This window comes from Fibrella musci (assembly GCF_041321105.1).
GTDB classification, from domain to species: domain Bacteria; phylum Bacteroidota; class Bacteroidia; order Cytophagales; family Spirosomataceae; genus Fibrella; species Fibrella musci.
In genome coordinates, this window is the sequence record NZ_JBGGWD010000010.1 from 1 (window position 1) to 217206 (window position 217206).

165 protein-coding genes, 1 tRNA gene, 1 rRNA gene and 1 pseudogene are annotated in these 217206 nt (G+C 54.5%); 101 read left to right on the forward strand and 67 right to left on the reverse strand.

From position 1 onward, the window contains the following. Positions 1 to 81: 81 nt before the first annotated feature. Together ACAW74_RS26685 and ACAW74_RS26690 are read right to left on the reverse strand one after the other, a co-directional pair. Positions 82 to 543, reverse strand: coding sequence for an Lrp/AsnC family transcriptional regulator (locus ACAW74_RS26685; RefSeq protein WP_370701320.1), 462 nt, complete (start codon positions 541 to 543; stop codon positions 82 to 84). 174 nt (positions 544 to 717) lie between these two features. After that, positions 718 to 996: a TIGR03643 family protein gene (locus ACAW74_RS26690; protein WP_370701321.1), complete on the reverse strand. Its 279-nt coding sequence runs from the start codon at positions 994 to 996 to the stop codon at positions 718 to 720. Between the two features lie 134 nt (positions 997 to 1130). On the opposite strand from ACAW74_RS26690, the gene ACAW74_RS26695 reads away from it, so the two are divergent. Next, entirely contained in the window at positions 1131 to 1274 is a 144-nt protein-coding gene (locus ACAW74_RS26695; protein ID WP_370701478.1) for a DUF2256 domain-containing protein, read from the forward strand. A gap of 97 nt (positions 1275 to 1371) precedes the next feature. Here ACAW74_RS26695 and ACAW74_RS26700 read toward each other — a convergent pair whose 3' ends face one another. Together ACAW74_RS26700 and ACAW74_RS26705 are read right to left on the reverse strand one after the other, a co-directional pair. Further along, positions 1372 to 3075 carry an IPT/TIG domain-containing protein gene (locus tag ACAW74_RS26700; protein WP_370701322.1) on the reverse strand — a complete coding sequence of 568 codons (1704 nt, stop codon included), beginning with the start codon at positions 3073 to 3075 and terminating at the stop codon, positions 1372 to 1374. 33 nt (positions 3076 to 3108) lie between these two features. Further along, positions 3109 to 5979, reverse strand: coding sequence for a TonB-dependent receptor (locus tag ACAW74_RS26705; RefSeq protein WP_370701323.1), 2871 nt, complete (start codon positions 5977 to 5979; stop codon positions 3109 to 3111). Positions 5980 to 6198: 219 nt separating this feature from the next. On the opposite strand from ACAW74_RS26705, the gene ACAW74_RS26710 reads away from it, so the two are divergent. The 3 genes from ACAW74_RS26710 to ACAW74_RS26720 all read left to right on the forward strand — a co-directional run bounded on the left by ACAW74_RS26710 (position 6199) and on the right by ACAW74_RS26720 (position 9504). Beyond that, positions 6199 to 7884, forward strand: coding sequence for a glycoside hydrolase family 10-like protein (locus tag ACAW74_RS26710; RefSeq protein WP_370701324.1), 1686 nt, complete (start codon positions 6199 to 6201; stop codon positions 7882 to 7884). Positions 7885 to 8023: 139 nt separating this feature from the next. After that, complete coding sequence (locus tag ACAW74_RS26715; RefSeq protein ID WP_370701325.1) at positions 8024 to 9178, forward strand: AAA family ATPase; 1155 nt, start codon at positions 8024 to 8026, stop codon at positions 9176 to 9178. Further along, the gene (locus tag ACAW74_RS26720; protein ID WP_370701326.1) at positions 9175 to 9504 is read left to right on the forward strand and encodes a hypothetical protein; all 330 of its coding nucleotides are present in this window, start codon (positions 9175 to 9177) and stop codon (positions 9502 to 9504) included. Before ACAW74_RS26715 ends, ACAW74_RS26720 begins: the two co-directional genes overlap by 4 nt. A 289-nt stretch (positions 9505 to 9793) precedes the next feature. On the opposite strand, the gene ACAW74_RS26725 is transcribed toward ACAW74_RS26720, so the two are convergent. Beyond that, positions 9794 to 11026: a 4-hydroxy-3-methylbut-2-enyl diphosphate reductase gene (locus ACAW74_RS26725; protein WP_370701327.1), complete on the reverse strand. Its 1233-nt coding sequence runs from the start codon at positions 11024 to 11026 to the stop codon at positions 9794 to 9796. Positions 11027 to 11177: 151 nt separating this feature from the next. Between ACAW74_RS26725 and ACAW74_RS26730 the strand changes: the two genes are divergently transcribed. After that, positions 11178 to 12665, forward strand: a complete 1488-nt coding sequence (locus tag ACAW74_RS26730; RefSeq protein ID WP_370701328.1) for a M20/M25/M40 family metallo-hydrolase — start codon at positions 11178 to 11180, stop codon at positions 12663 to 12665. 96 nt (positions 12666 to 12761) lie between these two features. Here the strand turns inward: ACAW74_RS26730 and ACAW74_RS26735 are convergent, their stop codons facing one another. Further along, complete coding sequence (locus ACAW74_RS26735) at positions 12762 to 13199, reverse strand: nuclear transport factor 2 family protein (RefSeq protein WP_370701329.1); 438 nt, start codon at positions 13197 to 13199, stop codon at positions 12762 to 12764. A 118-nt stretch (positions 13200 to 13317) separates the two neighbouring features. Then, positions 13318 to 14322 (reverse strand): KpsF/GutQ family sugar-phosphate isomerase, encoded by a 1005-nt coding sequence (locus tag ACAW74_RS26740; protein WP_370701330.1) that lies wholly within the window; start codon positions 14320 to 14322, stop codon positions 13318 to 13320. A gap of 237 nt (positions 14323 to 14559) precedes the next feature. On the opposite strand from ACAW74_RS26740, the gene recQ reads away from it, so the two are divergent. The 3 genes from recQ to ACAW74_RS26755 all read left to right on the forward strand — a co-directional run bounded on the left by recQ (position 14560) and on the right by ACAW74_RS26755 (position 19485). Further along, a complete protein-coding gene (gene recQ / locus ACAW74_RS26745) occupies positions 14560 to 16788 on the forward strand; it encodes a DNA helicase RecQ (protein ID WP_370701331.1) in 2229 nt (742 codons plus the stop codon). A gap of 110 nt (positions 16789 to 16898) precedes the next feature. Then, positions 16899 to 18197, forward strand: a complete 1299-nt coding sequence (gene purD / locus ACAW74_RS26750; protein WP_370701332.1) for a phosphoribosylamine--glycine ligase — start codon at positions 16899 to 16901, stop codon at positions 18195 to 18197. Between the two features lie 106 nt (positions 18198 to 18303). Beyond that, positions 18304 to 19485 (forward strand): PSP1 domain-containing protein, encoded by a 1182-nt coding sequence (locus ACAW74_RS26755; protein ID WP_370701333.1) that lies wholly within the window; start codon positions 18304 to 18306, stop codon positions 19483 to 19485. 86 nt (positions 19486 to 19571) lie between these two features. On the opposite strand, the gene ACAW74_RS26760 is transcribed toward ACAW74_RS26755, so the two are convergent. The 6 genes from ACAW74_RS26760 to ACAW74_RS26785 all read right to left on the reverse strand — a co-directional run bounded on the left by ACAW74_RS26760 (position 19572) and on the right by ACAW74_RS26785 (position 26562). Then, entirely contained in the window at positions 19572 to 21494 is a 1923-nt protein-coding gene (locus ACAW74_RS26760) for an ATP-binding protein (RefSeq protein ID WP_370701334.1), read from the reverse strand. 31 nt (positions 21495 to 21525) lie between these two features. Then, on the reverse strand, positions 21526 to 22077 hold the full coding sequence (locus ACAW74_RS26765; RefSeq protein ID WP_370701335.1) for a biliverdin-producing heme oxygenase: 552 nt from the start codon (positions 22075 to 22077) through the stop codon (positions 21526 to 21528). A 78-nt stretch (positions 22078 to 22155) separates the two neighbouring features. Further along, positions 22156 to 22581: a response regulator gene (locus ACAW74_RS26770; protein ID WP_370701336.1), complete on the reverse strand. Its 426-nt coding sequence runs from the start codon at positions 22579 to 22581 to the stop codon at positions 22156 to 22158. 5 nt (positions 22582 to 22586) lie between these two features. Beyond that, positions 22587 to 24833: an ATP-binding protein gene (locus tag ACAW74_RS26775; protein ID WP_370701337.1), complete on the reverse strand. Its 2247-nt coding sequence runs from the start codon at positions 24831 to 24833 to the stop codon at positions 22587 to 22589. A gap of 207 nt (positions 24834 to 25040) precedes the next feature. Further along, the gene (locus ACAW74_RS26780) at positions 25041 to 25694 is read right to left on the reverse strand and encodes a DedA family protein (protein ID WP_370701338.1); all 654 of its coding nucleotides are present in this window, start codon (positions 25692 to 25694) and stop codon (positions 25041 to 25043) included. A gap of 103 nt (positions 25695 to 25797) precedes the next feature. Next, the gene (locus ACAW74_RS26785) at positions 25798 to 26562 is read right to left on the reverse strand and encodes a phosphosulfolactate synthase (RefSeq protein WP_370701339.1); all 765 of its coding nucleotides are present in this window, start codon (positions 26560 to 26562) and stop codon (positions 25798 to 25800) included. Positions 26563 to 26691: 129 nt separating this feature from the next. Between ACAW74_RS26785 and ACAW74_RS26790 the strand changes: the two genes are divergently transcribed. The 6 genes from ACAW74_RS26790 to ACAW74_RS26815 all read left to right on the forward strand — a co-directional run bounded on the left by ACAW74_RS26790 (position 26692) and on the right by ACAW74_RS26815 (position 30966). Next, on the forward strand, positions 26692 to 27129 hold the full coding sequence (locus ACAW74_RS26790) for a PaaI family thioesterase (RefSeq protein ID WP_370701340.1): 438 nt from the start codon (positions 26692 to 26694) through the stop codon (positions 27127 to 27129). Between the two features lie 143 nt (positions 27130 to 27272). Beyond that, entirely contained in the window at positions 27273 to 27590 is a 318-nt protein-coding gene (gene rplU, locus ACAW74_RS26795; protein WP_370701341.1) for a 50S ribosomal protein L21, read from the forward strand. A gap of 100 nt (positions 27591 to 27690) precedes the next feature. Next, positions 27691 to 27969 (forward strand): 50S ribosomal protein L27, encoded by a 279-nt coding sequence (rpmA, locus tag ACAW74_RS26800; protein ID WP_370701342.1) that lies wholly within the window; start codon positions 27691 to 27693, stop codon positions 27967 to 27969. Positions 27970 to 28202: 233 nt separating this feature from the next. Beyond that, positions 28203 to 29024, forward strand: coding sequence for a TerC family protein (locus ACAW74_RS26805; RefSeq protein WP_370701343.1), 822 nt, complete (start codon positions 28203 to 28205; stop codon positions 29022 to 29024). Between the two features lie 98 nt (positions 29025 to 29122). After that, complete coding sequence (locus ACAW74_RS26810; RefSeq protein ID WP_370701344.1) at positions 29123 to 30610, forward strand: NADH-quinone oxidoreductase subunit N; 1488 nt, start codon at positions 29123 to 29125, stop codon at positions 30608 to 30610. Between the two features lie 83 nt (positions 30611 to 30693). Further along, entirely contained in the window at positions 30694 to 30966 is a 273-nt protein-coding gene (locus tag ACAW74_RS26815) for a CBU_0592 family membrane protein (protein WP_370701345.1), read from the forward strand. Here ACAW74_RS26815 and ACAW74_RS26820 read toward each other — a convergent pair. After that, on the reverse strand, positions 30914 to 31297 hold the full coding sequence (locus tag ACAW74_RS26820; RefSeq protein ID WP_370701346.1) for a MerC domain-containing protein: 384 nt from the start codon (positions 31295 to 31297) through the stop codon (positions 30914 to 30916). The two genes, ACAW74_RS26815 and ACAW74_RS26820, sit on opposite strands and share 53 nt — an antisense overlap. 172 nt (positions 31298 to 31469) lie before the next feature. Between ACAW74_RS26820 and ACAW74_RS26825 the strand changes: the two genes are divergently transcribed. Continuing rightward, positions 31470 to 32042 (forward strand): hypothetical protein, encoded by a 573-nt coding sequence (locus tag ACAW74_RS26825; RefSeq protein ID WP_370701347.1) that lies wholly within the window; start codon positions 31470 to 31472, stop codon positions 32040 to 32042. Positions 32043 to 32149: 107 nt separating this feature from the next. On the opposite strand, the gene ACAW74_RS26830 is transcribed toward ACAW74_RS26825, so the two are convergent. After that, positions 32150 to 33532, reverse strand: coding sequence for a RagB/SusD family nutrient uptake outer membrane protein (locus tag ACAW74_RS26830; RefSeq protein WP_370701348.1), 1383 nt, complete (start codon positions 33530 to 33532; stop codon positions 32150 to 32152). 29 nt (positions 33533 to 33561) lie between these two features. Beyond that, positions 33562 to 36555: a SusC/RagA family TonB-linked outer membrane protein gene (locus tag ACAW74_RS26835; RefSeq protein ID WP_370701349.1), complete on the reverse strand. Its 2994-nt coding sequence runs from the start codon at positions 36553 to 36555 to the stop codon at positions 33562 to 33564. 244 nt (positions 36556 to 36799) lie between these two features. Here ACAW74_RS26835 and ACAW74_RS26840 point away from each other — a divergent pair, with 244 nt between their 5' ends. Continuing rightward, positions 36800 to 39412, forward strand: coding sequence for an FtsK/SpoIIIE family DNA translocase (locus ACAW74_RS26840; protein WP_370701350.1), 2613 nt, complete (start codon positions 36800 to 36802; stop codon positions 39410 to 39412). Positions 39413 to 39445: 33 nt separating this feature from the next. On the opposite strand, the gene ACAW74_RS26845 is transcribed toward ACAW74_RS26840, so the two are convergent. After that, entirely contained in the window at positions 39446 to 39847 is a 402-nt protein-coding gene (locus tag ACAW74_RS26845) for a response regulator (protein ID WP_370701351.1), read from the reverse strand. A 328-nt stretch (positions 39848 to 40175) separates the two neighbouring features. Between ACAW74_RS26845 and lolA1 the strand changes: the two genes are divergently transcribed. The 3 genes from lolA1 to ACAW74_RS26860 all read left to right on the forward strand — a co-directional run bounded on the left by lolA1 (position 40176) and on the right by ACAW74_RS26860 (position 43123). After that, complete coding sequence (gene lolA1 / locus ACAW74_RS26850) at positions 40176 to 40805, forward strand: outer membrane lipoprotein periplasmic chaperone LolA1 (protein ID WP_502918616.1); 630 nt, start codon at positions 40176 to 40178, stop codon at positions 40803 to 40805. Positions 40806 to 40975: 170 nt separating this feature from the next. Then, on the forward strand, positions 40976 to 42169 hold the full coding sequence (locus tag ACAW74_RS26855; protein ID WP_370701353.1) for an acyltransferase family protein: 1194 nt from the start codon (positions 40976 to 40978) through the stop codon (positions 42167 to 42169). Positions 42170 to 42280: 111 nt separating this feature from the next. Further along, positions 42281 to 43123 carry a 3-keto-disaccharide hydrolase gene (locus tag ACAW74_RS26860; RefSeq protein ID WP_370701354.1) on the forward strand — a complete coding sequence of 281 codons (843 nt, stop codon included), beginning with the start codon at positions 42281 to 42283 and terminating at the stop codon, positions 43121 to 43123. A 4-nt stretch (positions 43124 to 43127) separates the two neighbouring features. On the opposite strand, the gene ACAW74_RS26865 is transcribed toward ACAW74_RS26860, so the two are convergent. Then, positions 43128 to 43481 (reverse strand): MmcQ/YjbR family DNA-binding protein, encoded by a 354-nt coding sequence (locus tag ACAW74_RS26865; RefSeq protein ID WP_370701355.1) that lies wholly within the window; start codon positions 43479 to 43481, stop codon positions 43128 to 43130. 138 nt (positions 43482 to 43619) lie between these two features. Here ACAW74_RS26865 and ACAW74_RS26870 point away from each other — a divergent pair, with 138 nt between their 5' ends. Beyond that, on the forward strand, positions 43620 to 44090 hold the full coding sequence (locus ACAW74_RS26870) for a group II truncated hemoglobin (protein ID WP_370701356.1): 471 nt from the start codon (positions 43620 to 43622) through the stop codon (positions 44088 to 44090). 15 nt (positions 44091 to 44105) lie between these two features. Here the strand turns inward: ACAW74_RS26870 and ACAW74_RS26875 are convergent, their stop codons facing one another. After that, positions 44106 to 44999 (reverse strand): SDR family NAD(P)-dependent oxidoreductase, encoded by an 894-nt coding sequence (locus tag ACAW74_RS26875; RefSeq protein WP_370701357.1) that lies wholly within the window; start codon positions 44997 to 44999, stop codon positions 44106 to 44108. Positions 45000 to 45132: 133 nt separating this feature from the next. Then, positions 45133 to 45993 carry a helix-turn-helix transcriptional regulator gene (locus ACAW74_RS26880; protein ID WP_370701358.1) on the reverse strand — a complete coding sequence of 287 codons (861 nt, stop codon included), beginning with the start codon at positions 45991 to 45993 and terminating at the stop codon, positions 45133 to 45135. A gap of 216 nt (positions 45994 to 46209) precedes the next feature. Between ACAW74_RS26880 and ACAW74_RS26885 the strand changes: the two genes are divergently transcribed. Further along, the gene (locus tag ACAW74_RS26885) at positions 46210 to 47022 is read left to right on the forward strand and encodes an SDR family oxidoreductase (protein WP_370701359.1); all 813 of its coding nucleotides are present in this window, start codon (positions 46210 to 46212) and stop codon (positions 47020 to 47022) included. A gap of 67 nt (positions 47023 to 47089) precedes the next feature. On the opposite strand, the gene ACAW74_RS26890 is transcribed toward ACAW74_RS26885, so the two are convergent. Beyond that, the gene (locus ACAW74_RS26890) at positions 47090 to 47818 is read right to left on the reverse strand and encodes an SDR family oxidoreductase (RefSeq protein ID WP_370701360.1); all 729 of its coding nucleotides are present in this window, start codon (positions 47816 to 47818) and stop codon (positions 47090 to 47092) included. A 139-nt stretch (positions 47819 to 47957) separates the two neighbouring features. On the opposite strand from ACAW74_RS26890, the gene ACAW74_RS26895 reads away from it, so the two are divergent. The 7 genes from ACAW74_RS26895 (at position 47958) to ACAW74_RS26925 (ending at position 60139) form a co-directional block, all read left to right on the forward strand. Next, positions 47958 to 49616, forward strand: coding sequence for a tetratricopeptide repeat protein (locus ACAW74_RS26895; protein ID WP_370701361.1), 1659 nt, complete (start codon positions 47958 to 47960; stop codon positions 49614 to 49616). A 216-nt stretch (positions 49617 to 49832) separates the two neighbouring features. Beyond that, the gene (locus ACAW74_RS26900) at positions 49833 to 52592 is read left to right on the forward strand and encodes a TonB-dependent receptor (protein ID WP_370701362.1); all 2760 of its coding nucleotides are present in this window, start codon (positions 49833 to 49835) and stop codon (positions 52590 to 52592) included. 20 nt (positions 52593 to 52612) lie between these two features. Next, positions 52613 to 53872 (forward strand): beta-helix domain-containing protein, encoded by a 1260-nt coding sequence (locus tag ACAW74_RS26905; protein WP_370701363.1) that lies wholly within the window; start codon positions 52613 to 52615, stop codon positions 53870 to 53872. 68 nt (positions 53873 to 53940) lie between these two features. Further along, entirely contained in the window at positions 53941 to 55029 is a 1089-nt protein-coding gene (locus tag ACAW74_RS26910) for a phytase (RefSeq protein ID WP_370701364.1), read from the forward strand. 152 nt (positions 55030 to 55181) lie between these two features. Beyond that, complete coding sequence (locus ACAW74_RS26915; protein ID WP_370701365.1) at positions 55182 to 55865, forward strand: 3-keto-disaccharide hydrolase; 684 nt, start codon at positions 55182 to 55184, stop codon at positions 55863 to 55865. A gap of 42 nt (positions 55866 to 55907) precedes the next feature. Beyond that, on the forward strand, positions 55908 to 58754 hold the full coding sequence (locus ACAW74_RS26920) for a PVC-type heme-binding CxxCH protein (protein ID WP_370701366.1): 2847 nt from the start codon (positions 55908 to 55910) through the stop codon (positions 58752 to 58754). Positions 58755 to 58873: 119 nt separating this feature from the next. Beyond that, positions 58874 to 60139: an FG-GAP repeat domain-containing protein gene (locus tag ACAW74_RS26925; RefSeq protein ID WP_370701367.1), complete on the forward strand. Its 1266-nt coding sequence runs from the start codon at positions 58874 to 58876 to the stop codon at positions 60137 to 60139. A gap of 3 nt (positions 60140 to 60142) precedes the next feature. Here the strand turns inward: ACAW74_RS26925 and ACAW74_RS26930 are convergent, their stop codons facing one another. Continuing rightward, positions 60143 to 60403, reverse strand: coding sequence for a hypothetical protein (locus ACAW74_RS26930; protein ID WP_370701368.1), 261 nt, complete (start codon positions 60401 to 60403; stop codon positions 60143 to 60145). A gap of 250 nt (positions 60404 to 60653) precedes the next feature. On the opposite strand from ACAW74_RS26930, the gene ACAW74_RS26935 reads away from it, so the two are divergent. The 6 genes from ACAW74_RS26935 (at position 60654) to ACAW74_RS26960 (ending at position 68701) form a co-directional block, all read left to right on the forward strand. Beyond that, a complete protein-coding gene (locus tag ACAW74_RS26935; RefSeq protein ID WP_370701369.1) occupies positions 60654 to 61334 on the forward strand; it encodes a response regulator in 681 nt (226 codons plus the stop codon). Then, positions 61334 to 62719 carry a sensor histidine kinase gene (locus ACAW74_RS26940; protein WP_370701370.1) on the forward strand — a complete coding sequence of 462 codons (1386 nt, stop codon included), beginning with the start codon at positions 61334 to 61336 and terminating at the stop codon, positions 62717 to 62719. Before ACAW74_RS26935 ends, ACAW74_RS26940 begins: the two co-directional genes overlap by 1 nt. 69 nt (positions 62720 to 62788) lie before the next feature. After that, positions 62789 to 63739: a DUF8428 domain-containing protein gene (locus ACAW74_RS26945; RefSeq protein WP_370701371.1), complete on the forward strand. Its 951-nt coding sequence runs from the start codon at positions 62789 to 62791 to the stop codon at positions 63737 to 63739. Positions 63740 to 63771: 32 nt separating this feature from the next. Beyond that, positions 63772 to 64965: an endonuclease/exonuclease/phosphatase family protein gene (locus ACAW74_RS26950; protein WP_370701372.1), complete on the forward strand. Its 1194-nt coding sequence runs from the start codon at positions 63772 to 63774 to the stop codon at positions 64963 to 64965. A 139-nt stretch (positions 64966 to 65104) separates the two neighbouring features. Further along, a complete protein-coding gene (locus ACAW74_RS26955; protein ID WP_370701373.1) occupies positions 65105 to 67195 on the forward strand; it encodes a hypothetical protein in 2091 nt (696 codons plus the stop codon). 69 nt (positions 67196 to 67264) lie between these two features. Further along, entirely contained in the window at positions 67265 to 68701 is a 1437-nt protein-coding gene (locus ACAW74_RS26960; protein WP_370701374.1) for an MOP flippase family protein, read from the forward strand. A gap of 17 nt (positions 68702 to 68718) precedes the next feature. Here ACAW74_RS26960 and ACAW74_RS26965 read toward each other — a convergent pair whose 3' ends face one another. The 3 genes from ACAW74_RS26965 to rsmA all read right to left on the reverse strand — a co-directional run bounded on the left by ACAW74_RS26965 (position 68719) and on the right by rsmA (position 71524). Then, the gene (locus tag ACAW74_RS26965; protein ID WP_370701375.1) at positions 68719 to 69171 is read right to left on the reverse strand and encodes a GNAT family N-acetyltransferase; all 453 of its coding nucleotides are present in this window, start codon (positions 69169 to 69171) and stop codon (positions 68719 to 68721) included. 11 nt (positions 69172 to 69182) lie between these two features. Beyond that, positions 69183 to 70535, reverse strand: a complete 1353-nt coding sequence (mgtE, locus tag ACAW74_RS26970) for a magnesium transporter (RefSeq protein ID WP_370701376.1) — start codon at positions 70533 to 70535, stop codon at positions 69183 to 69185. Between the two features lie 128 nt (positions 70536 to 70663). Next, a complete protein-coding gene (rsmA, locus tag ACAW74_RS26975; RefSeq protein ID WP_370701377.1) occupies positions 70664 to 71524 on the reverse strand; it encodes a 16S rRNA (adenine(1518)-N(6)/adenine(1519)-N(6))-dimethyltransferase RsmA in 861 nt (286 codons plus the stop codon). A 186-nt stretch (positions 71525 to 71710) separates the two neighbouring features. Between rsmA and ACAW74_RS26980 the strand changes: the two genes are divergently transcribed. Then, the gene (locus tag ACAW74_RS26980; RefSeq protein WP_370701378.1) at positions 71711 to 76975 is read left to right on the forward strand and encodes a hypothetical protein; all 5265 of its coding nucleotides are present in this window, start codon (positions 71711 to 71713) and stop codon (positions 76973 to 76975) included. A 115-nt stretch (positions 76976 to 77090) separates the two neighbouring features. Here ACAW74_RS26980 and mtgA read toward each other — a convergent pair whose 3' ends face one another. From mtgA to ACAW74_RS26995, 3 genes are all read right to left on the reverse strand, one after another. Continuing rightward, positions 77091 to 78056: a monofunctional biosynthetic peptidoglycan transglycosylase gene (gene mtgA / locus ACAW74_RS26985; protein ID WP_370701379.1), complete on the reverse strand. Its 966-nt coding sequence runs from the start codon at positions 78054 to 78056 to the stop codon at positions 77091 to 77093. A 111-nt stretch (positions 78057 to 78167) separates the two neighbouring features. Next, positions 78168 to 79310: a radical SAM family heme chaperone HemW gene (gene hemW / locus ACAW74_RS26990; RefSeq protein WP_370701380.1), complete on the reverse strand. Its 1143-nt coding sequence runs from the start codon at positions 79308 to 79310 to the stop codon at positions 78168 to 78170. A 49-nt stretch (positions 79311 to 79359) separates the two neighbouring features. Further along, entirely contained in the window at positions 79360 to 79506 is a 147-nt protein-coding gene (locus ACAW74_RS26995; protein ID WP_370701381.1) for a hypothetical protein, read from the reverse strand. 559 nt (positions 79507 to 80065) lie between these two features. Here ACAW74_RS26995 and ACAW74_RS27000 point away from each other — a divergent pair. From ACAW74_RS27000 to pfkA, 5 genes and pseudogenes are all read left to right on the forward strand, one after another. Further along, positions 80066 to 81886: pseudogene (locus ACAW74_RS27000) on the forward strand (S8 family serine peptidase); the annotation flags it as partial. A 1485-nt stretch (positions 81887 to 83371) separates the two neighbouring features. Continuing rightward, positions 83372 to 83740: a T9SS type A sorting domain-containing protein gene (locus ACAW74_RS28710; RefSeq protein ID WP_502918617.1), complete on the forward strand. Its 369-nt coding sequence runs from the start codon at positions 83372 to 83374 to the stop codon at positions 83738 to 83740. A gap of 74 nt (positions 83741 to 83814) precedes the next feature. Then, positions 83815 to 86430: a S8 family peptidase gene (locus ACAW74_RS27005; RefSeq protein ID WP_370701382.1), complete on the forward strand. Its 2616-nt coding sequence runs from the start codon at positions 83815 to 83817 to the stop codon at positions 86428 to 86430. A 182-nt stretch (positions 86431 to 86612) separates the two neighbouring features. Further along, positions 86613 to 88124, forward strand: a complete 1512-nt coding sequence (locus ACAW74_RS27010; protein ID WP_370701383.1) for a choice-of-anchor I family protein — start codon at positions 86613 to 86615, stop codon at positions 88122 to 88124. A 230-nt stretch (positions 88125 to 88354) separates the two neighbouring features. Beyond that, complete coding sequence (gene pfkA / locus ACAW74_RS27015) at positions 88355 to 89329, forward strand: 6-phosphofructokinase (protein WP_015329541.1); 975 nt, start codon at positions 88355 to 88357, stop codon at positions 89327 to 89329. 20 nt (positions 89330 to 89349) lie between these two features. Here pfkA and ACAW74_RS27020 read toward each other — a convergent pair whose 3' ends face one another. From ACAW74_RS27020 to ACAW74_RS27030, 3 genes are read right to left on the reverse strand one after another with little or no spacing between them, the layout of a single operon-like run. Beyond that, positions 89350 to 90282 carry a bifunctional metallophosphatase/5'-nucleotidase gene (locus ACAW74_RS27020; protein WP_370701384.1) on the reverse strand — a complete coding sequence of 311 codons (933 nt, stop codon included), beginning with the start codon at positions 90280 to 90282 and terminating at the stop codon, positions 89350 to 89352. Further along, the gene (locus tag ACAW74_RS27025) at positions 90260 to 90997 is read right to left on the reverse strand and encodes a 5'-nucleotidase C-terminal domain-containing protein (RefSeq protein ID WP_370701385.1); all 738 of its coding nucleotides are present in this window, start codon (positions 90995 to 90997) and stop codon (positions 90260 to 90262) included. Before ACAW74_RS27025 ends, ACAW74_RS27020 begins: the two co-directional genes overlap by 23 nt. Positions 90998 to 91057: 60 nt before the next feature. Further along, complete coding sequence (locus ACAW74_RS27030) at positions 91058 to 91498, reverse strand: response regulator (protein ID WP_370701386.1); 441 nt, start codon at positions 91496 to 91498, stop codon at positions 91058 to 91060. 281 nt (positions 91499 to 91779) lie between these two features. Here ACAW74_RS27030 and ACAW74_RS27035 point away from each other — a divergent pair, with 281 nt between their 5' ends. After that, positions 91780 to 93060, forward strand: coding sequence for a sensor histidine kinase (locus ACAW74_RS27035; protein WP_370701387.1), 1281 nt, complete (start codon positions 91780 to 91782; stop codon positions 93058 to 93060). A 147-nt stretch (positions 93061 to 93207) separates the two neighbouring features. On the opposite strand, the gene ACAW74_RS27040 is transcribed toward ACAW74_RS27035, so the two are convergent. Continuing rightward, positions 93208 to 93801, reverse strand: coding sequence for a hypothetical protein (locus ACAW74_RS27040; RefSeq protein ID WP_370701388.1), 594 nt, complete (start codon positions 93799 to 93801; stop codon positions 93208 to 93210). Between the two features lie 333 nt (positions 93802 to 94134). Between ACAW74_RS27040 and ACAW74_RS27045 the strand changes: the two genes are divergently transcribed. Together ACAW74_RS27045 and ACAW74_RS27050 are read left to right on the forward strand one after the other, a co-directional pair. Beyond that, positions 94135 to 95295, forward strand: a complete 1161-nt coding sequence (locus ACAW74_RS27045; RefSeq protein ID WP_370701390.1) for an aminotransferase class I/II-fold pyridoxal phosphate-dependent enzyme — start codon at positions 94135 to 94137, stop codon at positions 95293 to 95295. A gap of 50 nt (positions 95296 to 95345) precedes the next feature. After that, the gene (locus ACAW74_RS27050; RefSeq protein WP_370701391.1) at positions 95346 to 95861 is read left to right on the forward strand and encodes a DUF2480 family protein; all 516 of its coding nucleotides are present in this window, start codon (positions 95346 to 95348) and stop codon (positions 95859 to 95861) included. Between the two features lie 109 nt (positions 95862 to 95970). On the opposite strand, the gene ACAW74_RS27055 is transcribed toward ACAW74_RS27050, so the two are convergent. Then, positions 95971 to 96231: a PspC domain-containing protein gene (locus tag ACAW74_RS27055; protein WP_370701392.1), complete on the reverse strand. Its 261-nt coding sequence runs from the start codon at positions 96229 to 96231 to the stop codon at positions 95971 to 95973. Positions 96232 to 96410: 179 nt separating this feature from the next. On the opposite strand from ACAW74_RS27055, the gene ACAW74_RS27060 reads away from it, so the two are divergent. Beyond that, a complete protein-coding gene (locus tag ACAW74_RS27060; protein WP_370701393.1) occupies positions 96411 to 96608 on the forward strand; it encodes a cold-shock protein in 198 nt (65 codons plus the stop codon). A gap of 98 nt (positions 96609 to 96706) precedes the next feature. Here ACAW74_RS27060 and lysS read toward each other — a convergent pair whose 3' ends face one another. Continuing rightward, a complete protein-coding gene (lysS, locus tag ACAW74_RS27065) occupies positions 96707 to 98494 on the reverse strand; it encodes a lysine--tRNA ligase (protein ID WP_370701394.1) in 1788 nt (595 codons plus the stop codon). A gap of 191 nt (positions 98495 to 98685) precedes the next feature. On the opposite strand from lysS, the gene ACAW74_RS27070 reads away from it, so the two are divergent. Next, positions 98686 to 99624 carry a hypothetical protein gene (locus ACAW74_RS27070; protein WP_370701395.1) on the forward strand — a complete coding sequence of 313 codons (939 nt, stop codon included), beginning with the start codon at positions 98686 to 98688 and terminating at the stop codon, positions 99622 to 99624. 491 nt (positions 99625 to 100115) lie between these two features. On the opposite strand, the gene ACAW74_RS27075 is transcribed toward ACAW74_RS27070, so the two are convergent. Beyond that, complete coding sequence (locus ACAW74_RS27075) at positions 100116 to 100757, reverse strand: SMI1/KNR4 family protein (RefSeq protein WP_370701396.1); 642 nt, start codon at positions 100755 to 100757, stop codon at positions 100116 to 100118. A gap of 6 nt (positions 100758 to 100763) precedes the next feature. Then, entirely contained in the window at positions 100764 to 104978 is a 4215-nt protein-coding gene (gene tssD / locus ACAW74_RS27080; protein WP_370701397.1) for a type VI secretion system tube protein TssD, read from the reverse strand. Between the two features lie 368 nt (positions 104979 to 105346). Here tssD and ACAW74_RS27085 point away from each other — a divergent pair, with 368 nt between their 5' ends. Both ACAW74_RS27085 and ACAW74_RS27090 read left to right on the forward strand, forming a co-directional pair. After that, positions 105347 to 106216 carry an SPFH domain-containing protein gene (locus ACAW74_RS27085; protein WP_370701398.1) on the forward strand — a complete coding sequence of 290 codons (870 nt, stop codon included), beginning with the start codon at positions 105347 to 105349 and terminating at the stop codon, positions 106214 to 106216. A gap of 105 nt (positions 106217 to 106321) precedes the next feature. Then, positions 106322 to 106513 carry a type II toxin-antitoxin system antitoxin gene (locus ACAW74_RS27090; RefSeq protein ID WP_370701479.1) on the forward strand — a complete coding sequence of 64 codons (192 nt, stop codon included), beginning with the start codon at positions 106322 to 106324 and terminating at the stop codon, positions 106511 to 106513. Here the strand turns inward: ACAW74_RS27090 and ACAW74_RS27095 are convergent. Together ACAW74_RS27095 and ACAW74_RS27100 are read right to left on the reverse strand one after the other, a co-directional pair. Continuing rightward, on the reverse strand, positions 106507 to 107172 hold the full coding sequence (locus ACAW74_RS27095) for a hypothetical protein (protein ID WP_370701399.1): 666 nt from the start codon (positions 107170 to 107172) through the stop codon (positions 106507 to 106509). The two genes, ACAW74_RS27090 and ACAW74_RS27095, sit on opposite strands and share 7 nt — an antisense overlap. Positions 107173 to 107504: 332 nt before the next feature. Continuing rightward, positions 107505 to 108272 (reverse strand): type III pantothenate kinase, encoded by a 768-nt coding sequence (locus ACAW74_RS27100; protein ID WP_370701400.1) that lies wholly within the window; start codon positions 108270 to 108272, stop codon positions 107505 to 107507. Positions 108273 to 108563: 291 nt separating this feature from the next. On the opposite strand from ACAW74_RS27100, the gene bshA reads away from it, so the two are divergent. From bshA to ACAW74_RS27115, 3 genes are all read left to right on the forward strand, one after another. Further along, positions 108564 to 109706 carry an N-acetyl-alpha-D-glucosaminyl L-malate synthase BshA gene (bshA, locus tag ACAW74_RS27105; protein WP_370701401.1) on the forward strand — a complete coding sequence of 381 codons (1143 nt, stop codon included), beginning with the start codon at positions 108564 to 108566 and terminating at the stop codon, positions 109704 to 109706. A gap of 62 nt (positions 109707 to 109768) precedes the next feature. Then, positions 109769 to 111118: an NAD(P)/FAD-dependent oxidoreductase gene (locus ACAW74_RS27110; RefSeq protein ID WP_370701402.1), complete on the forward strand. Its 1350-nt coding sequence runs from the start codon at positions 109769 to 109771 to the stop codon at positions 111116 to 111118. Between the two features lie 140 nt (positions 111119 to 111258). Further along, positions 111259 to 111888 (forward strand): sterol desaturase family protein, encoded by a 630-nt coding sequence (locus ACAW74_RS27115; RefSeq protein ID WP_370701403.1) that lies wholly within the window; start codon positions 111259 to 111261, stop codon positions 111886 to 111888. Between the two features lie 137 nt (positions 111889 to 112025). On the opposite strand, the gene ACAW74_RS27120 is transcribed toward ACAW74_RS27115, so the two are convergent. From ACAW74_RS27120 to ACAW74_RS27130, 3 genes are read right to left on the reverse strand one after another with little or no spacing between them, the layout of a single operon-like run. Beyond that, positions 112026 to 113699, reverse strand: a complete 1674-nt coding sequence (locus ACAW74_RS27120) for a hypothetical protein (RefSeq protein WP_370701404.1) — start codon at positions 113697 to 113699, stop codon at positions 112026 to 112028. Between the two features lie 44 nt (positions 113700 to 113743). Beyond that, on the reverse strand, positions 113744 to 115108 hold the full coding sequence (locus ACAW74_RS27125; RefSeq protein WP_370701405.1) for an AGE family epimerase/isomerase: 1365 nt from the start codon (positions 115106 to 115108) through the stop codon (positions 113744 to 113746). Between the two features lie 23 nt (positions 115109 to 115131). Continuing rightward, the gene (locus ACAW74_RS27130) at positions 115132 to 115392 is read right to left on the reverse strand and encodes an HIT domain-containing protein (RefSeq protein WP_370701406.1); all 261 of its coding nucleotides are present in this window, start codon (positions 115390 to 115392) and stop codon (positions 115132 to 115134) included. A 26-nt stretch (positions 115393 to 115418) separates the two neighbouring features. On the opposite strand from ACAW74_RS27130, the gene ACAW74_RS27135 reads away from it, so the two are divergent. Continuing rightward, positions 115419 to 115832 (forward strand): element excision factor XisH family protein, encoded by a 414-nt coding sequence (locus ACAW74_RS27135; protein WP_370701407.1) that lies wholly within the window; start codon positions 115419 to 115421, stop codon positions 115830 to 115832. Continuing rightward, positions 115820 to 116155 (forward strand): XisI protein, encoded by a 336-nt coding sequence (locus tag ACAW74_RS27140; RefSeq protein WP_370701408.1) that lies wholly within the window; start codon positions 115820 to 115822, stop codon positions 116153 to 116155. Before ACAW74_RS27135 ends, ACAW74_RS27140 begins: the two co-directional genes overlap by 13 nt. 73 nt (positions 116156 to 116228) lie before the next feature. On the opposite strand, the gene ACAW74_RS27145 is transcribed toward ACAW74_RS27140, so the two are convergent. The 3 genes from ACAW74_RS27145 to ACAW74_RS27155 are packed head-to-tail and all read right to left on the reverse strand — an operon-like array spanning position 116229 to position 118738. Then, positions 116229 to 117098, reverse strand: coding sequence for an HIT family protein (locus tag ACAW74_RS27145; protein ID WP_370701409.1), 870 nt, complete (start codon positions 117096 to 117098; stop codon positions 116229 to 116231). Next, a complete protein-coding gene (locus tag ACAW74_RS27150; RefSeq protein ID WP_370701410.1) occupies positions 117091 to 117639 on the reverse strand; it encodes an RNA 2'-phosphotransferase in 549 nt (182 codons plus the stop codon). Before ACAW74_RS27150 ends, ACAW74_RS27145 begins: the two co-directional genes overlap by 8 nt. Before the next feature lie 4 nt (positions 117640 to 117643). Next, complete coding sequence (locus ACAW74_RS27155; RefSeq protein WP_370701411.1) at positions 117644 to 118738, reverse strand: HNH endonuclease domain-containing protein; 1095 nt, start codon at positions 118736 to 118738, stop codon at positions 117644 to 117646. Positions 118739 to 118992: 254 nt separating this feature from the next. Between ACAW74_RS27155 and ACAW74_RS27160 the strand changes: the two genes are divergently transcribed. The 5 genes from ACAW74_RS27160 to ACAW74_RS27180 all read left to right on the forward strand — a co-directional run bounded on the left by ACAW74_RS27160 (position 118993) and on the right by ACAW74_RS27180 (position 126240). Further along, entirely contained in the window at positions 118993 to 119952 is a 960-nt protein-coding gene (locus ACAW74_RS27160; protein WP_370701412.1) for a 1-phosphofructokinase family hexose kinase, read from the forward strand. 455 nt (positions 119953 to 120407) lie between these two features. Continuing rightward, a complete protein-coding gene (locus tag ACAW74_RS27165) occupies positions 120408 to 121151 on the forward strand; it encodes a DUF3108 domain-containing protein (protein ID WP_370701413.1) in 744 nt (247 codons plus the stop codon). 66 nt (positions 121152 to 121217) lie between these two features. Then, complete coding sequence (locus tag ACAW74_RS27170) at positions 121218 to 122162, forward strand: extracellular catalytic domain type 1 short-chain-length polyhydroxyalkanoate depolymerase (protein ID WP_370701414.1); 945 nt, start codon at positions 121218 to 121220, stop codon at positions 122160 to 122162. Positions 122163 to 122173: 11 nt separating this feature from the next. Further along, positions 122174 to 122764 carry a methyltransferase family protein gene (locus ACAW74_RS27175; RefSeq protein ID WP_370701415.1) on the forward strand — a complete coding sequence of 197 codons (591 nt, stop codon included), beginning with the start codon at positions 122174 to 122176 and terminating at the stop codon, positions 122762 to 122764. Positions 122765 to 124152: 1388 nt separating this feature from the next. Continuing rightward, positions 124153 to 126240 carry a beta strand repeat-containing protein gene (locus tag ACAW74_RS27180; protein ID WP_370701416.1) on the forward strand — a complete coding sequence of 696 codons (2088 nt, stop codon included), beginning with the start codon at positions 124153 to 124155 and terminating at the stop codon, positions 126238 to 126240. Positions 126241 to 126372: 132 nt separating this feature from the next. Here the strand turns inward: ACAW74_RS27180 and ACAW74_RS27185 are convergent, their stop codons facing one another. The 6 genes from ACAW74_RS27185 to ACAW74_RS27210 form a co-directional block, all read right to left on the reverse strand. Beyond that, positions 126373 to 130650 carry an SDR family NAD(P)-dependent oxidoreductase gene (locus tag ACAW74_RS27185; protein WP_370701417.1) on the reverse strand — a complete coding sequence of 1426 codons (4278 nt, stop codon included), beginning with the start codon at positions 130648 to 130650 and terminating at the stop codon, positions 126373 to 126375. Between the two features lie 11 nt (positions 130651 to 130661). Next, positions 130662 to 132944 (reverse strand): pentapeptide repeat-containing protein, encoded by a 2283-nt coding sequence (locus tag ACAW74_RS27190; protein WP_370701418.1) that lies wholly within the window; start codon positions 132942 to 132944, stop codon positions 130662 to 130664. Positions 132945 to 132957: 13 nt separating this feature from the next. After that, positions 132958 to 133653, reverse strand: coding sequence for a hypothetical protein (locus tag ACAW74_RS27195; protein WP_370701419.1), 696 nt, complete (start codon positions 133651 to 133653; stop codon positions 132958 to 132960). 28 nt (positions 133654 to 133681) lie between these two features. Further along, entirely contained in the window at positions 133682 to 134920 is a 1239-nt protein-coding gene (locus tag ACAW74_RS27200; protein ID WP_370701420.1) for a hypothetical protein, read from the reverse strand. 62 nt (positions 134921 to 134982) lie between these two features. Continuing rightward, the gene (locus tag ACAW74_RS27205) at positions 134983 to 135408 is read right to left on the reverse strand and encodes a hypothetical protein (RefSeq protein ID WP_370701421.1); all 426 of its coding nucleotides are present in this window, start codon (positions 135406 to 135408) and stop codon (positions 134983 to 134985) included. A 57-nt stretch (positions 135409 to 135465) separates the two neighbouring features. Then, the gene (locus tag ACAW74_RS27210) at positions 135466 to 139449 is read right to left on the reverse strand and encodes an NHL repeat-containing protein (protein ID WP_370701422.1); all 3984 of its coding nucleotides are present in this window, start codon (positions 139447 to 139449) and stop codon (positions 135466 to 135468) included. A 518-nt stretch (positions 139450 to 139967) separates the two neighbouring features. Between ACAW74_RS27210 and ACAW74_RS27215 the strand changes: the two genes are divergently transcribed. Both ACAW74_RS27215 and ACAW74_RS27220 read left to right on the forward strand, forming a co-directional pair. Further along, positions 139968 to 140354, forward strand: a complete 387-nt coding sequence (locus ACAW74_RS27215; RefSeq protein ID WP_370701423.1) for a hypothetical protein — start codon at positions 139968 to 139970, stop codon at positions 140352 to 140354. A gap of 406 nt (positions 140355 to 140760) precedes the next feature. Beyond that, the gene (locus ACAW74_RS27220) at positions 140761 to 142902 is read left to right on the forward strand and encodes a hypothetical protein (RefSeq protein WP_370701424.1); all 2142 of its coding nucleotides are present in this window, start codon (positions 140761 to 140763) and stop codon (positions 142900 to 142902) included. 245 nt (positions 142903 to 143147) lie between these two features. On the opposite strand, the gene ACAW74_RS27225 is transcribed toward ACAW74_RS27220, so the two are convergent. Both ACAW74_RS27225 and ACAW74_RS27230 read right to left on the reverse strand, forming a co-directional pair. After that, complete coding sequence (locus tag ACAW74_RS27225) at positions 143148 to 144044, reverse strand: YitT family protein (RefSeq protein WP_370701425.1); 897 nt, start codon at positions 144042 to 144044, stop codon at positions 143148 to 143150. A 344-nt stretch (positions 144045 to 144388) separates the two neighbouring features. Beyond that, complete coding sequence (locus ACAW74_RS27230; protein ID WP_370701426.1) at positions 144389 to 144775, reverse strand: hypothetical protein; 387 nt, start codon at positions 144773 to 144775, stop codon at positions 144389 to 144391. Between the two features lie 374 nt (positions 144776 to 145149). Between ACAW74_RS27230 and ACAW74_RS27235 the strand changes: the two genes are divergently transcribed. The 5 genes from ACAW74_RS27235 to ACAW74_RS27255 all read left to right on the forward strand — a co-directional run bounded on the left by ACAW74_RS27235 (position 145150) and on the right by ACAW74_RS27255 (position 152431). After that, positions 145150 to 145503, forward strand: coding sequence for a PadR family transcriptional regulator (locus ACAW74_RS27235; RefSeq protein WP_370701427.1), 354 nt, complete (start codon positions 145150 to 145152; stop codon positions 145501 to 145503). Between the two features lie 35 nt (positions 145504 to 145538). Next, the gene (locus tag ACAW74_RS27240; RefSeq protein ID WP_370701428.1) at positions 145539 to 146039 is read left to right on the forward strand and encodes a hypothetical protein; all 501 of its coding nucleotides are present in this window, start codon (positions 145539 to 145541) and stop codon (positions 146037 to 146039) included. A gap of 50 nt (positions 146040 to 146089) precedes the next feature. Continuing rightward, positions 146090 to 148492 (forward strand): ABC transporter permease, encoded by a 2403-nt coding sequence (locus ACAW74_RS27245; RefSeq protein WP_370701429.1) that lies wholly within the window; start codon positions 146090 to 146092, stop codon positions 148490 to 148492. A 125-nt stretch (positions 148493 to 148617) separates the two neighbouring features. Further along, complete coding sequence (locus tag ACAW74_RS27250; RefSeq protein WP_370701430.1) at positions 148618 to 150165, forward strand: S41 family peptidase; 1548 nt, start codon at positions 148618 to 148620, stop codon at positions 150163 to 150165. Positions 150166 to 150400: 235 nt separating this feature from the next. Further along, a complete protein-coding gene (locus tag ACAW74_RS27255; protein WP_370701431.1) occupies positions 150401 to 152431 on the forward strand; it encodes a PAS domain-containing sensor histidine kinase in 2031 nt (676 codons plus the stop codon). A 100-nt stretch (positions 152432 to 152531) separates the two neighbouring features. On the opposite strand, the gene ACAW74_RS27260 is transcribed toward ACAW74_RS27255, so the two are convergent. Then, a complete protein-coding gene (locus ACAW74_RS27260) occupies positions 152532 to 152912 on the reverse strand; it encodes a hypothetical protein (protein WP_370701432.1) in 381 nt (126 codons plus the stop codon). A gap of 18 nt (positions 152913 to 152930) precedes the next feature. Next, positions 152931 to 153251 carry a hypothetical protein gene (locus tag ACAW74_RS27265; RefSeq protein ID WP_370701433.1) on the reverse strand — a complete coding sequence of 107 codons (321 nt, stop codon included), beginning with the start codon at positions 153249 to 153251 and terminating at the stop codon, positions 152931 to 152933. 1140 nt (positions 153252 to 154391) lie between these two features. On the opposite strand from ACAW74_RS27265, the gene ACAW74_RS27270 reads away from it, so the two are divergent. The 3 genes from ACAW74_RS27270 (at position 154392) to ACAW74_RS27280 (ending at position 159946) form a co-directional block, all read left to right on the forward strand. Further along, positions 154392 to 155501 (forward strand): chemotaxis protein CheB, encoded by a 1110-nt coding sequence (locus ACAW74_RS27270; RefSeq protein WP_370701434.1) that lies wholly within the window; start codon positions 154392 to 154394, stop codon positions 155499 to 155501. Next, positions 155494 to 159477 carry a CheR family methyltransferase gene (locus ACAW74_RS27275; protein WP_370701435.1) on the forward strand — a complete coding sequence of 1328 codons (3984 nt, stop codon included), beginning with the start codon at positions 155494 to 155496 and terminating at the stop codon, positions 159475 to 159477. Before ACAW74_RS27270 ends, ACAW74_RS27275 begins: the two co-directional genes overlap by 8 nt. A gap of 103 nt (positions 159478 to 159580) precedes the next feature. Continuing rightward, on the forward strand, positions 159581 to 159946 hold the full coding sequence (locus ACAW74_RS27280; RefSeq protein ID WP_370701480.1) for a response regulator: 366 nt from the start codon (positions 159581 to 159583) through the stop codon (positions 159944 to 159946). A 676-nt stretch (positions 159947 to 160622) separates the two neighbouring features. Here ACAW74_RS27280 and ACAW74_RS27285 read toward each other — a convergent pair. Continuing rightward, entirely contained in the window at positions 160623 to 161843 is a 1221-nt protein-coding gene (locus ACAW74_RS27285) for a hypothetical protein (protein WP_370701436.1), read from the reverse strand. A gap of 541 nt (positions 161844 to 162384) precedes the next feature. On the opposite strand from ACAW74_RS27285, the gene ACAW74_RS27290 reads away from it, so the two are divergent. From ACAW74_RS27290 to ACAW74_RS27300, 3 genes are all read left to right on the forward strand, one after another. Continuing rightward, entirely contained in the window at positions 162385 to 163659 is a 1275-nt protein-coding gene (locus tag ACAW74_RS27290; protein ID WP_370701437.1) for a flavin-containing monooxygenase, read from the forward strand. A 612-nt stretch (positions 163660 to 164271) separates the two neighbouring features. Beyond that, entirely contained in the window at positions 164272 to 166929 is a 2658-nt protein-coding gene (locus ACAW74_RS27295) for an excinuclease ABC subunit UvrA (protein ID WP_370701438.1), read from the forward strand. 115 nt (positions 166930 to 167044) lie between these two features. Further along, on the forward strand, positions 167045 to 167338 hold the full coding sequence (locus ACAW74_RS27300; protein WP_370701439.1) for a putative quinol monooxygenase: 294 nt from the start codon (positions 167045 to 167047) through the stop codon (positions 167336 to 167338). Between the two features lie 473 nt (positions 167339 to 167811). Here ACAW74_RS27300 and ACAW74_RS27305 read toward each other — a convergent pair. Next, positions 167812 to 167884: transfer RNA gene (locus ACAW74_RS27305), tRNA-Thr, on the reverse strand. Between the two features lie 82 nt (positions 167885 to 167966). On the opposite strand from ACAW74_RS27305, the gene abc-f reads away from it, so the two are divergent. The 3 genes from abc-f to ACAW74_RS27320 all read left to right on the forward strand — a co-directional run bounded on the left by abc-f (position 167967) and on the right by ACAW74_RS27320 (position 172849). Further along, positions 167967 to 169916 carry a ribosomal protection-like ABC-F family protein gene (abc-f, locus tag ACAW74_RS27310; protein WP_370701440.1) on the forward strand — a complete coding sequence of 650 codons (1950 nt, stop codon included), beginning with the start codon at positions 167967 to 167969 and terminating at the stop codon, positions 169914 to 169916. A 124-nt stretch (positions 169917 to 170040) separates the two neighbouring features. Then, on the forward strand, positions 170041 to 171405 hold the full coding sequence (locus ACAW74_RS27315; protein ID WP_370701441.1) for a type IX secretion system plug protein: 1365 nt from the start codon (positions 170041 to 170043) through the stop codon (positions 171403 to 171405). A gap of 139 nt (positions 171406 to 171544) precedes the next feature. Further along, positions 171545 to 172849: an Hsp70 family protein gene (locus tag ACAW74_RS27320; protein WP_370701442.1), complete on the forward strand. Its 1305-nt coding sequence runs from the start codon at positions 171545 to 171547 to the stop codon at positions 172847 to 172849. A gap of 59 nt (positions 172850 to 172908) precedes the next feature. Here ACAW74_RS27320 and purQ read toward each other — a convergent pair whose 3' ends face one another. The 3 genes from purQ to yihA form a co-directional block, all read right to left on the reverse strand. Beyond that, on the reverse strand, positions 172909 to 173613 hold the full coding sequence (gene purQ, locus ACAW74_RS27325) for a phosphoribosylformylglycinamidine synthase subunit PurQ (protein ID WP_370701443.1): 705 nt from the start codon (positions 173611 to 173613) through the stop codon (positions 172909 to 172911). A gap of 43 nt (positions 173614 to 173656) precedes the next feature. Beyond that, entirely contained in the window at positions 173657 to 174148 is a 492-nt protein-coding gene (locus ACAW74_RS27330) for a DUF5606 family protein (RefSeq protein WP_370701444.1), read from the reverse strand. Between the two features lie 87 nt (positions 174149 to 174235). Continuing rightward, positions 174236 to 174853 carry a ribosome biogenesis GTP-binding protein YihA/YsxC gene (gene yihA / locus ACAW74_RS27335; RefSeq protein WP_370701445.1) on the reverse strand — a complete coding sequence of 206 codons (618 nt, stop codon included), beginning with the start codon at positions 174851 to 174853 and terminating at the stop codon, positions 174236 to 174238. Between the two features lie 91 nt (positions 174854 to 174944). Between yihA and ACAW74_RS27340 the strand changes: the two genes are divergently transcribed. After that, complete coding sequence (locus tag ACAW74_RS27340) at positions 174945 to 175703, forward strand: HpcH/HpaI aldolase family protein (RefSeq protein ID WP_370701446.1); 759 nt, start codon at positions 174945 to 174947, stop codon at positions 175701 to 175703. A 94-nt stretch (positions 175704 to 175797) separates the two neighbouring features. Here the strand turns inward: ACAW74_RS27340 and ACAW74_RS27345 are convergent, their stop codons facing one another. Beyond that, a complete protein-coding gene (locus ACAW74_RS27345; RefSeq protein WP_370701447.1) occupies positions 175798 to 176784 on the reverse strand; it encodes an amidohydrolase family protein in 987 nt (328 codons plus the stop codon). A 264-nt stretch (positions 176785 to 177048) separates the two neighbouring features. Here ACAW74_RS27345 and tkt point away from each other — a divergent pair, with 264 nt between their 5' ends. The 4 genes from tkt to ACAW74_RS27365 all read left to right on the forward strand — a co-directional run bounded on the left by tkt (position 177049) and on the right by ACAW74_RS27365 (position 182188). Then, a complete protein-coding gene (gene tkt / locus ACAW74_RS27350; protein ID WP_370701448.1) occupies positions 177049 to 179094 on the forward strand; it encodes a transketolase in 2046 nt (681 codons plus the stop codon). Between the two features lie 34 nt (positions 179095 to 179128). After that, positions 179129 to 180241 (forward strand): transaldolase, encoded by a 1113-nt coding sequence (tal, locus tag ACAW74_RS27355; protein WP_370701449.1) that lies wholly within the window; start codon positions 179129 to 179131, stop codon positions 180239 to 180241. Positions 180242 to 180343: 102 nt separating this feature from the next. Then, positions 180344 to 181378: an aldo/keto reductase gene (locus ACAW74_RS27360; RefSeq protein ID WP_370701450.1), complete on the forward strand. Its 1035-nt coding sequence runs from the start codon at positions 180344 to 180346 to the stop codon at positions 181376 to 181378. A gap of 72 nt (positions 181379 to 181450) precedes the next feature. After that, entirely contained in the window at positions 181451 to 182188 is a 738-nt protein-coding gene (locus ACAW74_RS27365) for a 4'-phosphopantetheinyl transferase family protein (protein WP_370701451.1), read from the forward strand. Here the strand turns inward: ACAW74_RS27365 and ACAW74_RS27370 are convergent. Further along, positions 182174 to 183130, reverse strand: coding sequence for a T9SS type B sorting domain-containing protein (locus ACAW74_RS27370; protein ID WP_370701452.1), 957 nt, complete (start codon positions 183128 to 183130; stop codon positions 182174 to 182176). The genes ACAW74_RS27365 and ACAW74_RS27370 overlap by 15 nt on opposite strands. A 261-nt stretch (positions 183131 to 183391) precedes the next feature. Between ACAW74_RS27370 and ACAW74_RS27375 the strand changes: the two genes are divergently transcribed. The 6 genes from ACAW74_RS27375 to ACAW74_RS27400 all read left to right on the forward strand — a co-directional run bounded on the left by ACAW74_RS27375 (position 183392) and on the right by ACAW74_RS27400 (position 188213). Beyond that, entirely contained in the window at positions 183392 to 184459 is a 1068-nt protein-coding gene (locus ACAW74_RS27375; RefSeq protein WP_370701453.1) for a glycosyltransferase family 4 protein, read from the forward strand. A 93-nt stretch (positions 184460 to 184552) separates the two neighbouring features. Next, complete coding sequence (locus ACAW74_RS27380) at positions 184553 to 185491, forward strand: hypothetical protein (RefSeq protein ID WP_370701454.1); 939 nt, start codon at positions 184553 to 184555, stop codon at positions 185489 to 185491. 91 nt (positions 185492 to 185582) lie between these two features. Then, positions 185583 to 186452, forward strand: coding sequence for an alpha-1,2-fucosyltransferase (locus ACAW74_RS27385; RefSeq protein WP_370701455.1), 870 nt, complete (start codon positions 185583 to 185585; stop codon positions 186450 to 186452). Between the two features lie 28 nt (positions 186453 to 186480). Then, positions 186481 to 187149 carry an acyltransferase gene (locus tag ACAW74_RS27390; RefSeq protein WP_370701456.1) on the forward strand — a complete coding sequence of 223 codons (669 nt, stop codon included), beginning with the start codon at positions 186481 to 186483 and terminating at the stop codon, positions 187147 to 187149. A 94-nt stretch (positions 187150 to 187243) separates the two neighbouring features. After that, the gene (locus tag ACAW74_RS27395; protein WP_370701457.1) at positions 187244 to 187627 is read left to right on the forward strand and encodes a DUF3887 domain-containing protein; all 384 of its coding nucleotides are present in this window, start codon (positions 187244 to 187246) and stop codon (positions 187625 to 187627) included. A gap of 157 nt (positions 187628 to 187784) precedes the next feature. Then, positions 187785 to 188213 carry a hypothetical protein gene (locus tag ACAW74_RS27400; RefSeq protein WP_370701458.1) on the forward strand — a complete coding sequence of 143 codons (429 nt, stop codon included), beginning with the start codon at positions 187785 to 187787 and terminating at the stop codon, positions 188211 to 188213. Positions 188214 to 188336: 123 nt separating this feature from the next. Here ACAW74_RS27400 and ACAW74_RS27405 read toward each other — a convergent pair whose 3' ends face one another. Further along, on the reverse strand, positions 188337 to 189281 hold the full coding sequence (locus ACAW74_RS27405; protein WP_370701459.1) for a DUF8428 domain-containing protein: 945 nt from the start codon (positions 189279 to 189281) through the stop codon (positions 188337 to 188339). A gap of 275 nt (positions 189282 to 189556) precedes the next feature. On the opposite strand from ACAW74_RS27405, the gene ACAW74_RS27410 reads away from it, so the two are divergent. Further along, the gene (locus ACAW74_RS27410; protein WP_370701460.1) at positions 189557 to 191098 is read left to right on the forward strand and encodes a YifB family Mg chelatase-like AAA ATPase; all 1542 of its coding nucleotides are present in this window, start codon (positions 189557 to 189559) and stop codon (positions 191096 to 191098) included. A gap of 86 nt (positions 191099 to 191184) precedes the next feature. Continuing rightward, positions 191185 to 191574, forward strand: a complete 390-nt coding sequence (locus tag ACAW74_RS27415; protein ID WP_370701461.1) for a VOC family protein — start codon at positions 191185 to 191187, stop codon at positions 191572 to 191574. Positions 191575 to 191640: 66 nt separating this feature from the next. Here ACAW74_RS27415 and ACAW74_RS27420 read toward each other — a convergent pair whose 3' ends face one another. From ACAW74_RS27420 to ACAW74_RS27430, 3 genes are all read right to left on the reverse strand, one after another. After that, positions 191641 to 192663 (reverse strand): MlaD family protein, encoded by a 1023-nt coding sequence (locus tag ACAW74_RS27420; RefSeq protein ID WP_370701462.1) that lies wholly within the window; start codon positions 192661 to 192663, stop codon positions 191641 to 191643. A gap of 106 nt (positions 192664 to 192769) precedes the next feature. Then, positions 192770 to 193534 carry an ABC transporter ATP-binding protein gene (locus ACAW74_RS27425; protein ID WP_370701463.1) on the reverse strand — a complete coding sequence of 255 codons (765 nt, stop codon included), beginning with the start codon at positions 193532 to 193534 and terminating at the stop codon, positions 192770 to 192772. 30 nt (positions 193535 to 193564) lie between these two features. Then, positions 193565 to 194365 (reverse strand): MlaE family ABC transporter permease, encoded by an 801-nt coding sequence (locus ACAW74_RS27430; protein WP_370701481.1) that lies wholly within the window; start codon positions 194363 to 194365, stop codon positions 193565 to 193567. Between the two features lie 201 nt (positions 194366 to 194566). On the opposite strand from ACAW74_RS27430, the gene ACAW74_RS27435 reads away from it, so the two are divergent. From ACAW74_RS27435 to ACAW74_RS27465, 7 genes are all read left to right on the forward strand, one after another. Next, the gene (locus ACAW74_RS27435) at positions 194567 to 195499 is read left to right on the forward strand and encodes a ring-cleaving dioxygenase (protein WP_370701464.1); all 933 of its coding nucleotides are present in this window, start codon (positions 194567 to 194569) and stop codon (positions 195497 to 195499) included. 107 nt (positions 195500 to 195606) lie between these two features. Beyond that, on the forward strand, positions 195607 to 196236 hold the full coding sequence (locus ACAW74_RS27440; protein WP_370701465.1) for an alpha/beta hydrolase: 630 nt from the start codon (positions 195607 to 195609) through the stop codon (positions 196234 to 196236). A 29-nt stretch (positions 196237 to 196265) separates the two neighbouring features. Then, positions 196266 to 196559 carry a muconolactone Delta-isomerase family protein gene (locus tag ACAW74_RS27445; RefSeq protein WP_015329570.1) on the forward strand — a complete coding sequence of 98 codons (294 nt, stop codon included), beginning with the start codon at positions 196266 to 196268 and terminating at the stop codon, positions 196557 to 196559. A gap of 25 nt (positions 196560 to 196584) precedes the next feature. After that, positions 196585 to 197070, forward strand: coding sequence for a guanyl-specific ribonuclease (locus ACAW74_RS27450; RefSeq protein ID WP_370701466.1), 486 nt, complete (start codon positions 196585 to 196587; stop codon positions 197068 to 197070). Continuing rightward, positions 197070 to 197513, forward strand: a complete 444-nt coding sequence (locus ACAW74_RS27455) for a barstar family protein (protein WP_370701467.1) — start codon at positions 197070 to 197072, stop codon at positions 197511 to 197513. The genes ACAW74_RS27450 and ACAW74_RS27455 overlap by 1 nt, the downstream gene beginning before the upstream one ends. A gap of 172 nt (positions 197514 to 197685) precedes the next feature. Next, the gene (gene mfd / locus ACAW74_RS27460; RefSeq protein WP_370701468.1) at positions 197686 to 201111 is read left to right on the forward strand and encodes a transcription-repair coupling factor; all 3426 of its coding nucleotides are present in this window, start codon (positions 197686 to 197688) and stop codon (positions 201109 to 201111) included. A gap of 84 nt (positions 201112 to 201195) precedes the next feature. Next, positions 201196 to 202464, forward strand: a complete 1269-nt coding sequence (locus ACAW74_RS27465) for an SUMF1/EgtB/PvdO family nonheme iron enzyme (RefSeq protein WP_015329574.1) — start codon at positions 201196 to 201198, stop codon at positions 202462 to 202464. A gap of 53 nt (positions 202465 to 202517) precedes the next feature. Here ACAW74_RS27465 and ACAW74_RS27470 read toward each other — a convergent pair whose 3' ends face one another. Further along, complete coding sequence (locus tag ACAW74_RS27470) at positions 202518 to 203099, reverse strand: ComF family protein (RefSeq protein WP_370701469.1); 582 nt, start codon at positions 203097 to 203099, stop codon at positions 202518 to 202520. A gap of 218 nt (positions 203100 to 203317) precedes the next feature. Between ACAW74_RS27470 and ACAW74_RS27475 the strand changes: the two genes are divergently transcribed. The 6 genes from ACAW74_RS27475 (at position 203318) to ACAW74_RS27500 (ending at position 213722) form a co-directional block, all read left to right on the forward strand. Further along, a complete protein-coding gene (locus ACAW74_RS27475) occupies positions 203318 to 203659 on the forward strand; it encodes a hypothetical protein (protein ID WP_370701470.1) in 342 nt (113 codons plus the stop codon). Between the two features lie 6 nt (positions 203660 to 203665). Next, positions 203666 to 206992: a DUF4175 family protein gene (locus ACAW74_RS27480; protein ID WP_370701471.1), complete on the forward strand. Its 3327-nt coding sequence runs from the start codon at positions 203666 to 203668 to the stop codon at positions 206990 to 206992. Between the two features lie 45 nt (positions 206993 to 207037). After that, entirely contained in the window at positions 207038 to 208915 is a 1878-nt protein-coding gene (mnmG, locus tag ACAW74_RS27485) for a tRNA uridine-5-carboxymethylaminomethyl(34) synthesis enzyme MnmG (protein ID WP_370701472.1), read from the forward strand. Between the two features lie 2 nt (positions 208916 to 208917). Next, positions 208918 to 209799, forward strand: a complete 882-nt coding sequence (locus ACAW74_RS27490) for a class I SAM-dependent methyltransferase (protein WP_370701473.1) — start codon at positions 208918 to 208920, stop codon at positions 209797 to 209799. After that, positions 209780 to 211438, forward strand: coding sequence for an Ig-like domain-containing domain (locus tag ACAW74_RS27495; RefSeq protein ID WP_370701474.1), 1659 nt, complete (start codon positions 209780 to 209782; stop codon positions 211436 to 211438). The genes ACAW74_RS27490 and ACAW74_RS27495 overlap by 20 nt, the downstream gene beginning before the upstream one ends. Positions 211439 to 211895: 457 nt before the next feature. Beyond that, on the forward strand, positions 211896 to 213722 hold the full coding sequence (locus ACAW74_RS27500) for a tetratricopeptide repeat protein (RefSeq protein WP_370701475.1): 1827 nt from the start codon (positions 211896 to 211898) through the stop codon (positions 213720 to 213722). 78 nt (positions 213723 to 213800) lie between these two features. Here ACAW74_RS27500 and thrC read toward each other — a convergent pair whose 3' ends face one another. Beyond that, positions 213801 to 215105, reverse strand: a complete 1305-nt coding sequence (gene thrC, locus ACAW74_RS27505) for a threonine synthase (protein WP_370701476.1) — start codon at positions 215103 to 215105, stop codon at positions 213801 to 213803. Between the two features lie 148 nt (positions 215106 to 215253). Between thrC and pruA the strand changes: the two genes are divergently transcribed. Both pruA and ACAW74_RS27515 read left to right on the forward strand, forming a co-directional pair. Next, a complete protein-coding gene (gene pruA / locus ACAW74_RS27510) occupies positions 215254 to 216882 on the forward strand; it encodes an L-glutamate gamma-semialdehyde dehydrogenase (RefSeq protein ID WP_370701477.1) in 1629 nt (542 codons plus the stop codon). 206 nt (positions 216883 to 217088) lie between these two features. Further along, positions 217089 to 217206, forward strand: a 16S ribosomal RNA gene (locus ACAW74_RS27515); the annotation flags it as partial.

Sequence of the window (217206 nt, forward strand, 5' to 3'; positions counted from 1 at the left end):
GACCGCTGACGCAAAAACATCTAGCGTCAGCGGTCCGCCGCCCGGCCCATTGTGCATCGTGCATTATTCATTGTGCATTCATCAAGGAATAGGCATCACTTTGCTTTCCTTGAACGTCGACAGGATTACCATCGTCTGGGTGCTGGCGACTTCTTCGATCTCGTTGATGGTTTCGAGCATCAGCTTCTGGTACGACGCGATGTCGTGCGAAATCACTTTCAGCAGGAAGTCGCCCGAGCCGGTGATGTGGTGGCACTCGATAATTTCGGGAATCTCTTCAACACGGGCCACAAACGAATCGGTCACCATCTTTTTGTGGCCAACCAGATTCACCATCACGAAGGTGGTTACGCCCAGCCCTACCTTTTGGCGGTCGAGCTGCGCGTGGTAGCTCTGAATGATACCCGACGTTTCCAGTTTTTTTACTCGTTCAAGCGTAGGCGCTGGCGAGAGGCCAATTTCTTTGGATAGTTGAGCGTTGGTGATTTTTGCGTTCGATTGCAATATGTCCAGGACTTTGCGGTCGATATGGTCTAATTTCATCACTGACAAGGTTTGCCGGTTCTGTACGTCTTTTTAATCCCGCAAAGCTAAGCAGCATCGCCTGTTTATTCTAAAAATATACCGAGATTATGTGTTAAAAGGAAATAAAAGTTTGGTTAACGGCAAATCAGCAACATATTATTGGGATTAGATACGTCTAATTTTTTCCCCAAATTATCGCTTTGACAATTTATTGAACGTGATGGCCCGCTGACTTTTCGACTTAAATCGCGGCGCATTTTCGGCATCGGTCAGTACCGATGTAGCGGCATGCTTGGTTTTACGTCCCTGCACTCGGGCGCGCCACATTCGAAACGACGAGGGCTTCATCTCCCGCCGCATCAACTCGATCGTCTGTTGCTCGGAAAGGCCAAATTGGGCCGTAATAGCATCAAAGGGCGTGCGGTCTTCCCAGGCCATTTCGATAACGCGGTCGATATCGGTTGCTGTCATATAGAGTTAACCATAACGGGGCCGTCAGGTTCACCACAGAGCCACAAAGGTCACGGAGTTTATTATAGCTTCTGTGCTCTCTGTGGCTCTGTGGTGAACCCGACGACCCCGTTATGGTTAGGTACGTTATGAAGATGCGCAAAAAGTCGGAGCTCCCGACCAAAGTATGTCCTGTCTGCAACCGGCCGTTCAGCTGGCGCAAGAAGTGGGAACGCGACTGGGAGCATGTCGTCTATTGTAGTGATCGCTGCCGAGCGGATGCCAAGAGGAGCGCCTAGACTCATCGAAAAAGGCCGGAAGCAATGCTCCCGGCCTTTCCTGCGACACCAATATGAATTGAACTAAAAAGATTGTTAAGAATCGGGCCAGAGCCGATTAGTTGTAATTCGTGTTTTGGGGATCCCAGTTGGTCCAGCCCTGCGTCCAGTTGGTTGTACCAAAGGCGCCACGGAAGGTAACTTTGTCGAAGAATGAATCAGCACCTTTGCCATCCCAGATAGCGCCTGTTAGCAGGGGCGAACCCGTTTGCGGCAGGAAGTTGGGGGTCGTGAGGTTGAACGTGCTGGCATTCAGCAGCAGTGTAGCCACCTGATCCGACGGAATGATGATGTTCGTGTAAGCAGCAGTGCCGAAGAAAGCCTGCGCCTGTGCGTTGGTGATGCCCGTGTTAGCGATGTTGTCGCCCCGGACAGCCGATGTCGACGCCGTGCCTGTGTTGGCCAGCACGATACCCCGCAGCTGTAACGTACCTGCGTTCATGTTAGCCAACGTACCTGTACCACCTGCCGTGCCGTTATCGAGCCGTAATCCTTCGGGATAACCAGCAATCACGGTGTTGAAAATGCTGATGCTGGTGTTACGACGCAGGTGCATACCCGACTGATAGGCCCCGCTACCACCCGACGTGGGTGCTGAGGAGGGCGTACCGCTGAAGGCAAAGTTGCTAACGTTAGCGAAAGTGGGGGCTGTCAAGGGCAGGCCAACATTGGGGTCGGTGGCCGGTTGGCCGGTACCAGCAAAGTTGTCTGACTCGAAGCCGTTTGAACCCGATTGGTCAGCTACGTTTGGATCGCGCAGGGCCACAGCATACTGTACCTTACCTGAGAAACCCCAGTCGGTATCCCAATCGTCGTCGAAGCCACGGTGAGCAACGAGGTACTTGGCGTTGACCGTACCACCAAACCATTCGTAAGAATCATCACCCGAGTATGATACCTGGATGTGGTCGATAGTCGTACCTGAACCCACCCCGTAGAAAGTCAAGCCGTTGATTTCACTTCCGGGATTCAGCGCAATACCGGGGAATTCGATCCGCACATACTGCAACGTACCTGAGTTATCGGCAACATCAGCAAACGTACCAATCTGGCCCGAAATACCCCCTTCGAAGCCGGTAGCTCCTTTCTGGTTGTGTGGCGCTTTACCAATCAGGACGATACCACCCCAGTCGCCGTACTTCCGCTGACCAGCTGGCTTGTTAGAGGTAAACACGATCGGCGCAGTAGCCGTACCTTTTGCGTCAATCTTGGCCCCCTGTTCGATAATTAGGGTACCGCCTTTCTGTTGACCGGTAGGGTCCAGTGTGGCATCGCCACCTTTGATTACCGTACCAGGCTGAATAGTCAGCGTTGCACCAGCTTTCACGTAGGTAAAGCCACGAATCAGATACACGTTGTCAGCCGTCCAGGTTTCGTTGGCCGAAATGTTGCCTGTTTTCTCAATTACTGAACGGGTACCGATCGCGAACGTCTGCGTGCTGGCGACCGTTTGGCCACCTGTCGTTACAGATACGGTACCGGCCTGAGCGTTGGCAGGTACGCGAACAACCAATTGCGTCGATGTAGCAGTGAGCACTTCGGCAACCGCGTTGCCGCCAAACGTTACAGTGTTGCTGGCTGGTGTAGTCCCGAATTGAGTGCCCGTGATCGTAATGGTACTGTTGACGGGGGCCGTTGTGGGGCTAATGCTGGTAATACCCAGCACAGGAGCCGGTTCTTGGTCGTTTTTGCAGGCGGTGAACGCAACACTAAGTCCGAACAGGACGAGCAGGGCGTAGGCCAGTTTGCTTACTACTTGCATGAGAGATGAATTGGTTATAGTAAAAGCGGACCCTTACGGCACGATCACTCGGCGGCCGAAGGTATAGATGGCAGAAAGGGTGTAATAGCTTCCCCGACGCAGCTGACGCCGGTTTTGGTCGGCATTGGCGATCTGCGAGGTCACGTCCTTGCCGATTACACCATCGCGGTTGAAATCTTCGGCCAGGCGCACCGGCTGGTTCAGAATATCCTGGATACCCAGGCGAAGTTCGAAGCGATTGGTAATGTTTTTGGTGACGTTAAGGTCGATCACGTGGCGGGGCATTTCGTAGATCGTGGGTACGTCGACGTTGCCCACGGCGAAGATCCGTTGCCCAAACACGTTGTACAGGATATTACCCTGCCAGCCCGACTTCGGGGCGGCGTAGTAAACACCAGCGTTGATAAGGTACGGCGACTGCCCGGCCAGAGGACGTTCGGCGTCGGTCAGACCACGATATTCCTGGATGGCGCCACCCAAATCAGGGGCTTTCACGACCTCGCCCACATTTACGCGGCTGCGGATCAGCGACAGGTTACCCACCAGGGTCAGGTTTTTCAGGAAAGCGCTGGCCGACTCAGTAAATCCTTTCCGGATTTCAACTTCCACCCCGTAGTTCTGCGCCGACTGCGCATTCATGAAGGTGTATGAGAGCACGTTGGGGTTCAGCAGCAGCAGCGATTCGATAGGATTACGGAAATGCTTGTAGAAGCCCGTCACCGAAATCAGCTCGCCTGAGCTGGGGTAAAACTCCCACTTGGCGTCTACGTTCTGAATCGTCGCCGTTGTCAGCGTCGTGTTACCGCGCACGTTGGCCAGCAGGCTGAAATCGTAGTATTCAAAGGGGGCAATCTCCCGAAACTCCGGCCGGTTGATCGTCGATGAATAGGCCAGGCGAATGTTCGACCGGTCGGTGAGCTTATAGGTCAGGTTGAGCGACGGCAGCGGGCTAAAGATCCGGTTCGACACCAGGCGGGTATCTACACCCACGATGGTAGAGCGCAGGCTCTGATCATTGTATTCGCCCCGGAAACCCAGCGTTAGGTTGGTACGGCTACCCAGATATACATCGCCGCTTACGTAAGCCGAATAATAGCTGTTCAGACCGCGATACGAGTCGACATCGCGAGTAGCATCGCGGAGCGTCAGGCCATTTGAGCCATTCACATTATCGAACGTGAAGGCCGAGCCTATATCTTGGGTACGGGCATTTAGCGCATTTTCACCTACCGAATTATAGCCGTAGAAGCGGGCGCTGAAATCGCGGTTCTTCTGCTCGTAATACACCCCTGCTTTGATACGGTTCGGTTCGCGATCGGTAGGGTTGCCGAACGTATGCTCGTAGTTGGCCACGCCCGAGTACACATACTCGTGAAGGCGAGAGTAAAAGCGGCCCGTTTCGGTTGGCGTCGGGTCAATTGGGGTGGTAATGGTGAACGGGTCCGTAGTGCCAATAGCGCGCAGGTAGCGGGCGCGGCGCCAATCGGGCTCCCAGCGGCCGGTGTAGCCGAATCCACCAATCCAGCTCACTTTGGTGAGTTCGTTAATGGTGTGCTCTCCAGCGAGTTGGCTCGTCAGGATGCTCCGGTTTTCAAACCGTTCCGAATAAGCTAGCACGTCATTGTTGCTGGCGTAGTTCTGCCCCTGCCGTACGATCGTTTCGGTATTACCCAGTTGGTTGAACAGCGTCTTCCATTCCAGGTTGAACAGCGGCGAGATACGCGCCGACCAGTTGTGCAATATACCCAGGCGAGTACCCCGGCTATAGGTAGCGTCGTTGTACTGTTGGGCTGTCGAGTTGGCTACGGCCGAGTTGTCATAAAGGCGCTGATCGACGTTGGCAAACTGATTGGTTTGCGCGTAGTTGATGCTGGTCAGGTTGCTCAGGCGCACATTACCAATGTCGAACCGACGGCCCGTATTCAGGGCAAAGCGGATATCGGGCGATACCGTTGTCTGTTGCAGGCCCCAGTTGTTGGGCAGCAGGCGGGCGTAGGCCGCCCGTTGCAGCGAACTGAGGTTGTTGAACGTACCTGAGTTGGTGGGGAAGCTCGTCGGCAATTGCTGATCAGCGCTCCAGAGCCCCAGTGCGTTGAGCCCGCCCCGGCTGTGCGACTGCACGGATTGGCCCGTTGTATTGTCGCGGTAGCCCAGCGTCAGGCCAACATCGATGAAATTTTGTTCGGGGCGGCGTTTCGTATAAATCTTGATCGCACCACCGCCAAAATCGCCGGGCAATTCGGCCAGGCCAGTTTTGTAAACGATCATCCGATCGATGATGTTGCTCGGTACCAGATCGAACGAAAACGAGCGCGTATCGACTTCGGTTGACGGCGTAATCAAATCATTGACGAGCACGGAGTTGTAGCGGGCGCTCATACCCCGGATCAGCACGAATCGGTTGTCGACGATGCTTACGCCCGGTACGCGGCGGATGGCGGCGGCAGCGTCGCGGTCCTGCGCTTTCTGAATCTGCTGCGCCGATACGCCCACTGCCATGGCTTTGATCTGCTTGATCTCGGCGACTACGGCGATTTCGGTGTTGGTGGTGCGGCCTGCTTTCACGACCACTTCCTGCAACTGCTGATTATCTTCCGACAAATCCGTTTCCAGCACTGTGGCGTTGCCCGACTCGATCCGCACGTTGGGAACCGACTTGGTCTTGTACGATACGTAGCTGATCTGGATGGTGTGGCTGCCAGCTGGTACCTTTGCCAGCTCGAATTGGCCGTTGACGTCGGTGCTGATGCCCATCGGTGTGGGTAGCCCCATAATCTGCACCGTGGCCCCGATGATGGCGTCGTGGGTTTTGCCGTCGCGGATCGTGCCGCGCAGGATGCCTGTTTGCCCGAACACCGTCAGCGACAGGCAGCAGAATGAACTAATCAGTAATAGCTTTTTCATATTGGCGTTAATCCATTATCTGGATGACGCCGCAAAGCTACCGGGGTCATGTTACCCCAATATTACCAGTAGGTTACGGCTAAATTATGATTACACCATTTCTCCAATCATACATAACACACTGTAAATCAATAACTATCCTTGTTTTTAGTCGGCTACACCAATAGACTATGGTGATGTCGTATCTTTACCAAACGAATTAGCTGCCATTCCGCCTGTATGCGTATTATTTGCTCTGTGGGTCTTGTTATGCTGCTGTTGTTGAGCTTGCTGCGCTGCCAACGGCCTACCAAACCCGAACCACCCAAGAAGACGATTACGACTGCCATTCCCGAACCCGTAACGCCGCCCGTCTCGGTGACAGTCGCTGCTATTCAGCCCCGGCCGATCGTGTCGGATACGCTCCTGCTCGAACCACCGATCATCGATTCGTCAGGTACGTTGCCACCGCTCAAGCGCGAGTTCCGGGCCGTCTGGATTGCTACAGTCGATAATATCGACTGGCCGAGCAAGAAAGGGCTACCCGTGGCGGATCAGCAGCGCGAGTTTCTCGAGCTACTTGATATGAGTCAACAAACGGGTCTCAACGCGGTAGTCGTGCAGATTCGGGCGGCGGCCGATGCCTTCTACGCCAAAAGCAGCGAACCGTGGTCGGAGTGGCTGACGGGGCAGCAGGGCCTGGCGCCCGATCCGTTCTACGATCCCATGGAGTTTATGATTCGGGAAGCGCGCGCCCGTAATCTGGAGTTTCACGCCTGGCTCAACCTCGACCGGGCTACGTTCAGCAAAGTGGCTAGTGTGGCGCCTACTAACATCAGCTTTCAGCGTCCCAACTGGATGGTCGAGTACGGTGGCCGCAAGCTTTTTAACCTGGGTCTGCCCGAGGTACGTGCCTATGTGGCCGGTACGGTGGCCAACATCGTTCGGAACTACGACGTCGACGGCATACACTTCGACGACTATTTCTACCCTTACGCCGTAGCGGGCCAAACCTTCGCCGACGACGCGACTTTTCAGCAATTCAACCCCGATGGCCTCAAGAAAGACGATTGGCGGCGGCAGAACATCGACAAGCTCATCCGGCAGATTGGCGACTCCATTCAGGTCACGAAGCCGTGGGTGAAGTTCGGCATCAGCCCGTTTGGCGTCTGGAAAAACCAGAAGAACGACCCACAGGGTTCGCTCACCTACGGCGGGCAGGCCTTTTACGATCTCTACGCCGACATCCGCAAGTGGGCACGCGAAGACTGGGCCGACTATATCGTTCCGCAGATTTATTTCTCAACCAAATTTGACCGGGCCAATTACAAAGTGCTCGTCGACTGGTGGATCAAAAACAAGGGTAACCGACACCTATATATAGGACAGGGGCCATACCGGCTGGGGCGTGGGTCGGAAGCGGGTTGGCTTGAACCCAAGCAGTTGGGCGATCAGTTGCGCCATAACCGCCAATATGCCGATGTACTCGGCAGCGTTTTTTTCAGTGCCAAATCGCTGAAGAATAACCTGCTCGCCTGCCGTGATACGCTGCAAACGCGATTTTACCAGCATCCAGCGCTGGTACCCACCATGCCCTGGCTCGATGATGTGCCGCCGGGTCAGCCGCAAAACGCCAAAGCCGCGCCACTTACCGACGGAATCGAACTGTTTTGGGAAGAACCGGCTCAACCCACCGAGCTCGACCGGGTACGTTATTATGTGGTGTACCGGACGGAAGGCGTGCGTTTACCCCGTACCACCGATCCCCGGCGGATTTTGGCGATCCGCCCCGCAGAACAAGGTACGCGCCTGATCGACCGCTCGGCTGACCCGAAAAAGCGGTACACCTACACGATCACAGCCTTCGACCGCTTGCACAACGAAAGTGCCGCTACCTCAGTCGTGTACCGGGCTGGCGTGAATTGATCCCAGAACAATACACAGCAGTGCACTGACCACGTTGACGTTTGGTCAGTGCACTGCTGTGTACAGGCTTACTATATCGGGAGTACCTATTCGATCTGCTAGTCAAAATACGTACTATTGCATAAACGACGATTAAATCATGCTCAAGCGCGTCTCCATACAAAACTTTAAAAGCTTGAAAGACGTAACGCTCGATCTACAAAAAGTTAATTTACTGATCGGACCGAACAACTCCGGAAAGACAAATTTCTTGAAGGCTCTGGAGTTCGTAAGAAACTATAACGAAAAAATTATAACAGATATAAATATTCCATTTAAGAAATATAATTTTTCAGATTTAAAAATAGAGCTATTGTTTAGCTCTATGTATCCTGATTTTCTTGAAGACTACAATTTTATTAGTTTTTATTATTCAGCCAAGAGGCATGACCCCTTCCTGCAGTCATTCAAGCAAAATGTAGAAATTAAGCTACATACTTCCAAATCTAAAGACATTAAAAACATAGTATATTCATTGAATGACTCACAGGATATCTTTCCGGATGAATTTGTTTTTAATAGCATGTACGACTATTTGGGAAAAATCAGAATTTACAGACCTGATCCCAATAAGATTATTCAGCCATCAATAGTAGGGTTAGGAGATAACTACATTCTATCAGATGCATCAAACATTATTGCTTTTTTTGACTATATAAGAGATGACCAACCCGAAATATTTTCAAAAATTAAAAGAGATTTAAAGGTCTGTGTACCTGAATTTTCAGAAATAAATTTTCAAAGCATAGTAGCTAACGAAGACCTTATTAAACAGTACGGAGCAGGGACATATAAAAGGCTTGGTTTAACTAACGGTAAACAGAAAGTAAAATACTGGGCGGACGAGTTATCAGAAGGAACCTTATATTTCTTGGCTTTATTGTGCATTATCAACCAGCCTGATCCACCTAAAATCCTTTTGCTAGAAGAACCCGAAAAAGGTATTCACCCTCGCCGGATACGCGAGGTTATGGATTTTATATTCAGGCTAGCGGCTGAGAAAGACATTCAGATCATTCTGACTACACATAATGAACATGTGTTGGATGAGTTTTCGACGCGACCAGAGTCCGTTTTTGTCTTCGATAAAGATGAAGAAGGGGCCACCTATGTACGGAATCTTCAAACTGATATTATAGAACCGACGAATAAGAGGAACGAGGAGCTTGGGTTAGATCCCATTGATCTAACTACAAATCTTAGCGAAAACTGGTTGTATGGCCTCCTAGGTGGCGTACCACCCATTATAGCATGAAACCAACGTTACGGTATACGCTGATCAGCGAAGGTTTTGCCGAATATGAGTTGATACCAGCCTACTTACAATGGATGGCAAGTAGGCATTTACCTAACCGGCAACTTATCAGAACAAGGATACAAATACCTGTTTCCAAGCACCCAAGTATGTCAAAGGTGTTACAGGAAGCAGGTACGTTATGTAATCAGTCCTTTCTCGATAACCGAGAGCCCTGCGATTTCTGCATTGTCGGCATTGACTTGGATAAACCAGATCATACGGATGAACAGGAGAAACATGCAGAGCGTATAGAGGAAATAAAAAACCGTATGGGAAAAGTCTAAAAATTATTTGAATCAAAAATTATTCTATACGTACCTATTCAGGCTATTGACTGCTGGGTCAGCTATTTACAACAACAAGTCCCCGCCAACAGCCTCGAATCAATATCGAAAGACGAAACAAAAAAGCGCGTTTATGGCAACAATAAACCTGATCGCCAACGCATTGAATCAGTAGTCCGAGAGGCCGTGAAGAAGCGAGAATTCGACAGGTTGATCAAGTCATCAAGAAGTTTCAAACACTTTCATTTACAAGTAGAAGCAGTTCTACATGCAAATGCCGCTTAACTCTTTACGCAAACGCGCCCATCACTTCTGACACGGGTTTAGCGTCAGGAAAGAAGGAGAGCAGGCGGTTCAGGATGCCTTCAACAACGGCGTCGGGGCAGGAAGCGCCACAGGTAAGCAACACCGTAACGGGGCGCGTGGTCGGCAGGTACGTCTCGGTCACGATTTCCTGCTTTGTGGCCAGATTGAAATGGCGAATCAGCGTATCAGACAGGATTTTATCGGCCGATTCGATGAAGTAGGTGGGGAGTTTCTCTTCGCAAAGCTCCACGATGTGCGACGTGTTCGACGAGTTGTAGCCGCCCGCCACAATTGCCAGGTCGGCTGGGTACGTTAGCAGCGCGTAGGTCGCATCCTGGTTGTCGTTGGTGGCGTAACAAAGCGTATCGCGGGTATTGGCGAAGTGCTCTTCTACACTGGCCGACCCTTCCTCCAGTCCATACTGACGGATCATCACCAGCTTCAGAAAATCAGCAATACCTTGTGTATCAGACGCCAGCATGGTGGTCTGATTCACAACCCCGATCCGACGTAGATCGCGGGTAGGGTCAAATCCGGAGGAATACTGCCCGGCAAATTCGTCGTAAAACTGGTCCGGGCTTCGTTCGCCAGTGATATACAACGCCAGGCGTTGGGCCTGCGCCATGTTTTTTACCACCACCGTCGGGGCCGATTCCTTGCTGTGCGAAAAGGTAGCCCGGGTTTCTTCGTGCGTGGGTTTGCCATGCACCACAATGGTGTAATCCTTCTTGCCGATCTGGCTGGCCTTGTTCCACACCTTCTCTACGAAAGGGCAGGTCGTGTTGTACGTTTCTACGTCGAGGCCAATCAGCGCGAGCTCGCGCTGAGTTTCGAGAGTTGTGCCGAAAGCGGGGATGATCACCACGTCGGCAGGCGTCAGTTCGGCAAACGGAATCAGTTGCCGACCCGACGTATCGAGCAGGAATTGCACACCCCGACTGAGCAAATCGGCGTTGACGTCGGGGTTGTGGATCATCTCGCTCAGGAGAAAAATTCGTTTCCCCGGGTTCTCAGCGATCGCCTTGTAGGCAATCTCGATTGCATTCTCGACGCCGTAGCAGAAACCAAAATGCCGCGCAATCTGAAACCGAACCGGACCGAAGTCGAGCGTCGTCGGCGTAAAATCGCGCTTAAGTTTGTCGCGTTTGCGGCGATACTCCTTCAGCGGCGTAATAATGGTGCTACGGTAATACTCGGGAATGTCGAACGTTTTCATGGGTGACAAAGGTACAGCCCTACCAGCCTATTCGGTCAACATCGGGCACGGGCGCTTCGTTCGGTATCCGATTTACCGCCGAACGTCAAACTTCTTTCGTATCTTGGTAACTCGCCAACAGCGCCCATAACAACCTGACTGTATTCTCTGAATGAGACGATCGTTTACGCTTTCTTTTGTCCTGGCTGCCACCTTTGGGTCGGTCGCTTTTCTACCGCTTAACCCGCTTCGGCCCTCGCTGGAAAAGGTATTCGAACGCATCAACCAGGAGGTGATGCAACATGGGCAGGCCTACGAAACCCTCGCCGACGCCTCGACCCGGATCGGCCACCGCCTGACGGGTAGCCCCAACGGTGCCAAAGCCGAAGAGTACGCTTTCAACCTGCTCCGCTCGTATGGGTTCAAAGACGTGCGTTACGATTCGTTTGAGGTGGAATCGTGGATGCGCGACACCTGCACGCTGTCGATTGTCCCTAACAAATCAGACAATTACCGCGACGTGCGGGTGGTCTCGCTGGCGCACTCACCCGTGGATGCGCACGTTCGGGGCGAAATCATCGACGTAGGCAATGGGCTGGAAGGCGATTTTGCGGCGCTGAAAGATCAGATCAAAGGAAAAATCGCACTGGTCAACATCGGGCTGTCGAACCCGACGAAAGGCGCCCGCAACCTGCACCGTTCCGAAAAAACGGCCCTCGCCATTCAGCATGGCGCCAAGGGGGTAATCATGGTGAATCTGGTTCCGGGCAACGTGCTGCTCACCGGCACAGCCTCGGTAACGGGCAAGCTGATTCCGGTGCCGGCGGTCTGTATTTCCTACGAAAGCGGGCAGGCGCTGCGCAAATGGATGACCGAAGAGCAAAACGACCACCTCAACGCCCAGATCGACATGACCAACGCGAGCCGGAAGATCAAGGCGCGCAACGTGGTGGCGACGCTCCCCGGCTCGAAATACCCGAACGAGAAAATCGTGATCGGCGGCCACCTCGACTCGTGGGATCTGGCCACGGGGGCGATCGACAACGGCATCGGTTCGTTTTCGGTGATGGACATTGCCCGAACGTTTAAAGCGCTGAAACTGAAGCCCGCCCGCACGATTGAGTTTGTCTTGTTTATGGGCGAAGAACAAGGGTTGCTTGGCTCACGGGCGATGGCCGAAGCCTACAAAAAAGCGGGCAAACTCGATCAGGTACGTTATGTGCTGAACCTCGACATGACCAACAACCCGGTTGGGTTCAATGCGTTTGGCCGGGAAGAGATCATTCCACTGCTGAAAACGGTAGGCGAAGCGATCCAGAAAACGGATGCTAATTTTGCCAATACGCTGACCAATCAGGCAGGCCTTCACTCTGATCATCAGCCGTTTATGATTGAGGGCGTACCCGTGATCGGTATGAATGGCAACCTGGCTCGCGAGGTGCTCGACTGCTACCACGCCAACTGCGACCGCATCAATCTGGTCGACAAGGCACAACTCACCAACACCGTTCGGTACAGCGCTATGCTGCTCTACGCCCTCGCCGACGCCAGCGACATCCCGACCCGCCGCTTCGACGATACCCGCACCCGCGATTACCTCATCGCACAGGGCCTTCGTACACCCCTCCAGATTGCCAACGAGTGGCGCTGGAAGGAGTAGAGTTAATGAATGATGTATAGTGTAGAATGAATAATGGGCTGGCGCGCCTTACTCTTGCGCCAGCCCATTATTCATTCTACACTATACATCATTCATTCAATTCCCACCCGGCATACCCGATAGCTGGAAGCTGGCGATTTTCCAATTGTTGCCGACTTTCACGCAAGTGGCGATAAAGACCACATTGGCGTTGAAATTGGTGCCCTGCAAAGCCCCTTTGAACTTAGAGTCGCCCGTAACGATCGCCGTATTTCCGTTATAGGTACGGCTGCGTATGTTGTTGGCGGGCATAGTTTCGGTCACCAAATAAGCGCCGCTCAAGGCCTGACTCAGCAAATCTCGGTCGGCCGTTTGCCCATCGAAACTGGTGATCGTGAAATCGTCGGTAGTGATGGCAGTTAGGGCAGCGGCATCTTCCGCCTCAATTGCTTTACAAAAAGCCGTCGCCAGACCAGCTGGTTCAGCAGCAGTCGTCTGAGCAAACGCACCGGCAGTGGTCAGCAACGTACCCACCAGAAATAGCATTTTTTTCATAAAAAAAGAGATGCATTTGATTTCTGGTAAAAGTCGGCAGTCGCCCGGTCATTTCCAACGCGCATTGGCCCGGCGGCCCAATGGTTAACAGAGACTTTACACCGGATCACCTGCGCCGCTAAACCAGCCCTTCCCGCAGCAAATCGTGCAGGTGCACAAACCCAATCAATTGATTGGGCGGTGTAGCCACCAGTACCTGTGTGATGTTGCGCGCCTGCATCACCTCCAGAGCGGCCACCGCATAGTCGTCGGGCGAAACGCAGACGGGATTCACCGTCATGATGTCGCGCGCGCAGAGGTGGTGGTAATTATCGTGCTGACTTACCATACGCCGCACGTCGCCGTCCGTGATAATGCCCAGCAACGTACCTGACGCGATGGCCGCCTGCGCTTCGGTTGCACCCGGCACATCAAGCACGGCCGCCGCGCCCAGCCGCCCCGCCGACATGGTCATCATCGTATCGTGAATACTGGTATGTGGCAGCACATACGGGCACTGATTGTTCGGAAACAAATCGCTCACTTTCAGATACAGCTTTTTCCCAAGCGCGCCACCGGGATGATACCGGGCAAAATCCTGCCGGGTGAAGCCGCGGGCCGTAAGCAGCGCAATAGCCAGCGCATCACCAAGAGCCATCGCCACCGTCGTGCTCGTTGTCGGGGCCAGATTGAGCGGGTCGGCTTCGCGGTCGGCGGGAGCCAGCAACACAAAATCGGCCTGTTTGGCCAGGTACGAATCCGGTTCTCCCACCAGCGCGATCAGTTTGGCACCCGTGCGGTGAATGAGCGGCACCAGTACTTTGATTTCGGCCGTGTTGCCGCTTTTCGAAATGGCCATCACCATATCGGTCGCCTGCACCATGCCCAAATCGCCATGAATGGCATCGGCCGCGTGCATAAACAGGGCGGGTGTACCGGTCGAATTGAGCGTTGCTACGATCTTTTGCCCGATGAGTGCGCTCTTGCCCACGCCCGTAATCACCACCCGCCCGGTCAGCCGACGAATCGTCTCGACACACTGCTCGAATGACTCACCGATGTGGGCGGTGGCGGCGCGAATGGCCTCAGCCTCGGCCAGCATAACATCGCGGGCAATGGATTGCCAATTTTTTGTTAGTTTCAATCTCAAGAACTGCTTTGATACGGGTAATGGGTTGTAAATTCGCTTTACCCGTAGAAGTAAACACCGATACGTCTTACTTTATCAGCGTATTGTTAAAGTTAACTAAGTAGTACCTCTACAGGGTTTGTCTATTTGTTGCTTTGCCAACAAACTGCTTCATCGACAAACAAACCTAGTAGGGATTCGCAAAGATAGAAACGCACACAAGCTCCAACCACCTTCCTTAAGTAGCGTACCATGATGCAAATTGACCAGTCTATCCAGACAACATTGAAGGAGCGGCTGAAAGAAATTTTTGGATTCAGCCAATTTCGGGGCGACCAGGAAACGATTATTCACAATATCCTGGCAGGCAAAAACACCTTTGTCATCATGCCCACCGGGGCAGGCAAATCCCTTTGTTATCAGCTACCCGCTATCGCTTCAGAAGGTACCGCCATCGTGATCTCGCCGCTGATTGCCCTGATGAAGAATCAGGTCGATCAACTAAACGCCTTTGGTATCAACGCGCAATTTCTGAACTCGACGCTCTCGAAAACCGAGATGACCAAGGTAAAGAAAGATACGCTCAACGGCACCCTCAAGCTCCTCTACATTGCGCCTGAATCGCTGACGAAAGAGGAGAACCTCGACTTCTTGAAGAAGGCAGTCATCTCGTTTGTTGCCATCGACGAAGCGCACTGTATTTCGGAATGGGGGCACGATTTCCGGCCGGAATACCGCAAAATCAGGGGCATCGTCGACAACATCGGGCACCACTCGGGCCGCATGGGCCTGCCCGTTATTGCGCTCACGGCTACGGCCACGCCCAAGGTGCAGCAGGATATTCAGAAGAACCTGAATATGGAAGATGCCGACGTGTTCAAGACGTCGTTCAACCGCAAAAACCTGTATTACGAGATCAAGCCGAAAGTCGATGCCAAGAAAGCGCTGATCAAATACGTCAAGCACAACAAAGGTAAATCGGGCATTGTGTATTGCCTGAGCCGCAAAACCGCCGAAGACATTGCCGAACTGCTGCGGGTCAACGACGTGCGGGCACTCCCCTACCACGCCGGCCTCGACCCACAGACCCGTATTGCCAATCAGGATGCGTTTCTGAACGAGGAAGTCGACGTTGTGTGCGCTACCATCGCCTTTGGAATGGGTATCGATAAGCCCGATGTTCGGTTTGTGATTCACTACGATGCCCCCAAATCGCTCGAAGGCTATTACCAGGAAACAGGCCGGGCGGGCCGCGACGGGCTCGAAGGCAACTGCATTATGTTCTACAGCTACGACGACATTGTGAAGCTGGAGAAATTCAATAAAGACAAGCCTGTTACCGAGCGCGACAACGCCAAGCATCTCTTGCAGGAGATGGTTTCCTATGCCAACCTTGGTGTGTGTCGCCGTCGACAACTGCTGGGCTACTTTGGCGAATACATGGAGAAGGATTGTGGTTTCTGCGACAACTGCCTGAAACCCACGCCCAAGTTTAAAGCGCAGGCCGAAATTATTCTGGCATTGCAAACGGTGTTGCAGACCGATCAGCGCTTCGATGTGAGTCACCTCGCCGACGTGCTAACGGCTACTGATAACCAATACATTACTAGCTACGAGCACGACAAACTCGAGCTCTATGGCAAGGGTAAGTCGTTTAGCGAAGATTGCAACGTCTGGTGCTCGCTCATCAAGCAGATCACGATTCTGGGCTTTCTTGAGAAAGACGTCGACAACTACGGGGTGCTGCGCGTCACGCAGAAGGGCATGAATTACATCGAGGATCCCTACCCCGTGATGCTCTCGACCGACCACGACTACGAACAGGCCGAAGCCGACGCCAAAGAAGAAGACAGCAACGAAGCCACAGCAGGCAACGGTGGCAATGCCTACGACGAAGAACTGCTGGGGCTGCTGAAGGCGCTGCGGAAGAAAGTTGCCAAGGAGAAAAACCTGCCTCCTTACGTGATCTTCCAGGATCCTTCGATGGAGGAGATGGCGACAACGTACCCAACCACGCGCGAAGAAATGGCGCAGATCAACGGGGTGGGTATGGGCAAGGTGCAGAAATTCGGCAAGCCGTTTATCGACCTGATCACCAAATACGTTGAAGAAAACGACATCGAAACGGCCAAAGACGTCGTTGTAAAGTCGACCGTCAACAAGTCGAAGATCAAAATCTACATTATTCAGCAGATCGACCGGAAAATCGACCTCGACGAAATCGCCGAAGCCAAAGACCTGACGCTCGTTGATCTGGTTGAAGAAATCGAGCACATCTGCTACTCGGGTACGCGGCTAAACCTCGATTATTACATCGATCAGATTATCGACGAAGACCGGCAGGACGAGATTTTCGAGTATTTCATGCGGGCCGAAACAGACAATATTGCCGTTGCCATGCAGCAATTCCAGGGCGACGATTTTACCGAGCAGGAACTCCGCCTCATGCGGATCAAATTCCTGTCAGAAGTAGCCAATTAAAGTCGTTTGATGTTTGCTGTTTGTCGTTTGACGTTGTTCCACACCCATACATGACTTGGTTCTGAGCAGCGTAACGCCAGACATCAGACGTTAAACATCAAACCCTAAAAATGAATATACTTATACTTGGCTCGGGGGGGCGCGAACATGCCTTTGCATGGAAACTGACCCAGAGTCCGTTGTGCGATCATCTGTTTGTAGCGCCGGGCAATGCCGGTACCGCGCAGATGGCGACCAACTTACCCATTGCTGTTACCGATTTTGCCGCCATTGCCGGGGCCATACGTACCCATCAGATCGATTTGCTGCTGGTTGGCCCGGAAGAACCGCTGGTGAAAGGCGTAGTCGACTACCTGCGTCAGCAACCCGATCTGGACGGTCCGCCGCGCGGTACGTTGCGTATTGTGGGGCCCGATGCGATGGGAGCACAGCTGGAGGGAAGCAAAGATTTTTCGAAGACCTTTATGGCGAAGCACGGTATTCCGACGGCCGCTTCGCGCACGTTTACTGGCGAAACCCTGGACGAGGGTCTGGCTTATCTGGAAACACATACGCTGCCAGTCGTGTTAAAAGCTGATGGCCTGGCGGCAGGCAAGGGCGTTATTATTGCTGACACCGTGGCGCAGGCCCAGGATACGCTGCGTGAGATGCTCGACGGCCGGTTTGGCGAAGCAGGCCACCGGGTCGTGATCGAGCAGTTTCTGCGGGGCATCGAACTGTCGGTATTTGTCCTGAGCGACGGCACCAACTACAAGCTGCTGCCCGAAGCCAAAGATTACAAGCGCATCGGCGAAGGCGACACCGGCCCCAATACGGGTGGCATGGGGGCTGTTTCGCCGGTGGTGTTTGCCAACGACACGTTTCTCCGGAAAGTCGAGGAGCGGGTTGTGAAGCCCACGATGGCGGGCCTTCAGCAGGAAGGTATCGTCTACAAAGGCTTCATTTTTATTGGGTTGATGAACGTGAAAAGTGACCCCTACGTCATTGAGTATAACGCCCGGATGGGTGATCCCGAAACGGAAGTGGTACTGCCGCGGATTCAGACCGATCTGGTCGAATTGCTGGTGGCCACGGCCGATGGCGAACTCGACAAAGTGACGATGCAGGTGTTGCCACAGACCGCCGTTACGACGGTGCTGGTTTCGGGCGGCTACCCCGATGCGTACGAGAAAGGCAAAGCCATTGCTGACCTCGACCGCCTCGATGACGTAACCGCTTTTCATGCGGGCACAACCAACCTCGACGGGCAGGTTGTGACCAACGGAGGACGCGTGCTGGCAATCACAGCCATTGCCAACTCGCTCGAAAACGCCGTACGGAAGTCGCAGGAAGCGGCCCGAACGGTAACATACGACGGAAAATATTTCCGAAAAGATATAGGACTGGATCTGATCCGGTACCAAGACTGAAAATGTACAATGTACAATGAACACTGTATAATGACTGTTATCATGAGTCAGGTACGTGTTCAGTAAAGCCATTGTACATTGTTCATTATACTTTGTACATTCAAAAATGGGATGTCAATCCTGTGCTGTTGGCGGATGCGGATCTCGCGCCCGGACAACCGACGCTGGTGAGGTGGCTGTAGCGACCAAAACGGCGGGCTGTTCGAGCGGGGGCTGTTCATCAGGCGGCTGCAATAAACTAAACTCGTTTGACTGGTTGAGCGACATGCTCCCATCAAACGCACCCAATACCCGCGACGGCTATACCGTTGTTGAGGTAAAATTTAAAGGCGGTCGTAAGGAGTACTTCCGCAATGTCCATAACCTTGACCTCACTACGGGCGACTTTGTGGTGTGCGAGATGACTTCGGGCTACCACTTGGGCGCGGTATCAATGCAGGGCGATCTGGTGCGGCTGCAACTCAAGCGCAAGCATGTTCAGGTCAACGACGACACGAAGGTGATTCAGCGGGTAGCTACCCAACGCGACCTTGAAAAGCACGAACAGGCCATTCTGCGCGATTTGCCGAGCCTCTACCGTGCCCGTGAGATCGTGCGCGACCTGAAGTTGCAGATGAAGCTCTCCGATGTCGAGTTTCAGTCCGACAACACGAAAGCGACGTTCTACTACTCGTCGGAGGAGCGCGTTGATTTTCGGGAGCTGATCAAGATGCTGGCATCGGAGTTCAAGGTGCGCGTCGAGATGCGGCAGATTAGTCTGCGGCAGGAAGCGGGGCGCATTGGTGGGCTGGGTTCGTGTGGCCGTGAGCTTTGCTGCTCGACCTGGCTAACCGATTTCAAGAACATCACTACCTCGGCTGCCCGCTACCAGAACCTATCGCTCAATCCGGCCAAACTATCGGGGCAATGCGGTCGGTTGAAGTGCTGCCTCAACTACGAACTCGACACCTACGTGGATGCGTTACGCGACATTCCGACGGTCGAGAAGCCGCTGGAAACCCAGAAAGGCCGTGCTTTCCTGCAGAAGACCGACATCTTCCGCAAGATCATGTGGTTTGGCTACAGTTCGGAGAGCACCTGGCATCCGCTGCCCATTGCTCGAGTGCTGGAGATCGTGGCGCTGAATAAGCAGGGCGTTGTACCGGAGTCGTTCGATGTGCTCACGCCGGTTGGCGAGAAGGAAGCGCTTTCCGCCGCCGCCCTCAACGCCGATCTGACCCAGTTGGACAAGAAATACGCCAGCCAGAACCGCAGCAGTAGCAATCGTCGAAAGAAGAAAAAACGGTAGTTGCGGTACTATATCAGCGAAAAGGGCTTCCAATATGGAAGCCCTTTTCGTGTTTATCGACCCGGTAAAACGGACGTGTCTATACGTTATATGGGCAAATAAACGGTAAACGTGGCTCCCTCGCCGGGCTGGCTGGTGGCCGTGATAGCGCCACCGTGGGTGTTTACCACTTTTTCGCAGATGGCCAGGCCGATACCCGTTCCGGCGTATTTGGCTTTGCTATGAAGGCGCTGGAACACCTGAAAAATACGGTCGAGGTAGCGCGGCTCGAAACCAATGCCGTTGTCGATGATATCGATACGGTGATAACCCTGCGTACGGGTGGGGTCGAGCAGCGTGGGGGCATCGGCGGCGATAACCCGCTGGGTACGTACCTGGATGTGCGGAATGGCACCCGCCTTTTTGAACTTAATGGCGTTGCTGAACAGATTCTGAAAAAGCTGCCGTAATTGCGACGCATCGCCCCGCACTATGGGTAGCTCAGGTACGTCGACTATAGCGCCCGATTCGGCTACTGCGAGTTCCAGATTGAGCAACACGTCGGTCACGACGGCATTGAGCGACACCGAATTGGTGATTTCTTTCCGGGTCGAGAGGCGCGAATAGGTCAGCAGATCCTGAATGAGCATCGACATGCGCCGGGCGGCCGACTGCATCCGCTCCAGCAGTTCCACATCCGGGCCGAGTTCGGTAGCCCGCTGATTCTTCAGAATATCGCCGAACGACTGAATTTTGCGGAGCGGCTCCTGCAAATCATGACTGGCTATGTAGGTGAACGACTGAAGGTTATCGTTGCTCCGGCGCAGTTCGAGGTTGGCGGCTTCGAGTTGCTGCTGATTGGCAAGCAGGTTGTCTTCTGCCAGTTTTTCGCTTGTCTTATCCTGCATGGTCAGCACCACCCCGTCGCCCCGCCTGACAATCGACAGGTCATAAAAACCGGGGCCATTGCCGTAATCATAGGTGATATCACCGCGGTAGGGCACGTCGGTGTCGATAACCTGTCGGCACCGGCTCAGCAACTCGTTGGCATAGCTTGCTGAGTAAAAGTCGAGAAGCGTATAGCCGACCACCTGTTTATCGGTGCGATTCATCCACCGCCGATTGGCTTCGTTTTGGAGAATAAACCGAAAATTGACGATCTGCCCATCGACATTCCGCATGGCGTCGAAGGCTACAATCGCGTTTTGCGAACCATCGAGCACCGACTCCAGCAATTGGGCCTGCGAGTGGTAGGCCAGTTGTGCTTTGCGGGTTGCTGTTATATCGGTTAACGCCAGAATGAGTTGATCTTTTTGGGGAGCCATAGCCACCCGATACCAACTACGATGTCCGTTTGCGCCCGAAGGCATTTCAAACTCCTGGGCTTCACCCAGCTTAACGCCCAGAATACAGCGAGATAACAGCCCCGACTCGCGGGCGTTGTGGAAGGCAGCAGCAAGTGGCTTGCCGATCAGGTCTGTTTGGGTCTGGCAAATCTCATCCCGAAACAGCGAATTCATGCGCACAACACTAAAATCCTGCACGCGGGCGGCAGAAGGCTCGGCTTTGAGGACAACCAGCCCCATAGGGCCGCTTTCCATGATGTCGTTTAGCAACTGCGCCTGTTGCGATACGGCCTCGTCGGCTTTTTTACGGGCCGTGATGTCCAGGTACGTTACCATGACGCCCTCCTCTATGGGCACCACCGTTATAGCCCGCCACTTGTTTTGCTCGGGATAATAGGTTTCAATGGTATGTTTCTCGCCCGTGTTACAAACCCGCAAGTACTGCTCAAGCAGCCCGCTGGACGCCGGGTAGATTTCCCGCACGGTATGCCCCAACAGAGTTTCGCGGGTATGCCCAACCACGCGCAGGCCTGCCTCGTTGGCTACGCCAAATCGAAAATCGCGAATTTGGCCCTGCTCGTCGCGAATGGCTTCCAGCACGATAACGCCATTTACCGATGCGTCGAATGCCCGCTCAATCAGGGGTTTCAGCCTAGTTGAGGCCATTCCGTCGTCGTTATTCACAAGGTTGGGCGGTTTGTTAAGACAAGTCTAATTAAGCGGCTAATTGCTGAAAATAGCTAAATGCCTGATCGGCTGCCGCTACTACGGCGATTTGGTGACCTTCTGCGCGTTGGGTCAGGTACGTACAGAAGGCTTTCCAGCGAGGGCCGGTTTGCGCACCGTAGCCCCCAAAGAACTGAGAATCAACATCGGCGAGGGCAGGCGTGCGGCGCAGTGCTTTGGCAATCACCTGCCCGCCCAACATAGAGCCTTCTGCTACATAGAGCGCCCCTAACAGTTGCGTGGCGTTCCAGCCAGCAAACAAATCAGCCGCCGGACTTGGTAACGGTACCCCCATACGTTGCAGATCGGCCACCAGCCAGGGGGTTTTTCGGCTAGCCTGATAATCATAACCAGCCAGGGCACCAGCCTGTTTGGTTACCGCCGCTTCCAGAGCCTGATGGAATCGATAATGAATGGTCAGCAAGTGCACATACTCGTCGCGGGTAAGCAAACCGTCCATCAGTTGCTGCGCATACAGCAGCCGTTCGGTTTGCTCGTGACGGGTTCGTGTTTCTAGTTTCAGTTGAGTAAGTATATCCATTGGTACGAAACGATCATCCGGTGTCATTCATTGGCCTTGTGGCGGTTGGCCGGCCCAATTGGCTGATGGCTGATCCCGTTACGGCATCTGTTGGCTTTGGGAGAGCCAGAAATCAATAGCCTGTCGCATCATATCGCTCACTTCGTGGTAGCTATCGGGTTTAATCATATACGCATTGGCGCCCAGCTCGTAGGCCCGGCGCATATCTTTCGGGTTCTCAGACGTACTGTACACCACCAACGGCAGGTAGCGGGTACGGCTGGTGGCACGTACCTGCTGAATAACCTCAAAGCCGCTGTGACCCGGCAAATTCAGGTCGACCAGCACCAGACGTGGCATCGGTACACTTTGCCCCTGATACGTACCCTGTTGAAGCAGAAAGTCGATAGCCTCCGTGCCGCTCGTCAGAATCGTAAACGTAGGGGGTGTACTCAGGCGTTTGATCACCCGCTTGAATACATCCACTTCGTCCTGATTATCTTCAACGTACAGTATATCGAGCATGATCGTTACTGAGCTATTTTGGGAAATGACACATAAAACGTGGTAGCCTGATACGGTGTACTGTTGAACCAGACTTTACCCCGGTGGCGGCCCATGATTCGCTTCACAATAGCCAGCCCAACGCCGTACCCTTCGTAGTCGGCAGCCGAGTCAAGTCGTTTGAAAAGCTCAAATACCTTGCCTGCCTGCCTCATGTCGATACCGATACCATTATCAGTAACCGAATAAATGATTTCGTGTTCGTTTTCCTGGCCTTCTACACGCACTATCGGCTTCTCAACGTGCCGGGAATACTTGACTGCATTCGACATCAGGTTGCTAAACACTTGGGTTACCATCGTGTGATCACCGTATAACTCAGGCGTTTTGCCAATGGTAATGGTCACGTGGTGGCCGCTGCTGGCGAGTGCAACTTGTAGCTCATCCTGGATCTGATGCAGCAACGAGGACATCGTAAGCCGCTCTACCGTGATCTCGTTGCGACTTGTGCGTGAATAATGCATCACGTTCCGAATGAGCATGCCCATCCGATCCGAGGCTTTCACCACTTTATTGAAAAGCCCCTTCGCCCCATCATCCATCTGGTCGCCGTAATCTTCCTCGTAGATTTCGAGGTAGCTTTTTATCGACGACAGCGGCGTACGCAGGTCATGCGATACTGTGTAGCTGAATGCTTCCAGTTCTTCGTAGGCCAGACGCAACTGCTCGTTGAGAGCCCGAATCTGATTGGCTTTCTGCGACACAAGCTGGAGCAGGTCTTCGCGCAGCCTGAGGGCCACCGATACCTCTACCTGCCGCCACGGCACCGACTTGTTCCGCACCAGTTCGGCCCATTTATCGAAACTTTTACGCGGACTGATCCGCCCTTCGCCTTTTTCGTCGACAGTTACAGGTTTTTCGGGGTTTCCTCCCCACAGCACCGTCTGAATCTGTTCGGGCTTGAACCACAGCAGGTACTCGTCCATTTCGCGGGAGAGCATCAGCGCCAGCATGCCCGATGCCCGCTTACGGTAGGCCTCGGCAGGCGGGTATAAGTTGGGGAGCTGGTTGGTCTGAAAAACCGTTTCGGTCGACGTTGTTTTCAGCCACGTTACCAGGTTCACGATCTCGTCGTCGGGCGGCGTGTCGCCGAGGGTATACAGCTTGCCTTCAAACATTAAGGCTGCCCCCGTGGCCGTGTTCATATCGAGCACCGTTGTGCTGTGCTTGGTCAGCCCCTGTACCACATCCCAGTCGCCCAGCATCTGATGGTAAAGGGTTTGCTCGTGGTTCTGTAGCTGCTGAGCAAAATCGGCGTCATCGTCGTCTTTCCGGATTTCCAGCGCCGTCGACAGCAGCTGACTGATCAGCTTTACCGACTGCCGGGTGGGATAATCGATGAACCGCGGACCGCTATAATGATGGCAGGCGATGAGCCCCCACAATTCGCCCCGGTAGATGAGCGAGATGCTCATGCTCGACCGTACGCCCATGTTTTTGAGGTACTCGATGTGCAGCAACGAAACAGCCCGGAGGCTGGCGTGCGTCAGGTCGAGCGGGCGGTTATGTTGCGCGTAGTTGACCGGGTAGAGGGGCACCTGATCCTCCTGCACGTCGACCACGCTGCGTACCAGATTGATTTTGTACATCTCCCGCGCCTGCCTCGGAATGTCGGAGGCCGGATAATGCAGGCCCAGAAACGGTTCCAGATGAGGTTCGCGGGCTTCGGCAATGACTTCACCATGCCAGTCTTCGCTGAAGCGGTAGATCATGACCCGCTCAAAACCCGTAATTTCTTTGATTTTGGGGGCAATCTTACTGAACAGGGAGTTGATCGAGTGGCTGCGCTGCGTTTCGCTCATGGTTTGCGATAGCAGCACGGGCATGGTTACCGACGAAACCTTTTTCTCGGTATCGACCGGCTCCATTTCCATGATCAGCGCGCCATCGTGCAGGTGTAGCAAAACGTACCAGACCTGCCCGTTGATGGTCACCTGATACGGATTGAACGACTCCAGCGAGCTGTGCTGCATGGCCAGCGTCAGCAGGTGCTGCATCAACGTACCTGGCTGATCACCGAAAGGTACTTCGGCAATTGGTTTGCCAATGATTGCGGCGGCGGGCTGATGGGTAAGCGCCTCGCTATTTTCGCTGGCCTGCCAAATCGTGAATGTGGTGGGGTCTAACGCTAGCAGATACCCGTGCGACTGGATAAAGCCGGGCCATTGAATAGGCTCCTGATCACAGTTAGTTATGTCGTACGCGGGTTTCATAGCGCTATTCTATCTAGTACGCTGCCGCCGGTGCCCCGTTCAGGAGGGGGCATCGTCTTTACGCAGGCAGATTGTTTATCCGGTAGATTGCAAATCTACATCTTTGTTAAAGAGTACAGGGTCCGTTAGTTAAACAAAACGTCTAGCCTTCAACGAAAATAAGAACGTTGGAAGCTAGACGTTTTATGTACCTGATTACGCTGCAAATTAAGCAGCACCGCGTGTCAGCTTCGTTTTCAGGAACTGCACGATAATGGGCATTATCGACAAACCAACGATGCCGAAGACAACGATTTCAAAGTTTTTCTGCACGAATGGAATATTGCCGAAGAAATAACCCAGCAGCGAAATACTCACCACCCACAATACCGCGCCCACGACACAGTAACGGATATACGTACCATAATTCATGCTGCCCGCACCCGCCACAAATGGCGCGATCGTCCGGACGATCGGAATGAACCGCGCCAGAATAACCGTGCGTCCACCGTGTTTTTCGTAAAATTTCTCGGTTTCGGTGATGTATTCGCGCTTAAAGAACAGAATCCGTTCGCGCATTTTGATCTGCGCCCCCAGCTTCTTCCCGACGAAGTAGTTGACGTTGTCGCCCAGCAGCGCCGCCACAATCAAAAGCGGGATAATGACCCCAACGCTCAGGTCGTTGGTGTCGCGGGCGGCCAGTGCGCCAGCCGCAAAGAGCAGTGAATCGCCGGGGAGTAGCGGCATCACAATCAGTCCCGTTTCAGTAAAAACGATCAGAAACAGAATGGCATACAGCAGTACGCCGTAGTCGTTGGCCCACGCATCGAGAAACTTATCGAGGTGAAGCAGGAAATCGATGAGGGATTTGATTACTTCCATAACTCATATTGCGACACAACGAATTGCGTCTCACCGCCGGATGGTTTTGTGGCGACTTACTCGGTTGACTACTTCGCAAACGCCGCAGGGACGTCGGCCCGGATTATGCTTTATCCAGGAAATGCGTGAACGTATCGCCCCGCAGCCCCAGCCGGATAGTTTCCAGCGGGATAATCTCGTTGGGCGCAATATTGCCGACGTTGACATTGGCTCCCAGCAGTTTAACAAACCAGACCTGCTGCTCTTTCTGAGGGGCTTCCCAGATGATTTTTTCGAACGGAACCTGCGTCAGAATCTCTTCAACCAGCCCCTGCCGAACCTCGCCGCTCGACCGGAACAACCCGACCGTGCCACCTTCGCGCGCCTCACCGATTACCTTCCAGGCGCCCGCTTCGAGCTCGGCCGTCATGAGTTTGATCCACTTATACGGCGGGATGATTTTGGCTTCGTCTTTCGAGCCCACCTCCGACAACACCGTTACCTGCTCCGACAGCGTACGAATGTAATTGCACTTCACATCGGGGTCCATGTCGATCGAACCATCCGATACTTCGGCGTGCTTCAGGTCATATTTATCGAGTAGACGGCGGTAGTCGTCGAACTGATTACGAACAACAAACGCCTCAAACAACGTACCCCCGAAGTAAACAGGAATCCCTGCCGACCGGTAGGTATCAAGTTTCTGCTGCAGGTGGGGCGTAACAAACGAGGTAGCCCAACCGAGCTTAACAATATCGATGTGATCGGTCGAAACCGACAGCATATCTTCTACTTCGCGGACGCTGAGGCCCTTGTCCATAACCATAGTAAGGCCCTTTTCGCGGGGCTTCATCGTACGGTCAGGAATCTGGGTTAATGTATAGTTCATTGAATCAAGCAGTGGCCTGTGTTTGCAAAATCGCCCAAAAGTAGCAACACTTACCTGATTCTCACAATTTAATCCACAAATAGGCGCCCGTTTGCCCGGTTCTGCTTAGTTAAATACTATTTTGCCGACATGGATGAGAACACAAGACTTTCGGTTTTTCAGCGCCTCGTTGGGCAACCCATGACGCAGTCGCCATCGGGCGTGGGGCGGTGGCTTGCCGGCACCCTGCAATCGGCCGAAGAAGGCCGTATGGTCGCCACGTACCTGATCCGCGACGATATGGTCAATCCGATGCAGGTGTTGCATGGTGGCGCGGCGTCGGCTATTCTTGACGATCTGTGTGGTCTGACCGTTTTTGCCCTGGGTCGCGAATTCGGCTACACGTCTGTCAACCTGAACATGGATTTTCTGAACCCGGCGCGTTTGGGCGAAACCCTTACCGCCGAAGCCGTAGTGACCCGCGCTGGCCGCAATATCGTTCACGTAGAAGGGCGTATCACCAACGAAGCCGGTAAGCTCATCGCCAAATGCAGTACCAATCTGGTACAGACAGGCGTGAAAATGTAGTTTAATGTTCAAGGTCTAACGTCTAAAGTTGCTGCGCCAGAGAACCAATACGTGCTCAGGCGCAGCAACTTTAGACGTTAGACCTTGAACATTAAACCAAAAATCTCTACCTTTGCCCCCTCATTTTCAAGTCATATACAATCATGTACGCAATCGTAGAGATCGCAGGGCAGCAATTTAAAATCGAGAAGGGCCGCTATATATACACTCACCGTTTGAGTGGAGAGGTGGACGCTGCACTTGCCTCCGACCAGGTGAAAGTTCTCCTGGTTGACAACGCGGGTACGATTACCGTTGGTGCGCCCACAGTAGCAGGGGCCACGGTTTCGGCCACTATCCTCGAACACCTCAAGGGTGAGAAGGTAATCGTCTTCAAAAAGAAGCGTCGGAAAGGCTACAAGAAGAAAAACGGCCACCGTCAGTACCTGACCAAAGTGCAGATTAACGATATCACCGTGTAAAAAATCCGTTCAGGGTTCAATCTTCAACGTTTAACGCTGTTTTGCTTAAAGACAAACTGGCTTTAAACATCGGACATTGAACATTGGACTTTTCCAAACAATGGCACACAAGAAAGGCGTCGGTAGTTCGAAGAACGGCCGTGACAGCATCAGCAAGCGACTGGGCGTCAAAATTTTCGGTGGTCAGGCGGCCATCGCGGGTAACATCATCATCCGTCAGCGTGGCACCAAACACCATCCTGGCAAAAACGTAGGTCTGGGCCGCGATCACACGCTGTTCGCCCTCGTTGATGGCACCGTAAGCTTCACCAAAGGCCGCGACAAGCGTTCGGTGGTGAACGTGGTTCCAGCAGAAGCCGCTGCGGTAGCTGCTGAATAAGCCCACGGAACGTACCTGTAGAGACGCAATCCCTTGCGTCTGTCCCGCGTCAGCAACACAACGTACCTATAAAGGCACGATTTATTGCTGACGCGGGACAGACGCAAGGGATTGCGTCTCTACGCGTTTAGGCCTTCCACAAGCCTTTCATGGAAGCGGGCGTTCGTTGCTGTAAAGCGTTTGCTGCTCCGGCAGCCGGCCGGTAACTTTGACCATTCATTGCCAACAACCACATGGATCAACTCTTCTCTGCCGAAGCTCTTATCAGCTTACTGACGCTTACCTTCCTGGAAATCGTTCTGGGGATTGATAACATCATCTTTATCTCCATTGCCGCCAACAAGCTTGCTCCAGCCGATCAGCCCAAGGCGCGTAACATCGGGCTGTTTCTGGCTATGCTGTTCCGGGTGGCGTTACTATTTGGTATCTCGGTGCTTATCTCGCTGAGTAAACCATTTACCCATATCGACGCGGGCTGGTTTGTAGCGGCTCCTACCGGGCAGAGCATCATTCTGTTTGCAGGGGGTCTGTTCCTGCTCTACAAAGCCACGTCGGAGATTCATCACAAACTAGAGGGCGACCCACAGGCTGATGAAGTAAACGCTGGCGACACAAAGGCGGGTAAAGCCAGTGTTGGCAGCGTGGTGGCTCAAATCGCCATCATCAACATCGTTTTCTCGATCGACTCTATCCTGACCGCCGTTGGCCTTACGCAGAACATCGCCGTCATGATCGCCGCCGTTGTTCTCTCGGTTTTAATCATGATGTTCTTCGCCGGTCCCGTTGGCCGCTTCGTCAACGATCACCCGAGTATTCAGATGCTGGGCCTGGCTTTCCTGATCATGATCGGCTTTATGCTGATTGCCGAAGGCGCTCACCTCTCGGAAGTGGTCTTCTTCAACGCGCCGGTTGGCACCGTTCCTAAAGGTTATCTCTATTTCGCAATTGCGTTCTCGCTGCTGGTCGAGTTCCTGAACATGAAACTCCGCAAAAATCAGAAGCCCATCCGCATGCGAGGCTACGAAGATCAGGCCGAGCGCGAAGGCATCATCTAAATGTATGATGCATGATTTATAATGTATAATGGGTTGAAGGATAGGTAGCTACGGTTACGTACCTGGCCTGCAATTCATCGTCCATTGTTCATTCTCCAATGAGTCTCACCGACCAACTACAGGACATCCTTAACAGCCTGGGAGGCTTTGGCCCCGAAGCGTGGCTGGCTCTCACATTTTGCGCGTTGTTGCTGGCTGAATTGGTGCTGCTCCGGCGCAGCCAGGAAGCCACCGCACGGTATTGGTTATCAGCCATTACGCTGGTTATCTTACTGGTGGCAGGTGGTCTGTCGCTGATGCAGGCGAGCCGTGGCCCCCTATTTCAGAGCCTGCTCTTCCTCGACAATCAGGCTGTTTTCTTCAAAGTCGTGGTTGCGTTGAGCGCTATCGGCGTCGTGTTGTGGGAAACCGGTAGTCACCGTACCACCCGGCGCTTGCCCACCGAGTGGTATGCCATCCTGCTGGGCATGGTACTGGGGTTGTTTCTGCTGACGATGGCGGTCAATCTGCTGGCCATCTACATAGCAATCGAACTGGTTTCGATCAGTTCCTACCTGCTCACGGGTCTTGCCGCCGACCGAAAAGCATCGGAAGGGGGCCTTAAATACCTGCTCTTCGGCGCGGTCAGTTCGGCCGTGATGCTCTACGGCATGTCATTACTGTATGGCCTCACCGGCACCCTCGATATTACCAGCACGGTGTTTGGCATCGAACTCGCCAAGAATGGCACGGTAGCCTTGGTAGCCCTGTTGCTAACAACCGCGGGTGTACTCTTCAAGCTCTCGGCAGTTCCTTTTCACATCTGGACACCCGATGCCTACGAAGCCGCCCCCATACCGGTAGCGGCCTTTTTCTCGATTGGCCCCAAAGCGGCAGCTCTACTGGTACTGATGCGCCTGCTAACGGCCCTACCCATTGGCGACGTGCAGACGCCCCTCGCCGTGGTGGCACTGGCGGGTATTCTGATCGGCAATTTGTCGGCCCTGCGCCAGACAGACGCCAAACGGCTACTCGCCTATTCAACTATTGCGCAGGCGGGTTTTCTGCTCGTTGGTGTTATTGCCATGAGCGAAGCGGGCTTTGAAGCGGCTATTTTCTACGCCGCAACGTACCTGTTCATTACACTGGCCGCGTTTTTTCTCATCGATGCGCTGGCGCCAGCGAACGCAGCCCAATCGGGCTCGTTTCGCATTGCCGACTTTGCCGGTCGCTATAAGGCCTCTCCCCTACTGGCCATTTGCCTGGTCGTGGTTGCGCTGGCGCTGACGGGCCTTCCGCCAACGGTTGGTTTCACGGCCAAGTTCCTGTCGTTTACGGCGCTGTTTGGCGCCTATCAGACTACGGGTAACCCCTGGTTGCTGTGGCTGTTTGGGCTGGGGCTGGCCAACGCCGTCATCTCGCTCTTTTATTATCTCAAAATCCCCTTCCTGCTGTTTTTCCGGCCGCCGGTAGCCAACGTACCTGGTGCCGACGTACCTGTGCGGCTCGTAGCGCTGCAATGGGTTGCCCTTGCCCTGATGATCCCGCCGGTTGTGCTGCTGTTTTTAAAACCAGACTGGCTGCTTCAGTTGATCGCTGCGTTATAATTTTTACCACCAAGCGATAAGAACACATCGTTTCAGGTTAGCTCCTCAGTGCTCTCTATGCCTCGGTGGTATCCTCTTTCTCTATGCTACACTATATCATCGAGACCCTTGGCTGGGTCGCCTCAATTCTGATTGTCGGTGCCTATTTTCTGAACATACAGGGACGTCTCGACGCGAAGGATCCGCGCTACGTATGGGCCAATCTGATTGGGGGATTGTTCTTCGTGGTCAATACCTGGTACCACGGGGCCTATCCATCGGCCCTGGTCAACATCGTGTGGGTGCTGATCGCTGTGTTTTCGCTCAGTGTGCGTGCGCGGCGCGGTGGTGACGCAGGTTCAGCAAGTGCGAAGTAACCAGGCCCGCTGAGGCAGCATAAGCAGCATATTCAAATACCGGGCTGACATCTTCCAGCAACAGACAAACGCCGAACAGCGACAGGAATGCCCATAGAGCGAACCGGATAGCGGGGGTTGTATGCTGGCGTGTGGCGAAATAAACGGCAACAATGTTCACGGCAATAAAGGCGTAATCGAGGCTGAGAAAGCTCGCCTGTAGCACACCATCTTTCCGCAGTAGGTTCGACGTAACGACCAGCGCGGGCGCAGCCAGGCAATGAATAATGCACAGGATAGAGCCGGTGATGCCGATATAGTCTGCTTTTCTATCTGCTACGTCTGCCTTCATACAATTAAGCTGCCGCTTGCTACTGCAAAGTTAAATAACCGGCGCTACTTATTGCAACATAGCTGCAAAGCAGCGCGCGTTTTCGTATAACTCGATTTTTTGCAATAAGGTTGCAAACTCTTTTGCAACAATGTTGCGATTATGTAATTTTGCAAAAACAACCGATCAGAATATGGCATCAACGTATGGAAACCGACTAGCCGGCCTTCTAGGGCTGCTGGTCGTGGGCGGCTTGCTGGTAGGCAGTTGCAAAAAGGGCACCGACCCGCTACCAGCCGATGAGAATGAACTCATCACCACGGTTAGCCTGCGCTTCACGCAGGGCAGCAACACGCAGACGTTCATCTATCAGGATAAAGATGGCGATGGCGGCGCGGCTCCGACCAAATTCGATAACATCACCCTAACGGCCAACCAGAGCTATACGATGACGGTCGATCTGGTTGATGAGAGTAAAACACCGGCTCAAAGCATTACCGACGAAATTCGGGAGAAGCAGGATGAGCACCTGTTTGTGTTTACCCCTACGCCAGCCTCGCTGCTCACATATACATACGGTGATAAAGACACGCGCAACTTCCCGATTGGCCTGACCGGTACTGTACAAACCGGAGCCGCCGGAACCGGTCAACTCAACGTGCGGCTGCGGCATCAGCCCCCCATCAACGGCACCCCCGTTAAGAATGGTACGGCTACCCCCGGCTCTGATGATGTGAACCTGAATTTCAACGTGACGGTACGGTAACTCGACCCCCCACTTACACACAAAGCCCCGCTGGACTCATTCCAGCGGGGCTTTCTTGTGGCTTTGTCATCACGACAAAAAGGTACTACCAGCGTCTGAATAACTGCTTAATAACCTTCATTCTGAACAATCGCCGGGTTCACGTCGATTTCGCGCTTGGGTATGGGGAATACCAGTTTGGGGGCATTCCACGCGAACGTACCTGTCGACAGACGCAGGCGCTTGATGTCGTGGATACGCAGACCCTCGAAGGCAAGCTCCCACCGACGCTCCTGCACGATTTGAGCTAATGTCAACGTACCTGTCAGCGGTGCCAGACCGGCACGCACCCGGATCAGGTTGACATCGGCCAGTGGTGAAGCACCTGTAGTCGAACCCAATTGCAGATTTGCCTCCGCCCGGATCAGGTACATCTCAGCCAGACGGATAACGGGAATATTCGCGCCAAAATCGGTGAATTTGCCGGTATAATATTGACTCGCGCCTCCCAAAGCACCCACATAGAGAAGTTCTGTGCGGCGGGCGTCTGTAGCAGCGTAGCTGTTCACAAACGTCGAGATAATCCGCACGTCACTGCGGCCAATGCGCGCACCGGATGGCGTCGGGATACTGGCATAAAACGTCGTCAAACCGTCGTTCGACGTACCTGCGTTATTCTGATCATTCTGTTGAATTTCGAAGATACTTTCCTGTGTATTCCGATTCCGAAAAATCGACGTCACGCTGGGATTGAGCCGATAGTTGCCCGACGTAATCACGCTATTGGCCGCAGCCAGCGCAGCCGCATAATTCCCCTGTTGCAGATATACCCGCGCTAAGAAGGCCAGCGCCGTGTAGCGATCGGCCCGTGTGCCATTATCGTCAGGAAGCAGGGAAGCCGCTTTAGTCAAGTCGTCGATGACCTGCGTATACGTTTGGGCTACGGTTGACCGGGGCGTCTGCGTACTGGCCTGATTGACATCGCTGCTTGGCGTCAGTACCAGCGGAATACCCAACTGCGTATTGCCCGAAGTAGCTCCCCAGGGCAAGGCGTAGTAACGAACCAATTCAAAGAACAGGATACCCCGGATGAAGCGAGCCTCTCCTTCAAACGTGCTCTTCTGATCCGCATCAGTTACAACGTTCAAAGCGTTCAGCACCCCGTTGACGTTGTTGATGGCACCATAAGCTGCAATCCAGGTACGTTGTGCTTCGGCATTGGCATTGGTATACGTCTTGTTTGCCACCTCTCGGTAACTGGCAAACGTACCCCGCCAGGAGACATATCCCTCAGATCCCTGTAGTTCAGATAACAGGTTGAAGTTAGTACCATAAAGCGCCCCGCCTCCCAGAATGCCGTACGAGCCGATAATAGCCGATTCAACCGCTTGCGCGTCGCTTAAGGCGGTGGCAGCGTCGATACTTTGCTGGGGTTGCAATTCCAGTTTATCCGTACAGGCCGACAGCGACAGCACCACCGCCAGACTGGCTAACATGAGTTTCTTTTTCATAAAATAAGTCTTCGTGATGAGTAACGGGGCTAAAAACCAATGTTAACGCCGAACGTGATCGTCCGCTGTTGAGGCGGCGTATAGAAGTCATGACCTATCGTTACGTTAGCCGACTGATTCGAGGTCGACGTGTACTGCGTATTCACTTCAGGGTCGTAGCCCGTGTACTTCGTGAACGTCAGCAGGTTCAGGCCCGACACATATACCCGCGCCGACTGCATGTACACTTTACGCAGCAGCGATTTGGGCAGTGTGTAGCCCAGCGTAGCCGTTTTCAGACGAACATACGTACCGTCCTGAATCCAGCGCGACGACGGACCGGCACCATTGCCCGCATACAATCGAGCCTGCGGCACCATCGTGATGTCGCCCGGGTTGCGCCAGCGGTTCAACTGGTCGACCGTCTGGTTGTCGTAATAGTCAGCGTTAACCGATTGGAAGAAGCCAGCGATGTTATACAGATCATTCCCGAACACACCCTGAAACAGGAAGCTCAGGTCGATTCCTTTATAGGTTAGTGTATTGGTTACACCCGCGATGAAATCCGGGTTGGGGTCGCCCAGCTTCGTATTGATGGCTATGCTATAGTCATTCGTTGGGCCATCCGGACCTTGGTACAGTGCATCGCCGTTAGCGGGATCAGCACCCAGGAATTTTTTTCCGTAGAAATAGCCCAGCGGTTCACCAACGGCTACCCGGCCCAGCAAACGTGCGCCCGGTTCAATCGGTTGCCCGTTGAGCTTCGTCACCTGGTTGCGGTTCATCGAGAAGTTGAGGTTGGTGGTCCAGCGAAGTGCCTTCACCGTATTCTGCGTCGTCAGTGAGAATTCGACCCCGCGGTTACGCAGGCTACCCACGTTTTCAAATACCGACGTAAAGCCGTTGATGCCCGGCAGCGGCCGGTTCAGCAGCAGATCGCGCGTGTCTTTGTTGTACAGGTCGATCTGTCCGTTGATGCGGTTCGACAAGAAGCCAAATTCGATACCGATGTCCAACTGAGCCGAGGTTTCCCAGCCGAGGTTGGGGTTAGCCAACTGCGTGGGCCGGATACCCGCCTGATCAGCGTAGAAAATGGCCGAATACAACCCGCGCGAGGCAAAGTTCGATACTTCCGAGTTACCCGTCAGCCCATAGCTGGCGCGCAGTTTCAGCAGGCTCAGCGTCTGGTTGTTTTTCAGGAAATCTTCTTCATTGATCAGCCAGCCCACTGAAGCCGCCGGGAAGAAACCGTAGCGATTGTTGGCGCCAAACCGGCTCGATCCATCATACCGGCCCGACAGGCTCAACAGGTACTTTTCGCGGAGGCGGTAGTTGATCCGGGCAATGTATGACTCGATGCTGAAACCCGTTTCGGTTGAGCTACCACCCACGATACGGGCGGCACTGGCAATCTTCTTGAACTGATCGTTCGGAAAGCCACGGCCCTGGGCGCTGGCATCCTGAATGTTCTGCTCCTGGTAGACGAAACCGGCCAGGGCGTCGATGGCGTGCGGCCCAAAGTTAGCCTGGTAATTCAGCGTGTTGTTGGTCGTCCAGTTGATGCTACGGATGTTGTTCTGGTAGCCATAACCCGTGGGCGATCCGCTCTCGGTGCGGCGCGTGCGGTAAATCTCTTCCTGCTGGTTGAGCAGGTCATAACCAAACTCGCTCCGGAAACTCAGCCCCTTGGCAATTCGCAACGTACCGTTGATGTTACCGAATGAGCGGTACGAGATCGACCGGTTAAAGGCATCGGTCGTCTCGATCAGCGCATTGTAGTAGAGCGTCTGGTTGTTGAGCAGGCCCGATTGCGGATCATAAATGGGTTGCAACGGCGGAATAGCATTCAACTGCACCGGGTTGGCAAAGTCGTTGTCATCCGGCGTCTTGTTGTTGATAGTCCGGGCAATCGAGAATTTAGCCCCAAAGCTCAGTCGGTCGCTAACCGTGTGGTTAAGGTTCAGCAGCAGGTTATTGCGGCTGAAATCGTTGGCTTTGATAATACCAAACTGCCGGTTGGTTGAGCCACTAAGGTAAAACTGCGTTTTGTCAGTACCTCCGTTTACGTTAAAGTTGAGCTGATTGATCGTGCCCTGGCGAAAAGCCGCTTCCGACCATTTTTCGTCGTATCCCGAATTGATGTCAATGCCATAGCCGGGGAAGCCATCAATCTGATCATCAATGGCGATGCCCGAGTTCGTAATTGCTTCCGAAAACAGCTCAATGTACTGAGCGCTGTTCAGAAACTTCCGCAGCCGGGTCGGGTTGCTGAAGCCTGTGTAGTAGCCAATGTTCACGTTGGTCCGGCCGGCGCGGCCTTTTTTGGTCGTCACCAGCACAACACCGTTTGACGCCCGTGAGCCGTAGATGGCCGAGGCCGAGGCATCTTTCAACACGTCGATACTTTCGATATCGTTCGGGTCAATGTCCGCCAACGGGCTATAGGGCTCCGTCGTCGTCGTCCCGATGTCCTGCGACGTTACGGGGATACCGTCGATCACGTAGAGCGGTTCGTTGCCTGCCGAAATAGAGGCCGCACCACGTACCCGGATCTGCAAACCCGAACCGAGCTTACCGCTCGCTTGCGTCGCTTGCACCCCTGCCAAACGCCCCTGAATGGCCTGCTCGAAGCTTTGCACAGGCAGGTTGGCAATTTCAGCGGCTTTCACCGATACCGCCGAGCCGGTCACGTCGCGGCGTTGCTGCGTACCATACCCCACAATGACCACTTCGTTGAGCGAGCGATTATCGTTGGACAGCGTTACGTTGATAACCGACTGGTTACCCACGTTGACTTCCTGGCTGGTTAAGCCTACGAAGCTGAACACAATGACATTGGCATTGGGCGGTAACACCAGTGAGTAGTTACCGTCAGCATCTGACTGAGCGCCCCGCGTTGTTCCTTTTACCTGAATCGACGCACCGGGTACGGGCGTGTTATCATCGGCAGAGGTTACCCTACCCGTAATGCGCCGTTCTTGCGCGAACACGGAAGAAGCAACAAAGGCCCACAATGTTACTGTTAACAGTAGGATGTTCTTCATATGGTCGTTTTTAGTTTGACTTTATTTTGCATTATCCGCAAATTAACATAGCGCTCTGCTACGATTACCCCAACTTATTAAAAAGTTATAAATAATATAAGTTAATCGCAAAAGTCCAGTAGATAAGTATGCTTTCCAGATAATAAGATCCGATCACCCCTATCGCATTAATTTAGTGAACTGGCACAGTCCGGCGTCGGGCCGGTCGTTACCTTTACAGATATACCCAACGCTTCCTCATTTTATGGCTCAACCCACCACTACAGACCGCCGACCCACCCCGCCCCGCCAGAATACGCGTCGGCAGGAGCGCCCCGAAAAAGGCCGGCGCGAGAAAGAGGCGGCCCCCAGCCGAAACTGGTCGTTACCCTTCGAGCGGGTCCGGGCTGATGAACGGACGAACCTTACCGTAGGCGTGCTGCTGATGCTGCTGGCCGTTGGGTTGTTGGTCGCTTTTGTATCGTATCTGTTCAGCGGTCCCGCCGATCAGAGCCTGATCGGCACCGACGAATCGGTAAAAGAAGCGGGAAAAGACGTACAAAACTGGGTTGGGTTGTTGGGTGCCCACATCGCCTATGTATTCATGTTCCGCTGGTTTGGCCTGGGTGCGATGTGCCTGCCGGTCATTGTCTTTCTGGCGGGGCTAAAACTCACCTCGGGTCGCGAGCCGCTGCCGCTGGCCCGCACGACGCAGTTTTTGCTTTTTCTGGCCGTCTGGACGAGTCTGCTGCTGGGCTATGTAGTGATGGCCACCGATGCGGTTAGCGCGGGCAGTGTCTGGTGCGGGGGCATCGGCTACGAAATCAACCGGTTACTGTATGGCCTGCTGGGCTTCGGCAGTATCGTTCTCATTGGCTTTTTAGGATTCGCCTTCATCGTTTTCTTCTTCAACGTTACCCAACTTTCTCTGTGGCAACGTACCCAGCCTGCTGATGGACCTTCTGAGCCGCGTGGGTATGGCGATGCCACCGATACGTATGAGGAGGCAGGCAACGTACCCAGCGAGTTGCTGCCCGACGACGATTTTGCTCAGGCCGACGTACCCGAACCCGACTACGTGGCGCCCAGCCCTACGGCCCTCGTGGATGTGCCACCCGGCCCGTATACGCCGTCGTTGCCACTCACGGTGAATACCTACGACACGGAACTGGACGTATCCACGCCTCTCGACACCCAGAGCAGCCGCCCGAAAACACCCGTCGACCTGGCTGGGCTGGTGCTGACCGTGGAAGATGGCACGCCGCTGGCCGATACCGAACAACCTGCTCTGGTGCCGCCGGTACAAACACCGGGTTTCGAGCCCGATATGTACGACGCCGGCGATCTGGTCGCCCAGCATGGCCTGTACGACCCCACGCTCGATCTGCCACAATACCAATACCCTACGGTCGATCTGCTTACCAATTACCCCGAAAACCAGAAAGCGCAGGTGTCGGCCGATGAACTGGAAGCCAACAAAGACCGTATCGTCGACACGTTGGGTAAGTTCAACATCGGCATCCAGCGCATTCACGCGACCATCGGGCCCACGGTCACACTGTACGAAATTGTACCCGCCGACGGGGTGCGTATCTCGAAGATCAAAAGCCTGGAAGACGACATTGCCCTGAATCTGGCCGCGCTGGGTATCCGGATCATCGCCCCCATGCCGGGCAAAGGCACGATCGGGATTGAGGTACCCAACAAGAACCGCGAGATGGTGTCGATGCGGTCGATGATCGTCAGCGAGAAATTTCAGAAAGCCAACATGGATTTGCCGGTGGTGCTGGGCAAGACCATTTCCAACGAAATTCTGGCGGTCGATCTGGCTAAAATGCCTCACCTGCTCATGGCCGGCGCTACTGGACAAGGCAAATCGGTGGGCTTGAACGTGCTACTGACCAGCCTGCTTTACAAGAAACACCCCGCGCAGCTGAAGTTTGTACTGGTCGATCCCAAAAAGGTAGAGTTGACCCTGTTCAACAAAATTGAGCGGCACTTCCTGGCCAAGCTACCCGACGCCGAGGAAGCGATCATCACCGATACAAAGAAGGTGGTAAATACGCTGAATTCGCTCTGTATCGAGATGGACAACCGCTACGACCTGCTGAAAGATGCGGGCGTTCGGAACATCAAGGAATACAACGCCAAATTCACCAACCGCAAGCTGAACCCCGAACGGGGCCACCGCTACCTACCCTATATCGTTCTGATCATCGACGAACTGGCCGATCTGATGATGACCGCCGGTAAGGAAGTCGAGCAGCCGATTGCCCGCCTGGCGCAGTTGGCACGGGCCATCGGTATTCACCTTGTAGTAGCCACGCAGCGCCCTTCGGTTAACGTGATCACGGGTTTGATCAAAGCCAACTTCCCGGCGCGGCTGTCGTTTAAGGTAACGTCTAAAATCGACTCACGTACCATTCTGGATGCGGGTGGCGCCGAGCAGTTGGTGGGTATGGGCGATATGCTGCTCTCGTCAAACTCCGACATTATCCGGCTGCAATGCCCCTTCGTCGATACCAACGAAATCGAAGAAATCTGTGAATTTGTGGGGGCGCAACGCGGCTACGACGACGCCTATGTGCTTCCCGAATTCTATGGCGATGACGCCAATACGCAGGCAGAAGACAAGGATGTAGACCTGACCAACCGCGACCCGATGTTTGACGAAGCCGCTCGCCTGATCGTGACGCATCAGCAGGGGAGTACGTCGCTGATTCAACGGCGGCTTAAACTGGGCTATAACCGCGCCGGTCGCCTGATCGACCAATTGGAAAAAGCGGGTATTGTGGGGCCGTTCGAAGGGAGCAAGGCCCGTGATGTGCTTGTGCACGACGCAGCTCATCTGGAGGAAGTTCTCAAAGCGCTCGGCTAACCCGACGCATCCCCCCGACTGGGCAGAAGTGGCTCAGTCGGGGCTACAGAGCGTCTTGCCCTCTACAATAATGGTAGCCAGCTGTTCCACAGTGGCAGGTTTGGTCATAAACGCGCAGGCGCCTAACGCATAGCTTCGTTCGCGATCGTCGGCCGTACTCGACGTTGTCAGGATAGCGACCGGAACGCGTTTCCACTCCGGGTGCGCCTTTAAGGCAGTTAACGTCTCGAAGCCCGTCAGGCGAGGCATGTTCAAATCCAGAATAATCAAGTTGGGTAAGGCATCGTTGGGGTGTTCGTTGAGATGGTCAATAAGTGCCTGTCCATCGCAAAAACTGGTCAACGCCCACGCGGGGAAATGCTTGGTGAATGTCAGTTGAGCCAGATAGATATCGTCGTCATCATCGTCTACCAAAAAAATTGTCGACTGTGTCATTGAAGTGTGAAGCCGGTTCCTGAAAGAGGTCTGTTTTCGCAGCTAGTTTACTAGACACCACCCCGTTAAGTAGTTTATGAGGTGGTACAATGATCAAATATACGTCTATAAGCCCTAGAAACCTGTAACAACACGTTTGTTGGACCTATCAATTAGGCTCAGGCGCTTAAACTTTTTGAGGGGTAAACTCATCTAAGCTCAAAGCCGTTAACCAATTTAGCATCTGTTAAACGACAACCGTTATACGTTAGGTTCTGAATAGCCAGCAGTTTCGTGTACGCTGTTTCCCATTCAGCTAACGGCCCCATCCAACAATACCCAAATCAGAATGAAGAAACTACTGAGTGCCGGTCTTTTACTGCTTCTGTCACTTTCATCCCTCATGGCTCAAAAAGACAAACGAGCCGAAGCCGTTCTAGACGCTATGAGTGCCCGGTACAAAGCCCTGAACAGCTACCAGGCCACGTTTAGCTATGCGGCGGGTAGCGAAGCCTATAAAGGAGACATTTCGGTGAAAGGGCGCATGTTCCGGCTCAAAACGGCGGGGCAGGAAGTATTCACCGACGGCAAGGTGATGTCGACCTACGTGAAAGAAGCCAACGAAGTCAACGTGCAGGACTACGACGCCAGCGCATCGGGCGATTTCAACCCGACCAAGATTTACTCGATGTACAAGAAAGGCTTCAACTATACGTACCTGCGCGAGCAGAAAGTGGGTGGCCGCACCATGGATGTGGTCGAACTGAAGCCCGAGAAAAAGAATACGCAGATCACCTCCGTGCAGATCAGCGTCGACCGCGCCGACAAGTCGGTACGGAGTTGGCTGCTTACGGACAAAAACGGTAAGAAAACGAGCTACACCATCAGCAAGTTTGTACCAAACCCTAACCTGCCCGACAGCTACTTTGTGTTCGACAAGAGCAAATACCCGGGTGTAGAAGTGGTCGATCTGCGCTAGTTCTTTCCGGAAACAAATGGCCCTTGCCAACGCAGGGCGGCTTATTGGCTTAGCAGCAGACGAATCTGTTGCTAAGCCAATAAGCCGCCCTGTTTGTTTTGTGGGCTGGCCGACGGTAGCGCGCCTCGCAAAATCGCACTAACTTACCCGCTGCTTTTGCTCGCTCTCCTATGCCCCCCATCCAGACCGAATTCCCGGCGGGTCGTTTGTTATCCGTCGATGCCTATCGGGGTTTTGTGATGCTCCTGATGATGGGCGAAGTGCTGCATTTCGACCGGCTGCACGACGCTTTCCCCGACAGCTCTTTCTGGTCGTTGCTGGCCTGGCATCAGAGCCACGTCGATTGGGCGGGCTGCTCGCTGCACGACCTTATCCAGCCTTCCTTCTCGTTTCTGGTGGGTGTAGCACTCCCCTATTCTATCGCCAGCCGGCAATTAAAGGGGCAATCGGCAGGCGTTCAGTTTGGCCATGCCCTCCGGCGGTCGCTCATCCTCATTCTGCTGGGTATCTTCCTGCGTTCCACCCACGCCGAGCAGACCTACTTCACCTTCGAAGATACCCTGACGCAAATTGGACTGGGTTATCCCGTTCTATTTCTGCTTGGGTACGTTCGGCCACGGGGCCAATGGCTCGCGCTGGGTCTGATCCTGGTCGGCTACTGGCTGCTGTTTATTGGCTACCCCACGCCCGGACCCGCCTTTTCGTACCCCGCTGTGGGCGTCCCGGCCGACTGGCCCCATCAGTACACCGGATTGATGGCTCATTTCAACAAAAACAGCAACGTAGCCTGGGCATTCGATACCTGGTTTCTGAATCTGTTCCCACGCGCAAAGCCATTTCTGTTCAACGGCGGTGGCTACGCCATCCTAAGTTTCATTCCGACGCTGGGTACTATGGTACTGGGGCTGATAGCCGGTCAGTGGCTGCGGCTGGGCCTCTCCCCAACCGATTTACTCCGCCGACTCGTATTGGCGGGGCTCATTGGGCTGGCTTCAGGTACGTTGTTCGAACTGCTGGGTATCTGCCCCGTTGTCAAACGCATCTGGACACCGGCCTGGGTGCTGTTCAGCGGGGGCTGGTGCTTCCTGTTGCTGGCCTTCTTTTATAGCGTCGTCGATGTCTGGAAAAAACAGCGCTGGGCCTTTCCGCTCGTGGTCATTGGTATGAATTCAATTGCCATCTATTGCCTGGTACACCTGATCGAAGGCTTCATCATCAACTCGTTCTATACTCATCTGGGGCACAGGCCTTTTCAGGTGCTTGGCATAGCGTATGAACCCCTGCTGGTTGGGCTCACGACCTTGCTGGTTTACTGGCTCCTGCTGCTCTGGATGTACCGCCGGAAGCTATTCATTCGTATCTGATCGGTAGCGGGCTAGTAGTTGCACCCAGGCAACGTACCCAGCGCTGTTGTGTAGCTGTCGTTCAGTAGACCGCCTGCCCAGATAGCTTATCGACATACATACAACCTTTTTATGCGCCAATTCTCGCTACTTTTCGCCTGCTGCCTTTTCACCACCCTTTGCTTCGGACAAGCCCGGCCCAAGGCTGATCAATGGATCGAACTGTTCAATGGCAAAGACCTGAACGACTGGGCCGTCAAGATTACAGGCCACCCACTCAACGATAATTACGGCAACACCTTCCGGGTTCAGGACGGAAAAATGACGGTCAACTACGACCAGTATAAGGCCTTCGACGAACAGTATGGCCACATTTTCTATAAAAAACGCCCGTTTTCGGCTTATCTGCTGGTGGTCGAATACCGGTTCGTAGGTAACCAGGTAGCGGGCGGGCCAGGCTGGGCCACGCGCAACAGCGGGGCTATGCTGCACGGGCAGGCCCCCGAAACGATGGGCCTTAAGCAGGACTTCCCGATGTCGCTGGAAATGCAATTGTTGGGCGGCGATGGGCAGCGCGAGCGGCACACGGCCAACCTCTGCACGCCCGGCACCAACGTGGTTTATCAGGGCAAGCTCTTTACGCCCCACTGTGTCGATTCACGGTCTAAAACCTATCACGGCGATCAGTGGGTGCACGCCGAAGCGCTTGTGTTGGGCGATTCGCTGGTACACCACATTGTGGAAGGCGATACCGTACTCACCTTCAGCAAACCACAACTTGGCGGCGGCAACGTACAGGGACATGACCCCGCGCTGAAGAAAGACGGACAACCCCTCCGCGAAGGCTACATTTCGCTGCAAAGCGAGAGCCACCCTGTAGAATTCCGGCGCGTTGCTGTGTTTGATCTGGCCCCATACATGAACAAACCCACCGAGCTCACAGCGGTGTTGCGGCGGCTACGTACCCGGAAATAGCGCCCTACAGGCTGTCGTCTGGCGCGGGTAGCAGCGCGGCCAGCTTTTTGGGGGCCACGTGCCGATAGGCCGCGCGCAACGCATCAAGTAAGGTTTCTTCGGCCACGTGTTGCAGGTTGATCAGCGTCCATCCCTGTTTGCCCCACTTGTTAGGCACCGGGTAAATGACGGTTCGGTCGAAGGCACAGAACATATCCTGATCCGTTTCCGACAGCTTGACACAAATCCGGTTTTCTTTGCGGTTCAGCGTCGCCATTACTTTTCCGCCTATGCGAAACGACGGTTTGTCGAAATGGGGCTGTTCGGTGATTTCGGGCAGTGAGCGGGCCAATTGATGGCACGTTTCCAGTTCGACCATGAAGCAACGAGTTTGTTTGGAATAGCCTAAACTAGGCTGCCGACGGAACGTACCCACCAAATAACGGATAAACGGTTGCACCGAACCGATACACGTGTACCTTGTCGTAGAACAACAAATCGGCGCAGACCAATGGCTATGCAACCAATTCCAACGTTATATGACTGGGCGGGCGGCACCGAAAAGCTGGAACAGCTGACTACGCTTTTCTACAGCAAAGTACACCAGGATGCGCTGCTGGAGCCGGTTTTTCGACACATGTCGCCCGAACACGCGCAGCACGTCGCTCATTTTATCGGTGAAGTATTCGGCGGACCACCACGCTATACGCACGACGACCAAGGTAGCCATGCCAACATGGTCGCTCATCATATTGGCAAACACCTCACCGAGGGCATGCGTAAGCGCTGGATGCAACTCCTGCTCGAGAGCGCCGATGAACTGGGCCTACCCAGCGACCCCGAGTTTCGGTCGGCACTGGTTGGTTACCTGGAGTGGGGCAGCCGGATAGCCGTGCTCAACTCAACGGCCACCGAAAACCCCATCCAGCCAAACGAGCCTATGCCTCGCTGGGGATGGGGCGTTCCGGGCGGGCCGTATCAACCCTAGTAGTGTGCCGCCAGCTTATTGCCGACGCTGTGCCAACAGGTTCTGCAGGCTAACCCACTGGATACCCGTGTAGCGATCGTTGTCGAGCGACTCGTGCTGTACGCTGAACATGCTCTGCATATACTGGCTTTGCTGCCAGCGCGGGAATACCTCCTGCTCACCTTCAGGGTGGGCTGCTCGTTCCCGTTTGTTGTAAGCCGCCAGTTCGTCGAGCGATCCTAACCGCACCAGCGCGAATGGCTCGCCCAGCGCCGCCTCTGCGACCGCCGCCAGCTCGTTGGGGCTGATTTGAAAATCGGCAATGCGTAGGATACGGGACGTCGATTCGTCGAGGGCGGCCGCAGCGGTATAGGCGGCGGTGCTATCCATCGTCGTAAAATCAATGCGCCAGTCAGGGTTTTCCCAAAAGCCGACCTGCTTTTTCTTAAAATCAAGCAGCGGCATGCCGTAGAGCAGCAGATCCGCAAAGGCCCCGTTCAGAATAGAGGTGGTTGCAATGGCCTTCGTGTCGACCTGTCGCATGAATTCGCGCCGAAGGTCGAAGTTGCGGTTTTCACCGTCGGGCTGTTGGGTAAAATCGCTTGAAAAATCGGAAGCGATGAAACGCGGCACACCCGCCGCCACCGCCGCATCAACCAGTTGCAATTGTGTATCCAGAATCACATCGCGCAGTCCCTGTAGGGCCGATACTACACAATCGACGCCCTCGCAGGCCTTCGTCAGCTGCGCCTCGTCCGACAAGTCGGCTTCGGCGATCTGCACGCCCTGCTGCGTCAATTCAGCTACTTTTTTGGCGTCGGAGCTGTGCCGGACCAGCGCCCGCACGTCGGCGCCCCGTTTGCGCAGTTCCCGAACGATTCGTCCGCCCAGATTACCGGTTGCCCCGGCCACTAAAATTGTCGTTGCCATATGATTAGTTAGCATTCGTTGTTGAGTATTGATTTACTATGTGTGGCGATCAATCGGCCACAAAGGTCGCGGGGACTGGTCATCGGCGGGTGCAAATTTCTGCTGAGTTCTTACGAATTCCTGCTGATTAGCCTTACGCCCCACCACGCTGGAAGGCCCGCGGACTTACGCCCATAACCCGCTTGAACGCGGCCGAAAAGTGAGCTGGCGTGGCAAAGCCCAGCGCCTCGCTGATATCGGCTATGGCTGCCTGATCGGCCCGCAACCGCTGACAGGCTAGCCTGATTTTCCAGCCGATTACGTACTGGTACGGCGATACACCCGTTGTGTGCTTGAAGAGCCGGGCAAAATGGAAAACGCTGAGGTTAGCCAGGCTGGCCATGGTTTCCACCGTTATCACCTTGTCGGCATGGGTTTCCAGGTACGTATCGATTCGGGCCAGTACCGAAGACGCCAGCCGGGATACATGTGGAAGTCGCCGCTCGTAGCTGGCGTAGTGTTCGATCAGGTGATAGCAAAGCGTGTTGGTCAGCGATTCGATATACAGCAGGCCCAGCGCGTGTTGGGTACCCACTGCCTGTAACAACTGCCGCCCCAGCTGGCCCAGCAACGCATCGTCGAACTGAAACTGGAACGGCAGCTTCATATACGCCAGATCAAGGCTTTGCCGGGCCATGGTTTCCAGATGCTCATTGTCGATAAAAAGATGAATCGTGTCGGCGGGTTTGTTCCAGGAAACCGCGCCGTATTCCCCACCCGGATAGAGCCCCAACGTACCTGGCCGAAACAATTCCCGATGAATCCGGCTGCCTTGCCGTTGCTGCACCAGCATCGGAGACTCACTCTGGTAAAGCAGCAACAAGTGCTGTTCGTGAACATGCGCGGGCAGTTCCATCGCAGCCGACAGGTGATGCTCCAGCCTGACGCCCCGCCAGGCCAGGCTTTCACTGGTTGCTAACGCGGGGCGGGGATACAGTTCGGATACGTATTTCATCGGGCTGAGACAGTGACGCGAAAGGCAGTCAGTGTATCAACCGTTTTCGCCGATATTGGTTACTCGATTAGCAAGCTAGGCTGGGCTGCAAAGTGCAGCCATGCGCTGGTTGTTGGCCTTATGGTGCAGAAAGCCGGGGCTATTCGTTGCTAACGGCTAAACAATCTGGCCAATCAGCGCTTGTCAGGTAGGTAATTGATTAAAGCACTCATAGAAATGAAACATTGGTTAATCACCGGTGCCTCGCGGGGCTTCGGGAAAATCTGGGCGGAAGCGGCTCTCAAACGGGGTGATAAGGTAGCGGCTACAGCCCGCAACACCGATGACCTGTCTGAACTGGTAGCGACGTATGGCGACGCCATCCTGCCCATTCAACTGGACGTTACAGACCGGCAGGCCAACATCGACGCGGTACAGCAGGCGCATCAGGCTTTTGGCCAACTCGATCTCCTGGTCAGCAACGCGGGGTATGGTCATTTTGGCGCGATCGAAGAAGTAACCGAAGCCGAGGCCCGACAGCAGCTTGAGACCAACCTGTTTGGGTCGCTCTGGCTTATTCAGGCGGCTCTGCCCATCATGCGCGAACAAGGCAGCGGGCACATCATTCAGGTGTCGAGCGTGGGCGGGGTGGCGGCGTTTGCCTCACTCGGTATGTACCACGCATCGAAATGGGGGATCGAAGCCATCTGCGAGTCGCTCTCACAGGAAGTAGCCGACTTCGGTATCAACGTAACGCTGATCGAGCCGGGCGGTTTCGACACCGACTGGCGGGGCGATTCGGCCAAACGCAGCCAGCCCATTGCCGCCTATGACCCCATTCGGGAGAAGCGGGCGCAGATGATGAAGAACACCCCTCAGGGTAACCCCGAGGCCACCGCGGCGGCCCTGATGAAAGTTGTCGATGCCGAAAAGCCGCCCCTTCGGATTTTCTTCGGGTCGATGCCCCTCAAAATCGTGGAGCCGACGTACCAGAAACGGCTGGACATCTGGCGGGAGTGGAACTCCGTTTCGGAAGAAGCGCAGGGGTAAAAAAGATTGGAGCCGCAGGAAGTCGTTGTCCTGCGGCTTTTGATTCGTATATGCTGTCAACAGCCAATCAGGCAGGCGGATTCATCCGGTCGAAGGCAGCGCGCAGGCCGTCGGGGGTAGCGTTGGCCATCGCCTCGCTGAAGCCGTAGGTCAGTTCGGTTTTGCCCTGTTTCAACTGCTCGAATACGGCGTCGATAAACCCGCTCACGGGCGGCGCCTGATCGTGCAGCCCTTTACCACCCAGATCGGTATTCAGCGCGGGCGGAATCAGCTCGATGACGTCGATGCCTTTGGGTGCCAGCAGGTACCGCAACGATAGGGTAAACGAGTGAAAAAAAGCCTTGGTGGCCGAATAAACCGGCACCTTCGACAGCGGCACAAAGGCTAGCCCCGACGTTACATTCATCACGGTCTTCAGTGTCGGCAGGTTGGCAAACAGCGACGTCAGGTGCAGCGGGGCTTCGATGTTCACCGCGATTTCTTCCTTCGCCCGCTCATAAAACGCCTCGTCAGTAACCGACATCCACTGCTGGATCCCCGCGTTGTTGACCAGCACGTTCAGGTCGGCATGTTCGGCACGCACCCAGTCGTAGAGCGCCTCCCGGTCGGCGGCCTGCGCCAGATCACAAACCCGCGTGATGACCGAGGGGAACCGGGCCGAGACGTCGTTCAGCATCGTTTCGCGGCGGCCACAGATAATGACCGTGTTGTTTTCCTGAATGAATCGTTCGGTCAGGCCCAGGCCGATGCCAGACGCACCACCCGTAATCAGGATTTTGTTGTTCGACAGATTCATGCGATTGCATTGTTCGACACGTTTGTGCCTTTTTCCGATAAGCAAATAACCGCCTCCAATGGCCGATAGCAAACGCTTCATCAAAACTTCACACACAACATTGCCACGGACCCGCTATCTTCATTAGTCAGTCACCTATATGGGTATGTCTTCCCGGTCGTTTCACCACCTGTTTCGGTTCATTTGCTGGTTGGCTATCACCGGGGCTGGTGGCAGCGCCGTTTGGGGGCAATCCAGGCGTTCGCTCCAACCCGACTCGACGTTCAGGCAGTTGAAATCAGCCCTGAACCGGGCTGTCGAGCAGCAGGATCTGCCTACCGAAAACACGCTTCGGCAGCAAATTGGCCTTCTTTTCTACCATCAAGGTAACTATACCCAGGCGATTGACTACCTGCTTCAGGCGCAGAAAGGCTACCGGGCCGTAGGCGCGGGTGATGACCTGGCCAATAACCTGAACGAATTAGGAACCGTCTATTACTATAACCGGCAGAGCGCCCTCGCCCGAAAGCAGTTTGACGAGGCATTGGCCATTTACCGCCGCACGGGCAACCGGTCTGGCATTGCCCGGACGTACGGCCACATCGGCCACCTGCTCGAGAAAGAGCAGAACTTCGCGCAGGCATTCGCCTACCAAAAACGCGCCCTCGCGCAGTACCAGACCACACAGGACGAAGCCGGGCTGGGCAAAATTTATGAGAACATCGGGAGCATTTTTGAGGATCAGGCCCGGTACGACTCCGCGCGGTACTATTACCAGCACGCCCTGTTGCTGAGCCAGAAGAGTGGCCGCACGGTTGATCAGCTCGAAATCATTAATAACCTGGGCGACCTCTACCGCAAAACAGGCCAGTATGATTCGGCACTGACCTACTACCGACAGGTGATGGCTACCGCCCAACGGACGCAGGAGACTTACCAGCTCAACGGCGTTTACCGCGATCTGGGCAAAACCTATCAGCTACTAAACCGCCACGACAGCGCCTATGCTTATTTTGAGCGGAGCCACGACCTCACCGACGAACTGTATGCGGTAGGCAACAACCAGCAAATAGCCCTTTTACAAACCCTGTTCGACGTTGAGCAGAAAGACAACGAGATTGCCCGACTCAGCACCGAAAAGCGCATGAACACGATTTTGTCGCTAACCGCCGGGCTGGTCTTGCTCCTGCTGGGTGGCCTGGCGGCGGTCATTATTAGTCGGCAACGGCTTAAGATTCGAAATGAACGCGCCCTTAACGAACAGAACCGGCAGATCTTCGACACCCAGCGCGCACTGATGGAGGCCGAAATGACCAACCAACAGCTTGCCGAAGAGAACCTCCGCTACCAGCTCGCCCTTCAGGGCAAAGAACTGTCTTCGCATACCCTCCACCTGATTCAGAAAAATCAGGTGCTCGAAGAACTCAAAAATGACCTGACGACCCTTCTCAACGACGACAAGCGCGATCAACGAAAGCAACTGAAGCAATTGGTTCAGAAGATTGGCCAGAGTTTTAGCACCGACAAAAACTGGGACGACTTCCGCGCGACGTTCGATCAGGTACACCCTCATTTCTTTACCGAACTGACCCGCCAGTTTCCCGAGCTAACGCCAACCGACCTGCGCCTCATTGCCCTGCTCAAGATGAATCTACCCTCGGGCGAGATGGCTGCTATGCTGGGCATCTCACCCGACAGCCTGCGCGTAGCCCGGTACCGGCTCCGCAAAAAGTTAGGTCTTCCCGAAGGCGAATCGCTCACCACGTACCTGCTCCGGTATGCGGCCCAGCCCACCGGTACACCGGCGGCTTCATCCTGAGGCAACAGTACGATAACAATAAGATAATGGCAGCGTATTTATGGATAAAACCCTTGACTGTCAGTAATTTAAATTACGAAAAACAGTAGTGTTGCTCTGCTGTTAACGGCGCGAGTGTCGTTGTTGCTTTCTTGCTTACGGTTGTTAGTTGCCTGGCTGACGACGGGCCATACACCTTTGTGCCGTCAATCGCTGGCGGCACTGCTGGCAACCGTCATGAGATTATCTTCTTTCGTATGGCTCGTTTTTTTACTGCTTCCACTCGCCGGTTGGTCGGGTAGTATTCAGGGGAAAATACGCGATGCGGTCACGGGCGAACAGGTCATCGGCGCCAACCTGGTTCTGGAAAACACGAAGTATCGCGGGGTATCGGGTCTTGATGGCACCTACGCCCTGCGTAACGTACCTGCGGGCACCTACCGCCTCCGGATCAGCTACCTCACTTACAAAACGATTGTCAGAGACCTGACCGTCGGCGCCGAAGCGGCCGTCACGCTCGATATTGCCCTAGAGTCGGCCGAGCAGAACCTGACGGAGGTGACTGTTACGGCCAAACGCGATGGCAGTACCGACCGGAGCGCCCGCGACCTCGAACGCAACGCCCTCCAGGTTACCAACATCGTGTCGGGGCGCAGCATCGAACTCTCACCCGATCTCACCGTAGCCAACGTCATTCAGCGCGTGTCGGGCATTTCCATCGAACGCAATTCCAACGGCGACGGGCAATATGCCATTCTGCGGGGAATGGACAAACGCTACAACTACACATTGGTGAACGGCGTTAAGATCCCCAGTCCCGACAACCGATACCGCTACGTACCGCTCGACATTTTCCCGGCCGAATTGCTCGACCGGCTGGAGGTGTACAAGGCACTGCTCCCCAGCCAGGAAGGCGACGCCATCGGCGGGGCGATCAACATGGTGATGCGCGATGCTCCCAACCAGCGAACGGTGCAGGCCAATCTGGCAACGGGTTATACCAGTCTCTTCGTCGACCGGCCTTTCACAAGTTTCGATACCCGCGCCATCAGCGCACAGTCGCCCTATGAGCGCCTCGGTAACCAGTACAGCGCCACCGCGTCCGACTTTAACGCGGCACCCAGCACCTACACCAATCGCCAGCCGATGCCCAATGTACTGGGTGGCTTCGCCGTTGGCGACCGCTTCCTGAATCGGCGGCTGGGCATTATGCTGGCGGGCAGTTTCCAGCAGACATACCGGGGCAGCAGCAGCCTGTTTTTTAACGGCGACGTGGTCGACACGTTACGCGGCGTAGTGCTGAGCCAGCAGGCCGAACGTCTTTACTCGGAACGCCAGACGCGCTATGGCTTGCACAGCAAGGTTGATTTCCGGCTATCGGATCGGCATAAATTTCAGTGGTACAATGCGTTCATCAGCCTGACCAACGCGCAGATCCGCGACACCAAACAAACGCAGTTGGGTATCGGTGGCTACAGCGCCGAATTGGGCAATGCGTCGCTGTCCTTCGCCACCCGTTCCCGCCTTACCCAACAGCAGATCACCACGAGTACGCTTCAGGGAACACACACCCTGGCCGACGCCCTGAGCCTGACCTGGTCGGGTGTTTACTCACGGGCCACCAACAACGTACCTGACCAGACGAATATCCCGTTGTTGGGTATTCGGAAGGCCTTTGTCGAAACCCGCACGACGGTAAGCGATGGCTACCGGCGCTGGGAGCACAACACCGATCAGGATCTGGCCGCGTACCTGAATCTGACCTACCGACGGGCCATAGCGGGGTTGCCTATCGAGTGGATGGTGGGTGGTCTGTACCGCGACAAACAACGGACCAATTTCTACAACAACTACCAGTTGCGCCCGACCAATGCGCTGGCCCTGTTTGGCACCGACTTCACCGACTATAATCAGATCCGCTGGACGGTGCAGAACCCGCTGGGTTCGGTGGCATCGGCGCTGAACTACGACGCCACCGAGCAGACATCGGCCGGGTACGTTCAGTTTCGCACCCTCGACCGCCCGCTGGAAGCTGTGGGCGGGGTACGTGTCGAGCACACCAGCCAGGGATACGCCATGAAATTCCCGATTGGTGAAGACTTCCCAACAGGTAGCCAGCGCTACACCGATCTGCTACCCAGCCTGCACCTGCGCTATCGGCCTACCGATGGCCGCACCAACTGGCGGGCTTCCTACTTCCGGTCGTTGAACCGGCCGGGCTTCTTCGAGATTGTGCCTTATCGCATCGTCAACGAGGAGTATCAGGAACGTGGCAACCCCAATTTGCAACGGGCCATCGCCGACAATATCGACCTGCGCTACGAGCACTTCCCGCGCCCGCTGGAGCAGTTTATGGTTGGTCTGTTTTACAAGCGTATTCAGAACCCGATCGAATACACCCTGCAAAAAGACGCCATTCGCGGGCAGGACCTATACTACACCCCCGGTAACTTCGGCACAGCCACCAACTACGGGCTGGAACTCGACGCCATCAGGTACGTCCGGCAATGGGGCCTGAAAGCCAATTATACGTATACGAATTCGGGCATCACAACGCCCAAATCGAAGCGTATCCGCAATGCACAGGGCGATCTACAGACCATCTCGGTGAGCCAGACCCGGCCACTCTACGGGCAGTCGGCGCATGTTGCCAACCTGTCAGTCCTGTATAAAGACACGCAACGTGGCTGGGACGTACAACTGGCGGCTAGCTACACGGGTGAGCGCATTACCACCGTATCGCAGTTTGTCGACAATGATCTCTGGCAGAAAGCCTTCATCCAAATGGACGCGTCGATCGAGAAGCGACTAGCCGGAGGATTCATCCTGTTTGCCAAAGCTAACAACCTGCTGAATACGCCCCTGGAGGTGTACATCAAAAATGGTAACGCCCAGAATACCGGCGTACCCGAACAGAACCCAGCGGCCGGGCAAACCCTGGTCCGGCGCGATGTCTACGGGCAATCATACCTGCTTGGCCTCCGCTACAAACGATAACCACTTATCAATCAATAACCATGAAGTACGGATTTATCATCTCAGCCTTACTGGCGGCAACGGCGCTAAGCTGCACGACCAAACAAGACAACAGCACGCCTACGCCTGCACCCGTTGTGCAGGAAAACGTAGGGGGCGACGTATCGGGCGTCTGGACGGCCGGTGGCACGTATAAAATCACCAACCACCTGCAAATTTCGGAGGGCAAATCGCTCACTATTCAGGAGGGTGCCACAGTCCTGTTCAGCGACTCGACGGTGAAGCCGGAGTTCATCGTGAAAGGCAACCTCTACGTAGTGGGCACAGCAGCCAACCCGGTGAAATTTACGGTACCTGATGCCTGGAAGACCGCCAAAAACGAGTTTGGCAACCTGTGGGGCGGCATCATATGCGGCCCTAAATCGGAGGAACTGTTGATCCAAAACGCCATTCTGGAATATGGCGGGGCCGTAACCACCGAAAGCTCACCGTCGGTAAAAGCTGGTTTTTACAAAGCAGCGGCCGGCAACCACGTACCTGCCGTTAACTACTCGAATACGAACGGTAAAGTGGTGATCATCAACAGCCGCCTCAACAACCAGAACGAAGATGGTTTCTACCTTGAAGGCGGCAAGGTAATTCTGGCCAACAACCTCATTTATACACAGGGTGTGTCGGGTGGCGACGCCATCAATATCAAATCGGGTGTGGTGGCCGACGTAGCGTTCAACACCATCTACAGCCCCAACACCAACGCCCTGAAACTGTCCAACACGGGCGACCGCAGCCCGCAAGCCTACGTCGTGGGGTATAACAACACCATCATCAATGCAGGCTGGCGGCGGCCGAGCATCAAAGGCGGCTCCATCTGGGTAGAGGTGGGCGTTCGGGCCGACCTGTACAATAACCTGCTGGTCAACGACCGCTTCGGCATCAAACGCGACCCTAAAAATCCGGAAGATAAGCGCAGCGTAGTGAGCAACAACTACTATTATGGCTATACCCAGCAGGGCGTCGATCAGTTTCAGCCAAGCACCGAGATCATTGCCGGGACCAACGACATTATCGGCAAAAAAGCGAACGACAACGATCCAAAGTTTGTCAACTTCGCCCTCGACAACCCCTCGCTGAACCAGACGTATAACCCCGCCTGGGAATTCAGCTTACAGGCCGGCTCGCCTGCCCTTGGCAAAGGTATTACCACCTTTACCCGGAACCACTCGGCGGGTATCACCCTGAACGGTACACTCTATCAGTCTCCCGCACCAGCCAGTTACGTTGGCGCCAAAGGAACGAAATAAGGCTATTTCTGCTACCGCTGATGGTCGACATCCCTTGACCGTCAGCGGTTTTTACGTCAATGGTATTCATGAAACGTTGGTTTTTTCTGCCCCTTAGCCTACTGGCTACCCTCTCGCTGCAACGCTGCCGAACCGAAGCGCATCATGCCGTTGGGCAGGCCGACGCGGCCGTGAAGCCGGTGGTCGTGACCGATCCCGTAGCGCACGACTCCGACGACCCGGCCGTATGGATTAACCCCACCAATCCGGCGCAGAGCCTGATTATTGGCACCGATAAAGAGCAGGATGGGGGGCTATATGTGTTTGGCCTCGACGGCAAACTCCAGCCCGACAAAGTAGTTCGTGGCCTGAAGCGCCCCGACAACGTGGATGTCGAATACGGGCTGTTGCTGAAGGGTAAGCCGACAGACATCGCTGTGGCAACCGAGCGACTCACGCACAAACTGCGTGTCTACGCCCTGCCCGCCATGACACCCATCGACAATGGTGGTCTGGATATGTTTGTGGGCGAAACCGGGGATCAGTTTCGCGACCTGATGGGTATTGCCCTATATCGCGATCCGAAGGGCGTTATTTACGCGATCGTCGGGCGTAAGTCTGGCCCAACGGATGGCACGTACCTGTGGCAGTATCGGCTCGACGACGACGGTACCGGCCACGTGCAGGCTAGCCTGGTTCGGAAATTCGGGCAGTATAGTGGCCTGAAAGAAATCGAGTCGATTGCCGTCGATGATGCGCTTGGGTACGTTTATTTTTCCGACGAAGGCAAGGGTGTACGCCAGTATTACGCCGACCCGCAAAAAGGCAATGCCGAACTCGCCCTGTTTGCGACCACCGGCTTCACACAGGATCACGAAGGCATTTCGATTTATGCCACCACCGACAGCACGGGCTACATTCTGGTATCCGACCAGCAGGCCAACCGCTTTCACGTATTCCGCCGCGAAGGCACAGCCGCCGACCCTTTCAAACACGATCTGGTGAAGACGGTGCTGGTGAGCACCCACGAAAGCGACGGCTCCGAAACGGTTTCCGTACCACTCAACCAGCAGTTCCGGCACGGTCTGTTCGTAGCCATGAGCGACGACCGTACCTTCCAACTGTATCGGTGGGAAGATTTGATGGGACGCCAACCCCGTGCGCTGTCGACGCGCTGACCCTCAGCACTTCCGGGTCTGTTTGTTCCGCATCTATCCATACAGAAACACTGGCTCATAGCGCACAGGCCATTCATCGTCAATGAGTATTAGGGAAGGCCCTCGACACTTTATAGGTACGTCGAGTTGGTCTTCCCTAAACCGGTTGTCGGATGAACGCTGCGCATGCCCAGAAGCCTCTTTTCCCTGTTGGCTCAAGCCAATGGCTATGGATCGCCTTCTGTTTGCAGCTAGGTATCAGCTCGGCCATGCTGGCTCAGCCGACCACGAAAACCGAATCTTTATTTAACGGAAAAACGCTCGAAGGCTGGAAAACCACCGACCCGGCCCACGCCCGGCTCTGGACGGTGAAAGACAGCGTATTGATTGGGGGCGATGGCCGCACGAAAATCGCCGACAACACGTACCTGCAAACAACCCGCGCCTTTGGCGATTTTGAGTTTCGCTGTCTATTCCGGCTCTCGGGTGACCCCAAAACCGGCATGATCAATAGCGGTATTCAGTACCGATCGGTGTTGGAAGGCGACAAGATCGTAGGCTACCAGGCCGATATTGGCACAGGTTTCTGGGGCGATATCTACGACGAACACCGCCGGGGTAAACTCGTGGGTGGCGATCTGAGCGTGCTGAAACGACTTCTGAACGAAACCGGCTGGAACAGCTACATCATCCGCTGCCGGGGCAATCACCACGAGTTGTACATCAACGGCGTAAAAACCGCCGACTACATCGAACAGGACCGTACCATCCCGGCAAAGGGTGTCATTGCGGTGCAGGTTCATAGTGGCGGAGCCGCACAGGTTGAATTCCGGGACCTTACCCTGACCGAGCTCTGAATCCGTCTCAACGCATCCGACTCCTAAATCCGATATATGCTTATGACAAGGTGCAAATGGCTTCTGTTGTCGCTGTCAGTACCATTCCTGCTACCCACTACCGCTAGCCAGGCTCAGACAACCGAGAAGGTCGACCGGGACTACGCGCTGGAAGCAACCATGCTGGGCTACTTTGCCAAAGACGGTGCCCGTAACCCAACGTTGAAAGCCAATAAAGGGGACCGCGTGCGCATCACGATCACCAACGGTGAACTGATGACACACGACATCTCGCTTGAAAAACTGGGTATCAAGAGCAAGACCATTCAGGAGAAAGGCGCCACCACCAGCATCGTTTTCAAAGCCGACAAGAGCGATACCTATTACTGCTCGGTGCCGGGCCACCGGGCGGCGGGCATGGTGGGTAGCTTCGAGGTCGTTGAGGGCGCAATCAATCAGGCAACAACGGCCGGGCAGTTGCCCACGAAAAACGGAAAGCCCCTGAACCTGAATGTTGAGACAGGTACGTTGGCCGACTGGACCGCCACCGGCGATGCCTTCGCCAACTCGATCGTGAGCCAGGATGACCCGTCGCCCGTGCACGAGAAAGAGATGCATATCGGGTTCAGCGGCAAGCACTTCCTCAGTAGCGGCGGCACCACCAATGCCAAACTGACGGGTACGTTGACTTCAGTGCCGTTTACTGTCACGCAGCCATTCGCGGCGTTCATGGTGTCGGGCGGGGCATTGCAGGATACGCGCGTCGAGATCGTACAGGCCAGTACCAACAAGGTAATTTTCCACAGCACCGGACAGGGGCGCGCCACCTTGCAGCCGGTCGTCGTTGATCTGCAACCGTATCTGAATCAGGAGATTTTCATCCGAATCATTGATAACGAGACAGGTATTTCGCAGATTCCATACATCCCCCACGACAAGTGGGCGCACATCAACTTCGACGATTTTCAGTTCTATGCGACCCGGCCCACCTTCCCCAATGAGCTGAATCAAAAGGACATCATCATTTTGCCGCCGCTCGATCCGGTCCTGAACGCGGGGCTGTCGGGGCTCAAAGCAGCGCAGGCCATGACCCCGCCGCCCGGCTTCAAGATCACGCTCGGTGCTGCCGAACCCGATTTGGTCAAACCCATCTGCTTCACCATCGACACCCGCGGGCGGCTTTGGGTGGTCGAGTCGCATACGTACCCGGTACCCGCCCCCGAAGGACAGGGCCGTGACAAAATCCTGATTTTTGAAGACACCAACGGCGACGGCACCCTCGACAGCAAGAAGGTCTTTACTGAGGGCCTAAACCTGGTCAGCGGGATGGAAATTGGCATGGGTGGCGTGTGGCTTGGGGCAGCCCCGTACCTGTGGTTTATTCCAACGGACTTCAACACCGACAAACCGACCGGCCCTCCCCAGAAAGTGCTCGACGGCTGGGGGCTGGAAGACACCCACGAAACCCTGAACAGCCTGCGCTGGGGACCTGATGGCTGGCTCTACGGCACGCACGGCGTCTTCACGCACTCCAACGTAGGCAAACCCGGCGCGACCGATTCGGAACGAACGAAGCTCAACGCGGGCGTATGGCGCTACCACCCGACTACTCAAAAGTTCGAGTTGTTCGCCGAAGGTACCAGCAATCCCTGGGGCCTCGATTTCAACGACTACGGCCACGCGTTCATTACGGCCTGCGTGATTCCGCACATGTACAACATGATTCAGGGCGGACGCTACCAGCGGCAGGCGGGCAAGCATTTCAACCCCTACACCTACGACGACATCAAAACCCACGCCGACCACGTGCACTGGGTGGGCGAACGCGGCCCCCATGCGGGCAATTTCCGGTCGGCGTCGGCGGGGGGCGGGCATGCTCATGCCGGGGCGATGATCTACCTCGGCAACAGTTGGCCGCAGGAGTTTCGCAACGACATTTTCATGAACAACATCAACGGCGCCAAACTCAACCGCGACCATCCGGCGCCGCAGGGCTCCGGGTACGTAGTCACGCACAAGCCCGATTTTATGGCCATGAACGATTCATGGTCGCAGTGGCTCAACATGAAATACGACCCCAGTGGCTCGGTTTGGGCTATCGACTGGTACGACAAAAACCAGTGCCACAGCCCCAACCCCGACGTGCACGACAAAACGATGGGCCGGATTTTCCGGATCAGTCACGACAACGACAAGTGGGTACAGGTCGATCTGCGGAAAGCGTCGGATCTGGAACTGGTGCAGTATCAGCTTCACCCCAACGACTGGTACGTACGGCAGGCGCGGCTGCTGTTGCAGGAACGGGGCGGCAGCAAGAAAGTCCACAAGGCCCTGAAAACCATCCTGAACACGAACCCCGACGCCACCCGTAAACTCCGCGCACTCTGGGCGCTCCACGCGACGAAAGGCCTCACCGACGACGACTTGACCGCTCTGCTGTCGAACGAGAGTGAGCACGTTAGGAGTTGGGCCATCCAACTGCTGGCCGAAGACAAGGCCATTTCGCCCGAAACGATGAAAAAGCTGGCGACGATGGCGCAGCAAGACCCTTCGCCGGTGGTGCGGTTGTACCTGACGTCGGCCATGCTCCGGCTGGAACCGGCGCAGCGCTGGGATGTGCTCGATGCGTTGGTCCAGCATGCCGAAGACAAAGACGACCACAATCTGCCGCTGATGCTCTGGTACGCCTCAGAACCCCTGGCCGCCGTGGATGCCAAACGGGCGCTGGAACTGGCGCAGAAGTCGAAGATGCCGAAACAACTGCCCTACACCATTCAGCGCGTAGCCGCCCTCGGGACCGATGAATCGAAAAAATTGCTCAAAGACCTCAACGACCGCGTTGGCAAACTAGAGCATTCGCATGAAAATCACGAAGTGCAACTGCTGTTGAGTCAGGTACTCGGGCAATAAGATTCCTTTTTTGTCATCCGTTTTCTTGTCATCCCGACCGGCGAACAGGTCGGGATGACAAAAAGAAAGTTAACAAGGTTGTCAGGAGGCGAAATACGTACCTAAACGGATTGGGAACGATGAATACACAAACCAGTTTAAGCAGTCGGGCCATGCTGATTGGATCACTGCTCGCCGGTTGCCTGACTCAGGCTATCGGCCAGTCAAACCCAACGGTTCAGCTAAAGCAGCAGATGGCCAATGGCGCCGCTACGGCCCGAGCTACCAGCCAGACGGCGGTGCCGTCCAACGACTTTAAGAAAACGACGCTTAGCCGTGAGTTTATGTCGGAAGGCGTAGCCGTGGCCGACCTGAATAAGGATGGCAAGCTGGACATCATAGCCGGTACTTATTGGTTTGAGGCCCCCAACTGGACCCGCCGTGAACTGATCCCGTCACGTACCTACGACCCACGGCAAGGCTACAGCGACTCGTTTCTGAACATAGGCATGGACGTGAATCTGGACGGCTGGGACGACGTTGTTATCATCGATTTTCCCGGCAGGCCCGCATTCTGGCTCGAAAACAACAAAAACCGGCCGGGCGCCTGGAAAAAGCGGATTCTGGTCGATTCGATGGGCATTGCCAACGAGTCGCCGGGCTTTATCGACATCGACGGCGACGGGCGGCTCGATATTCTGTGTGGCGATCGGGACAAAAAGCAGATTGTATGGCTCAAAGCCCCTACCAAACCCGGCGAAACTGACTGGCAGCGTTTTGCGCTGAGCCGGGAGAACGTACCTGGCACCGAAATTTTCTCGCACGGTATCGGCTACGGCGACATTAACAAAGACGGCCTAAATGATGTGGTGGTTCGGGAAGGCTGGTTTGAAGGGACTACCGACAAAAAAGGCGGCAATTGGGTGTTTCATCCGGCCAATTTGGGTGAGCCTTGTTCGCACATGCAGATTCTGGATGTTAACGGCGACGGCAAAAACGATGTGGTAAGCGCCTCGGCCCACGCGCTGGGTGTCTGGTGGCACGAGCAGATCACCGACGAAACCGGCAAGCTCAATTTCCGCATGCACCTGATGAGCAACACCACTTCCCAGACGCACTCGTCGATCATGGCCGATCTGAACGGCGACGGTCGCAACGATTACATCACGGGCAAGCGCTTTCTGGCGCACAACGGCCGCGACCCCGGCGACGGCGACGCGCCCATTCTGCTCTGGTTCGAGTTTACGCCCGGCAAGGCGCCCTACTTCAAAGAGCACGTGATCGACACTGATTCGGGCTCAGGGCTCAACATCGTGGCGCAGGATATGAATGGCGACGGCAAAACCGACCTCGTCGTTTCCAATAAAAACGGCGTGTTTCTGTTTGAGAATAAGATCAGGAAGTAGCGCTTAACTCCGCAGGAAAAAGAGATACATGAAGCCCACAATGATAGCTTCCGCGATCCACATGCGGCGCACATTCCCATCTGAGGCCCGCCGAACAAGGTAATGCAACCCAAGTGCCCCCAGCAGAATCGGAATCCCGAAGATGAACTGTAGCACGTTGTTTTCCTGGCTGGGGTTCACAAACCCGTAGCCAATCGCAATCAGCCCCATCAGCGCGACAAGCATGAGCGGCGTTATAATGCTGGCAATCTTTTCAAGGTTCATAATACATGGCTGTTGTCGTTGGGCCGCTGAATAACGAACCTAACGGTTAGCAGGCAGGGTAAACCCGAACGATACATTCCCCTTACAGCTAGATAATTCGTTTTCACTCATTTGGTTTGATAAACTCACTAAGCAGCCTATCAGGCCGCTGTGGTTACCCAGCTAATTGGGCCGTACACAAGTGTAAGCCGCCGAAAAAGCCCGTCTCTGGGGTTATTTCCATAAATTCGGGCGGAGGAATGGCTGTACGATGAAAATTCTGTTGGTTGAAGACGAGGTCAAAACGGTTCAGAGCATCAGGCAGGGGCTGGAAGAACACCAGTGGGAGGTTGATGTGGCCTACGACGGCGCGATGGGTTACCAGTTGGCAACCCGGTCGGCCTACGCGCTCATTATCTCCGACATTATCCTGCCCGGCCTGAACGGCCTTGAGCTCTGCCGGAAGTTGCGGAGCGCCAATGTGGCCACTCCGATTCTGATGCTGACGGCGCTGGGCACTACCGATGACAAGATCACGGGCCTCGACGCGGGCGCCGACGATTACCTGGTCAAACCCTTTGAGTTTCGCGAGCTGATGGCGCGGGTACGAGCACTCACCCGGCGCAGCACCGGCAACGTACCCAGCACCAACCTGCTGAAGATTGCCGACTTGGAACTGAACCCCGACACCAAGCAAGTCGTTCGGGCAGGCAAAGACATCTCACTGACGGCCAAGGAGTTTCAGCTGCTCGAATACTTCCTGCGGCATCAGGGGCGGGTTATTTCCAAAGTCGAACTGGCCGAAAAATTCTGGGATGTTACCTTCGATACGGGCACCAACATCATCGAGGTTTACATCAACTTTCTGCGCAAAAAGATCGACAAAGAGTTTGAGCCCAAGATTCTGCACACGCAGATCGGCATGGGGTACGTCGTAAAGCTGCCGTCGTAATGATCAACATACGTACCCGGCTCACCTACCAATTCGTCGTTCTGGTCACGCTGATCCTGCTGCTGTTTTCGCTTGGCGTTTACTTTTTCAGCAAACTGTACCTCGAAAAACGGTTCTACAAACGCCTTCAGGACCGCGCTATTACCACCACCACCCTCCTCTTCGACCTCCAACAGACCGACAGTACCGTGCTTCGTCTGATCGATGCGGCGGGGAAAGAAGCGCTGCTCAACGAGAATATTTCGGTTTACAACACCGCCACGAAGGAAGTGCTGTTTTCGACGAATCCGGCCAATACGCAGTTTCACGAGCAGTTTATCCCCCAACTCGACTCGGCAGCGCAAACGCTGTATCTGCGGCGCAACGAATACCAGGTCGTCGCGATTCACCTGAACCGAACCGGCGGCGGCAACTGGGTCATTGTCAGCGGCATCGATCAGGTCGGCAAAGACGCGCTGGCCGATCTGAAAAAGATTTTGCTGATCATGATTCTGGCCGCCGTGCTGCTGCTGGGTATATCGGGCTGGCTCTTTGCCGACCGGGCACTGGCCCCCATGTCCCGCATTATTCAGCAGGTAAATACCATTTTCCCGGCCAACGTGCAGCGGCGGGTCGAACACCCTAACCGCTCCGACGAAATCGGATTGCTGGTGGCTACCTTCAATCAGTTGCTTGACCGCATCGAACAGGCGTTGTACACGCAGAAGATGTTTATCGCCAACGTGTCGCACGAGCTGAAAAACCCACTCACCAAGATCAACTCGCAAATCGACGTGGCGTTGATCCAAAAACGCGACGCCGATGCGTACGAACGGACCCTGCAATCGCTTCAGGAAGACACCCGTACCCTGACCCAGCTCACCAATACCCTGCTCGAACTGGCGAATACGTCGATTCAGGCCAGTACCATGCCGTTTGAGCCGGTGCGCATGGACGAGCTGCTTTGGGAGTGCAAAACGCAGTTGCAGGCCTGGCACGATGCCTATCAGGTGCAGCTCACCTTCACCGATTTCCCCGACGACGAAGATGCCTTAATCGTGCAGGGCAACCGGGCCGCGCTACGCGTGCTGCTGATGAACCTGATGGATAACGCCTGCAAATTTTCGCCTACCCATGTAGCCAGGGTCGAGTTCCTGGCAAGGGACGAGCGCATCACCCTGACGGTTTTCAACGAGGGGCCTCAGATACCGTCTGCCGATCTGCCGCATATTTTTCAGCCGTTTTTCCGCAGCAACGCCACGGCCCAATCGAGTAAGGGGCATGGCGTCGGGCTGGCCGTTGTTGCGCAGATTACGCAGCTTCACCGGGGCGACATCTCGGTGCGTTCTACCCCCGAAGGCACCACTTTTTCACTTATTTTGCCCAGTCTGGGGCACTTAAGCTAAAATTAAGGTGGGCTTAAGTCGAGGTTAAGCACGGCGTTGTTGCTTTACGGCCAGTAAAGCAACAACGGTATGGAAACAGACGAAACAACGGGTAAACAAGGCGTCGTGAAGATGACCATCGGGGCACTGGTGGGCGTGGTTGCCCTGCTGGCCTACTTGTTTATGGGGTCGCGCAACGAAACGCTGGAAGTCCAGAAGCTGCTTACGACCAAAGTAGAGCAGTTTGCTACCACCCAACTGAAGCTTGACTCGCTCTCAACCGTGCTGGACACCAAAATTGTCGAGGTTCGGCAGTTAGGCGGCAGCGTTGTCGAACTGGAGCGCATCAAACGACAACTGGAAAACGACAAGAAGAAACTCAAGTCGGATCTGTCGTTTTCGATGCAGCAATACGACCTAAAAATCCGGGATTATCAAACCTTTCTGGCCAATAACGAGGTCGACATCCGGAAACTGAAAATCGAAAACGGTTCGCTGCGCAACCGGGCGCAGGTGCTGGAACAGGAACGGCAGACAATTCTGACCGAAAACGCGGGCCTGAAAACGGAAAAAGCCATTCTGGCTCAGACGGTGGTCGACTATTCGGAGCAGAACGAAGACCTGCGCAACAAAGTCAGCCTGGCCTCGGCGCTGAAAGCTCTGAACATCGAAATCAACGCGCTGGCGGCCAATGGCCGGGAGCGGCAGGGCGGCACCTACAAGGCATCGCGCATCGACCGGCTCCACATCGCGTTTATGCTGCCTTCCAACCCGGTGGCGCAGCGCAATAACAAAGATATCTACCTGCGCATCTTGGACGCTAACGGCGCTGTGGTCAGCGAAAGCGGCTTCGGCGGCACCACCTGGCTCGACGGCCGTGAGATCGGCTACAGCTTCCGGCAGACGGTTCCGTACGAGAATAACGACCAGCAAGTGAACATGTATTTCCGTCGGGATGCTCCCTACGCGCCGGGTACGTATGCCGTCGAATTGTATGCCGAGGGATTCAAAATCGGCGATAGTCGGTTTATAGTAAAATAAACGCTTTCCAACTGGCCCTGGGCCACCACATCATGATGACCGTCTTTCAGCAATTTCTTTCCCGTGTGCGGCCTGCCTTGCAGCCGCTGCTTGATGGGCTCATTCGACTGACCCGCCGCGTTTTCGATGCTTACCGGAAATTCCCGATTGCCTATACAGCCCTGAGCTACCTCTACCTCACGATTGCCTTTTCATATTACCCCGTCATTGGCCACTGGCTCACGGGGTTCATGATGATGAGCCTGCCCCTGGCTATTCTGGCGGGTTTTGCGGCCTGCGTGTATCTGTTCGTCAAACGGCAGCAACTGGTCGCTACGGCGGGTGTAGTCTGGGTACTGTTTTCGTTTATGGTGACGAAACGGCTGGTAGGCATCAGCCCCGGCGAGCTTTCGCTGAACCAAGCCCAGACGCTCAATGTACTCAGTTTCAACAGCGAAACCTTCCCGTCGGGCGGGGCCGCGGGGTTCGATCTGGCTTCGCTCAAAGCTGACATTGCCTGTTTTCAGGAGTATTCACCCAATGAGCAAATCGAACAGCAATACGCCGCGACGCTCAGGAAGCTAACCTGCTTCGGCGATGTGCGGGAGGTGGGGCTGGCGCTGTTTTCCAAATACCCGATCGTCAACCAGTATGGCCGCATCTGGAACCGCACGCAGGGGCCTGACATCAATGGGTTTATATGCGCCGACATCGCCTACGGGGCCGATACCATCCGGGTCGTCAACGTGCATTTGTGGTCGATGGGCGTACGTACCAATCAGGCGATGGATGCGCTGAAAAACGGGCAGTTGGGCGTCTTCTGCCACGAATTGGCCGATACCTTTCACCGCCTGAAAGAAGGGTTCGAAAACCGCAACGCTCAGTTTCGGGAAGTCGAGACCTATGTGGCGGGCAGCCGGTATCCGGTAATCATCTGCGGCGATTTTAACGAAACGCCCATCGGCTATTCCTACGGGAAGCTGAGCCGGAACTTCAAAAATGCGTTTGAGGAAGCGGGCGAGGGGCTTGGGTTCACGCTCAACCGCCACCCCTACTGCGTTCGGATCGATCAGCAGTTTGTCAGTTCCGACTGGCACATCAAGGCTTGCCAGACGTTGTCGGGCATCTCGTTCTCGGATCACTTCCCGGTACTGGCCCAGTACGTACTCAAGAAGTCGATGCACGTACCGGCGGCCATCGTTGCCCAACGTACCCAGCAGATAGGCCACGCACTGGCTACGAAATAGCACCAGCAACGTACCTGAGAGCCTGTTTTATCCTTCTGAATCGGGGTGACGAAGCCCGTAACCTATGGTCAGAACGTAATTAGGTAGCATGTCGTAAAGCGAGTTCAGCGCTTATTCGATACAGCTATCAAAGGACGTGATGAAACAGATGTACCTTTTGGGAGTGGCCGTTCTCGGCATTGGCTTGTTGGTACTGAATCGGCCCAACGACGCGAGTGTTCATCCGGCTCAGGTAGCAGGGCTGACCCAGCCGGCTGCGTTCAACGCCAACGGGCGAATCCCCATCGACGCCCGCCGCTGGTATCAGGTCGTGAACGTCAGTAACGGATTGGAGGGACTTTTCGACGGCAAGCTGGAAGAGAGCGTACAGACGGGCTGGAACAAACTCATTCCCAATTACGACGCCTACTACCCGTTGCAGGCTGGTGAGCAGATGACCATCGACCGCATCCGGCTATACGATTACAACGACCAAAACCTCGACAAGCCGTTTACCCTTTCGATCATTACCGCCGACTGGAAACGAGTGCCTATTGCGCGCTTCGTTGGCGACAGATATAATGAGTGGGTCGGTCCGGACCCGAAGAATCCAGACGAATTCCGGTTGAAGCAGCCCGTTGCGGGGGCGCGGTTTCTGGTCATCAACACCTGGGGAGCCTACCCGTCGGAACTCGAATTATACGGCCAATACGTACCTGGAAAACCCATAAGCACGGCACCGCCGGTTCGGCACACACCGTTTCGACAGGCGGTGGGCGTCAACATGTTTGAGTGGAACATGGAAGAAGCCGACCGCTCGTGGGAGGTCGACGAAAGCCGGATGCCCGCCATGCGTAGCTTCGCGGCGGTTCGGCACTACATGGATTGGGAAAAGCTGGAAGCCAAGCCGGGCGAATATTCGTATAACATGACGCTGAGTGGCGGCTGGAACTACGACGCCATGTATGAACGCCTCAAGGCCGAACACATCGACGTGCTGGCTTGCCTCAAGACCATTCCGAAGTGGATGGAAAACCTTTATCCGCCCGATCAGCGCGATTACGGCAACAACCCCGTCCGCTACGGAGCCGACCTGAGCCAGCCCCGCTCCTACCTCGAACAGGCACGGGTGGCGTTTCAATACGCGGCCCGCTACGGGTCCAACAAGCGAATCGACCCCGCGCTGGTAAAGATCACCGCTGAGCACCCGCACTGGGCCCCTCCCAATCAGAAGAAAATCGGGCTGGGGCTGATTCGGTATATCGAATGCGAAAACGAGCGCGATAAAACCTGGAAAGGACGGCAAGGCTACCAGACCGCCCGCGAATATGCCGCAAACCTGTCGGCGTTTTACGACGGACACAAGAATACACTTGGCCCCGGCGCAGGCGTGAAAAACGCCGATCCGACTATCACGGTAGTTATTGGCGGGCTGGCGGCACACACCACCGACTACGTGCGGGCGATGGTCGACTGGTGCCGCGAGTTTCGGGGTTACCATCCCGACGGGCGCGTCAATCTCTGCTGGGACGTCATGAATCAGCATTTATACGCCAACGATACTCAGTCATCGCAGACGACAACAGCGGGCCAAACGGCAAACGCTTCACGTGGAGCCGCCCCCGAGCGGGCCGGCGTGGGCGAACAGGCGCGGGCCTTTGTGCAGCTCTCGCATGAACTTTGTGGTGACATGCCTGTCTGGATTACCGAGGCAGGCTACGACACCAATCCGGGTAGTCCGTTTCGCGCCATACCCATCGGGCCGAAGTCGGTACTACAGACACAGGCCGACTGGATTTTACGAACAGCGCTGCTGTATATCCGCGTGGGGATCGACCGGGTCTTTTTTTACCAGATGTACGACGAAAACCCCGCCAACCCCATCCAGTTCAGTTCGATGGGACTCATTAACGGCGACAAAACCCGCAAGCCCGCCGCCGATTATCTGTATCAGGCCACCAAATTAATCGGTGACTTTACCTACCAGAAGACGATTAGCCGCGACCCCATCGTTGACCAGTACGAACGGACGTTGCCTAATGGAGCGCGCCAGTTGGCATACGTGTTGCTGGTACCAGACGAACGGGGGCGCACAACCACCTACCGGCTGAACGTACCCAAAGGCCAGACCGTCGAAGTTTTTTTACCTCAAATTGGCCGCGACCATATGACAAAACAGCGAATGATGAGTCTAAATGGTGATGTAGTTATACCGGTAAGTGAGACACCTATCTTTGTCATCGGCCAATAAGCAAGTTGTAACGTCATTAGCGGTTAACAGTGGTCGCAGGGCCTATGGTGGCCAATCCCATCTTCTTAAATGAGTACAAAAAGTGCAGCCCTGAATGGAGGTAAGTGGATTACCATCGCGACGGTAATCTCAACGGTCTTTCAGTTTGGTCAGGTGACAGTACTGGCCCGGTTGCTCTCGCCTACAGAATTCGGGTTAGTGGCCCTTAGCAACCTGATTCTCACCTTCTTTCAGCTATTTACAAACCTCGGCTTTTCGGGATCGATCATCTACAAACAAGAGAGTGATCGTACGGTACTCTCAACGCTGTACTGGCTCAATATCAGTCTGGGTTTGCTGATTTTTACCGTAATTCAGTTTACCGCGCCGACTATTGCCAGCTACAATCACGAGCCCCGTCTGGAGCGGGTATTGCACGTCTCGTCGTTCTATTTTCTGATCGTATACATTGGGCAGCTTTACTTATTCCTGATGGAGAAGGAACTGCGGTTCCGAACCATTGCGATCATCGAAATTGTCGGTACGGTTGTTGGCACGGGAACCACGCTGGTGCTGGCGTTCCGGGGCATGCACGAACTGTCGCTGGTAATTGGGCAGTTGGTGGGGCAGGCCTTGCGCACCACGCTACAGGTGTTGTTGGGGTATCCGTTGTTTATTCCTCGCTTCCAGATGGTACTTCGTGAGGTGCGTGAACACCTGCGATTCGGCCTCTACACGCTTGGCGACGGCATTCTGGGCTTTGTGCAGTCGAACTACGACAACCTGTTCATCGGTTTTATCCTGGGCAACGAAATGCTGGGTTTCTACACGCTCGCTTACCAGCTGGCCGTGTACCCGATCACCAAACTCAACCCGATTATCCTGCAGGTGGCGTACCCGGTGCTGGCCAAAATGCAGGATAACAACGCCGAACTGAAGCGATCGTATCTGAAAATCCTCGACATTCTGAGCTATTGCAACATGCCGCTACTGGCTGGCCTGTTCATCACCGCTGACACGGTGGTACCGCTTCTCTACGGCCCCGGTTGGGGAGCTACCGTCGATCTCATTCACATCTTCGTGTTCGTGGGGACGTTGATGTGTCTGAGCCATCCCCTCTTCACACTGGCGTTTACCAAAGGAAAACCCAACCTGCTCTTTTACCTAAACCTCGCTACCCTGCTGATCAAGATTCCGCTGGTGTACTGGCTGGGGCGCGAATATGGGGTGAAGGGCGCCGCAACCGCGTTTTTGCTCGCTACGGCCTTTAACCTGCTGGTCAACTTCGCCATCGTGCACTACCTCGTTGGGTCATTTATGGGTACGTTCCTGCGCAACATCGCCCGCCCCGTTCTGTTCTGTATCCTGATGGTCGGTGGTGTGGCAGCCTACAAAGCCTTCTTCGGGCATGAAGGGATTGGCAATGCGCTGGCCGAAATCGCCATCGGGGGTGGTATCTATGGCGCGCTCACCCTCGCCTTTAAAGTGTCGATTCGTGAACTGAAAGGTTTGCGGCAGGCGCTATAGACCGGCTGGCTGTTTGGTCAGCGCAACGGTTTTTCCAAGATAATCATCAGACCATGTTTGCCGGGTTGAGTGCCAACCACATCGAAACCGTGGCGGATGTTCAGAATCAGCATGGAACGCCACTGATTGTACGTGTGCGTGCGCACGGTAACGTACCCGGCGAGGCGGCAGGTCTCGTGCTGTTGACGCATCAGTTCGGCGGCAATGCTCTGCCCGCGCCATCCCGGATCGACGCCTCCCAACCAGCTATAGAACGTACCCGGTTGCCGCTCATAGCCAATTTTGCACCCCACTACCCGCTCCCCGTCGAGGGCCAATAATAGCTGAAAGGCTGGGTACGTTGCCTTTTGTGTGAGATCATCGAGCCATTCCGTTCGCGACTGATTGGCAAATACCCCCGTGAGCAGGTCAAGCAACGTACCCAGCAGCGGTTCGGGTGGTAGCGTGGTATGAGTTTGGTAGATAAGCACGCGCAGGTACGTTATAACTCCGCCAGCAGGTACTCGGCGATCAGGAAATAGACGCCGATGCCGATAAGGTCGTTGGCGGTGGTGATAAACGGCCCCGATGCCACGGCCGGGTTAATGCCAATGCGGTTGAGAAGCAGGGGCGTAATGGTACCCATGAACGAAGCCAGCAGCACCACACTCAGCAGCGAAAGGCCCACGACGGAAAACAGCCGGGGTTCGCCGATCAACAGCGTATACGATCCGGCCAGTAACCCCACCACGGCCCCGTTGACCAGCGCCAGCACGAGCGTTCGGAGCAACCGCTGCCCCAGCGAGTAAGTCAGCCCCGACGAATCGGAGAGGCTTTGCACAATGAGCGAAGCCGTTTGAATGCCCACGTTGCCGCCCGTCGACCCGATGATCGGAATGAACGCCGCCAGGGCCGCAATTTTGCCCAGTTCGCTCTGAAAACCGTTGATTACCGTAGCGGCCATCAAGCTACCCACGGCTCCGGCCAACAGCCACGGCAGCTGCGCTTTGGCACGTACCCAGAGCGTATCGTCTTCCTCGACTTCGCCCGACAGACCCGAAATCGCCTGAATGTCGTCTTCGGCCTGTTCAGTAATCACGTCAACGATGTCATCGATGGTAATCCGGCCCAGAAGGCGACCCTGTACGTTCACAACGGGTACGGCATCAAGGTCATACTTCTGCATGATCTCGGCTACCTCGGTTACAGGCCGGTAGGTTTCTACGGCCACTACGTCCTGCTCGTAGATATCGGCGATTTTGGCGTATTTCCGGGCCAGCACGATCTTCTTCAGTGATACAAACCCCAACAGCTTGCCCGCTTCATCAACCACATAAACGGCGTAGACCTTCTCTACATTCTCGGCCTGCTGCCGGATCTCTTCGATGCACTGATTGACGTTGGTATCGACCTGAATCTTGACCAACTCTTTCTGCATGAGCCCCCCCGCCACATCTTCGTCGTAATGAAGCAGGTCGATGATAAACCGGGCCTGTTCGCGGTCGTTGAGCAGGCCGATTACCTCTTCGCGTAATTGAACCGGCTGTTCGTTGAGCAAGTCGACGGCATCATCGGAGTCCATTTCCTCGACAAACGGCGCGAGTTCTTCCGATGTAAACGAGGCGATGAACCCATCCCGAATCGACTCATCGAGGTTCACCAGAATTTCGGCGCCCACATTTTTGTCGAGTAAACTCAGCAGGTAGCGGGCCGAATTCGTATCCAGTTCATACAGAATCCCCGAAATATCGGCCGGATAGAGCTCGTCCATGTCTGCGCGAAGGGTCGTTTCGTCGCCTGCGTCGATTGCCGTCTGAATCCGGTCGAGGTATTCTTTGGTAAGTTCGAAGGTCATGGAAAAGAAGGGGAACGCGGATAAAGCGACTGGAAAGGGGTAAACGGATTTTTCAGAGAAGCAGCTTCATTGCGTTTGCTGCGGTATTGACTTGTGACCTAAATCTGTGCTGATCCGTGGCCCCTTCTTCATCCGCGTTCCATCAAGAGCGTCAGTTCGACGAAATCGGCTACGCTTAGCTGTTCGGCGCGTTTATCCATGAAGGAACTGGCGGCGGCGGCTTCGGTGATGCCGAGGGGTTTGAGCGCGTTGCGAAGTGTTTTGCGGCGCTGATTGAACCCATGCTTAACTACATTAGTAAATTTGCGCTCATCGCAGCCCAGATCGGTCCGGCTGTTACGGCGGCAGCTGATCACGCCCGAATGCACTTTCGGGGGCGGATTAAACACCTCCGGCCCCACCGTGAATTCGTATTTGACGTCGTACCAGGCTTGTAAAAAGACGCTCAGAATACCGTAATCGCGGCTTCCAGGCCCTGAGGCAAGCCGTTGGGCTACTTCGCGCTGCAACATACCTACCACCTCGGGCACCCGCTCGCGCATCTCGAGCACTTTGAAGAAAATCTGGCTCGAAATGTTGTATGGAAAATTACCGATGACCGCGAAGGGCGCCGCCGAATCGCCGTATAACTGCGTAGGGTCCATTTGCAGGAAGTCGCCTTCAATGATGTGCCCCTTCAACTCAGGTACGTTGCGTTTCAGGTACGTTACCGATTCGGTGTCGATCTCCACCACGTCGAGCTGAAACCGGGTGTCTTTGAGCAGAAACTGAGTCAGCACTCCCGTGCCGGGGCCGATTTCGAGCACATGCAGATACGGCACCCCGTCGATGCCGGCGTGGCCACTGAGCAGATCGGCAATCCGCTGCGAAACGCTCATATCGGTCAGAAAATGCTGACCAAGGGCTTTTTTGGGCGTAACGTAATTGGCGTGGCTACTAACCGGACCCGAACGTTTTCCAGCGCGATTATCAGAATGGCGTGACTTCATGCTGCGAAGGTACGAAGAAGCCTTGCAACGGTTTGTCGGGGCCTGCTGAAAGAGAAGGGCTAAGCCCTTTCCTTTTCCCGATGTTGCCGATTCAAGCAGGTTGTTTTTGTTTTATTACTAAAGCAAGATAAACTTGTATTAGTAAGTATATCTATCAGTCCACCTATCGACTACACTTCTACATTTATGCGCTTTGTTCGGAAGCCCTGGCTGGGCTTATTATGGCTTTGCCTTGGCTTAGCGGCGACGCCCCTCTTCGCCCAAACCCCACCCTTCTCCTACACATCCGATGTGCGCGACACGCTGGGTCGAATGCGCGAAGATGAAGAACGCCGCCTGATGGACCCGGCCCTGGGTCGGGTACCTTATGAACGGCTAGCCGCAGAACGGGAGCGATTGATTAAAGCCCAGAAGTTAGGTACGTTGCCTACACAAGCCGCCATACCCGGCATCACCTGGCAGGAGCGCGGCCCCAGCAATGCGGGTGGACGGACAAGGGCTTTGCTTTTCGACCCGAACGATCCGGCCAAAAAGAAAGTATGGGCGGCTAGCCCAGCGGGTGGCCTCTGGTACACCAACGACATTACCGACGTCAACGCTAGCTGGACACCCGTGAGTGATACCTGGGAAAACACAGTGGTTACGGCCCTGGCTGCGGACCCATCGAATCCGCAGGTGATGTATGCCGGAACGGGTAATTTAGTTTCGTTTGAGCAGACTGTTGGTGGCGGTATCTGGAAAACAACCAACGGAGGTGTAACCTGGGTGCGAATCAATAGCACTGTGCCTACAACTACAGCCGCTCCCTCGCTGGGGCAGGCCTTTAGATACATCCATCGCATTGTGGTAAACTCGGTGGGAGTCGTATTCGCCGCTACTCAGTCGGGGGTTATCCGTTCAACCGATGGCGGTAGTAGCTGGTCGTATGTGCTGGCACCAAATCAAGGTATTGGTTACGGTACAAATACAGGTAGTTATTGGTACGATAGCGTGCTGGACCTAGAGCTGGCAACGGACGGTATCTTGTATGCCTCGTTTGCACCAACCCGCCTTTTCAAATCGACGGATGGTACGGGAATGGCGTGGACCGAGATTACACCCACAAACGTACCTGCCGGTGGGGAACATACCGAGCTGGCCCTAGCTTCCTCGACAAGTGGAAGTAGCCAAGTTATCTACGCAGTGACCAAAGATTACAACAACACTACGTACAGCAACGACATCAAATGGTTTTGCCGGAGCACCAACGGCGGATCAACTTGGACGAATGTTACCATTCCTACGCAAAGTTGGGGATACCATTTTACGCTAGGCAATGGGCACACCGCTCTGAGCCTGATAGTCGATCCCGCGAACCCCAACCTACTGCTTGCTGGAGGCTATAACCTGTTTAGGTCGGCAGATGGGGGCGCTACTTGGAGCACGGCACTTGACATAAATTATGAATATCAACAGGCCTTCGCCTTCCAACCAAATAGTAAGGGCGTTGCGTTCGCCACACAAAACGGCGTTCGCTGGTCGGGTAGTTTAGGTGACGCAGCAGTGGTGGCCCCGAGCGTTACAAGGCGAAATGCAAACTACCGTGTCAGCGAAATACGGTCGGTTGCTATGAAGGAAATTGCAGGCGGTGACTATGTATTTAGCTCGACCGACAAGAACGGCTACATCAAGATGAACGGACCGGGACTGACGGAAGGCATACTGGTTGCAGGAGGTAGTTCAGGCATGACGTTCATCGACAAAGATCAGCCCACCGTTCAACTGTTTAATAGTTATGGCACATACTTCCTGTATGATGGTACCTCAGTTACTTCGCTGTTTAGTGGATATTATGGGGCAGATCCTAATCCGGCCGATTACGACAGCCAGACCAATACGCTGTACCTGTATGAATATGCGAACAACGCCTATAGTGTTCGACGCGTAACCGGGATAGGGTCGAGTGCCACCACAACCACATACATTCCGTTGCCGGGCGTCAACTATGTGGCTTCTTATATCAAGTTAGGAACCAATAACGCTAGTCTTTTTGTGAGCGCTTACGCTTCAGAAACGATTAAGCTGTTCAGAATAACGAATCTTAACCAGTCGACGCCAACAGTAACGATGCTTAACACTAGCTCCCTACCGCTCTACACAACGGTGTCGAGTATTGATGTGGGCAGTAGCGACAACGATATTCTGTTGACACTGTCGAACTATGGGGTAGTTTCTGTATGGTTCAGCAATGATGGTGGCTCGACTTGGACAAGCAAAGATCCTGCTGGCTCGGGCCTGCCCGATGTACCTGTGTATGCGGGTATATTTAATCCTCAGAATCGCCAACAGGTGTTGCTGGGCACGGCCATTGGTGTTTGGACGACCAACAGCTTTTTTGACCCTAACCCTAGCTGGGGGGTGAGCAATAGCGGTATGCCATTGGCTGGGGTAAATCGGTTTACGTATCGGCTCTCTGATGGCCGACTTTTAGCGGCCACTAGAGGGCGAGGTATCTACGAAACCAATGCCTTTGCCATACCCTACACACCCTCGTCGATAGCCCTCACTAGTGTATCCAACACAACGCTTTGTGCGGGAAGCCCACTGTCAGTATCGTTCACAACGAGCGGGCCAGATTTCACAGGAACGATTAATTACGAAGTCTGGATCTCCGACGCAAACGGCAGCTTCACGAATCAAAAACGAATTGGCACGGGCACGAGTAGTCCTGTTTCTATGACATTGCCAACGGGTGCTAATGGATTACCCTACGGTACTAAGTACCTTGTACGGGTAGTCGCTGCCGAACTAAGTTTGACTTCATCGGCATCTAGCCAAACCCTTACAATTGGTAATCTATCATCGGCGAGTATACAGCCGGTGCGACTGGCTGATTTTGTGCAGTATAATTCATCGGCATCTATATGCCCTGGCGATCAGATACGTCTGACGGTCTCTGGTAATCCAATCGCTGATGGCTACCTGTGGAGCTACAACGGAACATTACTAACCGGCGCGACATCTGGAACTTTCCTAGCAGGCTCTTCGGGTAATTATACTGTGCAGGTACGACAGGCAGGGTGTATAGCCACTAGTTCTGCCTATTCGGTTTATAGTTCATCATCGCCCTACATCTACATCACAACCAAATTTGGAAACCGACCACAATGTGATGACGAGCCAGTAGCTATGTATAGCAGTTACTACGGCGAACAGGCCTCATCGCAATGGATACGCAACGGAACATCCGTAACCAACGCTAACTCCTATTCGTATGCAACAAAGTCTTCCGGATCCTATACCTTAGCCATTGCCTTACCGGGTTGTACTCCGTATATGACCCCTTTCAAACTAACGGTAGGGCGGTCGTTGTGGGCTTCGCTCAGCCGTGATCCTCAGAAGGATTCTGTCTTGTGTACCGGACCCGCTACCGGATTAGTTCGTATTTTAATTTCAGACATCAACAATTTCCCAATTGGCGTGTCTGGTGGATATACCATCGATTGGTACCGAGATAACAAACCACTAACCAACGTTCAAAATGCCCATTCGATCAGTGTAAATGAACCGGGCAGCTACACCTATGAACTCCGGCAGGGAAGCTGTACCACACGTAGCAATGCAATTACGGTAAGACAGGGTACGGTGGTGCCGCCTGTAATTGATTTTTACAGCGCTAAAAATGCCTGTCCTGGCTCGGTACGAACACTTTATTTTTTTGGCGCTTACACGGCCTATCCGAGCTGGCAATGGCAGAAGGACGGTGTAGACATACCAGGAGCGACAGGGTCTAGTTATACGGCGCAAACGTCAGGGAGTTACACCATACGCGGAGCCAAAGGCTCTTGCATGGCCGTGTCTGAACCCATCTCGCTTACCTTTTCTACTAACATTATACCGGTTGTTATTAACCAGTCGAAAGACGTTTCCTGCTCAAACATCTGGCTGGATGCCAGCGCCTACGCTGATCTGCCAGGTACGCAGTTTCGGTGGTTTAAAAACGGTGTGCTGCTTGCAACTCAAACAGGTACCATGTTGGATGCATACCAATCAGGGCTTTATTCAGTCAGTATAACAAGCGGCAGTTGCAGCGGGCTATCGCAACCCGTGAAAATTGACCCATACACTTTGCCAAAGACACTTATCTCGGTATACGGGAACTTGGCTGTTTGCACGGCTAATTCGGTCAAGTTATATGCGTCAGAGGCCAGCACCAATATCCAATGGAAACGTAATGGAGTAGCCATTAGCGGTGCAAATGCTACTTATTTTTACCCCGAAGAGTCTGGATACTACAGCGTCTCCTTCAGCAGTTACTGCGGAACCGGTGAATCCGAGTCTGTCGACGTACGTATTGGTGAGCCAACGGCAGCTACCATCACAGGTAATGCGCTAATTGGTTCGGGGCAAACGGCAACATTGCCCATACAGCTCAGTGGCCCGGCCCCGTGGTCGTTTACGCTTTCTAATGGACAGACGGTGCAGAATACGTACCTGAACCCGCACCCGGTATCGGTAACGGCCACCAACACCACAACGTATTCGGTCGTCAACGTGCAGAATGCCTGCGGTACAGGTACATCGGCGGGGCAGGCTACCGTAACAGTGGGCTCTGGCAACGCCGATCTGTGGTTGTCGTCGCTGGTCAGTAGCCGGACGCCCCGTCTGGGTGAAGTCGTCAGCTATTCACTAGTCGTGACCAACGAAGGCCCGCAAGCTGCTAATGGCGTAACCATTAGCAGCCGACTACCCACTGGGGTAGAATTTGTCGCGGCAGAGGTTGGTAACGTCAGCACCACAAATGGTCTTGTAACGGCTAGTGTAGGGTCAGTGGCACCAAGTGGTAGCCAGACAGTAAGCTACCAGCTACGGATTACGCAGCCAGGTACGTTCTTCACAACGGCCCAAGTGGCTACCACCAGTACACCTGACCCCGACAGTCAGCCCAACTCGGGCACGGGCGACGGGCAGGATGATCAAACCACAGTTGATTTGCGCACTGCTGACGCGGCTGGTGGACTGTTGGCATCGGCCAACCCCGATCAGGTGCCGCTGCCCACTACGCAATCCAATCAACCTGCGCCACAAGCGGGTAAGGTTGAACTGTCGCTCGATGTACGTAGCAGCATGTTGTCGGCCCCGGCTGGGCAGCCGCAGAATCTGAGCGTTGTCGTGAACAACCGGGGGGCCGTGGCGGCTACTAACGTGGTAGTGCAGATGCTACTGCCCACTGGCTGGTCGCTGACTAATAGCACTGGTTTTCTGGTAGACGGGCAAACGGTTCGTGGGTACGTCAACCAGCTAGCCGCAGGTACGTCGGCGGTGCTGGTGTTGCCGGTTCAGGTAAACGCTAGTGGCGTGGTGCAGGCGCAGATACAAGCAGTAAACGAGCCCGTCTCGAATGCCAGCCCCGGAAATGGCTTTACCAACGGCGAACGCGACGAAGCCAATTTACAGATCCGAGTGAAATAAAAAAGAGCTATAGCGCAGAGATACACAGAGGCGCACTGAGGTTCACAGGGAAAATGAATGATAAAAGCTCTGTGAATCTCGGTGCGCCTCTGCGTATCTCTGCGCTATAACACTCTTACAGGTTTCGGATGTATTTCTGGCCGCCTAGTGCGCGCATTTGCCGGGAGATCTGGCGGGTACGGCGCTGAATGTAGGCCGATGGATTCTTGATCGAAAACTTGTTGGGGTTGGGTAGCACGGCTGCAATCCGGGCAGCTTCGGTGCGGCTCAGGCTGCTGGCCGAATGGCCATAGAACCGTTCGGAGGCGGCTTCGACCCCGAAGGTCATCGGGCCGGTTTCGGCGACGTTCAGGTATACTTCCAATATGCGCTTTTTGCCCCAGATCAATTCGATCAGCACCGTAAAGTACACTTCCAGCCCTTTGCGGATGTAGCTGCGGCCCGTCCAGAGAAATACGTTCTTGGCTACTTGCTGCGAGATAGTACTGGCACCACGAGGCCGTTTACGGTACTGGTTTTCGCGGATGGCGTCCTGAATTTCGTCGAAGTCGAACCCCCAGTGGTACGGAAACTGCTGATCTTCAGAGGCCACGACAGCCAGAGCCGCTTCTTTATTGATCTCGTCGAAAGATCGCCACGTTTTGTGAATCTCGCTCGACTGATCGGTGCCTATGGCGTCCCATTTGCGACTGATGGTTAACGGCGTAAACCAGACAGGTACGTACTTCAGTACCACGACCCAGGCCACCGAACCGAGAAACAACACCAGCATGGTTTTCACCACAAACCAGTAAACGACCACCAGCATGGGGTGCTGCCGAACGTAGGTCTTCGTTTGCTGCCAACGCTGCCGCACCGCCTTACCGATGGCGCTTTTATACAGCCCCGACGACGTACCTGACGAACGCGATGGCTTCGTCCGGGGCGATTCGCGCGGCGGCCGACCCGATGTCGACGAGCCGGAATAAGGGCGGTTGCCCGGCTGATTACTGGGCGGGTTGCCAGAAGGCATAGGCGGCGGAGTTAACCGAGGGTCGGGAGGAGGCGTTCGTAGGCGATTAACGCGCTTTTCGGGCGGCATGGTATGGTGCTGTTCACTGTTTTCAGTGTACGGTCTTCGGCTGTTGGTTCACACGCAGTAGCCAGACGGCAAAGAACCCCAGCCAGAAACCGTAAACGGATTTATACAAACTTAACCTACGAATAACTCACTCGCCACGCGGTCGGCGAAGAGTTTGCCCGATTCGGTGAGCGTAAGGCTGTTTTCTGTTTGAACGAGCCAGCCCGTCTGTTTCAAACGAGCCAGTGCGGTGGCCTGTTCGGCGACAAATGACGTGCCCAGCATCGCGTCGAGTTCGGCGAGTTGGCACCCCCACTGCGTGCGCAGGCCCGTCAGCAGATAATCGTTGACCTGATCGGCGGCAGTCAGCACTTCGCGCTCGCTGGGTGCGTCGGTCAGCACGGCGCCTTCATGCAGCGCTTTCGCGTATAGCGCATTGTTGGCCACGTTGTATTGGCGGCTTTGCAGGTCGTAGGAGTGCGCCGAGGGGCCAATACCTAGGTAAGGGCGACGCTGCCAGTAGGCCGTGTTGTGGCGGGCGTAATGGGCCGTGGAACCAGCCTGCCGGGCAAAATTGGAAATTTCGTAGTGTACGTACCCAGCCGTTTTAAGGGCGGTGACTAGTTCGGTAAACTGAGTGGCCGACAACGCCTCGTCAACGGGTGTCAGCCGACCTTTGGCCAACCAACGACCAAAAGCGGTGTCGGGCTCGATCGTGAGGTTATAGGCCGACAGGTGGGGTACGTTCAGCGCCAGCGCTTTTTCGAGGTCGCGGGGCCAGATCGTCTCCGAAATGCCGTAGATCAGGTCGATGCTGAGATTGTCGAAACCGGCGTCGCGGGCGCGGGGCACACAGGCTTCAGCTTCGGCGGCATTATGGGCGCGGTTCATCCAGCGCAGGGTAGCCTCGTCAAAGGTTTGAATACCAATACTTAACCGATTGACATAGCGACGGAGCATGGCCAGATTGGTCGCATCCGCCAGATCGTCGGGATTGGCTTCGAGGGTAATCTCGGCATCGGGCTCGACGGTGAAATGGCGATGAATGGCATCGAGCAGGTACGTCAGCTCGCCTTCGGTCAGTAGCGAGGGCGTACCCCCACCGAAATAGATCGTCTGTAAGGGCGTTTGGGCGGGCAGGTACGTATGCCGCAGGTCGATTTCGCGCGCCATCGCGTCTACCACGACCCGTCGCTGCTGCTGATTGGTGCTAAAATGGAAGTCGCAATAGTGGCAGGCCTGCCGGCAAAACGGAATGTGCAGATACAGATGCATATGAGGCTAACGACCAGCCATCGGCAGTTAGTTGCATCGGGCCGTTGCGCTACTTTTTGGGGCAGCTTTTGCAGCGTTTCCCCTTCTTATACTTCTTGCAGCATGTCTTAAATACGCAGCCAGGTACGTTGCCGGAGGCCATCGGCAGGGCAATCAGTGTGGTCGAGCAAGCGTCGATGTCGGTGTCGTATTGCATGATAGTCGATAAAGTACATCAAATTTATAGTTTATTTAGATTCAATCAACATAAGCATGCAGATATGTTGCGAAGCTCAATAATAAAGTTGCGGTAAGCAGACAACGGTTCGCGGCAGTTTGACGTATGCAAAGTAGCTTTGTTTATATAGGTGATTCGTTAACTATCAACTTCTTGTATGACTCATTTTTACCGGCTTGCCGGGCTGCTGGCTTTCCTGAGCAGTTCGGTGCTGGCGCAACCGCTGCCCCAATACAGCGCGGCCCAACGGAGTCGCCTTCAGGCTCTTCAACAAACGCTATCACAGGAACAAACCAGTAATTACCAGAAAGCCCTTACGGTGGCCGCCCAACGCGGTCGCCTGGCTATAGAGCCAGCCGGCAATGGGCACGTGCAGATCCTGCGCGGTATCGACGAAACCACGGGCAACCTGCTCTACGATATTTCGTTTACCAATGTGCGCGCGGCCGAAACAACCCGCACGACCAGCCTCTACAGCGGCGGGAGCCTCGGGGTGAATTTGCGGGGCGGCTCTGCCTCTGTTAAAGACCGGCTCGGTATGTGGGAAATTGCGGCCACCTATACCGCGCACCCCGAATTTCAGGGCCGGGTGGTGCAGCAGGATATTACCAGCAGCATCGACCGGGAAGCCGACGACGTTAACCACGCCACCCACGTGGGCGGAACGCTGGTGGCGGCCGGACTGAATCCGCTGGTGCGGGGCATGGCGAGCGGCGCAAACCTTAAAGCCTGGGACGCCAGTAGCGATGTGTCGGAAATGACCGGTGCGGGGCAGAATTTGCTCTTGTCGAATCACTCTTATGGCAGCATTGCGGGCTGGCGATTCAACTCGTCGCGCACGACAACCAACAAATGGGAATGGTGGGGCGATACGACTCTGAGCGCCACGCAGGATTTCAAGTTCGGGCAGTACGACAACACCTCCCGCGCCTGGGACGTTGTGGCGGCGGCGGCCCCTTATTACTTGATTACCAAATCGGCCGGTAACAACCACGCCGAAGGTGGCCCTCCGGCGGGTGAGGCCTACTTTCTGGTGCAGCACAGCAGTCGACGCAGCACGACGCCCCGCGAGACACAGGTTGGCTACGACAACATCCCGACGTACGGCAATGCCAAGAACATCCTGACCGTCGGGGCCGTATCGCGGCTGAGCAACGGATACAATAGCCCGAGTGACGTTAGTATCGCTTCATTCAGCAGTTGGGGTCCTACCGACGACGGCCGGATCAAACCCGATATCGTTGGTATGGGCGTCAATGTAACGTCGACGCTGTCGTCGACTTCGTTTGTGTATGGCACTGAGAGCGGCACATCGATGTCGTCGCCCAACGTATCGGGTTCGCTGTTGCTGTTGCAGGAATATTTTGCGTCGCTGAATGCCAGCAAAGTAATGCGGGCCAGCACGTTGAAAGCGCTGGTGCTACACACGGCCGACGAAGCAGGCGATGCACCCGGCCCCGATTATCGGTTTGGCTGGGGGCTATTGAACGTGGAGAAAGCGGCGCAGGTGATCCGGAATGCCGAACGCACCAACGTACTCGATGAACGGACGCTGGCGCAGGGAGCAACCTACTCGCTGTCGGTGGTGGCATCGGGCCGCGGGCCCCTGGTAGCAACCATTGCCTGGACCGACCCCGAAGGCACTGCCCAGACAGGTGCTGCCCGGATCAACGACCGTACGCCCAAACTGGTAAATGATCTGGACCTCCGCCTGACGGATGGCACCACAACCACTTCGCCCTGGATACTCGACCCCGAAAATCCGGCTACTGCGGCCACCCGTGGCGACAACATTCGCGACAACGTGGAGCAGGTGTATATCGCCAAACCGGTGCCGGGACGTACCTATGTGCTGACGATTGGCCACAAAGGCACGCTGCGCAACAGCACTCAGGACTACGGCCTGGTGGTGAGTGGCGCAGGAGGTGTTGCTTACTGTGCGTCGGCGGCTTCATCGTCGGGCGATAGCAAGATTGCTCGCGTTCAGTTTGCCAACGTCGATCAGGCGGGGGCAACAGGCTGCACCACCTATACCGATCTTACGAGCGCTACCACGGTGGCCGAGATACAGCCCAGCCAGCCGGTACCACTGACGGTAACGACCGGCACCTGTGGCGCGGCGCGGTCGGTAGTGGTAAAAACGTTTGCCGACTGGAATGCCAACGGCTCGTTTACCGACGCGGGTGAACTACTAGGTACGTCGACGGTCCTGAACGGGCCGGGTACGTTCGTCGGGAGTATTACGGCGCCGGCCAGCGTAACGGCGGGTACGATCGTTCGACTTCGGATTGTGGTGGTTGAAACAACCGATGCCAATGCCGTGCAACCCTGCGGCAGCTATGGCGCGGGTGAAACGCAGGATTATCTGGTGCGCATTATCCGGTCACAGAACGATGTGGCCGTTACGGCGCTGCCCTCGGCCAGTCCGCTTTGCGCAGGTACAGAAACGGTATCGGTACGAGTGCGGAATCTGGGCGGCAACGATCAGACCAACTTGCCCGTGACGGTGACTGTAACGCGCGACAACCAGCCCGTAGCTACTTTCAACGCGACTATTGCCCAATTGCGGGCCTACCGCGACACGCAACTGGCGTTCACGCTGCCCACGTCGGTGACGTTATTGCCGGGCCAGACGTATCGGTTTACCACGCGCATCCAGTTGGCGAGTGACCAGGATACGACGAACAATCGCTTTACCGAAAACCGTACCGTAGGAGCAAGTTCACTGGTTGGCAATTTCTCGGCGGTAACCTGCGCGGGTGATCCGGCCTTACAGTTGCAGAACACGGGGCAGGGTACGGCCTTCTGGTACGACGCGGCCATCGGGGGTACGTTGCTGGCCGCAGGCAACCGAACCAGCATCGCCAGCCGCCCCACCGTTTATGCCAGCCTGAACGACTTCGGCGGGCGGCTAGGGCCGGTGAGCAAAGTGGATTTCCAGGGTGGCAGCTACGCGGGCAATTTCGGGCCACAACCGCTTATCTCGACCAAAGTGCCGTTGCGGATCGACCGGGCGCGCATCTACACCGGGGCCGCCGGTCGGCTGACGTTCTCGGTGCGGCGCTTCGACGAAACCGTCATCTCCAGCGTCACGCTCGATGTGCTGGCTACGCGTACACTACCGGCGTCGGCTACGATAACGGGTGGACAGCAGGCCAACGACCCCAACGATCAGGGCGCGGTTTATCCGCTCAATCTGTCGATTCCCGAACCCGGCGACTACAAAATTGCGATCGAGTATGAAGAGGGCGTTACCATTTTCCGAAGCAATTCGGCTACGGCGGGCTTTGCATTCCCCTACCAGTTGCGTAGCCAGTCGGGCGACGTGATTGCCAGTTCGAAAGGTTCGCTCTTTCAGCAGGCTACGGGCGTGATGGATACGCTGCGAACGGCCTGGTATTATTTCTACGACATGCAACTGCGCCCGCTCGATTGCCCTTCGGCACAGCGCGTAGCCGTGACACCATCCGTACGGGCAACGCCAACGGTCAGTGCGGCGGCAATCGGCAGCACATCGGTTTGTCAGGGTGGAGCCGTGACGTTGCAGGGAACAGCCACGACGGCCATAGCGGGCGAAACGTTTGGCTATCAATGGTTACGCGACGGACAACCCATTGCCGGTGCCACCAGCCTGACGTACACTGCTTCCGAAGCGGGTAGCTATTCGTTGCAACTCATCAGCAGTTGCTCGCCCATTTCATCGTCGGCCATCGCCGTGACCATTCGCCCTGCCCAGCAACCCCTTATTGCGCAAAGTGGGAATGTGCTGTCGTCCAATGCGCTGACCGGTAATCAGTGGCTACTGGCCGGGGTGCCCATTACCGGCGCAACGAGCCAAACCTATGTGGCCACGCAAACGGGTCGCTATTCGGTACGGGCCAATGTAGGTGGTTGCGGGGAAGCCACATCCGCCGAAACCTTCGTAACCATTCTGGCCGTTGAGCCAGCCCTGAGCGCGAGTTTGCGTGTATTCCCCAACCCAACCGCCAATCGACTGACCGTCGAAGTTGATGCCGCGGCCGCGACCAAGGCGCCAACCGTGCGGTTACTCGATGTGCGGGGAACATTGCAACAGCAGCAGGTTATGGTACCACAAGGAGCCAAATACCAGGCGATTATGGACCTTAGCGGTTTGCCAGCTGGTATGTTTTTTGTTCAGATACTGCATGATCCCACGCAGCCGATGGCGGTCAAAGCAGTGCTGAAACAATAAAACAGAGTTGAATGCAAGTAACCGGGCGTCGGACGGGGACCATTGGGTGTTGGGCAATAACGGCTCAATGGTCAATGGCTTTTGTCCGGCGCCTGCTGTTGTTCAGTGGCTTTACGGCCGCAGCGCAGGCACAGTCGGTACTGCCCCGCCCGGTTAAGCTCCACAATATCGAAGCGGCCACCGGCACACGTACCCAGCCCCTGTATGGCCGGAACTCCACGGGGTTATCGCTCAGTGGTCAAAGCAGCTTTGTGTCGGACAAATTAGGCCTTTGGGACGGCGGCGGCGTACTGACGACCCATCGTGAACTGGCCGGCCGGGTGCAGATGCGCAATACCGCCGGTCAGCTGAACGACCACGCGACCCACCTTGCCGGTACGTTGGTGGCGGCGGGTATCGACCCTAAAGCGCGGGGCATGGCCTACGGGGCCAAACTTCAGGTTTGGGATTATACCAACGACTTGATCGAACTGGCTACCGCCGCGCCGAATCTGTTACTGTCGGTACATGCCTACGGCCCGCTGTCGGGCTGGGTACTGAACCTGAACCGGCCCGGTACCGACCCAAACCATAAATGGGAATGGTGGGGAAACGCGGCCGTCAGCAGTACAGAAGATTACCTTTTCGGCTACTACAACGCTACGGCCCAGCGTATCGACCACATCGCCTATCAGAACCCGACGTACCTGATGGTTCGGTCGGCCGATAACAAACGGTCAGAAACGGGTCCACCAGCCAACACGTCGTATTACCTCAGCAATACCAATCAGCAGAGTAACCTGCCCCGTAGCCGGAACGATGGCTACGATGTGATTCCCGGCGAAGCAACTGCCAAAAACATACTGACGATCGGTGCCGCCGACGTAACGCTCGACGACGATAACCGGCCGGTTCAATTGGCCTCGTCGCCCTACAGCGGCTGGGGCCCTACTGATGATGGCCGGATCAAACCTGATCTGGTGGGCATTGGCACGGACGTGTACTCGACGGTTTCGACAAATACCTCGGCCTACGGCTTGAGCACAGGTACGTCGATGGCGGCAGCCAACGTGACGGGGTCGCTGCTGTTGTTGCAGGAACTCTACGCCCGCCAGACCAGTGGCCGATTCCTGCTGGCGGCCACGTTGCGGGGGCTGGCCATCCATACTGCCGACCGCCTCGCTCCCGCCAATGGCCCCGATTACCGGCAAGGGTGGGGCCTGTTGAATACCGAAGCTGCGGCGGCCGTTATCCAGAATACCAATCAGGCGCACCTGATCACCGAACAGCGGCTTGTACAAGGGCAAAGCTGGACCACGACGGCTGTAGCGTACGGTGGTGAGCCGCTCACGATCACGCTTTGTTGGACTGACCCCGAGGGCAGCGTTACAACCCTGACACCGCAGGCCTTAAACCGCCGGACGCCCAAGCTCATCAATGACCTCGACATCCGCGTGACGCTGGGCGCGCAAACGATGTTGCCGTTCGTGCTAAACCCGGATCGCCCGGCCGATGTGGCTACCCGAGGCGACAATAGCCGCGATAATGTCGAGCAGATCTATATCCCCAACCCCATCGCCGGCCAGACCTACACGATTCGGGTCAGCCACAAAAACGCGTTGCAAAGTGGTGTGCAGCCCTTTTCGCTGCTTGTAAGCGGGCGAAAGCACAGCCCGTGTACCTTACCAGAGCGCCCACTGCTCACGGCGACCGACACGCTTATCTGCACCGGAGCTACCCTGAACCTGCAAGCCGATGATCTGCCCGGGCTTCGTTACGAATGGTTGCGCGACAACCAATCCATCGGTGGGGCAACCTCGCCTGTCTGCGCGGTGTCATCTGCCGGGCAGTACAAAGTGCGTTACACCGACCGGCACGGTTGTGTTGGCCAGAGTGCAGCCGTGCGGGTGTCGGTTGTGGCGCCAACAGTACAACTCACGCCTGCCCAAACGGTCTACCTCTGTCCCGAACAGGCACCTGCTCAATTGGTGGCCGCCGTCGAAGCCGGAAAAGGCATAACCGTCAACTGGCTACGGAATGGGCAACTGATCGCCGATGCTACCAGTCAGACACTGACCGTCAGTCAGGCGGGGCAATACCGGGCGCAACTCACGCAGCAAGGGTGCCGTACCTTTTCGCAGGAAATAACGGCCCGCCCGACCACGCTCGATCAGGTACGTCTCCTGCCCGCCGATAATACGGTTTTGATACCCGCTGGCGCTACAGCCCGGTTACAGGGCCCGACGGGCGATCAGTTTCGGTATGCCTGGTACAAAGGTGGTCAGCCACTGCTTAATGCAAGCAGTCAGTGGTTGCTGGTCGATGAGCCAGGTACGTATCGGTTGAAGGTGTCACAGCAGCAATGCAGCGGATGGTCAGACGAGAAACCCGTACGATGGTCGTCGTGGGCAGGCGTAACGGCTCTGCCCGATTCGCTGCTGTCCTTCGCTCAGGCCGATAGCGTAATGGTAGCGTACCCCAACCCGACTAGTCAGACGCTGTATATCCGCTACGTCCGGCCGGGCGCTTCGCAGGTGACCGTCGATATCGTTGATCTGTGGGGGCACCGGCTAGGCATCTCGCAGGTAATGCAGCACCGGCAGGGTCTTTTCTGGCTCGACTTACCCGTTGCCAACCTGATGAGCGGGCAATACCTGCTCCACTTTACCGACGGCGACCGGGTAAAGGCCCTGCGGTTTATTCGTGAATGAAAGCTAGATCATTTATGAAATCATAACAAAGCCCGCGCTACTGTTATCTTTCTGTTACTTCTTCTTGTAGAAATCTGACAATCAGGCAGTTTATCGAAAGCCATATTATGAAATAATGAAGCGATCGGTGGCTGTTAACTGAGTTTTAATCTTTGCGGATTCATCTACTAGCATCCGCTTCAATGACTCAACTCCGCTACATAATTGGCTTCACATTGGCCGTGGGCATCCTGGTGGCCTGCGATCACCGCACCGATCTGGACCCCATCGAAAACGCAGGTACGTTCCGCGAAATCGCATCGGTCGATCTGGGAGGCACAGCAGCTTCCGAAATATCGGCCTACGACACCCTGACCCGCCGCATTTTCACGGTCAACAACGAAACGGCCGCTACGCCAAAGGTGGAAGTGCTCGAACTCTCCGCCGCCTATACCATCAACAAACTCACGCCCATCAATGTATCGGCACTAGGAGGCGTTGCGAACAGCGTTGCCGTTAGCCGGGGTCGACTGGCGATTGCGCTGGAAGCAACTGACAAGCAGGCCAACGGCAGTGTCGTAATCGTCGATACGCGCAGCCTGGCGATTCTGCGGACCATTCCCGTAGGCGCCATGCCCGATATGGTTACGTTTAGCCCCGATGGCCGCTACATCGTCACGGCCGACGAAGGCGAGCCCAACGCAGCTTATACGGTTGATCCGGTGGGCTCTATTTCAATCATCGATACGCAGTCAGGATACAGCGTCCGAACACTGACGTTCGAAGGATTCGAGTCGCAACGGGCGACATTACTGGCGGGTGGTTTTCGGCTGTTTGGGCCCAAAGCCAGTTTAGCACAGGATGTTGAACCCGAATATGTAGCCATCTCACCCGATTCACGCCGGGCCTGGGTAACGCTTCAGGAAAACAACGCCATTGCTGAGGTCGATCTGATCGGTGGTAGCATCCTGAAGATCTGGCCATTGGGCACTAAAGACATCAACGTACCCAGCAATGCTATTGACCCCAGCGACCGCGACAACAAAATAGCCTTTTCCAACTGGCTCATCCGGTCGTTCTATCTGCCCGACGCCATAGCGCCTTTTGCGGTGAATGGCACCAACTACGTGATCACGGCCGACGAAGGCGATACCCGTGATTATGCCGGTTATAGCGAAGAAGCCCGCATCAGCACGCTGACCCTCGACCCAACGGCCTTTCCGACGGGCAGTGTGCTGAAACAGCTCACTAATCTGGGGCGGCTGATCGTCACGAAAAGCCTCGGCGACACCGATAATGACGGCGACTACGACGCCCTGTATGCCATTGGAGGGCGTGGTTTCAGCATTTTCAATACAGCTACCGGCCAACGCGTTTATTTCTCCGGTAAAAGCCTCGAAGAGCGCATTGTAGCCGCTAATCTATACGATGATACCCGCTCCGACGATAAAGGTGTTGAGGCCGAGGGCGTAACGGTGGGTATGATCAATGGGCAACCTGTGGCGTTCGTGGGGCTGGAACGAGCCGATGCCATCGCCATTTACAGCCTCGCCGATCCAACAAATCCGCAGTTTTTGCAGGTGCTGCCTACCGGCGACGCACCCGAAGGCGTACTGTTTGTTCCGGCCAGCCAAAGCCCCACCAAGCGTAGCCTGTTGATAGTCAGTAGCGAAGGTGATGGCACGGTGAAAGTTTACCAGCCCGACAGGCCATAAGCACAGTCTTTTTTTGAGCAAAGCCGCATCTGACTGGTGCGGCTTTTTCATGATCAGTACCTTGAACCCACAAATTGCCTGTTTTGCAGAAAAACAGCGGAAATGCTCGTTAATTAAAAGGGCAGTGGCGGCAAATCTGAAAATGAGGGTAATTTTGCGTGGTTTTTGAAAACCCTGATCATCCACCTGATCAGCGGATAGTTGTTGTAATGACGAAACCTTGAGACCTAATGAAACGTATTGCTGTGTTTACCTCTGGGGGAGACGCGCCGGGCATGAACGCCTGCATTCGGGCAGTTGTGCGCGGAGCCGTTTACCACGATATTGAAGTGTTCGGTATCCGGCGGGGGTATAACGGGATGATCAATGGCGACATTTTTCAGATGACCTCTCACTCGGTGAGCAACATCGTGCAGCGGGGTGGTACCATCCTGAAATCGGCCCGCAGCAAAGAGTTCATGACCCCCGAAGGGCGGCAGCGCGCCCACGAACAATTGCAGAAGTTTGGCATTGAAGGTCTCGTCGCTATCGGCGGCAACGGCACATTCACCGGTGCTACGCTCTTCTTCGACGAATTCGGCATTCCGACGGTTGGCGCGCCCGGCACCATTGATAACGACCTCTACGGTACTGATTATACCATTGGCTTCGATACGGCTGTAAACACGGCTCTGGAAGCAATCGATAAAATTCGTGACACCGCCGACTCTCACGACCGGATCTTCCTGATCGAGGTGATGGGCCGCGACTCAGGCTACATCGCTATCCAATCGGGGATTGCGGGCGGCGCCGAACTGGTGATGGTGCCCGAAGTACTGACGCCCATCTCTGAAGTCGTTAAGACGCTTCAGGCAGGCTTTAACCGCAGCAAATCGTCGTCGATTGTGGTGGTGGCCGAAGGTGAAGAGGAAGGCAGTGCCGCCGAAGTGGCCGAGAAAATCAGCAAGCTGATCGAGGGAGAACTCGACATGCGCGTAACCACGCTGGGCCACATTCAGCGCGGCGGTATCCCAACAGCCTACGACCGCATTCTGGCGAGCCGGTTGGGGCTGGGTGCGCTGGAAGGCCTGCTCAACGGCGAGAAGAACGTCATGGCGGGGGTTATCAATAATGAACTGGTCTATACGCCGTTCCGCGATACCATTCGTTTGCCCAAACCGATCAATGAAGACCTGCTCAGGATGGTAAAAATCCTGAGCGTTTAGTCGTCAGCTTCGTCTGTGCATTAAACCGATACGGCTTTCCCATTGGCCGCCGTGGCTTTGCCTCGCTCAAAGGTCAGATCGATCCGGCCCAAATTGATGCCGCCGAAGCCCACCTGATTCACCAGAATGGGTTGGCCGTTGGCGTTGGAGATTGTTACGGGCGCATCCAGGAAGGTGTGGGTGTGCCCGCCGATAATCAGGTCGATGTCCCGGCTTTTAGCGGCCAGCACCTGATCTGACACCGTCGAGTCGTTGTATTTGTAGCCCAGATGCGACAGACAGATCACGTAGTCGCAGTGTTCGTCGGTGCGGAGCTTGCGGGCGATGTCGGTGCTGGTCTCGATAGGGTCGAGGTAGACCGTTTCTTTGTACAAATTTTCCGGAATCAGGCCCTTGGGTTGGATACCCAACCCGAATACGCCTACACGCACGCCCTCTTTTTTGAAGATTTTATACGGCTGGGTACGTCCCGCCATCGTCGTATTCCGGAAGTCGTAATTGGCAATCAGGATTGGGAACGTGGCTTTGGTAAACTGATCGCGCATGTTGTCGATGCCCGCGTCGAAATCATGATTACCGATGGTGCCCGCGTCGTAGCCGAGGCGGTTCATCGCCAAGATCTCCGGCTCTCCTTTATACAGGTTGAAATAAGGCGTTCCCTGAAAAATATCACCGGCATCGAACAGCAGTACGTTGCGAGATTGCCCGGCGGACTGTTCGGCCCGAATCTGCTGAATCAGCGTCATCCGGCGGGCAATACCACCCCGCCCGGCATTGCGGCTGCCATCCATTGGGAACGGGTCGAGCCGACTGTGCTGATCGTTGGTGTGCAGAATGGTCAGCAGCGTGGGTTTAGGCGCCGCCAGTAATGTTGAAGGCATCGCCGTACCGACTACGGCTGCTGCGCCAATGTGTTTCAAAAACTGGCGTCTATTCGAGCGTGATGCGTCCATCGATTTGGGGAGTTAATGGTTTGCCCGCTTTACCCTGCTGCCGGAAGTAATCGATCAGGGCATCGCGGATCAGGTAATTGACGTTGTCGCGCCGGGTAACGGCTTTCAGGAAATCGGCATCGCCGCCGCCGTTGGCGATATAATCGCTCATGGCCACGGTATACGTCTGCTCGGGGACGATCGGGCGGCCGTTGGTCAGCGTGGCCGTGCGGATGGCTTTGTTCTGAATGTTTACCCGGGCCCCACCAATCACCAGCGCATCGTCGTGCGTCGCAAAATGATTCAGAAAACGCATCAGATCGGTACCACTGAGCGTTAACACCACCAATTGGTTGTCGAACGGCATCACCTCGAAAACATTGCCGGTAGTAACCGTACCACCAGGCAACCCACTCCGGATACCACCGTAGTTCAGGTGCGACACATCGATGGCTTTGCCGTAACGCTGGGCAGCCTGTACCAGTAACGCATCGGCGAGCAGATCGTCTAACGCCGACTCGGGGGCGCGTTTATCCAATCGTTCGGTCAGGGTGAGCAGCGGCTCATTCATGCTGCGGTCAAGCCCCTGTTTGTAAGAGGCTAACCAGTTTGTCGTGCTGCTATCGGCCCGAACGGCAGCGTCGACAGCTAGCCGGTTGCTCTGCTGCCCAGCCACGTGATAGCCCGTCTGGCAGGCGCTTAGCAGAAGGGAGGCAACGAGAAAAAGCTTTTTCATAAGAGTAGGCAGCCGATTGGGTGATGCAAATGCACAACGCGTGGCTGCCAAACCGGTTGCTTATTGATTGGGTAGCGTAACGGTTTCCCACCAGTACCGACGAATGATCTCGAAGTAACCCAACCACTCCGCATCGCCAATGGGCTTTGAAATAAAGGATGTAGCTCCCAGTTGATACGCCTGCGCGATATCATCTTCTTCGTGCGAAACACTCAGGACCACCACGGGCGGCCGCCTGGATGCCGGAATCTGTTTTACTTCCCGTAAAAATTGCCAGCCATTCTCGGCCTGTGGCAAGTACAAATCAAGCAGCACGAGCCGGGGCGTGGCCAAATCATTTTGAACACATTGAGTGAGGTAAGCCATGGCCTGATCTGCCGAATCGGTAAATACAGGTGTGGTATTGGCGAGACTACGCTGTATTACATAGCGAAGAAGTACCTGATGGTCAGGGTTATCTTCAACAACTAATAACGTTTGATTGCGGGATGATTTGGTCACGGTACAAAGCGCGGTTTGTTAAGCAGGTATGTGCACGATCAACTTAACGAAACAAACAGATACCTGATTATGGCAAATATAACGATGAAATCAGGTAAGACTGTCCGGCTACTCTACGGGCTCTTATGTGTAGTAACAACGCGGTAAATGCCCACATCTCACATGAAATATTTTTAATGATAGAGGCCATTAAGTATTTTCGCTTGCTGCTAACCTAAAAAAGTAGGGTAACTGCATTTGGCCTGTTACCTTATTTTGTCGCTACCAACATTCGCTACACGATGACACAAAAACCGATTTCAACAGACACTCAATTAGGTCAGTTGGCTACGTTTCTGTTCAGCCGCCGCGAAGCCATCCTGACCAACTGGCACACCACCAGTGCTAGCGACCCCAATCTAAAAGTAGTGGCGGGCCTTACCCGCGAAGAGTTTACGGACCAGATTCCGGCTATGCTGACGGTACTTGACAAGCGCCTGCGCAACGAACAGGATGGCGTGTTACCCTATCAGATTGCCCGCGAGCACGGCCTGCATCGTTGGCACAAAGGCTATGCCTTACATGAATTGCTTAGCGAACTGGCTCACCTCCACCAGAGCTTATTGACAGAACTGGGTACGTTCTGGAATCACCAGCCTACCGTCGATCACGAGGTGTTGCTGATCGCTCATCAGCGCATCGGCGCCCTTATTCACGAGGCAATTGGCGGCAGCATTGCTCAGTATGATGAATTTCAGAAAGCGGAGGCTACTGAACGGGCGTTGAACCTGCAACGGGCTCTCGATAATGTGAATGAACTGGGTCGAAAACGTAGCGCGATGCTGCGCATTGCCTCGCATGATCTGCGTAGTAGCTTCAGCGTGATTCAGGGGGCGGCGTCGTTGCTCGACATGCCCGACAATACGGAACAGGAGCGCTCAGAGATGTTGCAGATTCTGAACCGTAACTTTCCAAGGCTGGCGTCGATGCTGACCGAACTGATGGATCTGGCCCGGCTGGAAGCGGGTCGGGAAAACATCAACGTCAAACCGTTCGACGTAGCCGAAACCATGCGCGGGCTGATCGAGTCGGCACAGCCGCTGGCGCAGGAACGCAACTTATTTCTGAAGGGAGATGGCCCTGCTTATCTGCCCGTTATGGGTGATGCCACGAAGGTGTACCGCATCGCCCAGAATCTGCTGACCAATGCGCTTAAAAACACGCAGGAAGGGCAGGTATCGGTGTCATGGTCAAACGAAAACCAGTTCCGCTGGATGCTGAGTGTGCAGGATACCGGGCCCGGCCTGTCGTCAGGGGCTACCATGTGGCTGTCAGACCAGCTGCGACCTACCGTCGAATCGGTGGCGCTCTATAACGAAAACATACCGGGGAAAACACAGCCAACCCCTGCCCCCTCGGTCGATGAAGTGGTTACGGAGGGTATTCGATCGGAGGGCGAAGGGATCGGACTGTATATCGTAAAGCGGCTTTGCGAATTGCTCAACGCCAGCCTCGACGTCGAGACCCGGCTAGGGGCCGGTACACTGATTCGGGTACGTTTCCCCATTCATCCGTCAGCCTAAAACGTGTCGTCTTTCAGCAGATGACTTTCCAGACTGTGTTTGGATGAGAACGTGATACCGCTGTAACACAAGTACAAAACCGACTAAAAAAGAGAAAGGCCCGGAGACAAGAATCAGTCCCCGGGCCTTTTTCACAAGCTGAACGGACTAATACGTAGTCGAATTCGGACGGGTCGTTGTGGTGCTACTGTTCGTCCGCGAGTTGCGCGTCCGTGAGTTTGTGCGGTTCATCGAGCCGTTATTGCTGCTGTTCGTATCCATCTGATCCATCGTGGTGCGATCTGTCGACCGGGTACCAGTATTATTGGTATTGCCACTTTGCATCGTCCGGCCCGACTGCGTCGAATACGAACCCGATGAACGGGTTGTACCGCTCTGCGACGTACCGGTGCTGCTGCCGCCTACCGGATTCTGGCTGGTCGACTGCTGCGTGTTGTAGTTGCCTGTGTTCGTACTCTGGTTCTGGGGATACGTACCTACGCCGTTACCAGTTGTGGTACCCGGTTGCGTTTGATACGTACCTGTAGAAGTTCCCGTGTTGGTTGGGTTGTTATAGGTGCCTGTCGATTGAGTAGGCTGACCGTTGCTATACGTACCTGTCTGTCCTGTACCCGTAGTGCCTACCGGCGTGTTGGGCGTAGAGGGCATCGTGGGGCTCGTAGGCGTTGTCGTTGGTGTCGTCTGTGCGTTGGCAACTACACCGGCAAGCAGCATAGCAACCAAAATCATTCCCTTTTTCATAACGTTAAGTTGTTTTGTCTATAGTCTTTGTCGTTTGACGTCTTTATAACCCCGGGGCCTATGCGGTTGTTAGGCGATTTCGTATAAAAGAGTGAAATTTTAATGTCAGCCTATAGATTTAGTATGATAAATGAATAAACCGGTAAGCTCTCAACAAGACCACTATAAATTGTTAGCCAAATTGTTTTGACTATAGGCTAAGTAAATAAGCGATAAAAGCCTGTATATATGCACATTATGGCCACTTATCCACATTTTACGTGTGGATAAGTGGGTTTGGAGTAATTAATAGGCACGAATGCTGCCCTGCCCTTATCGATTAGTTTTGTGGTTATGAACGTGGGAACATCAACCACTGAGTGGCTAACAGCGCGGCTGGCACAGGAGCTGCATAATCGGCAGGCTAGTGGCTTGTTACGGCGGCTGACACTAGCCAACGCCATCGACTTTACGTCGAACGACTACCTTGGTCTGGCCCGATCGATGGCTTTGTCGCAGTACATTCACCAACAGGCCGTACCGATAACCCGTAATGGCGCTACCGGCTCACGACTATTGGCCGGAAACACCGAACTCGCCGAAGCCGTCGAGCAGGATTTGGCGCAGATTTACCAGGCTGAGTCGGCGCTGGTGTTCAATTCGGGTTACAACGCCAACGTAGCGCTGCTGGCCTGCCTGCCGCAGCGCGGCGATACCCTACTGACCGACGAACTAATTCACGCCAGCCTGATCGATGGAGCTCGTTTGAGTTATGCTACCCGTCAGCGGTTTGCTCACAATGACCTGGCCGATCTGGAACAGAAGCTGCAACAGGCAAACGGCCGGCTCTTTGTCGTGGTCGAATCGGTGTATTCGATGGATGGCGACGAGGCTCCCCTACTGGCGCTGGCCGACCTGTGTGACCACTATGGCGCGGCGTTACTGGTCGACGAAGCCCATGCCTCGGGCATTTATGGGCTAAATGAAGCCAACGGAACGGCGCCGGGGCTGGTTGTTGCTCATGGTTTGCAGGACCGGGTCTTTGCGCGCATACATACCTTTGGCAAAGCGCTGGGCGTACATGGTGCGGTGGTAGTAGGGCCAACGCTCCTGCGCGACTACCTCATCAACACGGCACGTCCGTTTATTTATACGACAGCCTTACCGCCGCATGCCTTGCTGGCTATTCGTTGCGCTCACGAAGTGCTGGCGCAGGATACGGCCCCCATCCATCGGCTACACACGCTGATTGCCTTTTTCCGGGAAACAACGCAGCAACTGGCGCCTGATTTGACCTGGCTCGAGAGCACGTCACCGATCCAGGGGCTTATCGTGCCGGGCAACGAAGCCGTTCGGGCCGTGGCTGGGCGGGCACAGGCAGCTGGCTACGACGTACGTCCTATCGTGAGCCCAACCGTGCCGCCGGGTCAGGAGCGGTTACGGCTTTGCCTCCACAGCTTCAATACGGAAGCCGAAATCCGAGGCCTGATAAGCACCATCAGCCGTTCGGCCTAGCAGACAGCAATGGTGCTAAACTCAAATCCGTGCTGTAGCGTTGCAGACATATGGAAATGGCACCCATTGTTAACCGAGTGGCCAGCAGCGGCCTTATTACCCTCGATCTGGAAGAGTACTATCATCCCGGCGAACGGCTTGTTTACGACCTGAAAGACAACCTGTTCATGGGGATGATCCTGAAAGAAAAGGACTTCCGGGCCTTTCTTAAAGAGCACGACTGGAGCCAATACGCCGGTAAGAACGTCGCCATTACCTGCACCGAAGACGCGATCATCCCGACCTGGGCGTATATGTTGCTGACGTTGCAGCTTCAGCCCTATGCCCACACGGTCGTTTATGGCTCGTTACAGGATCTGGACGAAAAGCTCTATTTCGATGCTATCACCCGCATCGACCCTACCGATTACCAGGACAAGAAAGTCGTCGTGAAAGGATGTAGCAAGGTACCGGTACCAACGGCTGCCTACGTCGAGCTGACCCGCCGACTAGCGCCTGTTGTGCAGAGCCTGTTGTTTGGTGAACCGTGTAGTACGGTGCCTCTTTTCAAGAGAAAGAGTAGTTAATGTATAATGCACAATGTACGATGCACAATGGGCTAACGCGTTCGTATTGCTGCGCCAGCCCATTGTACATCGTACATTGTGCATTATACATTACAAAGTGCATTGTGCATTACAAATCCCAGATGGTTGGGTTAGCCCGGCGGCGGAGGTGCGTGCGGAGCTCAAGCCAGAAGGCGGCGATTAGATAGAGAATAACGGGCGAGCCCAGCGTGAGGCACGATGTGTAAATAAAGTATAGCCGAATACTATTGGCCGGAATGTTCATCCGCTCGCCTAAGTGGGCACAGACACCAAATGCCTGTTGCTCGACAAAGAACCGAAGCCTGTTAAGTACCTGATCCATACGTTTGTTGATATTGCTGGCAAACATAACGTTTGCGGTTGCAGTTTGTTCGTCTATTTCTACCAGTAACTCAAAAAACTTAGCCGACCCGCCCTTTTTTGGGCGGCTACATCGTCACAGTTTAAACTTATTTTTTTATTTGCGCAAGGTCATTCGTCATGACGCTCCTTATTCTTATTAACTGACTATCAATTCATACCAGTGCTATGCAAACAGGTGTAGTGAAATTCTTTAATGAAAGTAAAGGATTTGGTTTTATTGTAGACGACGAAACAGGCAAAGACATTTTCGTCCATATCACCGGCCTGAATGGGGTCACCATCAAAGAAAAAGACCGGGTCGAATACGAGGTTGTTGAAGGCAAAAAAGGCCTCAACGCGACTAAAGTGCGAAAAGCAGAATAGGTACGTTTACCGTTTCGAGTTTAGTGTTTGACGTTGGCTGACGCCCGATTACGTTGTTGCGTCAATCAACGTCAAACACCAAACTCGAAACGGTAAACTCATTTATGTCCCGTCCAGCCGTGCACGTCGGCGATGCTGGGCATGGGTACGTCGGTCATTTTTAGTTTTTTCCGAACGCCGCCGAGGTCGTTGAAAAGTTTGTTAGGGCTGGCAGCGTGCAGTTGCGCGATGGTCAGGTAACCCAGTTTCTGCAACGCTGGCACCCACGCTTCCGGTACGCCCGCCGCTACGAAATCGGCTTCGGTGGCTCCTTCTTCTTTTTTCTCCGGACGCATCTGCGGGAAGAACAGCACTTCCTGAATGCTCGGCTGATTGGTCATAATCATCGTGAGCCGGTCGATACCGAGGCCTACGCCTGCCGTTGGCGGCATGCCGTATTCGAGCGCGCGCAGGAAGTCTTCGTCCATCGCCATCGCTTCATCATCGCCGCGTTTGGCCAGTTCGAGCTGTTCCTCAAAACGCGCCCGCTGGTCGAGCGGATCATTCAGCTCCGAATAGGCATTGGCAATCTCTTTACCGTTGCAAATCGCTTCGAAACGCTCCACCAAACCCGGTTTGCTGCGGTGCTTTTTGGTCAGCGGCGACATCTCCACGGGGTAATCGGTGATGAACGTCGGCTGAATGAGGTTTGGCTCGCAGGCCTCCCCAAACAACTCGTCGATCAGCTTCGATTTACCCATCGATGCATCCGTTTTGATGCCCCGGCTTTCGGCCGTCTGCCGTAGTTCATCCTCGCCCATGTTCGACACGTCAACGCCGGTATATTCCTGAATGGCTTCAAACATGGTGAGGCGTTTCCAGGGGCGTTTGAAGTCGATCACATTCTCACCGACGGTTACTTTGGTCGTACCGGCCACGTCGAGGGCTACTTTTTCCACCATCTCTTCGATGGTGTCCATCATCCAGTTGTAATCTTTGTAGGCTACGTAAAATTCGACCTGTGTAAACTCGGGGTTGTGCGTCCGGTCCATGCCTTCGTTGCGGAAGTCTTTGGCAAATTCGAACACACCGTCGTAACCGCCCACGATCAGCCGCTTCAGGTACAGCTCGTTGGCGATGCGCAGGTAGAGCGTCATGTCGAGCGTGTTATGGTGCGTCTTGAACGGCCGCGCCGTGGCTCCCCCGTGAATGGGCTGCAAAATGGGCGTTTCCACCTCCAGATAGCCTTTGCCCGTCAGGTAGTGCCGGATCGAGTTGACCAGCTTGCTCCGTTTGATGAAGACCTCACGTACCTGCGGATTCACAATCAGATCGACGTACCGTTGCCGGTAGCGCAGTTCGGGATCGGTGAAGGCGTCGTAGGTTTCTTTTTCGCCGGTCTGTTCGTTCACCACCTCTTTCACCACCGGTAGCGGCCGCAGCGACTTGGTCAGCACCTTAAACGACCGTACGTAGAGCGACAGTTCGCCGGTCTGCGTGGTGAAGATGTTGCCTTCCACCCCAACGATATCGCCAATGTCGAGCAGTTTTTTGAAGACCGTATTATACAGTGTCTTGTCGTCGCCAGGGCACAGGTCGTCGCGGCGGAAGTATAGCTGCATCCGGCCGCTGCTGTCCTGCATTTCGGCAAACGACGCGCTGCCCATGATGCGGAAGCCCATCAGGCGGCCCGCCAAACGTACCTGACCCCAGGCCGGGTCGCCGGTCAGATCGAGGTGGGCTTCATAGCCGCCCTGCGTGTCTTTTCCGGCCTTGTCGGCAAAAGCGTCGCGGAGTTGAGCGATGGTATGGGTGACGTCGAAGAGTTCGGCGGGGTAAGGGTCGATACCCAACCGCATGAGTTCTTCGCGTTTCTGTCGTCTATTTACTTCTTGTTCACTAAACATCGGAGACTGAGGTTTTTACGGGAAATGGCTACGGCCGTAAAAATGAAGGTGCAAAAGTACGTCAGAATTGGCTATACGCCTTCTGTAAAGGCGCAGGGATTGTTTACCAGTCGCTAAGGCCATTTATCCAGATCGACTGGTTACAAAAGCAACGGCTTTGTTGCTTTGCGCTCACCGACTTACCTACTCCCATGACCTGGACACCAACGCAGCAGGAAACCCTGCTCACCCTCATTAGCCGCCGGGGCGAGCGCATCGCCCTGGAACAACAACTCGCCACGCTCACCAAGACGATCGGGCAGCAACGTACCCAGCAGACGGCACGTTATGAACAGTGGAGCAATGAGCAAGCCGACGTAGACCGCCTGGAACGACTCAGCTGGGCATCGATCTATTACAGCCTGCTTAACCGCCACGACGAGCAATTGACCAAAGAACAGGCCGAAGCCCAGCGCGCCCGGCTCGACTACGATGCCAGTAGCGCCCAAATCGACGGGCTAACGACGCAGTTGACTGCTTTGCAAACCCGGTTGGCAAGCTACGCGGATGTTGAGCCGACTTACGAACAACTCATGCAGCAGAAAGAGCAGGTAATTCAAAGCCAGGCAAATACGGCATATCGGCAACGGGTCGATGCGCTGACCACGGCCCAACAACGGCTAACCGAATTAACCGAAGCTCAACAGGCGGGGCGGCAGGCAGCCCACGAGATAGATGCATTGGTCCGACTACTGGACGAAGCGTGCCGCCTGGGCAACTGGGATATGTTCACCAGTTCGTCGTTGCTGTCGGCGATGAAATACGGCAAACTGGACGACGTCCGCGATCAGTCTGAGCGGGTGGGGTACAGCGTGAACCGGTTCCGGGCAGAATTGGCCGATGTGCATCAGCAACTGGCTGGTGAATGGACGTTCGACGATGGCTTGACGCGGTTCGTGGATATCTTCTTCGATAACGTGTTCACCGACTTCTCGGTACAACGACGCATCGAAACAGCGCAGGCCAACGCCCATCGGTTGCACGAGCAGATTAACCAGGCACTGGATACGGTCACTAACCATCATGAAACGGCTATCATCGACCAAACGCAACGTACCCACGAGCTCCGAACGTACCTGGAACAGGCCTGAGCGAACATCGATCTAATTACCTATCGAATTTGTTATTTTGACCGGGAGCAACGCCGATGACTATGAGCACCACACAAATTCTGTCCGAACATTACAAAGTGCTACCTAAACGGGTACGCCGGGAGTTGAAAGCCCTCATTGTAAAAGATGAGGAGGAATGACCCTTGTGGAAGGCCTTGAGCAAAGCTTAAAAGAGGGGAAGCTTATGCGAGAAGGGAAGCTGCCTAAAAAAATATCAGAGATGTTTTGAAGGATGAAAGTGACAGGCGCGTTGGCTCAATCCTGCGTTAAAAATTCACAGGATACTGCTAATTAATTGCTCAGCCAATAGATGATTGCTTTATTGCCGCAGGACAGTACGTCCCCGCCGACGTGCTGCATAGGTAGGCCATTGTAGTTGACGGCCTGGCCTGTTTCAAGTCTATGCACGAATTTGATAACTACCTGCTGTGGCGAGTAAGCCTTTTCGTAAATAATAAACTGAGCTATACTCAATCTGCTGTCGTCTCTCTGAACTCCAGACAGGCATCTTCGGCGTTTATTTCGTTTACAGCTCTCCGGTATTTACTACCATATACTTTGTTCAGCAACAACGCTGGGGTACGTTCCGCTAACTGCTTCAAATTGATAATACTCAGGTCAAGTTTCAGTTTGTTCTTGATGGCCAATAATCCTTTTATGCCACTCTTTGGTGAATTAACTAAATAAATATCAACCAGTGCGGCCTCCTCTGGTGATGCTTCCGTAGAAACAGCGTCCTGGCTTAGCCACGATACTAAGTTGTCCGCCACGAGGCGTTCTTCAGTGCTACCGATGGCACCAAGCCCAATCTGATACACGTTGGTGGCATCAGGCTGCTTCGCTAAAAAGAAGCCATCGCCCCCACTGTCATCGCCAATTAGCAACAGGTGAGGAGCGTACTCGGCTACTTCGTATGTTTCATTACGCTCATCGATTTCATCAATGCTATACAACTTGACACCAGTAGCCAGTTCGCCACCATCTGCCTGTTGCCAGAATTGTTGCAGAACGAGCGGTAATCCCGGTATACGTTCAACCGCTTGTTGAATTTGATCGTGGGGGGCCGGTGGATTAAAATGGCCGTCCATCCCACTTAGTGTATCAGTGCTCATTGCTGTTTATATATCAAAGCCACCTAACGAATCGAAGTACTTATACGCCTTTTTAATGGCTTTTTTCGATTGGCACCCCGGTACCCCAGCATTTAACATCTCCCGGTATGAGGTGCGGAATTCATCTCGTAAAGTAGTATCCCAACCACCAGGCAGGCGACGCCGGGCACGTTGAGCCGCGCTAATTCGGGCGTGAGGCGTACCACTGGATGATTCTAATAGCGTCGCTGGTGCATTGTTGCGGCGGTAATCAGTTATGCCATTGTTAGCCGCCCACCGTTGCGCCCACTCATCTTGTATGGGGTGGTGGCTTTGTACGTAGCGATCAGGGCGTGTATTGGTATGTCCAGGTGCCCGGTTCGTCCCAGGAGACAGCGTACCATGGTCTGACACATCGCCGGTGCGATGACCACCCGGTGGCACCGTCGCTAATCCTAGCGGATCAATGAATCCTAACGGATTGTCAACATAGGCATACAAGTTATCCGAATCACCTAACAGGCCAATCGGGTCTTGGCTTATATACACACCCTCCTGGGGGGCATAGTATCGGAAGCGGTTATAGTACAGCTCCGTTTCTACGTCTTCGTACTGTCCCTGGAAGCGGAATGGACATTCGGCTCTGGTTCCCTTGCTTAACCGAACCCGGCCATATGAAGTGGTCTCCGCCTGCCAGGTTGACTGGCCACTTTGAGCAATCATCTCAAGGGGTGTTCCCAGATGGTCGGTGAGGATGCTGTATCGAGCATCACCCGTCAGCTTACCGATTGGGCTGAAACTGTTTTCCTCGAACAGCCAAGTAATAACATCATTTGATTGAAACGGAGCCGAATTGTACTCCACCCATTCATGGATAGGTACGTTACCATCCCACAACCAGTAAGTTGTCTTGTCTTGGTACGACTTGCTAATTCTGCGATTCAGCGCATCATACAAGAAAGAAACTCGTTGACCATCGGGACGGGCCACATCCGTCAACGAGCCGTTATCCGCCCACTGATAGGTCCATGTCTGGCCTTGGGTAGTCGTTTTATGGGTCAGATTACCCTCCGCGTCATAAGAAAACGTAGCTTGCTCGGTGCTCAAGAGCTGTCCACCTTCGCTAAAGTGGCGGTCTGTGTGCGTTTCCGTTTCGTAGAAATTAGCCAGCAGATCAGTTGACCGTAATTCGGTACTGCCATCTGCATAGCGGGCTTGCATCAACGCTCCATACGCATCGTAAGTGTATTGACTCGCCCCTAGAAGACTATCCTCAACGTAGGATAGCAGCCTTCCCGCCTGCCATCGGTAGATGCGCTGCCGTAGCGCGTTATCGCCGACTTCCAACTGCTGTTTGATTGGCTGACCCGCTACGTCGTGCTGCCAACCAATTAGCACCTGGCCACTGAGGCGACGCTGTACCTCTAAGCCACGACCATCATAACGAAACTGCGCCTTCCAACCATCAGCTTCGAGTTCGGTAACATTGCCTGAGCTGTCTCGTTGCAGATCGATGCTCGCGCCTAAGGAAGACCGTAGTTGGGTACGTTGCCCTACAGCGTTGTAAGCGTATTCAATCCATTGATTGCCCTGCGATTCTCGCCTGATGTTCCCCAACACGTCGCGTTCAATACGCACTGTGGATGCGGCGTTTTGCGCTTTAATGAGAGATCCAGCTTCATCGTAGGCAAAGATTTCGTATGATCCATCGCTGTGATAAGCCGAAGCAAGCTGCCCGTCTTCTGTATAGCTGTAGGTAGTTGTTCGTTCGCCCGGCCGTAAGACCCGGCTAACACGTCCGGCTGCATCCCGCTCATAACGGCGCAATAAACCATCAAAACCCTCTTCTTCGATGACTTGCCCGGTAGCGTCAAGCGCAAACCGGTACCGTAAACCACCCTGATTAATGACATCGGTGAGCCGCCCTTCACGGTCATAGACAAATTGTACCTGCTGGTCGTCTTGCCTACGGCTGGTTACTTGGCCCAGCGCCGTGTAGGCAAAATAGGCCACTTGGTCATGTTCACGAGCTTCTATTACGTTACCTGAGCTATCGTAGACCAACTCGCGTACAGTACCGTCAACTTCTTCAACCCGCACAAGCTGGCCAGTTCGATCATAAGATCGATGCTCTTTCGCTCCTGTGGGATCGATGAGTTGCACTAACCGCCCCAAGTTATCGTAGCTGAAGGAACGTATCTGCTCATCCGGTGTAATGATATGCGCTAGGTTGCCTTGAGCGTTGTACCGAAAATTCGTTTGTTGACCTAATGCGTCAGTTAGCGTTTCCAAGTGCCCTTGCTGGTCGTAGGCGTATTTAACAACGTGTCCTAACGGATTTCCTCGTTCCAACACATTACCCCGCTGGTCATATGTCCAGAACCAGACGCCGCCCCGTGGATCGGTAACTTGGGCTACCAAACCTCGTTCATCATACTGAGTACGCGTAACGTGACCGCTCGGTGTCATCCGCTCAACCAACCGTCCCTGCAAATCGTAGACATAGCGGGTCACTTCGCCTAAAGCGTTGCGTTCGCTGATGAGCTGATCGGAATCATCATAAAGCCAAGCTTGTTCTTGCCCCAAGGCATTTATCTGACGGGTCACAAGACCATGCTGATGCATGTACACGGTCGGCTGCCGGTACGAATTCAATACTGTGGTCTGACCAGCACTGTCATATTGCAGTATGTAATCTAACAGCCCATCGTCACCCCAGGTGTGAATGCAGCGGCTACTTAGTTCGGTTGCCTCATAGTCAAAGTGCCAGTTGAAACCGGAAGGGTCACAACGCCTAATTAATTGATGACCACTATGCACATAGAGGGTTCTTGCGCCTTCTGCATCACAAGCCGCCGCTAAGTTACCCAGATCATCATACTCATAACAGACCAGCTCAAAAGAGGCTAAATCATCGGTCTGCGGGCTATACAAAGCGATGATATGACCATTTGTATCATGATCCACACGAATTACTCGCCCTGCACAATCCGTGATGGTTTTTAATTGATATGAATCATTGTAAGCAAACCGTATAGCATATCCATTGGGATCTTCAATTGTTAGTAAGGGCTGCGGATGGTCCTGGCCATACTGAACGGGACCGAAAGTGTACCAACGCAACTCGCCCATGTGCCAGAGTCGATATACTCCTGACGCACTCAGGAACAAGGCTAAGTTTTCAGTCTGCGTACCTTTACCACCGGGAGTGGGGGTATCAAATGTTATCAATCGGCCTTGACCGTCTCGCACCCCTACCGTGCCGTCTTCAGCCAGTGCAATGATCGCCCAATCGTAGCTATGGTGCCAACCGTATCCTAACGGTCCCGCGTAAGAGGACGATGAGTACCAGACACGTTCCCAAATTAACGGAATGGGACCATCTATGGAGAAGTCTACTAAGTCAGTCAGTACCTCACCTGAAGCGACATCGACCGGATCACCGCACTTAGTCCGTTTATTCTTCAATGGTCCTTTAACAGCATCGAGCGCATGCTCGGCTTTATTAATCCCTTTACCGACCAGTTTAGAGGCGTCGCCCAACTTATCGGCGACTTTCAATGCCCGACGACCTAATTTAGCCGCCCCCACAAAATTACCTGCTACCGGTATAGCCGAGGCGGCCGATAGTGCTGCTTCGCCATAACGGCCCTCGGATGCATAAATCGCCGCATTAGCCAGATCAGCCACCTCGCCAATTACTGGAATCATGCCCACTACGTCAAGTACCCCGTGCAGCCCTTCCATGAAGGTGCTCGGTTCCTCTTCTTTCTTAGGTGGTGCAGTTGGCCGTTCGGCCTGCTTCTGGGCAAAGCTCTCACCAGCGCCGTGGGAATCCAGCGGCCAGTTATTGTCATGTACAATGGCACCGATGGCAACTCGCTGGGGGTTGATTTGAAGTTGAATAAGACTGCTACCGCCCCTACCGTGTAGGCCTGGCATAAAGCTCAGGTCCATGCTAGTGCAGTAGGCGTTAAAGAACGAAATCGTTTTTTCGGTGGCTTTAGCCTGAGCCTGTAATAGTCTGATTTTACCATCCTGTTGAAGGTTAGGCGACATCATCCACTGATAGAGAAACGAATCGGAGCTAGAGGGCGGAGAAAGTGTGCAGGTGATGGTACCACCTAGCACGGGTGATGACGGACGTCCGAGTGTATCCGTTTCCTGGTGTACACTAAATTCGTATCGATACAGCGGATAGCTATTGCCGCCAACTTCCAGAAACGCCGTGAACGAAGCCATGTGCACCTGATTAAGCTACAAGAATACTTGCTATCGGTTCAAGGTGAATATGACTAGTAAACTGTTTTAGGCAACGGCACAAGTAAATGAGTTGAATTAATATGATGCTACTAACCGATATCACTATTCGCCAACCACCGAAGCACAATGATGCATGGTTAATCATACGTATTTGGCGGATAGTATAACAAATCAGAAGAAAGCACGATCAAGAAGCCACAACTTCTAGCTTTGGTGAACGCGATTTTATCATAGCGCATCATACATAACCATTCAACCCAAAAACAGCCCGCTGGTCTAGAAATCAGCGGGCTGTTTGGTTATAATAGCTAGTATTGTGCTATCAAAATGATAACAATTTCTGAACCATGAACGAGAAAAATCTGACTTCTATTTCTGGCTATTTAGCCCTGCTGCTTGGCTTATTGGCTTTCATTGCCGGCCCCATTCTGGTTATAGCCGGCGTGGCTACGTCCAGTGCCGGGATGGGTATCTTTGGTGGCCTCCTGTTTATTGCTGGCCTCATAACACTCACGGGTCTGTCGGTTATCAACCCCAACGAAGCCGTAGTGACGACCTTCTTCGGTGATTACACCGGCACCATGAAGCAAAACGGGCTACGATGGGTGAATCCGTTCTACTCGAAAAAGAAAATCAGCCTGCGCGCCCGCAACCTGAACGGCCAAACGCTGAAAGTCAACGACAAGATGGGTAACCCCATCGACATTGCGGCGGTGGTAGTATGGCAGGTAGCCGACACGGCCAAAGCGCTGTTTTCGGTCGACGACTACACGCTCTTCGTGCAAATTCAGTCGGAAGCTGCCGTGCGGCATTTGGCCAACTCCCACGCCTACGACAATTCGGAAGACGAAGACGCCGACGTAACCCTGCGCGACAACACGGGCCGGATCAACGAGGTACTCGAAACCGAGTTGAACGAACGCCTGGAACGGGCCGGTGTGACGATCATCGAAGCCCGGATCAGCCACCTGGCCTACGCGCCCGAAATTGCGGGGGCGATGTTGCAACGGCAGCAGGCATCGGCCGTAGTGGCGGCCCGTAAACAGATCGTGGATGGCGCCGTCGGTATGGTGGAAATGGCCTTGGCCCGCCTGGCCGAAAACAACGTAGTCACGCTCGACGAAGAGCGTAAAGCCGCGATGGTCAGTAACCTGCTTGTCGTGCTGTGCGGTGAGAAAAATGTCAGCCCGGTCGTCAATGCCGGCTCACTCTATTAAAAGCGTGGGGTGTGGGGCTCGGGGCAGGGCGTGTGTTTGTTCGGATAGCATACCGACTAACAAACACACGCCCTGCCCCGAGCCCCACACCCTATGCCCTCCTTTATGGCAGAAAAGAAAGGATTTTTGTTGCGACTAAACCCGGAGATGCTGGCCGAACTGGAACGATGGGCGCAGGATGAGTTCAGAAGTGTGAACGGACAGATCGAATACCTGCTCAACGAAGCCCTGAAAAAACAGCGGCGTGGCAAAAAAGGAAACGATCAGCCACCGACTGAATCGGCAGCAGGTCAATAGGCCCCCAAGCTGGTAGCGGGCTTATTGGCCTGCGATGGGTTGTATTCACGCAGATAGTTGTAATGATTGATCAGCATGAGTCGCGCCATTGTCAGAGAAGGATCGAGCTGCCGGAGCGTGATGTATTCGGTCAGTTGTGGGCGGTACTCACTCAGCATCTGTGGCCAGATGGATAGCTCAAAGGCTTGCAGATCAGATATGTCGCCGTTGGTGTCGACCACGAAATACACAAAGTTGTCGAGGTCCTTTATCAGGTCAATATCTTCCTGATACAACGACGGCCGGGTAATTTTGATCAACTCCTTGGTATGGCGCAGCCGACGGTAAACGGTATAGTGGCCAATGGTGCATTCTTCCAGAAAAACAGGCCGTGTCAATTCCGACGCCGTAGGGATCTCGATCGCATCGAACTTGCGCAGCATATTCTGGGAAACATCGAAATACGCGAAAGAGTCGACCTTGTAGGCCGAATATGCCTTCGTTGTGCCATCGTCGGCACGTACCTGAAGCACCTCGGCTTTCCAGTTATAACTGAGCTGGCCTTTGATTACCTGACCATTCGACAAAATGACGTGGCCGTTGTTCCAGCCGGGTTCTCCGGCGCGCGCATCGAGGCACATACCGGCCGCAATGAGACTAATCCATATAAACGTTTTCATGAGCGTTGAGTAGATGACTTGTACACAGCCGGCAGCCACCCGGCCAACGCTGTTTCATCTGGTTTCAACAACCGGTAAGAATTCTATGCCAGAGATTGATGCTTCGCCATACAAACGTAGCTTCGTTCTATGTGCGCTTAGAATTGTACTATCATTCTTTCCCTGATCCGATTACACGGCCCCATTTTTAACCGATTGGACAGGAAGCTTTTCTGTAAACTCTTCGTTGTCAGCTCGTTGCTGACCACAAAAAGGGTAAAAAAATCCACAGCTTCACGCGCAGACAGCGTAAAACTGTGGACAGGAAAGCCACCAAGTGAGAAGAGCCAGAGTTAGCTGCGGGCGTATTCGCCGATCAATCGGATGCCGTCGAGCGTTAGGGACGGGATAACGTCGATAAAATGGGGATGCAGACTCGGAATAGCCCTCGACAGGCCACCTGTGGCCACCACGATGCAGTCGCTGTCCAACTCCCGCCGGATGTGGCCGATCATACCCAATACCAGGCCTTCATATCCGATTACGATACCCGCCTGAATCGACTGCATCGTGTTTTGGCCCAGCACTGATTTGGGTTCTTCAATGGGTACTTCGGGCAACTGCGCCGTATTCGCAAATAATGATTTGATGGCCGTACGCAGGCCGGGGGCAATGGCGATACCCGCGATGGTGCCATCGGCTTTGACGGTTGTAAACGTCAGCGCGGTGCCAAAATCGACCACCACGCAGGTTTGCCGGTACCGCATGTGTGACGCAACGGCGTTGGCGACCAGATCGGAGCCGATCTCCTGCGGCCGTAGCACCTTGACGGGCAGTTTATTATAGATAGGCGGACCCACCACCACCGGTTCTTTAGCCAGTAGTTCTTCCATCGCCTCGCACAGCGTCGACGTCAGGGCGGGGACTACGCTGCTGATGGTGGGATTCTGAACCTGATCAATCGGGATTTTGGCTTCCTGAAGCCATACCTGCAAAATAGTCCGATAAAAGCTGATGGGTTGGGCCGGATGGCTGGGCGTTCGCCAGATGTGCCGCCAGACGTTATTGCTGTGAATACCAAACACTACGTCGGAGTTGCCGATGTCGATAGTAAGTGTCAAAATAGGTAGCGATAAAGGTGAAGGCGCAAGGTCTACCAACGCCGATCAATCAGGTTGCAAGTTCTGCATTGGTTGGGTACGTTCGGCACCAAAGGGGGCGCATAAATTTTCGTTGTCGAGCTTACACTGTTAGCTATGGCCTGGTTGTGCAGAAATCGGGTAGCCAAACGCGCTTAATGCCACTTACAGGTCCTGAAAAGGCTACTTCCTGGACGAATGCCCCATAACGCACAACCTTTTAGGCGGGTTTAGGTGTTGTGGCATAGACCGCCCCAAACGCGGCCCGCACGAATGAAAATCGGTATCGTTTGTTATCCCACCTTTGGCGGTAGTGGCGTGGTCGCCACTGAGTTGGGCAAAGCACTAGCCAAAAATGGCCATCAGGTGCACTTCATTACCTATCAGCAGCCGCCCCGCCTCGATTTTTTCAACGAAAACGTTTTCTACCACGAAGTCAACATTCCGTCGTATCCGCTGTTTCAGTATGCCCCCTACGAGTCGGCCCTGACGAGCGCGATGGTCAACGTGGTGCTCAACGAAAACGTCGATCTACTCCACGTCCACTACGCCATTCCGCACGCCTCGGCCGCCTACATGGCCAAGATGGTGCTGAAATCGCGCGGTCGTACCACGCCCGTCGTGACAACGCTGCACGGTACCGACGTTACGCTGGTGGGGAAAGACGCCTCGTATGAACCCGTGGTTACGTTCAGCATCAACGAGTCGGACGGCGTTACGGCGGTATCGGAAAACCTGAAGCAGGAAACCTTCGCGCACTTCGAGATTCGGCGACCCATCGAGGTGATTCCGAACTTTATCGACCTGTCCCGGTTTCAGCGGCAGCAGAAAGAGCATTTCAAGCTGGCCATCTGCCCCAACGGCGAAAAGCTGGTCGTGCACACGTCCAACTTCCGGCGGGTGAAACGCATCGACGATGCTGTGATGACGTTTTACCACCTGCGCGAGCAGATGCCGGTCAAACTGTTGCTGGTGGGCGATGGTCCCGAGCGGGTACGTATCCAGGGCCTTTGCCGCGAGCTGGGCATCATGGACGATGTGCGTTTTCTGGGTAAGCTCGACGCCGTGGAAGAGGTGCTGTCGGTAGCCGATCTGTTTCTGATGCCGTCGGAAAACGAAAGTTTCGGGCTGGCAGCGCTCGAAGCGATGGCTTGCGAGGTGCCCGTGATCTCATCCAACGCCGGTGGCCTGCCCGAGCTGAACGTGCAGGGTGTTTCGGGCTTCCTGAGCAACGTTGGCGACGTACCTGACATGGTAAAAAACGCCCTGTTTGTGCTCGACGATGCTAACCTGCCTACCTTCAAGGCCAATGCGCTGGCGCGGGCCAAGGAATTTGAGTTGTCGAACATCCTGCCCAAATACGAAGCCTATTACGAACAGGTCTTGCAGGAATCGGCCGTATTAAATGAACAATGAATGCCGTAGATTGTCTACACCTTATCTGGTAATGGTACATTGTTCATGATCGTGTAAACTCTATGAATCCAAACATACCCAACACGGATCGGAAACGCGTCGTTATCATCGGCGCTGGTTTTGGCGGGATCAACCTGGCCCGTGGTCTAGCCAATCGGCCGGAGTTTCAGGTCGTTTTGATCAACAAGCACAATTACCATGAGTTTCAACCGCTGTATTACCAAGTAGCGACGGCGGGCCTTGAGGCGAGTTCGATTTTGTTTCCATTGCGGGCAGCGCTGGGCAACAACCCCAACGTGCACATCCGGGTTACGTGCATGACCAACATTCGGGCCGAAGAGAAGATCGTCGACACCGACATCGGTCCGATTCCCTACGATTTTCTGGTGCTGGCGATGGGGGCCGACACCAATTTTTTCGGTCAGCAGAACATCATAGACCGCGCCCTGCCCATGAAATCGGTGCAGGAAGCAATCGCCCTTCGCAACCGATTTTTACAGAATTTCGAAGAAGCGCTGAGCGTCGAAACAACTGAAGAGCTGGACGGCCTGATGGATGTAGTGGTGGTGGGTGGTGGGCCAACCGGCGTTGAACTGTGCGGTACCCTGGCCGAAATGCGCAAGACCGTACTGCCCCGCGATTACCCCGAACTTGATTTCAAAGGCATGGACATCCACCTGATCGAGTCGGGCGGCGAACTGCTGGGGCCAATGTCGAAACAATCGCAGGAGCATTCGCTCGCTTATCTGCGGGAGTTGGGCGTGGATGTACGGCTGAACACGCGCGTGAAGGATTTCGACGGCAAGTTTGTCTATATGAACGACGGCACGAGCCTGCGCACCAACAACCTGATCTGGGCGGCGGGCGTGAAAGCCAATACGCCCAAAGGCATCCCCGCAGAAGCCGTGGGGCGCGGCGGGCGCCTCATCGTGAACCGCTACAATCAGGTGCAGGGCTTCACCGACATCTTTGCTATTGGCGATCTGGCCACGATGACCGAAGGCGAAACATGGCCCAATGGGCATCCGCAGGTAGCCCAACCGGCTATTCAGCAGGGCAAGCTACTGGCCAAAAACCTGACGCGGCTGGTGCGGGGCGGGCAGATGGTCGAATTTACGTACGACGATCTGGGTTCGATGGCTACTATTGGTCGCGGTTTGGCCGTTGTCGATCTGTCGTTTATCAAGTTTCAGGGATTTCTGGCTTGGCTAACCTGGTTGTTTGTGCACCTGATGGCCATCTTGGGTGTGAAAAACAGATTGCTGATTTTCATCAATTGGATGTGGAATTATCTAACTTATAACCAATCATTGCGGTTAATTATCAAGCCCAAGCTACCGAAAGCGCCGTTGGACGTTCCCAAGGAACGATTAAACGATTCGGTGGAAGTGGCCGCTGTAAAGACGGTTTAGTCAATTTGGTTGACTTTTCTTTCGATATAGAAACCCCTTTTGCGTTATTTTTGTCATGTGATCGCGTGCGTCGCTGCTACTCCGGCGCGCACCGTCCGAAAGTTTGAGTCGCGTTTAATACAACCCAACGTCTAAAAACTATGCAAGTTGACGATTATAAAAAAGCACACTCAAGGCCCAAAAACAACGGAACAAAGCAGCTTTTTGACAATCCGATCTTGGAGGCTTTGTCAAGAACCCACATTCTGGTGCCCATCGGTATGTGGCTGGTTCTGTCTGTTTTTTTAGGTTGGTATGCGTTTACGTATACCGATATGAGTACAGGCTACATTGTGGCCCTGTTTGGGATGGGACTATTTGTGTTCACCATCTTTGAGTACGTATTGCACCGGTATCTGTATCACCTGGAACCAACGACCCCGCGTCGTGCCAAAATTCAGTATACGTTTCATGGTGTTCACCACGAATACCCCAAAGACAAAACCCGGCTGGCCATGCCACCGGCGTTGGCCATCTTTGTGGCTGGTGCCTTTTTCGCCCTGTTTTTCGTGTTGATCGGCGAAGCGGCTTACGCCTTCTTCCCTGGTTTTCTGGTGGGTTATTCGGGTTATCTGGCCGTGCACTTTATCGTACACGCCTACGCACCGCCGAAGAACTTCTTCAAGCAGCTCTGGATCAACCACAGCGTACACCACTACAAAAATCCTGAGAGCAACTACGGCGTTTCGACGCCCATCTGGGATTATGTCTTTGGTTCATTCCAGAAGTAAACGGGTTTTACACAAAAAAAAGGGGGGTCGATATCGGCCTCCCTTTTTTATTGCCACCAGCTGATTTTTGTCAGGCCGGCTTATCCACGTATAGCTGTCATCCCGCTCGCCATGTCAGCAAAGCGCCGTATGCTGGGCTATTTCAACACATCGTTGATCTGATCGATCAGCTTGGGAAAATCGTCGGGCGTGGGCAATAGGGCTGCTCGCTTGTATACTCTCCCCTGCGGTGTAATCAGGCGAACGGGGTTCTCGTCGTAAAGCGTAAGCGTGCCGACAAGCGCGTTGCTCTGGGTGTCGCTGAGGCGTAGATGGTCGCCACGCAGGCGATTGCGCACGATCGACTCCAGCCAGACGTCTTCGTCGATGTCGCCCATGGCGAGGTACAGTATCGCCAGATCACGGCTGTCAAACGCTTCGAGCAACCGTTGGGCGTCGCGGGCCAGTTGTCGTCCGTTTTCCTGCAAAGGCGACCACATAACCACGTAGATGGCCTTCCCCCGATTGCGGTCGATGGCGTTTTTGAACAGTTCATCGCCCCCCCGAAACGTACCTGTGGTTACATAGATGCCATCGGTTACGGGGCCATAATTAACGCCGGTACGTTTCTCGATGGCCCGGTACTGGGTGCGTGCCAAACGTACCTGCGCCGTATCGGCCAGCGCCTGACTTATCACTTCGCGGAAAGACTGCCGTACCAGCGGATCGCCGATCTGAGGCCGGATGTAATCGCCCAGGAAATGTACGAGTTGCAACGTAGCCTGCGGAATGGCCGATGTGAGCAGATACGCCTTGAGGTAATCGACGGTGGCGCTGTCGAATTTGGGGCGCGCCGATTGTATCGATTGCTCAAACAACAGCAGCCGGTTGAGTGTATCCGGGTTGCGCTCCATCAGTCGGGACAGGTAACGTACCTCGGCCGTCTTGGCGGCTCCTGTTTCGCGCATAGTGGCTAGCCGCTCCTGATCATCGGCGGTCAGGTTCCGGCCATACTTGCTCAGCAGCGACGCCAGGAGCTGAATACGAACCGCCCGGTTGCTGCCCTCCTGACTTATACGGCCGGCGGCATAAGCGCCCAACCGATTGAACGCATTGGCGCGGGCGGGCGTCAGGATGGTGTTCGAGGCCGCCATCATGGTTTTATACAGATCCGAAGGCACCGTTTGCCCGGCGTTGATGGCCTGATCGTACACAAACGCGGCAGCGTCGTATTGGGCATTGGTACGTATCCAGTCGCGCACGAGCGGAAACACCTCACGTTGCGTCGCAAATGGCTCGAAGGGCGTCAGGAAAATGGCGACCAACTGCTGATAAGTCTGGGCCAGGCTGGTCGCGCTCATGGCCCGCCGGATAGCCCGGTCGCGTTCGCCTTTGTTGGCTTTTTGCCGGGCGTTGACCACCGCTTCATACTGTGCGTGCTGCCGATTTACCTGCGCGTTGACGCCTCCAAACCGAAACGGTACGGTTGCCACAAACAGGGAGTCATTATCGGCGTCGACCGTGAGCGAACCCGCCGTAGCCAGAAACGCCACTGTCGCCGACCGGTCGCCACCGCCCAGTTGCAGCGTCATTTCTTCGAGCGGATAAATGACGGGCACGGCCACCCGAAACCGGCCATCGGGCTGAAGCGGTGCCAGAAACGCTTGCTCGGACCCACCCCTGACCATGTTTGTGCGGGCAATGACCACGTTGGGCGACTGCCGGTAGAGCCGGGCCGACAAGTGTTTGATCTGCCCCGATACAATAACCGAGTCAGTCTGGGCGAAGCTGGTGAAGGGTAACAGGAAGAACAAATAACGAAGTAGACGCATAAAAGGCAGGGTAGGTATAAGGCCGACCAAGTTACAAACCAGGGTTATACATTGGATGTTAACCGTTGTGCGCTGATCGGCTGCAAACGCGCACACTGATCGAGGTGCTGCCAGGTGTCGGCTAGCCCGCGCACCAGCGCGTAACAGCCCTCATCGGCGGTGGTTTTCAGCAGGGTTACAGGCTGCTGTTGAGCCGAGAGCGCCAGGTGCCAGGCAGGGCCGTTGCCATCGGGGAAATGCTGGAAGGTGTAGTCGGCAACACGCCGCAGCCAGCGGGGCGCTTCGGGGTGCCGCGTGTGCCAGTAGCCATTGGCCAGTGCTGACAGCGCCAGCACATGATCGCCCGCCACGCGGTTCGTGGCGTTAGGGGCCGTTAGTGGCTGGCCTTTCCAGTCGAGATAGCGGGGCAGGCCAGGTACGTTGCTTTCGGCCAACGGTTCGCCCCGCCCCGGAACGGCCTCGGGCCAGGCCCACTGGCAGAGCCGCAACCCCCAGTTGGTAGCCTGTAGGGTCAGTTTACGATTACTCAGTAACGCGCTCACGTCGATCAGCAGCCCCGCCGTTTCCATCGTCAGACCCGTGCCGACGCGCCGCCCATCGGGCGTATTGCTGAACGCGCCACCTACTCCCACGCGGTCGCGCAGCAGATCGTGGCGTTTGTCGAGAAACTCGTTCAGAATTTCGTCGAGCAACGGTTCGGTCGCTTCTTTCCAGTCGGCGGCGTCGAACAGGGGCCGGGCGTCGAGCAGAGCGCGGAGCAGCGCTACCGGCTGAGCAAGGTAGCGCAACGGCTGTGGTTCGTCGGCCGGCGCCATGGTGGCGGCTTCACGGTCGGTCTGGTATTGGCGTAGCGCCACCTGAAGCGTCTGCTTCGCCAGCATCGCCCATTGGTCGTCGGCGGTAGCCAGGTGCACGAGCGCATAGGCCGAGGCTACGCGGCCACTCGTGACGGGATCGTTCAGCAGCGGGCCCTGCTGCGGCGCAACGGGCTGCCCCGTCCGGCTGAGGCGTGTATAGCAGGCCATGCGGGGCGTGTGGGCATACTGCGCCAGAAAATCGGCCCCGTGCAGCGCATGATCGAGCCAGTCGGACTGAGCATCGATGGCCGTATAGAGGTATGCAAAGGCCCACACCTGCTCGGCTTGCCGGGCCGTGCTTTTATCAGCGTCGAGCGGCGTACCGGTGGGCGTGAGGTAATCGAAATAGCCCCCACACGGACTGTCACAGGCATATTGAAGCCAAAAAGGCACCAACTGCTCCACCAGCGCGTGCTGACATTGGGTTGCTATTTTATGGAAATCGAGCAAAGGCAGATCAGATAAAGCCCCCACCGGACCAACCGCAGGGGCAAACACCAAAGATCGTTCGAGAAGCCAAGCAATGCCAATAGGCAAGCGGATTTGGTGCATAGTGATTGACAAGGGGCCTGTTATTACAATCCCCTTGACCGCCTGACCACATTCCGCACGCCGCCGCTGGGATTAGGTACATCGCCAACGTACCTGGGAATGACATGGATGCTCGCGTGTGCGAATTTTTGCCCGGCAGCCGCGCCGATGTTTAGCCCCACGGTAAAGCCATCGGGTTGGTAACGTACCTGAAGCAGTCGCTGCACTTCATTCACGACCTGCCAGCAGTCGATTTGCTCTGATAGCGGCAGGTTGAAGAAGTGGGCAACGTGTTTTTTAGCCAAACAAACATTGCATACTTTTGGTAAGTATGGCGAAGGATCTATTTCATGAAGCCGTTAAAACTGCGCTTATCAAAGACGGCTGGACGATAACCGACGACCCACTAACGCTGCCTTTCGGAAATCGTAAATTGTATGTCGATTTAGCCGCTGAAAAGCTGATAACGGCTGAGAAGTTAAATCAGCGTATTGCCGTCGAGGTAAAGAGCTTTACCGGCAGGTCGGCAATGGCTGATTTGGAAAAGGCTATTGACCAGTATGTGATGTACACCTCAGCGTTGGCAAGGCATGAGGCTGATCGGGTTTTGTACCTTGCTTTACCCAAAGAAGTGTATGCTGAACTTACGAACGATCAGGTAGTCGGTATCCTGAGCGAAGAAATGCGCATTCGATTGGTTGTTTATAACCCCGTTGATCAAACATTGGTAAGATGGATCGGATAAGTCAATACGCTGACGTTGTGCAGCAGGTTATCACTACCCACAAGCAGTTTGCCGAACAGGCTGGCGTTCAGCATTATGAGACCGTTTTCGATACGGTTCAGCATCGGTATTTGCTCATCGAGGTAGGCTGGAACAAGGATGAACGCTCATATACCAACGTCATTCACGTTGATATTATCGACGGAAAACTCTGGATTCAACGCGACGCGACCGAAGATGGGATTGTAGACGCCCTGTTGGATGCTAACGTACCCAAGGAGCATATTGTGTTGGGATACCGCTCCCCTTTTATCCGGCAATTCACCGAGTTTGCCGTAGCCTAATCAACCGCCTGCCGTAACCCGATCGACCGACTCGCCCGCAAACGAGCCTTCAATACTTGGTCAGGTACATTCATTACCGTTTCAAAATAGTGCGCACCCCGCCACTCGGGTTAGGTACGTCCCCTTTGTAACGCGGAATTATATGGATGCTGGCGTGAGCGAACTTCTGACCCGCCGCCGCACCAATATTTAAGCCGACCGTGAAGCCGTCCGGGACATAACGTACCTGCAACCACTCCTGCACCTTATTAACAACTTGCCAACATTCGTTTTGCTCAGCTAACGGCAGGTCGAAAAAGCTGGCAACGTGCTTCTTGGGCATTACCAGCGCGTGGCCTTTACTGACGGGGTAGCCATCCAGCACGGCGTAGCTGAGAGCCGTTTCGGTAATAAGTTTGAGCGTTGGTTTAGGCGCACAAAATGGGCAACTTGTTGCTTCGTGGGTGGAGCTTGTCGCGCTAATGCGTGATTGGTTGAGATGCTGGTACTCGTAAAACTCCGTATTCTCGTTCCGGTAAATTGACGTGAATGGCAGTCTGACGTTGCACTGGTAAACGGGTTTGCCGTGTAGCTGATGAGTTCGGAACCCGTCGCGGGTTATATCGCGACGGACGGCGAAATAGGCTCGCCCGGTAGGTTTCAGTAGCCGCGACACGTTCATGAGTACATCGACTTGCTCATCAGGGAACAGCACGTTCAACACATAGAAGCAGATGATCGTGTCGAATGTACTCTGGGGCATATCAGGTACGTAGTACGGGTCAAAGCCATGTGCATCGTAGCCCCGCGCTTGTAGAAACCGCACATCCTGCCCGTAGCCGCAGCCATAGTCGAGGATACGCCCCTGCAACAACCCACGTTCGTGAAGCATACGGATTGGCAGTGAAGGCGCATCACGCTGCTTGGCGGTGAGGTGACTATTGGAGTTTTGGGGATTAGTCATGCGAGAGATACATGGCAGGTACATAGTCCGTTAGCCACACCCCATTTTCCGACTGGTAGAAAATATGCCCGGCGGCAACCATATCGCCTGCCCTGACTACCAGCACAACCGGCTTGCCATGTCGGCTTCCTACATTGATAGCAGTCTGTTTATCGACACTCAGATGGACATGGTGGCGGTTCATCTTTTTCAATCCATCTGTCAGAATGGCTTCCAGAAACCGCGTGGCTGTGCCGTGATACAAAAATTGCGGCGGTTGTTTTTGGGTATAGCCAAGATCGACATCCACAGAATGTCCTTGATTGGCTCTGATGCGGGTTTCGTCAGGACTAAGAGCGAATCGTTTCTTGTTGTTTGTCTCGACCACGTACCTGAGTTGATCGAGGTCGATAGCATAGCCTTGCCGGTGTAGTTGTATCAGCAACACAGGTACGTCTGTCCAGCCATTTTCATCGAGGGTTATGCCGAGCGCTTCGGGCTGATGGCGTAAGGCAAGACTTAGCAACTTGCTCAAGCGGGTTGTCTCTTTGTCGAAAAGCATCGAATCAGGTGGGTTTGTAATAAAATGGGTACGAAAAGCCCATGTTTTGGGCGGTTTGTAGCTGAGGCAAAACAGCCTGGCTCAGACGCTCCCGGAACCAGTCGAACGGGTTATTCTGAATAGTGGCTATGCTTTCGCGGAAAAGGACCGAGTAATCGTCAAGCATTTTAGCCGGTCTAGCCTCAGCGTGAAACTGAAACGCATCGAACTGTAATTGAGCGTATTTGTCGAAATACCGTTCGTGCGGAAGCCAGTCATTTTTGGCTGAGTTAACCGCTTTTGTTGTTGGGATTAAATTCCAGAGTTGATCATGTGCCACAAACGAAAACGGTAGAAAATGGTCGAGGCTAAGGTTGGCGGTTGTAATGGACTGGCCGGAGTAAAGGCACGTCAGATCAGGATGATGGTGCAGGTACGTCTTCCAGAACGGGTTGGCAATTTTAAAATTCCGGTCAGTAGGGCGTTCGAGCTTCTCGGAGATAGCCGCCACATTTGGGTTATTCTTTTGCAGAAAACGAACCAAATGCCAGTTGATAAACCCACGCAGTATGTGCTGATGCTGACCGAAGTAACGTACCCATGAGTCGTTGATAACGATGGCTTCACCGTCAAAACGATACGGGGCTTTCGCACGGGTATTGGCCAGATCAACGACAGCCTTGTTGACCTGATGGTCGGGAAGCCCCCTTGTCTCGACATCGAAAAAAGGCCGAATAAATCGGTAAGGTACCCAGCGTAGCAACTGCCTGACGCGTTCATAGATGGCCGCTAACTCGTTGTCGGTTAATTGGGTACGTAGTTGACTGACCAGATCGGGGGCGCCAGATTTGGTATTAACCGTAATATGGCTCGAAATGACGTGAGCAATAGCTTTAAACTGGTCCTGTGTACCGAATGAAAGGTTGTAATACGCCAACGGATACCAGACTTTCGCCACCATCTGTACCGATAGTTCCTGCATGGATATACGCGAATTGCCGGTTCGTTGTAAAGCATCTAGCAGCGCCAGGAACCAGTAGAATTTGTACGAATTGGTGGTGTCGTTGAAGACCTTCGATAGGCTAGGTACGTCTACGTCGTCGGTGATTGGAAGTTCCATAACTTATATGAAAGCGGCAGGCGCAAGCTTCGTTTTTCGTGCCACTGAGGATGGTTAGGGTAATACGGCAATATTACCATTAGTAACCTGATTTTCTAAAAGCATATCGTTTTGTTCGTTACTGTTGCTACGCCTGCTCAGGAGAAACAAGCGCACGGGCCGACCACCTGATGCCTGTTAGCTTGGGGGGTAACAGTGGTCATGGTGGGCTGGGTACGTTGTCGACACCTTTGATCGATTAAACGGCTGTCCTCATGATTGTTACGCTCACGCTCAACCCGGCTGTCGACATCAGCCTGACGACTGATCGACTGGTGCCCGAACACAAGCTGCACTGCTCCCAACCGCAGTATGACGCGGGCGGCGGCGGGATCAACGTGTCTAAAGCCATCCGCCGCTTGGGGGGACAGTCGCTCGCGCTGTTTACGGTGGGCGGGGCATCGGGCCAAACGTTGGAAGAACTGGTCGAAGCCGAGGGAATTCACCACCAGACCATCCGCCTGAGTGGGCTCACCCGCGAGTGCTTTGTTGTTACCGAAACGACAACCAACCAGCAGTACCGCTTCGGCACGCCCGGCCCGACCCTGACACCCGACGAAGCCGCCGATTGCCTGGCGCATATTAACCGGCTCGAACCGCCGGTCGACTACATACCCGTTGAATATATAGTCGCAAGTGGAAGCCTACCGCCCGGTTTGCCCACCGACTTCTACGCGCAGCTGGCCCGCAAAGCCAACGCCCACAACAGCCGCTTCGTGCTCGACACGGCAGGTGAGCCGCTACAGGCTGCTCTGGACGAAGGTGTGTTTATGATCAAACCGAATCTGGGCGAACTGGCCCGGCTGGTCAACGCCAACTGGCTCGAAACAGACCAGATTACCGAAGCCGCTACGCAACTGATCCGGCAGAAAAAATGCCAGATTGTGGTGGTGTCGCTCGGGCCGCGCGGGGCGATGCTGGTCGATGCGGCCGAGACGATCTATGTACAGGCGCCGCCCGTCAAGAAACTGAGCACGGTGGGGGCGGGTGATAGCCTGGTAGGGGGCGTGGTTTACGCGCTGGCGCAGCAACGTTCCTACGCCGATGCCATTCAGCTGGGCGTTGCCTGCGGCACAGCCGCGACGATGAACCCCGGCACCGAACTATTCCACCGGGTCGATACCGAACGCCTGCTAACCTGGATCCGGCAACCTTATCCGGTTGAATCGGTATAGTGTCTTTGATAGTCTGATAACCAACTACACGAATAACACGGGTGATGATCCGAACCGAATTCCCGCCACACCATGCTACGGTACCCTGATTGCTAATTCGTATGAGCAGGTGGGCAACAACGAGGCCTGATCTTCTGTAATGCTGAATAGAGGAGAAATAAAAAAGCCCGCGACGATTCGTTGCGGGCTTTTTGGTCGACAACCTGTAACGTATAAAACGAGAGCACGTTTATTTTTCCTGCGAAACTAGGTGTGAGGCGACCATGGTGCCCTGCTCGGCGATACGGCATCGGATGAGATTTATCAGGTTATAGGGCAAAGGCTGTCGGGTTACTTGCTATCAGGGCGATCGTTGGCGGTCCCTGTTCATACGCGCTTATGTCCGCTGGTCAAAGAGAAGGTGGCGGCGCAGCGTTGCATGCTGTTCTTTGGCCGATCAACCGCATTCAACACCCATGAATCGACTTCTTCTGACCACGCTGCTAATTTTGTCAACCGGGCTGACCTACGCCCAGACCGATACCATTCGGGTGAATGGCCAAACGCTCAATACCGCCGCCTGGCGCGAGGTGAAAAGCTCGTATGCCGTCTACTTCGAAGACTCAACCGGTCGGCGGTTGTCGTCGGCCGATATTTGGGACCGAACCCTTCGCCAGACCACGCAAAACGGGCAGCGGCAGTTTACGTTTATCTGGGACTGGCACCGGCGCGACTCCCTGTTTGCCCACGTAACCACGACTGGTCAATGGCCGTCGTTGGTGCCTCTCTCGCACGATGCCGTGTACGCCAAACGGGGTAGCCGGAGCTTTGTGTTTCAGAACCAAGTCGTTACGATTCCCGATACGGCCCGGCATTCAGCCAGGGACAGCTCGTTTCGGGTGACGATGCAGCCCCCGGCTTTTGCCTTTCCGATGGATCTGGAAATCCTGCCCCTGTTACCCATTCGACGGGTAGGTCAGACGTTTGCCGTGCCGTTTTATGAACCGGGCAGCCCCAGTTCAGCCTACTACAAGTTGAGCGTTACCGGGCGCGAACGGTTACCTATTGTTGGAAAAGCGACCGTCGACTGCTGGCTGGTACGTATCGACTACGCACCCGGCGCCTACGCGACGTTCTGGATCAGCGATCAGCCCCGCGAGGTGGTGAAGATGAAAGAGTATTTCCGGGGCCGTTACCGCTACAAAGTGAAGCTCTATTGAGAGCCGGAGGGCCATCCCAAACCGAGATAGACTGCTTATTTTTAGGGTGAGTTTACCTATGCTGGCATGAATACGGTTTTAACAACGAGTCTGGCGTTGGGGGCTGCGCTGTCGGTGGGGCTGCTCCGAATACCGCCGTCAACGGCCCTTTCGACAAACGCGCTCGATCAGGATACATTGCAGCACGCCGGGCAGGTGCGGCTCTACCGTTTACACCTCCCCCCCACCTATGACCAACGTAGCCGGCCAATTCCGTTGCTGATTGCCCTGCACGGGGGCGGTGGAAGCGGGCAGCAGTTCGAAAATCAGTCCGGCTTGAGTGAGAAGGCCGATCGGGAAGGGTTCGCGGTCGTGTACCCTGACGGGCAGGTAAATCCCGGCGTGTTGAAGCTACGTACCTGGAACGCGGGCCACTGCTGTGGGCAACGAGCTACCACGCAGCAGACCGACGACGTGGGCTTTATCCGAGCGCTAATCAGTAAGCTAACCCGCACGTACCGCCTCGACCCAAGGCGAGTATACGCCACGGGCCATTCCAACGGAGCGATGCTCTGCTACCGGCTCGCCTGTGAACTGCCCGACAAAATCGCCGCCATTGCCACTAACGCCGGTACCATGCAGGTTAAAACCGCCTGCCAGCCTTCCCGGGTACTGCCGATACTGCACATGCACTCAAAACAAGACCGTAATGTACCCTACGACGGGGGCGTCGGGAGTCGGAGCCTGAACGGCCAATGGAATCCCTCGGTCGATAGTAGCCTGATGGTATTTGCCCGCCTGGCCCGTTGCCGCGCCGCCAAACCAACCGTACAGCCGGCTAATGGCTATACGTTATACAAATGGAAAGCCTGCGAGCGAGGTGCCGACCTACACTATTACCTGACCGACGATGGCGGCCATTCGTGGCCGGGTGGTCAAAAAAGCGTGCGTCGCTTTGGTGATCCTCCTTCGGCAGCACTGACGGCAAACGACGTGCTATGGGCGTTCGTCAGCCAGTATACCTTGCCCTAAGCCCATTAACCATGTATGCTTACCCACCTTTGTTACTTAGCTGGCTGCTATTTGGCCTGATCCACAGTTTGACTGCCGCCAACGGGGTCAAAGGCTGGATGACGTTACGCGTGGGGTTACCGATCGGCTACTACCGGCTATGCTACAACCTCTTATCGGTGTTAACCTTCCTGCCCGTGTTGTGGGCTTTGCAGACAGCCCCAACCGATTGGCTCACCAATGGGCGCGGCCTGCCCTGGCTGGGTACGTTGCTACTGATGGTGGGCGGCGCGGTGGGTATACTTGCCCTGCGGCAGTATGATCTGGCCCTGTTTATTGGCTGGCCTCCGGGACGGCAACAAAACCCGACCGAAACCCTTCAGCAAAACGGGTTGCTACGGTACGTTCGGCATCCGCTTTACCTGGGCGTACTGATCGGGTTGGCGGGGCTGGTGGTATGGCAACCCGACAGGAAACACCTGCTCTTCGGCCTGCTGGCCTTTGTGTACATCCGTATTGGAATCTATTTCGAAGAGCGGAAGCTTGTCGCGGTTTTTGGGGAGGCTTACCAGCGGTATCAGCAGCAAACGCCCATGTTATTGCCCTCGTCGCGGCTTTCGTAACGAGTTGCTTAACCAAATCGGGAATGGTTATTTGGTTATAATCGTGACCGTGCTGGACGCCATGCTGAACACACAGACTTATGGTCTGCCACGAAATCGACCGAGGGAGAGTCTGACGCATGTCTATATGTGCCTCAGCTTGTTGTGTAACCTTTGCCAACAAACATGGCTTAACCAATTGAACAATCAGGTTCTGGGTAGCGCACTTAACAACAAAAACTGTCGGCACCGAAAAAGCCAGACGAAGTGATTCAATAAGACGAGACTTTCAATGTGTCACTAACACGTCTCATAGCTAAAAAAGGAACTGACAAAAGTGTCTGTAGTACTTTCGGAAGAACTAAAAAACAGCCTTATAGCTGGCTGTATTAGTGAGTAAAAACGGTAGGGTTAAGTTATATGATTATATGTGACTTTTATAGCAGATTATAGGAATAGAGAAACGTATATTTTGATTTGTAAGCCTGATTTTTTCATAAAAACATATGAGAAATTTGGTCGTATTTCAGAAATAAAATAGTTCGTTATGTTGACTAAGTAGTATTAGCCTTATAACGCTACACATTAAAATTTTAAATTATTTATAAATAAAATCATGCATTCCGCTATTTGTACTTCACGAAATCTATGATACGCTATCTTTAATAAATTCAATACGAGAGTAATCAATTTAGTCTACTTTATAGAGCATCAATCAACTACAACTAACTGTCTATCAGTAGTAAATGTCGAAAATTGATATTTTTTGCTTGAGTATTTAAATGCTATTGCCCAAAATGGGAAAAATTATACTTTATAAATTCATGAACTTTCATTTATGTATATAATTTATCGTTTAAGCTACTGAGACACAGTTGATTTAAACAAAAAAGCGCCTATACATTTGTAACGTCTACAGCACATATAGCCGGACGGATAAGTATGTGTTACCACATCATGCAATAAAAATGCGTTTATGAACATATTTTCTTTGGCGATATATGTGCCTCCATTGATGGCGCATGGATGACCTTGAGCAACCGATGTGCGTTGTTGCTATAAGCCGTATCTAGGCCGTTTCCTTCTTCTATTCAGGTTGTTTAGTTCTGTTGATTACCGATTGACAAAATCGGCAAGTCAGCTACACATGGTTCATTTGTCCTATTAAGTCTATATAGGCTGTTTGCTTTGCTTGGTTCGGCCGTGTGTCGTTCACAAGTGCTACGACTAGACATCCCTTCACCGAATTGTTCCCTTCATACAAAACCACAGAGATGCCTTTGCTGCGGAGTGGGCCGGATGGCACTACTCTTTCCTTAACCAGACCCCGACCTACGACCCGGCCTTTGGGCTTACTGCACCTACATACCGACGATTATCCATAATCCATTGCAGAACCAGTAAACTCAATGAAAAAAATTATCCTTACCGGCGCAGCGCTGGTAGCCTTTGCTACGGCATCCTTTGCCCAGAACAGTTCAACCGTCAACCAGGCCGGTACTGCACAGACCGCCCAAGCTCAACAGGTTGGCAACCTTCAAAACTCAACGATTCAACAAAATCAGGGGGCTGGAGGCGCGGCCAACTACGGAAACTACGCTATCACCATTCAGGGGCAGCCGGGTTCGCCAAACACTGTCACCAACGCGGCTACCATCCGGCAAAACGGCAACGGTGTCAATGCATCCCAAGGAAACCGGGCAGGTGCCTCCCAATTCGGAGGTAATCTAACGAGTACCATCAACCAGAATGCAGGCCCTGATGGAGTGAGCGGCATAGCTAACACAGCAGCAACGATCAACAGCTCAGCGGGAACTGGTAACTTCGCCGGAACGCTCCAACAGGGAACGCTGGGAACCACAACGATAAACCAGAACAACGGAAGCCAGGGCAACGGTGCCGAGATCTTTCAGAACAATGCCGGTGGTACAGCGAATACGGGTACCGTTAGCCAGTCGAATAACTCGTCGGGCAATCTTGGCAAAATTCTTCAGGGCTTTACGGAGCCAGGCGTTGCCAGTGGTGCCGTAAGCGGGAATACTGCCACGATCAATCAAGGGAAACCGACGACGGCTGTTCCGGGTGGTTCATCCATTGGCAATGAAGCCCTTATCATCCAGACAGACAATGCCAACACGGCCCGGATCGATCAGGGTTCGGATGTTGATTCGGATGCAGATGGGGCTAATGCCCAAGCTGGCAATGCCGATGGCAACATGGCCAACATAACCCAATCAGCTGCTGGCAACACGGCAACCGTGACCCAGGGATCTGAATTCGGTACGGCGACGGGTAGTACAGCCGCCGTAACCCAATCGAATACGGGCAATACGGCGCGTATCGATCAGGGTGTGATTGGGCCCGGCAGTATGGCCGTCAACAGCGAGGCGACCATCAAACAGGCTGGTATCAATAGCACTGCGCTTTTGATTCAGGGGTGGATCGCTTCCTCAGCGCTTGATGAAGGCACCATCGAGCAAACGGCCAATGCCTCGGGTAGTGAAGCGCGCCTGTATCAGGGATTTGGCGGCAATTCAACCTCGTCGAACAATACGGGAAGTATCACACAGGGCGGTAGTGGCAACTATGCCCAGTTGTCGCAGATCCTGGGTGTAAACGCGGGCGATGGCGGTGCCATCGGCAGTGGCAACACGGGTTCGATTACGCAGGCCGACGGGATCAGCGGCTCTGATGCTGTAATCGATCAGGGCCGTGGTGGCGCTGGTGGTGTGAACGTGACGGCCAATGACAACAACGCCACGATCAGTCAGCTGGGTGGTTCGGGGCACAATGCGCGCATCAGTCAGGCACGCCCCGATGCCTTCGACGCCGACGGTAATGCCGTCACGCTTGAATTTGGCGTCACGCTGGGTACGTCAGCTACGGGCGGTACGGCTACGATCAGCCAGGTCTCGGGGACCAACCAGTACGCCAATATCTTCCAGAGTGGCGTAGAGAATGGTGCTTCGGTAACGCAGGACGGCGGTGCCGACAAGCAGGCGTTGATCGTGCAGACGGATGGGTCGGCCAACGCCGAAGCCAGCATTATGCAGGGTGGTACCGGCATCGGTAACGTGGCTACGATTTACCAGGTTGGCGGCAGCGACGTTGACGGAAGTGGTACGGGCAACGATGCCACGATCGACCAGTTATCGGGTTCCAGCAACATTGCCTTTATCCGGCAGGGTGAAGTGGGTACGCCGATGCCATCCAACGATAACACGGCCAGTATGACGCAGGACGGTAGCTTTAACGAAGCTCGCCTGTTGCAGAGTGGTAGCAACAACCTGGCGACAATTTCGCAGACTGGTGGTTCGTCGTCGGCGATAACCAACCGGCTACGGGCAGCCAGCGGCGTTGAAGATTCCTTCTCGGTTCAGATGGGCAACAACAACACCTTGACCGTTACGCAGGTATCCACAACGGTAGGCAACGATGCCAACGTATCGCAGTTGGGTAACAACAATACGTCGACCATTATCCAGACGAATAACTAAGGCTGATCGAAGCTCAGGTACGTTGCTGATACCAACGTACCTGAACTGATTGGGTACGTTGCCCCACCGCCTCATCGAATGCTCGATGAGGCGGTGGGGCTTTATATATAGCCGACAATCCGTAGTCAGCTATTACACTAGTTGCATGTCCTGGTAGCGAACGGTGAGCGAATCAATGAGTGTACGGACGTCATGAGCGGTCAGAATATCGTCGATAGAAAAGTCTATGCTGAGGTGTCGTTTAAGCCAGTCTTTAAACACCATCGCCGTTAGTGAATCCAGCCCGCAGTCTGGTAAAGAGCAGGTCATCTCGACCTCTGAAACGTCGAGATCGGCCAGCAGCGCAATCTGACTAACGACTTCGCTGGCTATCGTTTCGGCCTGCCGGAATGGGTTTGATCCCGACAACGCCAGACTGTCTGACCGCCGGTGATTGGCAAAAAGAGGGTGGTCTGTCAAGGACGTGTTCAGGAACAGCGGCCAGTTAACGGGCAGCACGGCGAGTTGGGCGTCTGGGCTATGGAAGATCTGCGAAAGGGTTGTCAGCCCCTCAGCTACGGAAAGCGAATGCATCCCCATTTTCGAGAAAAAAGCCTCAAGGTTCCCTTTTTGCGTCATCCCCGACGACCAGGGCCCCCAGTTGATGCTAAGGGCCGGAAGACCCATGAGCCGGCGTTTGTGGGCCAGTGCGTCTAAGCTGGCGTTGGCAGCAGCATAAACACCCAACCCCCGATTCGGCAAAAAACTACCGATCGAAGAAAACAGCACGAAATGCTCCAGTGGAACCGACAGAAATGCTTCGTGTAACCGGGTCGCCCCCAGCAGCTTGGTCGCCATCACTTGTTGCGTCACGCTTTCGCTGGCCTCGGCCAACAGCTGATCGTGGCTGACCCCCGCACAGTAGAGAAGGCCGCGCACAGCGTGTTTCTGGCAACGATTGGCAAAGTCCGTTAAAGACGCATGGTCGGTCAGATCGACGCGCGACACGTCGACCACTACGCCTTGCTTACGAAGCGACTGAATCCAGGCATACTCGTTCGGGCTGTGCGTTCGGTTGATGAGTCGGCTTGTCGTCAGCAACAACCGACGCGCACCGGTATCAATCGCCCATTGGCTGACCGCTTTGCCCAAGGCTCCAAAGGCACCCGTTACAACGTAGGTTGCCGCCGAATCGAATTGCACGGTGTCGGGCGACTCTCCCTTGTTGCGGTAACGGTTGAGTCGCTTACAGAAAAACTGCTGCTGCCGGATGGCCAGCATCGTTTCCGACACCGAGTCGGCCGTTAGCAATTGCGCGATCTGTTCGGTATCCGAAAGGGCGCTTATGTCAATGATACCGCCGCCGTTTTGTTGGTTTTCCTGATGGCAAAAGACATTGGCTATGCCCCAGAGACCCGCCTGAAATACCTGAATGTCGGTCTCGTTGCCATCAACCAGTTGCGTCAACTTACTAATCGACCATACCTGTCCGGGAAAATTGGTCTGCCTAATGGCGCTGGCAAGGCATTGTAGCGGCTGAACGACGGTCTGAAGACTACTTGAAAAATCAACGGCATCTAAAGGCAGACAATTGATCAGCAAGGTGTCGCCTACCTGTTGGTGCAACTCACAGACGAGCTGATCGATCGTGTCCTGGCGGTGCTGAAGGGGGAGTCGGGCTACATTTACCGAATACCCACACTGTTCCAGCAAGGTCTTAAGCTGTAACCCAACGCCCTGTTGATCGGCCAGCAGCAGAAACGACCGGTCGGTTACGCGGGTTGACGCCTCGATCGAACAGGGCTCCCATTCAGGTAGCAACAAGGACTGATAAACCGCATTGACCGACAGCCGGTCGCGCCGGGTTGCCGTTACTTTCTGCGCCCTGAATCCTTCAATATAACCGAGGGGCGCGCCCGCCATATCGTACATAAACAGGTCCAGCTTGACCAGAGAATCGATTTCACTCGTCCGTCTTGCTTTTACCTGCATTTGCGGGGTCGGTCGGCCAAACAGGCGAATGCGATCGATGCCCACGGGCAGACCAAACTCCGTAGGACTTGGGTAGTTCAGCGCCAGAAGCGTATGAAACAGGCTATCTAAAGCAACCGGGTGAAATACATACGCGGGATCCGCCAGTTGGTCGGCTAGTTCTGCGGGCAGCGATAGCAGGCCAACGCTTTCGTCCTTGCCTGGAAACACCTTCTGTAGCCCTCTGAACAACGGACCATAGTTGAACTGGTTCTTCTCGAAGAATCGGTACAGCGTTTCGCCGTCGACAGCCGGCTCGGTAGCAGTATCCCAACGGAACTGACCGATGCGGCCGGGAGGAAGCGTGCGAAACTGCCCGGAGGCGACAGGTTGGTGCGTTTTGTCGGATAACGACGCCGTGGCTGAGATACTGAAACGCTGGCTAGCCCGATCTAGCTGGATGCGCAGCAGAAAGGCTATGCCCGGTCTGATCACGACAGCCCGCTCAAACGAAAGGTGTTCGATAACGAATTGGGTCATTGGGGCCACTTGTCGTAAGGCAGTCAGGGCCATTTCGATGTAGACCGAGCCGGGTAGCAGGTACTGCCCCCTGATCTGATGTTGTGTCAGCCAGGGGGTTTTCTCCGACGAAACGAGGACTTCCCATTGATTGGTCTGCTCATCGACGACCGACCCCAACCAGGCGAAGACAGACGGGCGGAGCCTCCGATTCCGGCTGCGCGCCGACTCCTGCCAGAGCGGCTCGGTTTGCCAGGGATAGGCCGGAAGCGGCATCCAGGGAGCGGGCGGCGAGTCGGTTACTGCCTGAGCCGGGCAAGCCATCGGATCGGCCTTGCTCAGAAAGTCGGGCGGGGGAACAGCCATTTTTCCGTTGGTTATCGGGTCTGGCTGTTGGGCAAATTGCCTGAGTTGTCGGCTCAGGTCGGCCGCATCATCGCCTACGAACAGCCGATGCCGGGCTAGCTTCGACCGGCGCGTGGCGGCATTGGCGCAGAAATCGCCAACCCGTTCCGGGTCGATGCTGTCGAGTGCATCGGCATAGCGTAGCGCTAAGTCGTTCAGGGCCTTGTCGGTATGCGCCCAAAGGGGTAGTAGCCGAGGTTGGGCCTTCGAACAGGCCACGTTGGGTTCGGTAACGGGGTATTCCTGCACCAATACATGGGCGTTGGCCCCACCAAACCCAAACGAATTGACCCCCACGATGTAGGGCTCGGTGGCAGGTGGCAGGTCTTGCCGCTGCACGGGGAGCTGTATCCCCATCGCCTCGAACGGAATGCGTGGGTTCGGTGTATTGGCATACAGTTGCGGCGGTACCTGCCGGTGCTGCACACACATAACGCTCTTGATAAGCCCGGCAATGCCCGAGGCAGCCTCTGTATGCCCGATGTTGGCCTTGCACGACCCTACCCAAACGGGCTGCGTACGCCCTGAGTTGCGCCCGTAAACGGCCCCAATGGCCGCCGCCTCAACCGGGTCGCCTGCCGACGTACCTGTACCGTGGGCCTCTACATACGTCACCTGCGCCGGGCTGATGCCCGCCCGCTGGCAGGCCATACGCATCACGGCCTTTTGGGCTTCGGCGTCGGGCGTGGTGATCGTCGGGGTGCGCCCATCCTGATTGACGGCACTGCCAATCAGCACGGCTTGAATGCGATCGCCGTCGGCAAGAGCGCGGTCGAGGCGTTTGAGTACAACCACCCCCACGCCTTCACTGCGAACGTACCCGTTGGCACCGGCAGCAAACGATTTGCACCGGCCATCTTTCGAGAGCATACCCGTTTTGGTTTCGGCAATGTGGTAGTCGGGCATGAGCATCAGCATAGAGCCGCCCGCCAGGGCCATCTCCGACTCGCCGCTCTGTAGGCTCAGGCAGGCCTGATGCACCGCCGTCAGAGAAGCCGAGCAGGCCGTATCGATCGACATCGAAGGGCCGTTGACGTCAAGCACATACGACAACCGATTCGACAGCATGGTGTTCATCATGCCGGTCGTGGCAAACGCGCCAATGTCGAGCGGGTCGAGGAACTGCATCAGGTGATAGTCGACCGTGAAGCAGCCCATAAACACCCCGACGGCCTTCTTTTTCCACTGGTCGGCCGGAATACGCCCCTGTTCGAGCGCCTCCCAGGCCGCGTGCAGTACCAGCCGTTGCTGCGGATCGATATTGGCTGCCTCGAGCCGCGAAAAGCCAAAAAAGCTATAGTCGAAGCCCGCTACGTCGTCGAGGAAGCCCCCACGCGGCGAGATGAGCGACCCCGGCTGAGCCCGGTCGGCAGCATGAAAATAGCGTTGGTTCCAGCGGTCGGCAGGTACGTCTTCCAGCACGTCATTGCCGTCCAGAAGGAGTTGCCAGAACTGCTCGGGCGTTTGTACATGCCCGGGGAACCGGCACCCCATCCCGACGACGGCAATGGGCGAATAGGTAGCTTGAGGATTCATTATCGGGCGGACTAGTTCCAGCAGTTAAGGCAGGTCGGGGGCAACGGGGGCAATGCCGGGGTCATCAGCATGGCGTAGGTCATGTAGGCAGACAGGTAGCTGTAGCGCATCCCCGACGGGCAGGTGGTATTGCCATTCAGTTGTTGACTGGTAATGCCGGTGGCCCCGAACGCCAATTGTAACTGCACCTGCCCGCCCTTGCCGTCGGAATTGAGCAGCAACAGCGGCGCGGCTCCGTACACCTGAATGAACGACAAGCCGTTTTCCTGATCCACCAATTCCAGATAGAAGTTACCGTAGCCTGTTTGCGCCGCATTCTGCGAGTCGATGTTGGCGATTCGCCACGCGCTACCCGCTGTGATCACCGTCAGACTCGCTACGCCGACGAGCGTATAGGCCACGTTGGCAAAAGCGGTGCGGAGGGTAGTCGAAATACTGCCGGTATTTAAGGACGAGACCAGACTGCTGTCGAGCGTAAACAGCGGTACGCCATTGGTCAGCGCCAGAGCGGCGTTGGTCAGGTTGGCGTTGTAAAGTGTAGACGTACCCGCAAAGGAGGTGCTTTGCATAGCGGCAAACGCAAACGACGTAGGTTTTAACGACGGCGACGGGCTGAGATTGGCCCCGTCGAACACCGTTCCGATGAGCGTGGCATAGTCGAGGGAGGCACCCTGCATCTGGCTTTGCTTAAAGCCCATACCCGACAAAAAGGCGTTGGAAAGATTCGCCTGCCCCAAGTCGGCGCTGAGCGCGCTGGCACCACTACCATACCAGTGAACGCCCGACATTTCGACCGCAAACAGGTTGGCCTGTTGCAGGTTTGTCTCGAACATATAGGCGTTGGACAGCACCGCCGCGTTCGACGTGTTGACCTGCTGCACCAGCAACACATAGCTGTTGTTGTTGACCTGATACAGACTGGCGCCGTCGGTGATCTGCCAGATCACACCCGACTGAACCACCTGAACAGTAGCCCCGGCGCTCAATTTCAGGCCCGTACTGATGTCGGCCGGAATCTGCCCGCTGTCGAGTTGGCTGCTGTCGCTGAGGGGAGCTTTCAACAGCGTAGTCTTGGCTCCCAGTTGCGCACCCGTCAGGTTTACGTTCTGAAGGTTGGCGTTGGCCAGATTCGCCCCAACCATCGTAATACCCCCCGTAATGCTGGCGTTGGTAAGATTGGCAAAAGCAAGCTGCACACCGTCGAGCGTAGTGTTATCAAGCTTGACGCCCTGCATTGATGCTCGCACAAATACATTGTTTACGAGGTTTTTGCCTGTCAGGTTACAACCGTCCAGAACGGCACTCATAAAGTTGGTCTGTGCGTCGATGGCTACGTTGGTCAGGTCGTGGCCCTTCAGGTTCGTCGCGATCAGCAAAGCCCCTTCGATGCTGATAATGGCCTCGACCCCCTTCGCTGCCGACAAATCGGCGTTGGTCAGGTTGGCTCCTCTAAAGATGGCCTGATTTACCAACGTACCTGTAAACGGACAGCCAATCAGGGCAGCATTGGTAAAATCAGAGACCTGCAGATTGGCGCCTGCGAGGTTGGCTTTATTGAAGGTACTCCCCGTGAACGTCCCGTTCGACAGCTTGGCATTGGTCAGCATTGCGTTTACAAACGAGCCGTTAACGCAGACGAGGCCATTGGCAACCCAGTTCGTGAGCAGTGCGTTGTCGAAGCGGGTGCCGTTGGCCGTGGCCCCGTTGGCGTCGGAGGTGCTGTCGAGCGTTGTGTTCGAAAAATCGGCAAACGACAGATCGGTCGACATAAAGGCGATGTTTCGAAGGTCCTGCCCGGCGAGGTACACGCCCGTCAGCGGGTTCGCCAGCGTAGACCGTTGCTGCCGGATCGCGGCGAGGCTATCGGTAATCTGGTTCGTCGACACCTGCGCGTTGGCGGGAGGCGTACCTGTATTGGCCACCCGCGACAGCGTACCGTCGGCGTTGGCACAGACGTAATAGACGGTGCTGTCGGAGGCCGTTTCAACCAGGTACGTGTTACTCTGAACCGTTTGAAGCGAGAACACCGAGCAGGCCGCATCGCCGCGTTGTTTTTCGGCAACGTACCCATTGTTGTACCAGACATACAGCCAGTTGGGGGCCTGTAGCGTAAACCCACTCTGGAGGTTTCCATACAAGTTGACTTGCTGGTTAGCCGTCGGGTTATGGAGATCGCCCGCTACAACACCCAACGTAGCCCCGCCCGACGTGGGCAGGCAGAGCAGTTGGTTGTTGGGGAAGGCGAAAGCGTATTTACCGGCAAAATCGGCCGTGGCGGGAGCAGTAGTTTGCATAGGAGTAGACGGGTTAGTATTGCCCTACACTGGTGTCGTTGCTACCCTGCCCGCCAGTGCCTATTGCGCCTCCGTTGCTGGTGTGCCCATTCTGGCCATTGTTGGCAAAGCCGTTGCTCGCCGGGAAGTTTCGCCCACCGTTGCCACCCACCCCGCCTACGCCGCCAGTTCCCGCCGTACCGCTATTGCCGCCTATCGATTTCACCGTGACGGGCGCATCCTGGATGTTTGCGGTGTGGTAACGTACCTGAATCGAGCCGCCATTGCCACCATTGCCCGCGTTGCCGCCCGTACCGCCATCGGTGCCATTGCCACCGATACCGCCATTGGCTGTCAAGCTACTGTGGCTGCTATTGTTGTTACCCGCGTTACCACCCGTACCGCCTGCCCCACCGTTACCCCCGGCGGAGCCGTTGCCGCCTGCGCCGCCCGTGCTAATAATGCTGAGCGGGCTGCTGAGTTGCAGATTAGTAACCTGAAGCTGAAAACTTCCGGCATCGCCGCCGTTGCCCCCGCCGTTGCCGTTTAGTCCCGGTTGCGGTGCATTGACCCCGGCCACACCATTGGTGGCCGGTACGTAGTGGAACCACGAGTAGTATCCATCGGCCCCGTTGGCACTGACGGGCGGTTGGGCATCGGGCGCATTAGGAACCGTAAGGCCATCGGCCCCCGGTGTGCCATAGATGATAATATCGGCTGCTGTCGCCATGACTATCTGTGTTTTTGGTGGAAACCGTTTATAAACTAGGCGACCCATTGATGATGACCTTGCCCGGCTGCCCGCCGTTGCCGCCATTGACGCCCGCTGCCGGAGTACCACCGCTTCCATTCGGGTTGCCGGTACCTGCTCCGCCGGGGTTACCCGCATTCCCCGCATTCCCACCAGACGCTTTCTGGTTCGAGATGGTAATGTTGGGGGATCCATTCTGGTAGTTGATGTAGACCGTAGAGCCATTACCGCCATTGCCACCTACGCCCCCTTTGCCTGCATTGCCGCCATTGCCGCCCTGGCCCTGTGGCCCTTGACCACAATTACGACAGGCATTGCCACCGGGTCCGCCGGGTCCGCCATTGCCACCGGTACCGCCGTTACCGCCATTACCGCCATTACCGCCGATGCTGCCCGCGATGTAGCTGCCGTTCAGGGTAGTTACCGAATAGTTGATTTCGCTCGCGTTGCCGCCGTTGCCACCTGCCCCGCCGTCAGTTGCGTTACCCGCACTAGGACCTTGCCCGCCTTTACCCGCTGCATTGCAACCACTTTTTCCACTTTCGGTGGCGTCGGCGCCCTTACTACCCGCACTGGCGTTGCCGGTAGAGCTGCCATCACCCCCGTTACCGCCGTCGCCACCCACCGACAGCAGGTTGGGGGACGGGGTATCGCCCACACCGTCGTAAGATGATTGTGCGCTGTTCATTACATCGGCGGTTATAGTGCCGGGGCCCTGGGTAATCACCTGCCCACCGGCTTCGATGTTGAGCGTGTCGCAGCCGAGCCCGATCGGGTTGCTATCGGTGCCTTTCAGCACCAGAGGACTACCGGGCTGCACATTGATGACGCTGGCCGTGAAAACGGCTACCTGCATCGGGAAACGAAGCCGGTTTAGGGTGTCTTTCCAGGGAGCTACCAACTGGCTGTTGCCGAAAATATAGGCCGACAGCGCCATACAGACGTTATCGTCCAGCGGGTTGGTGATGGCGGCCAGTGCCCCGGTATCTGTTGGAACGGGTAAGGTATTAGCGGCCTGGTTGGCCTCGAAAAAGCCGTCCTGAAGCCCACACAAGGTTTTCAGGGTATCCACATCCGGCACCGAAATAAACGAGGGCGGCACATGCGATTGGGCAGGGTCGGTTGATAGGATTAGCCCACCGTCATAATCACCGGTATTGTACGTAGCGGTCCGGGTGGCGGCACTCGGTACGCCCATGTTGACGAGCATGGACATGTATTGATCGAACTGTGTTACGTTTTGCATGGAAATTGGCTAGTTAAGCGGTTAGAAATGAATGAATTGAATTAGTGTTGGTTTGCTTGTTCTCATTGTTTGATAAGCGTTCCCACGGTGAAGACCACCGCCGTGAAGCACTGAATCTGCGCCCCCTGCTCCAGCGTGAGGGTATCGATGTTGACCAGCACCGGCGAGTGGTCGGTAGGCATAATCTGAAGCGGCTCCCCGGCTTTCACGGTTACATTATTGGCCGTAAACGTGGTAAGCTCGACGGGGCCGTTTTCTTCCAAGGGCCCGGTTTGTCCGAAAAAAGCCAACAAAGCGGCCTGTTCGTCGGTCGTGGCCAGGGTCACCGTAGTGGGTGCGATGAGCGACTGAGCGGGGTCGGCAGAAAGTACCTGCCTCGCCGCACTCGTTTGGAGTGGGTCGACGGGGGGCGCCGTAAGGTTGAGCAAGGCGAGTATCTGCTGGAATGCCGTTGCTGGGCCAGCATCCTGATAGGCGTTGGTTTCCATAGGAGGGGGGATGTGGCTCGGTCACACCGGAGGAGGCCCGGCGTGACCGAGGCCGGGTTATACGAGTGCGCTGTATACTTCGATTTGACCGATGGTGGTCACGACATTGAACTTCTGGTTGGTGTCGATGACCTGCCACTGCTGCCCCGCCTGTACGACCGTGCAGGTCGCTGCTGACGAGAGCGTGATGTTCGCCGTGGCAAATGCTGCCGTGATGCCTGCCATTTGCGCCTGATCGAACATGGCGACATTCGCATCCGTCAAGGCAATATCAAACAGCGGTGGTGTAGGTATCCACTGGCTTATCGTCGGTTCGGTGCGACCCTGCGGACCGGCCATCTTCTCGTAGTTGAGCGTAAACACGTCGCGCCACAGGTCAATCGCCATCTTTCCGGCGGCGATGTACTGCATCTGGGCGGCCGGTGTCAGGCTGGAGTCGGGCGTACGGAAAAGGTGTTCACCCTGAGGCGTATACACGTCGAGGACATAGGCTGTGTTCAACACCGCCGTGCCAGGTACGTTGGTCTGGTAGGCCAGTACATACACGTACCCCTTGCTCTCGATGGCGAGGTCGCAATAAGTCAGCGACTCGTTTTTCGGATTTACCGAGAAATACGATAGGTACTGCGCGACGTTGAGGGTTGTCCCGTTCAGCGTCAGCAGGAACGAATCGCCACCGGCCAGGTCCTTAAGCTGCCAGCTTACGCCCTGTTGCAGAATGACTACCTCGAGCTCGCTGAACTGATCCTGAACCAGAATCGCGCCGTTCGTGGCTGTCAGCGTATAGACGTAGTTGCGGCTAGGGTCCGTGATGGTCCACTCCTGCCCGGCCTTGATAACCGTGATGAAGGACGTTTGCGTCGGGTCAGGCTGAATATTACCCTTATCGTCGGTCAGGTAAGCCAGATACACCATGTTGGCGGCGAAGGCGCTGATTACGTCCATCGTCATGGTGCCGCTGTCGAGGGTCGGAGCGAGCGATGCGGCGATGCTGAACAGGTCAGACGCGCCGTTGGCCAGGAAGGCCGTCACCAGCTCGCTGCTGGCGGTACGTTGGTCGAGTTGCTGGGCGATCGACCCGGCATTCGGGAGGCTGAACAACGACTGCCCCGTGAAACTTGGCGCCGGGTTGCCATTGATGTCGAAAGCCTGTACCCGGTTGTTGAGCGACTCCAGCACGTAGATTTTCCCATCGGGCGAAATCGCCAGGGCAATCGGTCCCTGCATCAGTCCCTGCAAAATGCCCTTGCCTGACACCACCGTTGCCAATGGCGCGTTGGCATCGGGAACGGCCTGATCGGCCAGTTTCAGCAATTGCATTTTGTGGCTAGCCCAGTTTACGGCCACTACGTACCCATTGGGGTGAACGGCCAGCGCGTCGATGTCACCCAGCGAGAACGTACCGTAGCTCATGCCGCTGTTGAGGTCGAATTGCGGGTTGCCGTCCATCAAGTCGACAAGGCGCAGGTAGCCGGTTGAGGCGTTGCGGGTGTCGATCACGAAATTGAGCGGTCCCACCTGGGTTGGGCTGCCACCATACACATCGTAGGCCAGACCGGGCTTGGTTTTGAAGCCAAACGGCGGGAATTTCAGTCGGCTTTCGGCATCGCTCAGGACCGATACGTTCTGGAACACAAACATCTGCCCCGAATCGGGCTGTGTGCCGTTTTCAAGCGGAATGTTCACGCCCGAAGCCTGCCACGTATACCCGATCACCGTAGCTGTTTCATTGATGGTGATGCCCGCCAACTGGGCAATGTTGTTGCCGGTATTGTCGCTATTGAGGCTGCTTACGGTATCGGTCGGCACGGTGGCGCCTCCTGATACGCCCTGCCACGTATGCCCTGTGGTGCTATTGTAGGTCAGTTTTTGCTTGAACGTATACTGCGTATCCTGCGTGAGGGGTACCAGTATCTCGGTGATGTTGCCATCCACGGCTTTTGCCCCCGGCGTGCTGGCGTCGGGGACGGCCGGCAGCCAGTCGCTCTGGTATTTGCCACACAGCCAGCCGTTGGCCGAGTATACCGCCGCGATAATCTGCATCTGCCCACCCCAGGGCACCGTAAAATTGGTCTGAATCGGCTGGTTGGAGGAGCCCCCCGTTGGCGTTAGGGGTACCTGTCCTTTGCTCTCGAAGCCGCTTCCGGTTTTGTAGTTGACCAGAATCCGGTAATGATCGGCCACGGCAGGCCAGATGGCCGTTTTGGGGTTCCCGGCTTCGCCGTGGGCCGGGTCGGGGTGCAGCGTAAATGTGAAGGCCATCTGCCGTTTCACGTCGATCTCGATCACCGCGGGTGATGACATCACTTCGCCAAACGATACAGCCAGTTCAGCAACGTCGATAGCTACGCTTACGGCGCGCAGGGCCCAGCCCACAAACGGCGCGGCTTCGGCAAACTCCGACGCGACAATCTTGGCGAGCAGGTATTCCGACAGCTTCTCCATCCCTTTCGCTGCCAGTATACCTACGATGATATCCCCAAAGGTGTAGAGGGAGGTCTTCAATCCCTGGATGAACCCGGCGTCGACCCCAAAGGCGGCGCCACCCACCGAGAAGCCCACGCCAACCGCCGCCATGATGTTGTCGGTGTCTTTGACGAACTCCTTATACCACTGCGTATCCGTAACAGCCGCCTGCGCCGCCATCATGAAAATCGGAATACCAAAGCAGAAGATACCCGTTTCGATAAAGCCCGGCCATACTACGTGCGCGTCGTAGTTCCACGTACCCACCCCACCAAACATGAGCTTGGCGGCCTGCGCCTGATCGGGCCAGGCCATCTGTAGCTGCGTGGGGTCGGTCGGGAACGGAATACCCAGAATGGTATTCACGCTGCTGATCATGTCCAGGTACGTTTTGGTATCCGTCTGGAACGCCTGAAGCATATGCGGGCTCATCGGGTTGTTGATCGCCTGAGTCATGTCCGCATCCGCAAAAAACTCGACGTAAGCCCCCACGATTCGCAGGAAGTTGTTGTAGGCGTCGACCGAAAAGTTGGTACCCTTGAACTGAATCGAGTTCTGATCGACGGTGATACCGTGCGACGACGTATTGGGCGATACCGACCATTGCCCTGGTGCGCTGGCAGCGGGTGACGCGTTGGCAATCAGGCGGCGGCTTTGGGCCGTAGTGGTCTGGTTGGCTACGTCGTACGACGCCGTTCCCTGGTTAACGCCCCACGTCTGATTCTGGAATTGCTGGTCGTTGCGCGACGTTTGCAGCGGTAACCCAATGGCCGGAGCCATGGCCCCGTTGGTGGTATCGGTCAGCGAATAGATCATGACCGGCGTACCTGTCGGGATCGTCGGATTGTTTGGATCGCCGATCGGGAACTGGTAGGTCAGTGGATTACCATTGCCATCCACCGACTGTTTGACAATGGCAAACCCACTATTGGGGCCGGGCTGCCCCTGACTTTTGACCGACTGCGCCAGAAACTGGATGTTATTCAGCTGCTGGATGCTGTCCGGGTCGGTTTTGGTTGTCGGGTAAATGTGCTCGTTCTGAAGAGCGAGGTGTGTTTGCGGCTGGCTACTAGCCAGAAGCGGGTGCTGCCCCGCCAGAAACTTCGCTACATCGACCGGTCCCTGGAGGTGATACTCCTGCATCAGAATCTGCCACGGATCGTCGTTGGTTTCGGCCAGGCCAAACGCATGAAATAGTGCCGGTTTCACCAGCCCGGTTTTGCGTTGCAGTCTGGCGAAATACGTTTTGTAATCATCCAGATGCGTCATGTAGGCCACGTGGTACAGGGGCGGTAGGTGGTAGGCCGGGGCCGAGGGTTCACACTCGCCCACCACCTGAATGCGCGTCAGCCGGTTTTTGATAAAATGGTGATGGGGCGCGTCCACATAGTGACTGAGCGCACTGGGCCGTTGTGCCAGCAGTACAGACACCGCCTGGTTGGTGGCCGCGGCGGCCTCTAGCGTAGCTGCGGTGTGCAGCGAGAGCGGGTACTTTTCACCTCGGATAAGGAGGTGCAGGGGCGTGCCGCCCGACGTATCGACATGACTAAGGTCGAAATGAAGTTGGTGAGTCATTGGTTTAGTATGTTATATTTATATAATGGTTACAAAAAAACAGAGACAAGAGGGGTATGCCCCTCCGTTTGAGGAGGGTAGTTGACACGGGCCACTCACGATCAGTTAGCCGATCTGTACCGGGTGATCGGCCGGGCGATCAGGAGTGAACAAGGCGCGAAACCATAGGGGACGAATTACTCTAGACGTGACAGTATTGGTCGGTTAGCAGCTCGGATAATGGTTAATGGGAAATCGGTATTGCCTTCAGGGCCAACTAGATGGAGGCTGCGTAATTATGACCGCGAAAGCACAAAGGCACGAATTATTATATGTTAAGGTAAGCGAATCCAGCTGGTAGGGCAATTCGATATTTACTGGAAGGAGGCAATGTTTACTCGAACGTAGTGTAGTCGGTAGGTTGCTCGAATTCACGACCCAAAACGCACTCGTTTACCGTTGCAGGCGCCTCTTTGGTTAGGCATACAAATTGCACATGCTTTTAGCGGCGGCTGCCCTTACCAACCGCTGATTCAGCGATGTGTGACACGATCTACTTACCGAACCAGGCCGAGGTTGAGACGATCAATGACCTGGAACATGCTTTTGGGTTACCCGTCGATGATTTTCATTTGTTTCCGCACCTATTGCGTCCCTCGTTGCTGGCCGATGGAAACTGTGGCAACGAAGCCTGCCTGTGCTATGTCGACCTGGCGGCGTACCTGACGGCGGCGCAGGCCACCTGGTATTACCCTCAGTCTGGGCCGGGCGATATAATCGTGCTGATGATGCCTCCACACCAGCCTTACCTGGCAACGTACCTGGAAGCGGCCGTTCCAGACAGGGTTCATACAGACATTGGTATGCCGGGCAGGAATTACCTTTTTTCAGCCATCGACAAGTTGCAGGACGACCCCGGCAGGTAATCCCATCTCCTTGCCGGCCTGCTTACCATGCCGTACCGTTTGCTCCCCGAAGAGAAGCCGGTTGACCGGATGGTTTTCTACCTTATAGGTATAGCTCAAACCCGACCGACGAACGTACCCGTAAAGCCATCCGTCATGAGCGCGGCTGCCAGTTACCTGCGCACATCTGGCAAGCATAAGGGTTATTCCTGCCTTCCGTTGAATAACTCACTACGGATTTTTATACATATGAATAATTTGTATTATGTATTTTTTCTTACTTTCCACTACTGGTTAGTGAGCCTGGGTGTGGGGATGTAGCGAGTGTTGCCGGTCCGTCAATGGGTTGAAAGGCATAGCTGACTGCTTTCGTTATGCCCGTGGACTCGCGCCGGTATACGCACTTAATTCCCCCGACAAAGCCACGATGAAGCACCCATCAGAACATTCAGCAACCAGCCATCACGAAAAGGCTGAGTACCCCTCTTTTTTTCAGCGCCTGTCGGCCTGGGTAACGTACCTGGGTTTGCTACTGGCCGTTAGCTTTTCGGCCTGTACCAGCCTGCTCGATCAACCCATGAAACCGGGCAGCCATCAGGCTGGGGCTCGCCTCGGAACCGAAAGACCCATTGTGCTGGGCTATTTCCCCAGTTGGAGCGAAACCTGGCTTACCAACGGGGTCAGTAAATTCACCACCTTACCGGCGCACATTACCCACGTCTTTTTCTCGTTTGGCAAACCCAATCTGCGCTACACTAAAGGCTCGTACGACTTGTCGCAGACCGGCATTCAGGTGCCCTACGATGGGCAGATGTTGAAACAAGCCATCGGCATTGTCAATCAGAAAGGCATCAAGGTGATCCTCTCGCTGGGCGGCGAGACCTATTGGGCCTCCAGCGACGCCTATTCGATCAACTATAGCCAGATCAAGGATCTGGTGGATGACTTTGGTTTTGCCGGAATCGACTGGGATTTTGAACCGAACGGAAGTTTTCAGGACATCGGCAGTCCGGCGAACGTGGCTCACTTCATTGACTTTTTCAACCAGTCCAGAGCAATCATGCCACGCTCGGGGGGTTACATCCTGGCCTGTGCGCCAGCGGGTGTGGGCGCCCTGGGTGGGCTCAACAACGATGACCCAGCCGCCAAGTACGCCTACGCCAAACGGAATACGCTAACGGGTGAGCCCGATACGTACCTCTATTCGTTTACCGATGCCCAGCACAGTATCTCGCAGTTTGGGTTCAGTTCAACGGGCCACATGATCCCGGTTTTTAAAGCGGTGGGGGATAAAATTGATATTGTCGCTTATCAAGGTTACAACATTGGAGCCGCGCCCCGCCGTACCCTGCTTTACGATGCCTATGCCTATTATGCCAATACCTATGGCTTCAAACTGGCGGCAGGCACGCACGTACCCAACGAGCCGTGGGGGCCTTACTATACGTACTCGGCGCAGAAAGCGGCCGAGCTGGCGCAGTACATCCGTGAGGGTGGTGCCGAGGGCCGGGCTGGTAAGGGCGACGGGATCATGATCTGGCAGTTGCTGGCGCAGTCGCAGTTCAGCGGCGATGCGAATTACACGGGGGTAACGTACCTGAACGTAGCCTCGAAAGTGCTCAATGGCGCTACACCGGCCGCCGCCATTGCGGCTGCGTTCGACTATAACACGACTACCCCGCCGCCCACCACGGGCCCGGCGGCTCCGACGGTGAGCTCGACTACGGGCGTGGTCAACACGGCCATTACCGGGCAGGTGGCCTCGACCGGTACGTTGCTGATCAGTAAAGACGGTGTTCAGCTGGCGACTCAAACGCTGACAGGCAGCACCTGGAATTACACACCGACGTCGGCGGGTGCCTACAGTTTCAAGCTACAAACCCCCGCCGGTACATCGGCCGCCTCAGCGACTGTCACCGTCACGGCGGCCTCAACCGGTGGGGGTACGGGCGGTTGTGGCTATCCGGCCTATAATCCTGCTCAGGCTTACCCCACGGCAGGCACCAGGGTGTACGTCAACGGCAAGATTTATCAGAATCAGTGGTACGCCAACCCCAATGAAGGCCCCGACGAATCGCAACAGTGGGGCAACTGGAAATTTGTACAAAACTGTGCTGGTGGCTCCACGAACCCGCCCACGAGTGGGCCTGCGGCTCCGACGGTGAATTCGACTACGGGCGTCGTCAATACGGCTGTTAGTGGACAGGTCGCCTCGGCTGGTACCTTGTTGATCTTGAAAAATGGGACGCAGGTCGCCACTCAATCGGTGAGCAGCGGTGGTTGGAGCTACACACCGACATCGGCGGGTACGTACAGCTTCAAGCTACAAACCAGCGCCGGTACGTCGGCGGCATCGGTTTCGGTTAGCGTCACGGCCGCTTCGACAGGCGGGGGTACGGGCGGTTGTGGCTACCCGGCCTATAACAGTACGCAGGCGTATCCAACAGCGGGCACGCGTGTATTCTATAACGGCAAAATTTACGAGAGCAAATGGTACGTTAACGCCAATGAAGCCCCCGACGATTCACAGCAGTGGGGAGCCTGGAAGTTTATCCAGACTTGCAACTAGACGTACCGGGTCAGTGCCTCCTTATCCGGAAAAACGCATCGGATCTCATTAAGACCGTGCGCGTATATCAGGGCTGGGTACGTTGTTTTCTCTAATAGCAACGTACCCAGCCTTAATTCGTTATGGTATAAAAGAAGCCCAGGCAAACCGACTGAGGGCAGCATTCTGAAAATAGAGCCCATCGACGCTGTAAACAAGCTAGCCAGCTTATCAGTAAGCTATGTCGATCGGTGGTCAGGCGCGATCTAATGCAGCGGACGTCCTTTGACCATTCCGCCCTTGGCATCGTCAATGCCGTGGTTGATCACAAAGGCGTGTTCATCAATCCGGCTTATGTTATCCTTCAGGCGAGTGAGCTCCAGCCGGGTGACTACGGCATACAAGATGTTGATATCATGATGCTGATACCCCCGCTTGCCGTAGCCTTTTTCGCCTTTAAAGACAGTAACCCCACGGCCCAGCTCTTCGGTGATCATCGTGCGTAGTGCTTCATGGCGGTCAGACACAATAATGACCGCCGTGTATTCCTCGATACCGTGGATCAGGAAGTCGACGGTTTTGGAAGCAGCCAGGTAGGTCAGCATCGCATACAAGGCCGTTTCGACGTTCAGGAGAATGGCCGCCGCCCCAAACACCAATATGTTGATGACCATAATTACGTCGCCGACCGTCAGCGCTGACCGGCGGCTGACCCAAACGGCCAACACTTCGGTGCCGTCCAGTACGCCGCCGCCCCGGATAGCCAGCCCAATACCGGCCCCCAGAAAGAAGCCGCCGAAGACAGAGATCAGTAACTTATCGGTCGTTACCACCGGATACGGCACAACGACCAGACAGACAGCCAGTAAACTAATGGCGATTGTGGTCCGGATAGCGAACCCGGTTGATATCTGGCGATAGCCCAGCCAGATAAACGGCAGGTTGACCAGAATAATCAACAGGGCCAGTTCGAGGCCTGTTGTAATCTCCAGGAGCAAGGAAATACCCATGGCGCCCCCGTCGATGAAGTTGTTGGGCAGCAGAAACCCTTTTAAACCCATGCCGGCACAGAGTACGCCAGCCAAGAGAAACACGCCGTCTTTCAGGCGGTGAAGCAGGTGGGTCTGAGATGAGGCGACCACCGTTGTCTGTTGTGAAATCATGGTGTTGAGTGGTTAATTCATTTACGTGCGCCAGCGGCAGCTCCGAGATAGCTTTCCGAGACGACGGCCGCAACTGAGCGCCTAACAGATTGTCTCGCTTCGTGTGCAGACAGACAAATCCAATCAGACCAATTGGTATAGACGAATGACGCAGCCTACAAAAGGCTACATAGCGCTAAGCGAGAACGCCATACGAGAAAAGCGCAGCTGCGGTAGCGTGGATCAAACAGCAGCGTTGATCAGCTTTTTGGCGCTGTCTGGGAAAGGCGGAGTAGCCGATCACGCAGGTACGTTCGTTGGAAGCAGGTTTGCTGGCTGTAAACCAAAAGAAGAGCGCACGCGCTTCAGGGCGCATTGATCGTAATCTGATGCTCGAAGATGAGTTGCAGAAAACGGAAGGAGTAGTACGAGCCGTATCGTTGACTACGTACCTGTAAGCCGGATTTGTATTCGAAAATAGCTGGTAAACAGGGCAAGAAGACGGGTGGCGGCCCAAACGAGAAGCCAACCCGTGTGTTAACTAAGGCAATAGAGCCGTGGTCGTGAATGCCTGATGTGACATCCGGTTTGCGGACAGGCCGTTGGGCGGTACGACAGGACAGGTACGTTTGCCGCTGCGCTACGGCATTGGCTTCGGCGGCCTGGGCAGAAAGCAGCAGCAACAGACAGGCGGCGATCAAACCGCTTGACCAGCTTAGCAAATACCGTATGTAGGCAACCGGCTGTCCCATAGATTCAGGTAAAATACGATTTTTCCGGTAGGATCGGCACAAGTACTTAGGAAGCTGCCAACTTCGATAGGCTGCTGACTAGCTGGTCAGAAAAAGCCACACAATCCTGATACACTCTTACATCCAAGTGTAAAAACCATAAGAGTTTGCAAGCTTCCTCAGTTGGTTCAGACCGTTCAGGCGTCCAGACTAGTACGAATCACTCCAAAGTGAAACGCTGCGCCTGACCCCAGTATCGCCGTCAACATGATAAAGTTACCCGGTCGGTTATGGATTCCGCCAGACACGCGCATCCTTTACTTGTTGTTACTTGTATATATAGTTTTCTTATATATTTGTTTTGACCAAGAAGTACGGCTAACGGACGCAATCCCATGAAATCAGGTAATCAGGAATTTATACGAGGTACGTTGAAGACCATCGTCCTTCAGTTGCTGGCTCAGCAAGGGCAGATGTATGGGTATGAAATTACGCAGGCCGTCGAAGACCGAACGGCGGGAGAGTTGACACTTACGTTTGGGGCGCTCTATCCCGTGTTACATAAGCTGGAAGAGGAAGGCCTACTCGTGACCCACACCCAAGAGGTAGACGGCCGCCTGCGCAAATACTATCGACTTACCCCAATAGGAAGCGAAACGGCCATTCAGAAAGTGGGCGAATTTGATCGTTTCATCCAGTTAATGCAGTTGATCCTCAACCCCGCGCCGACTGTATCCCTCGGCCAGTAAACCCAGCTCTGTCTGCCTATATCCTTTGCTGCTTTATGAACAAACTATCTCGCGCCCAACTCGACCAGCTCTCCTGGCAGCTCCGGCAAACCAATCCGCATCAGGCGCTGGAGCCCGAGTTGCTGGACCACCTCGCTTCCCTGATCGAACACCAAATGAATCAGGGACAGCCCTTCGCCATAGCGGCCCAGCAGGTTATCCGGCAGGCTAGCCCGCAAGTCATGGCGGAGTTGACACAGCGCTATGTTGAGGAGGTCTTCCCCGGTCAATTCCCGATGGTGTCCGCTGCGTTGAAAGCCCGAGGACGCCTGAAACGGCGACCGACAACTAAGCCTTTCCGGTACATGCTTCTTTCCAACCTGCTCACGTTCGTGCTGCTAATGGGCTTTCTGATCGTTGTCAGTCGTCCTTTGGCCATACCCCTGAGCGCCTTCCGGATTAGTTGGGGAACAGGGGCATTGCTGGCTATGCTAATTCTCTGGTGGTGGCGGTCTGGTAAGATCCAGTCAGCAAAACGGGCTTTACCAACCAGCTAGTACCCGGTCTTCGCTGGCTACTGACTCGTCCAACCTAAACTCCTTTTCCGATGATTATTCATTACCTGACCATGGCCAAGCGCCATCTGTGGCAGCATTGGCATGTCAACCTGATCAGCCTCCTGGGGTTGGCAGTTGGGTTAACCAGTGGCCTGATCATCTTCCTGGTGGTCAATTATATGTTCAGCTTTGACCGCTACCATCCTCACCTGGATCGATCCTATTGGGTGGTGACCGATGTGAACGGAGAAAAAAGCATGCCCACCGACGCGGCCCCTCGTCCGTTGGCCCAAGTGCTGCGGCGCGATTACGCCTTTGTGGAGAGCGCGACCCGGCTGGAGACTTTCTTCGGACGTACCCTGAGTGTGCCTAACGGGAAGGGCGGCTGGATCAAGAAATTTGCTGAAGCTCGTAATGTCTGCTTCGCCGAGCCTCACTACTTCGATTTGTTCGGCGTCGAGTGGGTCAGTGGGAATCCCAAAACGGCGCTGGCCGCGCCTAATACGGTGGTGCTCAGCGAGCGTTACGCGCAAAAATTCTTCGACGCGGCACCGGCTTTGGGTCGCACCCTGCGATTAGATAACCGCACTGACCTGACGGTAACGGGAATTGTCAGAGATCCGCCCTCTAACACTCAGCTTCGGTTCGATGCGTTCGTCTCCTACGCCACCATTCCGGTGCTGGAGGGCCCGGCTGCCTTGTCCGACTGGGAGGGGCTACAGGCCATGTGCTTCGTACGGCTTCGGGAAGGCGCCGATCCGGCCTTGTTACGGCAGAATTTAACCGCCATTCGGCGCAAGCACCTGCCTGCCCGGGCAGTCGACCATTTTGATTACCACGTATTGCCTCTGTCCGAACTCAATCACGAACGCAGTGGTATGGCCCCTCGCCCGGTACTCTACGCCCTGATCGGGGTGGGCGTGCTGCTGGTCCTGGCGGGGTGCATCAACTTTGTCAATCTGGCCACCGCCCGGGCACTAAGACGAGCGCGGGAAGTAGGCGTGCGCAAAGTTATGGGCAGCACACGCTGGCAACTGATCGGTCAGTTCCTGCTCGAGACGGCCCTGCTGGTGACTGGAGCAATGGGCATGGCGCTCCTGTTGACTCAGCTGAGTTTGCCGTTCATCAATCGCACGCTGGCTGCCACGGTCGATATGCTCCGACCGAATCTTTCCGTGCTGGATGTGGCCGAGCCACGCGCCCTAAGCTGGTTTCTAGGGTTGCTCATCGGAGTGATACTACTTTCGGGGCTTTACCCTGCCTTAGTGCTGGCCCGTTTCGATCCGGCAAAAGCCTTTGCCGCCCAAACGACAAAGCGACTCAGGGGCAAACTAACGCTCCGACAGGGGCTCATCTGGGGGCAGTTTGTGCTGATGCAGGTGTTTATCCTGGCCGTACTGGTGATCAGTGCTCAGCTTAGGCACATGCAACAAGCGAGCTGGGGGTTCAGGTACGAGTCGACAATCGCCGTTTTTTTGCCCCAGCACAGCCCCGCCCCACTGGCGGCCCTGCGCCAGGCGTGGGGCCAACTTCCGGGCGTCGAAGCGGTAACCTTCGGTAGTGATCCGCCCGCCTCCCCCTACAACCGGCCCAGTCCGTTTAGCTTCCATTCGGCTACCGAACCGGAAGCGTTTGATACCCGGGTTCGGGCGGTCGATGAGCACTATCTGTCAGTATTTGGGTTGTCGCTGGTGGCAGGCCGAAACGTTGGCACCACCGACACGAGTGGCCGCGAGGTGCTGGTCAACGAAACGATGGTTAAGCAACTGGGCGTTTCTTCGCCTGCCGCCATCGTAGGGCAATCAATGCGGGTAAAAGACGCCGACCGCGTCATTGTCGGGGTGGTGCGCGACTTTCGCAGTGGCGATCTGCACCAACCCATTCTGCCTATCACCCTGATTCAGGACATTCCCCATAGCCGGGTAGCCATGCTGCGGCTGAGTCCGGTCCACCCGGAGCAAACTCGTCAAGCCATTCAACGGGTCTGGGATAAGGTGTTGCCCGATCAGGTCTATCATGCCGAAGGAACGACCGCTTTGCTGGAAAGCTTCACCGAACTTGAGCGGCTACTGGCCGGCTTTGCTCAGGCCTTCGCGGTGGTGGCTATCGGGCTGAGCTGCCTGGGCTTGTACGGACTGGTTACGTTCCTGAGCGAGGCCAAAGCTAAAGAAATCGGCGTTCGTCGTGTGCTGGGCGCCCGAACCGGGCAATTACTGTGGCTGCTGGGCCGTGAGTTTGGTAAATTGTTAGGATTGGGCTTCGTGGTGGCAGCCCCAGTCGGGACATGGTTGCTCTCGGGCTGGCTACAGCAGTATGCCTACAAAATAACGCTAAATGGCTGGTTGCTGCTGGCTACTTTCCTACTGACCAGCCTGATAACGGCGCTGACCGTCGCTCGTCAGGCGCTGAAAGCCGCCCAGGCCAATCCGGTTTATTACCTGAAAAATGAGTAAAGCAAGACTGTTCGCGGATGGGTTGAGCCAGCGATCGGCACCACTGACTAACCCGTTTATGGCATTGGGCTGACTACAGCATCTAGTCAAGAACCAACCGGTGGTTCAATCTAGCTGTCTATCTCGTGAAACTAGCTTTACTCCTCCTGCTGCTACTTACCAGTCCGCTCGTCGGCTGGGCTCAGTCTACCACCAAGAAAAGCCCAGAGCACAACTTTGAGGCATTCTGGCAACTGTTCAACCAGCACTATGCCCACTTCGAGACCAGAGGTGTCGACTGGAATCAACAATATCAGCGCTACCGCCCCCTGGTCAACGCCCGCACCTCCGATCCTGATTTGTTGGCCATTATGAACCAGATGGTGGCTCCCCTCCGGGACGGTCATGTGGTGATCTCGCCAACGGGCGATTTGCCCGCTAGTGCCAAGTATTCCCGGTTTCTACAGGAATACCCCACTAAAGAGCAGCAGCGGCAATTTCAGCAGGTCACGCTGGCTTATCTGCAAAAGCGGGGCTTTGGCGCGTTTACCAAGTTTCAGAGTGAGCGCTACCAACTGGGAGGGTACTGCCGATCCGATCGGTATGGCTATCTACAGCTTAACGGCTTTGGGGGTATGCCCTTAGACGAGTTTGCCCGGCAACTGGACGAAATGGTGGTAGCCTTTGCCGACGTGGAAGGCTTGCTACTGGACATCCGGATCAACGGCGGGGGCGCTCCCGCTTACCTAAATGCCCTGACGTCCCGCCTCACTCAGGTACGTAGGCTCGTGGGCTTTGGCCGTACCCGTTGGCATAAGCCTCATGCTGAGTACTCGCCCTGGAGCGCGTATTACCTGCAACCGGCCACAGGGCCAAAGCTTATCAAGCCGACGCTGCTGCTGACCAGCGGGGCGACTATCAGCGCGGGGGATCACTGCGCACTGTATTTGAAGGAACTGCCCTACGTCAGGCTAATCGGCGAGAACACTAATGGGATTTTCTCTCCAATGTATGGGGCTACTCTACCCAACGGCTGGCAAATCGCGCTGTCCGACGGCCAGAGTGTCGACCCGCGCCGCATCAGCTACGAAGGACGGGGCGTTCCGGTGGATTTGCCAGTGGTACACCGTCGGGAAGACACCGAGCGCGGATTGGACGTGGGTATTCAAAAAGCGCTGAGCTATTTCGAAGAGCATACAACGGAGTTGAAGTCGGAGACGATCTGCTACGAGCAACTGGCGCTCGACTTCTATGCGGATAGTTTATTGACAAAGCAGATTTACGGCCAGGTAACGGCCTACTCAATGGGGTTGGTTGAGGAAGATGCTACCTTACTGGCTCCTTTTGCCGACAAGTGTGCTTCGCTACAGGCCGTTTATGGCGCCGGCCCCAAGCTGCGGGCGCGCATCGAAGCTGAGCGAGGCGCCGACGCCCGTTTTTATCGCCATAACGTGCAGCATCGCTTCTATGTACAGGTACGTCGGCCACTCCGAACGAACATGCAATGGCCTTTTGTCAAACGGAACGCCCGTCGGTTGACGCTGTCTTACCATCTGACGATTGGCGATAAACAGTACGTACGGATTCACCTGTTGCAGGGGGCGGGCAAAGGACAGAGCGTGCTGATCGTGCTGAATCAGGCCGGACAGGTCGTTGAGCATTGCTTTCTGACGTACGACTACCTGAACGGGTAAGGCCAATCGGTAACTTTCATGATTTGTCCAATTGGCTTGCAGGAAAGGCCGGTTGGCCATGGATTGCTGCTCAAGTGAATTCTCTTGTCCTTACAAAAGGCCACTCATAACGTACCCAGCCTTCCAGATTTAGCTCATGTCGAAGGTGTTGCTTTCTGTTGCATAGGGAATCGTAAAATTAACCGTTGAACCTAGTTTATTACGAGGTAGTTTACCCCGTAAATTTATTCTTCCTATGCCCCACGATCAACAGCCGCGACAGCCCCTAAACACACTCAACCAACGGCTTGACATTGCGTTTGCCTTAGAGGCAGCCAATCTGGGCGTTTGGGAATTTGACCCAGCAACCCAGCAGGTGAAATGGGATGAGCGCTGTCAACGCCTGTTTGGTTTGGCTCAAGGAAATCAACTTGCCTACGAACAAGCCATTACTTTTATCCATCCCGACGATGTAAACCGGGTGAACAGTGCCGTTCAGTGGGCCTTGACTCCGCCCTCGGGTGGACACTATGATGTCACCTACCGCACGATCGGGGCCGATGACGGTCGGTTACGCTGGGTTCGTTTTACCGGTAAAAGCTATTTCCATCCCGACGGCCAGATTTATCGGTTTGCTGGTGTGGCCCAAGAAGTTACTCAGCAAATGGAAGCCCAACAGGCACTTCAGGAAAGCGAGCAGCGGTTCCGTCTGCTGGCGGATGCCTTGCCGCAGGCCATTTGGGTCACCGATTCAATAGGCAATGTCGAATTTTTGAACAGATGGTGGCTTGACTATAGTGGTGTTCCGTTTGCGCCCGCAACGGCTTGGGCGGTATCTGATAAGAGTGTACATCCCGAAGATAGCCCCACTTTAATGGCTGCCTTTCAGCTAGCCATGCAACAAGGCACGGGTTTTTCAATCAAACAGCGCAACCGATCTGCTTCGGGAGAATACCGCTGGTTTCTGAACGTAGGCGAACCCTATCGAGATCCTCAAACCGGTCAAATCACCAAATGGATCGGAATGAGTGTTGACATTGATGATCAGAAGCAAGCCGAAGAAGCGCTTCGACAAAGTGAAGGGCGGCTACGGGCGGTATTGGAGAGTCTGGCCGACGGCATTTACATCGGTGGCTTTGATGGCATATCGCTGGCAAATCAGGCAGCCCTGGATCAGCTTGGTTACACAACGCTGGCAGAGCTCAACCGAAATATTGGTACGTTAGCGGAAGAAATACAAACGCGCGACTGGCTGACCGGCGCTTTTATCCCGGTTGACCAGCAAGCCTTTGCCCGGGCATTGTCCGGCCAACACGTGGTACAGGACGTGTTGGTACGACACCGGTTGAGTGGGCAAGACCGGGTTGTACGCTGTGCAGCCTCACCAGTACAGGTGAATGGTCAGGTTGTCGCGGCCGTGGCCATTAACACCGATGTCACTGAATTTCGCCGGTCCGAAGAAGCGCTTCGGCAAAGTGAAGGGCGTTATCGGCAGCTCACCCAAGAGTTGGAAGCCCGTGTACAGACGCGGACGAATGAATTAGAACTGGCCAACCAGGATCTGCAACGCTCCAACGATAACCTGCAGCAGTTTGCTTATGTAGCCAGCCACGATCTACAGGAACCCTTGCGTAAAATTCAGTCGTTTAGTACGCTGCTGAACCAATACCTGCAGGACCAGCTCGATGCTACAGCGATCGACTACCTGGATCGCATTACTAAGTCCGGTGCCCGCATGTCCACGCTGATTAAGGACTTACTGAGTTACTCCCGCATTACAACCCGACAGCAGGCCTTCGGCCCTATTTCGCTCGACGCCGTGGTAGCCGGCGTGCTGGATACGCTCTCGCTGGAGATCCAACAACGCCAGGCCCGGATTGAGCTCGCCGAGCTGCCTATTGTGAATGGCGACAGCTCTCAGTTGAGCCAATTGTTTCAGAACCTGTTGAGCAACGCCATTAAGTTTACCCCAGCCTCTGAATCTCCTCAGATACGGATCGACTACTTTCATCGGCAATTGGCCGACTTGCCCCCAGAAATACGCCCCAACCAATCAGCACCATTCTATCACCAGATCAGCGTAGGCGATCAAGGGGTTGGCTTCGACACCAAGTACCTGGATCGAATCTTCCATGTGTTTCAGCGGCTGCATGGCAAAAATGTCTATCCGGGAACTGGGGTAGGGCTGGCTATCTGCCAACGGGTGGTCGAAAATCATGGCGGGGGCATTACGGCTACCAGCACACCCGGCGAAGGGGCTACTTTCTGTGTGTACTTACCCGCCTAGGTGTTCGCATTCTGCCGAAAAGGCAATTTTTAATTGAGCAGTTAAACGCCCAACGGTCAACAGTTACCGTCTCATGCTATCCCTCAGGAAGCGGAGCAAGTTATTTCCTGTCGTGTGCCTGCTTCATCCAAGACCACAGCTCCTCAATAACCATATAGACAGTCACCGTGGGTACGTTGACGGTGCTGCCTTTGTTAGTTGTACGAAGCTCTGTACCAAGTAGCGGCGGGTCGGCTACCACATACTCGCCGGTCAATTCAGAGCGTTCGTAGGATACTAAGCGAAATCGATCCCCTTGTGCAAATCGATACGCACGATCGGCATCCACCCAGCTGGGCGGGCCAAACGGCTCATATTGGTTCCGGTCAACCGTCAGGTAGCGCCGCATATATAAGAATACTTCTGGCTGAAGCAGGCGAACGTTACTTTCCATCAATGTATTTCGTTGCTTAACGTCACGGGATAAAGTACGATAGCCCATAAAACTGCGCCGTAGGTATTACAACAGCTCGTCTTTCTCTGCCTGGCTCAGCAGCATCAGGTCTTCTTTGAGGCGTTTCACCGCTGCCTGAAAGCTGGTTTGGTAGCGCTCAGCGTCTTTGCGTTTGGTTTTTCCCTTTTTGGCAACCGCCTGCGCATCGGCGGCAAACTCGATCTCTTTGCGAATGGTTGTCCGCAGCTTCACGATTGCGGCACCGTAGAACTCGGCCCGCTCGGGGTACTCAAGCCGTTTGCCTTGCAGGTAGTCGATCGCATCTACGGCAAACAGCTCCAGGGCGAAGGGGCCGTCCTGCCACGAGATAAATGATAGTCGTTCCATAAGGTTGATCCTAATAGGAGGTAGTACTTGTTGTTAGTGTACGCGCAGATTGTCTTTACCACGGGGCATCTCTGTCAAGGTGACCAGCACTGTCAGGCTGCCTGCGGGCAAGGGCTCAGACAGATACAGACATACCGGAAGTTGATGTATAGCGCATACTATGACACAAATAAAACATAAAACACGCTATCGTGTAATAAGTTTGATATATATCTATTGTCCGTTGCTTATCAATAGTAACGCAATCTTACACAAACTCAAGAAACTCATCCTTACTAATATATTGATAAACAATAGCTTAATAAGCAAACGACCATAAGAGGCATGGTACATTCCGGTTAGTACGTATCTATAGCATGTATCTGTCAACTCTTCTATAAACCACATAAATCACAACGGACAACGTACCCAGCCATGCCGATGAGGCATAGAGAGGCCCGGCCATATTGACCGGGCTACGAGCCTCCTACTGGACTTACAATTGTATTGGTATTCAGATAGTTAAAGAATTATTTTCAGGTAATTGGCGGAAAGGTGCTTATCACATAAATGGCTGGGCCACGAGCGGATGAATGACAAAGAGCAGTGATTGCCTTAATTACCAATGTTGTTAATTGCTAGGTGACCTTTTGTCGGGACTGATTTGGGTGCGATGGGGCAGGAGATTCATAACCTTATTATGTCAGTTACACTTATTAAGACTATACTGTAGATATAGTGGTACTTTGTGCTACCGTTATACGGATAGTCCATGAACGGATGGAACAGATCGGAAGGATTGGCGAAAAGCAACTGTTCAGTCCGGAATAGTAAGACCAGGCAAAACCTTTACAAACTCAGAAGCGAGCGTAAAAGCAGGTTTGCCGGTCCGCGGAAAATTATGATGCCCGTCAGTACTCAACTTGACGGTTCATAGGTATACAACTGATAGACAGCCGACGTAACAGTAGTTCTTTGATGACTCAATTTTTTCGATTAATTGGCTTGCTGTCCAAATAAGCCGAAGTGCGGATTAACTTGGTGGAAGCCCCCTTCACTATTCGCCGAGGGCAATTTTTCAACTACGCTTTCAATATATTCTTGAGCGAAAAAACACTTTGATCGGTTACATTGGCCGGGTTGCCAACCTACGCGCATCGGATGAAGAAACGAAACATTATTGTGGTAGGTGCATCGGCCGGTGGTATTGAGGCCTTCCAACAGCTTATGGGCGGCTTACCCCCAGATCTGGACGCAGCCATTTTTATCGTCTGGCACATGGCTCCCACCGTTCGTGGCGTATTACCCCAGCTATTGAGCCGGTTTACCACCATTCCCATTGCCCATGCTTACGACAGCGAGCCCGTTCAGATGGGCCGCATTTACGTAGCGCCACCCGATCATCATCTACTGATCGAAAACAGCCACATCCGCGTCACCCACGGGCCTAAGGAAAACCGCTTCCGGCCCGCTATTGATCCGCTGTTTCGTTCAGCCGCCTATACCTACAGAAACCGGGTGATGGGCGTACTTTTATCCGGGGCGCTCGACGACGGAACGGCGGGCCTTTGGGCCATTAAGCACTATGGTGGTCTGGCCCTGGTACAGGACCCCCAGGAGGCCCTGGTATCCGCCATGCCCGAGAATGCTATCCGCCAGGTAACCATCGATTTTATTCTTCCCGTAGCCCAATTGGCGACGCAATTGGTCCAGTTAGCCGGAGAGGATGTTCCGGAATTGCCACTGATTTCTGTGGAAGAGAATAAAAGAATAAAAACAGAGATTCGCATTGCAGCCGACGAGACGGCGTTGGGATTGAACCTATCCGAGTGCGGTCAACCCAGTCATTATGCGTGCCCGGAGTGTCATGGTGTGCTGACGCAAATTAAAGAAGGCCCGCTGGCCCGCTTTCGCTGCCATACCGGTCATGCCTACTCGGCTGATACGCTGCTGGCGGCCATCACGGAGCAAATCGAGGATAGCCTTTACGGAGCCATTCGGGGAGTAGACGAAAGTGTTATTCTACTCAACCGGCTGGGCGATCAACTGGCCGAAGCAAATCAACCCAAGCAGGCCGGTCTTTATTTTCAGAAAGCCCAGGAGGCTCTCCAGCGCGGAGAACTCATTCGGCAGGCCATTCGCGCGCAGGAGCCCTTGAGTCTTGAAATTTTTCCTCAACCCAAAACCGATACAGCCGACAGGGAACGACTTCAGGAACTACATACGTCCAGTATACCACCTATAACCGGCCCGCCAGAATCCAGTGAGTAAGAAAAAGACCGCTTTGAAGAAAACCGACAAGATGGCTCCGGGTCAGTCTCTAATCGTTGGTATCGGCTGCTCAGCGGGGGGCGTTGAAGCGCTGACCCAGTTTTTTGAGTTTGTTACCATTGACTCTGGTCTGGCCTACGTCGTTATTCTTCACCTCTCTCCTGATTATGATAGCCAGCTCACCCAAATCCTGCAAAGCGCGACCAGCATTCCGGTCATCAAGGTGGAGGAACGGGTAACCGTTGTGGCCAATCATGTGTATGTGGTACCGCCCGATAAACACCTGCAAATGGCCGATGGAGACATTCTCGTCTTACCGAATGCGCGTATCGAAGACCGGCGGGCACCAGTGGATATTTTCTTCCGCACCCTGGCCGAGTCCCAAGGCTCTCAGGCCGTAGCGGTGATCCTGTCGGGAACGGGCGCCAACGGTTCCATGGGCCTCAAGCGGATCAAGGAAGAAGGTGGGGCGGCTTTTGTGCAGAGTCCCCGCGAGGCTGCCTTTAATGAAATGCCGCGCCATGCCATTGCCACGGGGTTAGTGGATGACATTCTGCCCGTGGCCCAGATTCCGGCCAGGCTGCTGGCCTACAACCAGAATCGGGATACTGTCGTCATTAGTTTAGAGCCGCGGCCGGATGTAGAAAACCAGCAGCAGGCCCTGCGCGACGTGTTTGCACTACTACGCCAGCGCACTGGCCATGATTTTTCCAATTACAAGCGTCCCACGCTGCTGCGTCGCCTGGAGCGCCGGATCAACGTACGTAACCTGCCAGGTCTACCCGAATATGTATCCTTTCTGCGGGAGCACCCCGAAGAAGCCCAATCGCTGCTTAACGATCTGCTGATCTCGGTCACTAACTTTTTTCGCGACAGGCTCGTTTTTACTACCTTAGAGCAGCAGGTGATTCCGCTGCTGACCCACGAAAAAAGAGAGGATAATACCCTGCGTATCTGGGTGGCCGGCTGTGCAACGGGTGAAGAAGCCTACTCGCTGGCTATGCTGTGCGCCGAACGCACAATGGATGTTCTGGACGCACCTCGCGTGCAGATTTTCGCCACCGACATTGATCAGGCCGCCATTGCCATCGCCCGCGAAGGGCTTTACACCATCAACGATGCCGCCGACGTATCACCCGAGCGTCTGCGTCGCTTTTTCACCCCCGAAGGTGAGCAGTATCGAATCCGCCGGGAGATTCGGGAAATGGTCCTGTTTGCTCACCACAATGTTCTTAAAGACCCGCCTTTTTCCCGGCTGAATCTGGTGAGTTGCCGCAACCTGCTCATCTACCTGAATCAGACCGCGCAGCAGCGCGTGCTGGAAACTATCCACTTCGCTCTGAATCCCGGCGGTTACCTGTTGCTGGGGATGGCCGAAACTACCGATGGTAACAGCGATCTGTTTGCTCCGGTGAATCGGGAACAACACCTGTTTCAAAGCCGCTCCGTACCGACACGCTCTTTTCCTGTTCCCGAATCGAATGCGTTGCTGGCCTCCCAGCGGGAATCCGTACCCGAACCGGCCCCCAGGGTAGACGAGCGCTCAAACGTACGGCTGAGTTACGGAGAGTTGCACCAGCGGTTACTGGAACAGTATGCACCCCCATCGATTGTTGTGAATGACGAATACGATATACTGCATATATCGGAGCGGGCGGGGCGCTACCTTCAGATTGGCGGGGGCGAACCGTCTAAGAATCTGCTGAAACTCATCCGGCCCGAATTGCGGCTGGAACTGCGCACGGCGTTCTATCAGGCCAGCCAGCAGCAAACGAATGTAGCGGTACGGCAACTTAAACTTCGGCTGGATGATCAAATTCAGACGCTGACCCTCCATGTGCGTCCGGTTATTGGCGAGGGCGATTCAGCACGCGGGTTTATGCTGGTCCTTTTTGAGCCTACCCCCGGGGAGGGTGTTGAGCCAGACCGGGTGCTAACTTCCGTTGAACCCGTTGCTCATCACCTGGAGGAAGAATTGATTCGGGCTAAAGCGCAGTTACGGTCGGCCAACGAACACCACGAACTGCAGGCCGAAGAACTGAAAGCGACCAATGAAGAACTACAGGCCATCAACGAAGAACTGCGTTCGTCGGCCGAAGAGTTAGAAACCAGTAAGGAGGAGCTTCAGTCTATTAACGAAGAGTTGACGACGGTTAACCAGGAACTGAAAGTAAAGGTGGAAGAGATTTCACTGGTGAGTGATAACCTGCAGAACCTGATCAACTCGACCGACATGGCTACCCTGTTTCTGGACCGCAGTTTACGGGTAAATTTATTTACGCCGGCCACGCGGGACATTTTCAATCTGATTCCCACCGATTTCGGGCGGCCACTGACCGACATTACCAACCGATTAGCCTATACCCATCTGCAGGCAGATATGGAACAGGTGCTGGCGACACTTCAGCCCCTGGAGCGGGAAGTAAGAACCGCCGACAGGCGCGTGTACATGATGCGTGTACTACCTTACCGAACGACCGACGACCGCATCAATGGTATTGTGCTGACCTTCGTGGACATCACTCTGCGCAAGGCCGCTGAAGAAGCCAACTATTTCCTGGCTTCCATCATCGAATCATCCCAGGATTCGGTCATTACTCTCAATTTTGAGGGTGTTATCACCAGTTGGAACAAAGCGTCCGAAACCCTGTATGGCTATTCAGCCGCCGAAGCCATTGGGCAGTCGCTCGGGATGCTGACGCTGCCCCAAGACTTGATTGAGGTCCTGAATCTGGCTGAGAAAATAAAACAGTCGCATCGGGTTGAAACGCACGAAACCGTTCGGATTACGAAAGACGGGCAGAAGTTGGCGCTGGAAGTCGTACTCTCACCGGTGAAAGATCTGCAGGGGCAGGTCATCGGCGTGTCGAGTGTAGCCCGCGATATCACCCAGCGCAAGGCCGCCGAGGAAGCCCTGCGCGAGTCAGAAAAACGGTTCCGGCTCACCCTCGAAGCCGCTCGGATGGGCACCTGGGACTGGAATCTGGCAACCGACGAGGTCGTCTGGAACGAGCAGCACTTCCGGCTGTTTGGCATGGAACCTCAGCCTAATCCCGTCAGCCCGAGCGTTTACTTTGCTCACGTGCATCCCAATGACCGGGAACGGATTGCTCGCCAGTTGCAGGAGGCCATTGACAGTCAGGGGGTGTTTGATGCGGAGTTCTGCGCCGTGCTGGACGACGGCTCGCAGCGGTGGATGAGCGGTTACGGCCGCGTGGTAGAGGCAAGCGACGGTAACGCCGTCCACATGAGCGGCGTGATGTTTGATATTGATAAGCGCAAACGGGCCGAAGAAACCCTGCGCGAGTCGGATCAACGGAAAGACGAGTTTTTGGCTATGCTGGCTCACGAACTGCGCAATCCGCTGGCCCCCGTCCGCAACACCCTGCAAACGCTGGGCTTAAGCGTCGGCCAGAACAAAACCATGAGCGCGGCCATCGCCATGATGAATCGCCAGGTAGAGCATTTGGTTCGCCTGGTCGACGACTTACTGGATGTGAGCCGGATTAACCGAGGGAAGATTACCTTACGGCTGGAACCGCTTGATCTGAACAAGCTGCTGCGGGAGGCCTCAGCGGTCGTGCAGCCGCTTTTTGAGCAGCGCCGGATCGACTTATCGGTTTCTGCATCGAATGAGCCAATCTACGTACAAGGCGATGCCACCCGACTAACGCAGGTTATCACCAATCTGCTGACCAACGGCGCCCGGTATACCCCCGAAGGCGGTCACGTTTGGGCCCGGTCAGACTCGGTAAATCAGAGTGAGGGAATGATGGCCCGCCTGCGGATTAGCGATAACGGTATCGGTCTGGCGAGTGACCAGTTAGAGCGTATTTTTGACCTATTTGCTCAGGTTGATAATTCACCCGCCCGTTCACAGGGCGGGTTGGGCCTGGGCCTGACCTTAGTGAAACGACTGGTTGAACTGCACGGGGGGGCGGGTGGAAGCCCGAAGTCCCGGACTGGGACAAGGTAGTGAGTTCGTGGTTTACCTCCCCGTTCTGGCCGACATCGACGAGCACACGGATAGCCAACCGGTTCCTGCTGATGTAGTCACAACTAAACCTCGTATACTGGTTGTGGATGATAATCGGGACGCAGCCGATTCGTTCGCCATGCTACTTGAATTAAGCGGCTATACTGTTGAGGTATGCTACAGCGGTGAGCAGGCGATAGCGGCTGCCGAGCAGGGGAAGCCAGAGGTTATGCTGCTCGACATCGGAATGCCTGGCCTGAATGGCTATGAAACGGCCCGGCTGATCCGGCAGCACGACTGGGGCCGCAGCCTGATCCTGATCGCCCTAACCGGCTACGGGCAGGCCGACGACAAACGGCTGAGTCGAGAAGCTGGTTTCGATGAGCACTTGGTCAAGCCTGTCGAGGTAGAGGAATTGGTTCAGTTGCTGGCGTCGATCGTTCCGCCGAAATCCCGTCCTGCGTTCTAACCCTTATCGCGACTCCGTTGACAACCCATGATCTGCACAGTACCCGGGCATTATCGACACGGCAACCAGTTTGTTAGAGAAAGTGCTCACGGACGCTGATCGGGTTAAATGTCAGGATATAATAAGCCGGCATATGAGCGCTGCCACCCACCTGAGAAAGCCACTTACTCAGTCGAAGCGATCAGCAAATCCACCTCCGGCATACCCTCCTGCAGCACAGTTCAGATTAGATCGCACTGATCTGGATTATCATCAATGATGAGAATTTTAGTTCTCTGTACATTACGCCGGGGCGTGGCCGGTGCAAGGGGCTACCTTTCTGTGACTTCTTCGAGCAGATGAGCAAGCCCAAGGAGGGCAACCATCATGTTCTTGTTTGCTCCCTCAATAGGCGGGGGAGGTTAGCCTTAGCATACTGCTCGGATGAGGTCAGTCGTCCTTCTTGCCTCAGGGACATGAAAAGCCCGGCCGTCTGGCCGGGCTATGAGTTGCAATCAAGTTTGACCGGCCACTTTGGGACGCCAGTGGATTAACTATACCGGAGCCTACTTAGGTGTCTGTTCCCTGTGCGTTTGGGTAAACCATCGCCCCACCTAGGTTAACTTGGAACTACATGGGGTATTTTGCCCGATAAGCAGCAAGTGGGCGTAAGCATCCTGGAGAGGCGGGGTTTTCATCACGGGAAGAATAGCTCTTTCAGCTTCGATAAGAGTACCGTTTTCGATAGACTCAGGTACATGTAGGGAGGCATCGATACCGTTTTGAGTAGCGTTCGTTCATCAGTCTGGACGTTGGCAATTCGGACTTCCCCAAAAAACTGAATGCCCACCGTCTTTTCAAGAAAGCCCATCTGGATGATGTGGTTAGCGCCACCCGGAGAAGTAGAGCCCCGTTCAATGTAGACGGTCGTACCCCCATAACTGTATTTCAAGATGAACTCATATTTTCGGCTGCTGTATTCGGCTCCAATCTGTACCCCGGTATAGATCTGGGAATAGGTCGTCTCCCGACCAAATGGCACAGTTGGTCGTTGGGGTGTCGTGCCATAGAACAGCGGCGTTGAACGCACCACCCCGCTAGCTAAAGTCACCGATGGAGGCGCCGGTACGTCTCGAACCGAATTGACGACAAAGGCTGTGCTGTCAAGGGGATTCGCAATGTAGCTAAAGTCAAACCGCCGGTTGGTTACCCAGGCGAAGTCAAAATTCAGCCCGAAGAGTAACCGCCATCGGGGATCGCTGGGTATCGTGTAGGCTATGTTGACGGGGATGTTGAGGCCAATGTTTCGGTTCTCGGTTTTGTAGGTGAGCAGGGGGCGCTGGTTCCAGTAGCGAATTTTGTTGGATTGCGCCAGGGTGACCGTATCGACGGTAATAAAATTCTGGGGCGTTGCCCGGCTGGTGTCGACCTGCTGCGGACCTACGCCGTTGTTGTAGTAGATCCGTATCGGAAACCGAATGTCAAGAGCATCGGTGATCCGGATGGCCGGCCTGAACTGAACGTCTGTATACACGGATCCTATGCCAAGCCGCCGATTGATGAAATCGATATTGCCCCCAATATTGCCGAAGAAAAAGTATTTCTCTTTGATCGAATCCGGCTCAACAGCATCTTCGAGTTGGTAAGCGCGTTTAGGCGAACGAGTCAAGCGACTAATGGAACTCCTACCAGCGGGCATGATCGGAGTTGTCGTTGAGCGAAAGGCGTTAGCGGAGCGCGTATTGGTAGCAGGTGTGTTCAGCGCCAGTAATTGGGCTGCGGATGAGTCCAGGGGCCAGGCGGTTAGGTTCGTAACCGAATAGGCGGCATCACGGTGTCGGTGGTAGGCAATCGACTGCCCCTTGAGCTTTGGGGTGATCGATTGCATCAAGATCAGGAGTGTAAAGAGGTGTTTCATGGCATGACAGCGAATGAATAAAATGGACTAGATAGGGTATTACGGTACCCCTTAGGGCGTTGCCAATATTGACCCAGTCCCAGGATTGTACAAGGGGGTATTTCCCCCATCCGGTGAGGGAAAGCACGGTTTATATAAGGTTGACTTGGCAGCCAACTACGAGAATAGAATCCTGTTGCACAACGTCTTGGTCACCAACGACGAAACAGTGGTTATGAAATGAAGAAACACGTATGTGAAGTATCAGGCTAGCACGAATAGCCTGGTTGATGGCCGAACCCGACAGGGCCAGCCATTGCATCGCACAAGAGCATATGCTTTCGATCTAACTACGTCGTAAAAAAGGCCATGCTTAGCCTCACGTACTCAGGCAACTCGCTTATTCTGAGACGTTGATTCGTGAGATGGCTATTTGCGACAAGGTGAAGCTCAGCTTTCAGTTGTATAATTTTGTAGGCCATCATCTCAATAAATGGGGCTACTTGCCCTACAGGGATGACTCTCTACTAGCCAGTCCTGGTAACGTTAACTAGATTTGTCTATGAACAAGCCGGTACTGGAGGTCATTGTTGTCGGCGCGGGACATGCCGGCATCTGCGTCAGTTATTATCTGACCAAACAAGGTGTAAGCCATCTGGTCTTTGAGCAGGGACAGATCGGGGAAACCTGGCGCTCCCAGCGGTGGGATTCGTTCAAGATGAACTCGGCCAACAACCTAAATCTGCTGCCCCAACAGGCTCCCTATTTTGAGGACCCCGATGCCTTTAGCGGGGCAACTGAATTTGCCTTGGCACTGGAGGCCTACGTACAACAGGAAAATTTGCCGGTCAATGAATTCGCTACGGTATTGTCCGTGCACACAGAACAGGAACGGGCTATTTTTCGGGTTACCGTCTCGGAAGTGGGTAAGGAGACAACCTATTTCAGCCGACAACTGGTTATTGCTTCGGGTGGGCAAAATAGAATTCGTGTGCCAGACTTCGCCAATCACCTGGCCAAATCGGTAGTGCAACTGCACGCCAGTGACTACAAAAATGCCCATCAACTTCCTGACGGAAATGTGCTGGTGGTCGGGAGTGCCCAATCCGGCACTCAGATCGCCCAGGATTTGCTGCGTTCAGGCCGGAAGGTTTTTCTCTCGACAGCCCGGGTTGGCCGGCTTCCAAGACGATACCGGGGCAAAGATATTTTTGACTGGCTGGTTGAGCTTGAGTTTTATGAAACGCGTACTGACGAGGTAACTGACCCAGCCTTGTTAACTGTAAAAAACCCGCAGGTGTCGGGGGCAGGGGCGCGGGGGAAAACCACGAGTTTACAGTCCCTAGCCCGAAGTGGAGCCGTCCTACTGGGCCGAGCGTACAGAGCCGAAGCCACTACTCTTTTTTTTCAGCCCACTACCGCTTCGAACGTCAGGTATGCGGACGAATTTTCCCGGCGTATAAAACAACGCATCGACGAGTACATTCAAAAAAACAAGGTATTTGCTCCGCTTGCCGAGGTTGATCCGGATGATGTGCCAGATGAAGATGCCTCCTGCGCCTCTGATCGGACTAGCCTGAATCTAGTGGAGGAAGCTATTACCTCAATCATCTGGACGACCGGGTTTAGCGGTGACTTCAGCTACCTGAAACTGCCCGTGCTCAATGAAGAGCAGTTGCCACGGCATCGAAACGGGGTTGGCGAAGTGAAAGGCCTTTATTTTATCGGGCTCCCCTGGTTAAGGAAACGGAAATCGGCGATAATCCTGGGAATCAGTGAAGATGCAGAGTTTATTGTTGATCACATTGTAAAAAGCAGCTTTTTGGGCAGTACGTAAACAAAACGTCCCAATGAATTCCATGGTTGCCCTTCAGGAAATAAGGCCGTTCCCTACTCGCTGATCCAGCATCGAATCCTCATGACCCATAGTGGTATGCCTTTAGGCGTAGGCTACGTACTGGATTAGACAAAAAGTAAAATCTACGTCTCGTAAAAACGCTCTTCTTGAACAATAAGCTTAAACGCGAGTTACTACAACCGAACGAAATACGGCTTTACGTATCTGTTCCTTTCGTCTGGTTGCCTAGTTGGGATCACTTCCTCCAGCCGAACCGCTCCTGCCGGGTGTAGAGATCTTGCTTTTTCAATCATGATAGCCTCTGCCCATTCCGAGTCGATTCCGCTAGGCCAACTCGCTTCCTTTCTGGCCACCCGGCGCTAGGCCCTACTAGCCAATTGGCGAACCGCTTGTGAGGCCGATCCGGGCCTAAGAGAAAGAGTGTCCATGAACTTGTTGGCTAAATGGTCCTCTTTTCTTCTTGTGTCAGTGAGTCTGTTAACGTTGTGCCCAGCACACATTTCTGACTTCAATTGAAAATAAACTGGGGTCCACTAGAGCTTTCTAAGGCAGGTTACCAAAAGACCAATCAAACTCGTTATCCCTTTTAGCATGGCTCGACGAACAAACGCCAACGACCGGGACGACAAAGCAGCATCCGGATTTGTCCGCGTGCGGGGAGCGCGAGAGCACAACCTCAAAAATATCGACGTCTCCATACCACGCAATCAGCTGGTGGTTTTCAGCGGTGTCTCCGGCTCGGGCAAGTCGTCCCTGGCTTTCGGCACCCTCTATGCCGAAGCACAGCGACGGTATCTGGAATCGGTTTCCCCCTATACCAGACGGCTGATCGATCAGGTCGGCGTGCCGGATGTCGATGCTATTGATGGCCTGCCACCCGCCGTCGCCCTCCAGCAGCAACGCGGCACGCCCAATGCTCGCTCGACGGTGGGTAGTCTGACAACACTCTCGAGCCTGGTGCGTATGCTCTACTCACGCGTGGGTACATACCCCCCCCGCCAGACGATGCTGTATGCCGAGGATTTTTCTTTCAACACCCCCCAAGGGGCTTGTTCCTGCTGCCAGGGCATGGGCCGCGTGCATACCATGACCGAAGAGTCGATGGTTCCCGATCCGTCGCTGACCATCCGCCAGCGGGCCATTGCGGCCTGGCCCACGGCCTGGGGCGGTCAGAACCTGCGCGATATTTTAGTCTCCTTGGGCTATAACATCGACATACCCTGGAAAGACCTCCCCCAAAAGGACCGACAGTGGATTCTTTTTACGGACGAGCAGCCGACGGTTCCCGTCTATGCAGGCCTTACACCCGCCGAAACGCGTCAGGCTCAGCGACTGAAGATGGAACCGAGCTATCAGGGAACCTTCAGCAGCGCCAAGCGAAACCTGGAGCACACGCTTGCCAATACAGAAAGTGCCGCCATGCGCAAACGCGTGTTGCAGTTTATGATTAGTAGCCCCTGCCCGGTATGCCACGGCAAGCGCTTAAAGCCCGAGGCCCTTTCGGTTACCTTCGCTGGCTACGACATCGCCGATCTCTCGCATCTCTCCCTGGAACAACTGGCAGACATTATCAGGCCGGCCGCGAATGGCGAGTTTGCCGCCGACAGGAATCCGTCAACGTCGCTGGTAAGTCGCCAGGCGGCCAAAGCCGCGCTGGATCGGCGCGTACAGGCCGGTGGCTCAGCACACAAGGGCGCCCCTGATGTGCGCCGTACGGATGATCTCTCGCCAGAAAAGCAGATCGCTGCTGAGCGACTGTGCGGTGATCTGCTGGCTCGCCTGACCACGCTCATCGAGCTGGGACTTGGTTATCTGTCGCTTGACCGCAGTACGCCTACCTGCTCATCCGGTGAGTTGCAGCGGCTGCGGCTTGCTACTCAACTCTCTTCCCAGCTCTTTGGGGTCATCTATGTGCTGGATGAGCCGACGGCTGGGCTGCATCCGGCCGATGGCCACGCGCTCTTCGACGCTCTGGACAGGCTCAAAGCATCGGGGAACTCACTTTTTGTGGTCGAACACGACGTTGAGTTGATGCGTCGTGCTGACTGGCTGGTTGATGTTGGCCCTGAAGCGGGCAGCGCGGGCGGGTGCATTCTTTACAGTGGAGAGCCACAAGGTCTTAGGGGGGTCAGCGAGTCCCGCACCAAGCCCTATCTGTTTGAGGAAGCACCCCGGCTCCCGTCCCCCAACCGTCCTCCTAAAGGCTGGCTACGCCTGAAAGGAGTCCGACGAAATAACCTACAGGGGGTGACTGTTTCCTTTCCGCTGGGTTGCTTTACTGCAGTGACCGGTGTCTCGGGGTCGGGTAAATCCAGCCTGGTGAGCCAGTCGCTGCTGGATCTGGTGGCAGCGCACCTGGGTGTGAGACGGGAAGAGGCCGAAGAAGATACGCTGGAAAATACCCCCGCCGAAAAAACTATCGGTCAGCTGGAGGGCGATGTCGAGGCCATCCAGCGACTAATTGAGGTGGATCAAAAGCCAATCGGACGAACGCCACGCTCCAACCTGGCTACCTATACCGGACTTTTTGATCAGGTTCGAAAACTCTTTGCCGCCACGCCGGAGGCCCGTAAAAGACACTTCGATGCCGGCCGTTTTTCCTTCAACGTCGCCAAAGGGCGGTGCCCCACCTGTGAAGGAGAAGGCCAGGTCAGCATCGAGCTGCTGTTCATGCCGAGCGTGTATGCCCCCTGTCCGACCTGTCATGGCACACGCTATAACGAAAAGACGCTGGAGATTACCTGGAACGGCAAATCCATTGCGGATGTGCTGGGCATGACGGTCGACGAAGCCTGCCTGTTTTTTGCTCAGGAAGCGTTGGTGCTGCGGTCTCTGGACACGCTGCGGGCTATTGGCCTGGGTTATCTCAAGCTGGGGCAAAGCGCGACCGAGCTTTCCGGCGGGGAGGCCCAGCGCATCAAGCTCTCCACCGAACTGCAACGTACCCAACGGGGCACCACTCTCTACGTGTTGGACGAGCCGACCACCGGCCTGCATCCTCGGGATGTCGACCGTCTTCTGGTTCAGCTGAACCGCCTGGTTGATGCGGGCAACACCGTTATCGTCGTCGAGCATGATATGCGTACGGTCGCCCAGTGTGATTGGGTCATCGATGTGGGACCCGGAGCGGGAAATCAGGGCGGCACGATCGTTGCGGCAGGCCCACCCGCCCAGATTGCCGCGTATCAGGCAAGCCGCACGGCCCCATTCCTGGCGAACATGCTAAAGCCCGAGCTAAGTCCCCCTTAATCAACGTAATAAGTCTATTGGCCCTATCACAGGTTTCGAATGAATGGCAAAAAGTAGGACCAGAGTCGTACGCTTGCTAACCATCACGTATTACAAACTTTTAAACTCATATATCATGGAAAAACTGTCATTACTGGCTCGTGTTCAGGCAAAACCTGGCCAGGAAGCTACTGTCGAGAACTTTCTGAAAGAAGCGTTGGCGTTGGCCCAACAGGAAGAGGGCACCCTTCGTTGGTATGCCTTCAAGATCAATGAGAATACCTTTGGTATTTTCGACACATTTGCCACTGAAGATGACCGGCAAGCCCATCTGAACGGAGAGATTGCCAAGGCGTTGCTGTCCAATGCTGATGCGCTACTGAGTGCGCCCCCTGTGATCGAACAGCTTGAATTACTTGCCGTCAAGTAACTGTTATAACCGGGTAGCGACTTTCGTGTTTTGGCAAGCCCAGTACGAAAGTCGCTACCCGGTTACTAATCATGCGACATTTATTGTATCCTCAAAATACCCTCCCTTTGAAATACTCGAACCGCGACCTCTTCGAGCAAACGAGCACGCACAAGGAGAGCAACCATCATGTTCTTGTTTGCTCCCTCAATAGGCGGGGGAGGTTGGCCTTAGCATACTGCTCGGATGAGGTCAGCACGTCCTTTCCCGGGCTTTCTATCCTCGCAGCGTAGTTCATGCCCGCTACGACGATCAGCACCAGCTTTGACGGATGAGTCACCTCCTGCTTTGGAGTTGTGCACTAAAGAAGCCGAAAACCATCCCTAGAAGGAGCGACATGGGACGAGCACTGAAGTTACTACTCGCTGATACAGCAACGTACCCAGCCTTGCCAGTGAGGCATAAAAAAGCCCGACCATGTTGACCGGGCTATGAGCCTCCTACGGGATTCGAACCTGCGACCTACGCATTACGAATGCGTCGCTCTACCAGCTGAGCTAAGGAGGCTTTTACGATAAGCGGCTGCAAATATAGTGTTTTCGTAACGTCAAGCGCAAGCATCCTGCCGCGAATTCGGTAAATTTGCCCTATGATTTCCATTACGAACTTATCGTACTACCTCGGCAGTCGTGCCCTCTACGAGAATGCGTCGCTGCACATCAAACCGAACCAGAAAATTGGCCTGATCGGGCTGAATGGTACGGGCAAATCGACGCTGCTGCGCATCATCGACGGCGAATACCAGCCTGATGGCGGCACTATCTCGAAAGCGGGCGACGTCACTATCGGCTTTCTGAACCAGGATCTGCTTTCCTACCAGACCGACGACTCGATTCTGTCGGTGGCGATGCAGGCTTTTGCCCGGCAGCTGGCCCTTCAGAAACAGATCGACGAGATCCTTCATCAGATGGAGACTAATTACACCGACGATCTGGTGGATAAGCTGGGCCGGGCGCAGGAGGAATTTGAAGGGCTCGATGGGTATTCGGTACAGTCGAAAGCCGAGGAGATTCTGGAAGGGCTGGGTTTCAGCACCGATGACCTGCAACGCCCCCTCCGCACGTTTTCGGGGGGCTGGCGGATGCGCGTAATGCTGGCGAAGCTGCTGTTGCAACGCCCGTCGCTGCTGATGCTCGATGAACCGACCAACCACCTTGACTTACCCTCGATCAAATGGGTCGAGAAGTACATTCAGACCTACGAAGGAGCCGTAATGGTGGTGTCGCACGACCGGGAATTCCTGGATAACGTGATCGATGTGACGGTGGAAGTAGCCAACGCCAAGCTAATCTACTACGCCGGTAACTACTCGTTCTATTTGGAAGAGAAGGCGTTGCGCAACGAGATTCAGAAAGGGGCTTTTGAAAACCAGCAGGCCAAAATTCGCCAGACCGAACGCTTCATCGAGCGGTTTAAGGCGCAGGCGACCAAAGCCAAGCAGGCCCAAAGCCGGGTGAAACAACTTGCCCGCATGGAGCGCATCGACGACGTGATCGACGAATCGGCGCGGGTAAACTTCAAATTCCAGTTTTCGACCCAGCCAGGCCGGCACATTCTGCACCTCGACGACATCACGAAAGCCTACGGTCACAAGCGCATCCTGACGCGGGCCGACATTCGGCTCGAACGGGGCGACAAAGTGGCGCTGATTGGGGCCAACGGGAAAGGTAAATCGACCCTGCTGCGGATCATTTCGGGTTCAGAACCCGTCACGGAAGGCCGTCGGCAGTTAGGCCACAACGTCTCGTTTAGTTTCTATGCCCAGCACCAGTTGGAGTCGTTGAGTGTTGAGGATACGCTGCTGGATGAACTGAAACACGCCAACCCCAACAAGACCGAGGGCGAACTCCGAGGCGTACTGGGCTGCTTCCTGTTCTCCAACGACGAGGTATTCAAAAAGATCAAGGTGTTGTCGGGGGGTGAGAAATCACGGGTGGCGCTGGCGAAGGTACTGCTCTCGCAGGCCAACTTCCTGCTGCTCGACGAACCGACCAACCACCTGGATATGCAGTCGGTGAATATCCTGATTCAGGCGCTGGAGCAATATGAAGGTACGTACGTGGTGGTTTCCCACGATCGGTATTTCGTGTCGCAGATTGCCAACAAAATCTGGTACATCGAAAACGAGCAGATCAAGGAGTATCCAGGTACGTATGATGAATACGAAGAATGGATGGCCAACCGATCACCCGAAGAACTGGCGGCCGCAGCCGCCCCGCCCCGGCCCGCCGCCGTGCAGCCCTCGGCCAACAGCGTACCCAAACAAGGGTCTGACAGCCAGCGCAAGGAGTGGCAGCAGGCACTGAAGAAAGCCAATCAGCAAGCCGAAGAAGCCGAAGCGAAGATTGGCCAGCTTGAGGCGAAGAAAAAGCAACTCGAAACCGAACTGGCTGACCCCAAAACCTATGGCTCCAACGGGGCTTTACAGACCCGGCAGGCCGATTACCAGCGGATTTCGGGTGAGCTGGGTACGTTGCAACAGCAGTGGGAAGAGGCGATGCTCGAAGCCGAAGAACTGGAAGGAAAGCTGAAAGCCTAACGATCCATCACGATATCGGAAGACCGGCCGCTAGGTCGGTCTTCTTTGCGTTGGCTCAACTGTTTCGATATGGCCGGTTGAGCTTTTTGCGTTTTCCTTTAAAAACGCCCTTCGTGGGTAGTTCATGACAACATCACGTTATACCCGCTGGGCCGTTTTCGTCGCGCTGTTTGTCGGCTGTGGTTTCGCTGGAAAAGGGGTTGCGCAGGCGCATATCGCTACCGAAGACCGCATCTACGACTCTAAAATTGCCACGGTGCTGCTGTACCCGCAGGTGGGTAGTGCGCTGGGCGCGGCGCAGGGAGGACTACCCGCGCAAAGCCTGAACGTACCCATCGGCAAGCTCGACGATCAGGAGGCGGCCCCGATGCAACTGGAATTCGACGACCTGACAGCTACGTACCGCAACTTCCGGGCAAAAATCCTGCACTGCAATACCGACTGGAAACGCTCGGTGCTGAACGACATCGAGTTTACGTACCAGTATAACGACAACCCGATTGTCGATTACCAGATCTCGATCGGCACGAAGGTGCCCTATTACCACTACCGCTACACGCTGCCCCGGCTGAAGCTGCCCGGCAATTACGTGTTGGTGGTGTTCAACGAAAATCGGCCCGACGAGGTGCTGTTTACCCGCCGGTTTCGGCTCTACAGCCAACGGGTAGGCGTGGCCGCGGGCGTTCGGTTCAGCACCGACGTGAGTCAGCAGTTCAGCGATCAGCAGATTGATTTCTCTATCCAGTACAGCGCCTACCAGAGCCAGGTGACGTCACCTCAAGACGATTTTCGGGTGATTGTCCGGCAAAACTACCGCGACGACCGCACCGTGACCGACCTGCGCCCGACTAACGTACGAGCCTTCGACCAAACGCTTGAGTACCGCGCCATCGACCTGCGCAACACCTTTCCCGGTGGGAACGAATACCGCTATTTCGACACGCGCACGGTGCTGTCACGAGCCAATTTCGTGGAGCGAATCAACCGGTTGGCCGATAAAACCGTGGCTTATGTGCAAACCGACCGGCCGCGCAGCACAGTGGCTTATACTCAGTTTGATGATTTCAACGGTCTGTTTGTAATCGACCACCGCGAAACAGGCGACGGCGCGACCAGTGCCGACTACATCGAAACGGTCTTTACGCTGCTGGTCGACGAATTGCCCAACGCCACGGTCTATGCCAACGGGGCGTTCAACTTCTGGGCGCTGAATGACCGAAACCAGCTGACATACGACCCGGCGCTGGGCGGCTATCGGGGCCGGATCTGGCTCAAACAGGGCGTTTACAACTACAATTATTCGGTGATGGGCATTGCGCCGCCTGTTACACGATCGGGCATTGTACGTGATGGCAACGAGACGCTCATCGAGGGTGATTTCTCGCAAACCGAAAACGCTTACGAGGTGTTTGTGTACCACCGCCCGCCCGGTGCCCGCGCCGATCAGTTGATTGGGTACACCCAGGTTCAGTACGGGGCTCGGCGATAGACAAGCCTGCTTGGTGCTTGTATCTTGAGGTCAACAACCGATCGAGGTTGATTTAGCCGTACCTTTGCCCCCTTTTTCGGCGAAATCGTGTCTGTTAAACAAGGCAGGTGCGGTGTCACAAAACTGGCAACGAAGGGTAATGGGCACTATTTCTTGTGGAATTGATTTTGGGACGTCAAACTCAAGTATTGCCGTCGACAACGGCGGAACAATCAGCCTGATTCCGGTGGAAAATGGATCGGTGACGATGCCGAGTGCCATCTTTTTTCAGCAGCGCGACAACAAGGCGGTTTACGGCCGGGTGGCGGTGAGCCGCTTTCTGGACCGGCATTCGCCCGACGGGGCGGGGCGGTTTATGCGCAGTCTGAAGCGCGTGCTGGGTACGTCGCTGATGAAGCAGGGCACGCTTGTCAATGGCGCGTCCATGAATTTCAGCACCATCATCGCCGGGTTTTTGAAGCAATTGAAAAACAAAGCCGAAGCGCAGGTCGGGCAGGAAATCAGTTGCGTGGTGATGGGGCGCCCCGTTCACTTCGTTGATAACAACCCGGACGCTGATGCACAGGCACAGACCGAACTGAGAGCCATTGCTCAGCGGATCGGTTTTACGCAAATCGATTTTCAGTTTGAACCCATCGCGGCGGCCTTTGCCCACGAAGCCCGGCTGACGGGCGAAAAGCTGGCGATCGTGGTCGATCTTGGCGGCGGTACGTCCGATTTTACGGTGATTCGGTTGTCGAACCGATTCATCAACAAGCCTGATCGGTCATCGGATATTCTGGCCAACACGGGGGTACGTATCGGCGGAAACGATTTCGATAAAGACCTGAGCCTGGCGGCGATCATGCCCGAACTGGGCTACCGGAGCACCTACGGCGAAAAAGGACTGGAGGTACCGCTGAAGCCCTATCACGATCTGGCGGAGTGGAGCAAGGTCAACTTTCTGTATACGCCGAAACAGCTTATGCAGGTACGTCAGCTGCTCCATCAGTCGCACGACAAAACGCGCTTTAGGCGGCTCCTGACGGTGTTGGAAGACGAAACGGGCCACGCGCTGCTGGCGGCGACCGAATCGACCAAAATTGCCCTTACGGATGCGGCTGTTCACGGCGCAGCGCTCGACTTTATTGAGCCCGGTTTTTCGGTACCGGTCACGCGGGCGTTGTTCGATGAAGCTATTCAGGAGGAAGTGGCGCAGATTGCCGAATCGGCCCGGCAATGCCTGCGCGAGGCGGGTGTAAGCCGCGATGCCATCGAGCTGGTGATTCTGACGGGTGGCTCCACGGAGGTACGTTCCATTCAGGACACGTTCAAGCGCCTGTTTCCCAACGCCGCCCTCGCCGATCAGGATAAGCTATCCAGCGTTGGCCTCGGCCTCGCTTACGATAGCCGGGCTAAGTTTTCTGGGTTCAACGTACAAGGTCCAATGGCCAACGTGGGCTGACGCAAACAGAATGCGCGTCAGCCCACGTTGGCCATTGGACCTTGTACGTTGAACCCCCTTTACGCCAACACGGCTGAAACGAGTTGTTCCAGAATGTAGCGGCCGTCGGTGTTGCCGAGGGCGGGGTCAGCAGCGCGCTCGGGGTGGGGCATCATGCCAAAGACATTGCGTTGGGCATTACAAACTCCGGCGATGTTCAGCAGACTACCGTTGCAATTGGCTTCGTCGGTCACGTTGCCCTGCGCATCGCAGTACCGGAACAGCACCTGATCGTTGTCCTGAATGCGGGCCAGCGTGTCGGCATCAGCAAAATAGCGACCATCTCCGTGGGCGATGGGAATTTTGTAGGCTTTACTGGCATCGAGACCGGCCGTCAGCAGGGCGCTTTTCGACTCGGGCTTCAGATGCACGTTCTTGCAGATGTACTGTTGGCTGGTGTTGCGCAGTAGCACGCCGGGCACCAGTTGCGCTTCGGCCAGAATCTGGAACCCATTACAGATACCCATCAGGTAACCACCCCGGTTGGCGTGGGCAATCACCTCATTCATGATTGGCGAGAAACGCGCCACGGCCCCCGTGCGGAGGTAGTCGCCGTAGGAGAACCCACCGGGCAGGATAATCAGGTCGCAACCTTGCAGGTCGTGGTCTTTGTGCCACAGCTTAACCACCTCCTGGCCGCTGAGCGGCGAGGCAAGGAGTTCAAACGCATCCACTGCATCCTGGTCGCAGTTGGAGCCGGGGAAAACGACTACGCCAATTTTCATAAGATACTAGACAGGTTGTAGAGCAACGAAAAAAGGCCGCAGGCTATTCAGCCGCTTTGTCTTCTTCGGCTGCCGTTGATTCGTTAGTGGCTTCGGCTTCGATAGCGGGCGTTTCGTCCGTTTTCTCGAACGTCTCCGGCGCGTACTGGCGCAGGATGGTGTACCAGCTGATCAGCTTGCGGATATCGGTGTCGCGAACGCGTTCCCGGTCGTAGTCGGGCAGCACCTGCGCCATGAAATCGGCGAGCTCTGATCCGTCGGCTTTGGCCGTTACGGGCAGCGTGTCGCCAAAGGTATCGGCTACGCTCATCAGAATGTCGCTGAGCGGCACCGACTGTTCATTCTGGGGGGCGTCGGGGCGGTCAACGTACATCGAGATGTCGTTCAGCACCGATACGCGGGCTTGTGGCCCCATCATGGTCTTGGCCTTCTTCGCGTCGATGGTTTCGACGATAACGCCAGACCGGCCCGGCTTAAGAATACGATATAGGCCTGGATAGCCCGAGATATTGGCAATTGTTTTTAATGCTTCCATATGTAAGGGCAAAGATACGACGCTGAGTTGGCATTGGGGAACTGTAGATCAGCACGAACGACTTTTTAGGAGCTTGGGTCTTGGACGTTATTCTTTGTTCATGTCGTCCAGATAGGCGAGGATCTCCTCGCGGCCTTCGCCCGTGGTAGCCGAGGTGATAAAATAGGTGGGGAACGTATCGAAGATCTGGGCGACGGCGGCGTGGTAGATTTCGAGAGCCGTTGATCGGGCGCCTGATTTCAATTTTTCGGCTTTGGTGAATACCAGCACAAAGGGCAGGCGCTCTTCGCCAAGGCGGGTAATGAAATCCAGGTCGATCTGTTGCGGCGGAATGCGCATGTCGATCAGCACGAAAATGCAACGCAGGCTTTCGCGCCCGGTCAGGTACGTCGAAATCATGCCAGCAAACTGATCGCGCACGTTTTTGGGCACTTTGGCGTAGCCATAACCCGGCAAATCGACCAGATACCAAGCCGTTTCTCCTTTGGGCGTCAGTTTGCCGCTGTTGATGCTAAAGTGGTTGATCAGCTGGGTTTTGCCCGGCTTTCCCGACGTTTTGGCAAGATCGCGCTGCACCAACCGGTTGATCAACGACGATTTGCCGACATTCGACCGGCCGATAAAGGCGTATTCGGGACGGTCGGGTTTGGGGCACTTGGCGGGATCGGAGTTGCTGATAACGAACTCAGCCTGATGGATTTTCATGGTACAAAGATAACGCGCCGGGCTGCAACAACGGCTGCTCTATGACTTACTCAGTAAGTCGGTATGGCGTGCCGGGTATTACTTTAGCGATATGAAACCGTCTTTTGTTCAGAAGCTACGTGGCTCGTCGGCCCTGCTGGGTACGTTGGTATCGCTACCCGCGCCCCAAATCAGCGAGATGCTCTCCTCGGCAGGATTCGACTGGCTGTTTATCGACCTGGAACACAGCACACTGACGCTTGCCGACTCCCAACGGCTGTTACAGGCCATGCGGGGTACGTGCAACGGGGTAATCCGGGTAGCTGAGAACAGTGCGGTCTGCATCAAACAGGCGCTCGATCTGGGTGCCGACGGCGTTATCATTCCCCAGGTCAATTCGGCCGCAGAAGCGCGACAGGCGGTGCAATGGGCCAAATACCCGCCGCTGGGTAACCGCAGTGTGGGCATTGGCCGGGCGCACGGTTATGGCGCCACGTTCGGCGAGTACGTAGCGCAAGCCAACGACACAACGGCGCTACTCATTCAGATTGAGCATATTCGGGCAGTCGAGCAATTGGACGAGATACTGGCGGTGCCGGGCATCGACGGGGTATTCATCGGCCCCTATGACCTGTCGGGCAGCATGGGGCGGTTGGGTGAGGTAGGACATCCGGCTGTTCAGGAGGCCATCCAGCGTGTAAAAACAGGTTGTGCCCAGCGAGGCATGCCGGTAGGTACGTTCGTGCTTCAGGCCGAAACCGCCGAGGCCGAGCTGGCTAGTGGCGTTCAGTTTATTGCGGTGGGCACAGACGCGTCGTTTATCTGGCAGTCCGGGCGGGCGCTGGTAGGGCAGCTGACGAAGCAAGGCTAGGGCTCGCGTTGGTATAACCCGTTCTGACGCATGGAACGTACCTACTGACCCGAAAGCAGTGGTCTTGTTAGCTACTTTCGGGTCAGCAGGTACGTTAGTTAAATTTGCTGGCGTCGAGGCGGAAAAAGCGGACCGCGTTGTTGAACAGAATGTCGCGCTTTTGATCGAACGACAGATAGTCGGCGTTTTCGATCACGCTGATCGAGGTTTCAAATAGTTTGGGCCACATCATGAAATCGGTGCCGTAGAGAATCCGTTTGCCAAACCCAGCCTGAACGAGCCGTTTCAGATACGCGTGAATTTCGGCCTGCGGATAGCTCCAGATGAAGCCCGCCAGATCGACGTAGACATAGGCGTTTGAACCCATCAGGGCAATCATCTCATCAATCATGGGATAGCCGGCGTGCATTACCCAGATTTTGAGCTTCGGGTGCTTGGCCAGCATATCTTCCAGCAGGAAAGGCCGCCCCAGCGACGCCCGGTATTTGGCCTGCGTGAGGTTGGCCATCCCATTTCCGCCCGTACCCATATGAATACCCACGGGAATGTTCAGTTTTTCGGCAGCGGCAAAATAGCCATCCAGTGACGGATCGCTTGGCGAAAGGCCCTGATATTGCGGCGCTACTTCACCCATTACTTGGTAGAAACCCGACGAAAGTGAGTCGGTAAACGCTTTTACGCTCATCTCGTTGGGCGAACTGATGCCGATACCGGGAATCACGCGGTTGGGGGCCGCCTTTTTCCAGCGACGCAGAATGGTGGGATCACCATAGGCCACGATGGTCATGTTCAGGCGTTCCATCGTCGCCAGCACGGCCGCTTCCATTTCGGCATCGGACTTAGCAGGTTGGAGCGGATCAACGCATTCGGTATTCAGAAAGGCCCGCATCTGTTGATTGGGGTCGCCCCCCGGCATATCGCGCAAAAACCAGGGGCACATCTCAAGCGAAAAGCTAGGATTCACCTTCATAGCGTGCACATGGACGTCAATGATGGGCAATGGCCGTTTAGGCGGCGTAGTTTGAGCCAGGCCGTTGCTTAAGACAAACAGGCTCAACAGGAGCGGTATATAGAATTTCATCGGCAGAGGAACAGTAAACAGGAACAGAACGTACCTGATGAAATCAGGCTTTATGTAAAAAGTACGTAAAGGTTATAATCTCCTTACCATTTGGGCCTGATGAGGTCAGGCAATCGATGAAATCGCGCGTTTTATCAGTAAACAGCTGTGGCAATGATGCCAGGCAGGATAACAGTGGCTAATTATTTCAGCCATTTTTCCGGGGGCTGGTTAGGGTATGAAGGGCCACGTTGCCCATTAACTAGTAAGATGTTGGATGTTGCTATGCCAAACCAATCTGCCTCCCTCGACGAACTGAGCGTCAACACCATCCGGCTGTTGGCCGTCGATGCCATCCAGAAAGCCACCAATGGTCACCCCGGCTTGCCACTAGGCGCTGCGCCAATGGCCTATGTGCTCTGGTCGCGCTTTTTGCGCTTTAACCCCCAGGACCCCCATTGGCCCGATCGCGATCGGTTCATCCTGTCGGCCGGGCACGGAGCCGCGCTGCTGTACAGTATGCTGCACCTATACGGCTATGACTTGCCGCTCGACGAACTCAAGCGCCTGCGGCAATTGCACTCCAAGACGCCGGGCCACCCCGAATCGAATCTGACGCCGGGCGTGGAAGTGACCACCGGTCCGCTGGGACAGGGGTTTGCCAACGGCGTAGGCATGGCGATGGCCGAAGCGTTTCTGGCCGCTACCTATAACCACGACGGGCATACGGTGGTCGATCATTATACTTATGTACTCGTCAGTGACGGCGATCTGATGGAAGGCATTGCGTCGGAAGCGGCGTCGCTGGCGGGGCACCTCAAGCTGGGTAAGCTGATTTACCTCTACGATGACAACCTTATTTCGCTCGATGGCCCGACCGAACTGGCGTTTACCGAAGACCGAATGCTGCGCTTCGACGCCTATGGCTGGCATACGCAGCACGTAGCCGACGGCAACGACCTGGATGCCATTGAAGCGGCTATCCGGGCAGCACAGCAGGAAACGGAACGCCCGTCGATCATCGCCGTCCGAACGCAGATCGGTTATGGCAGTCCGCAGGCTGGTACCAGCAAAGTGCATGGTAGCCCGCTGGGCGACGAGAACCTGCGTAAGACAAAAGAATTCTTCGGTTTCGACCCAGACCAGTCGTTTGTGATTCCCGACGAGGTGAAAACGCACCTGATGGAGCCGGGCCAACGCGGCGCTGAGCTACAAGCCAACTGGACGCAGCGATTTGCCGCCTACAAACAACAGTTTTCGGCCAAAGCCAAGCAGTTCGACCAGTCGTTTGCGGGTACGTTGCCCGACGGCTGGGACGCCGATCTGCCCCGGTTCGAGCCCGACGAAAAAGGCATGGCTACCCGGCAGGCGTCGGGTAAGGTGCTGGAGGCCCTCAAGCAAACCGTACCGTATCTCTTTGGCGGCTCGGCCGATCTGGCGTCGTCCAACGTGATGCCGACGAAAGACAACCTGAGCTTTCAGCCCGGTCATTACGGGCAGTCGAACGTCTGGTTTGGGGTGCGCGAACACGCGATGGGCGCCGCCCTCAACGGCATGTCGCAACACGGCGGTGTGCATCCATACGGAGGTACGTTCCTTAACTTCTCCGACTACATGCGCGGGGCCATTCGCCTTACGGCTCTGGCCGAGTCACGGGCTACGTTCGTGTTTACGCACGACAGCATTAGCGTGGGGGGCGATGGGCCAACGCACGAGCCTGTCGAGCAACTGATTTCATTGCGGGCCATTCCCAACATCATCGTGCTGCGGCCTGCCGACGCCAACGAAACGGTGGAAGCGTGGCGGTTGGCTATGCAGACACCCAAGACACCCGTGCTGCTGATTCTGTGTCGGCAGGAGCTACCCATTCTGGATCAGACCAAATACAGTCCGGCGCGCGGCCTCGAAAAGGGAGCCTACATCCTAAGCGAAGCCGATGGCGAACCCGAATTGATCCTGATCGGAACAGGTTCGGAAGTGTCGCTGGTGTTGAAGGCGCAGGCCGAACTGAAAAAGCAGGGCATTGCGGCGCGGGTAGTGAGCATGCCATCGTGGGAGCTGTTCGAGCAGCAGGATCAGGCGTATCATCACGAGGTATTGCCGCCATCTATCCGGAGGCGGCTGGCTGTGGAAGCGGGATCTCCGCTAGGCTGGCATAAATACGTCACCGACGAAGGGACTACCATCAGTATGAACCGCTTCGGGCTGTCGGGGCCCGCTGATGAGGTACTGGCTTATTTCGGCTTTACAGTCGAGAATGTAGTTGAACAGGCCAAGAAGGTCATGGCCGGGCAGCCGGGCGGCATCGAGAAAAAAGAAGTACTATCCTGAAAACGCGAAACCTTAAACGTCAAACACAAGAAATATGGCAACCAGTAACGTAAAACAGATTCACGAGTTTGAGCAGAGCATCTGGCTCGATTACATTGACCGGCCGATTATGAACTCCGGCGAGTTGCAACAGTTGATCGACGAAGACGGCGTGCGCGGGTTGACCTCGAACCCGGCTATTTTCGAAAAAGCCATCAGCAGCGGGTCCGACTACGACGCCGACATTCAGAAAATTGCTCAAGACGGCCACGATAACGAAGCCATCTTCTACGGTCTTGCCGTTGCGGATATTCAACGAGCCGCTGACATTTTCAAGCCGGTTTATGAAGGTGAGATACGGGGTGCCGATGGATACGTTAGTCTGGAAGTGTCGCCCTATCTGGCGCGTGACACCGACGGTACGATTGCGCAGGCTCGCGAGCTATGGAAGGCGGTGGATCGGGAGAACGTGATGATCAAAATTCCGGGCACAGCCGAAGGGCTCCCCGCCATTCAGCAGGCCATCAGCGAAGGCATCAACATCAACGTGACGCTGCTGTTTGGGCTGGAACGGTACAAGGCGGTGGTCGAGGCTTATATAGCGGGGCTCGAAGCGCGCGATCAGGCTGGCCAACCCATTGATTCGGTGGCGTCGGTTGCCAGCTTTTTCCTAAGCCGGATCGACGTACTCGTTGACCCGATGCTGGACGAAAAAGGGCTGGGCGAGCTGAAAGGCGAAGTGGCGATTGCACTGGCTAAGAAAGCCTACGAACACTATAAAGAGGCGTTCCACAGCGACCGGTTTAAGAAGCTGGCGGCAAAGGGAGCCGTTCCCCAACGCCTGCTTTGGGCCAGTACGGGCACCAAGAACCCGGCCTTTTCAGACGTGAAATACGTGGAGGCACTGATCGGCCCGAAAACGGTCAACACCGTACCGAAAGAAACGCTCGATGCGTTCCGCGATCACGGTCAGGCGGCGTCGCGGCTGGAATCGGATACGGATGCGGCTATGCAAGTGCTCGACCGGGTCACCAACGCGGGTATCGACCTTGAGGCGATCAGTCAGCAACTGGAAGCCGAGGGCATCGAGAAGTTCAACCAGCCGTACGCAAAACTGCTAGCCGCCATCGACAAGCAAAAAACCAAATCGGCCACAGACGTGGCTTAATCTGACCAATCGCTAACTTGCCCCTGAACCCGTCTGGTAGATGCGTGATGCTTCGCGCGTTAGTCAGACGGATTCAGGGGCAATTTTAATGCACGTTACACGATGGAATACAGACAATTGGGAAATTCGGGGCTGCAAGTCCCTGTCCTGAGTTTTGGTACGGCCACTTTTGGCGGCGGCACCGAGTTTTTTAAAGCGTGGGGCAGCACGCAGCTCGACGAGGCCAGCCGGATGGTCGATATGTGTTTAGAGGCGGGGCTTAACTTTTTCGATACGGCCAACGTCTACTCACGCGGCATGTCGGAAGAGATTCTGGGCGCAGCGTTGGAAGGACGGCGCGATAAAGCGCTGATTTCGACCAAGGCGACCTTCAAAATGGGCGACGGCCCCAACGATTTCGGCTCATCGCGCTTTCACCTCGTCAAATCCTGCGAAGACAGCCTGCGCCGCCTCAAAACCGACTACATCGATATCTATTTCATGCACGGGTTTGATGCCCGTACGCCCGTCGAGGAAACGCTAAGCGCGCTGAACGACCTGGTGCAAAGCGGTAAGGTACGCTACATCGGCTGCTCCAATTTCTCGGGTTGGCACTTGATGAAAGCGCTGTCGGTGTCGGAGCGCTACGGCTGGGCCAAGTATGTAGTGCATCAGGCCTATTATTCGCTGCTGAGCCGTGAATTTGAGTGGGAACTGATGCCGTTGGGTATGGATCAGCACGTCAGCACGATGGTGTGGAGTCCATTGTCGGCCGGGCGGTTAGGAGGTAAATACCGGCGCGAGAATCCGATGCCGGCCGATAGCCGGATTGCGCAGGGTGGGGGTGAAGGCCCGTCTATTCCCGAAGACTACTGGTATGGCATCGTGGATGTGCTCGACCAACTAGCCGACGAAACGGGAAAAACCGTCGCACAGGTCGCTTTGAACTGGGTGTTGCAACGCCCTACGGTCTGCAATGTTATCGTTGGTGCTCGCAATGAAGAACAACTGAAGCAGAATCTGGGCGCTATCGGCTGGACGCTGACGACTGAGCAGGTAAAGCGCCTCGACGCCGCCAGCGAGCGCGAAACAACGTACCCCTACTGGCATCAGCGCAAATCGCCGCACTTGGGGCTTGTTCCTGAACTGTATAAGTAGGGAGGAGGGCTGATAACGCGATCGCCAACCAACGCAAATGCTATGTCTTTCGCCACACTACTTTGCCAACCTATGCCCAATCTCAGCTGGCGGCCCTGGACCGATGCAGTTGGCTGGCCTAACGTACCTGAGCCGGATACCTTGTTGGTTGTGCGCTACCAGCTGGACTCGTTCGGCGCTTTTCAGCATAGCTTCTATACGTTGCTGACTACCGACGAGCAACTCAGGGCTAACCGGTTTCGGCAGGAGATTGACCGACAGCGGTTCATGGTGGGCAGGGGCGGGTTACGCTGGCTGGCTGGTCAATTACTGGGTCAGCCAGCAGCCACTGTCGATCTGGCGGTGGGCGAGCACGGCAAGCCTGAACTGGTCAATAGCGATGGATGGCACAGCAACGTGTCGCATGCGGGCGAGTGGGTGTTATGGGCGTTTGGTCAGCAGCCCGTTGGCGTCGATGTGGAGCAGCTCAAAGCTGGATTTGCCTACGACGAGCTAATTCCGTTCTGTTTTGGACCCGCCGAACAGCAGGCCTTGCAACAGGCAGGTCAACCGGGCGACGACGCTCACCAACGCCTGTTCTACACGTTCTGGACCCGCAAAGAGGCGATTCTGAAAGCTACCGGCCTCGGCCTGACCGACCAACTTACCGCCATTTCGGTCCTTGATGGGGGGCAAACCGTGCTATCGTCGACGATCGGCGCGTCAGGTACGTGGCATATTTACAGCTTTCCAATCGCCGACACCCATCTGGCCGCATTGGCATGCCACCAGCCGGGCTCCATTCGGGCATTTACGTTAACGGACCAATAACACCTGCCCGTATTGAGTGTGGCTCACGGGCGACATGTCATAGTAGCTGTAGCTCACCTTACAGGCATAGAGGCCATCCTGGCAGGGTACTCCCTTGAAGGTACCGTCCCACCATTCGCGCGACGAATCCGATACGAAGATAACGCTGCCCCAACGGTCGTAGATGGTCGTAACTACGTCGATAACCGCCTCACCGACAGCCAGTTCCAGTTTATCATTTAACGTATCTCCGTTAGGCGAAAACGCATTGGGAACCAGCACCTTATAGGCATTTGGGTTATCGTATTCTGAACAGGGGCGGCATTGCACCAGTTCAATATCATCAAGTGCCAAGTCATTACCACAGCCCCCGCCGGTATTCAGCAGTTTAACCACCACTTCTTCATCGACATCGGGTGGCGTAAACGTTACCGACAAACGGCGCCAGTCGGGTTGAGGCGTTTCTTTCAGATAGCCCACCACGTATTCCTTCACTAGCCGTCCGTTTCTTGTCTCGATGCGGATGGTTAAGTCGGGAAGGAGCGGGCTGTTATCGTCGCACTTGTGAATGTTGATCAGGTTAATACACCAAGCCGAAAACTCGTAACTCGACCGGCTGCACAGCCTTGTCAATGTTTGCCGATAAAACTCTCCCGAATCGTACGATGCGTTTACGATGAGCATATTCCCCGTTCCGTCGGTCGAGGTGTGGTCGTTGCGCACCTGATGCCAGGCGTGGTAGCAAACGCTATCGCTCCGGTTGGTGATTGTGTATTGCCCATCGTTGGGGCAGATCGGAAAAAACTGATGATTTGTACGGTCTGAAATATCAACGGGCTGGCTTACCGTTCCGAACGTTTCCCGAAACAACAACCGCGAGCCCGGCCCCGTACATTGCGCCGACGCCGTTGTGTACCAGCTCCCTAACCAAGCCAATGCAATCGGACTTAAAGCCCATTTCATAGTGAATGTTCATTACAGATTGGATTTTTTAGCATGAGTTAGAGTCTTATTGTGATGCGGGGCCAACAAAAGCGTCACGCCAACATATGAAAAAAATACCGTGACTTAATCGGGATAGGTACGGTCTAAACGAGTCAGGGAAAAGCACTAGTCAAAAACGGGTGTTTGAAGCCTGCATACGCAATAGAAAGCCTTCAAGAGGTCGATCTGATGAGAATTGGGATAGAGGCGCAGCGGTTGTTACGCCCACATAAGCATGGTATGGACATTGTTGCCAAAGAGACCATCTGGGCGCTGGCCGACCACCATGAACACGAGTTTGTCGTCTTCGTTAAACCCGACAGCGACCGGGCCTGCCTGCCCACAGCTGCCAACGTGCAGGTGGTGGAGCTAGACGGCGGCCCATATCCGGTCTGGGAACAGTCGGCCCTGCCCAAAGCCGTTCGGTCGGCGGGCGTATCGGTGCTGAACTGCACGGCCAATACGGCCCCGCTCAACTGCCCCGCCCCGCTGGTGCTCACCCTCCACGACATCATTTTCCTGGAAAAAGCCATTGTGGGTGGCAATGCCTACCAGCGTTTCGGCAATCTCTACCGCCGCTGGAACGTACCCCGCGTGGTAAAACGCAGCCACCGTGTCGTGACAGTTTCCGACTACGAACGGCAGCGCATCATCGACCACCTCGGCGTAGCACCCGATAAAGTCGTGACGGTACACAACGCCGTTAGCCGACAGTTCCGGGTGATCGACGATACCGCGTTGCTGGCTCAGGTACGTTCCCAATTCAACCTGCCCGCCGAGTTTATCTTTTTCCTGGGCAACACCGATCCTAAAAAGAACGTACCCAATGTGCTGAAAGCGCTCGCCATTCTGAAACAGCGCGGGCAGCTGACGTTACCGCTGGTGATGGCCAATGTGTCGGCCGATTACGTGACCGGCGTACTGACTCAGATCGGCCACCCCGAACTGATGGCTGACATCAGGCTATGTGGCTACATTCCGAATGCGCTGCTGCCGGTGGTCTACAATGCGGCGTCGGTGTTTCTGTGTCCGTCGCTGCGCGAAAGTTTCGGGTTGCCCATTCTGGAGGCGATGGCCTGTGGTACGCCCGTGCTGACGGCCAACACCTCGGCGATGCCCGAAGTAGCCGGTGAGGCCGCGCTGTTGGCCGACCCAACGTCGCCCGAAGCCATGGCCGAGCCAATTAATCGGTTATTGACCGACACCGATTTGCGGAAAAACCTGCGTCACTACGGCCTCGAACGGGCCGACCGTTTTTCGTGGGCCAATACGGCCAAAAAACTGGTAGCTGTTTACGAAAACCTGTAGCCAACGATCGTGCTGGCCTGTTCGTTGCGTTGATCTTACTTACTCTTCATCTGAAGCGATCATAGCCCACCATTTATGCTTCAAAAATTACTTTTGAAATCGCTCTACGTGCTGGCGGCGGTGCGTTACCCTCGCTACCGGCCCGATCTGCGGTATTTCGTGCGCGACAATTATTTCGCCCGACTGAGCCAAGTACGTTACTGGTGGGCCGACCGCATAACGAAGCAACCTTACAAGGTGATTGAATTCTACGGGGAGTTTGACCAGGAAGTGCGCTACGCGATGCCGTTTGCCTACTGGCACCACCTCAACGGCACGCTGAAACAGACCATCGGCGCCAAAGGCACGCGCCCGTTTTACTTTTTCAGCCCCGACCACGTCGAGAAGCACGACAAACGGGTTTGGGAAGCGGGTTATGGCAACTACACCATCCCGAACATGACGCATGCCCCTACCTACGATTTCTCGAAATGGGCGCGGGTGCCGTTCAAGGAACACTACCGCAACGACCTGTTTGTCTACGAGAAACCTTTGCTCGTCATCGCCAACAAGTACAACATCGAGTGGGACAAGCCGCCCATCAATTATCTCGACATTGCCGACCTTGATCGGCTGATAACGTACCTGAAACCGCATTACCAGATCGTTTATAACCGGCCGCTGGGTGGGCAAATCGTGCTGGACAACAGCGAGATCATGGATCTTGGCGAACACGCCTGGCTTCGCGAGCATCACCCCGACGTAATTCAACTAAACGACCTGTTTGCCCAATACCGCGATCGGGTCGAAAACTTCAACCACCTGCAACTCATGGTCTATGCCAATACCGACCGCTTTATTTCGATGCATGGCGGCACGGCGGCGCTGGCCAGTTGCTTTGGGGGTATCAATACACTGCTGTCGCATCCCGGCGGCGGTTTTGAACACGATTTCGACGAATACAAAAACCTGTTTCCTAACCTTTCCGGCGCTACCATCTTTCACGCCCAAAATCGCGCGGAACTGATTGACTACGTCGAATCCCATTATTAGTTGACCTGTCTTCCGCTGGCGGGCTTTATGAGTAAATTCTAACTCGGCCCGGCGACAAAAGACGGCAAACGAAGTACTATTAAACAGTTCTATGGTTATCGCCAAAATCACGTCTGGGTTAGGAAATCAGCTGTTTCAGTATGCACTGGGGCGGCATCTGGCGTTGCAAGGCAATACGTCACTCTGGTTTGACCTACGTTATTTCCATCAGGAGTACGCCACCGATACCCCCCGAAAATTCAAACTCGACCGGTTCAACGTTCGCTACAACCTGCTCGACTCGTCGCCCTGGCTTTACGCCTCAAAGGCAACGCGCCTGTTGCCCGGCCGATCATTGCGCCCGCTGGTCGATACGCGTTTCGAAGCCGATTTTCATTTCGACCCGGCGGTAATTCGGCCGGCCGCACCGCTGACAATTCTGTGGGGGTTCTGGCAGTCGGAGAAGTATTTTGCCCATAGCACGCCTCAGATTCGGCAGGAACTCACGTTCAATCGACCGCTGAGCAATACCTTTCTGGACTACCAGCGCCAAATTGAGCAGGCCAACGTACCTATATCGGTGCATGTTCGGCGCGGCGACTACGTAACTCACCCCGAGTTTAGCCAGTCGTTTGGATTTGTCGGGCTGGCCTATTACCAGAAAGCACTGGCTCACCTGCAACGCCTTTTCCCCGACGCGACGCTCTTCTTTTTCAGCGACGATCCCGACTGGGTACGTGCCAATATCGTGACGGAGCAGCCGCACGTCTTTGTGCAGAATAGCGGTTCTGATGCCGACGTTGACGATCTCCAGTTGATGAGCCTGTGTCATCACCATGTGATTGCCAACAGTTCGTTCAGCTGGTGGGGGGCTTGGCTCAATCCACGCCCCGATAAGGTTGTCATTGGCCCGCAACGCTGGTTTGCCAACAAACCCTGGGACACCAAAGACCTGCTACCGCCGGACTGGCTCAGGCTTTGATCTGCCATTAAACGCTTTATTCCTACCTATGAATCTGAAACGCTTTATCAAACAGCAACCGCTCATTAAACAACTAGTGCATCGGCTACTTATCCCATCACGGGAAGCACGCCCCCGGCGCTGGGTACGTTGGTTTGTGAACCCGTTTGTGCATCGGCACCACCCAACCGCCCGGATTCGATCGCGGGTCCGGCTCGACGTACTGCCTTTCAATACGTTTCGGCTGGGCAAACACAGCCTGATCGAAGATTATTGCGTGGTGAATAACGGGGTAGGGGCCGTCGAGATCGGGAGTAACTGCCTGCTTGGTATTGGCTCAACACTGATCGGGCCGGTTCGGTTAGGTAACAACGTAATTACAGCGCAACACGTCGTTATGTCGGGATTAAACCACGATTACGAAGCCATTCTGACTCCGATTCGCCATCAGCCCGTGACGATCAAACCGATTGTGATTGACGACGACTGCTGGATTGGTGCTAATGCGACGATTCTGGCAGGCGTAACCATTGGTCAACATTCGGTTGTGGCAGCGGGCAGCGTCGTTACGCGTCATGTGCCTCCCTACTCGGTGGTTGGTGGTAACCCGGCCCGGGTGCTGAAACAATATGATCCCGCCCTTAAGCAGTGGATCAACCTTAGCAAATCCGACCAAGTAGCAAACAGCGAACTTCAACTGCTGGCTACCCCAAATTGACTGAGCCATCGAGCCGGGTAGTTGACCGTTTAACCAATTTATAAGGGGCAGAGCAGGTTCACCTGCTACGTTTGGGTTCACAAATCAACTGCTTATGAAACGCTTGCTGGCCACTGCCGCGCTGCTGATTGGCACTTTTGCTGCCAACGCTCAAACGAAGGCCACTACGCCCGAAACGGCCAAACTCGACTCGCTGATGAAGCTGGCGCAACAATACATCAACGCTCAACAGCCCGACTCGCTGTATAGCCTGATGGGTCAGGAGTTCAAAAAGCAGATTTCGCTCGAGCAGGCCAAGCAGATCAATGCGCAAATCCACGATCAGTTGGGTAGCTGGAAGTCGCACGAACTGAAGAGCGTAACCGACGGTGTGGCCAAATACAGAGCTGTCTTCACCAATGCTCCGCTTGATGTGTACATCAGTCGCGATGCCGAAGGCAAGATCTACACGTTCCTGTTTCAACCCGCCAAAGATTAGCCGGTAACCAATTGTAAGCTACGCCGGTACGTTGCATCAAATACAAACAAACTGAGCGGCACGTTACAACGTTTATCCAATAACTTGCGTCTATATCCGTATCCGACCAACCACACGGCTCGAATCAATACGCATTACGTTAATCATTGGCCAACATATGCTCCGGGTTCTACTTTTCTGCTTCGTTCTGTTCATCTCGGCGGCCTGTGGGCGCGAGAGCGACATTGCTCCAACGTTGGCCACCGAGGTAGCCGGTGAATACCAGACCAACGGGTTTCTCGATTACCTCTGTATTGCGTTACCAGCCGACAAAATGCCGACCGCCACGCTACGGGAAGAATCAGCCAACTCGGTAACGCTAACGTACCTGCAACAATACCCAACGACCCGGCTGCTGACTATCAAACAAGTACAGCTCCAGCGCCTGCCCGACAACAGCGTTCAACTGATACAGCAGGGTGAGATTCTTGGTACGGTCCGTACCGATCGTGCCTTTGGCAACAATGGGCTGGAGCGACAGGCACTAGTGCTGCGTGTGCAACGGCAGAGCGACACCGACAGCTTTTCATTCACAGGCGCCAAGTAAGGATTCTCTACAAACTGTACGTACCTGCAAGCAAAAGGCCCGATCTGTTGAGATCGAGCCTTTTGTCATATAGAAACGCTACCAAACAGTATTAGCATAACGTAGGAGCGACTATCCGGCGAGTTAGCGAACAGCGAACTCGCCTGCGCCAATCTTGAAGCCTTCGCTATACAGTTCGATGGTGTATTTACCAGGACGATACTGCGTGCCACGTGAGTAAAGCAGTTCAACGCTTTTGCCGTTGCGGTCATAGTTGACCGTCTGCTTCACGGTATACACCATTTCGTCACCACCAGCCGAGAACGTACCTGAACCGTTGGCCATATCCGATACAACAGCTCCGTCGGGGTCAAGCACGCGCACAAACACGTCTTTGGGTTCTTCGGCAGTCAGCGGGTTATCGAGCAGCGAGTACGTCAGCTTGATCTTATCAATCCGCTTGGCTTTATACTCATCATCTTCTTTTACCTTACCGCGGCTGTTAACAGCGTAAACCTTTACGTTTTGCGCTTTCAAGGCCGAGGCCCGCGTTACTTTCGTTGCCAATTCCTGATTTTGTGTGGCCACAAGCGCAACGGTATCTTCCAGTTGCTGACGCCGGGTTTTTAGCGTCGTGTTCTCCGTGTTCAGAGTGCTGTTGTCAGCCACCAGCACTTCTTTTTCCCGTTGCAGGTTGGCGATCAACGTATCTTTTTCTGCCAGATACGCCATGTATTCGCGAATCTTAACCTCATAGCTGGCCACAGCCGCCCGCGACAATTTTGCCCCGCGCGCCAACGATGCCTTATCCGCTTCCAGTTTGGCTTTTACGTTCTGAAGCTCGGTGACGTCACCGCCCAGCTTTTGCACCTCAGCAATTTTTGCGTCGAGGGCCGTCGAAATCGAATCTAATTTTACGCGGGTATTTGACAGTTCTTCAACGCGTTCGGCGATGGTCACCTCCTGCGTTTCAGCTACACCTTTCTTATCAAAATAAAGATAGCTAGTAACACCGGCCAGGCCAGTCATTAAAACAAGGGCCGCCAAAAGAGCACCATTTGTTTTCGGTCTTTGCTGATTACTCTCCATAATAGTAGTACGGATTTTAAGTTGAACAAACACAAATTGAGGTACTACGTAGAGTAATTCGATAGGCAAATAGTGGTGTTTGAGTAAAACGATATGGGTATAACGCAATTTGATGCAAAAGTATTTCATCGTTGAGCAAACGGTTCTGTAAAAACCGGTTTTTGCCCCCTAATTCAACCCGGTGGTAGCCGCCCACCAAGGCAATGAGTTAAGTAAAACGTAGCGACAATTTCTTAGCTTTAACCCCCGTTTTCACCACCTATTTGTCCTTTTCTATGCTGGCAAAAACCTTTGGAGCTGCCGTTTATGGCGTTAATGCAACCATCATCACGATCGAAGTAACAGCAGGGCAGGGGATGAAATTTTTTATGGTTGGCCTGCCCGACAGCGCCGTTAAAGAGAGCGAACAGCGGGTAGAAGCCTCCCTGAAATATGCCGGCTACCGCATGCCCCGGCAGAAGGTCGTCGTTAATCTGGCCCCGGCTGATATCCGCAAGGAAGGCTCGGCCTACGACCTCCCCATTGCCTTATGCGTGCTGAAAGCCTCGGAGCAGGTGAACCTGGCTAAAAACCTGGAAGAGTACGTCATCATGGGCGAACTGGCCCTCGACGGCTCGCTTCGGCCCATCAAAGGCGTACTGCCCATTGCGATCGAGGCCCGCAAACAGGGCTATAAGGGCTTTGTGCTACCCGCCGAAAATGCCCACGAAGCGGCCATCGTCAACAGCCTCGACGTTATTCCGGTGCAGACCATGGCCGAGGCGCTGGCATTCTTCGACGGCACCCATACGATTGAGCCGCTGGTCGTTGACACCCGGGATCTGTTTTTCACAAGCGTCAACGCCTACGATGCCGACTTTGCCCACGTGCAGGGTCAGGAGAATATCAAACGGGCGTTGGAAATTGCGGCCGCCGGTGGGCACAACGTGATCATGATTGGGCCGCCGGGCGCTGGCAAGACGATGCTCGCTAAACGCCTGCCCACAATTCTGCCGCCGATGACCTTGCAAGAGGCGCTGGAAACCACCAAGATTCACTCGGTAGCGGGCAAACTCGGCAAGAAGGCTACGTTGATCGCCCAACGCCCGTATCGCGCGCCACACCACACTATTTCCGATGCGGCACTAGTGGGCGGAGGCGGCTTTCCGCAGCCAGGCGAAATATCACTGGCTCACAACGGCGTGCTCTTCCTCGACGAATTGCCTGAGTTTAAACGCTCGGCGCTGGAGGTGATGCGACAGCCACTGGAAGAACGCCGCGTGAGCATCTCGCGCGCCCGCTGGGCGGTCGAGTTCCCGGCCAATTTCATGCTCATCGCCAGTATGAACCCCTGCCCCTGCGGCTATTACAACCACCCCGATAAAGAGTGCGTTTGTGGTCCGGGTGTGGTGCAGAAATACCTCAACAAAGTGAGCGGACCACTGCTCGACCGGATCGACCTGCATGTGGAAGTTACGCCCGTGTCGTTTGATCAGATGACCGCCAACCGCCCCGCCGAAACCTCCGAAGCGATCCGCGAGCGCGTCATCAGAGCCCGCGACCGGCAAACAAAACGGTTTGAAGGACAGGAGGGAATTTACTCCAACGCCATGATGCCTTCGCAGATGGTGAAGGAGATTTGCGCTATTAACGATGCAGGGCGAATCCTGCTCAAAACGGCGATGGAGCGGCTTGGGTTGTCGGCGCGGGCCTACGACCGGATTCTGAAGGTGTCGCGCACCATCGCCGATCTGGCCGATGCCGACGAAATCCGGATCGAGCACTTAGCGGAAGCCATTCAGTACCGCAGTCTCGATCGCGAAAATTGGGCAGGATAGGAGGGCTTCACCGTTGTGGCAATGGTTGTTTTGGCTATTTTGTGACCCGGTATAAACCGCAGTAATTCATCAAAACAACAACTACTATGGCTACCTCAACCGCTACCGAATCAACCAATTTGCTTGGTCTGCGAACCGTGATATACGCGGCTCCTAATCTGGACGAATTAAAGGCCTGGTACACCGCTATACTCGGCTTTGGCCCCTATTTCGATGAGCCGTTCTACGTTGGGTTCAACGTGGGTGGATATGAACTGGGGCTCGACCCAGATGCGGCTTTTCAGGCAGGCAGCACCCTTACGTATTGGGGCGTGGCGTCGATCGAAGCGGCTTACGCACGCATTCAAAGCCTTGGCGCTACCCCCGCCGAGCCTATCACCGACGTCGGCGGGGGTATAAAGGTCGCTACGGTGAAAGACCCAGCGGGTAATGTGCTGGGGTTAATTGAAAATCCACATTTCAGCCTTGCACAGTAACTGAATGGCTCAAAAAACGCTCGCATTTTCACATTAAAAAAGGCCTGATGATCAGGCCTTTCTTAGTTATCGGGTTGTGGTATCGGTAGGTGCCGTACCACCATTTTTCTCAGCTTCTTTGGCGGCTTTCGCCTTGGCTTTTTCCTGCTTTCGGAAATACCCCCGGAACAGGAAGTTGCTTTTCAGCGCCTCCATATTCTGATCCAGCTTTTGGGTGCTGCTGTTCAGGTTGCGGATCGTGCTGCGGATGTCGTTTCCGACCGACAGGTCGCTCGTCAGTACCCCAATGGCACTATTGCCGTTATTGAGCTTCTGAGTGGCCTGTTTCACGTCGGCAATGGCCTCGTTGGCCTGATTGGCCATCTGCCGCAGGCGCGCCGTTGAGCTACGAATATCCCGCACGATGGCGGTGTCGGTTACAAGATCGTTAGCCAACGTACCTGGCCGGTTCAGCTTGGCGGTAAATGTGCTGAGCGAGTTGGTCATCTGCACGGCGTTATTGGAGGCTCGTTGCAGGCTAGCCATCGAATTCTTGAAATTGAGCAGCACGGTCGTATCGGTGAGCAGGGCGCCAGCCAAACCGCGTCCGTTTTTGACCCGAGTTACGACTGAACCCACGTCCTGCGTAATTTTCAGGAGGTTGCGGTTAGTAACCTGCAATGTATCGATGATGGCCTCGGTGCTCAGCGCTTCACGGGCCCGCAACATGTCGCCGTCTTCGATAGTACCGGCCCGGTTGGTGCCGCCCACGATGACGATCAGCTTATTGCCGATCAAGCCGTCGGAGCCAAGCGTAGCCTGCGCGTCCTTCCGGATAAACTCGGCCGAGCTTTCCTCGATGTTCATATCCACCTCGACCTGCGAATTGCTCGTAAACCGGATACGTTTAACCGTACCGATTTTTACGCCCGAAAACCAGACGTTGTTCCCTGTTTTCAGGCCGGCAACGTCTTTAAAAACAGCTTTTAGTTGAATGGTCGACGTAAAACGTTTTTGCTGCCCGCCCAGAAACAGGATACCCGCAACGAGTAGGACAATGCCAAGTAAGACAAACAGGCCAACTGTAACAGCCCGACGATTCGATTTCATAGGTTGTGTGTAATTTTTTGACGGGATTTATGAGATGAACAGAACGCTGTGATCGGGGTAGTCGGCTGACTATGAAGCGATCTGGCGGGCATCCTGTTCAGAAAAATCATTCAGTGAAATTGTAATTGTAAAACTGCTGGACCCGATCATCGTCGGTGTTGAACACGTCGTCGAACGTACCTACGCGCTGGAACTGACCATCGAAGAGCATAGCAATTCGGTCGCCGGTCTGTTTGGCGCAGGTCAGGTCGTGCGTAATCACGATTGACGAGGCGCCGTGTCGCTCCTGCACTTCATTGATCAAATTGTTGATTTCGATGCAGGTAATGGGGTCTAGGCCTGCCGTGGGTTCGTCGTAGAGCATAATCTCAGGCCTGAGCATGAGCGTTCGGGCAATACCGATCCGCTTCCGCTGGCCACCTGATAACTCCGACGGCATCTGGTTAATGGTTTGTTTCAGGCCCACATCATCGAGGGCTTCTTCGACAGCCCGGTCAATCTCGGCCCGGCTCAGGTTGCGCACATTGCGAACGAGCGGAAACTCGAGATTTTCCCGAACAGTCATACTGTCGTAGAGGGCACTGTTCTGAAACGAAAAGCCCACCTTCAACCGCAGTTTCTCCAGCTCGGTAGCCGATAGCGCGAGCACATCTTCCCCCAATACACGTACCTGACCCGAGTCGGGTGCCAGCAAACCGACGATAATCTTGATAAGCACCGATTTACCCGTGCCCGACCGACCCAATACAACCAGATTTTCGCCCTTGAACAAATCCAGATTGACCCCACGCAGTACATAGTTATCGCCAAAGGCAACGTGCAGGTCTTTGATCTCAATAACCCGTTCGGGCGTTTGTGTAGATGGTGTCATATAGCTAAAAAAGAGGCGCTAGAGGCAGCCCTATACACTTCGCAATGCATTTACAATTTGCAGCGACAGCAGTTCTTCAATAAAAATCAGGAACATCGATGTCACCACCGACGCATTGGCGGCTTTCCCCACGCCCTCGGTGCCTTTCGATGAATTATAGCCTTTATAGCAACCAACCATGCCTATTGTAAAGCCAAACACAAATGATTTGATTACCGACGAGAAAATATCGAGGAACGTGATGGCCCCGAATACTTCTTCAATGAATGTTCGGAAGCTCGTAGCCTCGTTGGCACTGATGTTCAGATAAGAACCCACCATCCCGACAGCAACCGTGTACACCATTAGGGTTGGGATCATCAGGGTAGTGGCCAACACCCGGCTAACGACCAGAAATTTGAACGGATTGGTGGCCGACACTTCCATAGCGTCGATCTGTTCGGTCACGCGCATAGAACCCAGCTCCGCCCCGATGTTTGACCCAACCCGACCCGCCGCGATCAGGGCCGTAACCAGGGGAGCCAACGCCCGAACCAGCGCAATGGCAATCAGCGACGGTAGCCACGAAGTAGCCCCGAATTGAGCCAGTGAGGGACGCGACTGATTGGTAAAAACGATGCCTGTAATGAAACCGGTCAATGAAATAAGTGGAAGGGAACGTACCCCCACATCGTAGCACTGCCGGATGATTTCGCGGCCTTCATAAGGCGGCAGGAATACTTCCTGAAAAAAGCGAAAGACAAACTGCCAGACGTCGTTCAACGACAGCAGAACCCGGTCGATACGGGTCGAAATCAGGGGCTTTTCGGTATTCGGCGCCGGTGGAAACATCAAAGAGGTATCAGAATGGATGGAATCAGGATCGAACTGAGTAAACACGTAGTAGACGAAGTGGTTTAACTTAATGAGTTACGGGCGTCAAGCACTCCATCGTTAATAAAGTACACCACAGACAAATCACAGGTTCGTGAACTTTATAGATTCATTGTATGTATCAACATTAAATACACTGGAAAATAAACAATCCTCCTTATGAGCACCCTTGTCAATGGCCTTCACCACGTAACTGCGCTGGCAGGCGATACGCAACGCAACGTCGATTTTTACACGCAAATTCTTGGTTTGCGGTTGGTCAAAAAGACGGTCAATTTCGACGCGCCTGATGTCTACCACCTGTATTATGGCGACGAAACGGGCTCGCCGGGCAGTATCATGACGTTCTTCCCGTATGGCAACATTCCGCGTGGCCGCAAAGGAGCGGGGCAGCTCACCTACACAGCCTTTTCGGTTCCTGTTGCCGGGATGCAGTTTTGGCTCGATCGGTTGCAGCAGTTCCAGATTGCGCATACCATGCCACTCCGGCGGTTCGAGGAGAGCTACATCCGCTTCGATGATTTCGACGGTACGGGTATCGAATTGGTGTTTAACGACAACGACGCCCGCCCCGGTTATAGCAACGGACAGATTCCTGCCGAGTTTGCTGTTCGTGGTTTCCACACGGTTACGCTGGAACAAATTCGTCCCGAACGCACGATTGAACTGCTTACCAACCCGATGCAACACCGGCTCGTCGCCGAAGAAGCCGATTTGCTGCGCTTTGAAGCGGGTAAAGGCGGGTCAGGGAATTACATTGATATACACGTAAATCCCAGTGCATTGCGGGCCTTACAGGGAGCCGGTTCGGTGCACCACGTAGCTTTCTCGACCGATACCGACGAGACACAGTTACAGATTCAGCAGCTACTGGCCGAGGGCGGATATCAGGTAACGCCGGTGCAGGATCGTAACTATTTCCACAGTATCTACTTCCGTGAGCCGGGCGGTGTGCTGTTCGAAATTGCTACGAATCCGCCGGGTTTTGCTATCGACGAGCCTGTTGAATCGCTGGGTACGTCGCTGAAACTGCCTCCGCAGTACGAGGCCCGCCGGGCCAAACTGGAAGAGATTCTCCCAGTGATCAACTAACTAGGGTCAACGTTCCTAGACCAACGTTCAAGGTTGATGACGCATGCATAAGCATAATTTGCTAACCTTGAACGATGGTCTTTGGACATTGAACTCCTACCAGAATCATGATTCACAACCCAAATAATGTGCTCACGGCCGGTGTACCGCTTGAAGAAGCCACACGGGCGATGGTGCTGGTGCACGGGCGTGGTAGTTCGGCACAGGATATTCTCTCGCTGACGTCATATCTGACCAACACGGAAGGTATGGCCTTTCTGGCGCCGCAGGCAAGTGGCGGTACCTGGTACCCGTATTCATTTCTGCAACCAACCGAGCGCAATGAGCCCTATCTGTCGTCGGCGTTGACGGCGTTGAAGATGCTATTGGCTCGTTTGCAGAGCGATTTTAATTTTAAAACGCCGCAGTTATACTGGCTGGGTTTCTCGCAGGGAGCCTGTCTGACGCTGGAATTTCTGGCGCAGAACCCAGGTACGTATGGCGGCATTTTCGGCCTTAGCGGCGGGCTTATCGGCCCCGACGGTACAGCTCGTGACTATGCAGGTACGTTCGGGCAGACGCCCGTGCTGCTGGGCTGCTCAGATACCGACTCGCATATCCCGAAAGCGCGCGTGCTGGAGACCGACGCCGTTTTCTCGCGCATGGACGCCAAGGTAACCACCCGACTCTATCCCAACGGGCCGCACAGCGTGAACGAAGACGAGCTAACTTTGATTAATACTATACTGGCCAGCTAATTGGCTGGTTATTAATCAACCTGGAAGCTATGAGTCATTTTATGGTCGAGATTGCATTGGCCGATATGGATGAAGCGTTCATGGAGAAAGTCCCCGAGCAGCGTGCCAAAATCAATGAGATGATGGAACAAGGCCGGATTTTGTCGTACTCGCTCGCCGCCGATCGCTCGAAATTATGGTGCATCGTTAGTGCAGATTCAGAGCTTGCCGTATTGGAAGCGCTCGCCGAATTTCCACTGATCGACTATATGACCCCCGACATCATTGAGTTGATGTTCAGCAACGTTGTTTCGCTGCGGGTACCGATGTTTTCACTGAATTGAGTAACTGCTTCAGTTGTCGTCATCGATGCCTTACTATTTCCGCACCTTCTTTCTAGTTGCCTGCCTGTTCATCGGTTCGTCGCTGTTGGCCGACTGCCAGTCGCAAGCCCAACGCGACGAATCGACTGAACAGACGTCTCAGACGCAGTCACGCAAAAAGCATAGTCGCCATCACCGTAAGCGACCTTCCGAATCTTACCAGACCAATACGGCTCAATCGCAGGTAAAGAATGGACCGATTCCGCAGAAAGTCTACGACGTACTGGCGTATGTGAAAGCCAACAGCCGGGCGATGGCTGGGTACGTTGGTGGACGGCGGTTTGGCAATTTTGAAAATCACCTACCCCGTAGCGACACCGATGGCAGGCCCATCGATTACCAGGAATGGGACGTAAACCCGAAAGTGGGCGGGCGCAACCGGGGCACCGAACGCCTGGTGACGGGATCCGATGGTCGGGCCTGGTACACCAACGATCATTATAACACCTTTGTCGAAGTACACGTAAACTGATGGCAGCTAACTTTATCCTGTCAACGTCTGAGGCCGCATTGGCCGACCGTTTTCCCGATCATTTCGTCGCGCACATCGATGGGAGCAAGGCCCGGACGCTCAAGCAATTTTATGCCGAAATCGCCGACGTACTTGAGTTTCCCCATTTCGGCAATAACCTCGACGCACTCAACGATGCGCTCAACGACCTGCAATGGCTGGAAGATGAGAAGATCGTGCTCTATTTCACTAACACCGATCAGCTCGTCAGTCAGGAGCGCGACCCCAAGAAAATGGCGTCTATCCTGGCTATTCTGGAAGCGACCGTTGAAGATTGGAAGTGGATGGCCGACGATGAAGAAGACCTCGCCGACCACAAGGAGTTCAGCGTTGTTTTCGAGAAAAGCCCCCGCATTGAGTCGCTGCTGGCGGAAGAAGGAATTGCCTTTGAACTGGTCGGTTAACCCGCAGTTGCCTAACCTGATTTTTCTGCCGTAGTGCAGTAAGAATAAGTCCATACACTCAGACAAAACGGAACATTTCCAGTGCGTTTGGGTTTCTATTTATGCCGCCGGGTTGTATAGCCCGGCGGCTTTTCGTGTTCATTTACTGGCTTACCGAAGCAAACCTAACGCTTTGACAACGAATCAGTTATTGTCCTTGTATATTGAGGACCCGTTCATACAAATTCTGGCTAAACCGTTGCAGGAACGTACCCAGCCGGGTGCCGGCGATCCAGTACGTGTTCAGGTGAAAGGCGTAGCCGGTAGCCTCGACGCCATGCTGGCGGCTTCGCTCACGAAACTGCTCGGCGGCAATCATCTGTTTGTGCTAACCGACCGCGAAGAAGCCTCCTTTTTCTTCAACGACCTGCAAAACATCCTTGGCCTGACCGACCGTCCAGACTCGTCGCGCACCAATGTCACGGCCGATACGCATGGCAACGTGCTGCTGTTTCCGATGTCGTATAAGAAGCCGTATCAGTACGAAGAGGTCGAGAATGCCAATGTGTTGCTGCGCGCCGAAGTGCTGAACCGTATCAGCCTCAACCCGAAGGAGGGTAGCCTGATTGTAACGTACCCGGAGGCGCTGTTTGAGAAGGTGATTAACAAGAAATCACTGAAAGCCAATACGTTGGCCGTTCGCATTGGCGATAAGATCGACTCCAGTTTCGTGGCCGAATTGCTTCAATCGTACGAATTTGAGAAGACCGATTTTGTCTACGAAGCCGGTCAGTTCTCGATTCGCGGAGGCATCATCGACGTCTTCTCGTTTGCCAGCGAGTTTCCGTACCGGATCGAGTTGTTTGGCGATGAAGTCGAAAGCCTCCGCCATTTCAACCCCGAAACGCAACTCTCGACCGATCGGCTCGATCAGATCAGCATCATCCCGAACGTACAGACGCGCCTCACGCAGGAAACCCGCGAATCGTTTCTGAACTTCCTGCCCAAAGACACCTGCGCCTGGTTTAAAGACGTGGAGTTTGCACTCGAAATCATCGAGAAATGCTTCGAGCGCGCCGAGCAGAGTCTGGAACAGGTAACGAGTGGGGGCGGTAACATACAGGTTGTAGAAGATCCTGAGCGTCTGTTCGAAACACGCCGGGCATTCCTGAATCAGATCAAAGCCCTGAGCACGGTCGAGTTTGGGCGAAAGTTTTATTTCAAAACCGAAACGAAACTAACGTACCCGTCCAAGCCGCAGCCGTCGTTCAATAAAGATTTTAAGCGCGTTGCCGAAGCCCTTACCGACAACCAAAGCCGGGGATATACTAACATCCTAGTGGCCGAGTCGTACAAGCAGTTGGAGCGCCTCAAGGTGATTTTTGATGAAGTCGATCCGTTCCTGAAATTTCAGACCATGCAGGTCGGTATTCGGGAAGGGTTTATTGACGACACAACCAAGATTGTCTGCTTCACCGATCACCAGATTTTCGACCGGTACTTCAAATACCGGGTACGTGACAAGTTCAGCAAATCGAAGGCGCTCACCCTGCGCGAACTGAAAACGCTTCAGCCCGGCGATTACGTGACCCACGTCGATCACGGCATTGGTCGGTTTGCGGGTATGGAGAAAGTCGATGTGGGCGGCAATGAACAGGAAGCTATTCGGCTGATCTACCGCGACAACGACATGCTGCTGGTAAGCATTCACGCGTTGCACAAGATTGCCAAATACAGCGGGAAGGAGGGAGGCCCACCCACGATGAGCAAGCTCGGCTCGCAAGAGTGGGAATTGAAGAAATCGAAGGTCAGGAAGCAGGTCAAGGACATTGCCCGCGAGTTGATTACGCTGTACGCCAAACGCCGCAACGCACCCGGCTTCCGCTACTCGCCCGATTCGTTTCTGCAAGCCGAGCTGGAATCGTCGTTTATCTACGAAGACACGCCCGATCAGGCCAAGGCCACGGCCGACGTGAAAACTGACATGGAGCGGCCCCACCCAATGGACCGTTTGGTTTGTGGTGACGTAGGTTTTGGCAAAACAGAAGTGGCGATTCGGGCGGCGTTCAAGGCCGTTACCGACAATAAGCAGGTGGCGGTGCTTGTGCCAACAACGATTCTGGCGATGCAGCATTACAACACCTTTAAGGATCGCCTCGCGCAGTTTCCGGTCAAGGTGGGCTACATCAACCGCTTCAAGTCGGCCGCTCAGATCAAAGAAACGCTGCGGCAAGCCGCTTCCGGTGAGTTGGGTATCCTGATTGGTACGCACCGGATCGTGAACAAAGACATCAAATTCAAAGATTTGGGTCTGTTGATCATCGACGAGGAACAGAAGTTTGGCGTTAAAACCAAAGACCGGCTCAAAGAAATGCGAGTCGAGGTCGACGTACTTACGCTTACGGCCACGCCCATTCCACGCACGCTGCATTTCTCGCTGATGGGGGCGCGTGATCTCTCGGTCATTGCGACGCCGCCACCCAACCGACAGCCGGTAACAACCGAGATCCATGCTTTCAGCGACACCATTCTGCGCGATGCCGTCAGCTACGAACTGAAGCGGGGCGGACAGGTTTTCATGGTGCACAATCGGGTCAGCGATATTGAATCGATCGGGAACAAGATTATGCGGTTGGTACCCGACGCCCGGATTGGCATTGCCCACGGGCAGATGGAAGGCGACCGGCTCGAAAAGGTGATGACCCGCTTTATCGAAGGCGAAACCGACGTACTCGTGTCGACCAACATCATCGAATCCGGACTCGACATTCCGAACGCCAACACGATCATTATCAATCAGGCGCACAACTTCGGTTTATCGGATCTTCATCAGATGCGCGGTAGGGTAGGGCGGTCCAACAAGAAAGCATTCTGTTACCTGCTGACGCCACCGGCATCGGTGCTGACCTCCGACGCCCGCAAGCGCCTGCAAACACTCGAAGATTTCTCTGATCTTGGGGAAGGCTTCAAGATTGCCATGCGCGACCTCGACATTCGGGGCGCGGGCAACCTGCTGGGTGCCGAACAGAGCGGTTTCGTAAACGATCTCGGTTACGAGATGTATCATCAGATTCTGGACGAGTCGGTGCAGGAACTGCGCGAAACCGAATTCAAAGAGCTGTTTCAGGAAACGCCTGACGTCTTTAAACCGATGCTGCCTGATACGGTTATCGAGACAGATCTGGAGGTGTTGATCCCCGAAACATACGTGACAAACATCTCTGAACGGCTATCTTTGTATACGCGTCTGGATAACATCAAAGACAAGGCTGAACTACAGGCCTTTAAGAAAGAAGTAGCCGATCGGTTTGGTCCGCCGCCAGCGGGGGTCGACAATCTGTTCAAAATGGTGGCCGTTCGCTGGAAAGCCGAGGAGTTACACCTTGAAAAACTGTCGCTTAAGAATACGATAATGAAGGGAAGCTTCGTTTCTTCCGAGAAAGATAGCCGGGCAGATGCCTTCTTTTCGTCGGACCGATTTGGCAAGGTAATTGACTACGTCAAGGCACACCCCAAATCATGTTCCCTGCGAGACGTTAAAAACCGGTTGATTTTTACGCATGAAGGGGTCAGAACGATCGATCAACTGAACGAAATTCTGTCTGAACTTACCAGTTAGCGACCATCATTCGTTATTGTAGGCCCGCCCTGTGATAATGAGCACCAAAACTTTAGCATTTACGCCTGCACACAATACACAACAATGAGTCAGAAGTATCAACTGAAACGCGCTGCTTACGTGCTACTGGCTGTGGCAGCTTTCGCGGCTTGTAAGACCAAACACCCGACGAGTGTGAAACCGGGTAAGACGAGTACCGCTACGGGCATCGCCTATAACCAGAAAGAAGGTTTCCAGGTCAAGAAGTTTTCGGGTCCGAAAGCTGGCCCGAACCTCGTTTTCATTGAAGGTGGGCGCTTTACGTTGGGGGCGTTGGAAGAAGACGTGATGAATAGCCGCGACAACCGCGAGCGCACCGTCTCGATTCAGTCGTTCTACATGGACGAGACTGAAATCGCGAATATCCACTACCTGGAATACCTCGAAGCTATTCGTCGCGACTCGTCGGAAGAGGTGTATTCACGGGCATTGCCTGATACGACGGTTTGGGCTAACCCGCTCTCGTTTAACGACTCATATGTGACGCAGTACCTTCGTTACCCTTCGTTCCGGTATTATCCGGTGGTTGGCGTTTCGTGGGTGCAGGCCAATGATTATGCAGCCTGGCGTACGGGTGCCGTCAACGCCGATCTGTATAAGAAAGGCAATGGTAGTGGCAAGAAAAGTGGTGGCATGAAGCTAAGCCGCAAATCGAAGAAAGACCCTGCGGCCGAAACCGTACAGGGTGCCGAGTCGAACGTGGCAGCCAATAAGCCAAGCCTCGAAAGCGGCCTGATTCTGCCTGATTACCGCCTCCCGACTGAAGCGGAATGGGAATACGCCGCCAAAGCCCTGATTGGTACGCAGTACGTAGACGAGAACCAGTCGAATCAGCGGATTTATCCGTGGGACGGTTCGTCGGTACGTAATCCGAAGAAAGGCCGCAAGCAAGGCCAAATGCTCTCGAACTTTAAACGGGGCCGGGGTGACTACGCTGGTATTGCTGGTCGGTCAAACGATGGCGCTATCATCACCGAGCAGATTTACGCTTACCCCGCCAACGATTTCGGTCTGTATAACATGGCTGGTAACGTGAACGAATGGGTATACGACGTGTATCGTCCGCTATCGTTCCAGGTTGAAAGCGACCTAAACCCGATTCGTCGGAATGGCTACCTCGATGAAGCCAAGAATTACGATAAGAAAGGCAACCAGTCAATTATCGATGATAAGCTGCGTGTGTACAAAGGCGGCTCATGGAACGATGTAGCTTACTGGCTCGCTCCTGGTACGCGTCGCTTTATGGATCAGGATTCGGCTACAGCCACGATCGGTTTCCGTTGCGCCATGATCGGCGTCGGCCGGAATCGCTAAACGATAACTATTTATTGCAGGCCCCGCTTTTCTCAGAAAGGCGGGGCTTTTTGTTAACGGGTAGCTGCCAATACCAATACGCCAATGGTAGCCGCACCAGCTGCCCGTAATTCGCTCACACACGCTTCCAGCGTGGCCCCGGTTGTCAGCACGTCATCGACCAGTAATAAATGCCGGCCACGTACCTGCTCCGGCTTAATCACGCTGAACACAGTGCTTACGTTCTTCCAACGTTCAGTGCGGCTTTTCCGGGTCTGCGACGCCTGAAATTTGGTGCGCCAAAGCAGGTCTGTCCGGGTTTTTATTCCCAGTGCTTGGGTCAATCCATTGGCAATTTCTTCGCTCTGATTGTAGCCTCGCTGCCTTCGGCGAGCCGGGTGTAGCGGTACCGGAATAATCCAGTCGGCATGCAAATGCGACCCATTCTTTCGAGCCAGTTCTGTTCCAAACCAGACACCTAGTTCATGGCACAGCTTGGTCTTTCCCCGGTATTTTAGCTGGTGAATAAGCCGCTGTACTAGCCCTTTTTTTGAGAAGTAAGTATAGGCATACACATAATCGACAAATACGCGTCCGGCAAATTTCTGAAGCAACGCTAACTGTTCTTCTTCCGTCGTTACATAGGGTAGACGCATTCGGCAGGCTGTGCAAACTTCTTTTCCCTCGCCATACATCATTCGAAAACAACCCGAACAAAGGGTAGGAAAAAGGATGTACACAAAGTTTTGGAACACCGACCGGATAAACGCGTTCATAGCCTACCAACGTTATGCGCTAAATGACGTAATTTAGTGTAAAGTCATTGGGCAACTGCCTGTGTCAACGTTTACGGCCGCCCAACGAGCAATTACCTATGAATGACGAACTTACAATTTCCTGGGAACTACTGCTGAATCAATTAGAAGAGGCGGTTGGCAAACGCCCGGCCGATCTCAACGGTGTGCTTTTTTTGATTGGCATGCAGGAATTAGGCCGGGGTCCAAAACGCTTTTCCAAGGAGCAAAAACAGGATTTATTGCACGTGGCTGTTTGCACCGTTCTAAGCCAGTCTGGTTATTATAAACCGACTGGCTTGGACAAAGATGGCTGGCCACAATTTGAGCTTTTAAAACCTCTGCCTACTGGCGACATTCTTGCTCAGGAAGATTTATTGAAAGCTAATGCGCTTCGCTATTTCAACACGCAGTTTGCTTAACGAACTATGGCTACTTCATCTTTTGCTGCGATCATGCAGCAGATCGACGAATATAAACGTCGGTACTTTCAGAATAAACTAATTAAGGGCTCGCTGCTCTTCGTTGGTTTGTTGCTGGCAACGTACCTGCTCATCAACACGCTCGAATACTATGGACGGTTTAGCACACCCGTTCGGGCCACGCTCTTTTTTGGCTTTGTGGGCCTGTTTCTGGCTGGCGCTTACGGCTATATCATCCAGCCGCTCTTGGGTTTGTATGGGCTACGGAAGCCCATCTCCGACGAAATAGCAGCGCAGCAGATCGGGCAGTTCTTTCCCGAGATCGGCGATAAGCTGTTGAACACGCTTCAGCTACGGCAGCTGACCAACGATCAAAGCGATCTGCTTCGAGCCAGCATCGAACAGCGTTCGAGTCAGTTATTAATCACCCGATTTTCGTCGGCGATTCAGCTCAACAAGAATCAGCGCTTTCTGAAGTTCGCTTTAGCTCCCGCCTTGGTCATTGGTGGCATCCTGCTTGTATATCCAGCTTTCTTCACGAAGAGCTCAACGCGGTTGGTGCAGTACAATCGTGAGTTTGTCGAAGAGGCTCCTTTCGAGTTTGTACTCGACTCGAAACGGCTTCAGGCATTTCGGAACGAAGATTTTACATTAAAGCTTCATTTGGAAGGCGATGCAATCCCGCAGACGGTTTATCTGCTCTTAAATGATACTCGTTTTAAGCTCGATAATGTTGGAAAGAACACGTATGCTTATACGTTCGATAATGTACAACGTGATCTGGACTTCAAACTGGAAGCGGCTGGGTTCAGCTCACCCACTTACGAACTGGAACTGTTAGACCGGCCATCGGTGCTTTCGTTTGATGTGTTTCTAACGTACCCAGCTTATCTGGGTAAACCTGCTGAGCAACTATCAAACGTTGGTAACCTGCTGGTGCCTGTGGGTACGTCGATTCGGTGGAAATTCCTGGCCGATCATGCCGATTCATTAGCCGTTCGTTTTGTACCTGGTAACACCGTACGCGCTCAGGAAACTGAAACCAATGCGTTCGGACTTACGCACCGCGCTTCTCAGTCAGGTACGTATTCGCTCAATCTGATGAACAGTCATGCCCGAAATGGCGGCGACTTGACTTATGCCATCCAGGTTATTCCTGATCGATATCCGCAAATCAGTTTGCAAAAGACACAGGATTCGGTAGCCTACAATTTTATTGGCCTATATGGCTTGATTACCGACGACTACGGTTTCTCCAATCTGAAACTGGTAGCGACTGTTACCCGGGCTGGTTCACCTGCCAAGCAGACGTTTACGCGGCCCATCTCGATTAATACAGGTACCACGTCGCAGAACTACGTCTACAATTGGGCGCTGGATAGCCTCAAGCTGCAGCCTAGCGACAAGATTGATTATTACGTGCAGGTGGCCGATAATGACGGCGTACATGGCCCTAAAACGACCCGCTCTGCGGTTATGACTTTTGCGGTTCCTTCGGTTGATCAGTTGCAAAAGCAAGTCGATCAGTCGGCCGAGAAAACGGAGCAGCAGATGCAGGAGGCTTTGAATACGGCGCAACAGATCAAGAAAGAACTGAATGAACTGGAAGAGCGGCTTCGTACTAAGAAATCCTCTGATTTTCAGGACAAAAAGCAATTACAGGATATTCTTCAAAAGCGTGAAGAATTGATGCAGGAGATCGAGAAACTACAGCAGCAATTCCAGAAAACGCAAGACACGCAGCAGCGCATGAATCCGCAGCAGCAGGAGAGTCTGAAGCAGAAGATGGAACAGTTACAGAAGTTGATGGAGAACATGGTCGATCCTGAGTCGAAGAAGCTTTACGAAGAGCTGAAGCAGATGATGGAGAAGAAGCAGGACGAGCGTGCTTCGGAACTAATGAATAAGCTGAATCGGAAAGAGCGCAATCTGGAGAAAGAGCTCGATCGTGCCTTGAAAATGTTCAAGCAGATGCAGCAAAATCAGAAGTTCGAGAACGCCATCAAGCAACTGGAACAACAAGCTGAGAAGCAGGATAAACTTGCCGAGCAGAACGCGAAAGAAGAAGCGAAGAAAGATCCGGCTGATTTAGAGAAGCAGAAAGCTGAGCAACAGAAGGCTGAGGAAGATTTCAAAAAGCTGATGGAACAGCTTGAGAAGATGCAACAGGAAGCCGAGAAAGAGAAGCTTCAAGCTCCCGATAAGCAGGAGAATGAGCAGTCGGAGGTTCAGAAGCAGATGGAGCAATCGAAGCAAGATCTGAACAAGAAGGACCAGAAAAGCGCGTCGAAATCGCAGCAGAAAACGTCTAAATCGATGCGGAACATGGCTAAGTCAATGTCTGAGTCAATGGAGGGGATGGACATGAAAAGCATGTCGGAGAACCTTGACGACCTACGAAATTTGCTCGATAATCTCATCTCCTTGTCGTTCTCTCAGGAGCGCTTGATGCGCGATTTCCGGAGCATGAGCCTGCAAGATCCGCGTGTGCTCAAGCTATCCCAGGAGCAGGTACGTTTGCAGGACAACGCCAAGGTGATTGAGGACAGCCTCAACTCACTGGCCAAACGTGAGCCACAGATTCAATCGTTTGTTACCCGTGAACTCACCAACATGCGCTATTACATGGATGAGAGTTCACGTTTTCTGAAGGAGCGCAAACTGAATTATGCCTCTGCTCGTCAGCAATCGGCGATGACATCGATCAACAATCTATCGTTGATGTTGAACGATGCATTTAAACAAATGCAAGATCAGATGAATGCCATGGCAATGCCGGGTTCTGGTAAAAGCAAAGGAAAAAGCAAAGGCAGTCAGCCAATGCCGGGCATAGGTGAGCAACAACAGCAGTTAAATGAACGCATGCAACAGCTGTCACAAAGCGGCAAATCGGGACGCGCCTTGTCAGAAGAGCTGTCTCAGTTGGCAGCAGAGCAGAGTGCTTTGCGGGAGATGTTGAAGCAGTTGCAGGAAAAAGCGAAAGGCACTGAGGCGGGCAAATCACAGGCACAACAAGTCGAAGATTTGCAAAAGAAAATGGAAGAGACCGAAACCGATCTGGTCAATAAGCGATTGAATCCGTCGGTCATAAACCGCCAGAAAGACGTTTTGACTCGCTTGCTTGAATCGGAGAAAGCACTTCGTCAGCAGGAGGAAGATCCAAAACGGCAGGCTGAAGCGGCTAAACAACAGAAAGTTAGTCAACCCTCTTTTGTGCTTCCTGACTCACAGAATCGTTCGCGCCAAGTTGAAGCGTTGCGAACTGTTTCTCCTGCTTATAACTTATTCTATAAGCGTGAGTCGAACCGGTATTTGCAGAAACTCACCAAGTGAGTTTTGTGAAAAGTTTCCACGTGAAACATTTTTAGATTTTCCACAATGTTCAATACGTATGATGTCATCGTAGTAGGAGCAGGGCATGCCGGTTGTGAGGCCGCTCATGCCGCAGGAACTATGGGTTCCAATGTGCTCCTGATTACTATGAACATGCAGACCATCGCACAGATGTCTTGCAACCCAGCCATGGGTGGAGTTGCCAAAGGACAGATTGTGCGAGAGATCGATGCCCTCGGCGGACAGTCGGGTATCATCAGCGATAAAACCATGATTCAGTTTCGCATGCTGAATCGCTCAAAAGGCCCGGCCATGTGGAGCCCACGTTGCCAAAGTGATCGAATGTTGTTTGCGCAGGAATGGCGCGATACGCTCGAACGAAATCCGAACGTCGATTTTTGGCAGGATACAGTCAACGAAATCCTTGTTCACGATGGCCGAGCGGTTGGGGTTAAAACGGTAATGGGCGTCGAAATCAAGGCCAAAACAGTGGTGCTCACCAACGGTACATTCTTGAATGGGCGCATGTTTATTGGTGAAAAAACCTTTGGTGGAGGTCGTACAGGCGAACGTACAGCTACGGGTTTGACGGAACAACTCACTGAATTAGGCTTCGAATCGGGCCGTATGAAGACCGGGACACCACCCCGAATCGACGGACGCAGCCTTGATTATAGCCGGATGGAGGAGCAGCCTGGCGATGAAGAACCCGGTAAGTTTTCGTTTACTGATACGACGCCACTGACCAAGCAACGCTCATGCTGGATTACGTACACGGACGAACAGGTACACGATGTTCTCAAAGAAGGCTTCGAGAAATCGCCCATGTTTACCGGGCGGATCAAAGGCTTGGGACCACGCTATTGCCCATCGATCGAAGACAAAATCAACCGGTTTGCCGACAAAGACCGGCATCAGATCTTTGTGGAACCCGAAGGTTGGAACACAGTTGAGGTCTACGTAAATGGTTTCTCAACCTCATTGCCAGAGGATGTACAGTACCGGGCACTGACCAAAATCGCGGGTTTTGAGAAGGCAAAAATGTTCCGGCCGGGTTATGCGGTTGAGTATGACTTCTTCCCGCCAACCCAGTTGAAGCCTACATTGGAAACCCACCTCGTTGGTAACCTCTTCTTCGCGGGCCAGATCAATGGAACCACGGGATATGAAGAAGCCGCTTGCCAAGGCCTTATGGCTGGCATCAATGCACATCAGAATGCGCGGGAAGAAGCCCCCTTTACCATTGGTCGATCAGAAGGGTACATCGGTGTTTTGATCGATGACCTCATCACGAAAGGGACCGAAGAGCCGTACCGCATGTTCACCTCGCGGGCCGAATTCCGGACGTTACTTCGGCAAGACAACGCCGATCTGCGACTGACAGAGAAAGGCTATCGCGTAGGCTTAGCCAGCGAAGAACGGGTAGAACGTACCCGAGCGAAACAGGTGGCTATAGAGTCACTTAGGCAGGAGTTGCGCGAGATCAAACTCCGCCCGGACGAAGTGAATGGTTGGTTAGAAAGTAAAAACTCATCGCCCCTTCGTGAAAAAGCGCCGTTGTATAACCTGGTTAAACGCCCGGAACTCGATACCACCGACATCGCTGAACTGGTTGAAATGGCCTACGAAAAAACAGACGGAGCTGCGGCGGTTTTGATTTCACGCGACGTTTTGGAACAAACGGTCATCGAAGTGAAATACGACGATTACCTGAGTAGAGAACGTGAAAATGCTGCCAAGCTAAGTCGCTGGGAAAACCTTGACATTCCCGGTACGTTTGACTTCGATAAGGTAAAGGCTTTATCTTTTGAAGGACGCGAAAAATTAAAGAAGCTGCGGCCGACTACCATTGGTCAGGCTACCCGGATTAGCGGCGTCAGTCCATCCGATATTTCTATTTTGTTAGTTTACATGGGTCGTTAATTGTGGAAGAACTCACCACTTGCCCCGTCTGTGGAGGCGGGGCATTTACACCATACATTACCTGTCAGGATCATCTGGTCAGCCAGAAGCCATTCCAGATTCAGCGCTGTAACCAGTGCCAATTGCTCTTCACCAATCCGCGGCCAACGTCCGATACCATCGGCTCGTACTATAAATCGGATGCCTACATCTCGCACGATGATACCCGCCAGGGGATAATGGACACGGCCTACCGGATGGTCCGGTCATACACCTTGCAGGAAAAAGAAAAGCTAATCCGCAGGCTCGCCGGTAGGGTAGGGGCAATACTCGACTACGGTTGTGGAACGGGCGCTTTTCTGGCGCAGTGTCAGGCGAAGGGCTGGGCAATCAACGGATACGAGCCCGATCCGGACGCCCGGCGGCTAGCTGAACAACGTACCCAGATAACCATCTTAAAAGACCTTAACGACATACAACCGGCCGAGAGCCTGGACGTTATTACGTTGTGGCATGTGCTCGAACACGTACCTGACTTGCACACGACACTTGCTCGGTTGGCTTCAACTTTACGGACTGGCGGTGCGTTGGTCATCGCCGTACCAAACCCGGAATCGGTTGATGCAAAGACCTACGGCCCAAATTGGGCAGCTTACGACGTACCTAGGCATCTGTATCATTTCACGCCTGCTGTGTTGAAAAGGTTGCTGAACGAACACGGATTAACACTTGAACAACAGTTACCCATGCGTTTCGATGCGTATTACATAGCCATGTTAAGCACGCAACACCGGGATGGGAAAACCAATTATCTTGAAAGCCTACAACAAGGCTGGCGTTCCAATACCTCAGCCAGCCGCACTGGCAATTACTCAAGCCTGACTTATGTATTCCGAAAAGCCTAACTTCGATCACCCTGCTGTTAAGTACCGAACGCCCTCTTTGTGGGGCGTTTTCTTGTTGCTATTCATCGCCATCATGGCCAGCCAATGCGCCCAGGTAGCCCAACCACCGGGTGGTAAAAAAGACACCTTAGCGCCAAATCTGATCAGCAGCATACCGAAAATGCGGGCCACCAACGTGAAGCCCAAACAGGTCGAATTGTATTTTGATGAATACATCAATGCCGAAAATTTTAGCCAGAAAACCATCATCACCCCAGGCAGTGGTATCACGTTTGACAGCCGGATCAAGCCAACGGGAGTTGTGCTGATATTCAACGAGCCACTGAAAGACAGTACCACTTACACCATCAGCTTCACGGATGGAATCAAAGATGCGAGCGAGCGAAACCCCGCCACCAATCTGAAGTTGGTATTCAGCACCGGTCCCCAATTGGATTCGCTGAACATCAGTGGTCGGGTAACGAATATCCTCAGCGGCACTACTGTTGAAGACGCCTTGGTAGGCCTCTACGCTCCCAGCGATACACTCGATGCGCAGAAGACAAAACCCATTTATTACAGCAAAACTGACACTTCAGGCCTGTTTTCGATCGAAAACATTAAGGCCGGCGAGTACGATATCATCGCGTTTACCGACCGCAATTCCAACTTCGTATTTAATCCGGATAAGGAAGAAATCGGCTTTTACAGTCAGCGGATCAACCTGACAAAAAACGTGAATGACGTAGCCCTAACGCTGTTTCCGCAGAATACGTCGCCCGTTCGTATCAGCCGGAGCGAATCCCGTTCCGATGCCTACACGATTAATCTCAACAAAGGAATCGCTAGCTATTCGGCTCGGTTTCGTAATCCGGCCGACAGTTTGCCTTCGTTCCTGCAAAGCCCAACTCAAATTAAGTTCTTCCGCACCAAGCAAACGACCGACACGCTGTCGATTCAACTTGCCGTGGAAGACTCGCTTGGGCAACGCAATTCGTTGCGGCACACTATCAACTTTCGTCAAAAAAGTAAACGCGAGAAACCCGAAGATTTTCTGGTGCGCGTGGTGCCACCCAACAGCGATGCCGTCGAGCCAAATTTCGAATGGACTGTTTCATTCAGTAAGCCCGTCAAAGCAATTCGGAAAGAGCAGGTCCAGTTTTCGATCGATAGCTTGAGCACCGCCAATCTGGCGAGTTACACGTCGACGCTGGGTTTGAACGACACAGAGCTAAAAACACAGGTAACGACCAAGGCCAAAAAATTCATCCGGATCAAATGGCAGAAAGATGCCTTCGAAAGCGTACTTGGCGATACTGTTGCCGTGAATACGATAACGTACCCAATCGTTGATCCGGAGAACTTCGGTATCCTCCGCGGCCGTGTGACCACCAAAGCACCAAACTATTTCGTGGAGCTAATCGACGAGCGGCAAACCGTCATACGCAAGCTGCGCAACGCAGCCACTTACGAATTCAAGAATCTAAAGCCGGCAAAGTATCGGCTTCGCCTTATTATCGACCGAAATAACAATGGCAAGTGGGATAGTGGCCGCTATGATCAACGGATCCAACCCGAACCTATCTATTACTACCCCGGCGGCCTGATCAACGTGAAGCAAAACTTTGAGTTGGAAGAGATCAACCTGAGCGATCAGTAGGCTTTTTGGGCTATATCGGAAAAGGTCAATTAAAACTCGATTTTTAGCCGATTTTCAGTGGAAAAGCAGGTGGAAAACTAGCACTGATCCGTGGATAACGCCAAGGCTCATTTACCGGAAATGTGAATTAGTCTTGCGTTCTTAACACTAGGGCTTTTTCCACATCACCCCGTGTTCAAAATAGCGACTTCATCAACCGGTCCCAAACAAGTTATCAGCCCTGTGGATTGTGGAGAGTGGCTATCCACATATACACCCCACCGAAATGTGGAAATGGTTGATAACTTTATAAAGCCTTGATAGAAACACCAAAAGCAAGTGAATACCTGTTAGATAGGTGTGGAAAACTCAAACGGGTTGTTCACAGTTGGCATAGAATTTAGTGGATAAAAACCTTGTTCACATATGCACAAGGCTAATACCTACAATAACGTTTTTAAAGAAACTTATTTATAAAATGGAAAATAGGGTGTGTGGAAAGGTGTTGTTGCTTGTCTTGCTGCTGGCTGGCCCTTGGCTGCACGCACAAACCGAACAAGGGTTGGCCGACGAATACTTTCGAAATGGTGAGTACGAGAAGGCTGCCGCCGAATACGGAAAGCATATTCAGAAAAACGAAGAACAGGGCGGACCCTCGTGGCCGACGGTGGTCAAATACATCACCAGCCTCGACAGAGCTAAAAAACGTGATGAATCCGACCGTCAGCTGAAAAAGTGGCTGAAGGCGACGGGTAACCTTAAGACATACGCGCAGGTGCTCACGGCTAGTCAGGCGCAAGAGAAAGGTGACACCGTAACGGCCAATAAAAGCTATGCTGCTGCGTTTGAGTCAGTTAAGACTAATCCGTTGCAGATAACACGGCTGGGCGAACTGCTAACCGACGTTGGTGCCACTAACTGGGCCATTCAATCGTTTGAGCAGGCGCAAAAAGTGGTGGGTGACCCGCTGTTACGGGCAGAGGAGTTAGCGGCGCTCTATCGCGCTAAAAACGACATAAAACGGTGGGTAGAGACCCTGTTACCGCTCGCGCAGCGTCCCGATAAGCGGGAGGCAGTCCAAATCGCCTATCAAGGCGTTATCAACACCCGCGACGAGCCCATTCTGGAGCAGGTGCTGTACGACCGGGTGCAGAAAGAGCCGGAGTCGATCCCGACAAACGATATGCTGACTTGGTACTTTCTGCAAAAACAGAAGTTCAGCCGGGCGCTAATGCAGGAAAAAGCGGTTGATAAACGCCTGAAACTTTCAGGAGCCAAGGTGTTCGAGCTAACCAACCTGGCGCTGACCAATCGGGAATACAAAACAGTTATCGACGGCTGCGAGTACATCATCGCCAATTATAGCAACGGCACGTTCTACCCCTATGCCCGCCGGATGATCATCAATGCCCGGGAAGAACAGGTGAAAGCAACGTACCCAATCGATAAAAGCGAAATCCGGAAGCTGATTGGCGATTACCAGCGGATGCTGAATGAAGTGGGCATGACGCCTAAGACACTGGAGGCACTGCGCAGTTCAGCCAATTTGTACGCCAACTACCTCGACGAAAAGGATTCAGCCATCGCTATTCTGGATAAAGCCATCCTGATGGGGAAAACTGACCCGTTATTTGTGGATAAGTGCAAGCTCGACAAAGGCGACATCTATCTGCTGAAGAACGAACCCTGGGAATCAACATTACTGTATTCGCAGGTGGAGAAATCGCAGAAAGACGACCTGCTGGGCTACGAAGCCAAACTACGTAACGCTAAGTTGCACTACTACAAAGGCGACTTCACGCTGGCTAAATCGGTGCTGGATGTATTGAAACTGGCCACATCGCGCGAAATAGCCAACGATGCTGAACAGCTAAGCATGCTTATTCTCGATAACACGGGCCTCGACAGCACCGAGAACGCCATGCGTGATTATGCTGCAATTGACCTGCTTCTCTTCCAGAACAAGCTCGACGAAGCCAACACGCAGATCAACGGCATGCTGAAAAAGTATGATAAACATACCCTAGCTGATGAATTGCTCTGGTTGCAATCGAAGATCTTGGTTAAGGAGAATAAGCTCGATGAAGCCATTGCCAATCTGCAACAGATCGTCAAACTGTACCCACTCGATATTCTGGGCGACGACGCGCTCTACGAAGCGGCCAAACTAACGGACGAGCGCAAAAAAGACGCTGTGGAATCGCTGAAGCTATACCAGCAGTTTTTAACAACGTACCCGGGTAGTATCTACGCCGCCGAAGCCCGTAAACGGATCCGGCAGCTACGGGGCGATGCGGTAAACTAAACGTGGCTACCAACATAAAATGCCCACTGACTAAAGCCGTTGAAGCTTTAATCAGTGGGCATTTTCACGAATAAACGATTACGCCGTTTGTAGGAGCGACTCTTTGAAAGCCTCGAACGTACCTAGTATAGCAATAGCCTGCTTGGTGCGATTTGCCAATACCGCGAGCCGTTCAGGTACGTCAACTGCTTGCCCCAGAATCTCGTCAACAGCGGGGCTGAATTTGGCTGGATGAGCAGTTGCCAACGCGATTCCGCAGTTATCCACAGAAGAATGTTGATAACTTTCGAGGCCTAACAAGCCAACAGCCGTGTGCGGACAAGCCACATAGTTATACACATCTCGCAACTTAATCATCTCGTTAACCGTCTGATCATCAGTAAAATAATAGCCTTTCACACGATCCGTAATCGAGGCGAAATCATCACCTAACAACCGCTTCAACCGGCCAAAATTGCTCGGGTTACCCACGTCCATGGCATTAGATAGCGTAGCCAGCGAGGCGATCGGTTCATACGTACCTGACGACAGGTAATCGGGTACGACTTTGTTCAGATTCGTTGCCGCCACAAAAGCCTCAACGGGTAGCCCCATCCGCCAGCCCAGCACGCCAGCGCTAAGGTTGCCGAAGTTGCCCGAAGGCGTGGAGAACACAACCGGCTTATGGTCTCGATCCAGTTGAGCCAGCGCCCGGAAATAATAGAAGCTTTGCGGAATAAGCCGGAAGATGTTGATCGAGTTGGCCGACGAAAGCGCAAAGGTCCGATTCAACTCATGATCGAGGAAAGCCGTCTTCACCAAAGCCTGACAATCGTCGAATGACCCATCCACCTCGAAGGCCTGCACATTGCCGCCCAAGGTCGTAAGTTGCTTTTCCTGCAACAGGCTAACCCGGCCTTTCGGGTAAAGAATAGAAACCCGTACGCCAGGTACGTTGTGAAAGCCCATCGCAACAGCCCCCCCGGTATCGCCCGACGTCGCTACAAGAATGTGAACTTCTTTGTTGAATGACGACGAAAAGATCGACATCAAACCAGCCATGAAACGAGCACCTACATCCTTAAAAGCCAGCGAGGGGCCATGGAACAACTCGAGCACGTATTTCCGGCCTACTTCCAGTTCTACCAGCGGTGTGTCGAACGGGAAGGCTTGCTCCACCAGTTGCGCTACCTGTGCGTCGGTCAGATCACCTGTCAACCACAACTTGGTAAGGTCATAGGCGATATCGGCAAATGACTTGCCGGGCAGTGAATTCAGATAGCCAGCTGGTAAGGCCGGAATCGTTGAGGGCATGTATAGGCCACGATCCTGAGGCATGCTGTTGAACAACGCCTCCTGAACCGAAACAACATTTGTTGCGTCATTAGTACTGTAGAAAGTCATAGCGTAAACGGGCAAAAGAGCGCGCAAGTTACGTGCAAACAGTCGGTTACAGCATATAGAGACTTTGTAAGCAACGTACCTGAGAAGCGGTTGGCCCTGGAAAGCGCCAACTTGTCGACTTACCTTTGTAGCAGACAATCATACCTTCATGACAAACTCGATCACGGGTGTTCCAATGCCCCAGAATGAACCGGTTAAAGAGTACCGGGCTGGCTCAGCCGAACGTAAGGCCTTGCGTCAGGCGCTTCAGGAAGCCAAAGGCGTAGAAAAAGAATTGCCGATGATCATCAACGGCAAAACTGTAGAAACCGGTAAGCGCATCCGGGTAGCGCCACCTCACGAACACAAACACACATTGGGGTACCTGCACGAGGGCGACGCCAGCCATGTACGGCAGGCCATCGATGCGGCACTTGCTGCCCGCACTGCCTGGTCCGAAACGTCGTGGGAACACCGGGCCAGCATCTTCCTAAAAGCTGCTGACCTGATAGCGGGCCCGTACCGCGCCAAACTCAACGCGGCAACCATGTTGGGTCAGTCGAAAAACGTTTATCAGGCCGAAATCGACTCGGCTTGTGAACTGATCGACTTCCTGCGATTCAATGTGCATTACATGACCGGCATTTACAGCGAGCAGCCCTATTCGCCGCCCGGCGTCTGGAACCGGCTCGAGTATCGGGCGCTGGAAGGATTTGTATTTGCCCTTACGCCATTCAACTTCACGGCTATTGCGGGTAATCTGCCTGCATCAGCCGCACTGATGGGGAACGTGGTCGTTTGGAAACCGGCTTACACGCAAGCCTATGCAGCGCAGGTGATCATGGAGATATTTCAGGAAAGCGGCCTGCCCGACGGCGTTATCAACCTGATCTACGTCGATGGTCCTGAAGCGGGAGACGTAATCTTCAAACATCCCGATTTTGCGGGGATTCATTTCACCGGAAGCACAGGCGTTTTCCAGACTATCTGGAAAGAGATTGGCAATAACATCAACACATACAAGACGTACCCACGCATTGTAGGAGAAACAGGTGGTAAAGACTATATCCTTGTTCACCCAACAGCCCACGTGACCGAAGCCGTAGTGGCCATGGTCAGAGGAGCCTTCGAGTACCAGGGGCAAAAGTGCTCAGCGGCCTCACGAGCCTACATACCGGCAAGTCTGTGGCCTGCCATTCAGGAAGGAATAAAAGCTGAATTAGCCCGGCAGAAGATGGGCAATGTTGAAGACTTCACTTGTTTGTTCAACGCCGTCATTGATGAGCGCTCGTTCAAGAAACTGGCTGCCTATATTGATCAGGCCAAAGCTGACGGAACAACGATCATCGCTGGAGGAAACTACAGCAGTGAGGAAGGCTACTTTGTCGAGCCGACGGTGATTCAGGTGAACGATCCGAAGTACCGAACAATGTGCGACGAACTCTTCGGGCCGGTGATATCGGTCTACGTATACGACGATGAAGCCCTCGATGAGGTCGTCGACCTAATCGACACCACATCACCCTACGCGCTGACGGGGGCTATTCTGGCCAAAGACCGGTACGCTATCGAGACGTTGACGAAAAAACTGACTAATACGGCCGGCAACTTTTACATCAACGATAAGCCAACAGGAGCCGTTGTAGGGCAACAACCTTTCGGGGGAGCGCGGGCATCGGGCACCAACGACAAGGCTGGCTCGGCTTTAAACTTACTACGGTGGGTTTCGGTGCGCACAATCAAGGAAACGCTAACTCCGCCGCGCTCAGTCGATTACCCGTTTATGACGGCTGATTGAGAAAAATATTTAAACTTTTTTCAAGCTAGGGCTTGACAAAGGGCCTAAAAACCCCCTACCTTTGCAGTCCCAAATCGAAAGAACAAGCGCACAACGGTGAGCGAGTTTCGAGAAAGGGAAAAGTTCTTTGGCGTATTGGCAGAAAGGAAAAGCATAAGTTCATGCTAGAACACAGCAACCAATTTCGGTTGGTTGCACAATTATTTACGATGGAGAGTTTGATCCTGGCTCAGGATGAACGCTAGCGGCAGGCCTAATACATGCAAGTCGAGCGGGTCGCAAGACCAGCGGCAAACGGGTGCGTAACGCGTAAATAACCTGCCC

Excerpts from the sequence above, each read along its gene's own strand:
- ACAW74_RS27195 (WP_370701419.1), bottom strand. The coding sequence starts at position 133,653 with ATGGCGACAGCAGCCGATATTATCATCTATGGCACACCGGGGGCCGAT.
- ACAW74_RS27165 (WP_370701413.1), top strand. The coding sequence starts at position 120,408 with ATGAATCGACTTCTTCTGACCACGCTGCTAATTTTGTCAACCGGGCTG.
- rpmA (WP_370701342.1), top strand. The coding sequence starts at position 27,691 with ATGGCACACAAGAAAGGCGTCGGTAGTTCGAAGAACGGCCGTGACAGC.
- ACAW74_RS27445 (WP_015329570.1), top strand. The coding sequence starts at position 196,266 with ATGAGTCATTTTATGGTCGAGATTGCATTGGCCGATATGGATGAAGCG.
- ACAW74_RS27070 (WP_370701395.1), top strand. The coding sequence starts at position 98,686 with ATGACCTGGACACCAACGCAGCAGGAAACCCTGCTCACCCTCATTAGC.
- ACAW74_RS26805 (WP_370701343.1), top strand. The coding sequence starts at position 28,203 with ATGGATCAACTCTTCTCTGCCGAAGCTCTTATCAGCTTACTGACGCTT.
- pruA (WP_370701477.1), top strand. The coding sequence starts at position 215,254 with ATGACAAACTCGATCACGGGTGTTCCAATGCCCCAGAATGAACCGGTT.
- ACAW74_RS26875 (WP_370701357.1), bottom strand. The coding sequence starts at position 44,999 with ATGGCAACGACAATTTTAGTGGCCGGGGCAACCGGTAATCTGGGCGGA.
- ACAW74_RS27210 (WP_370701422.1), bottom strand. The coding sequence starts at position 139,449 with ATGACTCACCAACTTCATTTCGACCTTAGTCATGTCGATACGTCGGGC.
- ACAW74_RS27480 (WP_370701471.1), top strand. The coding sequence starts at position 203,666 with ATGGCTACTTCATCTTTTGCTGCGATCATGCAGCAGATCGACGAATAT.
- ACAW74_RS27200 (WP_370701420.1), bottom strand. The coding sequence starts at position 134,920 with ATGCAAAACGTAACACAGTTCGATCAATACATGTCCATGCTCGTCAAC.
- ACAW74_RS26720 (WP_370701326.1), top strand. The coding sequence starts at position 9,175 with ATGAAACCAACGTTACGGTATACGCTGATCAGCGAAGGTTTTGCCGAA.
- lolA1 (WP_502918616.1), top strand. The coding sequence starts at position 40,176 with ATGAAGAAACTACTGAGTGCCGGTCTTTTACTGCTTCTGTCACTTTCA.
- ACAW74_RS26935 (WP_370701369.1), top strand. The coding sequence starts at position 60,654 with ATGAAAATTCTGTTGGTTGAAGACGAGGTCAAAACGGTTCAGAGCATC.
- ACAW74_RS27345 (WP_370701447.1), bottom strand. The coding sequence starts at position 176,784 with ATGAAATTCTATATACCGCTCCTGTTGAGCCTGTTTGTCTTAAGCAAC.
- ACAW74_RS26840 (WP_370701350.1), top strand. The coding sequence starts at position 36,800 with ATGGCTCAACCCACCACTACAGACCGCCGACCCACCCCGCCCCGCCAG.
- ACAW74_RS26845 (WP_370701351.1), bottom strand. The coding sequence starts at position 39,847 with ATGACACAGTCGACAATTTTTTTGGTAGACGATGATGACGACGATATC.
- ACAW74_RS26790 (WP_370701340.1), top strand. The coding sequence starts at position 26,692 with ATGGATGAGAACACAAGACTTTCGGTTTTTCAGCGCCTCGTTGGGCAA.
- ACAW74_RS26810 (WP_370701344.1), top strand. The coding sequence starts at position 29,123 with ATGAGTCTCACCGACCAACTACAGGACATCCTTAACAGCCTGGGAGGC.
- ACAW74_RS26930 (WP_370701368.1), bottom strand. The coding sequence starts at position 60,403 with ATGAACCTTGAAAAGATTGCCAGCATTATAACGCCGCTCATGCTTGTC.
- ACAW74_RS26860 (WP_370701354.1), top strand. The coding sequence starts at position 42,281 with ATGCGCCAATTCTCGCTACTTTTCGCCTGCTGCCTTTTCACCACCCTT.
- ACAW74_RS26685 (WP_370701320.1), bottom strand. The coding sequence starts at position 543 with ATGAAATTAGACCATATCGACCGCAAAGTCCTGGACATATTGCAATCG.
- ACAW74_RS26950 (WP_370701372.1), top strand. The coding sequence starts at position 63,772 with ATGATGACCGTCTTTCAGCAATTTCTTTCCCGTGTGCGGCCTGCCTTG.
- ACAW74_RS26835 (WP_370701349.1), bottom strand. The coding sequence starts at position 36,555 with ATGAAGAACATCCTACTGTTAACAGTAACATTGTGGGCCTTTGTTGCT.
- ACAW74_RS26945 (WP_370701371.1), top strand. The coding sequence starts at position 62,789 with ATGGAAACAGACGAAACAACGGGTAAACAAGGCGTCGTGAAGATGACC.
- ACAW74_RS26705 (WP_370701323.1), bottom strand. The coding sequence starts at position 5,979 with ATGAAAAAGCTATTACTGATTAGTTCATTCTGCTGCCTGTCGCTGACG.
- ACAW74_RS27255 (WP_370701431.1), top strand. The coding sequence starts at position 150,401 with ATGCCCCACGATCAACAGCCGCGACAGCCCCTAAACACACTCAACCAA.
- ACAW74_RS26695 (WP_370701478.1), top strand. The coding sequence starts at position 1,131 with ATGCGCAAAAAGTCGGAGCTCCCGACCAAAGTATGTCCTGTCTGCAAC.
- ACAW74_RS27395 (WP_370701457.1), top strand. The coding sequence starts at position 187,244 with ATGAAACGCTTGCTGGCCACTGCCGCGCTGCTGATTGGCACTTTTGCT.
- ACAW74_RS27400 (WP_370701458.1), top strand. The coding sequence starts at position 187,785 with ATGCTCCGGGTTCTACTTTTCTGCTTCGTTCTGTTCATCTCGGCGGCC.
- ACAW74_RS26765 (WP_370701335.1), bottom strand. The coding sequence starts at position 22,077 with ATGGATATACTTACTCAACTGAAACTAGAAACACGAACCCGTCACGAG.
- ACAW74_RS27370 (WP_370701452.1), bottom strand. The coding sequence starts at position 183,130 with ATGAAATGGGCTTTAAGTCCGATTGCATTGGCTTGGTTAGGGAGCTGG.
- ACAW74_RS27020 (WP_370701384.1), bottom strand. The coding sequence starts at position 90,282 with ATGGACGCATCACGCTCGAATAGACGCCAGTTTTTGAAACACATTGGC.
- ACAW74_RS27390 (WP_370701456.1), top strand. The coding sequence starts at position 186,481 with ATGAATCTGAAACGCTTTATCAAACAGCAACCGCTCATTAAACAACTA.
- ACAW74_RS27230 (WP_370701426.1), bottom strand. The coding sequence starts at position 144,775 with ATGGGACAGCCGGTTGCCTACATACGGTATTTGCTAAGCTGGTCAAGC.
- ACAW74_RS26995 (WP_370701381.1), bottom strand. The coding sequence starts at position 79,506 with ATGCAATACGACACCGACATCGACGCTTGCTCGACCACACTGATTGCC.
- ACAW74_RS27375 (WP_370701453.1), top strand. The coding sequence starts at position 183,392 with ATGGACATTGTTGCCAAAGAGACCATCTGGGCGCTGGCCGACCACCAT.
- ACAW74_RS27415 (WP_370701461.1), top strand. The coding sequence starts at position 191,185 with ATGGCTACCTCAACCGCTACCGAATCAACCAATTTGCTTGGTCTGCGA.
- ACAW74_RS26910 (WP_370701364.1), top strand. The coding sequence starts at position 53,941 with ATGAAACGTTGGTTTTTTCTGCCCCTTAGCCTACTGGCTACCCTCTCG.
- ACAW74_RS27035 (WP_370701387.1), top strand. The coding sequence starts at position 91,780 with ATGACACAAAAACCGATTTCAACAGACACTCAATTAGGTCAGTTGGCT.
- ACAW74_RS27500 (WP_370701475.1), top strand. The coding sequence starts at position 211,896 with ATGGAAAATAGGGTGTGTGGAAAGGTGTTGTTGCTTGTCTTGCTGCTG.
- ACAW74_RS26700 (WP_370701322.1), bottom strand. The coding sequence starts at position 3,075 with ATGCAAGTAGTAAGCAAACTGGCCTACGCCCTGCTCGTCCTGTTCGGA.
- ACAW74_RS26915 (WP_370701365.1), top strand. The coding sequence starts at position 55,182 with ATGAACGCTGCGCATGCCCAGAAGCCTCTTTTCCCTGTTGGCTCAAGC.
- ACAW74_RS26855 (WP_370701353.1), top strand. The coding sequence starts at position 40,976 with ATGCCCCCCATCCAGACCGAATTCCCGGCGGGTCGTTTGTTATCCGTC.
- mnmG (WP_370701472.1), top strand. The coding sequence starts at position 207,038 with ATGTTCAATACGTATGATGTCATCGTAGTAGGAGCAGGGCATGCCGGT.
- recQ (WP_370701331.1), top strand. The coding sequence starts at position 14,560 with ATGATGCAAATTGACCAGTCTATCCAGACAACATTGAAGGAGCGGCTG.
- ACAW74_RS27295 (WP_370701438.1), top strand. The coding sequence starts at position 164,272 with ATGGCTCGACGAACAAACGCCAACGACCGGGACGACAAAGCAGCATCC.
- ACAW74_RS26735 (WP_370701329.1), bottom strand. The coding sequence starts at position 13,199 with ATGAAAAAAATGCTATTTCTGGTGGGTACGTTGCTGACCACTGCCGGT.
- ACAW74_RS26925 (WP_370701367.1), top strand. The coding sequence starts at position 58,874 with ATGAATACACAAACCAGTTTAAGCAGTCGGGCCATGCTGATTGGATCA.
- ACAW74_RS26890 (WP_370701360.1), bottom strand. The coding sequence starts at position 47,818 with ATGAATCTGTCGAACAACAAAATCCTGATTACGGGTGGTGCGTCTGGC.
- pfkA (WP_015329541.1), top strand. The coding sequence starts at position 88,355 with ATGAAACGTATTGCTGTGTTTACCTCTGGGGGAGACGCGCCGGGCATG.
- ACAW74_RS27160 (WP_370701412.1), top strand. The coding sequence starts at position 118,993 with ATGATTGTTACGCTCACGCTCAACCCGGCTGTCGACATCAGCCTGACG.
- ACAW74_RS26770 (WP_370701336.1), bottom strand. The coding sequence starts at position 22,581 with ATGCTCGATATACTGTACGTTGAAGATAATCAGGACGAAGTGGATGTA.
- ACAW74_RS26755 (WP_370701333.1), top strand. The coding sequence starts at position 18,304 with ATGGGATGTCAATCCTGTGCTGTTGGCGGATGCGGATCTCGCGCCCGG.
- ACAW74_RS27180 (WP_370701416.1), top strand. The coding sequence starts at position 124,153 with ATGAAAAAAATTATCCTTACCGGCGCAGCGCTGGTAGCCTTTGCTACG.
- ACAW74_RS26725 (WP_370701327.1), bottom strand. The coding sequence starts at position 11,026 with ATGAAAACGTTCGACATTCCCGAGTATTACCGTAGCACCATTATTACG.
- hemW (WP_370701380.1), bottom strand. The coding sequence starts at position 79,310 with ATGCATCTGTATCTGCACATTCCGTTTTGCCGGCAGGCCTGCCACTAT.
- ACAW74_RS26780 (WP_370701338.1), bottom strand. The coding sequence starts at position 25,694 with ATGGAAGTAATCAAATCCCTCATCGATTTCCTGCTTCACCTCGATAAG.
- ACAW74_RS27260 (WP_370701432.1), bottom strand. The coding sequence starts at position 152,912 with ATGGGCTATCGTACTTTATCCCGTGACGTTAAGCAACGAAATACATTG.
- ACAW74_RS26895 (WP_370701361.1), top strand. The coding sequence starts at position 47,958 with ATGGGTATGTCTTCCCGGTCGTTTCACCACCTGTTTCGGTTCATTTGC.
- ACAW74_RS27450 (WP_370701466.1), top strand. The coding sequence starts at position 196,585 with ATGCCTTACTATTTCCGCACCTTCTTTCTAGTTGCCTGCCTGTTCATC.
- ACAW74_RS26870 (WP_370701356.1), top strand. The coding sequence starts at position 43,620 with ATGCAACCAATTCCAACGTTATATGACTGGGCGGGCGGCACCGAAAAG.
- ACAW74_RS27075 (WP_370701396.1), bottom strand. The coding sequence starts at position 100,757 with ATGAGCACTGATACACTAAGTGGGATGGACGGCCATTTTAATCCACCG.
- ACAW74_RS27140 (WP_370701408.1), top strand. The coding sequence starts at position 115,820 with ATGGATCGGATAAGTCAATACGCTGACGTTGTGCAGCAGGTTATCACT.
- ACAW74_RS27115 (WP_370701403.1), top strand. The coding sequence starts at position 111,259 with ATGCAAGTTGACGATTATAAAAAAGCACACTCAAGGCCCAAAAACAAC.
- bshA (WP_370701401.1), top strand. The coding sequence starts at position 108,564 with ATGAAAATCGGTATCGTTTGTTATCCCACCTTTGGCGGTAGTGGCGTG.
- yihA (WP_370701445.1), bottom strand. The coding sequence starts at position 174,853 with ATGAAAATCCATCAGGCTGAGTTCGTTATCAGCAACTCCGATCCCGCC.
- ACAW74_RS27095 (WP_370701399.1), bottom strand. The coding sequence starts at position 107,172 with ATGAAAACGTTTATATGGATTAGTCTCATTGCGGCCGGTATGTGCCTC.
- rplU (WP_370701341.1), top strand. The coding sequence starts at position 27,273 with ATGTACGCAATCGTAGAGATCGCAGGGCAGCAATTTAAAATCGAGAAG.
- ACAW74_RS26940 (WP_370701370.1), top strand. The coding sequence starts at position 61,334 with ATGATCAACATACGTACCCGGCTCACCTACCAATTCGTCGTTCTGGTC.
- ACAW74_RS27420 (WP_370701462.1), bottom strand. The coding sequence starts at position 192,663 with ATGAAATCGAATCGTCGGGCTGTTACAGTTGGCCTGTTTGTCTTACTT.
- rsmA (WP_370701377.1), bottom strand. The coding sequence starts at position 71,524 with ATGAAGTCACGCCATTCTGATAATCGCGCTGGAAAACGTTCGGGTCCG.
- ACAW74_RS27125 (WP_370701405.1), bottom strand. The coding sequence starts at position 115,108 with ATGCACCAAATCCGCTTGCCTATTGGCATTGCTTGGCTTCTCGAACGA.
- ACAW74_RS27175 (WP_370701415.1), top strand. The coding sequence starts at position 122,174 with ATGTATGCTTACCCACCTTTGTTACTTAGCTGGCTGCTATTTGGCCTG.
- ACAW74_RS27455 (WP_370701467.1), top strand. The coding sequence starts at position 197,070 with ATGGCAGCTAACTTTATCCTGTCAACGTCTGAGGCCGCATTGGCCGAC.
- mtgA (WP_370701379.1), bottom strand. The coding sequence starts at position 78,056 with ATGCCGCCCGAAAAGCGCGTTAATCGCCTACGAACGCCTCCTCCCGAC.
- ACAW74_RS27025 (WP_370701385.1), bottom strand. The coding sequence starts at position 90,997 with ATGAAAAAGCTTTTTCTCGTTGCCTCCCTTCTGCTAAGCGCCTGCCAG.
- ACAW74_RS27120 (WP_370701404.1), bottom strand. The coding sequence starts at position 113,699 with ATGCGTCTACTTCGTTATTTGTTCTTCCTGTTACCCTTCACCAGCTTC.
- ACAW74_RS27110 (WP_370701402.1), top strand. The coding sequence starts at position 109,769 with ATGAATCCAAACATACCCAACACGGATCGGAAACGCGTCGTTATCATC.
- ACAW74_RS27205 (WP_370701421.1), bottom strand. The coding sequence starts at position 135,408 with ATGGAAACCAACGCCTATCAGGATGCTGGCCCAGCAACGGCATTCCAG.
- ACAW74_RS27320 (WP_370701442.1), top strand. The coding sequence starts at position 171,545 with ATGGGCACTATTTCTTGTGGAATTGATTTTGGGACGTCAAACTCAAGT.
- tal (WP_370701449.1), top strand. The coding sequence starts at position 179,129 with ATGGCAACCAGTAACGTAAAACAGATTCACGAGTTTGAGCAGAGCATC.
- ACAW74_RS27135 (WP_370701407.1), top strand. The coding sequence starts at position 115,419 with ATGGCGAAGGATCTATTTCATGAAGCCGTTAAAACTGCGCTTATCAAA.
- ACAW74_RS26775 (WP_370701337.1), bottom strand. The coding sequence starts at position 24,833 with ATGAAACCCGCGTACGACATAACTAACTGTGATCAGGAGCCTATTCAA.
- ACAW74_RS27245 (WP_370701429.1), top strand. The coding sequence starts at position 146,090 with ATGATTATTCATTACCTGACCATGGCCAAGCGCCATCTGTGGCAGCAT.
- mgtE (WP_370701376.1), bottom strand. The coding sequence starts at position 70,535 with ATGACCTTCGAACTTACCAAAGAATACCTCGACCGGATTCAGACGGCA.
- ACAW74_RS27170 (WP_370701414.1), top strand. The coding sequence starts at position 121,218 with ATGAATACGGTTTTAACAACGAGTCTGGCGTTGGGGGCTGCGCTGTCG.
- ACAW74_RS26865 (WP_370701355.1), bottom strand. The coding sequence starts at position 43,481 with ATGGTCGAACTGGAAACGTGCCATCAATTGGCCCGCTCACTGCCCGAA.
- abc-f (WP_370701440.1), top strand. The coding sequence starts at position 167,967 with ATGATTTCCATTACGAACTTATCGTACTACCTCGGCAGTCGTGCCCTC.
- ACAW74_RS26830 (WP_370701348.1), bottom strand. The coding sequence starts at position 33,532 with ATGAAAAAGAAACTCATGTTAGCCAGTCTGGCGGTGGTGCTGTCGCTG.
- ACAW74_RS27265 (WP_370701433.1), bottom strand. The coding sequence starts at position 153,251 with ATGGAACGACTATCATTTATCTCGTGGCAGGACGGCCCCTTCGCCCTG.
- ACAW74_RS27055 (WP_370701392.1), bottom strand. The coding sequence starts at position 96,231 with ATGTTTGCCAGCAATATCAACAAACGTATGGATCAGGTACTTAACAGG.
- ACAW74_RS26690 (WP_370701321.1), bottom strand. The coding sequence starts at position 996 with ATGACAGCAACCGATATCGACCGCGTTATCGAAATGGCCTGGGAAGAC.
- ACAW74_RS26920 (WP_370701366.1), top strand. The coding sequence starts at position 55,908 with ATGACAAGGTGCAAATGGCTTCTGTTGTCGCTGTCAGTACCATTCCTG.
- ACAW74_RS27185 (WP_370701417.1), bottom strand. The coding sequence starts at position 130,650 with ATGAATCCTCAAGCTACCTATTCGCCCATTGCCGTCGTCGGGATGGGG.
- ACAW74_RS27440 (WP_370701465.1), top strand. The coding sequence starts at position 195,607 with ATGATTCACAACCCAAATAATGTGCTCACGGCCGGTGTACCGCTTGAA.
- ACAW74_RS27085 (WP_370701398.1), top strand. The coding sequence starts at position 105,347 with ATGAACGAGAAAAATCTGACTTCTATTTCTGGCTATTTAGCCCTGCTG.
- ACAW74_RS27425 (WP_370701463.1), bottom strand. The coding sequence starts at position 193,534 with ATGACACCATCTACACAAACGCCCGAACGGGTTATTGAGATCAAAGAC.
- ACAW74_RS27330 (WP_370701444.1), bottom strand. The coding sequence starts at position 174,148 with ATGGAAGCATTAAAAACAATTGCCAATATCTCGGGCTATCCAGGCCTA.
- purQ (WP_370701443.1), bottom strand. The coding sequence starts at position 173,613 with ATGAAAATTGGCGTAGTCGTTTTCCCCGGCTCCAACTGCGACCAGGAT.
- ACAW74_RS27005 (WP_370701382.1), top strand. The coding sequence starts at position 83,815 with ATGGCTTTTGTCCGGCGCCTGCTGTTGTTCAGTGGCTTTACGGCCGCA.
- ACAW74_RS26980 (WP_370701378.1), top strand. The coding sequence starts at position 71,711 with ATGCGCTTTGTTCGGAAGCCCTGGCTGGGCTTATTATGGCTTTGCCTT.
- ACAW74_RS26820 (WP_370701346.1), bottom strand. The coding sequence starts at position 31,297 with ATGAAGGCAGACGTAGCAGATAGAAAAGCAGACTATATCGGCATCACC.
- ACAW74_RS27225 (WP_370701425.1), bottom strand. The coding sequence starts at position 144,044 with ATGATTTCACAACAGACAACGGTGGTCGCCTCATCTCAGACCCACCTG.
- ACAW74_RS27235 (WP_370701427.1), top strand. The coding sequence starts at position 145,150 with ATGAAATCAGGTAATCAGGAATTTATACGAGGTACGTTGAAGACCATC.
- ACAW74_RS27040 (WP_370701388.1), bottom strand. The coding sequence starts at position 93,801 with ATGAAAAAGGGAATGATTTTGGTTGCTATGCTGCTTGCCGGTGTAGTT.
- ACAW74_RS27290 (WP_370701437.1), top strand. The coding sequence starts at position 162,385 with ATGAACAAGCCGGTACTGGAGGTCATTGTTGTCGGCGCGGGACATGCC.
- ACAW74_RS27475 (WP_370701470.1), top strand. The coding sequence starts at position 203,318 with ATGAATGACGAACTTACAATTTCCTGGGAACTACTGCTGAATCAATTA.
- ACAW74_RS27315 (WP_370701441.1), top strand. The coding sequence starts at position 170,041 with ATGACAACATCACGTTATACCCGCTGGGCCGTTTTCGTCGCGCTGTTT.
- ACAW74_RS27190 (WP_370701418.1), bottom strand. The coding sequence starts at position 132,944 with ATGCAAACTACTGCTCCCGCCACGGCCGATTTTGCCGGTAAATACGCT.
- ACAW74_RS27010 (WP_370701383.1), top strand. The coding sequence starts at position 86,613 with ATGACTCAACTCCGCTACATAATTGGCTTCACATTGGCCGTGGGCATC.
- ACAW74_RS27430 (WP_370701481.1), bottom strand. The coding sequence starts at position 194,365 with ATGTTTCCACCGGCGCCGAATACCGAAAAGCCCCTGATTTCGACCCGT.
- ACAW74_RS27150 (WP_370701410.1), bottom strand. The coding sequence starts at position 117,639 with ATGCTTTTCGACAAAGAGACAACCCGCTTGAGCAAGTTGCTAAGTCTT.
- ACAW74_RS27405 (WP_370701459.1), bottom strand. The coding sequence starts at position 189,281 with ATGGAGAGTAATCAGCAAAGACCGAAAACAAATGGTGCTCTTTTGGCG.
- ACAW74_RS27270 (WP_370701434.1), top strand. The coding sequence starts at position 154,392 with ATGAAGAAACGAAACATTATTGTGGTAGGTGCATCGGCCGGTGGTATT.
- ACAW74_RS26785 (WP_370701339.1), bottom strand. The coding sequence starts at position 26,562 with ATGAACTATACATTAACCCAGATTCCTGACCGTACGATGAAGCCCCGC.
- ACAW74_RS27060 (WP_370701393.1), top strand. The coding sequence starts at position 96,411 with ATGCAAACAGGTGTAGTGAAATTCTTTAATGAAAGTAAAGGATTTGGT.
- ACAW74_RS26960 (WP_370701374.1), top strand. The coding sequence starts at position 67,265 with ATGAGTACAAAAAGTGCAGCCCTGAATGGAGGTAAGTGGATTACCATC.
- ACAW74_RS26815 (WP_370701345.1), top strand. The coding sequence starts at position 30,694 with ATGCTACACTATATCATCGAGACCCTTGGCTGGGTCGCCTCAATTCTG.
- ACAW74_RS27045 (WP_370701390.1), top strand. The coding sequence starts at position 94,135 with ATGAACGTGGGAACATCAACCACTGAGTGGCTAACAGCGCGGCTGGCA.
- ACAW74_RS27155 (WP_370701411.1), bottom strand. The coding sequence starts at position 118,738 with ATGGAACTTCCAATCACCGACGACGTAGACGTACCTAGCCTATCGAAG.
- lysS (WP_370701394.1), bottom strand. The coding sequence starts at position 98,494 with ATGTTTAGTGAACAAGAAGTAAATAGACGACAGAAACGCGAAGAACTC.
- ACAW74_RS26880 (WP_370701358.1), bottom strand. The coding sequence starts at position 45,993 with ATGAAATACGTATCCGAACTGTATCCCCGCCCCGCGTTAGCAACCAGT.
- ACAW74_RS27285 (WP_370701436.1), bottom strand. The coding sequence starts at position 161,843 with ATGAAACACCTCTTTACACTCCTGATCTTGATGCAATCGATCACCCCA.
- ACAW74_RS26905 (WP_370701363.1), top strand. The coding sequence starts at position 52,613 with ATGAAGTACGGATTTATCATCTCAGCCTTACTGGCGGCAACGGCGCTA.
- ACAW74_RS27435 (WP_370701464.1), top strand. The coding sequence starts at position 194,567 with ATGAGCACCCTTGTCAATGGCCTTCACCACGTAACTGCGCTGGCAGGC.
- ACAW74_RS26955 (WP_370701373.1), top strand. The coding sequence starts at position 65,105 with ATGAAACAGATGTACCTTTTGGGAGTGGCCGTTCTCGGCATTGGCTTG.
- ACAW74_RS27385 (WP_370701455.1), top strand. The coding sequence starts at position 185,583 with ATGGTTATCGCCAAAATCACGTCTGGGTTAGGAAATCAGCTGTTTCAG.
- ACAW74_RS27050 (WP_370701391.1), top strand. The coding sequence starts at position 95,346 with ATGGAAATGGCACCCATTGTTAACCGAGTGGCCAGCAGCGGCCTTATT.
- tkt (WP_370701448.1), top strand. The coding sequence starts at position 177,049 with ATGCCAAACCAATCTGCCTCCCTCGACGAACTGAGCGTCAACACCATC.
- ACAW74_RS27090 (WP_370701479.1), top strand. The coding sequence starts at position 106,322 with ATGGCAGAAAAGAAAGGATTTTTGTTGCGACTAAACCCGGAGATGCTG.
- ACAW74_RS26900 (WP_370701362.1), top strand. The coding sequence starts at position 49,833 with ATGAGATTATCTTCTTTCGTATGGCTCGTTTTTTTACTGCTTCCACTC.
- ACAW74_RS26715 (WP_370701325.1), top strand. The coding sequence starts at position 8,024 with ATGCTCAAGCGCGTCTCCATACAAAACTTTAAAAGCTTGAAAGACGTA.
- ACAW74_RS26885 (WP_370701359.1), top strand. The coding sequence starts at position 46,210 with ATGAAACATTGGTTAATCACCGGTGCCTCGCGGGGCTTCGGGAAAATC.
- ACAW74_RS27220 (WP_370701424.1), top strand. The coding sequence starts at position 140,761 with ATGAAGCACCCATCAGAACATTCAGCAACCAGCCATCACGAAAAGGCT.
- ACAW74_RS27215 (WP_370701423.1), top strand. The coding sequence starts at position 139,968 with ATGTGTGACACGATCTACTTACCGAACCAGGCCGAGGTTGAGACGATC.
- ACAW74_RS27300 (WP_370701439.1), top strand. The coding sequence starts at position 167,045 with ATGGAAAAACTGTCATTACTGGCTCGTGTTCAGGCAAAACCTGGCCAG.
- ACAW74_RS26730 (WP_370701328.1), top strand. The coding sequence starts at position 11,178 with ATGAGACGATCGTTTACGCTTTCTTTTGTCCTGGCTGCCACCTTTGGG.
- ACAW74_RS27410 (WP_370701460.1), top strand. The coding sequence starts at position 189,557 with ATGCTGGCAAAAACCTTTGGAGCTGCCGTTTATGGCGTTAATGCAACC.
- tssD (WP_370701397.1), bottom strand. The coding sequence starts at position 104,978 with ATGGCTTCGTTCACGGCGTTTCTGGAAGTTGGCGGCAATAGCTATCCG.
- ACAW74_RS27470 (WP_370701469.1), bottom strand. The coding sequence starts at position 203,099 with ATGCGTCTACCCTATGTAACGACGGAAGAAGAACAGTTAGCGTTGCTT.
- ACAW74_RS27365 (WP_370701451.1), top strand. The coding sequence starts at position 181,451 with ATGCCCAATCTCAGCTGGCGGCCCTGGACCGATGCAGTTGGCTGGCCT.
- ACAW74_RS27465 (WP_015329574.1), top strand. The coding sequence starts at position 201,196 with ATGAGTCAGAAGTATCAACTGAAACGCGCTGCTTACGTGCTACTGGCT.
- purD (WP_370701332.1), top strand. The coding sequence starts at position 16,899 with ATGAATATACTTATACTTGGCTCGGGGGGGCGCGAACATGCCTTTGCA.
- ACAW74_RS26710 (WP_370701324.1), top strand. The coding sequence starts at position 6,199 with ATGCGTATTATTTGCTCTGTGGGTCTTGTTATGCTGCTGTTGTTGAGC.
- thrC (WP_370701476.1), bottom strand. The coding sequence starts at position 215,105 with ATGACTTTCTACAGTACTAATGACGCAACAAATGTTGTTTCGGTTCAG.
- ACAW74_RS26825 (WP_370701347.1), top strand. The coding sequence starts at position 31,470 with ATGGCATCAACGTATGGAAACCGACTAGCCGGCCTTCTAGGGCTGCTG.
- ACAW74_RS27145 (WP_370701409.1), bottom strand. The coding sequence starts at position 117,098 with ATGACTAATCCCCAAAACTCCAATAGTCACCTCACCGCCAAGCAGCGT.
- ACAW74_RS27340 (WP_370701446.1), top strand. The coding sequence starts at position 174,945 with ATGAAACCGTCTTTTGTTCAGAAGCTACGTGGCTCGTCGGCCCTGCTG.
- ACAW74_RS27360 (WP_370701450.1), top strand. The coding sequence starts at position 180,344 with ATGGAATACAGACAATTGGGAAATTCGGGGCTGCAAGTCCCTGTCCTG.
- ACAW74_RS27240 (WP_370701428.1), top strand. The coding sequence starts at position 145,539 with ATGAACAAACTATCTCGCGCCCAACTCGACCAGCTCTCCTGGCAGCTC.
- ACAW74_RS27495 (WP_370701474.1), top strand. The coding sequence starts at position 209,780 with ATGTATTCCGAAAAGCCTAACTTCGATCACCCTGCTGTTAAGTACCGA.